We start from the raw sequence: 230,686 nt of genomic DNA on the forward strand, positions 1-230,686 counted from the left end.
CTCACGGTGCGCGGTGTCGCATCCTCACCAGCCTCCACCAGCGTCGGAACGTTCGGAGGCGGCGGAGGTGGAGGAGCTCCAAGCAACACTTGAAGAATCCACTTGCCGCGCGTCACCGGCGAGGTACGGTTAGCAGCAGAAGTAAGCGTAAGAATACTAGCCTGCCCTAACAGCCCACGCCGTGTCTCATCGCGCACATCGATCCTTCGGAAGCGGTTGCCGAGAACGTTGGGGATACCATAGTGCTTCGCCAACGCCTCATCGACGAACGTATAGTCCGCATCCAGAAGGTCCAGCACGTTATGGTCTTCTCGCACAATACTGCCAAAGAACAGCTCAGTCTCACGCAACATCGAGTGAGCCAGATTATTATCGAAGTTCGGATAGAGGTAAGGATCCGGCAACACATCCTTCAGATTATTCAGATTCAGCCACTGTACGGCAAAGTTGGTTGCTAGCGCACTCGAACGCTTATCCGCAAGCATCCGTTTAACCTGCTGCTTCAGTACGACTGGTTGATGCAGTTGATTTCGCACCGCCACACGAACCAACGTGTCATCTGGCGGCGCACTCCAAAGAAAGTAGGAGAGCCTCGAAGCAAGTTCCAAATCGTTCAAACGGACCGGCAGTCCATCACGCCTCGGTCGAGGCCCATGCTCGAACCGGAAGACGAACTGAGGATTCGCCAAAATGGACTGTAACGCCGCACGGATGCCCTCATCGAAGCTCCGCCCCGCCAATCTCTGGCGCGTATAAAACTGCAACGCCAATGCAACATTCTCTCGAGTTGCAGGCCCGCGATACGCCTCCCGCACAAGTCGTGTCACAATTCTTTTCGCACACGCATCCTGCTTCGCACGTACCTCTGGATGGCACACAAAGACCCGTTCGCGACTCGGCGTGTCAGAGACGGCGCTCACCTTCGTCGGACCCACAATCGTCAATCCGTAAAGGTGTGGCAACGTGGTAAGCCCCGGAAGATTCGCCACATTGACATCGATCAGGCTCTGGACATACGGCTGCACCTCATCCTGAATGGGACCGTCGAACTTCTTAATAAACGCTGCCGAAATCTCCTGCGGTCCTGCCTTCACCGCGATCGGCGGCGTCTTTAGATCCTGACCCACCTTCCACTTTGGATCGATATCGAACACAGCCACTCGCGCGCCATTCACCGATACCTCAATCTGCTGCCCCTTGCCTTGGTTCTGACCGAAGAGATATCCCTGCTGATGCGTATAGAAGGCAAGCTTGAAGATATACTCCCCATCGGCAGGAAACAGATGCACCACCGCAACACCGCCCCGAGATCCATAAGGCGTCCCATCAATCTGCCGAGTCTGAGAGATCACTCGCGGAATCCGGTAAGTCGATTCAGTAGAGACGGCCTCAGAGTCACCGATAGCCTGTCGACTGATCTTACCGGCCGCATCCACATAAGCCTTTAGTAGAGACGGCGAGATCGTCAACGCATCTGCAATGTTATTGAATCCATGGCTCAGGTCGTCCGCAGGCAACAAAGACGTGACATCCACATCCATGTTCAGAAGAGCCCGTACCGAGTTCGCATACTCCACACGATTGAGGCGATGCAGTCCAACAAAACCAACATAGGGATGACGAGCGGCATCGCGATCCACAGACGCCTCCAGCCAGGTCAGCAGCGGATTCACCTCTGACGCCGCTGGTCGCGGCATCGGCAACGGAGGCATCATGCCCAACCGAAGCTTCTCGATGACCTTCTCCGCCCACTCGCGGCTCTGCTCTGGATGCGCCAGATTCAACTGCGTCGTGCTGAATCCACCACGTCGCAAATCGTCGTTATGGCAGCCGGAGCAGTTCTGCTTAAAAAACACTTGCCGTTGCGCAAGAGCGCCTTGCACGTCAACCGCTTGGGCAGCAATGGTAGGCTGCGAAGCCTTAATAACCGAGGTCTGCGAATACGAAAATGCGGACGTCAACAAAAATACAATTCCCGCAAAAAGCTTACGTTCGCGACGATTTTGCCAGAGTGCAAGTAGGGCAGATTGTTCCATCGTTCCATTCCTTGATCGAACACATACGAAGAGAAGAACTTCGCCCACGGATGAGCCCTGCAGCCGAGAACTCGCTCACGGCGAATCCAACGTGCATGCACGAACCAATCAGGTCAGAGATTTTCTCGGAGGCAGGACTTGCGAGTGTTTTCTAGCAACAACAACCAGCGCTGAAGATGCGCTGATCCTGTCGGGGACACACTCTTTGCGAGATGTGGAGAAGATTATTCATCGCGATAACTTAATAATCCAGAAAGTATCAGCAGAGAAGTTATTTGTCAAAGGAGACGCTACATCACCACTCCGCGCCAACTCGGATAATGGCCAAAGAATGTACCTGCCTGACTTACAAAACACTTTTCAGGCGCGGAGAACGGCGTTGAGGAAAATCCGAGACCGAATCATTCCCGCATCAAGTGCCTTAAAGAAAAAGTGGAGACCGAAGTCTCCACTCTAGTCTTACCGGTCTGCAGATCCTACATTAGAAGCTGATCTTCGTAGCAAGCTGCATACCTCTGGCGTTGGCTTTGAACTCCTTCTCCGGATGATTGAACGAGGGGTTACTTACGGTTTGGAACTGCGTCGATAGAAATTGAGCGGACAGATCGGTCTCGACTCCATTCAACGATCCCGGCAGATACTGCGGATGGTTCAAAGCATTGAACGCCATCGCCTGAAATTCAAAGGTTACGCCCTCAGTGATGTTGAGCCTCTTGCTTAACGTCAGATCAACGTTATCGATCGGACGGATCGGCAGCGTATTGCGACCTGCGGTCGGAAGGGTTCCTGCTCCTGCCTCAATGTAATAAGCGTTCGGGTTAGTCGCCACATATCCAACCAGATTCGCGTCACATTGTGTTATACCGCTGCCACATTTACTTGCGAGAGTCGTGCTGTAGACACCGGCCACGCCCGACCCCGTTCCCTTCACGCCATTGGGATTGATGATCGGACGATCGATCGTTGAAGAATCGCCATTTAGGTTTGAGTTCACCCCAGAGAGCGCTGTTGCATACGCCGGGGACTCATAAGTATAGATCGGTGAAACCACCCAATTGCCGACTGCATTCTTCATCAGCCAATTCGAATGCTTGAAATAAGGCAATTCGTATACCGCAGCAATCGTCAACCGATGGGTACGATCTAACGCCGATCGACTATAGTCGTTCGCCAGATTCTGCGAGTCCTGCGGACGCCGTGGAGTAAGAGTGGTTGAGAACACTTCAGCCGTCGCATCATCCATCGTCTTGCTCCACGTATAAGCGGCATTCAGCAAAAATCCATGCTGAAACCGCCGCTGCAGCGACAATGAAAGCGCATTATAGTTTGATTCAGACGAAGGCAGGTAGGCAGTGATCCTACTAGTAAAGCCCTGAAGTGTGCCGTCGGGTGCCGGAAGTTGATACGCCGGAACGATCTCCGATAGAGCTTCCAGGTTGGCAAGGGTGTTGGCTGTCGGACTGGTTGCAATACTGGTACTTCCTGTCAGGCTGGTAGGCAATTGATTCGCGGCCGTGACCTTAGCCTGGATATTCGGGTTCGTCTGAGTTGGCAAGTGTATTCCACGCGTTCCCAGATACCGGATCTCACCCGTGTAGTTCGCACCGAAGACCCGCTGAATACCCAGTGACCACGTCTCCGCATAAGGCAGTCGTTGATCCGGAAGAAAGCCTGCTGTCGCCGCACGTTGGGCTACGAGATCACCGTCAAAGTTTTTGATCCCAGTTCCTACTCCTCCTGCAAGTCCTCCTTTCGCGAGAAAGTTCGGATCGCCCGGTTGAGGCTGTCCTACGTTGCCAACATCATTGGTCGCAGATAACTGCGGGGGAGCGCTCAGCGTGCCTAGATTATCGAATAGAACATCATAAGACATACCGAAGGCCGCGCGAATAGACGTCTTCTCGTCAGGAGCAAAGTTCACTCCAATTCGAGGTGCGAAGTTTTTGTATTGAGGCTGAGGTGCGTGAAAATCAATGAGACCTGGCACACTCGCGGCAGCGTTTAGCTGCTGCTGTCGTTCGCCTACCGGAACTGAGGTGAACTCATACCGAAGGCCATAGTTGAATGTCACTTTGGCAGTAGCCCGCCAGATATCGTTCGCGTAACCATAGAACGAAGTTTGGTCTCCATAATAAGTGAAATTGCCCGTGGAGCGCTCTCCAAGGCTGGTTGGTGCCAGATCATGCAGGAACTCCGTCAGATAGTTGTACTCGTAATCTCCACGCTGACGCTGAGTAAATTGCTGGGGCGAAATCGCCTTGCGACCATCGAAGCCAATCGTGAACGTATGCTTTCCCTTGGTCCAGGAAATATTGTCCGTAAACTGATATAGATTTTCGATCGTCGAAGCGGGGGTATTGGTATCAGGCCCGTAATTGATCTGACCTTGATCGATAAACAACAGATTAGGAAATGCAGTTAAACCCGGGTAGGTGAAAGAACCCGCAGGATTGGGATTTAGAAAGCGATGAACTCCGAGGCGGACTTCATTGGTCAAATTCGCCGTAAACGTGTGAAATTCGCTGAGCGTAGCGAGATGACTAATGAAAGGCTGCGGAGTATAGAAGGCTGGGAGTGATGCGAACGTGTCGGGTCTCGGATTATCGCTATAAAGATATCGTACACGGAGACTGTCCTTAGGGGAGATCGTCCAATCCGCACTGGTCGTCAGAACCTTCGTAAGATTTTTTGAGGGTCCGTTAATATTGAAGTTACCTACAGGAATATCCAGTCGGTTCTGCGAGCCGAACACTGGCTGAGTGCTTACACCAGCATATGGAAGTATCCCTTGCTTAGCCGTATCGCTATAGATAGCTATCGTCTGCGGACCCGTTGGCTGGTTGAAGCAAGCACCATCGTTCGCTGCGTCGACCTGGTTCGTCACCGCTGGAGTGTACTTGGCAAGCTGGGAAAGATTATTCGCGTTCAGGTTATAGGCTCCGGCAACCGCGTTGAGCTGTGCAAAACCCGCCACGGTCGGGACGCAAACAACATTTTGAATGACGCTATTGGTCGTATGTCGCTCGAAATTGACGAAGAAGAACAACTTATCATTCAGGATTGGTCCCCCTAGTTGGGCACCATATCGATTGTCGTCTAATCCTGGATTCGGTATCTTCTGCCCAGCCGAAGCATTCTCCGCATTTAGATTGCGGTTTTGAAAATACTCGTAGACCTTTCCGTGAAACTTGTTGGTTCCATGGATGACGTTCACATTGAACTGACCTCCGGACGAATGTCCGAACTCAGGCGAAAATTGATTCGTAATTAGCGAAAACTCGCCCACCGCGTCGTTGGGAACATTGATAAGCGGCCCGGTCAGCGATTTATCGTTGTTATCAATACCTTCTAGAGTGAAGTTATTGTTACGTGGACGCTGGCCTCCAACTGATGGTCCCGCCCCGATTCCAATACCACCCGTCGATGCCACATTGGGACTCAAAAGGGAGACGTTCAGAACACCGTTGAGGCCGGTAGTCGCACTCGGCAAGGTAGACAATTCTTGAGTCCCGAAGGTCTGCGTCAGGTTCGTCGAAGTCGTATCAAGGTTGGCCGCCGCCTCCGCTGATACATCGACACTTGAATTCGAGCCGCTCGGAGCGAGGGTAAGGGTCACATTGGATCTCTTGTTCAAATCGATGCGGACGTTCTTCAGCGTGTAGACCGCAAATCCCTGCGCCGATGCGCTCACGTTGTAGTTGCCCGGCAGCAGGTTCGAGATACGGATGTCACCTGCGGACGATCCCGTAATCGTTGTCGTAACGCCGGTATCGACGTTGGTCACTTCGACCGTCGCGCCTGCAATGACTGCTCCAGTCTCGTCCACGATCTTGCCCGTCAAGTCGCCGCTGGTAGCCTGCCCCAGTGCCATCCCCGCGGTTAGCAATAAAACTCCAAACATACCTGGTAGGTATATGCGTCTCATTAAATGCTCTCCCTTAAAAAAGACTTCTATCGATATATCTCCGTTCGGCGCAAAATGCCCTCTCAAAAGCGGGCGGCAACTGCAGTGCTTGCTCGACTGCACCGACGGCATAAGATCGGATGATTGAACTGCACCCATCAGGACACATCTCTGATGACGGCAACCATCCAAAAACAGACGTGTAGCGTTATCGCTTCACGAACATGTAGCTCTGTAATAATCTTAAAAACATCTAAATAGGATTTATTCCCGTTTGCAAATTTCGCCAATCCCTGGACCCGGAGCGTCGCTCCAACTCTGCGACGATCGCTTAAGAGCGCCCATCGCGAGTTCGATAAGGCCTATCTAAAAGCAACCATAGAGATTAAACGGTCGTATTCGCGGCGTGAGGCAATGCCAAAGGAGATCGACCTTCACCTCCAGCGTTATGCATTTTCCTCAGCAAAATCGCATGTCAAGCCCCTTAAATATCTAACTGGCTCAAAACAAAGCGAATAACTTAAATAAAAGTGGCACTTTAGTTTTAGTGAAATCGATAAAATTGAAATAGAAGAAAAACGAAGTTCGAAGCAGCAGTAACTACGAGACAGGCCCGGCCCAAAAAGCCGGGCCTTCGCAATTAACCGAATGCTCGCCAGTGGATCCATCAGGTCCAAAGCCAAGCCTCTTCATTCGAAGAATTTAAGCAAGAAACCCGGGGGAGGGGGGTCCACACCATGACGACGATGCCAACCGCCACCAGTGCCACCTCCTCACTGACGCCGCCATTGCGGCAGCACACCCTCCAGGGAGAGCACAATGTCTTAGCGGTGAATCTATTGAGTCTTGATTGCCTGTACTAGCGTTGCCACACCCGGGACGATCATGTTCACCAGAACGGCTACCGGTTTCTCAAGCTCCTTGAGTGCGGATAGCTGTTCCCTCTTCTTTTCGGTGCTTACTGGTACAGTATTTTCCAAGGTGTCGAGGGCGAGTAAACCGATTGTGGCTATTTGAGAGAGATTGTGCGATAGCGGTACTAATTCGTCTGTCAATGCAGAGTTCGCCAGCGAGGGCCGGAGAGCCGCATCGTTATCTCGCCACAACGTCAGCCACTGACGCGCCTTTTGCCAATCTCCGGGGGTAGCTCTTCCGTTTGCGATTCGCTTGGCAATTTCATTGAACTCCCTTGCCGTGTCGCTTTCGGGAGGAACCGTATCGACAAGTCGATTCAGAGGAGAAAAGACGTCGTAGGAATTCAACCCTTCTCGAGCGTAATCCCTGGGTGGCTGCACCACACTCGCAAGGACTTGTAGAACTGCTGGATCGGTATCGCTGCTCAAGCGCCTTAGCATCTGCTCGCGGACACTCAGATATGGCAAACCGTAATATGCCAGCTTTTGTGAGAGCGTATTGAGACGTTGGTATATGGAGCTGAAGTCTCTTACATCCTGAGTCGACCAAAGCCGCTCTGCGATGGCGGCGGTTCGCGGCCAGATTCGGCCGTTTATGTTCTCAGGGCTGACATACTCCGTCCACATCGTCGCTTCCCCGCCCAGGATATTTGCTGTTTGCGTTGGGGTGAGCGTGGTCGTGCCGTTCACGAGAGGATCCACGGCGTAATGATCGGCTGCCGATTGATTCAGGTCGATATAGTAACCTGCCGACAAAATCCCGCGATAGCCGCGGCGCGCAGCCTCTGCCAGAGAGTCCTGGCCGCGCCACGACTGGATAACAACATCGCGAGGCGTATCTGGCTGTAACACCTCATCCCAACCCACCGTAATTTTGTGATGGGCGGTGACGAGCTTCTGCACCTTACCGGTAAAGTAGGCCTGCAAAGCAGCGCTATCCTGGATATGGTGCGTTTGCATGTACTGCTTGATGCGTGGGTTCGCGTCCCATTCCTTCCCGTTGCATTCATCTCCACCTATGTGGAAGTAAGCATCTGGAAATAACGCGGTCATCTCCAGAATGAACCGGTCGAGAAAGCGGTAGGTGCTCTCGCGGGTAGGATCCATCGCCGGGTCAAAGACTCCCCAGTGCCGCTCAATCTGGTACGGTCCGCTGCCACTCGCCAGATCGGGATATCCGACGAACCACGATGTCGCGTGACCTGGCATGTCGAACTCCGGGACGACCCGAATGCCACGGTCGCGAGCGTAGTTGAGAATGCCTCGAACCTGATCCTGCGTGTAGTACAGACCGTCCGAACCTCTTTCGTGCAGCAAGGGAAAGGTCTTGCTCTCAATACGGAAGCCCTGATCTTCGGAGAGATGCCAGTGCAAGACATTCATCTTCACTGCCTCCATACCATCGAGGTTCTGCCGGATTACATCGAGCGGCATAAAGTGCCTTCCTGCATCGATCATCAGTCCGCGCCAGGGAAAGCACGGCTTGTCATCGATTGTCACTGCTGCGACCGCAAAGCCTTCCGGGGTACTGTGGACCAGTTGAAGAAAAGTTTGCAGTCCGTGCAGCACGCCGAGAGGATTAGGCGCAGTTAGGAGTGCCGCATTGGGCTTGATCTCCAGATGGTATGACTCATCTTCACCAAGCTGCTGGACCGGTGCACTTGGTCCGGAGGTCTTGATGACGAGCCTCGCTCGGCTATAGGGCGGGACGGGGACCTCGGAGATTCCTGTTTCGCGGGACAGGATGGCTAAGAACCGCGTTCTCGCTCGTTCGAGGCGTGGTTCAGTATGTCCCTCGAATACAACTTGCAAGCCATGATCGATCAGCAGACTCCCTGATCCTTGTGCCGCAGTCGCCGGGAGAGGAATGACAGGAAGCTGTGTCTTCGCTCCTGCGAACGAATTGCTGCCAGATAGTGCCAGATAGAAGATCAAAGTTGCCCAACCCGTACGCATCACACCTGACTTAAACATGGCACCTTTCTTCGTTGCAGAGGCGTCTAGTACGTCTGTTAGGTCTTCTCACAACGCTACTCGGAGGGGACCCCTCCCCCCTCCCTTCCATGAAGCCGTTATTATCTGCGGCTTGCGAATAATGGAGACGGCAAAATCCAGACAACAAATCAGTTGCAGCTAAATATGAGGAAACAAAGGAGATGGGTTGGAATTAATCCATGCCGCACTCTTATTGTTTCTAGTTCTATTTTACTTAGCTGGCTATAACTAAAGTGCCACTTAGTTAGGGTTTTTCTTTGTTAGATAAATTCTTTGGGTGCTTGCGTTTAAAGTAATAGCGCTAAGCGTAAGTGTTTTTGGGGGCTTGACAGCGTGAGAACCTCGTTCGGCAAGCAGGGCCTCTCATGGGAGCGCTGATCAGGTTTTCGCATAGAACTTTTGAGTAGTAGTAGTTATGTTGCGTTTCGTCGATTCAATTCGAGGCAAGGCCGAAGCTTGCGCTCCGACCTTGTCCTCAGTTTAGGGGGAGAGGTTAGAAGTAGAACTTTCCACTGAACTGCATCGTGCGTGGCGCATGAGCGCTTGTGGCTTGTCCAAAGGTACCGTTTCCGATGCCAGTATCTATGAGCCAAAAATTAGTATGGTTGAAGAGGTTGAAGGCCTCAGCGCGCATCTGAAGGTTGATGTTTTCGCTGAAGCTGAAGTTCTTCAGCAAGCCGAGATCGATCTTTTCCATACCTGGACTCAAGATGTTTCCAACCTTGCTGCTGCCGAAGTGTCCCTGGGCTGTAGCGAAAGAATCGGTAGTGAACCATTGGGACTGAGTTTTGGTCAGGTGAATTGCAGAGACCTGATCAGGACGAGGAGAGACATCTGCGTTCGGACTTACCATGCCCAGACCGCCGAGAGTAGTTCCTGGCGCTCTGTCTGCTGCGCATACGTTCGGGTTATCGGTATCCAAGACACAGGCGAATGGATCAACTTTCTGATAGGCGTTTGTCGATAGCCCCGAGTTCAGAGAGACGATGCCCGAAAGTTCCCAGCCGCCAAGCGCATGTCCAGTCAGGCCGTGCTGCTCGCGGAAGAATGGCTCCTTATAGACGAAGTTGGAGATGAAGATCTGTGGTTGATTTAGACCGGATGGTCCGTAATCAAGCTTCGGATTATAGGCATAGGTGTTGGCACTGCCGGGAGGACCGCTAAGAGCTCCGCCTGTGCTGGGCGTGCCGCGATCGTTCCACTGATCGGTCAGATTCTTAGACCAGGTGTAGGAGATTCCTAATGTCAGGTCTCGTCTGGTCCGATGATTCAGCGATACCTGTAGCGAGTTATAGTTGGCGGTGAAGACGGGTACCCTGCTATGGAAGTATGAATAGCCAAGATAGGGACGAAGGTTATTGAGGGGAACATCGGGATTTGCTTCCCGTGTGGCCAGCGTGGGTATGTTTGTATCCAGTTCGCCCAGCATGTGCCGGGACTCTGAACCAACATACGCGATCTCCAAGATGGTCGTAGAGGCCAGTTGCTGCTGCAATGAAAGGTTGAAGGCTGCATACGAGGGGACCTTGAAGGTGGGAGTACCCGTTGTTGTCAGTCCGTTCGGCCCGAGAGGCGGAGGTGCGGCAGAGCCAACTCCCAGCGGGTTGTCGAACGATCCGTTGACGATGGTCGTGGTCTGCACCAGAGGCGGATCGCCGAATGCATTCTGCTCCCAAGTGCCGTCGAGCGTGCGATCGAAGAACAGACCGAAGCCGCCGCGGAGAACCGTCTTGCCCTCTCCGTAGAGAGAGTAGGCAAAGCCGAGACGAGGTCCGAAGTTCCAGTTGTTATTGGGGTTCACGAGGTTGCCATAGGGAGAGCAAGTAACCTGCGCAGAGATAGTCTGAGCTGCGTTGCAGGCAGCGCCCTGCGGGAAGATCAGCCCGTTGGCGTATGTCGCAGGCGTGTAGGCTTGCCCGGAGACAAAGTTTCCAGTGTTGTCCAGAGCCGGGGCCTGAGTCGATTTGTATACCGACGGATCAAAGTTGGTCAGCGTATTCTTCGCATCCGAAGGGGATGGGAATCGTGTCCAGCGAAGACCTAGATTTACAGTCAGCCTGCGGTTCACCTTCCAGTCATCCTGAACAAATGCTTCGGTATTCCAAAAGCGCAGATCCGGAATGATGTCTCGGCTGGCTTGCGAGTACTGGAAAGCATTGCCCAGCAGGAAGTCTCCCCAGGTATTGAAGGTGAAGTTTGGGTTACCCACAGAGGCGTTCTCGGTCTTCAACATCTGTTGCGCCGTAAAGCCTGCGCGCAAGGTGTGATTGCCGAGCGTCACCGAGAAGTTATCAAAGATATTCCGATCCAGATTGCGCTCATTGTATGGAGCACTGCCTTGCGACACGCCTGTGACGGATCCATCCAAGATCGTCACGCTCGGGATGCGTCCATAGGGATCGGGGTTGGCGAGATTGTTAGTCAGCGAAGAAAGAACGTCGGGCGAGTTTGCTGGGCCGGAGAGCTTGCCGTTGATTGTTCCTTGCGAGTAGGCAAACTCCACCTCGTTTACCATCTTCGGGGAGATCGTCCAGGTTAGGTTAGCCACCACATTCTTACCAGGGGCATTGATGCCGACGCTTACGAGTCCCGGATAGTTAGCCCCTCCCCACAGTCCAGTAGGAAGGTTGCTGGGAGCGTCGTCCTGCATGCCGCGTGCGAAGAAATGCAGCTTGTCGTTGAAGTAGTGGTCTATACGAACCAAGTCTTGGCGGAAGTTATTCAGTGTAGAGAAAGACGTGATCTGACCACCATTGGTAAAGTTGGTCTGGGGATTGATGTTTGTGTAGTTAGCCACGTTCTTACTGAAGATCTGCGCCAGGTATACCTTCGAGTTCGCGCTATAGCAGGAAGGATTGATCGTACCGACGCCGCCCGTGACGGTACTTGGGTCAAACGGAGTCCATCCGGTGATGCAACCTGCCGGCGCACTGAGCTGATTCGCGGAGAAGAACGAGCCGGCCAGCTCCGCAGTAGTAGGTGCGGCTACGTTGTTCGACGAGGGGCTAGTGATCTTACGCCACTCCTCTGACCAGAAGAAGAAGGTCTTCTTCCTATCCGCGTTGTAGACGTGCGGAATAAAGATAGGTCCGCCTAAGGTAAAGCCAAAGTTATTGTAGTGATCCGGTGCGCGCGGAAGACCTTGCTGTTTGTTGAAGTAGGTGTTTGCTTCGGTGTTCGCCGTGCGCACAAACTCGTAAGCCGAGCCATGAAACGAGCTGGTGCCGGAGCGAGTGGCGACCAGAACCTGGCCGCCTCCGCTGCGTCCGAAACTGGCGTCGTAGGAGCTTCGCTCCAGCGTAAACTCCTGGATGGCGTCGATGCTGGGGATGTTGAGCAGGGTGGAATTTGAGCCGCTGTCGTTGATGTCCGCACCGTCCACCGACCAGTTATTTGCGGTAGTACGTGCGCCGTTGACGGAGATGGAGGACACGCTGTTGAGTCCGCCAAAACCAGGCTGATCGCCGAGCAGATTCACGACGCCTGGTTGCAGCGTAACCAACTGTTGAAAGTTACGATTGACTAACTCCAACTCGCGTACTTGCGTACCAGATATGGTCCCGGACTGAGAGCTGCTCGCAGTATCTACGCTCACCGGATTATCTTCTACCTCTACAGTCTGACTTTGGGATCCGATTGTTAGTTGTGCGTTCACTGTGCGTTTTTGCGCCACATTCAGGACGACATTGCGCGCTGAGAATGTCGCGAAGCTCGGATACGAGATATTGACCGTATAGGTCCCTGCAGGGAGGTTGGTAGCGGTGTAGTTACCTGCGTCGTTTGATTGCGCGACGCGGGAGTTGCCACTTACTCCATTGAGTGTGATCAGGATCGTGGCATGCGAAATCGCTGCGCCGGTGGTGTCTGTGACGGTGCCGGTGAAGGTACCTGCCAGATCCTGTCCGCGCGTGGGCGAACAGAACATGAGCAAAATCGTTATCAACAAAAGCAGGTATGAGTGCGCCTTGTTGGGTCTTATTTTCTTTGCATTCGAGACGAACACGGCTTCTGTACGCAACATTGAACTGTTGAATCTCGTCGAACAAACCGCGGACTCTGTTTTTAGCATGGGGCCTCTCCTAGTTTTCCTAAAGCATTGCCATCTGAGGCAAGTATTCGTTTGTAACGCAAATGACTACGTTTTCCGCGCTACCGCTGGAGTTAGTCTCCAGTCGGTTTGAGCGCCAGTCAGATAGCGGCTACCCGCGATCTGACTGGCGATAACGACTCTCGTTGCATCTTCTACAGATCCCTATGGGTTGAGACCCGTAGCCAGTGCTTTCACAAGAGTCCCGTTGGCGTCATCGTCTTTCACTGCCCAGACGTAGCCGCCGCCAAGACCGTGGGATTTGATGTAAGTAACCTTTGCCGCTATCGAAGTCGCGTCGTCGTAGCTGAAGACGGTGTGGGTCGATGAGTTGAACGCGGAGGTGGCGGCCCTGGTGGAGTCGTAGCAGGCGGAGTATCCGTTGTGCAGAAGGTTCTGGATTGTTCCGTAGGTAGCAAGTCCGCTGGTCAACATGACGTCGCAACCTGCCGCAGGTGAAGACTGATTGTTCCCGGTCGAGCACGACCCAACGCCGTTGGCATTCGGCACTGGAGAGACTGCAGTTGCGTTCTGGTACTCGCCGCAGTTCGAGCTGGTAAGATTGCCCGTCCAACCTGCGCCGTATGCTGGGAAGCCCATGGTGTACTTCGATGCTGGGACACCCGTCGCGAGATAGGCTTGCACCGTTGCGTCGATTGTTAGACCTGTTCCATACAGCGGGCTAGCCGGAGCATCATAGAGTGGAGACGCGTCGTTCGTCGCCAGCTCCCAATCACCTGCGTAGTTATAGCCATCGATCGTTACAAAATCCGACTGCGCGAAGGTGGCTGGAATATCGATCGTATCGTAGCCTCCTGGGTTATTCGCATCGGACAGACCGGCAGGCGCGTCGAAGGTTAGGAGATATTTCTTGCCGGTGGTTGCCGTCAAGGTGGTTAGTTGATTGCGGAACTCCGTCAACAAGGCAGTGAAGTTAGTTTTGTCTGTCGCAGCCGGGAACTCCCAATCGATATTGATGCCATCGAATAAGCCGGGAGCGGTGATGCCCGACGCGAGATTGCCTTGGATGAACATGTTGATGCAGGAGTGGGCAAGAGCCGTTCGTCCCGCGGCGGTACTGGCGGCGCTCACAAAAGCCGCAGTGTTAGGTGCGTTTGCGCCGCCGATAGAGATCAGCGTCTTCAGATTGGGATGAGCTCCCTTGAGTTGCTGGATTGCGGCAAAGTTTCCGTAGACGCCTCCGGCTCCGCTGTAGGGTCCGGTCACTTGGGGAACAGACGTCTTCTGGTAATCGGCATACGGATCGGCGAGTACGCATGCCGCTGTGGCGGACGTAGGTGCAGTCAAGGCGCTAAAAGCGTAGAAGAGATGCGTCAGCTTATCGGCAACGCCGTTGGCTTGCATGTTCGAGATGTTGTAGCCGGCATAATAGATGCTCCATTCTTCGAACCATCCGCCAACAATCAGCGAACTTGGAGCGGATGTCGTCACAGTTACCGAGCTACCTGGAGATGTGCCAGCATGGTCTTTCGCTACCACCGTAAAAGTATAAGAGGTCGAAGGAGTCAGGCTGCTCACAGTGTCGGACGCAGTGGTTGTGGTTAAGGTCGAAGGCCCTCCCGAGATCGAATAACTGATGCTGCAGCCAGAAAGGGGAGTGACTGCGGTCCAGCTTAGATTCGTGGTCGAATCGGTCGTGCCTGTGGCCTTCAATCCCGTTGGAGCGCTGGGTACGGTCGTGCAGGAGCTTGCCAGGGTGGTCACACTTACCGCAGAACTTGGGGCCGATGTGCCGGCGGTGTCCGTCGCCTCCACCGTGAAGCTATAGGCAGTCGAAGGCGAAAGACCCGTCACGGCGTCGGATGTTGTAGTGGTGGTTGCGATGGAGGCGCCGCTCTTCAGTACCTTGTAGCTAACACTGCAGCCAGAAGGAGGAGCGACCGCAGTCCAGCTTAGGTTGGTGCTGGAATCGGTCGTGCCTGAGGCGTTCAATCCAGTTGGAACGCTGGGGACGGCCGTGCAGGTCGAACAAGCACCCGTTGCTGTCCAAGGTTGGCCACTGCCGGCCCCGCCGCTGTTGGTTGCCGGACTTTGGTTCTGCGTCCACCAATTGGCAACGTAGTTCTCTCCGCTCTGACTTGCCGTCATGCCTGCGGTGTAGACCATTGAATCACTCCATGCCGTGGCGCACGTCCCCTGCGCCGCTGCTGCCTTGGGAATCATTAGTGAGATGAGGCCATAGAGCAGGAATAGGGAAAGGAAAGTGCGCTTCATCAGATCTCCTGGAAGTCGGGGAGGCATGTTCTCACACGCCGGCGGTTGAGAGTTTGGGGACTCGGTTATGTATAGTTGCGCAGACTAGTTTGAGATAAAACCGGTGAGCGAAGTCGTGATACTGCCTTGAGCAAACAGGACAAGGGAGCGGGTCGACGATACAACCCAAGTGACCATGACAAAGCCAGCCCAGCGTTCGGATAGAGAGCGATTCGGCATTTGCGAAATGCGAAACCTCCCATTAGTGCGTCGATAAAAGATGCGCAGCCTGAGAGCGAGCCGCCTCACAGCTATGCGTACGACGTTCATCCGGAACACTACATAACAACTTGAGCCAAAAGATACTTATGAACCTATCATTACGATCATGGCCGGTCAATAAATTTTCATAATAATCATGGGAACTTTTGGCGCTTTTCCCGACGGGACAAATTGGAGTGGCGCCACGCTAAAACAAGCTATCTTCCGGTATGAAGAGCGGGCAATGAAGAGTATTGCCAGAGCATGCCTCGGTGGACCAAGCATTTTGCGTCAGCCTAGCGGTTGCGGAGTCAACCAAGATGATGACATGCAATCTCGTTCCCTGGCTATCTCTAGAAGCTATTTGAAAGGAGTCTTGACTTACATCCAATAAGAAATAGTTCCGCCATACAGGTTTTACGAAACTACATCTTCCCCCCTGTTGGATTTAGCAGTGATATTAGTCTTTGCTCTGAGTCTTGCATTGCAACAGCGACGGCACCCCATACGACCGCGGAGCTTCCAAGACTGCTTGGCAGCACTCGGGCTACCGCGACTTCACTCTTGTGCAGCATCTCTACTGTTGGTTCCAAGAGTGCTGCGTGGGCGCCAAGATCACCTCCGAATACAAAGAGACCTGGGTTCAGGGTGAGAGAGAGATTGAGGACTACGTCCTTGAGCAGACGAGCTCGTTGAAGGACAAGTTTTTGTGCGGCCGCATTGCCTTCGAGCGCCAGGTCAAGCACGTTGCTTGCCTTACGGGCCTTTACCGCGGCTCCAGATTTGTTACTCACCGCATTCCAGCTTCTTAGAATGCCGGGACCACCCAGTACCTGCTCGAGGCGGCCGAATTCATACAACAAAGGCTGCACGCTAGAGACGTTTGGGATGTGGAGATAACCGATTTCTCCGGCCGACCAACTTGCCCCATGCACTATCCGGCCATTCAAAAATATTCCGGCACCTACACCTAGTCCGACAGAGACGAAGATAAAACTATCTTCTGACTGGGCTATGCCTCGAAAGTGTTCGCCGATTGCAGCGAGATTCGTATCGTTTTCAATAAAAATAGAGCACGGAAGATGCTGCTTCAGCATGTCGCGAAAAGGAACGTCTCTCCATGTGTTTGCGTCACTGACTGAGATGACGATTCCATCTCTAACATTGGTAATCCCCGCCACGCCTACTGTTACCGCAAGCAGCTTCTTCCATGGCAGACTATGTCTCTGCATGATTGTTCGCAGCGACGCGCGCAACACCTCGATGACAGCATTCGGGGTGCGGGCATCCTTCGGCAACGGTTCATGCTGCTCCTCTATAAGCGTGCCGTTGAGGTCGGTCAACAATATACGAATTGAGTCTGCGGTAACATCGACTCCCGCAAGACATCCGTAGTCTGCTTTGAAACGAAGATTCTCCGGCCGACGCCCTCCACCCGACACGCCTTCCCCGATCCACTCAATGATCCCAAGATCGTTGAGATCGGAGACGACGTTTGCAACAGTTGGAGCACTCATACCAGTTTCGCGAACTAGATCTGCACGCGAGCAGGCGCCCAGCTTCTTCAACAACATCAGAATTGTGCGCGCGTTCGTCTGGCGCATTAATGCTGGACTGCCTATCAATACCTGATTTTTACTCATCCTGCCGCCTTGAATAATCTATAAAAATGCTAAACTTCCGCTCTATCCGGTGAAAATAGGTTGATGAGAGTCGACTCACAAACTACTCCATTTTGAGCGAAATGCACCACGCAATACTTCAACCTGCTCGTTCAATAAACGCATTGAGGTCTCAGCAGATGGAACGCTAGCGAAGCCATGAGGGATGGACGGCACTAAGTGGAGTTCGACGGCCACCCCGGCTTCTGTGAGACGATGCGCATAGTTGAGACCTTCATCTCGAAACGGATCAAGCCCAGCACAGAGAACGTACGATGGCGGCAGGTTCGAGAGATTTTCAGCTCGTCCAGGCGCCGCATAGGGTGAGACGTCATCAGCGTCTTCTCCCAGGTACCAATGCCACATCACTTCTGCCTCAGGTCTCGCAAAGTCCGGCACGTCTGTAAATTGAAGTGCAGACTGTGTCTCCAAACGATCATCCAGGGCAGGAACCAGCAGCATTTGAAAGCAAATCTTTGGTCCCATCCGATCACGCGCAAGAAGAGCGACTGCGGCTGCTAGATTAGCGCCCGCACTGGAGCCTCCCAACGCGATAAAGTCTCGGTCGAGGTTGAGATCCAGGCTCTCGTTCCAAAGAAACTCCAGTACCCGGTAACAGTCTGTAAGAGCGGCCGGAAATGGCTCCTCGGGTGCGAGCCTGTATGCTACGCAGACGACAGCGCACTGCGCTCCGAGAGCGTAACGGACGCATTGCAGCTCTTCAGAGAAAAGGTCTCCGCAGAAAAAGGCACCCCCGTGAAGGTAAAGCAGCACAGGCAATGTGCCCACCGCATTTCTTCCTCGATAGATACGCACAGGTATTCGCGGCCCTTCCTCATCGACGGAAGGGACATAGCGGTCTTCAATCTCGATGTTTACATCTGACGACCACGGGCTAGTTCCCTGCCGTGCCGCGGAGACTGCTTCACGTACAACCTTTGCATCCCGAAGAACCTCTCTTGGCTGCTTGGCGAGTATGGCGAACGCAGGATCCATCGGCAAGTTCGACATTCGCTCTCCATGGACTCCACCGGCAACGGCGATATTCTGGCGCTTAGTCATAAGGCTTCGAAAGGCCAACTTCGTTCCTGACGTGATTTATAAAGAAAAGCGGCGATTCCTGCGAGAGTGATTGAAAGAGCTAAAACTATATTTCTTATCCCACTGGAGATAAGAATCAGGAGCCATCCAACAAAAGCGATCACAGCCGGCAAGGGATAGAACGGCATACGAAATGTAAGATTGTTTTCTCCTGCATGATGCCTGCGCAATAGAACAACGGCGACGCACTGGGCAAGAAACTGGACCATCGCCTGGATGACAATTACCAGACTGATGAGTGTACTAAGGCTGAGCATGCAGGCGGCGGCGGAGAGAAGGCCAAGGATAATCAGTGAGACATGTGGAAAGTCTTTCGTAGGATGCACCTTCGCAAAGATACTGAAAAACTCTCCTTGCCTTGCGGCAGCAAATGGAATGCGGGAGTAGCCGAGCAGGATCGCAAATACGGAGGCGAAGGATGCAACCAGAATTAGGACATCCACCACTTTTGCATACTTGACGCTGTAGACCACCTGCATGTAGTCCGCTACGATGGCGCTTGAATGCATGCTTTGTTGAAGTGGCAGTACACCTAAAATGGCAAAGTTCATGGCGATGTAGAGAATAGCTACGAGCAAGATGGAGATGATTATCGAGTATGGGATGGTTCGTTCCGGGCGTTTCAGTTCGCCGCCAATCAGGCAGACGTTGTAATACCCGGCATAGTCATAGACGGCTATCAGAGTCGCGGCCCCTACGCCCTTCCAAAAAGCGCCGTTCAAGGCCGGATATCCACCGCTGAACTGCTCTCGGAGAGCAGACGGAATGTGTTCCGCTCCGCCTACGATGATCCAGAGGATCGTTCCAATGACCAAGATCCAAAGGCCAATTGATATAGCGCTGATCGTAGTGATCCTGCGATAGAGCAGTACGACGTTGATCAAACAGACGGCCATCGCCAGCGCGCAAAGACCTGCATTTTGAAGGCTTGGCCAGAGGTAATGAAAATACTGCGAAAAGCCTACTGCGCCCGAGGCGATGAGAAGAGGCGCTGTGAGCACAGAGGACCAAAGGACAAGAAAACTTGCTACCCTGCCATAGGACTGCGCTCCAAATGCATGCCGTAAGTAAAAGTAGGGTCCGCCAGAGCGAGGCATGGCAGACCCTAACTCCGCCCATACGAGGCCGTCGCACAAGGAGATCGCAGCGCCTAGAATCCAGGGGAGCAAGACCTTTGAACCATGTACCGCGACCAGAACAAGGGGAATGCTCAGAAAAGGCCCAACACCTATCATGTTAAGCATGTTCGAGGTGCAAGCTCCGAAGATGCCCATCAGGCGACTCGAATCGACCTCTGTATCTGTTAGCTCAGCTTGCATCAGAGGCTCCGGATTGCCATGGATCATAGAAAAAAGTATCGGGTGGTAGGGATTCTTTGTCAATTATCGTTAATAAGCCTCCGAAGCATTTCGTTTGTTTGTTCCGGGATTACGACAAAGGAGATTCTGAAGGAAGCTTTGAAGGCAGTTCGGTTCAGGACGAGTCCTTCAAGTTGGCGAGCTTTGTTCAAGAGAACGTGCAGTTGCGAGGCGGCACGACTCACATCTTTGATTTATCGAGACCGCCGGGCCACCAATTCCAGTCGCCCGCAAGACGAAGCAATGCCGGTCCGATGATAATGCGAACAACGGTAGCGTCGATCAAAACGGCGACGGCCAAGGTGAACCCGATCATCTTGACGACCAGGAAACCTCCAAAGGTAAATGCCGCGAAGACGACGATCATGATCGCGGCGGCACTTGTAATCAGGCCTGCGGTTCGCGCCATTCCTTCCGGAATCGCCTCCACTTCACTCAAGCCGTTTCGCCTGGCTTCGAGCACACGCGCGACCAGAAACACCTCATAGTCCATGCTCAAGCCAAAGACGATGGCAAAGGTGACGATCGGCACAAGCGGGAAGATGCTGCCCGTTCCTTCGGGCACACCGAGAAATCTGCTGCCATAGCCGTCTTGAAAGACGAGAACCAGTGCTCCGAAAGAGGCAGCAACGGAGAAGAGATTGAGCACGATTGCCTTTACCGCGACAAAGATCGATCGGAATCCGCAAAGAAGCGCAAGGAACGTACCGCCAACGACCAGACCCATGACAAACGGGAAGTGATCCCGGATGATTGTTTCGTAATCTGCATTAAGAGCCGGGATGCCCCCTACAAGCAGCGTTGCTCCAGGCACACCTGTCAGAGCAGGAGCGCCGGTCTTTCGAAGCTCTCGCACCCACTCAACCTGATCACGTAACGTCACGGAGCCTTTTGGCAAGATTTCAACCAGTGCGGCACGTCCGTCGCTGCTCAGAAGCGTTCGGCGCGTCTCCCGCGAGAGCTCGGGCAGAGATGCCCGGTTCCCTTCCGCGATGGTTGTAATCGAAATCGCGCGGTCGCTGCGGGGATCGCTCGCAAGACGCCTGGTGAGAGTATCCAATGCATTCCAGCCCGTGTCGGTCTGCGCGATGGAATCCTTCGGAAGCTCGACGATGAGGCGCAACGACTCGACAATGCCCCCCTTGTTCATATGTTCCAACGTGTGGAGGGCATGCACTGATTCTGCGGACTGCGGAAGCCAGTCTCCCTGGGGAACGCTGGTATCCAGATGCCGGACCTGCAACGCAAGCAGCAACAAGGGAGTGCCTGCCAGCACGAGCGCGATCCAGGGATGTGCAACGATGACGTTTCCCCATTTCCGCCAGCGAACGCCCGTATGTTCGGCGCGATGCGCATCGAGCTTTGGCGCGAAGGGTAATCGCCCCATATCGATGCGCCGGCCGAGGAGCGACAGCACTGCTGGAACGAGCGTATTGGTCAGCAGCACGCTCAGCCCTGCGACTAGAAACCCAGCGATTCCGATCGAGCGGATTTCGCTGATAGGCACCGTCAGGAGCGCGAGAAATCCGATGCAGACGGTGGACGCTGAGATGAGCAGCGTACGTCCTGCCTGGCGTGCCGCGATAAGCGATGCCTCCGATCCGCTGAGGCCGGTGGAGATGGCCTCTCGAAACCGGCTGACCATAAGCAGACCGTAGTCGATGCCGAGGCCCAGGCCCAGCATGGTCGCAAGGTTCTGGACCAGGATCGACAGGTGCCATCGATGGGCGAGAAATCCCGTGATCGCGAGGGTGGTTGCGATGGCGAGTTCCCCAACCGCCAAAGGAATCAGAGCCGCGATGAAGCTCCCGAATGCAAACAGCAGCAGTGCCAGTGTTGCCGGGATGACCAGGCTCTCGCCGCGACGTACATCGTCGGCGCTCGCCTTCCGAATATCAAAATTCAGCTGGATTTCGCCAGTAAGTTCGAGCTTTACCCCCGGGTAACGAGGCTTGAGCCGACCTTCAAGCGACTTTGCCAGCGTGTGGAGTCCTGGAACGAGAGACTCTACCGGAACGTCGGTTGAAGACAGGCCGACGAGAATGTATGTTCCGCCGCCGCGGCCTAGAAAGATAGAATCACGCAGATCGAGATAGGAGACGACGCCGGAGACACCGGACTGAGCCTTTAGTGCGGTGACGATCGCTCCTAACGCCTGCGCGCCTTCATCGGAATCCGTAGCAGGTAACCCTTGGACGACCAGCACAACGCGGTCCACGAAGGGCGACCGGAAGCGATCCGCCAGCTCGTTCCGCACAGTTTCGGCCTGGCTGCCTTCTACGCGGGTCGCGGTTTCTAGCGAGCGTTCTGCGTGGAAGGAAAAGGGCAGCAGTATAAGAGCTGCTGCGAGGACGATCCCAGCCACCAGAAACCGGAGACGATGCATAACCTTCATCATGTCATAGACGCTGATTGCCTCTGACCAGCCGTATGTGCTCCCGCGGGAAGCGGTTTTCTCTGTTGGAAGTGCGTCGGGACACCCGTACTTCGGCATCCTATGGCGGGTATACACTCGTGGAGGCCGTCAGGCATGATGTCATGGATGCCCCATGCGCTCCGTCGATGTAGGAGGATTTTATTCGTACCTTTTTACTTATCGCGCTCTTTGCCGCCTTTCAATCGCCGGGTGTGGACCCCCGCATCGGGTCGTGGGCACTTGTCTCCGCGCAGTCCAGCATGGACCCAGCCAACCAGCTCTCGATTACGCCTGCTCAGAACGGGACGCACGTCGTCATGTCTGGCGAAACCCATCTCGATTTCACGGCGAACCCAAACGGACATCAGGCGCCGGCGCCGGACAATCTGGGGTTCAATCAGATTGAGCTGCACCGGATTGACAAGCACCAGGCGGAGGTCAGGGAGATGAAGGATGGAGTTCTAGTGGCTACCGTTCGCGAGAAGCTCTCGAAGGATGGGACTGAGTTGACGAGCACTACGTCCGCCGTTGGCCATACTCCGAAGCTCACTGTGTGGACGCGGACCGGGGGAACGAAAGATCCAAAGGATCCGTTTGCGGGCAATTGGACGCAGGATCTGAGCAAGACACGGATGCGACAAGGCTTGCCGTTGAAGATCGAAGCGGATGGCAGCGGCGGCGTGCGTTTTCTAGGCGCCTACAGCTACACTGCCCGCTTTGATGGCAAGCCGTATGACCTGAAGAATTCGCGGAACGATACGGTCTCGCTTCAGCTCGTCGATCCGCACACGGTGGATACGATCTCCAAGCGCGACAACCAGGTCACGCAGAAGGATCGCTGGCAGGTCTCCATGGATGGGCAGCAGATGACGCTAGTCAGCACATCGACGTTGGAGACCGGCCAGCATATTACCGAGAAGCTCGTATTCAAGAAGCAGTGACGGAGAGTGCATTGGAGTCAACGAGCACATCGCTCGTCGACTCCTCACGGTCTTCCCGAACTACAACGGAGATGATGCCTTTGCGGTTCATGAATTTCAGAATGCCATCGACCGTATCTTCGAGCGACGGGTCCGGTCTGCCCCATGCGGAGGCGTCCCGCGCCGCCTGGTACGTTGAACTGTCGTAGCGCTTGAACTCCATCGACGAGATGTTGTCGACTGAACCCACCAGGAAGTCCAGCAGCGGGAAGAGAAGATCTTCTTTGCGGCAACGGCGGATAAGCTCCGGCACGAACTCCGGCAGGGTGAAGGCGTCGAACTGACGCCCCGTCGATTCCGTGATCAGACGCGTGATGTCTGTCATGTTCGAGTAGTCGTCTCGCACCACATGGAACGTCTGATTTGCCGTGCCGGGGCTGGTGGAGATCGCAACGATGTTGTTCGCAACGATGTCCGCCGGGACGAAGCTGACCTGGTTGAGCGTGTCGACGCCGATACCGTGATTTACCATGAAAGCAACCAGGCGAACGGCGATATCGAAGTTGTTGCCGCCGCCATCGACGGATGGGCTCACCAGAGCCGGCCGGAAGAGGCGCACAGACAGTCCGCGGCGTTGCGCCTCGAATACGACGCGCTCCGCGACCCACTTGGTCTGGCTGTAACCAAAGTCGAGCAGCTCCATGTTTGCGTTCGAGTCGGTCTCGTACAGGACGGCTTTAACCGCCCAGCCAAAGATGAACGTCGTCGAAACGTAGTTGAACTCCTTCGAACGGCCTTCAAAGGCCAACCGTAGGATCTCATTCGTTCCGAGCACATTCGCGTCGCGCATCATGTCGTAGTTGAACAGGTAGTTTACGGTGGCGCCGTTATGGAAGATCGTGTCGATTTCGGTGGTGAGGAGGTCCCAGGTCTCCTGCATGAGTCCCAGACTTGGCTGTCCCAGATCGCCGCAGACAGGAACGACGCGAGCCTCGAACATCTCCATCAGATCCTCAGATACTGCTCCCATCGAATGCATCGCAGCTCTCAGGCGTTGTTTGCCCTGTACTTCGTCGGAGGAGCGCACGAGCACATGGATCGTCGCCTTCGTCTGCTCCAGCAGGCTCTTCATCAGGAATGGCCCGATAAAGCCAGTGCCGCCGGTAAGCAGGATTTGGCGCGGACAGGGTATCTTTGGCAAGGGCACAGGCGGTGGCGGCTCGAAGAGCAGCTTCGTATCCTCCCGCATCATCTGCATCTCCAGTGCGTTCTGCTCCTCGCGGAAGGCAGCAAGGAACGTACGCAGATGAAGCAGCGCTTCTTCAGGAGCGTTCTCCAGTTGCTCTGCAAGACCGAATAATTCGGCTACACTGACCCTCTGAACCAGCCCGATGTCGACCTGACGTGCGAGCAGCCCCGCGCCCTTATCTTTGAGTAGCTCCTTCAATTCGTGCATGAACCCGACCAGATCCAGCGAATCCAGTCCGGCCTCCACGAGGTTGTAGGATTCCTGGCCCGTCAGGTTATACCTTGCCTTCAGCTCGGCAAAGGGAGAGTTCATGTCAGCAGGAGGGCTCGATGGATCCATGTCACTCTCGCGCGAAAAGTCGGAGAGAACGGTGAACTCACCTGCCATCCACATCTGCTTTGTCTTATGGCGCATGATCTTGCCCGAACTGGTTCTAGGTACCGCGCGCGGTGCGATAAGGGCGATCATCGCGACTTCCACGTTCAGATAGTTCCGAACGGCCGCAGCAATCTTGCGCGGGTCGGGGAGTACCTTGGGGCTCTTCACTTCTACAACGATCGCTAATGCCGGTTCATTGTCTTCATGGATCTGAAACGCAGCAACGCAGTTATGGCGAACGAGGCTGGACGATTTCTCCACAACACTTTCGATGTCGTGCGGGTAATAGTTCTGCCCGCGCAGAATGATCATGTCCTTGATGCGGCCGCAGACGTAGAGTTCTCCTTCATGCATGAATCCGAGGTCGCCGGTCCGCAGGTAGCCGTCGTCATACGGACTATCATCCACAAGCCGTGCCCGGAACTGCTTCAACGTCAGTTCGGGATTATTCCAATATCCCTGGCACTTACCGTTGCCGGCAACCCATATCTCGCCGATGCGCCCGGGTTCGAGAGCAAAATGCCCTTCTGGGTCGACAATTTTGAGATCGAGGCCTTCGAGCGGTACGCCACAACTGACAATCTGCTGGGCCCCATCGATCTCGGATACCTCGGTGGTCATTCGCGCCTTGCCAAGCGTGAGCGCACGCTTGTTGACGGAGACAATGTTTCGGCCGTGGAGTGTGACGGCGAGCGTGTTCTCCGCCAGGCCATAGGCGACGTAGAAACTCTCCGACTTAAGTCCGTAGGCCTGAAAGGTTTCCAGGAATCGCCTGTAGGTATCCGGCTTCACGGGTTCCGCTGCGCACATGAGTACGAGCAGCGAACTCAGATCACAGGCCTCCAGCGTCTCCTTGGGGAGCCTGCCGTTGCGCAGACAGTAATCGTAGGCAAAGTTGGGTGCAGCGGTTGAGGTCGCGCGGTACTTGGAGATCGTCTCGAACCACAGCACCGGCCGCTGGATAAAGTCCATGGGGGCAAAGCCATAGGTTGTACCGCCCCGCAGTGCTGGATACAGATAGCACCCGATCAACCCCATATCGTGATACTGCGGCAGCCACGAAACTACAATTGGGGCGACGTTCTCGACCACCAGGGCAGCGGTATCCAGAATGTTTTCGTGCGACACGATGACGCCCTTCGGCTCCATCGTCGAACCCGAAGTGTACTGCAGGAAGAGGATCTTCGAAGGAGCGGCCGGCGGGACGCAGCCTCTTGTCTCCACGAACTCTTCGGTCGCGATCCACGGCAGACCGGAGATGTAATCGACGTCAACCCCGGAGGTAGAGACGCCGCTTCTTGCGAGGTTCGTCTTTAGCGAGGCGTGATAGTCCCGACTGGTCAGGACACCGGTAGCCTGGCAATCCCTTGCAATGTGGACCATCTTGTACAGCGCACTTTGGAAGCCCCGCGAACTGGGCGGGTACACCGGTACGGGGATCAATCCGGCGCGTACGCAGCCAAAAAATGCGCAGATCATCTCCAGGCCCGGAGGGTAGGCAAGCAGCAGCCTATCCCCAGCCGCGAAGCCGTCGCCACTCAATAAATGTCCGGCAATCGCCTCTGTGCGGAGGAGAAATGAAGCGTAAGTGTAACTTTCGATAGGATCGCCGTCCACGTCGAGGTACGAATAAAGAAGCTTGTCCGGATGCTCATCTGCAAGTATCTGCAATTGCCCCAAAATCGACGTCCTGATCAATCAGCGATCCTCCAAGAAGGTACGAACACATCCACCGGCGAAACGTCTCGCGCTGAGAGCGAGTTGGAGCAGAATTGAATCGCTAAGCAGTACAGAGGAGTGCTATTCCGACTATACGCGTTCCACCTTCCTCAGCAACTGCGCCTTTTCCGCCGCTAGGTCGGGAAACTTTCATCTTATGGAGGGAAGGGATCAGACCTGCGGAAAAGCCAGTCCCATTCTGGGTCGATGCAGTTGTCCAGGATTCCTAAAGTGTCATGAGTCATCATCGTAGCAAACCATTTGACAACGCCATGGTCTGATCTTCATAGATTGTGTGGCGGTTTCGCTCTAGAATCACTATACGAGGCGATGGCCAGGCCTAATTCACCAGAATCGCGGGGGCAAGACTAATGGCTGCAGCGCACGGAACGATTGCTGACGATCCGGAGACGGCAGATCTTATGCAGATGGAAACCTCAGTTTCGTCGAGAATCGAACCGGCAAGCGCGTCTTCCTTTCCGAAGGTTCTACGGCGGCGTCTGGACAGGTTCTTCGCGGACGCGGCTCTGTCTCCCAAAGCAGACCCGATGATGTGGGGGAAGATCGCCATCGGAATGGCCGTGCTGGCCGGCAGTTGGGTAGCCCTGTATACGTTCGATCCAACTTCGTGGAAGTTCATTGGTTTGTATGTTTTAGGTGGCCTTGCGCAGACATTTCTTCTGCTAAATATTGCCCATGATAGCAATCACAATGCCATTTCGTCCCGTCCAGTCGTCAACAAAACACTGAATTACGTCTTCGATCTGTGCGGTATTAGTTCGTACATGTGGCGTATTCTCCACCACAGAGGACACCACTCCTGCATCAATCTGCACGGCGAAGACGATGCGATTGAGGGACGCGGTCTGTTCCGCTTTACACCGCACGACGCTCGTACCCCTTTGCATCGTTTCCAACACATCTACGCGCTGTTTCTTTATGCGCTATTCTCGCTTGAGTACGTGTTTGTGCGGGACTTCCAAAGCTTCTTCTCCCCGGGTCACGACTATCTGACGCGAACGAAACATCCCTTGCGAGAATATGTGATCCTGTTTGCAGGTAAAGCCTTCTACCTCATGTACATGCTGGTGTTGCCGATCATGGTGATGAAAGAGTCGCTCCTGCTGGTTCTGGCAGCCTTCTTCGTTGTTCATCTCATCGTAGGTCTCAGCGTTGTGCTTGTTTTTCAGACGACGCACGTCATAGAGGATACGTATTTTCCTCTGCATCGCAGTGAGTTTGAAAACGGCGTATATCACGTCTTCGCTACCACCGCCGACTATGCAACAGAGAACCCGCTTGTCGGTTGGCTTGTGGGTGGACTCAATCATCACGTCGTGCACCACCTTTGCCCATACGTGTGCCATACCCACTACGCTCCTCTGACACGCATCGTGAAGGAGACCGCCGAAGAGTTTGGCGTACCGTATCGGCAGCATAGCACCATGACGAAGGCGATCTGGCATCATCTACTGCTGCTGAAACAGCTAGGGAACGAAAACTGATGCAACATATCGTATCGATCACAGCGGATACGCGGTTAAGCGCAGCAAGCGTCACGAAACTCCCTGCGGTTCGAGGGGACAATCAGAAAGGCTGGGCATGACCTCGTCCACGCTCATCCCTGCCGTTTCACGTTGGCGATCCCTCGCGGATTCGCGCGCCATGGCAAGCAACCCTGTGCAGATTTTATCGAAATATAGCGAAGTCTTCGGCGATACCTTCCGGTTCTATCTGGGAGGCATCAAGGAAGCGATCGTAACCATCGACCCTGCGGTGATCCAGCATGTGTTGAAGACCAACGCGGAGAACTATCGGAAATCTGAGATTCAGGTCAAGCGGATGGGCCACTTCCTCGGCAAGGGCCTTCTCACAACCCATGGTGAAGCCTGGAAGACGCAACGCCGCCTCATCCAAAAGGGCTTTGATCGCAAGCAGCTCGACGCGCTGTCTGTCATCATGCAGGACTCTCTCTCGGAGTCGCTGGCAGACTTCGATCAGCAGATCCGCAGCGGACCTGTCGATATCTACCCACACTTGATGAAGATGACGTTTGCAATGGTTGCCCGCTCGCTATTCGGAGCACGACTGAAGGACGAGGATATCGAACTCGTCAGCCACACCATTTGTACCGTCCAGGAATTCATCGTGCGGCAGACGCTTCAGCCTTATCTGAACCCCTGGTTCTCTGTCTCGGGCGAGCTCCGCAAGCATGAAGAGATGCGCACCAACGCCGATGCTGTTCTATTGGAATACATCAAGAAACGCCGTAACGAAGCGCCTGGTCACGATCTTCTACAGACGTTGATGGACGCGCGTTACACGGATGGCGAGGGTATGAGTGACGAACTCATCCTCAGCGAGAGCATGCAATTGCTGGTAGCAGGCCATGAGACATCGTCCAATGCGCTGTCATGGCTGCTTTACCTTCTGAGCTCACGGCCTGGTTGCCTCGAACGGGTACGTCAGGAATTCGATGACGTGCTGGGCGACGCACCCCTCGGTCACGCCGACGTTCCTAAATTCGTATTTTCAACGCAGGTCATCCAGGAGGCGCTCCGACTGTATCCTCCGTTCTGGATGGTCGATCGCGAGGCAATCGCAGACGACCGTGTAGGCGACGTCATCATCCCTGCCGATTCCATGGTCATTGTGCATGTGTATGGTGCGCACCATGCGCCAAAGCATTGGCCGGACCCCGAGACATTCGATACGGATCGCTTCATCAAGGGAAACGAGAAGCTGCGTGCGCCGTTCACATACCTGCCGTTCGGAGGCGGACCGCGAGGCTGCATCGGTAATAACTATGCGATGCTGCAGATACTGATGATCTTGAGCGACCTGCTTAGAAGATATGACTTCCAGATCGTGCCCGGCCAAACGATCGAAGCCCGGCCAATGGTGATCCTGCGGCCGGAGCACGGTATTCGCATGACCTTTACTAATATCCTTGTAAACGCCTAGGCACTTTATTGCGAACCCGGATCTGCTAGCGCTTCTCAAGCAGACTTCCCCTTGCGGAAGGCGATCGCGAGATAAAATCCGGCAGATCACCGCACTGGTTTCAGACGGGGCGAAAAGCCGATTACGAGATGCAGCTTAAAGCTCATCTCCCGACGGGTAGTCACTCTGTATCGCACTACGCTTTGAGATCACCCGGGGACTTATCGAGCGCCGCTCTTCGATATTTTGCCGGCGTTGTTCCCGTGTTCAAGTGGAAAGTTCGTATGAACGCGCTTATAATTTTCCCCTTAGCCCATATCAGAGACCATTCGGTCCCAGAACAATAGAACTTTCGCCAGGAGCCAAATGAATATTTTTATAAACCCGGCCGCCCTTCATTACAAAAACTACGCGGCGAACGTTTAATATATCTGCAATAGGATCGCCGTCTGTGGCAATGATATCTGCCTGCATTCCGGGTGCAATCGAGCCGATCTGATCTTGTAATCCGAGTGATTCCGCAGCAAACGAAGTAGCTCCATTGATTGCGTCCATGGCAGGCTGTCCCCCGTCACGAACCCGATAAACCATTTCTTCCGCGTTGCGCCCATGTGCGCCCGCTCCTCCATCTGTTCCAAAGACCATCTTGACGTGTTTTGCCATCGCTCGGTGAAATGTATCAATTCCAACAGGAATACCTTTCTGCATGAAGTCAAAGCCAGCGGCATCGAAATTACCTACATTAAGATATCTGTCCTTATTCTCAATATAGTTATGCAGCAGCAGCCCCCAGTTTGGATCGAAGTAAGTTCCATGCTGCACCATCAGATCTAAAACTTCGTCGGTCAAATAGTTGCCATGCTCTATCGCCGTGCAACCTGCCAATACAGCCATCTTCGCCCCTTCGGGCCCTTGTGCGTGGACGATAACCCGCTTCCCAAGTTTTTTAGCCACTCCGCACGCTGCGTCGATCTGTTCTTGATTGAGAGTGGGAGCCCCTCCTTCACGAATACTCTTCGTTGCAAAAAGCTTTATAAAGTCAGCGCCATCCGCAACTTGCTTTCTAACCTGATCACGTATCTCATCCGGTGTTCCTTTCATGATTGGATTTAGTGAGGTCAGAATACGAGGTAACGGAATTGGATCCATATCGAACTCGCGCAGATATTTATCCTGGAATGAACCCGGACTTTGGACGGTGGTAAACCCGCCCATCATAGTCAAATAGGCATTCTCAGCTTCAGAGAGTATGGCTGTTTCGACAGGAGTGTCTTTGAGGTGCGAAGCCCGATGGGTTTGGCGATCGAAGTACGCTGCAATGTGGGTATGGGTATCGATCCACCCTGGCATCACGGTCAGCGTAGATAGATCGTATGTGGCTTTCTTGATTGACGGGTCTATTCTTACAATTTTTCCTCCTTCAATCACGAGGGTCGTATTGTGCAACACCGCACCTTTGCCATCAATTAACGTTCCAGCACGAACAGTTATCTGCTGGGCAGCAGCCATCCCACAGAGAAGCATCAATGCGGCGCTTCCCACCTTTGTCAGCTTCATTCCTATTCTCCTGAGTTTGAATCTATTCAAAGACGAATTAAAAGTACTTATGCGTTATAGGACTACTCTATTTAGAGCCAGATCCGTGAGCAAAGTTATAGACCAAAGCGGCGAAGGCCTGCTCCGCACCAGCCATTCCATAACGTTTCCCCGCCCCTTCAATAACCCAATATTCGTTCGCAGCATGAGCTCTTCCACCCGTGCCAACGCTTCCTCCATCAATGGGCATTGAGACGTTGTTTAGCTTTTGGCCAGTCGGCCCATTTGTAAAGAGGTATGCGGGCCAGTATCCACCATTCAGGATGGACTCGCCCTCAATTCTTCCTTCCCGGCCGACTGCGAACTGGTCATACATAGTGTCTACCGCATGCGAAATTTCATTGTTACCATCCATCTTTGCCCATGGCACATCGCCAATGAGTTTCATGTCCACATCGGAATAGCCATTGACATCAAGTTGAGTGCGGAGTTTCCTAACGATATCCAGACCATGCATGTTCGGTACATACCTGAAGTTGTGCTTCGATGTGATTTTGTTGGGAAGAATTGCGCCGGCGCCACCGGCATACATATTACCTCCCCATATCCCATCCATATTCATAGAGGTACCCATGCGGGCCATCTTTAGCATAGTGAAGGGATCATCCGAGATATAGCGTGCAACACCTAACCCATCTGCGGCCTTTTTTAGATCGAGGTGTGAAGCCTGTGCCTTTAATGCAGCTATCTCGGAAACATTAGGTTGCTCGATACCGTCAAAGAATCCTTTAATAAGAGGGGTGTTGCCATCTTTTGAGACTAGTGAAGCCAACATTTGAATGTGTCGCCAGGCTGGACTATCAACAGCACGTTTATTAGACCCATGGATGTCGGAGTCCGTCGGCCCTCTTCCCCACTTTTTCCCGCTGGTCGTCAACTCCACATACACGCACCCCTCAGAGCCGCCTCGACCAAGCCCAACCATAGCGTCGGCCCCCTTAAGCAATTCTGGATGGTCAATAACGAACTTACGAAGACCGATATCCATCCGCTCTTCATCACCTTCCGCGATGAAGATCAAATTAACAGGCAACTTTCCTAAAACTGCCTTCATCGACATCAAAGCATTCAACTGTGACATCTCAGGGCCTTTGGAGTTGACCGCACCTCTACCAACAAGTACCTTTCGGAAAGCGGGCAAACCAACCAGTTTCCCATCTACAATTTTCGCTTCAAACGGCGGTGAGGCCCATGCATCCGGCTGTGTCACCGGCATCGTGTCGTACATCCAATACACAGCGAGCGTACGAGGTGCTCCTTCGTCACAGCGTGCATATACTACCGGATTACCGGGTGATCCATACTCTGTGATACCCACGTCGTAGACACGAGTCTGTTGGCAACCAAGTTTATCGAAGAATGCTTTCGTCATCTCCGCACTCTCGGGTATGCCTTCTCCACTATTCGAGATGCCAGGCTGGCGAATCCAATTTTGAAGATTCTCAACATGCTCATCGATATGTGAATCAATATAAGTAAAGACCTTCTGAAGGTCTGCAGGAATCTTGCTCATGTCTGGATGAATCGTTTCATCCCCGTGAGGGCGAATTCCCAGCTTGGCAACCATGGGCATCGTTTTGCCGGTTGAAGAATTCTTCTCGCAACCAACCACGGCGATGAATCCGAGAAATAGGGTCGCGACCTTGCCGGCGCGGATAGACCAACGAACTTGATTCACGATGAATATTCCCTTCTTCAAAAAATTAAGCAAGCCCTCACCGATCTAACATGATGACTTGCTTTATGAGTTATCGTGCGTTAGGCCCTAGGACGATAGATGTCTCTCCAGGAGCTAAATGGATATTCTTGTAGACTCGGCCTGCCTTCATAACGAAGACAACGCGCCGAACATTGGTGATATCGGTGGCCGGATTTCCATCGGTCGCGATAATGTCTGCTTCCATGCCAGGAGCGATCGACCCAATCTGGTTTTGCAGATTAATCGACTCGGCTGCCAAGGAGGTTGCACCGACAATTGCATCCATCGCCGGTTGGCCACCGTCACGGACCCGGAAGATCATCTCTTCAGCATTACGGCCATGTGTCCCAGGCATCGCATCTGTTCCGAAGATAATCTTTACATGCTTGGCCATAGCGCGATGAAAGGTATCAATACCAACAGGAATACCCTTTTGGAGATACATAAAACCTTCCTCGTTGTAGTTCCCTACTCCGAGATAATGTTCTTTATTTTCGATATAGTTATGCAACAAGATGCCCCAGTTTGGGTCGTAGTACGTCCCATGCTGAACCATCAGATCGAGAACTTCATCGGTAAGACGATTTCCATGTTCGATGGAGGTACATCCCGCCAATACTGCCATCTTTGCACCCTCTGGCCCCTGCGCGTGAACGATTACTCGCTTACCAAGCTTCTTGGCCTCACCGCAAGCTGCGTCTACCTGATCTTGATTCATCGTAGGCGCACCACCTTCACGAATGCTCTTTGTGTCGAATAACTTAATGAAATCCGCGCCATCAGCAACAAATTGACGGACCTTTGCTCGAATCTCTTCTGGAGTTCCATCGTGTATAGCCCCCATAGACGTGAGGATTCTAGGAACGGGGATTGGATCACCCTCGAAGTCACGGATATATTTATCCAGTGGACTGCCAGGACTTTGAACGGTGGTAAAACCTCCCATCATTGTGAGATAAGCGTTCTCTTCTTCGGCTAGAATCGCCTCTTGGGGTGTCTCGTCAGGCGCTACAGAAATACGATGAGTCTTTCGGTCAAAATGATTAGCAATATGTGCGTGCGTGTCTATCCATCCAGGCATCACCGTCAACGAAGAAAAATCATATGTTGTCTTTCTTATCGAGGGATCAATCTTAATTATCTTCGATCCTTCAATGACTAGAGTCGTGTTGTGGAGGGTTGCACCCTTACCATCCAACAGAGTTCCGACTCGGATCGTGATCTGTTGTGCAGGAAGGCCTACGGATACGCAAAACACTAACGCAGTTATCCATTTGTACTGCTTCATAAGTTCGTTCCGCCTTTTCATTCTCATGTCCGGTTGGTTAGCTTTTAGAAATTGAACTTCAGCCCAATACGAATCAACCGAGGCTCAATATTGGAACTGACTCGGCCGAGGTTTGACCCAACTGAAGCATTTTGAGTCGTCGCCGTGCTCTTATTTAACATGTTGTAAAAATCAAAGAAAGGCTCGGCACTCATAGATTCCCGCAATTTGAATACCTTACCCATACGGACGTCTACAAGATCGACCGATGGGTATCTGTATGTACCTGGTTTTGCCAATGCAACGTTTTGAGATCCCTGATTAAGGGCCGCATAGCTATTAGTTACTGTAAACACCGGATTGAACGGAGACCCGGTGTTATGAAGATAATTTCCTGAGAATTTGACGTTCCAAGGTAGTACATATACGCCAGTCAAACGGAATTGGTGAGTGGCATCAAGTTCGATGGCGCCGGTAGAGTTATATAGAAGATTCGGATTGTTCAAGTCGTCGGTGGTGCCTCTAACGGAGCCGGTTTTCTTGCCCAACGTATAACCCCCACTCAGAAAGTTTTGCTTACCGAATGATTTTTGAGCTGTGATCTCGAATCCAACGTATTGAGAGTTGAGCTCTTTGTAGTTCGTAAAGACATTTCTCTGCGTGGCACTATATGCTGCCTTGTCGGCGTTGTAGACGGTAATTGTCTTACTGCTCAATTCTGGATAGCCGACAACTGCTGGAGTCGTTATGGTTACAGGGGTATAAAGACCGATGGGATTGGCGAGATTCTTGGTGCCAAGGTTATTACGGTTTGTCCGGTAAAAACCAGAAACTGTGGCGGTGAATCTAGGTGCAATCTCCCGCTGTGCACTCAGCACATACTCCCAGGAGTACGGCCGCTTGGTGTCCGCTCCTTGCGTAGTGTTATTAGCGGAGAATTGGCCACAATTGGTAAGTTGATCTGGGATTCCAGCCGCCGGCTTGAAGTGAGAGTTATAAGCTGTTTGTACGAGGCTAATACCGTTGGTATTGAGCGTCGCCGTATTAGTTCCGGATGGAGCTCCATTCCATGTGCAGCTCAGCGAACTAAGTGACATCTGAGTGAAATTCTGCGCATAGCCAGCCGCTTGCATCTGTCGATACATGCTGGCACTTGCCTTGATTACAGTTTTGCCGCGTCCGGTAGGATCATATGCTATTCCGATTCGTGGGACAATCGAATTCCAATTGGGGACATCGCTTTGTGGTGCAATGTCGCGAGCGCCAATATACCGTCCTGCTGGCGCCGTCTGATGAAGAAGCGATAGGTTGAGAAGCTCATAGCGAACTCCTGCATTGACTGTCAATCGATGTTTGATGGTCCAGGAGTCTTGAGCGTACAGACCAAAATCGGCATTTAGAGCTTCGCGAGTATCGACAGGAGTATTGAAAAATAGGATAGTCGGTGATCCCGTCGCTGGAATTTGAACTCGGGCATCACCTTGCATGGTGTAGGTCTCGCGATAGGGAGCTTCTCCAAGAATCGCTCCAAATTTGAAGCTATGTGAGCCTGTCACATACGAAGCGTTCGCAACATAGCTACGCCGATTTGCGAATGATCGATATAGGTATGCCGGGGCGTTGGAGAGTGTACTGGCCGCGATGTTTACCACAGCGACAGCATTCGGATTCACTTGGGGTTGTTGGCTATATGTGTAGTCAAGGAAGAAAAAGGACGCTCCTACTTCCAAGAGCATCTTGGGGGTAAGAGTCGACGTCCACTTCACCTGACCGGTATAACCAAGTGGCGTCGACTGAATGACCGAGGATTCCGAAGCGATACTGGTGTAGCCGCTCCCCGTATCGCGACGATGACCGCGATATTTCATATTTTTGTCGTAGTAGGCAGAGATCTTATTTTTTCCATTTACTTGCCAAGTGAGACGACCAACAACACTGGTAATTCTTTGGTCTTCTAACCCCTGTTGACCAGTAGGATCGAATACGTTGGCGACAAACTCGTTGACTGACCAGCGACGAACGGTCGTAAAAAACCATAACTTGTCCCGAAGAATTGGCCCTCCGACAGAGGGATTGACGTCATACATGCTTTGAAAATGATTTCCAGCCCTCAACCCTTGAGCTTGTTGTGCAGAATTGACGTTATTGAACTGTAGACCGGCAGTCATACCGGAACCATAGAAGGACCCGTGAAAATCATTGCCTCCTTCTTTCGGGACCATGTCGATGACGACACCGCCCTGAGAATATTGGGCAGGAATGGCGCTTGTCTTGTAGCTCGTCTCCTGAATCATGCCATCGTTGTAGTACACGCCGACAATACCGCCCCCTCCATAGTTGGAGTTTACTGGCATGCCGTCGATCATGAATGCAACGTCGTTGGTCTGCGATCCATGTACCTGAATCGTCGATTGCTGCATGCCTTGTGAACCGCCGACATCAGGCTTCGACAAAACGATTCCAGGCTGGGTCTGCCCGTCAGAAAATACACTGTGCCCTGTCGGAACGTTATCCATAACCTGCCGAGTTAGTACAGCCTGCTGGGTACTGCTTTGAATATCGAGACCAATAGACTCTGCGCTTACCTGTACAGTCTCACTCACACTACCTACTGTGAGGTCGGCGTTCACATTGGCAATGAAATCTGCAGTCAACGCAATATTGATACGTTCTGCTTTGGTAAAGCCTTGTAATTCAAACGTGACCGCGTATGTGCCTGGGCGAAGATCGATCAATTTGTATTCGCCGCTTCCGTTCGTCATAACTGCTCTGCTCTTCTCAATCAAGGCAGGACTCGAAGCAGTGACCGTAACTCCTGACAGGACAGAACCGGAGACGTCTTTTACAACTCCTGATATGCCGCTTTGGGCTAGAGCTATCCATGGGAAAAAGAAGATCATAAGGGCTATCTGTTTTAATGAGCGCATTGTTGCTCCTTTACCCTAAAAGTTCGTTGTAACTGCGATACGTGAAGGCAAACGGAGATTAGGCCGGCGCAACACGCAAAAGTACCAACTCCTCGTTTTTGAAGGACGGGCGACAAAAAACTAGGAGGTCGCAGCCTTGAGAGGCTGATGGACATAAATGGTATGTGCGATTACGACTTCAACTAGGAAGGTTGATAATGGAGCAAAATAAGCGATCTTCAAACAGGGAAGATTTTTGCTCGCATATTGAAGCCTATATGTGTGTCTTGTTTTTGAAGTATGGGATCAATCTGTGGGCATGTCAAGTTATTTGTAAATTTATCTTCATGCACCGATACTATTCGACCAAGCTTCCGGTAAGCGATCAGCATTAGCACGAAACGTAATACTGCCGGAACTTCGTTGCGAGACAGATTACTTCTTACGCAAGGTATGCTATCGGCCGATTTACTTCGGCCAACATCTTGGCTTCATTTACTTTCAACTATTATCGAGCTTCACTTCTTCATTTATTGATGAAAATTCTCGAACAAAGTCTACGACTCCTGAAAGATATACATTCCACTAAATTGGCCCAATTGCCAGGAGTTATGCCTCCGCAGCTATAGAGATTGCTCTCCAAATGATCGCAGTTCGCCGAACTGTTGCACGATTTCTCTCCGAAGGTGGAGCAGTGGCGAAGCGCAAGTGTCTCCAGACTCAATTGTGCAATCTCCCACTTCCATTAGGAAGGAGCCGTAGCATTTGCAGCATGGCAACGTAATCTATATACCTCTTAGATCCTAGATTGAGATCTTGACTTTAGGCAGACGCTAGTGCATTCTGCAGTTGCCTTAGGATAAAGATGAATGCAGAGATTTTGATACGTCACTGCATTATCGCCGGAAAGCGGCGACCAAGCGACATCGTTGAGTAGACGGTTTCTTACCAGAAACCGACACCAGCTCCCTGTTGAGCCTATGAAATCTATCGCACATTAGCGTCTCGACAATTCGCGTCACTGTCGGCAGATATTACATTCGCATCTGTTAGCGGTGCGTCTTCAGATAGAACTCCCAGCGGACCTTCTGAATCGAATACCTAAACATCCAGTCACTTTAACAATATTGTGAGGCGATTATTGATGAACTTCTTAGAAGTCACGAAGCATACAACTTATAAATCTGTATTGCTGTTCTGTGCCTGTCTCATACCTCAGAGTGGATCTGCGGCAGACAAACCCGCGGCAGGTGAATGGCCCTTCTATGGAGGCGATCAAGGCGGCTCCAAATATTCGGCACTCGCGGACATCAACTTAGAAAATGTCGGAAAGTTGAAACTGGCTTGGGAATGGCAGGCCGGGGAGAGACCTATATCACAATACAATGTCACCCCTGGAGTATTTGAGACCACTCCAGTAATGAGAGATGGCAAGTTATATCTTTCCACCTCCTACGGGCAGGTCGTGTCTCTAGACGCTGCCAGTGGAGAGGAGCTCTGGAAATACGATCCTCGATCCTATGAAGGTGGGCAACCGGCTCTGGGAGTTGGATTTGTTCATCGAGGAATTGCGTTATGGGAGGAGCCTGTCACCAAGGAGCTCCGCATCTTTATGAGCAGTCGTTCGCGTTTGATTCAGTTGGACGCCTTGACAGGCCAACCAATTAAAACCTTTGGGGAAAACGGCAGTATTAATTTGCTGGAAGGTCTTCGATGGTCAGTCAATCCGAACCACTTTGATAGTAGCTCTCCTCCTGTGGTCTACAAGAATATTGTCATCGTTGGAAACGCTGTCGGAGATCGACTTATGTTTAGGAGGGATCCGCCTGGTGACGTTCGTGCATACGACGCTACCACAGGTAAACAGATCTGGTGTTTCCACACGATCCCTTGGCATGGAGAATTTGGTAGCAAGACCTGGAAGGACGGAGCGAACGAATTTACGGGACACGCGAACGTCTGGGCCCCAATGACTCTGGATGTCGAGAGAGGCCTAATATATCTTCCCGTTAGTACACCCAGCAACGACTTTTTTGGTGGTCGGCGCCTCGGCTCTGGTCTCTTTGCCGACTCTCTTGTCTGCCTTGACGCTCGCACCGGCAAACGAAGATGGCACTTCCAGTTGGTGCATCATGGCCTTTGGGACTATGACGCTCCTTCGCCTCCAAATCTCGTTACCATCACTGTAAATGGCAGACGCATCGACGCCGTAGTCCAACTCACGAAACAGGGATTCGCTTTCGTCTTTGATCGAGTGACGGGTAGGCCAGTGTGGCCCATTCGGGAGCGACCTGTTCCCCCCAGTGATGTCCCTGGCGAGGAGGCGTGGCTCACGCAGCCCATGCCAACAAAGCCCCAAGCTTTCTCTGAACAGGGTGTCAACTTGAAAGACGCCTTCGATCTATCGCCATACCTTAAGGCCGAAGCAGTAGCACAGTTGGAAAAGTATCGCCTAGGAAACCTGTACACTCCGCCAAGTTTCCGCGGAACCATGATGCTTCCAGGCATCATCGGCGGAGCCAATTGGGGGGGAGGGGCATTTGATCCTGAAACGGGCAGACTTTATATAAAAACCACAAATATGGCGGCAGTCGCACTGCTCCACCCTCCGGATCGCTCTTCAACAAATCCACGCGCCGCCGAAACCGATGGAGATTATGTACGTGAGGGTAGAACAAACGCTACTTTTCACGATGGCATTCCATTGCTAAAACCTCCTTATGGATATCTCACAGCTCTCGACCTAAATAGGGGCGAGATAGTCTGGCATCTTCCCTTTGGTGATGATCTGACGCTCAGAAATCATCCTGCGTTGAAGGGCATTAATCTACCTTCAAAGCTGGGTGCATCAGGAACTGCTGGAGCTATCGTAACTAAGGGCGGTCTAATCTTCGTTGGAGGAGGAGATACGGTCTTTCATGCAATAAACAAGAGCACGGGCGAGGATATCTGGACCCACTCGGTGGGTCGAAGAATTGGAGGGACTCCAATGACTTATATTTCGCAGAAGCGGCAATATGTCGTAGTAGCCGTTGGAGCGGGGGAGCATGCCAGTCTTATGGCATTCTCCCGGTAGAAGCCGTCGCCGACAAGCTCTCCGGATAGCAGTAGAACGTTATTTCTACTTGTTGGCCATTCGCAACTCGTCACTGAGAATAATGGCTTCAGCAATCTCACGGACCGACCTACGCTTCTGGCGGCTCCCTTTTTGAAGTATGAAATATGCCTCTTGCTCGTTTATTTGGAGTTGGCGTTGCAATATTGCTTTCGCGCGCTCCATCAGTGCGCGCGTATCAAGTCGACGCTGCATCTCTGCATGTTCTGCCTCAAGCCTCGCCAATTCGAGTTCCGCTCCTACTAAGAATCCAATTGTGGAGATGAGCCCAATCTCGTGTTTCGTGTGATGGTGCGGCTGTCGATGTTGCAAGTTGATAATTCCTACAACTTGGCCTCGGCAACGGATCGGGACAGATAAAAAGGCCTCATATCGATCTTCAGGAAGTTGATTAAACATTTGGAAGCGCGGATCTTTGGAAGCGTGGCATGGAATAGACACTGTCTCATCATGTTCAGCCACCCAGCCGGTAATACCCTGCCCAACCTTGAGACTGATACGGTCCAACAAGTCCAGATGAGGATTTTTGGATGCCCGAAGCATGAGCCTATTCCCTTCCAGGGTGTAAATAAAACAAGAATTGCAATGGACTACATCCATGATGAAGTCAAGGATATGGCGAAGAATGGAATGGAATGGATCAGCAGCCGCTATACGCCGGCTAATATCGTGAAGGAATTCAAGATTTCTCGTCTCATCTGTGTTTTGGCCTACGAGTTCCATAGAGTCCCCTTTATGATCACTGACGTAAATGTTGCATTGCCTTTCAACTTCATCGTTGACAGTCCATGCGCCACAACGTTGTGGACATAAAGCGTGACCAAATACCAGAACCATAACCAAGAAAAATCTGAACCCGCAACTTGGCGGTCAGACTATTTTGAGATCGGGGGCAGCAGAGACGAATCTTAGGAGATGGTTGCCGCTACACCTCCTAAAAATGGCGGCATTTAAACGGCGTTGCGAATGAATCTCTGTGTATTGTTTGTGACAACTGTTATATTAGCGTAACAGTTGAAAGTCAATCCCCATTCAGAAATGCGCACGCGACCGCAAGAACACATCGTCACGTTGCTTCAACCGTGCTTTAATTCAATCGATGAGAATTCGGATTTCTAGAGATTCCCCCGTTCCTGTTTCGACGCAAATCAAGGAACGGATTTCAATCGCACTCTTTTTGGGCGAGTTGAGACCAGGGGACACTTTACCTTCGATTCGAGATCTGGAGGCATCTTCTGGTGTAGGGCGAGCCATCATTCGCCGAGCCTATATGGAGCTCAAAGATCAAGGCCTGCTCGAGATCAAGCAAGGCCGGCGCATTAGCGTCCGAGACGTTGTCGTTCCGATAACGGAAACGAAGCAACGCGTCAAAGAGCTAAATCTGCTGATCAAACAAACTCTAGGCAGAGTCCGCCAACTGAAAATAAATGAGATCGTTTTCGGCCGCTATCTCCTTTCTCAAGCGCTGGAAAGCAGTCGAGACAACAATCAGTTGGTCTTTATCGATGCAAATATGCATATTGCCAGCGAACGCGCCAAGGAAATCTCTCATTTTTGGGGAATTCCTGTCGTCCCGGCTGTTCTGCATAACCTTCGGGCGGTTTTAACGGAGGGTGATTTTATCCGCTACGCTATCACTCCGTATCATCGCCTTGAAAGAGCAGCCGAAGAAATAAAACAGGCGGGTTTTACCAAGCAGGTTGAAATCATCCCGATCCAGGTGACATTTCGCCCTGATTTCAGGCAGAAACTTCTTTCTCTAAAGCCAAACTCCCCAGTCTGGCTCTTCACCCATCCCGATGAATTCGATAAAAATGGTCAGTCGTTCGCCGACTCTTACGAGGAAGCATTCGCCGATATAGGTGTGCACTTCCTAGTGAAACAAGCTTCCACAGAAGCGGACATTCTGAAAGCTCTCAGATCTCCAGCCAAACCCTTAATAATCATCTATACAGAGTTATGGGACACATTGTCACAGAAGACGAAAAATCATTTAATGGTGATGCGCCCTCAATACGAAATTGATAAGTTTTCCCTCGAAATAGCTAAGGCGAGAGCTGGAATCGTCACACTGCCAGAATAAAGAAACTACGATTGATTAGATGACATTAGGTTATCTGACATTATCTATCCCTCTTGTTCGCAAACATAGCCCAGGCGAAATAGAACAAAATCCACACGGTTGCAAAAGCTATGAAGGCACCAAATTTTCCGCTTAGGCCCATGGTTCCTCGGCAATGGTCGAACGCGAACTATATCTCAAATAGAGAATCGTGATGCTTGAGATGGCGAAAATTATAATTCCAAAATCGGCAAGCCACGCCTTGGTCAAAAATCGCTCTCTCCACGAGATGTGCAGCCTAGTCTTACTCTGGAAGAGGATTATGCTTGGCACATTGGTCAACTCGGCTCTCCATTCTCCAGGTCCAATCTCCTTGAACGAAGGAAATATATCTCCGAAGATTGCGTCCGTAGGCGACAGATGAAGAACGATGTGGACCGACGCGCCTCCCACATTAGGCATGATGAGAGGGACTGGCAATGGGAATCTAGACAACTCGCCATCCCTTGATGTCACTTTGTAGGTAAGTACCACCGGCATGGAATTTGCAAAATTGGTTGCGATTCGGACTCCACCTTCGCTTGTCTCAAAATTCCCCTCCTCACTGGGATAACCTCTATTCTTCAAATCTAAGTCGGTGATCACCACGCGTTTGTCTGCCCTCAAGATGATCGCATCCGGCGAATCGCTTCTACCTTGCGATGTACTGATTGTGACTGAAATAATTGCTGTCCTCTTGTCGTACTTTTCCAGAACACATTCATACGCAATGAGCCGTTTTATGTCGGTCGCTGAACTGACGCTGCCTAATCCAAGAAGAGCAACGAATAAAAAGATAATGTGCTTGAATGGCCACATTATCTTTCTCCAAAAAAACGTCGTAGCGTCTGCTGCGAAACTCGCGGAGTAAAGTTTCCTACGAGGATATATAGTCCGAAAGCAGTCAGAATTCCAATCTCGGCTCCATCAATCGATGCAAACCTTTCGCTATTCCGAGTTTCCCAATATATCGCGGCCATTCCCCCTCCCAATGTGGAAGCGATCGCACCAGAGCTAGAACCGAAACGTGAGTTCAAGCCTAAAATGACCGGGACGAAAAAGAAGCATCCAACAAGCCGCGCAGCCGCTAAGACTGTAGACTGCACATCTGAGAAGCCATAAAGGGCAAGGCCCGCAGGTAAAAGGCTTAGAAAGACGAGGCTAAGTCGATTGCATAGTAATTTCCTTTTTTCGCTCGCAAAAGGATTTATAAATTTCCCATATAGGTCGTGCGACACACTACCACTGGATACCAGGAGAATGGAATTGACGTTCGACATAATCGCGGAGAATAGGGCAACGAGGAAAATGGAACCTGCAAGAGGTGGAAGAATTGCAACCGACATCAAGGGACTTGCTTGATCTGCCGAAAGTAGATAAGGAAATATGGAACGAATGACCAGTCCAACAATCAAAATGCCTACACTTATCAATGCTTGAATAATGAAACATACTCCGATTGCATAGCGAACCGTGGCTTTATCCCTCATGGAACTCAGACGGGCCATCTCGTTAGGCGCCGAGGCGATCCCTAAAGCAAAGATCACTTGAAGCGATATGATTTGGCCCCATCCATACCAACCACGGATCAATTTGGGATCGAGCATCGTCAAGAGATCTCCAGTGGCTCGAAGTCCACCGGCGTACTTCAACAAAATCACCACCGAAATTGCCAAACTGCCAACGATGATAGCAACTTGAATTACATCTATATAAGAACTGACCCGAAGACCGCCGACGGTGGTGTAAATTGCAGTCACAATCAGTAGTATGCCCATTCCGTAGATGGGCTTTAAGCCGAAGACCGTTTGAAAGATGATGCCGCACGCCTGATACTGCGCCGTAAGTGAAATGATATAGATAAAGATAATAACGAGAGCCGAAGCGACTCGAAGAAATGCGCTCTCGAATCGAAGCGACAGGTAATCCGGAACCGTCACCGCCCCACAGGCTCGCAGTTTAGGACCGATGAAGACAGCGGACACTAGCCATCCGAACCACACGCCAGGCCATATCCAGATCCAATCCAGTCCGGTAGCGTAGTGTCTGCCCACAGTACCCACCAAGGTCCCTGCGCTAATTTGGGTCGCCGCCAAGGCGGCCCCACCTACCAAAGGCCCAATGCTTCGGCCCGCAGTAAGAAAGTTTTCTTCACTTTGACTTCTGACTTTTCCTGCAAACGCGAAGCCCAAGATGATAGAAATGCAATAAAGACAGAGAGCAACGGCGAATATTGTCGCGTGATCAAACAAGAAGACCTCTTGTCGAAGAGACCATTACTTATCGGTTGAATGTTAAAAAGGTGAGCCGGTATCAGTATAGTAGACTTTCGATCTGATTCTTAAGAGGACTAGCTTCCCGATCATTCGCTTTGGACTTTGAGTCACCTCAAGATGAATCGACGCCTGTTACTCTGTGCTGATCTCGAACGCCAACTCGCCTAGAGTTGAAGAGCAGCGTGGGGCTCGACACCTAGAAGCTAAGGAACTGCGTTTGGCGGCGGCGCCAAGCCGCGATGCCGTTCGACGGATGGATGGGAGAAGAAAAGACTCTTCCGAGAAGACGAGCGGCTATATAAGAGCTGGAGCGTTATGGATCAAGGGGATCGAGCGGATCTTGCTGGAGAGATTCGACCAGTGGAAGAAAGACGAGGCTGGTGTCAGAAGGACGACTGATAACTTGATAGGGGAGATAGCCCATCTCCTTGAGACAGCGATTGGCAAAGGCTTGACTGGCGATGCTATTAATCTGGGCGGCGTCGCTGATGGCTAGGGCGGGTTTGGTAAACGGTATGTATTGCGGAGAAGCCACTTCATGTAGATCTTCTTACCACTCAGACAAAAATTCACTCACCTAGTCTCTTCCGTTTGTTGCGAGCCTTGGAGAGTCTGGGCATCTTCACACAAATCTCGCCGATGGTCTTCGCGAACACACCACAAAGCCAATGCCTGCGCAGCGACGGTCCGTATTCACTCGAGGCTTTTGTACGCGCTGAGCTTTCCACCGGGCAAGGCCTATATGAAGCGTGGGCAGGCTTAGGAGAGAGCATTCGGACAGGCAAGAAAGCCTTCGATCAGCTCTACGGCTATGACTTCTGGGAGTTTTGCCGTCGCAACCCTAGGGCAGGGGAGGTCTTCAACGAAGCGATGGGCACCGTGCGGAAAGGAACTTCACCAGCCGTGACCCACTCCTACGACTGGGGCAAATTTGAAGTCATCGCAGACGTCGGTGGCGGCATAGGCGTCCAACTGGCGGATATCTTAAATGCTTTCCCTTCCAGCCGGGGTATTTTGTTCGATCAGGCTCAAGTGCTGGAACAGGCTCTCCCCCATGCGCCTATCGAGCACATCGTTGGAGATTTCTTCAAAGAAGTACCTCATGGCGCCGACTTATATCTCTTGAACGGAGTCATTCACGACTGGACCGATTCGGAAGCGTTGGCTCTCCTAAGCAAGGTTCGACAGGCGATGAAGCCTGGCTCTCGGCTTGCAATTTTGGAGGACGTCATCCCCGAATCGTCGGAGTTCAGTTTTGGAAAATGGTTGGATCTTCTCATGCTCGCAGTGCCCGGAGGACGCGAACGAACAAGAAAGGAATTCCGCGAACTTCTCTCTTCCGCCGCCTTCGATCTGGATGAAGTTATACTTACACCCGCCCCTCTAAGCATTCTTTTAGCATCTCCTAGTGAGGCTGTGGACGATGGCCTAGGAAAATTCGCCTACAAAAAGAAGAAGTGAGGGCGAGGTAGTGGGAATGAACGAGGTTTTTCGACCTACCGTGGTGCATTAATCACGTCTAATGCACCCGTTTCATTATCTGACTGCCTCATGATGCTCAAAAGCGACAGGAATTCCCGTAGGCTGTCGGTTTCGGTGTTTTAATGAAACTCGAACAGGTGTTGCCGGTAACCGGGCTCGATACTTTCTTGAATTGAGTATTCCGTTTTATGGCTACAACAAGACCTGACGCCAAGATTTCGAAAGGTGTCCGCAAGGCGCTCCTGGCTCAAGGACTCAATCTTCGAGCGTCGCTTCTTACGACCGTATTAAAGCCTACTCCGAAGAAATTTGATGGAAGACCTGAAGAAATTGAAATGCTAACACTGACTCTTCATGGTGATGTCAATAAGATTGGCCCAATCGCCGATTCAGTGTAACTGTCTTCCAAGCTCGTTAAAAAAGAGGGCGACTCTGAAGATCATTGCCGGGGCTCCTCACGGCATGCGTACGACGCACGCGAATCGAATAAACGAAGAACTGCAGGCCTTTCTCGGCAGCCAAATGCATAAGAGGGAACACAAACTCGTAATCCCAACTAACTTATCTTTAAAGGAAGGACGCTCCATGCTCATTCAGGAACATGCACTCCATATCGACATCCCGGTCAAGATGAACGAGGTGAATATTGTATTTAGTGTAGCCTCGCTCTCGTTTGAAGGCGATCTCCCGGCAGCAATCTTTCACATGGGACTCATTGTGGATGATATTGCGGACTGGAAAACTAAGTCGCAAGTTGTAACAGTCTTCCACACGAATGCCGGGCACGTCACTCTGCACGATGAGGCATACAACAAAGACCGGCACATCTCTACTGGCAACCCATACAGAAAACTGATGACCGACCTAATGGAACGGGGTGTGCAGGTCGAACTCTGCGGTGCAACTGCGAAGTCTCATGGATGGGGGAATGCCGATACAATTCCTGGCATCAAGATCAACACAGATGCAATGGCTAGGACAACGCAGCTTGTACAAGAAGGGTTCGTCAAAATTTCAGAGGGATGAACAAAGTGAGCAGGACCGACAGGGGCGGCCTGCGTCGGATACGAACACCTTGACACGAAGATCGTCGCTCAGATAAACATTCGTCGCCGACGAACCCGGTGAACCCTCTTTCTCGTATGGCAGCTTCAAAGGATCAGCAACAGCTAAAGTACGATTTCACACCCCACTCACTTTGGACATAAACAACGGTCGTCAAAAGCGGAATTATTCTGGGAATGCCTTCAGCGAGAGGGGTGATCATTCCGAATAACCGCGAGACTTGATGAACCGCTACGCCGGATACCCCGCAAAGCCTGAGTCGAAGGGCTTCGACTACATGTGCCCGATGGATCGGGAAACGATCGAAATACGTCGCTCCGATTCAAAGACCTTCCTGCTTTTACATCGTCTTGTACCGATTCGTTCCTCGCTACGGGAATAAATCTCCTCCCCCGCGTGTTCGTTCCTGCATGAAGGATTCACGAAGGGATTTGACACTCTGGCTTTGCTTCCGCGCGTCGCATGCAAACCGCTTCTGGAGAGTCAAATGATAGATACCGCATCCAAGGTGCGTGAGCACTATACCGTCACCGATCTCATTGACAGGATCAAGGCTGCGCTCGAAACAATCGCGCCAGAAGATCAGCCGCTCACAGTGAGTCAACTCGCTCCGATCGATCATTTCCACAGCCGCGGTATTCTCGCCACTACCGATTTGGCCGATGCCGTTGGACTATCTCCAACAATGCGAGTCCTCGATCTAGGCTGCGGTATCGGCGGCCCCGCCCGCTATTTCGCCGAAACTTTTGGTTGTACAGTCGTGGGTGTCGATCTGAGTCCGTCTTTCATCGATGCCGCCACTTACCTTACAGCACGCTGCGGGCCATCTGATCGCTTGACTTTCCAAGTGGGCGACGCCCTTCATACGCCTCTTGAAGCGGCGTCTTTTGATGTCGTGTTCCTTCACCATGTAGCGATGAATATCGAAGACCGTGTCGCTCTCTATGCTGAGGTTCGTCGCGTCCTGAAACCAAAAGGCCGATTCGCCATCCACGACATAGTGCTTCGTGATGGCGATATCGTGTATCCAGCCCCTTGGGCGCGGGATGCCTCAACCAGCTTCCTACTCCGCGAAGGCGAGACACGGGCGACGCTCGAGCATGCGGGATTCAAGGTGATGCATTGGTCCGACGACACCAAGATCGCTCTCGATTGGTGGAAGTCAACCGCGGCAAACCCGCCTACAAATGAACTTAACCTCAGTATCGTGATGGGATCAGATTTCCCTGTGAAGTCGGGCAATCTAGCACGAAACATCCGTGAGAATCGCGTTGGGGTTCTATCTGCCGTGTGCACTCTCGACTAACTGGTTAGGTCTTCTCTCTCGATTCCAAGAGCTGCCTGAATCTGAGGAATAAAGATCTGAGATACAAATATCCATCACCGCCACGACAGCATCAATACTGGTCCGCTTCGTATTCTCTTTTCGGAAGAGAAGTATCGCAGTCTCTAGTGCTGACTCTCTGTTGAAGGACGCGGGACACCTCGTGGTAGCGCGGTCCTCCTACGCCTTATTGGAGCACGCATTCCCAAAAAAGTTGCACCACTCTGAATCACATTGTGTCTGACGGCATCTATTTGAAACGTTGGTTCTATGAAGGTATCGTCGTGCGCCTGGTAGGAAGTAGCGCGATACAAGATTTGGAGAGTCTAGATGCAAGCCATTCTCAAACAAGGATCATCGCTAGCGAGCTCTAGTTTTATATTGCTCGTTTTGGGCATCCTTACCGTCACTGCTGGGTGCAAGCACGCACCAGATGCTAAGCCAGCCGCGTCCGCTGCCCCTGTCGAGGCGGCGCCTGTCGTCATGAAAGAGGTGCGTGTCTCCGATGAGTTCAACGGCCGCGTCTGGGCGACGAACTATGTGGACATTCGCCCCCGGGTCACGGGTTACATCGATCGCATTGCGTTCCGAGAAGGGCAGATGGTTCGTCGCGGGGATCTCCTATTCGTGATCGATCCACGGCCCTACAAAGACGTCGCGGACAGCGCGAAAGCGGAGCTCGACCGGGAACACGCAGCCGCCGATTTCGCAAAGATTCAGGCAGACCGTACGCAACGGCTCAAGAACTCAGACGCAGTGTCTCAAGAAGAACTCCAAAACAGAAGTTCCGACCTGCTTCAAAGCGGAGCCCGCGTCAAGGCGGCGGAAGCCGCTGTCGCATCGGCAGAGTTGAACTTGTCCTACACAGAGGTGCGATCGCCGATTGATGGCCGCACGAGCCGTATGCAATTGACGCTGGGAAATCTTGCGCAGGCAGACCAAACGGTTCTTACCACGGTTGTCTCCGTGGACCCCGTCTACGTTTACTTCGATTGCGATGAGCAAAGCTACCTGCGTTTTCAGCAAAACTCACATCGCGGGAGTGGAGTGGGATCAGACAATCCGGTTCGGGTGGCACTTGCGGACGAAGAAGGCTTTCCGCATATCGGACACATCGACTTCGTCGACAATTCACTCAACCCTTCGACGGGAACGATTCGAGCCCGGGTCGTGCTTCCGAATCCCACACACACATTGACGCCAGGTCTCTTTGCACGCGTCCAGTTGCAAAGCGCTGCCCTTTTGCAAGCCGTACTCATCGACGACAAGGCCGTCCTAACTGACCAAAACCGCAAATACGTCTACATAGTTGGTCCTGGCAATACGGCTCAACGCAAAGAGATCACGCTCGGAGGAACTGCAGACGGACTGCGCATCGTGAAGTCCGGGTTGGGTCCGCATGATCAAGTGATTGTTGGAGGGCTGCAACTAATCTATTTCCCCGGCGCTCCTATTGCGCCGAAGATGACCACGATGGAGGCTTCAACCCAACTTGCCGCGGCAGGAACGAAGTAAGGAGACCACGGCCATGGATCTTTCAAAATTCTTTATCGATCGCCCCATCTTTGCGATCGTCTTGTCCATCATTATCTTTTGCCTTGGGCTGATCGCAATTCCTATCCTTCCTTCGGGACAGTATCCCGAAGTCGTTCCACCGAGCGTGGTTGTGCGCACCAACTATCCGGGAGCCAACCCTAAAGCTATCGCAGAGACGGTTGCAGAGCCGCTCGAAGAAGCCATCAACGGCGTCGAAGGCATCATGTACCTGAAGTCTGTCGCCGGTTCAGACGGCAGCCTTCAGGTGATCGTCACGTTTCGTCCTGGAGTCGATCCGGATACAGCCGCCGTGCGAGTGCAGAATCGCGTCAGCCAAGCGCTCTCCCGTCTTCCGGATGAGGTACGCCAGTTTGGGGTAACGACGCAAAAACAGTCGCCAACTCCTCTAATGTATGTAGGGTTGGCATCGAAGCATGGCAAATCTGATGCGCTCTACCTTCGCAACTACGGAGTTCTCCATGTCAAGGATGAGCTAACGCGCTTGACCGGTATTGGTGACGTCCAGATGCTTGGCGCCGGCGACTACGCGATGCGTGTTTGGCTTGATCCAAATCGGTTGGCCGCGCGTGGAATTACTTCAGATGATGTTGTGAACGCGATCCGCGAGCAGAACGTGCAAGTCTCGGCGGGCCAACTCGGCTCTGAGCCCTCACCGAACAAACCAGACTTCCTCACCTCCATCAATGTTCGTGGACGCCTCACAACGGAGCAAGAGTTTGGCAACATCGTTTTGAAATCCGGTTCCAGTGGGCAGATCGTTCACCTTTCGGATGTGGCGCGCGTGGAGCTAGGTTCGAGCGACTATACGCTGCACACCTATATCGACACACGTGACGTCACCATCCTCGGCATCTTCCTTACTCCAGGGGCCAACGCGCTCGGAGTGGCCAAGCAGGTCTATGCCAAGCTTGATGAGCTATCCAAGTCGTTCCCCGAAGATGTTGAATATCAGATCCTCTGGGACCCGACCGTATTTGTGCGGGACTCGATCGAGGCTGTGCAGCACACCTTGATCGAAGCGGTGATTCTAGTCGTGCTCGTCGTCATCGTTTTTCTACAGACATGGCGTGCTTCGATCATTCCGTTGATCGCAGTCCCTGTATCGATTGTCGGCACGTTTGCCTGGCTCTATGTGCTTGGCTACTCTATCAACACGCTGACTTTATTCGGGCTTGTTCTAGCGATTGGCATCGTAGTGGACGACGCAATCGTAGTGGTCGAGAACGTAGAACGGTTCATCGAGCATGGGCTGAGCCCACGCGAAGCTGCACATCGTGCAATGAAAGAGGTCTCCGGCCCAATCATTGCAATCGCCCTGGTGTTATGCGCGGTCTTCGTGCCGATGACGTTCCTCACAGGCATCACCGGGCAGTTCTACAAGCAATTTGCCGTCACCATTGCAATCTCGACAGTCATCTCCGCGATCAATTCGCTAACCCTTTCGCCAGCCCTTGCAGCGAAGCTCCTCCGTGCACCTGGCACTAAGAAGGACTGGCTTGCGCGAGCAATCGACCGTACCTTCGGTTGGTTCTTCCGTCCGTTCAATCGCCTCTTCCAGCGCAGCTCCGAGGCGTATCAAGGGGTGGTCGGACGCAGCTTCCGTTTCCGTGGCGGAGTATTTTTCGTCTACGTCTTATTGCTCGGATCGATCTACGTGCTGTTCAACCGAGTGCCTGGCGGTTTCATTCCAACGCAGGATCAACTCTACCTCTTTGGAGGGGCGAAGCTCCCGGAAGGCGCATCTCTGGCGCGCACTGACGCCACGTTGAGAGAGATGGTGCGCACTGCTCACGAGGTTGACGGAGTTCTCATGTTGCCGGCGATATCTGGCTACAATGCGTTGCAAACCGCGAACACTCCTAACCTCGCCACTTCATATATTCGTCTCAAGGGGTTCAATGAACGTCACAAGTCGGCGCAGCAGATCGTAGCCGAAATCAACGAAAAGTATTCTCACATCCATGGCGCGATCACCTTTGCGTTAATGCCGCCACCTATTCAGGGCCTTGGCAATGGATCGGGCTACTCACTGTACATTGAGGACCGTGCGGGTCTTGGATATGGTGCCCTCCAGAATGGGCTCGCGGCGTTTCAAGGCGCCGTGTCGCAAACGCCAGGCATGACGTTTCCGGTTTCGTCGTATCAGTCGAACATCCCGCAACTCGAAGTGCAGGTAGATCGAGAGAAAGCAAAGTCTGAAGGTATATCTCTGACTGAAGTGTTCGACACGCTCCAGACGTACCTCGGTTCGTTCTACGTGAATGACTTCAACACGTTTGGCAGAGTCTACCGCGTGATGGTTCAAGCGGACAGTCAGTATCGTCAACACCCCGAGGACATCACCAATCTCCGGGTTCGAAATGGTGCCGGCGAGATGGTTCCGATCGGGTCGATCGCGACCGTCACCCAAGCGTTCGGTCCTGACCCTGTGATGCGTTACAACGGCTATCCGGCCGCAGATGTCATCGGAGATGCCGACCCGCGAGTATTCTCGTCCGGGCAGATGGTCGACAAGATCACTGAGATCGCAAAGAAGACCCTGCCTCCCGGCATGGTTCTCGAGTGGACAGATCTGACTTATCAGCAAACAACTCAGAGCCAAGCTGCCGCGGTTGTATTCCCGTTGGCCATATTGCTTGTATTTCTCGTCCTGGCTTCGCTGTACGAGAGCTGGACGCTTCCGCTCGCTGTGATCCTGATCGTTCCAGTCTGTATCTTCGCTGCTTTATTTGGCGTGTGGCTCTCCGGCGGAGACAATAACATCTTCGTTCAGGTTGGCCTGGTCGTGCTGATGGGTCTTGCATGCAAAAACGCAATCCTGATCGTCGAGTTTGCTCGCGAACTTGAATTCCAAGGAAAGAGTCCCGTAGAGGCCGCTCTGGAAGCCTGCCATCTGCGTCTCCGTCCCATCATCATGACATCGATCGCGTTCATCGCCGGCTCCGTCCCGCTGCTTCTGGGTCATGGTGCAGGCAGTGAAGTGAGAAAGGTGACGGGCGTTACAGTGTTCTCCGGAATGCTCGGCGTCACACTATTCGGCCTTTTTCTAACCCCGGTTTTCTACGTGGCACTGCGCAAGTGGAACGGAGCACCGTTGCGTCAAGAGGGAGGAAACGATGCGCACATCTAACGTCCTGCTCGCAATGGTGATGATGTTGGGCTCCACCGCTTGTTCCGTCGGGCCACACTACAAGCGCCCAAATGTGACTCTTCCCGCTCAATTTACGGCGCCTGCCACGCCTGAACCCGATACGTCGCCCAGAGCCGATGCATCTGATCCAGAGTTTTGGCATAGCTTCCATGATCAGGAATTAACGGCTCTTGTTGAGCGAGCCTTAGCAACGAACAACGATCTAAGAATGGCTCTCGCTCACTACGATACGGCGGATGCTCTTTTGCGCTTGAGCAAATTCGACAAATATCCGACGGTGACGGCAAGCGAAGATACCGGGCGGCAGAGGCTGGCAGCAAACCAAGCTTTCGGTTTCCCGCGGAACGATCGCTTTTCGAATTCAACGATCAACGCCAGTTGGGAGCTCGATTTCTTTGGGCGCATCCGCCACAACATGGAGTCCCAGCATCAACAACTCCTCGCCAGTGCCAACGACCTCGCAGCGATGCAGGTGACGATCACAGGTGAGGTTGTATCAACCTATATCGACCTGCGAGGCCAGCAGGAGCTTCTCCGCGTCGCACGACAGAATGCACAGAATGAGGATCGAACGGTAAAGCTTGTGGAGGCCACTTACTCTGCGGGAAGAGGAACACAGTTCGATATAGCCAGAGCCCGCACATTGCTCGAAAGCACAACGTCGCGAATTCCCGCACTCCTTGCCGCGATCACCTTGGATGAACATCGATTGGCAGTACTATGCGGTCAATCTCCGGACGCATTCGCGGCAGAACTAGAGACACAAAAGCCTTTGCCGGATCTTCCGGAACGGATCGACCCGGGCACGCCAGCAGATCTAGTTCGGCGTCGCCCTGATGTCAACGCATCGGAGCAGCGTCTTCATGCCGCAACCGAGCAAGTCGGCGTCGCGACGGCAGACCTGTTTCCGCGGGTCAATTTTGCAGGACTCTTAGGTATGTTCCAGTACCACGCTGATTCGCCCTTCGATGGAGTAAGTCCTGTAAATCTGGCTGGCCTCAACATTGACTGGTCCTTTTTGGACAGGGGCAGAGTGCGAGCCAGGATTGCGGCCAGCGAAGCAGACGGAGACGCTCAACTTGCTCAATACCAGCAGACAGTCCTCCTGGCATTAGAGGACGTCGAAAACGCACTTGTAAGATATGCGCGATTTCGGGAGCAAGATGCGCAGCTTCACCAGGCAGCGTTGGACAGTAAGCGCGCGGCCGACCTCGCAAACATCCGATTCAGAGAGGGAGCGACCGGGCTGCTTGATCTATTAGACGCCGAACGGGTGGAACTCCAGGCAGAAGACGCTTACGCAACGAGTCACTTGAGTAGCTCAAGCGCTGCCATAGGCGTCTACAAATCATTGGCCGGAGGTTGGCCACAGCGCGTTCCTGCGACAGTCAAGGGTGCGAAGCCTTGAACATCAGCGGCACTCGTCGAAGGTGATAAACGTAGCTAAAGTGAGTGCTACGAATTTGAAAGCGAGATGCCGCAACCGCGGCGGGCGCTTATGGCGACTTCTGGGCTGCCTTTGCAGTTCTGTTCCGTTCTTCCAACTAGGCTGTATGGCTGGGGAATTCAGCCGATGCAGCGACACTAAGGGAATCAAGCGGACTGATGCTTTTAGCCTATTCAAATGCTTTGCGAAGTGACATCCCGACTTGATCGATAAGAGCCTTGCCTGCATCGAGCACACCAGCCATGGAAGCTAGTCCATGAATCATGCCCATCCAGCAAGTGTGATCTACCGGGATATTTGCGGCCTTCAATTTTGAAGCATACTCATTTCCTTCATCCCGCACAGGATCATGATCCGCAGTGATGATCAGCGCAGGCGCTATACCGGTGAGGTCTGTAGTGAAGAGTGGAGACACGTTCGGATCTTCGCGGTTTATTCCAGGCGGCAGATAGGCGTCGTACCATTCGAGCGTCTTGTTATGGGAAACGAGATAAGCGCCGGTTCCCAATTCTTTCCACGAAGGCTTTGAAGCAGTAACGTCGAGGATTGGATAAAGCAGTACCTGAAGACGTAGCGCTGGTCCAGTCTTTGCTGCTTTCTGAGCTACCCATGCAGCCAGGAGACCACCTGAGCTAGCACCTCCTATGGCGAGCCGCTGTGAGTCACCACCAATTTCGGAAGCGTGAGCGGCGACCCATGTAAGACCCACCCATGCATCATCATTCGCAGCGAGGTAAGGATCTTCTGGCGCAAGACGGTACCCCACCGAAATGACGATGCATTGAGCACGATTTGCTAACGCCCGAAGTAATGTATCATCTTCTTCGAGATCCCCAGCGACAAACCCTCACCCATGGCAATGGACGAAAACGGGTGCGGCGGTTGGCACGGGTCCTTCCGTATGCGGAACATACAAACGAACGGGGATCTTTCCAGCAGGACTTGGTATGTTGAAATCTTCGATTTTTGACACCGGCTCCAATGGATACCTTAGCGCCGTAGAGGTGCTTCTTAATTGCCGTGTTGCAACAATCCTTTCCGTTGCGGACAAGTGCACTGATGGAGCCGGACGCTGCGCTGCCTTTGCTTGGATCTGCTCTAAGAGAGTCTTTACCTGTGGGGCAAGTTCATTCATCAATGACATCTCTCTTTCACTTAGGATCAGTTTAGGATGTGCAACCAACCAGCAAACAAATCAAGACAGCAATTCATTTTGTCGACTGCAGACAACGTGTTTTTGCCAATGCTCTTCAATAAAAAACACTTCGGCCGACAAATTATGCCCGTCTTTATCGAGCCAAATGCCCTAAACCTGACACCTTATACGGCGATAACATCGCAGTCCTCACAGCTTCTGCCGTAATTGTGAACTGCCATTCCAGCTTAAGTTCGGTCGCGACAGAGGGACGCGACTCCATAAGAAAAATCGCAATTAGCACAATGGACGAGTGCTCCGCTGCCTCAGATTCCGCGAGTCCTGCCCTGCCTTCATGTTTCCGGTGGCGAATAACCGCTGCTGAGCTAACCAAGTTAGCTCAGCAGCGATAAGGCGTGGCCATAACTAAAGTCGCCGATCTGCTGTTAGAAGGTTAGTTTGAGGCCAGCCTGCATAACTCGTGGGAGGACGCTGCCGACTGCAGTGATGCGACCGTAGGTACCGCTGCTCGGGTTGTTGTCCGGTTGACCAAAGCTGGTGCGGTTGAAGGCATTGAAGAGCTCCCAACGGAACTGCAAGCGATATCGATCGCGCGCGGTCCAGTTCTTCATGATCGCGGCGTCGCTGTAGTTGATGCCGGGTTCACGAAGGAAGTTGCGAGGGGTGTTGCCGAAGGTGCCGCCTGCATTGGGTTGGAAGGCGGTTGTCGTGAAGTACTGGTTGACCTACTGCTCCTTGGTGCCTTGGTGGGTTTGGACGGTGGCTCCGGGAACGAAATCGGCACGATCGTTGTACTGGAGCGCTCCGGAATTGTTTCCTCCGTTGCCACCTGTGATGCCAAAGGGACGGCCGGACTGGAGGGTGTAGATGGCCGAGAGTTCCCATTCGCCGAGAGTGCTGCGCAGAAGAGGATTCCAGTTGCGGAGGGCAGGAGTGGTGTAGACGCCGTTCGTCACTGAGACGAACGGGAAGCTAAGGTCGGAGATGCCACGGTTATAGCCGATGTTGTAAGGGTTGGCGAGTGCTGGACTCCCAAAGGTGACGTTGCCGGAGGAGCCGAGGTCGATGGTTTTGGACCAGGTAAAGCTGGACTGGATCTGGAAGCCACGCGACATGCGTTTCTCGGCCTGCAGCTGCATCGAGTGATAATTGCTGGTACCGAGGCTGGTGGTGGTAAGGATCTGCGCGAAGGCAGCGTTGGGACGGACACCTCGTGCAAGGGCCGCAATCTGGCCCGGGTTGCTGTCGATGGCTGTCGTCTGATGATAGGACTGGCTCCCGACGTAGGCTAGGTGGACGACGAAGTCAGAGGTGAACTGCTGTTCCACGGACAGGTTCCAACTCTGCGTCATACCCAGCTTGAAGTCGGGACGGAAGGTCGCGGGAACTGTGACCTGACTGCCGAACTGCGAGTTTGCGGACGGAGGAGTGAGGCTGTATGCAAAGGGTGGGAAGGGGCTGGCATTTCCTGTGGGACTAAAGTTTGCCCAGGGGCTGGAGAACTGCACGGTCTGCGCGGTGCTGCCGTTGAGAGTGTACATGGGACTGAATGGGCTAATATCAGCTACGTGGTTGTAGATGGAGTAGGGCAGCGGTGCGGTGAACATACCGAAGCCAGCGCGGAATGCCGTTCGCGGAGAAGCCTGATACGCGATGGCGATGCGCGGTTCAAAGTAGCCGTAGGTATTTTTTATAAGGCTATCCGAGACACCTCTGTCGCCGGGGAAGAGGAGACCTGCAGGAGCATTGGGGAACATGGTGCTCTGTGCTCCAGGGATGTAGACAGATCCGCGTCCAGCCTTGGAGGCAGGAGGCAGGTTCGGATCCCAGCGTAGTCCGAGGGTGAGAGTGAGGTTGGGACGAAGGCGGTATTGGTCCTGCGCGTAGGCGCCGAAGAGAATACCGGTGACATCTGCGATCTCGCCGGCACCCTGGGTGAAACTTCCAACCCGGCCAAGCAGAAAGTCAGCCAGGCCCGAACCAGTGGAGTAACCATTGAAGCCGACGATGGGAGCGGCCGGGTAGAAGGTAAGCTCGCGTGCGGATTGATGCCAGAAGTCAGCTCCGACGGAGACGGTATGGTTGCCGATGCTCCTGGTGAGATAGTCGGAGAAGCCAAAGGAACGACGCATCTCGCCAGTGAACTCAGAGTAAGGGGTACTGAAGCCACCACTGGCGTTGAGGCCCTCCGAGTAGCAGGTACCCGGAGGATCGACGATGTTGATGTACTTGGAGAGACAGAAGGAGTTGCCGGATGAGTCGAACTGAGTTCCGGCGTTGAAGACATGCATCTGGTTCCAGAACAGTGAAAGAGCGTTCACCGTGCTTGGGGTGATGGTCCAGGTATGGTTCAAAACTTCATTGAAGAACTTGCCGGTTTTACCGGGATTGATCGCGAGGATGTTGCCGGGGGTGCTACCCTCTGCGCGTTTGTAGTACTGGATAAAGCTACGCACGCTCAGACGCTGCTTGTCATTGATGGAGTAGTCCAGGCGGCCGGTGCCTTCGTCGTAAGTCTCCCTGGTTGCCGGGGCCTGGTAGTAGACGAGGCCGCTGGCTGGATCCTGACCGAGAGGAAGCACGGTCTTCGCGATCCTGATGGATGCGGGATCGAAGAGAGTGGGATAGATCTGGTTGCGCTTGCCATTGACGGTAGTAAATCCGCCGCCGAGCATAGTGGGATATGCGCTGAAGTCGCCGTTCAACATGGCTTGTGTAGGCGTGTTGGTAGCGTTGGCGGTGGATTGCGAGGATTGACGGGTGCCCTGGTAGTTGCCGAAGAGGAAGAGCTTGTCTCTCTTGAGAGGGCCGCCCAGGAAGCCGCCGAACTGGTTGCGCTTGAGAGGATCGACCTGCTTGGAGAAGTAGTTCGCCGAATTAAGGGCGCTGTTGCGAAGGAACTCGAAGACGCCACCATGAAGAGAATTTGTGCCGCTCTTGGTATCGATACTGACAACCGCACCGGGCGAAAATCCATAGTGGGCATCGAAGTTGTTGGAGATAACACGAAATTCGCTGGTGGCATCCGCGTTGGCGATTCGACGCTATTACAAGCTAAGCCTTGCCATCCAAGCTTCAGACGTCTCGTGTGCTCGGCGGTAAACATGGCATATACGCCGGGCAAACTTCTATGCATCTTTGAACAAGGCCATCCAGTCGCGCGCCGCCTAAAGAGTAGGGAATATTTGCCTTTGAATAGTGTCTCGTTACTAATCAGTACAGGGACCTCGGAAAACGGGACGCTCAATGATTCGCTCGTTCGCGATTCCGGACATTGAATCGAACTGCGAACTCGGACACTTACGGCAGAATCATCAATGGCAAGGAAATTTAATATCGCTGTGGCTCTACTGATCGTGATGGCATACGCCAGCACGATTGTTATTGGCCTGCGACTTAAGAACTTTTCGTTCTTCCATATCGGTGCGAAGCCTAAAAAAAATGGGCTGGCCTGGACCCCTCCGCCCCTAATACCATTCCAGAGGGGGCACTGGGAGCGAGCATTCGTCGAGGCTCTTTCATCTTTAATGAGACACCCTTGTATGCAACCAAATACACGGGTGCGAGGATGAGTTGTACCCATTGTCACGTAGAGGGTGGTATCCAGCCCTATGCTTCTCCGATGGTTGGAGTTCCTGAAGCCTTCCCCATGTTTAACCGTCGGGCAGGACGCATAATCTCTCTGAAGGATCGCATCGAGGAATGCTTTGTGCGAAGCGAGAATGGTAAGCCAATCTCATATGACGGACCCGAGATGCAAGCAGTGGTGGACTACATCACTTGGGTTTCGAAACCACAGCCTCGCGAAGAACCCTTTGTAGGGAGAGGATTAGTCCACCTTCCTTCTCTACAACCGGACCCAAAACACGGTGCCCAAATCTACGCAACGCAATGCGCAGGCTGTCACGGGCAGCAAGGGGAAGGCCGCTCCCCACTCTTCCCTCCTCTCTGGGGCGAGTACTCGTTCAACGACGGAGCAGGCATGAACGACATCACTAAGATGGCCGCGTTTGTGCAACACAACATGCCGCAGAATCGAATGGGCATCTTATCTCCGCAGGAAGCATTCGATATCTCAGCCTATATTCATTCCCAGCCAAGACCTGCCTTCAATCATGCATTTGAGCGTTTCTAACGCAGCTCATCGAGCGTTCTGATGTAAAGTCCCCGAACGCGTTCATCTTCCCAAACAACAATGAAGGATTTATCGATACGGGAACGATCGGAGACAAACGCTGCACAAGCTGGCTCGGGATCTGAAACTGACAAAGCCGGCATTTCAGGTTATCGGCGCTCGATTGCTAGCGCCCACCACACTCCTACCATCCCAAGATCTCTTGTTCCGTTCTTATATTAGCACGAACGGTCGTGCTAATATGATAGAAGCACTTTCATATGCAATAAATTGCCAGGCAGCTATATCCTGTGCTGCATGGCTACAAGACAGTGAGGTCCTTATTTGCGGACGGCGAAACAGCACGAATGGCGAACTCTTTGCTGAATCCGAAGGAGGCGAAGCATCATGGAAAATGACACAGTTGCTTTTGTCTTGATCCATGGCGCATGGCATAACTCGACGTGCTGGCAGCCGTTGATGGAGCACGTTGCAAGATCCGGTTACGAAACATACGCAATCGACTTACCGGGAGCCGGTGTCCACAGCGTTAATCCCACCAGCTATTCCAACCCGGTTGATGGAACTGTGTTCGCTCGGGAGCCGACGCCGAATTCCGGCGTCACGCAAGAGCAAAGAACGAATGCGATCGTAGAATTAATTAATGGAATTAGGAAAAGCACAGACCGGCCGATCGTCCTTGTAGGCCATTCTATGGGTGGCCTGACCGTCACGGCAGTGGCGGAGGCCATCCCCGAGCAACTCGAGGCGATTGTCTATGTCACCGGGTTCATGTTGGCACCAAGTGTTACCCTCAGTGAATTCCATCGCCATCCTGCAAACTCCTCTTCTGTGCTGCGAACTTTGATCGCTGCGCCTCCAGCAGAGATTGGTGCTCAGCGAATCAACTTCCGGTCGAATGACAAAACCTTCTATGACCGCATGAAACTGGCGTTCGCGGCCGACATTGAAGATAGCGACTTCGCAGCACACATTGCCAACCTTCATTGCGACGAGCCGAACTCTGTAACTCTACTGCCGTCCCCAATGACCTTTGAGCGGTTCGGAAAGGTTCCACGCCACTACATTCGTTGCCTCCAGGATCGAGGGCTTCCGCCAGAGGCACAAACGGTGTTGATCAGAGAAGTAGACGCGGCGATGGAAAATCATACGGTCGTCCACGAATTGCATTCGAGTCACCTTCCTATGGTCTCCCAACCGCAAGCGCTGGCGCAACTCCTGGACTCAATTGCTGCGGAACGATTAAAGAAGAACTCTAGCCGAAATATATAGGCATCGTGAAATCACAACTGCACTATCGCGACCTTGACGCTTCTCCGATTGACAGGCTGACTCGAATGCAGAGGCGGACGCTTTGTCGTCACGATGATCCCAATATTGGCTCTCTTCACAATGCGGCTTTAACGCAACTGAAACGTAAGGATGTTCTCAACCAATGGCTCAGATACTTGTATGTTCAGTTCCGAATCCCGGTCATGTCAATTCCATGCTTACTATCGGTGGGCGCCTTGCTGCTTTGGATCACAAGATTCTCTTCCATACGGGCGAGCTCTTTCGCAACGAGGTGGAAGCTCGCGGACTGAAATTTGTAGGTTTGAGCGGTAAAGCCAATTATGACTATCGAATCTTTCCTGATAGGAGTTTGCTACCCCCAGGCCTTGAGCGGCTCAATCTCATTCGTGAAGCGGTGTTCAGCGATACGCTTCCAGATCAATATCGCGGACTGCAGGAGATCTTGGATGCCCGTGCGATCGATTTGATAGTCATCGACACTCTATTTTATGGCGTCCTTCCACTGCTGATGGAGTCGCGCAGCACGCGGCCTCCGGTAATTTGCTGCGGTATAAATCCGATGCTGCTTACGGGAATCGACGCCGGTCCCTCTGCGGGCCCGGCGAGGACACCGAGAGAGCAACAAGCGGTGGCAACCGCCAATCGAAATTTCCTGAAGGCGCTGGATCCATTCGCCGTCACTCTCACCAACCGTCTCAAGGAGATCAGTGCAGCCTCATTTGCCGGCTTACCATTCAACTGTTTCTATAGTCTCCCTGACCAATTCCTCCAGTTCAGCATTCCGGAGTTTGAATTCGTGCCGTCGGACATGCCCGCCAAAGTGCATCTGGTCGGTCCCCTACCCCCAGAAGCTGGCGCAACATTCGGAGAGCCATCGTGGTGGCATGACCTCGACGGGTCCAGGCCTGTGGTCCTGGTTACGCAGGGCACGCTGGCAAACGCAAACCTCACGGACCTAATTGTGCCCACGCTTACGACGTTGGCCGATGAGGATGTTCTAGTGATCGCGGCAACCGGAAAATCAGACTCGGGAATATCGACCGTCAACCACAACGCGCGAATCGTTCCGTTCGTTCCATTCGATCACCTGCTGCCAAAGGTTGATGTATTTCTAACCAACGGAGGCTACGGAGCAGTAAACCAGGCGCTGACGTTTGGCGTGCCGATTGTCGCGGCGGGTCAGACGGAGGATAAGGGGTGGGTATCGCAGCGCGTGGAGTGGTCTGGAGTTGGCGTCAACTTAAGAACGTCGACGCCCAGCCAGGTCCAGATCCGCACTGCAGTTCACGAGGTTTTGTCAAACCCTTCCTATCGCAGCTCAGCTCGCGCCCTGAGTCACAAAATTGCTCAATCGGACGCCCTGGGCGCTGTCGAGACGACGGTAAGGAGGCTCCTCCAGAAGGGGGTTCCTGAGGGGAAGGCATAGGTTTGAACAGGGGAGAAGCGCCGAATCCGTGGGGCACGGAGTAGTGGTTCGGCCGATAGCGAACCAACGACGGCGAAAGAACCTGGCACGCGATCTTCTCGCGGGCTCATGGGTGCGACCAGGGGGAAGTTACTTTTACTCCGCCGCAAAACACAACTCTCGCAGCGTCATGTGGTCTAACTCGACGTTAAGCATACTGCAGCAACTCCCACGCATGGGAATGCCTAACGTCTGGGTAGGACGAGTCACTCTTGGAAAGAGTAGGGCAGGGAGATAAAGAAGCTGTCGGCTTTTGCCGGCCTCTGAATCCGGGCCATCCGATATGTCACGCGCAGTCGATCAGCTACTCGCTTCGATCGAACAACGCCCGACCATCCTATCGTGATCCTGACCGCGAAGTCTGGAACGATGTCGGAATCCTCGCCGACCTTCTGGCGCGGTTGCAGCAGTATGATAAAGCCGATCAGCGAGGGACGTTCAACGACGCATTGATTTTTTCTATCCGTGGCGAAGACGGGACTGACTCTCTTGACGCGTAGCATCTACGATTTCGATCTGCTAACGCAGCTGATCCTGATCGAGAAGTTTCTCTTTACGAACTGTAGCCGAACTACTCCAAGATATCCAGGCAAGGATGGCGCAACCCACAGTTCCAGACCAAACGATTTTGTGGAACCAGAGGTTTCGTGGCAGTAGACGGAACGAAATGCTGTTATTTCAATCGCCTGAAGATGGAACAACTATTGCATTTGCTGCGGTATGAGAGAACTGAAGTATCGCGTATGCGTGGCCGGAACGCGCTGGTCACATCCGGCCTTGCCGGGCTTCACAAGCGAAGATCGACAAGTACTGAGATCACAGCATACTCTTGCTGGATCGGTGGCCACTAGCACTCGCCGCGCCTCAATCTCCTGTTACTCACGGTTCATCGAACCAGAGACGGTCACTCTCAGTGCAGTGCAAATAAGCCGAAGGAGCGACTCCCACCAAGCACATTTGGCGGGGAATCATAACTATAACTACCGTCTATTTCGGGTGAGGCTTCCCCTGGCTTCGGGGACCTTTCTTGGACGGCACTGATTTCGAAGCGTTTCGGGATTGTACTATCAACTTTTCGAGTGACCTGTCTGCCCGTTCATCCGCCCGGGTATCGCGGAAAAACCGAGTCGAAATATGATGGGCAAGATAAATGCCTTGTAATTCCCAAAAGAATTGATCCACGTCCGTGTCTTTGCGTAGGTGTGCTTCACGAATCGCTCCGAGGATAAAATTCTTGAACATCTCGTGCCAGAGTTTGACGTTCTTCAGCATGCCATCCCGAAGAGGTCCATCAACGTCATCCAACTCGAACATAGCCGCTGCTACAGGACATCCACCCGAGAGTCCCACTTTCGTGTACCAGCCAATCCAAGCGTGAACGGCGGCGATTAGTCGTGGGAGTCCGTCGGACTCCTTGAGCGCAGCAGTCTCAACATGTTGGATGGCGAGCGAGAAGGCTTGGTCTAACAATTCCAGTTCGACATGTTCCTTCGATTTGAAATGGGCAAACAACCCACTCTTGGACATTCCGACTTTCTCAGCCAGTCCTCCAAGACTTACACCCGCCAATCCCGCCACGCTAAGAATCTGTAGGCCCGATCCGATAATACGTTCCCGAGTTGAAGAGCTCGCATGTGCCATAGCCACCAATAGTACGACCAAACGTGCTATTTTACATTTAACCGTCGTTTTTAGCGACTCGGGAGCGCTCGTCCCGAAGTGGAGTGCAACTCGTGCCAATGCTAGATCTCGTGGCAATCATCAGGTCGTTCCCTCGAGGCTGCTATCGGGTCTCAACGACCGTGAATGTCGATGGCGCGAATATAGGTCTCCCCAAATCACAATTTTCACAATAACTCGTTGCGCAAACCGGCGTTGTAGCTAACGGATTGCCAGCATCAAAGCCCCAAATTATCATTTACCGCAACAACGATCCCCTGATCGGAGCCCAGATACCGCTCGGTCGTCTGGATGGAGGAGTGCCCGAGCAGGAATTTGATCTGCTCCAGATCCCCGCCGCTCTTCCGACAGAGCTTCGCGCAAGTCCGGCGCAGATCGTGAGCGCCGAAGTGTTCGATCCCGATTTGCTTGGATGACTGTTCAACTATCGACCAGACCGCCCAGTCGCTCAGCGTATCGCCATTGATCTTCCCGCTTTTGGAGACCGACCGCAGCAATCGGCCATCTTCGATACCGGCCGCGGTCATCCAGGCATTGATGCCCAGTTTGACCCAGATGGGAACAGCCACCGTCCGGATCCGCCGGCCTTTACCCTCGAGGTCGGCTAGCACCCACCTCCCTTCCCTCTGTTGAATCGTCTCGATGTCGAGCTCAGCCAATTCGTTCCGCCGCAGGGCGCAGCCGACCAGCAGCGCCAGAATCACATAGTCGCGCTTCCCTTTCAGGGTCGAGCGGTCGGGAACCGCCAGCAGATCCTTGGCCTGCTCGCGGGTCAGCCAGTTTCCCAGCCGCGTTCCCTTCTGGTTGATGTTGGGGATGTCGGTCAGGCTGGCCGCCTCCTCCTGCCCGATCATGCCGGCGTGCCAGGCTTCACCCACCATCTTTCGCACCGCCGAGAGCCGGACGTTGATCGTCGAGGGGGATAAAGCTTCCATGCCAGCCCGCCACTCCATTAAAAGAGAACGGGAGAGAGGTCGGCTGGCACAGAAGGCGAACAGGTCGTCGAGCGCTCGGGCGTAGTTGCGCTTCGAATGTGGCGACGCTACCGAATCCAGCACCCGCTGGCGCAGCAAACTCTGGGCCGGGGTGAGGGCCAAGGGCTCCGCTTCCCTGCTTTCTGACGGTGGAGGGGCCAAAACGAGCTCGGTTGTCATAAAGTGATTTTACCTACGACAATTGCCATTATCGTAGGCGATATATGCTCAAAATAAACGACTTAGACATCCCACTCCCGTGCGAAGAGTTATTGACGGATCTCTCAACACCTGATTTGCAACGCTACTTCGGCAGGAACAATAGGAGGAACATAGCCGAGCTGAAACAGTCCAAACGCCCTAAACCATCGCAGATTTGTACTGCAAGGAAGCCCTAAAAGGCTGGCGACGGTTCGATCCCGAATCCGGCACCACATTCTCAAAGACATACCAATTTCCAGAAGTCTAATGTAACCGACACCTCCTTCGGGGCTCTACATATGACCGGCCGTGTCGAAGCTAGAAGCAAGCGTATCCAAGTTGATAGGTTGTGGAGGCAGTGAGCGCCACGAATCCCGAGAATATGACGAACCCTGTTGTGGCGGGCGAACTTATGATCAGGTTGTTCAACGCTGTTCCTGTGGCTGCGTTTTGAGCAGTGGGGATACAGACGTTAGGGGCCTGCGCCAATGGAGTTGCGAAGAGAACCGTCACCGCGGCGGAAACCGCAACCGGCGAGGCCCCGGTCGTGAACAGGACCGTGCCCGAGACATTGGTACTGCCGGGAGTGAGTGAGACTGCGGTCGGGAAAGATCCAGCCCCGGGTCCGGGGACGACGGTGGGAACAAGCGAGCTACCGATAAACTGGCTGGCTGCGATCTGTCCAGCCTTGAGAGGTGCGGAAGAATCTGCATAGGTTCCATTTCCCAAGCACAACTTCATAATCCCGCCCCCGCACGGAGAGAGGCCGAGAAAGTTTGGATTCGCCGTAGGATTGGTTGACCATCCCAAAACATAGGTACTCCCGTCGACGCGAAGATTACTTGGGGACAGCAGGGCTCTGGTGTTGGTGTTCCATACCAGGTGGATGCTTCCATCAGACGCCCATTCGCTTCGATTGTCAGTATTATTCAACTGGGTGGTTCCCTGCCAGTGAAAGACCGCACCTGGAGCTATAGAAGTTTTCATGGTTACTCCTAAGGCGTTCATGAATCCGTTGGCCACGAATTGTGTGGCAGCTCCGAGTTTGAGCAAGGTTGCTCCAGTGCAAGAGCCAGAACCATTCACACATTCCGCCCGTAGGAATAGGACATCGTCGCCTTGGTTTCCGCCCACTTTGCCAGTACCGCTGACCGACATTACCGTGCCGCTGGCATCAGAGGTCTCCAGAATCCCGTCGATATAGCTATGGTAAAGAAAGGTTCCTTCCTCTACGGAGAAACCAATCTGATTTGTTCTAATACCTGCGCGAAACCCGCGAATCGAGGTATATCCGAAGCTGTTACTGAAGGCCGTACCGACGGTGTTGGTGAAGCGCATCGCAATGGAGTTGTTACTTGAGGTGATATCGACTAGTGCCAAACCCTCAGTGAAAGAGACCGTATTGTCGAACCAATAAGCAGATGAGGTCGGCGTTCCATTGAAGTTGTTTACTGCAACGTTAGTAAGGTGAATCTTCGAGATGTCACCAGCGTGAATGCCACTGATGGCGGACGCAGAGGTGTTGTAGATCGAACAGTTATCAACGGACGGACCTTGATTGGGCTGGGTAGCAGCAGAACCGGCGATCTGCGCGTGAGGCAGAATCCGAATCGCATCTCCTGATCCGGTGTAGGTCAAGATGACACCCGGTTCGCAGTGCAGATTCACATAGGGCGAATCGAGGACGATGGTCGTGCTGAAGTCGTAGTTCCCCGCCGCATTATAGGCGGGGATGGTGACGGATCCTCGTGCCCAGACTTGCCCGTTCTGTGTCACCGTGGGCAACGTAGCAATAACGGCGTTGACCCATGACCCAATATCCGGGACCTGGCTTGTGGAATCTACAGCTGCCCCTTCATCGGAACGGGTCACCATAAGAGCATTGCCTGCTATGAGCGCCGACGAAGCAGTCTCGGTCCCGTGGATCCTGTTTGCGATAACCGGCGATATAGGAGTGTCGGAATGGACCGGCACTCTGTAGTTTTTTTCAAAAGTCACTGCATTGCTTCCATCCACCAAATCTATCGTCTTTTTGGCAACCGAACTGAAGTGGGCTCGGCTTGCCGCGAGATGGAACTGGGCACTCAGCTGTGCGGTGGATGTAACAAGGAAAATACCTGCAGCCACACGCATACTATTGTGAAATGGGTTGAGTTTACGACTCGTCATCAGAACGCTCACTAGTCTCTACTTCGGTTTTCGCGCGTGACGGCGCCTTCGGACGAAGCTCCGACTAACCTTGGGCACACGACGCAAGATAAATGAATTGCCAGGAGGGAATAGTTCGGCTAACTCCGAGCCGCAAGGCACCTAAGGCCGCACCCAGATACTAGCGTTCTTGGGGAGGTCCTGGAATACAACTTATGGTATTCCAGGCGATAGTCTGGCGCAGTTACAAAGGGGTGATTCCATGCAAAACTGAAATAGCGCCAAGTGACCGGAACTCCGGCTGATGTCGTGGTTCGTGGACCGCGCTCTTGTTCCGTTACACAGCATCATCTTGATGACTGGAGTTCCTGGGACGGAATAAACATCACTGGCTAAAGGGCTGGCGACGAAACAAAGAAGCTTGAAGACGTTGAAGAACTCAACGAAAAGGGATTAAGCATCCGTCTCGGCGAGTAGCAGTAACGAAGGTATAGTCCCGTCGCTCTACATATGGAAGCCCACGCTTTCGGCCGTCGAAAACTGCTGAACGACTTCGACGGCGGACGACTTCACTACATCGTGCGACAGTTTGCCAACGAGGGACGCGGCGTTATCCGTGTAGATGTGTGCGTCATGAGATCCTCTCGAAACAGTGACATATGCGAAGCGTTTGTTAATCAGATCTGCGTGCATGTCGCTAGCGAGATTTACCATGACACGCTGAGCGGTGAGTCCTTGGGAACTATGACTCGTGACTGCGTAGCCGTGGTCGAAGTGCCGCATTTGGTTAGCGTCGAACCTGACTAATTTTCCATTGTCCATCTTCACGGCGAACTGGCCGTCCTTGCCGATATGCTGTACTGTGCCAAGGTCGCGGTTGGCAACGTCTAATTCTTTGGACGGTGCGGTGAAGCTCAAACGGTCGCCCACCGCAAACTCCTGCTCCAATTCCCGGTAGACGTTCACGCCGTAGAGCCGCGTTGGATTGTAAGTGACGGTGGCTCCATCTTCTTTCTGAACGGTGAGCAAATTGTCTTTGGGGCGTGTAGCGATCACCTTTGTATGGCTTTGCTTCCCAATGCCGATGTCCTGGCTGCCGCGCGGGTAGTGGAGTACATCATCTACCGCATAGCGAGCTGCCCAGGTCCGGTCCGCTCCTGTCATGTCGGAACGGGGAGCAAGTATGCGCATCGGATGATCTTCCAAGGCCACCGTGCCATGGGCCCGCAATTCGGAACGTACTGCCTGATTGATCTGACGGCGCGAGGCGTTATCGGGGGAGACAACAATGGTGTTGTCCGGGCTAGCGGCATAGCTCCGCGCAATGGTGGCAATGCGCTGCTGCGCATCGGCGATCTCGGTGACGCGACCCTGGCGTTCCAGCAGCGTCACACCCTCCGCGATCTCGCCACGGGACAGATGCTCAACCGCCTTCAACAGCTCGGGAGCTTCTAGTTGACGCACGATCTGGTCAAGATGTGTGGTGCTCATCCCTGCATTGATCAACTGCTCGAAAGGTTTGCCCGCTTCGACGCCCTGATGCTGGCGGGTGTCTCCGATGAACAACACGCGGTCGCTCGATCCGAGTTTGGCAAGGAAGTCACGGAGCTGTTTCGTGCTGGCAAGACTGGATTCGTCCACCATATAAAGATGACGGTCGGGGTTCGGCTGGCCGGGACGGACGAGGAAACCCTGTAGGGTGTCGGCAGAGATACCGGCGGCGCGGAGCTGGTTGGCGGCGCGGGATGTCGGGGCGAAGCCTTCGACGACATAGCCGCGTTGTTCGGCTGCTTCACGGACCGATTTCAAAAGGGTCGTCTTCCCGACACCAGCCCGTCCCTCCAGCCCTTGCACGACATCGCGCGAGGTCAGAATCTCCTCGGCGGCAGACCGCTGTCCGGCGTTAAGATGCTGCTGCTTTTCGGTATGGGCGACGGCAGCTTGGATGGGCATGATCTGCTCGGCGCGACCCTGGCCCTGTTGCATCCGGCGCAGGATCTCTCTCTCGGCGCGGATCGTTTCAGCGGTCGTGAAGCTCCGGCCTGAGTCGTGCTTCTGTCCGGGCACAAGCTGGAACTCACCTGCGGCAATGCGAGCCTCAAACTCGGCGCGAACTTCCGAGTACGTTGTTTCACTCATACCGCGTCGCAAAGCATCGCGGTAAAGCTCACGCTCATCGGTGACCGCTTCCCGCTCAAAGCTGCGGTCGCGGGCATAGGTGACAGCCTGTCGTGCAACCTGTCGCGAACTCTCCCGGTCGTGCTCGGGCGCATATTCCTGACCCCGCCTCCGTGCCTCCATCACAACTTTGTCTGCCTGGTTGCCGAATTCGGATGCAATCTGCCGATGGGCGGCCAGGACATCCGCGGGCGAGTGAATTTCCTTGCGGTCACGGGTAGAGTGAGCGGCGATCTGCGCGGCCTCCGGCCCCTGATAGCCGGTCTTTTCCAGATGCTCACGTATCTGCTGGCTGCGGGGGCTGGAGGCGTCAAGGTAATCCTGTGAGTAGCCTTTGATCTCCGGTGCGCCACTGCGTCCCGGCTCAATCTGGTAACCAAGATTACGAAGTCGATAGGTCAGTTCCGATTGATAGACGGCAGTGACAAACTGCTGCGACTCGAACAGACCGCGCTCCTGCAAGGCTCGCGTTTGTCCGTTGTCGCGCATGGCGACATTGAAAATGACGGCGTGGGTATGGAGCTGCGGCGCGGCGTAGCCGTCCACGGGGCGCGCGGTGTCATGCTCGAACTTGGCGGCGATGAACTCCCCGGTGGTCTCGGCAGTGTGATTGCCGCCGATGCGGGCTTGCGTGTACCTTTCCAGCTCGCTCAAAGCGACGTTTACCGCTTCCCGGTGCGCGTCCCGCACCCGGTCATCCCCACCGACGAGCGCGGTGAGTGAGACCGACTTGGGCGCGGAGAATGTGGCGTCCCAACCGGCACGATGTTCTACCGGCGCAACCGCCTGCCCATCCGCGCCTTCGTACTGCTGTACGACGCGATGACGTACAAGCTGCTCGGCAGTATGAGGGTGCTGGCCGTCCGCGAGCCGCGCAAAGTGTTCCTCGCTTACGGCTCCTGCGAGGTCGAACTTTTCAGCGAGCTTGCCATGCCACTCGCCCAAAGTTCGGTCGTCTTGCTTCCAATAATTCTGTTCCGCAGACGTGAACTCCTTGGCGTGGTAGGTCTGCGCCTGCGTTGCGGAAAGCGGTTTGGAGATGGTCAACATGGCTAATCTCCCAACGAGAATCCGGTCTCGACGGGCTCGTCTTCGCTATCTTCACGACCGGTGGTTGCCGCTGTATCAGCAGACTTCGGCGGCTTCTTCGTGAGCGTCTTTGGATCGAAGGTAAGGTCATCGTCGTCCAGCGGACGCGGCACAAATGCGGGCTGCGTGGCGGGGATGTCGTGATACGCAAAGGAGAATCTGGCTACCGTGTTCCCCAGCTTCAGGAATGCGTGCCTGTCGGGGAGTCCGGAGATCTCCGAGTCCAGTACCAACGGCTCGACCTGGCGCTCTATGCTGAAATTGTTGCCTGCCCGCAGCCCGGTGGAGTGCGTCTCCCGCAGTCGCTCGATCTCAACCTTGCCAATGGCGTTCGACATCCACTCGGCGGCCTTGGGCTCCGTGGTTTTCAGGAATATCTTGGTGGCCGGCTGCGATAGCATCACCTCGGCCAGATGACCGTAGATCATCTCAAGCTGGGCCTTGCCCTGAAAGCCAAGGATGAGCGGGTTCTTCGCCTTTCTGTTCTCTGTGATCGCAGTATGCAACTGCGGCAGGCGCTGCAGGCTAGCCAACTCGTCCAGCACGAACCAAACGGGATGCTGGCTCTCTTTCGGCTCATTCAAGAGACGCAAAACGAGCAGGTCGATCCATAGACTGTGAAGCGGACGCAGGGCCTCGCGTTCGCTTGGCTTCGATGTAATGAAGATCCATCCTTTTCTTTGTTCCGCCCATTCGGTTGCAGTCCAATGACTCGCGGACTTCTCTTTCCGGGGAAGCATTCGCAGGCTATCGGCAATCAAACCGAGAGAGGCCAGAACGCCGTTGCGCTGCTGCTGCGCTCCCTTCGCAATCATCATCGCCATCTCCGTGTTCTGGACCCGGCGGTCGATCTCGTCGGGGTTCGCCATCCACTCCACCAACTCCTGCGGCGATGGGCCGAAGGTCAGCAGATGGGCGAAGATTTTCTGCGGAGTCTCAGTAAAAAACTCACCCTTCTTGTCCGTAGTCGGTTGATACAGGGACGCGGCAATGGCCCTGGCCTCGGCACGGCGGCGCAGCTCTTCGGACGGTCCCCAATAGGGGCAGCGTGCATCGAGAGGATTCAAAATGATGTCGCCGCGGCTGGGGTCATAGAATCGCTGCACGAACTCGCAGGCTGGGTCGTACACGATGGCAGAATGGCCGCGCTCCTTGATCTGTACGAGGAGCTGCATAACCAGCCTGGACTTGCCCGCGCCGGTATCGCCCATGATCTCGATGTGTTGTCCTTCGGCGCGTTGCGGGATACGCATGAGGTGCTTTGACTCGGTGGTTTTGAACCCGACGCCATCGCCTCGGACGGCCTTGTTGAAGCCTTCTGGCGACACAAGTACCGGCCCTTTCAAGAGTCGCCCGTACTTCATCTCTTTGAGCCGTTGAATATCTTTACGGACGGCGAACGGGAGCTGGAAAAGAAACGCGGCAAGTCCTGATAAGAGAGGAATACGGAAGATGCCCGCGAACGTATCCCCGTCGTAAACGAAGCGCCGCAGGTACTCGTGAAGGGGCCGATTCATGTAACCGACCTTTGCTCCCCGATACAGAAAAACAACCCCTGCGGCGCGAGCAGCCGGGGAGAGTGCGAGTGGAATCGGCTTGCCGATCGGCTGTGGCGTGGAACCTGGCTGCACATCGGGCTCGGTAACAGGCCGGACGTGATGCTGGCGGTCGGCTACGGTCACAAGCTGGTACTCATTGCTCTGGCGCATGGTGCCAAGGAAACCCGTTTCGGCGTAGCAGGAGAGGTAATAGCGTTGCAGCGGCGTCATGACAAAGGCGAGGTGGAGGTAGACGCAGAGCAGGCTCACCACGAGCGCAAGGAACACGGCTCCGAAGCTGTAGACGGGATAGTGGGGTGGACGGACGATGGTTTCTTTGCGTCCCCATTGTGTGTCGCTCATGGCTGTTCTGTTGTCCCTTCCGCATAGCTGGCAAGCATATCTGCGGCCGCTTTGCGCTTATTGGTTTTCACGTACCGGAGCATTTCCTTGAATTGCTCGACGTCATCTTTTCGCCGCGCAGCAACGGCTCAAGGGAGTTGATGAGCAAGAGACGTAGGGCTTGCACTTCGGCAAACAATGGCGCGCCATCGCCGTGTTGCTGTCCGTTCGCGGCATCCAACAGGACTTCCCGTGTCCATTCGCGGAGATTCTTTCCGCAGCTTGCGGCAACCCGCAATAACGCTCTTTCTTCACTGCGGGTAAACCGCGTAGCGATGCTCTGCGTGCGGGTCTCCCGTCCCTTAAGCCGCTGGAGGCGGCCTTCGATTTCAGAGGTCTGTGAAAGCATCACTGATCCTTCTGCGGCCAACTTCGCTGGCGGTTCCGAATGGAACCTCGCGAATTTGTTCTCGGTGGCAAGCCACTTGTTTTCTGCATGTTTCCCGCTGGAACCAAATTGGTTCCAAACGCAACCCTGCGAGGGATGGAGTGTCAATCTTCTTCCGGTGCGCAGCACCGTAGTGGCTCTGCCACTGCATTAGCAGCGGGATCATGCTTTCGACCCCGCCACGGATGCTGCTGTTTGTGCTGGCGATAATGCGGCGGATACCGGCTTCTTTGCTGGGGGCTCCGCTGCATCATTAGCTGGCGCTCTCCGAATGCGAAGCGTCGAAGAGGCCTGCTTCGCTTGTGGCGTCTTCAGAAAGTCCTGGAAGTCACGGTCTTTCAGGAACACATAAGCAAGCGCCTGTTCCACGACATCATCCGCTGATGCGCGAATGAAAGCGGCGTACTGATCGACCTGCGTAGCGGTTGAGTCAGTGAGCCGGATAGAGGCACTGACCTGACGGGTTTGGATGACTTCGAGTAGTGGCATTGCTGTTCTCCTTTGGGTGATAAATTCAAGCGACCTTGTTGCGTGCAATCATGCGCTGTGCCGTGGCCGCAATCTCCCGCGCACGAGCGGAGCAAAGTGCTGCGGGAATCTCAGGCTGTCTGCGGCTCTCAAGCATGGCGACTACGTCCGCGATGGATGTGCCTTCCATCAGCCAGAGACGGGACGAAGCCATGTCCACGGTGCGTTGGGCGTAGTAGGTGGGATTGGGCTTGTCGGAGCGCCGCGAAGCCAGCTCCAGCGTGAGCGTCACGGCGTCTTTGCCGTGGGCAAGCTCACGCGAGATCCAAGCCCAATCATGCTCGGAGTTGGTCTGCATATCCCGGCGTATCGGCTGTTGCGGGATCGGCGGAATCATGCAGGCTTCGCGCAGGACATACAGGTGAAAGTCATCCGGCTGATAGGTCGCATCAGAGGGATATTCGACGGTGACGAGTTGCGCGGGATCGTACTTGCAATTCTTGAATCCGGGGATGCGAAGAACCCGGTTGCAGTCCGTGCACGAGATGTCGCCGTGGAAGCCCATTGCGAGGAGCTTGAGCGTCATCTCTTGCGTGTAGAAGTCGAAGTCCTCAACGCGCCACAACACCTGGTACTTGCCAGCCGATGTGGAGACGATCACGTTCGGCTCTGGCACAAGCTCGGAAGCACGGAGCGCAGCAAGCCGGGCCTCTCCGTTCACGTCGATGTCGATATAGAGATGGCGAATGGAAGCGATGCAATCCTTGGTGCGCTTCCGGCTGCCGGAGAGCAGCGGATTGGCAGCCACATAGATATTCGCTCCGTGGTGGTTTTCATGAGCGAGCCAGCCACGGTAACGTGGCGCGAGCGCACGTTCCAAAGGAACGATGCGTTGTTCTGTCTTTGCTATGCTCTCGTTGCGAAGCAAGAGAGCGATGATGTCGCCCGGAGCGAAGCAACGGGTAAGAAAGTCCTGGGCTGTTCCATTCATCTCGATACCTCCAATCCGACCTGTACTGCGAGCGCGATGCCACGGGCCTTTAGCAGCCGAAGAAGCCCGGCTGGACGCCGGACTCTTCGGAAAGGAGGAAGGGCCTATGCGGCCTCTTCCTCGGTGGATTCATCCTCGTCTTCCGCTGCCGCTTTGGCGGCACGGTCCAGCTTGAGAATCGAGTTGACCCGAATCTCCCAAACCGTCACTTCCGTGCCGGTCTTCGTGCTGTCGTACTTGCGGCTGCGCAACTCGCCCTCGACCTGGATATGAGCGGCCTTCTTGAGCGTGGCGGCGAACTCTCCGAGCTTCCCGAAGACGACGCAACGGTGCCATTCGGTGTGCTCGATGTACTTGCCGTCCTTCTTGTAGGAGGACTTGGTTGCCAGCGAGAGAGTGGTGAGGCTGCGGTCGTTGTTGGTGCGAACTTCTGCATCAGCGCCGGTAAATCCGATGAGGGTGACTTTGTTTGAGTACATGATGGTGATCTCCGTTTCGTTGAATTTCCCGTAACCTGCTCGGGTCACACTTGGCAAAGCCAGCGAGTGGGCCCGGCTCCCAAGCGCCAAGGAGTGCTTTCTTGGCGGGGCCCGAAAGAAGTTTGCGCGGTGTTCTTTGCCGCGGTTCTCAAACTTCTTTTGGGAGGAACCGAGACCCCGTAGGGGCGACATCGTTGAAGCAGAACGACGCCGAGCCGCAGGGCGCCGGTTTGGCCCCGAAGCGTGACCCCGAGCAGAGGACGGGATACGAGGCGGAAGGCTCCCCGATGCACCGAAGTCAAACTCTCGATCTCGGCGGTGAATGTTCGCCCATACCGCAGCCCATCTCATCGCCACAGAGGCTCCATAGAAGGAGGGCTCAGAGCACCCTCCGTTGCGCTCTCGACTATGCCGGAATGCCACGCTGGGCGCTTTTAGGGACGAGTTGGGCTGTGCAGCCGTTTTGGCAGCATGACGGTACATCGAAGTGACCTCGATTCGGGTTCGGTTCTCTAGCTGTATGCCTGATGCTCAGGCGGCGGAAGCACGATAGATGTCCTCCGTCTGGAAGCTCTGGTCCGCGTGGGTGTATCCGGTGACGGTAATCAGCTCGCGCACGCGGCGACGGCCCGTGGCATCGCGCTCGCAGTACAGAACGAAGTCAATGGCCTCTGCTGTCTCGGAGCGGATGAATGCGTGATTCAAATTAGCCCTGGCACTTAGGGCCAAATCCGACAGCCTATTGAGGGCATCCCATGCGGACTTTGCATGGATGGTGGAAAGCGTCCCACCATGCCCGGTGTTCATCGCTTGCAGCAGGTCATAGCCACACTCATCGCGTATCTCGCCCATGATGATCCGGTCGGGACGATGACGCAGAGCGGCAGCTAAGAGCTGACTCGGAGTGATGGCAACCTGGCCGGGAATCGCCTCAACAGCCTCCCAGCGGACGGCATTGGGATGCGATACCTTCAGCTCTGCCGGTTGCTCGATGACGACGAGACGCTCCTGCTGGGGAACGTGGTCAAGCAGCGCCTTCATTAAGGTCGTCTTTCCTGAGCTGGTTCCGCCGCTGATGATCCCATTCTTTCTCTCGTTGATGAAGTGGATGACTTTGTCCCGAACGGACTCCGGCAAGCTGCCAGCGGCGATCAACTCATCGGAGGTGTACCAGCGATTGAATTGGCGGATGGTCAGGGTCGGTCCATTGATCGAAGACGGAGCGCCCACGACCGCCACACGCGAGCCGTCCGGCAAGCGTGTATTCAGGATCGGATTCTGCATTGTGAGGTCTTGCCCGAGGATGCGAGCCACCCTCTCGATAGCGGCCTGTAGCCGGTCGTTCGAATACGGCGTCGCCAAGGGGATATGCTCGATGACGCCGTTCCGATCCGCATAGACGCCGGTGGTGCCATTAATCATCAAGTCCGAGATGGACGGATCTAGGAGCAGCGCCCGTAACTCCTTAGGAAAGAACGGCAATATAAGGTGGTAGCTCATTTCGTCGCTCCTGGGGCTGGCATTGCCGGGAGTGCCGGCAACGCTGTACTGGTTCCGGGCGCTATGGGGTCGACCGAAAGCCTGTTCTCGTGGAACTCCGTGATGGTCAATCCGAGCGGATTGATCATCTCGAACTGCGGGAAGATGCGGGCCTGGTCACTGACCTGTTTCGGGTTCAAATAGTAGGTAATGCTGAGCATCCAATGTTCTGTCCGGGGCTCGCGAGAGTTCTGAGCGGAGTAGAATCTGTCGATGGCTACAAGGGCCGTCCCACGGGCAATACCTGCGCCCTGGACAGTCTCCTCGGACATGGACGTAATGGTGACATTCTTCACCTGCACGTCGCTGGTCTCGATCTGTCCGCTACAACCTGCGAGACGAGATGATTGGCGTTGTCTGCCGTCATCAATTGCGAGGCGAGCGTTTGCGACAAGAAGTAGTAGTTGAGCGGGTACTTCTTCGCGATGGTGTCCCGGCCAATCGTGTAGCGATAGCTGGCCCAATCGGTGAGGTAAGTCCGTACCTCGCCCTCGCGGGGGCTGTAGTTGAGGTCGCTGTATTGGATTGCCTGGGCGCGGCCCATCTCGTCGATACGGATGTAACGATTGGCGATCGGACGGTGCGCCAAAGAGAAGTTCAGCCACATTGAACCAAGCAGCAGCACGGTTCCGGAAACAATGATGAGGCGGTATGCTTTGCGCTCCGCATAGTGGGAGGCATAGACCTCATTCCCGATGTGGTCGGTAAGCAGGGCTTGCTCCGGCGTGAGCGCGCTTTCAACGGGTGCTGTGTGTGTGGACATGGGGGACTTGGCTCCTTTCCTCGATCGCGTGAAAGACGACAACGGTATAGATCAATCCGGCGATAAGGCATCCAGCAAACAGCACCAGAAGCATGTAGCGAAAAGGCCTAGCCAAGCCCAGACGCCGGAGCATTAGAACGTCAACGAGCCACCAGAAAGACATCGTCTATATCCCCCCTGCCATTGCCACGGTGGAAACAGCTTTGCCGATGAATCCGCCCATGCTTCCCGCCATCCCAGCAGCGCCTCCAAAGATGGCCTGGGTCATGCTCGGAATGAACAGCATATTAATGATGAAAGCGACGAAGACCATTAAGCAAGGGATCAGGTTGGCAATCCACATATCCATCGAATAGTTGCCATTGAACGTCTGCTGCAGAAACCCGTTCATGAATCCGGCCCACACATAGATGAAGGCGGCAGCCACAGCGCGAATCATCGCGAACGAGATGAGCACATCGAGGAAGTGAAAGAACTTCGCCTTGAAGGTCTGCGTCATGAGCAACGGCACAAAAACAGGACCAAAGAGCGCAGTCACACCGTAGAGGATGAAGGCGCTGCAATTGATGACGAACAAGGTGGCCGAGGCCAAGCCGAGCATGATCTGTACCAGCACATAACAGAGGATCTGGACGGGTGCGGTGAAGGAGGGCATGGACGTTCCATCGCCAGCGTTCTTGAGCAGCTGAAGCAACTGGTCCAGCGAGTGCTGGTCGAACGCTGCAACCATCGCTTGTGCGATGTAGCTGAAGAAGTGATTGATGCCGAAGCTCGCGCCGGGAAACGGATTCACCCAATAGTTCAGCAGCAAGCTGCACACGATGAGCTTGAGCAGAAAGTGGGTAAGGTCGCCCGCACGCACGGGATGGTGATGCGGCCGGAACGTCATCGTGCTGGTGTTCCAGTTGATGACCATGTTCACAAGGGTGAAGAGCGAGATGCAGCTCAGCTCCGTCCAACCGAACTGGGTCAACGCGCCGCCATTCTGCGTGGTGAGGTTGGTCAGGTTGTTGGTGAACTGGTAGAGCCAGTCCATGCCCGACGATGCGGACGGCAGTGCTTGTGCGAGAACGGCGATGCTCATATCGGTCTCCGGTGAAATCAGGGGATATAGCTCTTCCAGGTCTTGCCTTCGTTACCGGCTGCAGAATTATGCCGTTTCTTGTGCTGCTCTACTTTCTTGCGAAACGCTTCATCTTCTTTGTTGCGCTCCTCGGCATCGTGCTGTTGTTGTTCAAGAATGGCGGCGGCCTTGTGAGCCTCATGGCTCTGGTAAATCACGGCACCGCCGATGGCCGTCAGCGCCGCAAGGATGGCAAGTAGGATCTTGGTGTTGATCGCTTTCAGCATCATGTCTCCGAATCAGGGAAGATAGGTCTGCCAGGTGTTACTTTCATTCGCCGCACTCACGTTGTTGGTTGAGCGTTGCTGCTGGACAAACGCGGCGGTGTTGAGATCTTGCGCCGCAGCGTTCCTGCGTTCCATGTTCGTGACGGTCATCTGAGAGGCAAGGCAGGCTTGCAAGACGCCTTGCGATTGCATCTCGGACATCTTCTGGGCTTCGGCAGCATTCAGGAGATTAAGCTGCTCGACCTCGGTGTTGGTGCCATCGCTACCGTCGAGCTGCTGCGAGGCGAGCGTGTTGTTTGCGGTGACGTTCTGTGTCCTCGCGCCTCTGTACTGGCCGACTGCGGTAAGGCAGTCGGGAGAGATAGAGTCCGATGCCTCGATCATGGCAAGTTGCGAAAGCTGTGCGCTTCCCGGCGTCTGCCCTTGCAGGTATGTGGTTGTGTTCCCGCTTACCTTGATTGTCCCGGCAGTCCAGGGCCGTGGACGACGCACTGGGCGAGTTCGTATTGAGCGCGATGCTCATGCCGCTCGTCTCACCAAACATATTGGCGACGTTGGCGTTCTTCATGGCATTCAAGGTCGTCTGCCACTGCTGCTTGAGTGAGAAGTGTGTGATGTTGTTCTGGAGCATCTTGTACTGCGACTCCAAGGTCGTGAGCTGGGAGACAAGACTGGCATAGCTAGTCGGGTCGAAGACGATGTCGCCGATCCCGAAGAGAGCGAAGCTAGGTGTCGCGGTCAACAAGAGCAGACCGCCGGTAAGAAGATACTTGTTGCGTTTGGTCATCACGAGTTTCATACAGCCTCCTTTGGGGGAAAAAGCTAGAACCACTGCGGGCGGGTGGGGTCCAACCTGTCCAGGGAAAAGTGACGGATGTCGGTCACGATCTTGCATGGAAACGCCGTCACAGCGTCAACGGTCTGGGCAAACCAATCGAGCGTGCTGGCTACAGAGCTATGTCCGACCGTCGAGATGAGAAGAGCGAGAGCCAGCATGGATGCACTGACTGAGAGAATGAGCCTGTTGCGTCTTGTAATGTTGAGTGTGGTCCTAAGCACAACCTCCTATTCCTGATCCACGAACTGGCGGGCAACCTGTGGAATCATCGCAACCCACCCGGAACCGCACCGCTCGATGGCTTCCGCAATGGTGTATCCCTGTTCCATAAGCCAGTCGGCACGATTGAGGACCAGAGCAACAGCGACTTTCTCACCAGTGGACTGGACAGCCCAGGCGTCGTGACCGCCGCGCTTGGCATCCTCCGCTTTGCGGAGCAAATGGTCGTATCTTGAATTGCTCTCATCCATACGGGCACCTCTAGGGAAAAGCGTTTACATGGTCGGATCGACGCGATGCTCCGCGTAGGAGGGAATTAGGATGTCGCGCCCAACGTATACGCGGGCACGGGAACCTTCCTTGAGCGTGATGACAGGCAGGCGATTCAGAAAGTGGTTCAACACCTGCTCACCCTCGGTGGCCGACTGCTCGGAGATCCCGCTGCGTATCTGGGATGACGCTGTAAGCACACTGCCGTTGTTGCCGATCTGCGCCAAACCACCTAAACCGCCCACGGCTGCAGCCGCGCCGAAGGCCATCAGATAGCCGTGGTCTACTTTGGTCGCGAGGCCAGTAGTGCCTAATGGGTCAAGGCCAATGTACTTATCGAAGTCAAGCGAGAACCCATCCGGGCAAACGGCGCGATGGAAGGTGACGAACATCTTGCGCTGCTGGGCATTTCCCACGCTCTGTACTGTGCCGATCAATCGTGTCCCCTGCGGCATGAGAAGCTGCTGATGGTCGTGAGAGTAGTAGTCGGTGGTGAGCATGACCAGGATCGGGCCGCTCAACCCGCCGTCAATATGGTTGGTGACAACCCCTTCAAATACCGTTCCCTCGAAGACGCGATAAAGACGGCCCTGATAGCTATCGAAGTCGTATACGGCCATCGCGTCGGCCTTGGAAGCAGCTCTGGCCTGTTGAGCGGAGGGCACCGGCACAACACCGGGCTTGTCGCTCGCGCTAGTGGGAGATGGACTGGTGGGAGTTTCCTCGACAGTCTGGGGATGCGCCTCCTCACGCTCCCCCAATACAGCCGTTGCCGTCTGCGACGGGACGGCGGCACCGGCACCGGGCGCTGCGCCCGCGTGGGCGAAGTCGATAGCGACCGTATCGCTATTGATGGCGTCCTGCGCTTGTTTTTCCTTCGCAAGCTGTTTTTGCTTGGCCTCTGCCTGAGCCTGCGAGATGTTCGAGGTGTGTTGTGGTGCGTTCGGGCTATTGCCATAGATCGCATCTCGCTGCGCTGCCGTCATCGGCTGTGTCCCGGCGGCCTCTGGACCGGGGACACTCTGTTCGGCCTGTAGTTGCTGCATCGCAGCGGCCAACTCCTGCTGATGTTGGCGCTCCTCAGCGTCTCGCTGGGCCTGCACCTGCTGCTGCGTCGAAAAGCTGTTTACCTGCTGGGCATTCGGCGAAGCGGGGCGCATGGTCATTGCGCTTGCCGGGGCTGCTTTCTTGTTGCCGTTCAACAGGCTCGACACATTGGCGACGCCGATTAGGGCAATGATGACAACGAGGACGATTACCACCGGCATACCCTTTTTGAGTGGTGACTTCGCTTCCGGCTGTTCCGGGACGGTTGCGGGCGGATTCTGGTTTGGCTCGGTCATGGCTAGTTCGCCCCTCCCACGCGGTGAAACTCGACCTTCTGCTTACCGATGGCGAGATACCCTGATCGACCAGAGGGGTACATCCGAAGCGAACGGAGCGGATGTCACCACGTTCAATCGCTATGAGCGCATCGAGAACTTCATCGCGCGTCTCCAACAAGATCCGGGCAAGAACCTTGAATGCGATGCCCGTATCCGTGGGCCTGATGCGACCACCTTTCATCTTTCGGAAGAGGCGGACGGAGGCGTTCTCCTGAAACTGTCGCGCCTGAACACTGAGGTTAGGCTGCGCGGTTCGCAACTCTTCCGCAGCCGCGCGGAATCCCTGTTTCTCCAGGATCGCGAGAAGATATCGAAAGTGACGAAGCTCGGCCCATTCATACATAACGCACCGCTCGACAGGATGACGTGCTGTGGCACTCCACTGCAAACGAGCGGGAAAATCGCACCTCCGCCTGTGGAAATTCTGTCAATCCTGTTTCTAGTTATCAACAGAAATCTCAATTTTGGCCAAACTTACGCCACACGGTGTAAGCGCGCTTCACAACTGGGCTTAGGCGGGGGTGATACGTAAAACGTATCACCCGATAAATGGAAAGTATTAGACAACGCCTTTCCGCCGCGAGAGGCTAGGCACATTTCCCGGTATCTACCGACACCGGGATTCCACATGTGGAGATGCGCTATGGCTTTCGCAGCGAGCGTTCAGCAAATGCCGTCCAGGGATGTCCTTCTCACCGTTGAGGACGTTGCGCAACGACTGAACGTTACGAAGGACTGGGTATGGGATCACTCCTCACGCAAGGCACCGTTTCTTCCTGTCATCCGGATGAGCGACGGAGTTTTACGCTATCGCCTGAGCGAGGTTGAGGAGTTCGTCAACGAGCGCGAACGCGCCTCTGTTTTACGCAGAAAACGCCGGTAAAATAGAAGGTGCCCGCTTGGTTCCCCCACAGAACTGAGGACGTTATGGGTAAGTCGCACCAGAAGGGATGGGTTCTCGTTCGAGGAAAGAAATGGTACGGCTACTTTCGCCGCACAGTCCTCGATCCAGATACCAATCAAACCAGGACAGCCGCGATTCCAGTCGCGCTCGGTCTGAGATCAGAGATGACGAAGACGCAGGCGCGAGAGAAGTTGGAAAGCGAGATCGTCCGCCTCACTGGGCAGACTTCCGAGGATGGCACCGTGAAGAGCGGCATGGTCACCTTCGGATGGTTTGTTCGCAACCGCTACCTGCCACTGAAGCAGGCGGACTGGAGAGAAGAGACCGCCAAGATCAAGACGTACCTGATCCAGGCGGATCTCGTGAACGAGTTCGAAGATGTTCGACTGGAAAGCTTCGATAAGTTCACTCTGCAACACCACCTGAACAGATTGGCCAAAATCCATTCCAAGGACAGAGTCTTGCAGATTCGTTCCTACATGCGGGCCATCTTCGCGGAGGCAGTCGATCAGGACTTCCTCTCAAAAGATCCGGCGCGTATGGTCAAGCCGCCGGCGAACCTCCGTGAGGTCGATAGAACGACCCTTACGTGGGATCAACTCCGCGCGGCCCTGGCGAAGCTGGACGAACTGAGTTTGCGTGATTGGATTCTGATCAAGCTCGATATGTCGAATGCGCTTCGGCCCAGTGAGTTGTTCCCGCTGCGCTGGCGCTGCTTCGATGATGTGAAGCAAGTGCTTGATATTCAGGAGACGATCTACAAAGGCAAGCTTCGTCCGTTTGGCAAGACGAAAGGAAGTCTGACCAAAGTGCCCGTCGCCGGAGTCCTGGCGGAGGAGTTGGTGGAATGGCGAGCGCAACTGAAGAAGCAGGGCAAGGACACCTCTCCGGATGCGTTCCTGTTTCCAGGCCGATTCGGCGGCCCGATGGATTCGAGCAACTATCGCCACCGGGTGCTGCATAAGCTGGCCGACGAACTGGAGTTGCCGAAGCTGACCTTCCAGGTCATCCGGCGCACCATCGCCACGCTTGGCAAGACCAAAGGTCACGTCAAGGACATCCAGGGCATGATGCGCCACTCGAAGGCTTCGACGACGACGGACGTTTACATGCAGTCGCTCGAACCGGAGGTGCGCTCGACCATCAACTCGATTCACTCCGAGCTGATGAGCAATGGCACGAAAGAACCCGATCCTTGGGAACCGGACACAACGGGAAGGCGCTTCCCTGGCGGAGACAGGAACTTCGCTGCACAGGGGAAAAAGCCCCTCGAAACTCGCCAGTCGGTGGTTTCCGAACACAGGAAATCCACGAATCCGAATCCGGTCCGCGGTGTGGTTTTGGAGTTTGCTACAAAATTGCTACAAAGTAGCGGAAGGGGGGAGTGCTAAATGCTTGAAATAATTGGTGGACCTGATCGGGATCGAACCGATGACCTCTTCCATGCCATGGAAGCGCGCTCCCAGCTGCGCCACAGGCCCACTCTTAGGAAGGACTCCATCTATTCTGACTGACCCTACGCGGTTCGTCAACGTCACGTAGCTTTTTCCCAATAATCATGGGAACTAAGTGGCCCCCTGCTGGTGTCTAAGTACAGTAGAGTGAGCGAGCACTCGGTCGGCGCCGGCGCTGTTTCTCCCGTCTCCTTACGCCTGTGGCATCAGTGCCATTTGCCGGAGACCGAAAGAAAGTCGTACTGTAGAGGACACCCGATATGCAGGCGGGCATGGCAGTGGGCAATCTAGCAAGCGCGATCGGTATCACCACGGAAGACGCATCTCTCGTCGCCGACCTCAAGGCCGGCTCCGAAGAGGCATTTGGCCTGCTCATCGCGCAGTATCACCAGCCGCTTTACTCTCTCATCGCGCGCAGCATCAACGACCCCGCAGACGCATCCGACATCACCCAGGAAGTCTTCATCAAGGTCTTCCGCAGCATCCGCGGCTTCAACGGCGACGCCAGCCTCCGTACCTGGCTCTACCGAATCGCCCTGCACGAGGCCTCCAACCAGCGCCGTTGGTGGTCCCGCCACAAGCGTCAGGAAATCACCATCGACTCCACTCCCGAGTCGGATGAAGAAGGCGACTCCCTCTGCCTCAGCGCCACCCTTGCCGACCAGGGAGAATCCCCCTACGAGCAAGCCGTCCAGTCCGAGTCCCGCGAGCGCCTCGAATCCGCCCTCCGCCAGCTTCCCGAGGCATACCGCACCGTCGTCGTTCTCCGCGAGATCGAGGGCTTCGCCTACGAAGAGATCGCCGAGATCCTCGACCTCCAGCTCGGCACAGTTAAATCCCGCCTCACTCGCGGTCGTACTGCTCTTCGATCGCTATTGGTAGCCGACTCCAAAGCTGCCGCCTCGAAATCCGTTCACTCTTCTGCGTCACCGCACTCCTTCCAGGCATCCAAAGGAGCGGCAACCCGATGACTGAGCGCCAGACCCAAATCCCGAACAGCCTCACCAGTCGTTGCAATTCAATCCGTGCCTTCTTCTCCGCATACCTGGACGGAGCCGTCAGCGGCCGCCGCATGCAGACCATCGCCACCCATCTTGAGACCTGCGACTCCTGCCATCAGGAGTTCGAAGCCATGCGAGACATGCAGCGCTCTCTCGCCGAACTCGGAACCCTCAAGCCGCCCGCCGACCTCGGCATGAAGCTCCGCCTCGCCATCTCCCATGAGCGCGCCCGCCGCAAGGCCGGCCTCTTCGACGGCTTCAGTCTCAAGTGGCAGAACGCCATTCGCCCCGTGCTCATCCAGGCCTCTGCTGGCTTTGCGGGCACCATCGTCCTCCTCGGAGGCATTCTGCTGCTGCTCGGCATGGTCGCCGCTCCCGAGCCAGTCATGGCCAACGACGAACCTCTCGGCGCAATGACCGTCCCGCACTACCGCTACTCCGCTGCCTTGCCGCGCCCCATCATCAACAGCCACGACGCCACCATCATCGTGGAGGCCTACGTCAACAGTGAGGGTCGCGTCTACGACTATAAGATCGTCTCCGGCCCCGAAGACACCGCCGTCCAGATCCAGATTGTCGATCAGCTCCTCCTCAGCGTCTTCGAGCCAGCTCGTGTCTTCGGAGCCCCCATCCGCGGCCGCGCCGTGGTCACCTTCTCCGGAGTCTCAGTCCAGGGCTGACCCGCCTCCGCAAGAAAGCGGGACCGCAGTCTACCAATTCCTATCAGCATTTATCCCCGAAATCACCGTCACGCTTTAAAATCGGTGCCATCGGCGTTAAGCCTCCTTCCGAACACCCCACATTCCATCCCTCCCTAAAATGCTCTAAACTCCACAGGGAGCGTCGAACACCTATCGTGTCATCCCAAAACCCATTCCGCATCGCAGCGATCACCCTCGCAGTCCTCTCCTGCTCTCTGGTAGCCATGGCCCAGTCCCAGCCCCAGTCGTCCAGCAGTAAGTCGTCGTCCAGCAGCAAGTCCTCCAGCAGCCAGAGCACCGTCCAGCAGGACTCCCGCAGCACCGACACCCGTCCTGCGGCCGCTCCCCGCATCGCCCAGCCCGAAGCTGGCGGCTCCGCCATCACCCTCGAGACCAGCGAGCCACTCTTCTACATCGCCACCGCCCTCAACACCTGCGGCTACGACGCCGGCCTCTCAGCCTCGACACCCGTTCGCACCGCGATCCGTCAGGAGATCAACGACGCCCTGGCCGCCTCCGCCGAAGCCCGCGACGCACGCGACGCCCTCTGCAGCTACATCCAGCTCCACACCCTCGCCGACAGCGGCCTCAACCTCGCTCAGTACGTCTCCCTCGCCGTCTATCTCAAGCCGCCACCCGAGCTCACCCCCACCGCCGAAGAGACCGAGCTCCCCGCCGACTCCACCCAGGTCGTCAACATCCTGCCCCTCCTCCGCACCTTCGGCGAGTCCGTCCACCTCCACGCCATCTGGGTCAACCACCGTCCCGAGTACGAAGACCTCGTCAGCCGCGTCCACGACCCCCTCACCAAGATGGTGCTCAACACCAACATCTATCTCGGCCTCCCCGTCAGCAGCTACGACGGCCGCCGCTTCCTCGTCCTGCTTGAGCCCATGCTCTCCCCCGCCGCCACCAACGCCCGCATCTACTCCAGCGACTTCCTCGTCGTAGCCTCCCCCACCGGCGACCCCTTCGGTCAGGTCCATATGGATCAGGTACGCCACACCTACCTCCACTACGAGGTCGAGCCCCTCGTCTACGCCCGCGCCACCGCCATGGACCGCCTCCTGCCCCTGCTCAAATCCGTCCAGGACGCCCCCCTCGAGTTCACCTTCAAGTCCGACATCGTCGCCCTCATCACCGAGTGCCTCATCAAGGCCATCGAGACCCGCACCATGGACGTCGGCATCGCCAAGCCCAAACGTCCCGACGCCATTCGCCAGCGCATCGACATGGAGCGCTTCGACGCCGAAATGTCCGCCTACGACAAACAGGCCGAGACCGTCCGCCGCCAAGCCGTTCAGCTCGCCGTCCGCCAGGGCTGGGTCCTCGTCGACTACTTCTACGAAAAGCTCGGCATGATGGAGCACGACAACATCAGCCTCAAGGAAGACATCGGCGAGATGGTCTACGGCATGGACGTCCAGCGCGAGCTCCATAAAGACCTGCAGGTCACCTTCCTCCCCCAGGGCTCCAACGACCTCGTCCGCCGCGCTCCTGTCCAGCTCACCGGCCTCCGCCTCGCCGAGCGCAAGCTCCTCCAGGGCGACACCGCCTCCGCCGAGGACCTCGCCAACAAAGCCCTCGCCGACCCCAAGGCCGACCACGCCCAGGCCAACTACGTCCTCGCCCGCATCGCCCTCATGGACAAGGACCCCGACGAGGCCGTCTCCCGCTTCCAGACCGTCCTCACCACCTCCAAGGAGCCCCGCACCCTCGCCTGGGCCCACATCTACCTGGGCCGCCTCTACGACGTGAAGCCCGACCGCAAAAAGGCCATCGAAGAGTACCGCGCCGCCCTTACCGTCCGCGACAGCCAGCCCGACACCAAGGCCGCCGCCGACGCCGGCATCAAGCAGCCCTTCGCCTTGCCCAAACGAGCCCAGCAGTCCACCCAGCCCGACGACGACGCCCCCCTCGACCCCAGCGGCAAAGCCGAAAAGGACGCCTACCGCCCGCCGCCCGGAGACCCAGCCCCGCAGCATTAATCCGCGAATCTCCGGCAGCAACCGCCGAGGGGGAGTATCGAACCCGGTTCAAGCCCCCGCTTACACCGCTGATTCTGCGGCATTTGAAATCGTTCCATTTGCTTCCGGACACTCCAAGGCTTTAGCCTTGGCATCGTGGGCCTCATACGATCGAGCCCAGCCGCAGGGATAGATTTCTTCGCCGCACGTCTACCATTTCGGTCTATCCGCAGTCGTAACCTTGGTACCGCACGATCATGCCAAGTCTTGTTCTGAGGACGAAGCCGTATTCTGCCTTCGCGGCCAAGTCGCTTTTAGGATTAGCGCAGGGCTTTAGCCCCGGGCCTCTCTTCGGAGCACCCACTGGCTTTCACGAAAAGCGCAAAAGGAGTCGATTTGACGACGCTGAAGCCGAATCCAGGTAAGGCAGGAAGACCTCCGGCGAAGCACCGCAAACCACCCGCCCCACCCTCTCTCCCCGACATCTTCCACCACAAGTTCCAGCGCCCCGAGCTCCTCACCTGGGCTCTCACCCACCGCTCCCTCTCTTACGAGACCAACCCCGAGACCCTCCCCGACCCCACCGCCGACAACGAGCAGCTCGAGTTCATCGGCGACGCCGTCCTCGGCCTCCTCGTCGCCGAAGCCCTCTTCCGCCGATTCCCCAACTCCCGCGAGGGCGAGCTCACTCGCCTCCGCGCCTCCCTCGTCAGCAGCCGCCACCTCGGCAACGTCGCCGCCCGAATCGGTCTGGGCGCCATGCTTCGCCTCGGCCGTGGCGAAGAGGCCAGCGGAGGCCGCCGCAAGCCCGCCCTCCTCGCCAACGCCCTCGAAGCCATCATCGCCGCGCTCTACCTCGACGCCGGCCTCCCCCCCGCCCGCACCTTCGTCGAAAAGCAGATCATCGAGCCCGCCCTGCCCGACCTCCACATCGCCCTCCGCTCCGGCGACACCTTCAGCGGAGCCATCGGCGACCACAAGTCCGCCCTCCAGGAGCACCTCCAGGCCATCGGCGCCGGCCAGCCCGAGTACGTCCTCACCGCCCAGTCCGGCCCTGATCACGCTAAGCGCTTCCGCGTCGAAGTTCGCGTCAATGATCGCTCCGGCGCATCTCGCGCCCTCGCCGAATCCGAAGGCTCCACCAAGAAGCAAGCCCAGCAGGAGGCCGCCCGCCTCGCCTTCGAACACCTCATCGCCGAACAGCAGACCAAGCCACCCGTCTCCGAGTCAAACAACACAGAGGCAACGGGGTAAAAAATGCCGACGGAACCCATCCTGTCGCCCTCCCAACCCCAGACCCAGCCCGGCCTGCTCTCCCAGTCCGCCCCCGATCCCCACCAGACCCACGGTCTCCTCCCTGCCCTTCAGTCGCTCTTTTACATCATCGTCATCGCCATCTTCATCATCACCTTCACCCTCCAGCCCTTCCGCATCCCCTCCGGCTCCATGGAGCCCACTCTCCTCATCGGAGACTTCCTCCTCGTCAACAAGCACAGCCTCGGCTTCGACGAGTCCAACTTCATCCTTCCTCCCACCTCCATCCGCCGCGGCGAAATCATCATCTTCCACTACCCCATCGACCCCAACATGCACCTCATCAAGCGCGTCGTAGGCGTCCCCGGCGACCACCTCCGCCTCCACGAGGGCCACGTCTACATCAACGGCCAGCTCCTCACCGAGCCCTACGCCATCTACCGCCCCAGCACCCCCGACAACTTCCGCGACAACTTCCCCCGCCTCCAAAGCACCTCCCCCGACATCGACCCCGCCTGGTGGATCAAGATGCACCAGCTCATCGACCACGGCGAACTCATCATCCCCACCGGCAACTACTTCGTCCTCGGCGACAACCGCAACGGCAGCGAAGACAGCCGCTACTGGGGCTTCGTCCCCCGCTCCGCCATCGTCGGCAAACCCATGCTCATCTACTTCTCCCTCCCCCCAGACCAATCCGACGCCCCACCCACCCTCCAATCCCACCCCTGGCTCGAAGCAGTCCTGGACTTCGCCCGCTGGGACCGCATCTTCCACATCCCCCACTAAACAAAAAAACAAAGCCCCACGTCACAACGGACACAATGCAGATGCGGGCACGAAAGCGGGTGCCCCATCCTTTTTGCAGTCTCATCGCAAATAGGGTGGGGTATCGGGCACAGCCCGACCGCCTTCCTCCCCCCGCCTCATCTCTCCCGGGCGAACCACAAACGATCGAACCACCCACACAAACTCTCACCCCAGGAACCAAAGCCCGGGTGCCCCATCCTTCGCGCCTTTGTCTCTAGCGAAGGGTGGGAACCACAACCTCTCCCCAGCCACAACGCTTCAAACAAGCACACAATTTGTCACAAACACCCACACAAATTGTCATCCTGAGCGAAGTAACTCGCAGCCTCATCGCGAGTTACGCAATCGAAAGACCTGCGGTTGCACTTGCTGTTGCCGTTGTTCTCGCACTTGTAGTTTCAACGAAGCACCCCCCCGCATTTCAAACCCATCACCCCCCACAAGAATTAACTAGAAAATCCAACCCCCTTGCATCTATAACAAACCACCCTCAAATTAAGAAGACACGACCATGCGCAGAGCCCTACTAGCCCCCTTCCTCCTCACCTGCACCCTAAGCCTCGCCTACCAACAGCACCCTCACACCCGAGCCGCCTTAGGCTCGACCCACCGCTCCTCCGACACCACCCTCACCGATCAGCAAAAACAACTCGCAAACACCCTATGCCTCGACGGAATGCCCGAGAAGACCTCCACCGATCTCGGCCCCACCGAGTTCATCTTCCGCAAAGGCTACGTCCTCGAGCACAGCTCCCTCGACAAGATCCCCCTCTGGGTCTGTGAGCACGTCACCGCCGACCAGCTCGGCCCCGACACCAACCGCTCCAACAAGTTCAAAGCCGACGAAGATCTCAAAGGCCCCCACTCCACCCCCGCCGACTACGCCCGCTCCGGATACGACCAGGGCCATCAAGCCCCAGCCGCCAATCAAGGAAAAAATCAGGAGCTGCAAGACGAGACCTTCCGCATGTCGAACATGGCCCCACAGCGGCCCACCATGAACCGGCAGGCCTGGCGCTCCCTCGAAACCCTCACCCGCAAATGGGTCACCGACAACTCCGAGGCCTACGAGATCACCGGCCCCATCTTCTACGACCCCAAGGAAGACGACCGTCAGACCGCCGACGGCACCATCACCTTCCTCACCATCGGCAAAGACGCAGTCGCCGTTCCCACCCACTTCTACAAGATCATCCTCGTCAAAGACAAAGACACCGGCAACTGGAAGTCCATCGCCTTCGTCATGCCCAACATCGCCACCTATAAATCGCCCTACCACCTCGAGCAGTACATCCAGTCCATCCGCTGGATCGAGCAGCACACCGGCCTAAACTTCATGCCCGACCTCCCCGCCCAGCAGGCCCAGGAGCTCGAAGCCACCGCATCCCCCATGTGGTAGCCCGGATCGCTCAGGCAGGCAGCGCGTCGCTAATCGACTCGATACGGTAGCCATCCATCGCCTGGCTCAGTTGCGCGTCGACCTCATCCGCAATCGTCATCACGCTGAGCAGCAACACACTGAAGTCGATGCTCCCAAGATTTCTCTGCAGCGTCTCGAAGATGCTCACCTGCAGCATCCTCGACTCTTCGATCATCATCGCTGCCGTATAGCCTTGCTGTCGCCGCAGCAATCCATGATCGTGCGCGGCGGCTGACACAAACTCGTCGCTGCCAAGAGGAATCAAGGAACGCAGCCGAACCACCAGATCCATCAGAACCCTGTCCAGATACCCGGTCCGTTCCTCTCGGCTCAAGGAAACAACCATGACCTTTTCGCTCTTCTCAACTCTCTTCAACCATGCTTCGATCGTCTCTTCAATGGTGGATTCCAGAATGGCGGCAATGCTCTTGATCGAGCGCGGAGCAGGAGCCCCCTTCGCCAGCCTGTCCTTGATCACTTTAACCAGCCCATCGACATCCATCGGCTTCACTAGAATCTGATCGGCCTGCATCAGGATCGCCTGCGCCGCCGCGTCCATCTCCGGGAATGCGCTAAGCAAAATGGTGACAGCCTTCGGATTGGCATGGCGCATCGCGCTCACCACCGTTAAGCCGTCTCCCGGCCCTGGCATGTGAAGGTCACTGAGAAGTACCTCGAAGCTGCACGAGCTAATCAACTTCAAAGCTTCAAAGACGCAGTTCGCCATCGTGACAGCGAAGCCACGCCTCTCCAGCAGAGTCGCCAGAGTGGAACATATAAGTTCATCGTCATCGACCAGCAGGATGTTTATTAGGGCCATAAAATCTCCGTAAGAGCATAGGTACCGGGAGTTAACTGATGCGGAGTCTAGCTGCGTGGTTTAGGCGACGCAACCTATAAAGAATATTTTTGCGTTAGTTCCACCAATCATTCCCATGACAGGTTTATAATGTTGCACTTTTTTGCACTTACGAAAGCGAAGCCTGCCGGCGAAGAAAAATCCAGACCAGGACCTTCAAATTTCCCAGCAAATTCGCCTGTCAAGCCCCAAAACCACCTAAACCATTTGCTTCAAATCACTTACAAGTGGCACTTTAGTTTCGGTCAACCCGCTAAAATAGAACTAGAGAAGTAAAGGAAGCGGGCAAGCTTCACCAGATTCGCTAAGTGCTTCCCCTGCACGTATTTGGACGCAAGCCTTTTGGTTGCACGTATTTGGCGAGGGCTCCCCTTCGCATCTCCAGGCAACCAAACCGCTTACGCGCGGCGTAGGGGGAGGGGGGTAGGGTACCGGCAAACAAAGTCCAAGCCGCCACCGATCAGAGATACACTTACCGAAGCCAGAACCGCACCACACGGAGAGATGGATGAACACGAAGGAAGAAGTAGAGCTCGAAGCCGCCGAAAAGGAATACCAGAAGGAGGAGCCGGAGACCCCGCTTGAGTCCCTCGCCTCCATCTGCACCGTCCTCGCCATCGGCCTCTTCGTCATGACCTTCATCTTCCAGAACTTCGAGATTCCCTCCGCCTCGATGGTCAAGACCCTGCTCATCGGCGACCACGTCCTCGTAGACCGCATCGCCCTCGCTCCCCCCACCAAATGGGCGCCCTTCAACTTCTACCGCGACGTCCACCGCGGCGACGTCATCGTCTTTCTCAAGCCAGGCGAGCCCGATCTCTTCCTCGTCAAGCGCGCCATCGGCATCCCCGGCGATCGCATCCACCTCCGCAACGGAGTCGTCTACCTCAACGGAGTAGCCCAGAACGAGCCCCAGGCCGGAATGCCAGCCTTCGACGACAACCCGCAACACGCCTTCCAGCCCTACCGCGACGACTTCCCCAACGTCCCCCCGGGCCGCATGGAAGAAGGCGAGATCACCGCCAGTTGGGCCAACGAGCTTCCCAGCCACATCCAGAACGGCGACCTCGTCGTCCCTCCCGGTAAGATCTTCGCCATGGGTGACAACCGCACCGAGAGCCTCGACGGACGCTACTGGGGCTTCGTTCCCCGCGAGAACATCGTCGGCCGCCCCATGTTCGTCTACTGGTCCTTCGATACTCCCGCCGATCAGATCAACAAGCAAACCATGGCGGATCGCCTCAGCTTTATGGCCCACATCGTGATCCACGTCTTCGACCAGACACGCTGGAAGCGCACTCTGCACCTCATCCGCTAGAATTCCGAGAAGACGAAGACAAAGGACACCCGCGGCGCAGTGAAACTCCCTGCGCCGCACCACTTTCATGCAACAAACCGACCCGATATCCGCGCAGGTTCAGGAAACAGCCCCAACAACCGGGAGCCGCCCGCCTCACCGCTCGCTCCTCCGCAGCCTCGCCTTCGTCTACTACATCCTCTTCGCTCTTTTAGTTCTCGCTCTGCTTCCGCCCTACATCAGCGTCAACCGCTATCAGCACCGCATCGCCGAGAGCATCGGCCAAAGCCTCGGTCGTCCCGTCCATCTCGACAAGGTCACTCTCAACCTGCTTCCGCTTCCCGGATTCACCATCGACAACCTCGTCGTCACCGAAGATCCAGCCTTCGGCAGCGAGCCCATCATCCGCGCCAACTCAGTCCACGTAACGCTGCGCGTCTGGCCGCTCTGGCGTCGTCGCATCGAGTTCTCCTCCATCAGCTTCACCGAACCCAGCGTCAACCTGGTCCATCTTCCCGATGGACGTTGGAACCTCCAAAGCATCCTCCTGCAAGCCTCCCGAATCCAGGCTGCTCCAACCGCCCAGCGAACCATCAGCTCCGCGCCGCGCTTCCCCTACATCGAAGCCACTGGAGCGCGCCTCAACCTCAAGCTCGGCCAGGAGAAGACACCCATCTCCCTCACCGATGCCGAGTTCGCCCTCTGGCTTCCCAATCCCCAGCAATGGCGCATCCGCATCGAGGCTCGTCCCGCCCGCACCGACGCCAACGTCTCCGACACCGGCATCTTCCGCCTCGAAGGCACACTCGGACGCGCTCCCTCCCTCAGTCTGGTTCCCATCAGCCTCGACGCCGAATGGCGCAACGCTCCGCTCGGCGGAGCCAGCCAACTCTTCCTCGGACGCGACGCCAACGTCCGCGGCGATATGACGCTCTCCGCTCACGCCACCGGAACCGTCGGCAACAGCTCCCTCACCACGCGCCTCCGCCTCAACGCCCTTCGCCGCGCCGACTTCGTCCCCCAGCATCCACCCAGCGTCGACCTCCAGTGCCACAGCACCGCAGCCAACTCCTTCCACTCCTTCCCCGACGTCCAGTGCTCCTGGCTGCCCGATAGCTCCTCCACCACGCAAGCCCTCATCCTCACCGCAGCCTTCCCGGACATCCGCCATCTCGACTCCGCCACCGCGCGCCTCACCACCAACCGCCTCCCGCTCTCCACCGTCCTGGACTGGCTCCGCGCCGTCAGCACACGCATCCCAGCGGACCTCACCGCGCAAGGAACCCTCATCGCCAGCGTAGAGGACACTAGCGGCCTCGGCCATTGGCACACGCATTGGGAGACCTCACTCCAGGCCGAAGACCTCACCCTCGCCAGTCCCCTCTCCGGCCTCGTGCCCCTCACCCTCGGAGAGCTCAACCTGACCTCTCCCGCCGCAACCACGCTCCAACTGTCACCCGCAACCATCCCATTAGGAGGCAAGGATCCCGCAACCCTCGAAGGCCGCATCGACTCCCACGGCTACACGCTCCACCTGGCCGGAATGGCAACCATCCCTCACCTCCTGGCCCTGGGCAAAGCCCTTCCTCCACTCGGCGACGGACTCAAGGAAGCGCTTCCCACCAACCGCGCCTCCGGACCCATCCGCATCGACCTCACCGTCGCACGTCCCTGGGGAGGAACCCAAACATGGCAGGAAGCCACTCCCCACCCAACACCCAACCACCACCGCGCTCGTTAGAGCGCTTACTGCACTCGAACCTGCTTCAAGTGCGTACTCGTCCCAACCTCCGGAACGTTCCCGTCGTTCACCAACACCTCCGCCGGACTTCCCTCAAACAAGATCCTCGTTGAAGTACTCGACCGTCCCATCACTCGGAGCCGTTGCGTAGCAGTCAACGTACCCGAACGCACCGTCACCGGCACCTCAGCCGCCGCATCCCCCTCGTTCCGAACCTCCACAGCCACCAGGAAGCCGCCTCGGCCATCCTTCGCCGTCAACTCGCGCGAGTTCACACTGACAATCGAAAGATCCGGCAAGCCTTTGTCCTGGTACACCCAATCCTCGAAGAACCAGTTCAGGTCCTTATGAGCCGCCTCCTCCAGCACCCGCTGAAACTCCTTAGGATCGTCCCTCCGCCGTTCGTCCCGGCGATACGCATGCAGCGCAGCCTGTAGCGCCTCATCCCCTGTCACCGAACGCAGCATCCAGAGCACCGCAGCAGCCTTGGTCCTGTAGTACACCTCATCTCGCGCCTGCAATAGGCTCTGTCCGTCCCCATCCTTTGGCCGCGCCGGTTCGACGAACGCCAGCGGAGTCTCCTGCTCCCGAATCAGCGCAAGCGCTGCCTCACGTCCTCGGATCCGCTCTACCCACAGCCATCCCATGAACTGCGCCACACCCTCATCCAGCCACACATGCGACGAGGTAAACCATCCATGACTTAGCGAGTGGGACAGCACTCCTGCAATCACAGCCGAGTCCGTATCCGCCATCGGCGCGACCAGCAGCGAGCTATCCTCAAACGGCTGACCTACATGGTCGAAGATCGTCACCGTGCGCTGTGGCGCGTCTCCCAGCCACTCGACCATGAGCGGCTGAACCTCCGTCTCGGCCGCCGTGTAACGCGCCACCGCATCTTCATCGTCGGACAGGATCGCCAGCGCCGCGCCATCGTTCCTCTTCACCGCTCCATCCGGAACGAAGAGATTCGGCACACGAAATCCCAGCGGCTGCGCCGCAAAGTCTGCCGAGGCAATCCCCGGAGCACTCTCCGAGAGCGCATTCATATCTTCCACCACCGCCGTCAACGGCTCCCGCTGTCCATCGAAGTAAGCCTCCTTCGGAGCGTCTCCCGCATACTCAATCGTCAGCCGCAGCCGCAGCGTCGCGCCTTCCTGCCGCAGCTTGGTCTGTCCCACCGCCTGGAACAGCTTCGCTCCATCCCCTAGAAATACCGGCACCGACGCCACCGGATACCACAGCACATCTCCAAACCCGCGCAGCGCAATTCCCTCCGCCGCAATCTGGTCCCAGTCCGCGCGGCCCGCCTCTGCATCCGGCGCACCGATCCGCTCCAGTCTTCCACTCGACTGTGCGATCGCACCCGCATAGAAGGCCGAGACGTCGACCGTCGCTCCAACCGCCAACGGCTCCGGTAAGGTCACAATCGCCTCCTGGGCTCCGCCGGTGTGGTCCGCATCGGTATTGATGGCGTGTTGCACAAAAGCCAACGCCACCGACCCCTTCGGACCGGTCGACGCGAACCGCTCCCACTTCAACGAGGAGGAGATCTGAACCACAAGGCGCGTCAGTGCCTGCGTTCCATCGTTGCGCACCGAGAACTTCGCATGCATCACCAACTGCGACTGCGCCGGCACCAGATGTGCGTCCAGATCGTACGCAACAAAGGTCGGCGCTGACCGCTCCGCATCGCTTACCTCGATCTGCGTACCTTCAGCCGGTACCTGCGGTGTCGTTCCTGTGGGCTTTTTCTCATCCTCATCCTCAGGTTTTGTATCCTGGACCGGCGCTTCGTGCCTCTCGAACAGCACCGTTCCCTTGGGAGCAGGCAAACCGTCGGGAGCTTGCGTCTCAGGCGCTGCTGGAGGAGCGCTCTGCGGCTGCGGAGTTGATTGCGAAGACGTCGATTGAGAAGACGACGACTGCGATGAGGAAGACTGCGATTGCGAACTTTGTCCCAGCGCCCCAAATCCCGACACCAGCCCTGCCACGAGCCACACACAGCTCACCGTACCTTGAAAACTCAACCTCAAGATCCCAACCCTTTCAACTTCTTCTTCGGCTTCAGCACCGGCTCTGCCACAGGACGACGCTGTCGCATCGCCTCGTACATCACCACTGCTCCGGCCACCGACACATTCAACGAAGACACCATTCCCGCCATCGGGATTCGTAGCAGGTGATCACAGGTCTTCTTCACCAGGTCGTGCAGCCCTGCTCCTTCGCGCCCCAGTACCAGTATGCAGTCCGTCTTGAAGTCGAAGTCCATGTAGTCCGGGGAGCCTCGCTCATCCAACCCCAGCACCCAGACATTCTTCTGCTTCAACTGCTCCAGCGATCGCACCAGGTTCGTCACTCGCGCAATTCGCACATGCTCCGACGCTCCCGCCGACGTCTTCGCCACAGTCCCTGTCACCGGGGCCGACCTTCGCTCCGGAAGTATCACCCCATCCACCCCGGCCCCATCCGCTGTCCGGATCAGGGCACCCAGGTTGTGAGGATCTTCGACTCCATCGAGAGCCAGAAAGAACCGGTACTCGCCCTCTGGCTTCGGCTTCATCAGGTCTTCGACCGTCAGAAACTCCCGCTCCTTCACCACCGCCAGCACACCCTGGTGCGCATCCGTCTTGGCCAACCTCGTTAGCTGATCCTTCGGCTCCAACGACACCCGCACCCCGGCGCTCCGGCAAAGCTGGATCAGATTCTCCAGGCGTTCATCCCGCCGTTCCCGCGCCACACTGACATGATCCAACCGCCGCGAACCCGAGCGAATCGCCTCCTCCACCGGGTGCAGCCCATAAAGAACTTCCATCCCACCAGTCTACCGCCAGCTATTCCCTGCTACTCCCCAACATTGACGACCATCAGCAAGCCAACTTGACACAATCGCAACAGGCCGAATCCTTTTCGGGAAAGCAACCTCATAAGCGGCTGAAACAGCATCACTTAACTCCAAGACGCCTAAGGTGAGGTCGGTTTCTATGGGGCAACGGGCCGGATGCCTTAGAATAAGAACACCGAACGATCACATGCTCTGCACCAGGGTCGCCCAATGAAATTTGCTCCCTTGAAGAAGGAACACGCCGCAGACCGCGTCTTTTCCGCAACACATCGCGTCTCAGACAATGTGCAGAGTGAAACGATCTCGATCGCGGCAGCCGTCGCTCAGACCCAGAGCGAAAGCGCGGAGATTGCGCGCGGCCTGAAGCGTCAGGACCCAGAGCTGCTGGATCACCTCATCGAGCTCTACCAGCATCGCCTCCTCCGCTACCTGCTCTTCCTTACTGGCAAGCGAGAGGTCGCGGAAGACCTCTTTCAGGAGACCTGGATGCGCGTCCTGCTTCGCGGAGCGCAGTACAACGGCAAGGCGCGCTTCGACACCTGGCTCTTCACCATCGCCCGCAACCTGGTCATCGACCTCTCCCGCAAGCGCACGATGTCCAGCCTGGACGAGATGAGCGAGGGCCGCGAAGACGACCGGCCCTTCGAGATTCCCATGACGGGACCGTCGCCGCTCGAACAGTTCCAATCCCGCGAAGACTCCGCCGAAGTCTCCGCCGTTCTGCTCAAGCTCGAACCGAACTACAGAGAAGTCCTCGTCCTGCGCTTCTACGAAGAACTCTCTTTGGAAGAGATCGCCAACCTCACACGAGCTCCGCTCTCCACCGTAAAATCTCGCCTCTACCGCGGTCTGGCCGCATTGAAGCCGGAGGTGGAGCAGATCCGTGCATCGCATCGCATGGCGGAGGTCGGATAAGTGAACAATCCCATTCATTCCGTCCCGCCAAGGGACGGGCAGAGTGCAACGTCGAAGGACATTCCGACACTCAACTCCGCAGCACATGCCTTGCGCGTAAACCGAACTCATCGCGTCGTCCGCGAACGCGCTAAGTTGCTTCAAGCTCGCAGAAGCCGAGTTCGCAGTCTTTGGATTCCGATGGTGATCTGCTCGGCGCTGATGGTCATCTTCTGTTCGGCAATCTGGAACGTCTTGGACGAGTACGAACTCGTTCCGACTGGGATTCCAGACTCCAGTAACCAACTCTTCGTATTGCTTCTGTGGTTCTTTCCTGTCTCTGCTTCTCTGCTGGCGATGGTATGGTTCCGTCGTACCCGAAGTCGCTCAGAGGAGGAAGCAGCGCAATGACCTTACCCTTCGATACCAAGACGATTCGAGCCCAAAGCTCGACTGCTGGTGGAGACGACGAGTTGAGTATCATCCCAACTTGGTCTGTCATCCTGGCAGTTATCGTCTTCGCCGCAGCTCAATACCTCTTCCATGAGGTGCTTCCGCATGGCAGACACGAGATGCTGCCGATGCGTCTGCTGATGGGCTATTCGTGGGGAACTGCGTTTGCCAGCTACATCCTGCTGGTTGGCTATGTGAGCCGCGACGTCAAGCGCCGCAACATGTCGGCTAAGCTCTGGATGCTGATCGTGATCGTGATGCCAGGCGGAATCGGCGCTGTGGTTTACTTCCTGCTTCGGCAACCAATTCTGTCCCGATGTCCGCATTGCACCACGGAGATTGCTTCCAGCTATCACTTCTGTCCGCAGTGCCAGTTCCAGATGGCTCCTGTTTGTGGGCAATGCTTTCGTGGAGTGCAGATTACGGATGTCTATTGCACTCAGTGTGGACATGATCTGGCTGCGGATGGCGCTCCAGCGAGGCTCCGTGTTTACGGTGATCAGTAGTTCGCTATGCCACTGACTGCATTGATCGTCGACGATGAGGCTTTGGCGCGGCAGGAGCTCAAGTATCTTCTGGAACGCGCTGGTGGCGTTGAGGTTCTGGCTCAAGGGACAAATGGGATTGAAGCTGTCGAGCTGATTCAGACGCATCGTCCCGATGTGGTGTTTCTCGATGTCCAGATGCCTGGTTTGGACGGTTTTGCGGTTTTGAAGAAGCTTTTGGACCGGAAGATCGTGCTGCCTCAGGTGGTGTTTGCCACGGCTTACGACCAGTATGCGGTCCGGGCGTTTGAGGTCAATGCTGTTGATTACCTGCTGAAGCCTTTTGACCGGAAGCGAGTGCTGCAGACGATTGAGAAGGCCGTGGCTCGGTTGGCGGCTCCGGCGGAGTCGAGTGACGCGAAGCTCGATGCCCTGCTGCGGCTGATGGGAGAGCAGGCGCAGGCTCCGAAGGCCAACTCCGGGAAGGTGATCGTTCGCGCTCAAAACAGGCTTCTGCTGGTGGACCAGCGGGAGATCTGTTTTGCTTCTATCGAGGGCGGCGCCATCAGCGTGGTTACTCCTACGGTCGAAGGGCAGTCGAACTGCCGGACGCTAGAGGAGCTGCTGGATCAGCTCGATCCGGAGACCTTCTGGCGAGCTCACCGGTCGTATGTGGTGAATATTCAGCACATACGAGAGGTCGTTCCGTGGTTCAAATCCAGCTATCAGCTCCGGATGGACGATCCTAAGAAGACCGAGATTCCCGTTAGCCGGTCCCAGACCAAACGGCTGAGAGACCTCTTCAATCTTTAGGCTCTGTCCCTTGGAGGGGACCCCCTCCCCCCTTAGCTGCGTGTAACCCATTTATTTCCAATGGGATACGGGAGGTCGACCCCGCTAAGTACGTGTCAGCAAACGGGTTGCGTCCAAATACGTGCAGGAACACGGCTTAGCGGTCTGGCGTTCGCGAAATACGCTCAATTTCTTAGCTCTAGTTCTATTTTATGGGTTTGACCGAAACTAACGTGCCACTTTATTTGGTTTGTTTTGTTTGAGTTAAGTCGTTTGTGGGGTTGACATGCGATTTTGCTGAGGAAATCCGCAGAAACAATTTAAACAGCGTCTTTTGTGGTCTCGTTCCCTGGTTTCTTCTCTCCCTGCCGGGGCAGTAACGCATTGGTCAACAGGGTGTGGAAGGGTGTGGATGAAATCTTAGGTTTTGGCCGTTATCCTAGAGGGGATGCCCCTGTACGGTGGGGCCAGCCCAGCGAGAAGGAGAGTTCAAGAGATGGCAGAGACAGTGAAGAAGCCGAAAGCGCCAGCGAAGACGAAGACGCCAGCAGAGGCGAAGGCTCCGGTGGCCGTGAAGGCTAAGGCAGTAAAGAAGACGGCGGAGGCAAAGGCGGCTCCTCCATCGCACGATGAGATTGCACGGCTGGCCCAGAAGTATTGGGAGGAACGCGGCTGGCAGGATGGATACGCGGAGCAGGACTGGCTGCGGGCGGAGCAAGAACTACGAGCTTCCTAAAGGTTCCGGAGCGAGTCTTTTAAGCGGGATACACGGTCGCCGGGTATTCCGCTTCTTCGTATGTGTGTATGAAAGATCCGCTTGAGGCCATGTACCTCTTGTCGCTTGAGGGTATCCGGTCGCTTGAAGGTATCTGGTAGTCTGCGGGCATGCCGACAGATCTGACATTCGGGCAGTGGGCGGGACGATGGCTCCTGCGCGTGGTGGTGGGCATCCTGGTGCTAGCGACGGCGGTTTACCTGGGAGACTGGGCCGTGTGGCGAGTGCGGGTGGCCATGGGGCACGGGACGAGCAAGTTCATTGTGAGCCGGGTGGTGGTGGCGAAGCTGAAGGGGAACAAAGAAGAGTACTACCCGGACGGGACGAGCGAGGTGGAGTGCAGCCGAAGCCTGTTTCCGCAGACAGAGGCTGGTGCCTGCTGGTGGGTACAACGGCATCCGGTGATCTTCGACCGGTAGTTTGATTCCCGCGGAGACAACTTTCGTTGGAGCGGGGTGTTTTCTCCATCAGAGTGCAAGGGTCTGGTAATCGGAATTTTCGACTACGAGCGGAATAATACGACAGCATCGGTGTCTCTTCATCTGTTAGAGGGAAATTTGTTTTTTCCCCCTCATCGCTCAGAAGTATGTCTTCGGTTGAGTAACTTTGCGATTTATCTGGCTGTAACATTTGTGACAGAACATTTAGTCAACGGTGACGGAGTTTCTGCGGATTGCTGCCCATGCAGATGTATATCGAAGACACCCAAGCGATGGACGAAGGTTTGATTCTTCGGATCACATCGTGATTGGTGGCGTTGGGATGGTGGGATCGGCTCCTCATTCCCATGGGCTGCTGGACGGACAAGCAGAGAGACCGTTACGAAGCTTCAACAATGACAGAGCAGTGGAAGTCCACATTTAGAGCGATTGGAGACGACAGAGGTTTCGACCTACCGCGGGTTGCGCGGCAGGAGGAGGCTTTGTTGGCGATGCCGAATCCAGCGTCGGCGCAAGCTCTACCGGAAGAAGACGTTGAGTTTGAGGACGCGGAGGCGGCGGTCGAGAGGCTCGATTCCTGGTCTGGACAGCCTTTCGAGTTAGCGTTAACGCAGAGGCACCCGGCGCTGCTGACCGATACTCCTGAGGGTGAGCCGCTGGCTTCCCTGCTGGGTCGACCGTGGGAGCTGACGCAATTCCTGCGAGTCTCGATTGGCCTGGCTGTTTCGCTTGGCCGCTTTCACGAGCAAGGACTGGTTCACAAGGACATTAAGCCCTCGAACTTCCTGGTCAACAAGAGGACGGGCGAGGCGTGGCTGATGGGCTTCGGAATCACGACCCACTTCACGCGCGAGGTACAGCCGCTGGGGCCTCCCTCGGTGATTGCCGGAACGCTTGCGTACATGGCGCCTGAGCAGACCGGCCGCGTCAACCGGTCGATCGACTCGCGAAGCGATCTGTATGCTTTCGGCATCACGCTGTACGAGATGCTGACCGGAGTGTTGCCTTTTACGGCCTCCGATCCGATGGAGTGGATCCATTGCCATGTCGCGAGACATCCGGTGCCGGTGAACGAGCGAGTGGATGGAGTTCCGGCTACCATCTCCGCGATCATCTCGAAGCTGATGTGCAAGAACGCGGAGGACAGGTACCAGACGGCCTCCGGCGTCGAGGTGGATCTACGGAGATGTCTGACGGAGTGGGAGACGAGCAGGAAGATCACCCCGTTCCCGCTGGCCGCGCATGATGTTCCGGACCGGATGTTGATCCCGGAGAGATTGTATGGACGCGAGCCGGAGATCAACCGACTGCTGGAGGCGTTCTATCGCGTCCTGGCTTCGGGAAGATCTGAACTGGTCCTGGTGTCGGGATATTCCGGTATCGGCAAGTCGTCTGTGGTGAACGAGCTGGATAAGGCGCTGATCTCCCGGCAGGGTCTCTTCGCAACCGGGAAGGTCGACCGATACCAACGCGACGTCCCCTATGCCACTCTCGGTCATGCTCTCCGCGGTCTCGTTCTTCGGATTCTGAGCCAGAGCGATACGGAACTGGCGCGATGGAGCGCATTGCTTCAGGAGGCCGTGGGGGCGAACGGCCAACTCATCGTCAACCTTATTCCTGAGGTCGAACTGATCTTAGGGAGACAGGCTCCTCTTCAGACGTTGCCGCCGCGGGATTCGCAGAACCGCTTTCAGATGGTGCTACGGCGGTTTCTCTGCGCGTTTGCCCAGCCGGAGCATCCACTCATACTCTTTCTTGACGATCTGCAATGGCTGGACATGGCGACGCTGGATCTGATGCGTCAACTGATGACGGGCCCAGAGGTGGGATATCTGTTGTTGGTTGGAGCGTATCGGAGTAACGAGGTCGACCGCTCGCATCCGCTGATGCGGGCTGTGACGGCGATCCGGGAGACCGAGGTTGAGGTAGAAGAGATCGCATTGGAGCCGCTGGAGCTGAAGGTGATTGGAGAGCTCGTCTCCGACACACTGCACTGCGAAGGCGCGCATGTCGATCCTTTGACCGCTCTTGTCTTCGAGAAGACGGGCGGCAATCCATTCTTCGCGGTGCAGTTTCTAAGTACGCTGGCCGAGGAGAGACTGATCGCCTTTGACCCCAAGGCGGGCGCCTGGACATGGGACCTGGAAGGTATCCGGGCCAAGAACTATACGGACAACGTCGTCAACCTGATGATTGAGAAGTTGAACCGCCTGCCTGTGGTTACGCGGGAGGTTCTAAAACAGCTTGCCTGCCTTGGAAACAGTGCCGAGGTCGCAACGCTGGCTCTCGTTGTGGAGGTATCGGAGGAGAGGATTCACTCGGTCCTGTGGGAGGCAGTGAATGTAGGGCTGGTCTTCCGGCAGGATAGCGCCTATTCGTTTTTACACGACCGGATTCAAGAGGCGGCCTACGCGCTGGTTCCTAAGGAAGAGAGAGCGGAGACCCATCTTCGTACTGGCAAGTTGCTGCTAGAGAAGATACCGGCAGAGCGACGAGAGGAGATGATCTTCACGATCGTCAATCAACTGAACCGCGGCGCAAAGCTGCTGCACTCCACCGAGGAGTGCGAGCAGACCGCAGGGTTGAACCTGATTGCGGCCAATCGCGCCAAGGCAGCGACGGCTTATTCTTCAGCCTTGACCTATCTTGCGACGGGACGATCTTTGCTGACGGAGGATTGCGGGGAGTACTGCACTCAACTAGCTTTCGCGATCGAACTCAACCGGGCCGAATGCGAGTTCATTATCGGCGATCTGGTTCATGCAGAGGATCGACTCACCGCATTGTCGCAAGATGCGACGACCCTGGTGGATCGAGCTGCCGTGACACGCCTGCGCGTTGCGCTCTACACGACCTTAGGCCGCTCCGATGAGGCTCTCGAGACGGGTCTTGCGTACCTGCGGCATGTTGGGGTGGAGTGGTCGTCCCACCCGACAGACGAGGAAGTTCGTAAGGAGTATGAGCTGCTGCAGCGCCTGCTTGGAGATCGAGAGATCGATGAGCTGCTGGATCTACCCCTGATGGAAGATCCAGATTGGCGAGCGACGATGGAGGTCTTTGTAGAGGTCTCGCCGACGGCCCGATTCGCCGATGAAAATCTACACCACATCCTTCTGCTGCGTGTGGCGAATTTCAGCCTGGAGCATGGCAACTGCGATGCGTCCTGCTACTCCTATGCTTGTCTCACCAAGGTGCTGGGGCACCGATTCGGTGACTTTCGGTCGGGATACCTGTTCGGCAAGCTGGGTGTCGAGCTGGCGGAGCAGAAGGGGCTCGATCGATTTAAAGCCCGCGTCTTCATGTGCTTTGGGGCCCTGGTTCTACCGTGGATGAAGAACGTGCTGACCGGCCAGGAGTGGATACGACGCGCCTTTGAGACGGCGAACGCCATGGGCGATCCGATCTTCGCTGCCTACAGCACGAAGAATCTGGTCACGAACCTGCTGGTCTCGGGGGTTCCGCTCGCGGAGGTTCAGAGAGAGGCCGAGGATGGCCTTGGGTTTGCGCGGAAGACAAAGTTCGGCTTCGTCATCTCCCGATTTGTCGGACAGCTCACGCTTATCTACGCGCTACGTGGACTGGCTTCGAATGCTGTCTTCTCCGAAGATGAGTGTTGGGAGGAGATCGAGTTCGAACAGCACATTACGAAGAGGCCGCAGTTGGCGTTTTCCGCTTGCTGCTATTGGACCCATAAGCTGCAGGCGCTCTTCTTCGCTGGTGATTTCGCGGGCGCAGTAGAGGCGGCGATCAAGGCACGGTCTCTTCTGTGGACGACGGAGTCGTTCCTGGAGTCGGCTGAATATCATTTCTATAGTGCATTGGCGCGAGCGGCGGCCTGCGATAGCGATTCTGCTGAGCGACAACAAGAGCACTTCGAAGAACTCTTTCTGCACTCCGCACAGCTTGCTATCTGGGCGAAGAACTGTCCGGAGAACTTCGAGGGCCGCGCGGCTCTTGTTGCGGCCGAGATTGCACGCCTGGAAGGGCGCGCATTGGACGCGCAGCAGCTTTATGAGGATGCGATTCGGTTGGGACGCGACGCGGGCTTCATCCAGGATGCGGCCGTGGCCAATGAGCTGGCGGGGCGGTTCTATACGGCGCGCGGATTCGAGGTGATCGCGCAAGCTTATCTGCGAAACGCGCGCGACTACTATATTCGATGGGGAGCTGATGGCAAGGTACAGCAGCTCGACCGAGTCTATCCGTATCTACAGCAGGAGCAAGCCGGACTTAGCGCCACGGCTACGATTGGAACGCCGGTAGAGCATCTGGATCTTGCGACGGTCGTGAGGGCTTCACAGGCTGTCTCGGGCGAGATCCTCGTCGAGAGCTTGATTCAAACGCTGATGAAGATCGCGATCGAGCATGCGGGGGCAGAACGAGCGCTTTTAATTCTTCCGCAGGACGATGCACAAAGCATCGAGGCAGAGGCCACGACTGCCAGGGATGGCATCACGGTCCAGTTCGTGGGGCGAAGTCCTACGGCTGCGGATCTGCCGGAGTCGGTGCTCAAGTATGTGGTTCGCACGCAGGAGACCGTGATTCTGGACGATGCGTTGGCTCCGAATCTCTTCTCTGCCGATAGCTACACTGCGCAGAATCCTGTGCGCTCGATCCTTTGTCTGCCGCTGGTGAAGCGGGCGACGGTCGTGGGTGTTCTGTATCTGGAGAATGCTACGACGTCCCATGTGTTTACGCCGGATCGGGTGGAGATACTGAAGCTGCTAACTTCGCAGGCCGCGATTTCGATGGAGAACGCACGGCTCTACACGGATCTGCGGGAGTCGGAGGATCGGCTGCGGCTGGCGATCGATACCATTCCTACGATCGTTTGGAGCAGTCTGCCGAACGGGCATGCTGATTTTCTCAATCGACGGTGGGAGGAGTACACGGGCTTGCCGTACCAGCAGGGATTCGATCGAGGGTGGGCGGCGACGATTCATCCTGATGATCTGCAAGGATTGATAGACGCCAAGAAAGATGCCTTCGAGGAGGGTAAGCCCTTCGCGAAGGAGGTTCGTATACGGCGTGCCGATGGGGTGTATCGGTACTTTCTGAACCGGGCTCTACCGTTGCGGGATGAGTCCGGAAAGATTGTGAAGTGGTATGGAACTAATACCGATATCGAAGATCGTAAGCGGGCAGAGGAAGCGTTGCAGACGGCTTATGAAGAGATCAGGGAACTGAAGGACGAGCTCTATCGAGAGAACATCGCTCTGAAAGAGGAGATCAACCGGTCGTCCATGTTTGAAGAGATTATCGGCAATTCTCCTGCGCTGCAGAGCGTGCTCAATCGGGTGGCGAAGGTCGCGCCCACTGACTCTACGGTTTTGATTACGGGAGAGACCGGGACGGGGAAGGAGCTGGTGGCACGCGCTATCCATAAGGCCTCGAACCGTTCTGAGCGGGCTTTCGTGAGCGTGAATTGCGCGGCTATTCCGCAGGCTTTGATTGCGTCGGAGCTGTTCGGCCATGAGAAGGGGGCGTTCACTGGAGCGCAGCAACGTCGTCTAGGGCGATTTGAGCTGGCCGACGGAGGGACGATTCTGCTAGATGAAGTCGGTGAACTTCCGATGGAGACGCAGATCTCTCTGCTGCGGGTTTTGCAGGAGCGCCAATTTGAACGAGTGGGTGGGAACAGGCCGATTCGCACTCATGTAAGGGTGATCACGGCTACTAACCGGAATCTGCAGGCTGCTGTTGCGGACGGTACGTTTCGCAGCGATCTGTTCTATCGGCTTAATGTCTTTCCGATTGAGATTCCTCCCTTGAGAGAGCGCAAAGAGGATATCGCTATGCTGGTCGAGTACTTTATCGACCGCCTGGCTAGGAAGGCGGGAAAGAAGATCAGCAGGATCAAGAAGACGACGATGGATCGACTTCTGTCCTATCCGTGGCCGGGGAACATTCGCGAGTTGCAGAACGTGATCGAACGATCGTTGATCGTCTGCGAGACGGAGGATTTCACGATCGATGAGAGCTGGCTGGATGTGGGTGCGGGTCCAGCGCCTACGCTGCAGGTCGATGCTCCCGTAGCACAGACGGCTTCCACGAAGTCTCAGGAGAGAGAGATTATTGAGGCGGCCTTGGCTAAGTGCGATGGCCGGGTATCGGGACCGTTAGGTGCTGCGGTGAGGCTGAATATGCCAGCTTCTACGCTTGATTACAAGATTCGAACGCTGAAGATTAATAAGAACCGGTTCAAAGGCGGATAGCTTTTCAAAATGGAAGCGGCTTTTCGTGTTCACGATTTTTTGGGGAATTTTTGGTGAATGAACGTGTACACCGTTTGTGATCTTCAGCGATATCAGTGGTTTACGATTTGGCACTCATATTGCTTCAGTAAAGCCGAGACTGTCGTTCAAGGGAGCTACGTGAAAAAACAGTTGCTGCTGAAAGCCTTCGTACCGCCTATTTTTTATCCGATCGTAACTTTGTGCCAAGGTGAGTGGCTCACGGCTGACGGTCGATTTGAACACCTATCTTCAGCGCCACGGCAGATGGCTGCGCGCTACGCCGAAATTTAACCTCATCTCCCCTCTTCTGAGAGGAGATAGCCCCCAGCGTGTCGCGTGGAATGCGTCACTGCGCAACAGAAGGTTGTCTTGCGTGAGTTTGAAAGCAAGAGACGCAGGCCGACTCCGCATTCATTCTAGAGAAGGATTGGGCATGCATTGGAATTGTAATTCGAGCTACGAAGACATCGCGATAACGGAGTATCTGGATGCACTCTATGGCTATGCCATGGTTCTGACCCGGAACCGGAGTGAGGCGGAGGATCTCGTCCAAGAGACCTGCGTTCGCGCTATCCGAGCTATGAAATATCTGAGAGCTGATAGCAATGTAAAGAGCTGGATGCTGACCATACTGCGCAACATCTGGCTCAATCAGCTACGCAAGCAACGTACTGCTCCGAATCTGATCGAGATGGATGCGGACGAGATTACGGCAAACGTGGTCGTCGAGCCTTCCAAGGGTCCACATGCACTGTATGTAAGCAAGCTCGAGTCAGAGCAGGTGCGCGAGGCGATCCGAAAGCTTCCTGTGGACTTCCGCGAAGTCATCTTACTGCGCGAGTACGAAGAGTTGTCCTACCAGGAGATCGCCGGCGTTTTGAATTGCCCGGTTGGAACAGTGATGTCGCGCCTCGCACGAGCTCGCTCCAAACTGCGCACGCTGCTTACGGCTACGCTACAGATTCCAAATCCGCGCGTGATGAAGACGGATCGAGGAACCTATCTCGCCGCGGCGGCGTTACGATGCTGATTTAGTCCGGTACGGAGGTTCCACGCTTCCAACGCCGCCACTCACGATATCCATGCGCTGTTCGCTTCCGTTGATATCGGCATGCTGTTTGAAGTGAGAGTGATTGAACATGAAGTGCACGACGTTATCCTGCGAGGCGGGACGGCGTTGTGCGTTTCGTCGTGCAGAGAGCTAACTTTTTAGTTTATAAGCTATTTCATGCGTAGCGACAATCCGATGACAATATCGGGACAATATTCTGACACATGGTGATCGCCCACGTAACACACTGATGGTGGGAGTTTGCTGAGCCTGAATGATGCCGAAATCCATTTCTTCGCGAATGAAAACTGTATCCTTCTTCCCGCTTCTCTCCAGGGCAAAGACGACAGTGGAAGTCATAGCCCTGACAGACCCAACCCCGGCAGTCGTACGGAACAGGAACAGAAGATAACTCTCGTCGATTCGACGATCGCGCAGATTCGAGGAGAAGCGTGCTCGAAGAGGTTCGCGATACAAAAGGACTAGGCATGTATTGGAATTGCGATTCGAGCTACGAAGACGTTGCGGTAACGGAGAATATGGATGCACTCTATGGCTATGCCATGATGCTAACCCGGAACAGAAGTGAAGCAGAGGATCTAGTCCAAGAGACCTGTGTTCGTGCTATCCGGGCCATACGATATCTGCGGGCCGACAGTAACGTGAAGAGCTGGATGTTGACTATCTTGCGCAACACCTGGCTGAATCAGTTGCGGAAGCAACGTACCACTCCGAATCTCATCGAGTTGGATGCGGATGAGATCACAACGAACGTCGTGGTCGAGCCTTCCAAGGGTCCCCATGCGCTCTATGTGAGCAAGCTTGAGTCGGAGCAGGTGCGCGAAGCGATCCAACAGCTTCCCATGGACTTCCGCGAGGTGATCCTATTGCGCGAATATGAAGAGCTCTCCTACCAGGAGATCGCCCATGTTCTGGACTGCCCGGTTGGAACGGTGATGTCCAGGCTCGCTCGCGCGCGCGCCAAACTTCGAGCTTTGCTTATGGCCACGCTACAAATTTCGAGGCCACGCATGAAGGTCGACCGCGTATCGTACAGTTCCACCCCTGTGCCAGCACGGTGCTGACTTCATATGCTGGATCCAGCATATGCGGTCAGTTTTCCGCTGGTCGTGTCTGTTCCTGCGTGTGTGGTTCTACAGAATTTCACATAGAATGCAGCGAAGAATTCAGCCCTCTCCCTTTGGGTGGGAGAGGGACAATCCGATGACAATATCGGGACAATACCCTGACACACGGCAATGCTTAACAGCACACACTGAGATTGGGAGCGTGCTGAGTCCAACCGATGCCGAAATCAATTCCTTCGCCAAAGAAAGTTGTATTTTTCTTCCCGTCCTTCGCGAGTTCTGAGGCAACGGCTCCGCTTGGTGTTCTTGCGGTCGCTACGCCCCTGATTCGTGCGGGATATCAAGTCACACTCGTGGACTCGACGATCACACCGGATTTCAAGAAGCGGGTGCTCGAAGAGGTTCGCGATGCTATCTGCTTGGGAATCTCGCTCGTTACAGGTCCGATGATCCGCGAGACAGTCGAGATCGCACGGGCCGTGAAGGCATGGAATCCAGACTTCCCCATTATCCTCGGTGGATGGCATCCTTCCCTGCTTCCCGACCAGACGCTCCAGGCTGACTGCGTCGACTACATCGTCCGCGGGCAGGGCGAAGATGCGCTGCTGGACTTAGTCCAACATCTGGAGACGAGGTCGGCGCCCGATCTCATTCCAGGGATCGGCTTCAAGCGTGGCGGCAAACTTATTCTTACGCCGGAGCGGCCGTTGAAGCCTTTGGCCGATATGCCACCGAAGGCGTATCACATTGCGGATTTCGATGCTTATGAACGCGGCTGCGGAAAGCGCTGGGCTATGTATACTTCGAGCCTGGCGTGTCCGTTTAACTGCGCGTATTGTACGAACGCCGGAGTCTATGGGCGCAAGTGGAACGCCCTGTCGCCAGAGCAGTTCGTCGAAGAGACTGTCGACCTGACGAGACGCTACCGACTCGAGATGCTGTGGGTGGTCGACGACAACTTCCTGGTCGATCTCGATCGCGCCCGAGGTATTGCAGAAGGACTGGTGCGCGAGAACTCTCAGTTCAAGTGGAGCATCCAGGCGACGACGAATATGGTTGCGAGACTCTCTCCGGAGGATCTCAAGCTGCTTCGGCGCGCGGGTCTGCACCAGGTCTGCCAAGGAGTCGACTCAGGGTCGCCCAAGATCCTGCAACTGATGAACAAGACCTTCCAGGACTTTGACCAGATCTACGAGAGCGCTGCACGGTGCCTCTCGGCGGATATACGACCTTCGTTCAATATCATCTTCGCCTTTCCTGGCGAGGGTCCGAAGGAGCGCAGGGAGACGGTGAGCTTCATGATGGATGTTTGCCGACGTTTCCCTGGGGCAGAGTTCTGGACGAATATCTTCACGCCTTATCCGGGCTCTCCGATTATGGAGCGGGCGAAGGAGATTGGCATCGAAGTGCCGGCTACGCTGGAAGGATGGGCTGACTTCTTTCCGCGCTACACGACGCTGCCGTGGCTGAAGGGTGAGGAGCACAAGCGGCTTCAGGTAACGCGCGATTATCTTCGTATTGCATTCGACCGTATTCCTATCGCGGCCGATACTCGCGGGCCGATTACGCGAATCGTTCAGAAGTCCATCTCATTGCCGGCTCGCTGGCGTCTTGACAACGATGTCTATAAGTATCCTGTCGAGATCTGGTTGAACAATAAGCTAAAGAAACGAATGGCAGCGAGTAAGCCTGCCGTCGACGCCAAGAGACTCGCCAACACACCGGCGGAGGCAGCGTGCTGACGCGGGGCAAGGTCGTCCTGTTCTATCCACCGTACGATGGGCCTCCGCTTGGAGCGCCGCTTGCGCTGTTGTCGCTCGCGGGACCGTTGCGTGAAGCTAACTTCGAGGTAGTGTTGATCGATGCGGCGATTGAGCCGAAGTATCTGACGCGGATTGAGGAAGAGTGCAAGACGGCGCTTTGCATCGGTATCTCCGTGCTGACCGGACCCATGATCCGAGGTGCTATTGAAGCGGCTCTCCATGTGAAGAGCCGTACACCAGAGGTCTGCGTCGTCTTTGGGGGATGGCATCCGACGCTTTGTCCTGAGTCGACGCTGCGAGAGCCTTATGTCGATGTTGTGGTGCGTGGGCAAGGGGAGATTACTCTTGTCGAGCTTGCGAGCGCGCTCGCACAGAAGCGGCCTTTGGATTTAATTCCGGGCATCTCCTGGAAGAAGCAGGGGCGACTGATTGAGAACCTGGAGCGACGGGTTCAACCGATCGATACCTTCGCCCCACCCGCCTTCGATATGACGGACTTCGATGCGTATGAGCGCATCTCCGGCAAGCGCGAACTGGCGTATGCCACAAGCGTGGGCTGTCCTTATGCCTGTAACTACTGCACCGATATGGTGGTGTATAAGCGGCGCTTCAACGCCTATGCTGCTGAGCATGTCGTCGAGGAGTTAGTCGGCCTGGTGGCGCGTTATCGCATCACCAATGTGGCTCTGCTGGACTCCAACTTCCCTGTTGATTTGCGTAGAGCGATCGCCATCGCGAAGGGTATACGTGATTCGGGTGTGAAGTTTACGTGGACCTTTCAGGCATCGACGGACTTCATCTGCCGAATGAGCCAGGAGGAGGTTCAGTTGCTTGCCGATAGCGGGGTGAGCTACATGGGGTTTGGAACGGAGTCTACTTCGCAGGCCGTTCTTAAGATGATGAACAAGCGCCATCAACGTGTCGATGAGATGTACGAGACCGCTCGCAAGGCTAACCTCGCCGGCATACGCATCACCTTCAATCTCATTCTTGGCTACCCCGGAGAGACTGAGGCTGACAGGCTTATTACCTTCCGGACGATGAGTGATATCGGGCGTCAGTTCAGTAATGTTCGCTTCTCACCGAATATCTTTACGCCTTATCCCGGTATTCCTATCTGGCCCCAGTTGCGCGATCTTGGTGTAATTGAACCGCAGACGCTGGAGGATTGGATGACGATGCCACTAGGGGCCAACCTGCTGCCTTGGCTCCGGGGGCGGGCACTCACGCGACTCAATCGCATGCTTGCTTATTTTCTGCTGCTCAACCAGGTGCGGCGGCATTCTAAGAAGACGGCCTTGGTGCAGAAGATCACTAGCTTTCTCGTTGAGACGCCGATCCAATGGCGACTGCGCTCCAGCTTGTTTTATTGTCCGTGGGAGATATGGCTTGCTGAGCTTTCTGAGCGCATCGTCAAGCGACGTTCTCTTGTTACTGGCCAGGAGTTACCTGTGGAGCCAGCTAATGCGTGCTGATCATTTTTGCCTAGAGGTAGTCCATGGCTGATGTACTGCTAACACATTCCAACCATCTCGCCTATGATGCGAAGCAATTGCGGAAGATGCAGCCGTATCCTCCGCTGGGCACGCTCTATGCGGCAACGGCGCTCCGCGCGGCGGGCATCTCTGTCGCGGTCTACGATACGACTTTCAATAAGCCTCTTCCGGGCTTCCTTGAGGCATTGACAGAACACCAGCCGAAGATTGTCGTCATATACGAGGACGACTTCAATTTTGTAACCAAGATGTGTCTGCTGCATATGCGGGAGTTGGCAAACGAGCTCTCTACGATAGCCCACGCTTCGGGAATTGCCGTGGTGGTTCATGGGTCGGATGCTACCGATCATCCACAGGAGTATTTGGATAATGGAGCCGATTTTGTTCTCAATGGTGAAGCGGAACAGACCTTGCAGGATCTTTGCCGTTCGCTTTTGCAGGATGGGCGAGTCGAAGTAGAGGCTGTTCCTGGACTCGTGCGTTACTCAGCGGCCGATGGCAGTCTGGAAAAACTATTGCCAGCGCCTAAGAATCCTTCGTGGGCCGCCCTGCCGCGGGTCGAGAGAGGGCTGATCGATCTTGAACCGTATCGACGGTCCTGGACGGAAGCGCATGGTTATTTTTCGACGAACGTCGTTTCGAGCCGTGGGTGTCCCTATGGTTGCAATTGGTGTGCGAAGCCGATCTCTGGTAATCGATTCCATCTGCGTGCTCCTGAGGAAGTAGCGGCGGAGATGCACGAGTTGAAGACGCTCTTCGGGGTGCAGCATATCTGGTTTGGCGACGATGTCTTTGCGTTGGATCGGCACTGGATAGAGCAGTTCGCGAACGCTGTTGAATCTTATGGCGAGGTTGTTCCCTTTAAGATTCAGTCTCGTGCCGACTTAATGAGCGAGGCGACTGTTGCTTCTCTGAAGCGGGCAGGCTGCGCTGAGATATGGATGGGCGTGGAGTCGGGCTCGCAGGTGATCCTCGATGCCATGAACAAAGGGCTGAAGCTCTCTACGGTTCATGTCGCTCGGGAGAGACTTGCGAAGGCTGGCATACGGGCTTGTTACTTTCTTCAGTTTGGTTACCCGGGTGAAGGGTGGGACGAGATCTGCGAGACGGTGCAGCTAGTGCGGGATACGAGGCCGGATGATATTGGGGTGTCTCTCTCCTATCCCCTGCCGGGTACCGGCTTCTTCGAGCGTGTGCAAGCGCAGTTGGGGATAAAACGGAATTGGGTTGATAGCGATGATCTCTGCACGATGCATATCGCCAGTTACACAGATAGTTTTTATCACGCTCTTCGGGATGCGCTGCATGCTGAGGTAGCGGGATGGCATGCGCCGGCTGATCCGTTTGACGCATCCATAGGCGAATCGTTATGGATGCGTGTGCATGAGATGGAACCGTTGAGCAGGAACGTCAATGTGCTTTCTTTACCTACCGCTCCCGCTGGGGAGGTGCGAGGCGCATTTGTGCCGCTCCAGGAGCTTGTGGTTGAGAGGAGATCCTGATGCCCGACCTCTTACTTACGCACGGATATTTTCTCTACGAAGATCCCAAAGAGATGCAGATCATGAAGCCTTATGCACCTTTGGGCATTCTGTATCTCTGTTCGCACCTACGGAAACAGGGGTTCGATGTTGAGGTCTTTGATACTACTTTCTCCAGCCGTAATGCGCTCTTCCACCATCTTCAGACAGAGACGCCGACTGCGCTTGGCATCTATGCGAACCTGATGACTCGGAGCAATGTTGTAGAGATTATTAAGGTAGCGCGAGAAGCAGGTTGGCGAGTTATCGTGGGTGGGCCGGAGCCTGGTGCTTATGCGCAAGAGTTTCTGGAGTCGGGTGCGGATTTTGTCGTCTTCGGCGAAGGCGAGTCCACGATGCAGGAGTTGCTGACTGCCTTTCGCGACGGCTGCGATGGCACAGGCGATGGATGGAAGGCGAAGATTGCCGGTACGGCCTATCTCGATCAAGAGGGAGTGTTTCACCAGAATCTCCCGCGCACGCAGATTGCAGATCTAGATGCGCAGCCGTGGCCTGCACGCGAGGCTATCGATTTGCATCGGTATGTCAATACGTGGAGGACGCATCATCAGCAAGGTTCGGTGAACTTCATCACGGCACGAGGATGTCCCTACAAGTGCCGTTGGTGTAGCCATCAGGTCTACGGGCAGACACATCGCCGCCGCGATCCTATCAAGGTGGTGGACGAGCTGGAGTGGTTGCTGACGGAGTATACCCCCGATATTGCCTGGGTATCGGACGACGTCTTCACGATCAATCATGAATGGATACGGAAGTATGCTGGGGAGATGCGACGACGCGGCCTGCATATTCCTTTTGAGTGCATCTCGCGCGCTGACCGCTTGAATGAAGAGATGCTCGATCTGCTGGCGGAGCTGGGTTGCTTCCGAATTTGGATCGGGTCTGAGAGTGGTTCGCAACGACTGCTCGATTCGATGGATCGCGGTGTGAAGGTGGAGCAGGTGCAGAGGGCTGTTGAGATGAGCCGGGCACGTAAGATCCAGAGCGGGATGTTTTTGATGTGGGGTTACGAAGGTGAAGAGATGGAGGACATTGAGGCTACTATCCGTCACGTCAGCAAGGCGAAGCCCGATATCTTCTTTACGACGGTCTCCTATCCGATCAAGGGCACTCCTTATTATCAGCAGATCCAAAGCAAGCTGGTGCAGTTGAAGCCATGGGCGGAGACGTCTGATCGGGAGATCAAGATCGCTGGGCGGCATTCGCGGGCCTACTATGCGCATGCCGATAAGCTGCTTCGCGACGAGGTTCAACTGGCAAAGCTTCGTGAGGTGGAGACGGACTCAACCCTTCTCGAAGAGCTGAGCATGAGCATTCAGGCTTCACGCGAGGGACTTGTTACGACACAGAACGAGGTCGAGGCATGAGTACGAGCAGAGCAGCGCTTCCTCTCGGAGATGTTCCCGGATCGGCCGCTGGCGCGGCCTTCGATCGTATTGCCGTGGACTACGATCGCGTCTTTACCGATTCGCTCATCGGTCGGGCACAACGGGAAGCGGTATGGAAGGTCCTCCTGAGCACTTTCCATAGGAATGACAAGGTTCTCGAACTTAATTGCGGAACAGGCGAGGATGCTCTGTTTCTCGCCGGTAACGGCATCTCCGTCTTTGCGTGTGATGCTTCGCGGGAGATGATCGCCAGGGCAGAACAGCGTCTGCGACACGAGCCGCAGCAGTCTTCCGTGGTCTTCCGTCAGTTGCCTACGGAGTTCCTTGGGGAACTTTCAGGAATGCAATTCGATGGGGCTTTTTCGAACTTCTCTGGATTGAACTGCACAGACGACCTGGGCGCTGTCGCATCGTCTTTGGCGAGTCTTGTAAGACCGAATGGCCGCGTGGTTCTATGTCTCTCTACTCGTTATAGCCTGATCGAGATCTTCTACTATCTTGCTCTGGGACAGTGGAAGAAGGCATCGAGACGATGGAAGGGATATAGCGAAGCTAAGCTCGATGGCGCGAAGTTTACGGTGTATTATCCGACCGTTCGCCAGATCCGGCGTTATTTTCGCGATGATTTTCGTCTGTACTCCTGCACGGGAATTGGAGTGGCGGTGCCCCCTTCTTATTTGGAGATGTGGGCCCGAAAGCACTCTTTTCTTTTTGGTTTGCTTCGACGCCTGGAAGGATTCTTTTCCACGCTGCCCATCTTTCGCAGTACCGGCGATCATGTTCTGCTTTGCTTCGAGAGGATACCCCGATGATGGTGACGCAGAGGGATGAGATCGATACCGTCGAAGGGACGCGGGAGGGTGAGAGCGTCACGCTGCTGTGTTGGCGTTGTGGCGCGCCTTCCATCGAGATGACCCCGGAGACGCGCGCTGGCTCCGGCGAACGCGTATGCCTTGGCTGCATGGCTGTAACGAAGTACAAAGAGGGGATCTGGCAGGCGCTCTCTCCGCAACAGATCGAGCGCTTTCAGCGTTTCGTCGCAGAGTATGAGTTTATTCGCTCCGCCGAAGGCCGAGGAAGCGATAAGTCAGACTACTACCTCAGCCTGCCCTACAAAGATATCTCTGGCCGTAATAGCGACCAATGGAAGATACGAGCCTGCACCTTCGGGTCGATCGTAAAGCACATCGTTTCGCCGCTGGCTAAAGCTCGCAGACGTTCGCTCAGGATCCTCGACCTTGGCGCAGGCAACGGTTGGATGAGTTATAGGTTGTCCCTTATGGGACACCAACCCATTGCGGTGGATCTATTAAGCAACGATCAGGATGGACTTGGTGCCGCTATCCACTTCAGCTCCCAGGTCGAACCCCTATTCCCTCGAGTTCAAGCTGAACTCGACCAGCTTCCATTTCCATCGCCCATCTTCGACCTTGTGATCTTCAATGCATCGTTCCATTACTCGCAAGACTATCAACGTACGTTAGCGGAGGCTCTTCGCTGCACACGCTCCGGTGGCGGTGTGGTGATTGCAGATACGCCGTGGTACGCACGAGAAGAGAGTGGGATAAGAATGGTGGAAGAGAAGCATAAACACTTCGCATCAACGTACGGGTTCTCATCAAACTCGATCTCCAGCCAGGAGTACATTACGCCAGAACGGCTGAATCAATTGCAAGAGACGTTCAAGCTGGAGTGGCGCATGATCAAGCCTTTCTATGGGATTCAGTGGTCGCTTCGACCGGTTCGGGCAAAGCTCGAGGGGCGGCGACCACCGTCGGAGTTCCGTATCTATACGACGTGGGCCGGCCAATGATCATTCTCTACCATCCACGCGCTACGCGGCCTCGGAACCGAAGGCTACCGCTTGCTGTGCTCGCTCTCGCTGCTGCACTTGAAGGACGAGAGGAGTACGAGATTGTCGATGGAAACCTCGAAGACGATCCGACGGCTCGCATCCTGCAACTTATCGATCAGCACAAGGTTGAATTGCTGGGTGTCTCGGCTATGCCAGGACCACAGATGGTGGCAGCGATGGAGACATCGCGTGAGGTTCGCCGCCTTCATCCTAAGGTACCGATCTGCTGGGGTGGATATTTCGCATCTATTTATCCGGACGCGGCGCTCAATGCCCGCTATGTAGACTTCGTAGCTCGTGGACAGGGGGAGGATACCCTCCTTGAACTTCTCGATGCGTTGCGCGGCAATCGTCCTCTGGACTCGGTGCTGGGCATCTCTTATAAAGATATGTTCGGGCTGCGACACGACAATGGCGAGCGTCCCATGAAGGGACCGGATGAGTTTCCGTGGTCTCCGTTTCATCGCCTTCCGGTTGAAAAATATTTGCGGCCTTCTTTCTTTGGCAAGCGAACCGCTGTTCACCACGCGAGCATCGGTTGTCCCTTCAACTGCAGCTTCTGCGGTGTTCATGCGGCGTATGGCAATAAGGAGAAGATGGAGTCTCCGGAGCGCACGGTCGCCATCTTGACTCACCTTGTGGAACGATATGGCGCGGACTCGGTTCAGTTCTACGATATGAACTTCTTCCTACGCGAGGATCATGCGCGGGAGCTCTGCGACCGTATGACGCATTTGAAGCTTCGATGGTGGTGCGAAGCTCGCGTGGACATTATGTCCAAATACTCGGATGAGACCTTTGCCGCGATCAAGCGGGCGGGGTGCGCGATGATCTTCTTCGGTGCGGAGTCTGGTTCTGATTGGGTGCTCGAAGAGATGCAAAAGGGCATCACCACGGAGCAGACGCTCGAGGTGGCGCGGCGTACAAGGAAGTTCGGCATCATTCCTGAGTTCTCTTTTGTGATCGGCAATCCCAACGACCCGGACCGCGATACGCGTGAGACGCTGCGATTTATCCGCAAGATCAAACGCATCAATCCGGATTCAGAGATCATCATCCAGCACTACACTCCGACGCCACAGCCGCACAACGCGGGTGGAGAGATGTACGGGAAGATCGAAGTTCCATTTCCAGATTCACCGGCTGGTTGGGCCACGAGCGACTGGATGAACTTTACTCTGCGCATCGACACGAATGCTCCGTGGCTCAAACGCCGGACGAAAAAGCTAATCGATAACTTCGAGATCGTTGTAGGGTCGCGCTGGCCAACGGTGCAGGATATTCGTGCACCACGTTGGAGCCGCGTATTTCTACAGGTTCTCAGCGCGTGGCGCTATGCCTTTCACTTCTACCGATTTCCTTTCGAGCTTCATCTCGCGAACCAGTTCATCGCTTTGCGTAAACCAAAACGGGAGAGCCTGTGAAGATGCCCGAGACAGTTGCGATTTCCTCTCAAACGCAGCCGGATAGCTCTGTCTTCGACCGCTGGGCGGAGGTTTACGATGCGCAGTCCAATCCCCTGCTCATGCTGGAGGAGCGGAGCGTCTTGCCACTGCTGCCTGAGTTAGAGGGCAACGATGTTCTGGATGCGGGGTGTGGAACCGGCCGTTGGCTGGTGAAGTTGGAAAGGTTCCGTCCTGCTTCTCTTACTGGAACGGATTGCTCTGCCGCCATGCTGGAGCATGCTCGAGCGAAGGTCCAGCCTACGACAAAGCTCGAGCGTGGAGAGTGCTCGACGTTGCCCGGGGAGAACGCCTCTAAGAGTTTTGTGCTGGCTTCTTTCGTGCTCAGTTATCTGGACGATCTGAAGGGATTCGCTCATGAGTGTGCTCGTGTCCTTCGATCGGATGGGTCGTTAGTTATCTCCGATATGCATCCCGCGACCGCATCGGAGCGAGGCTGGACACGAAGCTTCTCTGTAGATGGTGCCAGGGTAGAGATCGCTACGTACCCTCGTTCTCTTGAGGAGATTGTCTCCATATTTGAAGAGAGTGGATTCGAGGTTCAGACTTTATTAGAGCCATCCTTTTCTGGGCCGGAGCGGACCCTCTTCGAGGATGCTGGAAAACTTGAGGAGTATGAAGGGCTCGTTGGCGTTGCCGCTATATACATCTTGAAGTTGCGGAAACGGCAGTCGCAGCCATTCACAAGCTCTTCTCGTTCGAATATGCAACTGACCAACGCACGTATTGGTACGGGAGCCAGTACGTGGAAGGATGGGGTACTTCGGATCGAGGATGGCTACATCATCTCCGTTCGTGAAAGCGCTGATAGTGCAGTACCGACACTTGATCTGAATGGCTATGTGCTTCTTCCTGGCTTGATCAATGCACACGAACATTTGGAGTTTGGGCTGTTTCCAAGGCTCGGACGCGGTGCAGAGGCGCCTTGCTATCGAAACTCGACGGAGTGGGCTCAGGAGATTCATGAGATCCACGCAGATGTCATCGAGCGATATAGGCAAATTCCTAAAGCTATTCATCTGTGGTGGGGGGCAATCCGTAATCTCCTTTGTGGCGTAACGACGGTTTGTCATCACAACCCTTTGCACGAGGAACTCACTCTTTCCGATTTTCCTGTTCATGTTGTCTCCCGCTTCGGCTGGTCGCACTCTTTGTCGTTCGATCCGCATCTTGTCGAAAGATTTCGGTGGACGCCGAAGGATCAACCCTTTCTTCTCCATGCCGCGGAGGGGGTCGATGAAGCGAGTCGAGGCGAGATCTCCACGCTTGACGCGATGGAGGTACTGGATGAACGTACCGTTCTCATCCATGGATTAGCGTGCGCGGCAGAGGAGATCGCTCTGCTGAACCGGCGTGGAGTATCGCTGGTTGTTTGTCCTACGTCTAACCGATTTCTCTTTGCGGAGGCTCCTACACGCGATTTGCTTACTTCGGTCGAGCGATTGGCACTTGGTAGCGACTCCCCGATTACAGCGGCGGGTGATCTGCTCGATGAGGCTCGGTACCTTCATACAGAGGTTGGCCTTGATCCTGCCGCGGTCTACGACATGGTGACTTCCGGCCCTGCGAAGATGCTTCACTTAAAAGAGAACCAAGGACAGATTGCAGAGTTCGGAGTGGCCGATCTGATTGCTGTGCGTGGCGATCATGACACTCCTGCCGTGGCGCTTGTGGGGCTCACCTTTGTGGACGTTGAGTTGGTTGTGATCTCAGGTCGGGTGCAGATGGTCTCTCCTCCTCTCTATGAACGCCTGCCACAGGAGCTCCGCTCCGGCATGCAACTTCTTGAAGTAGCCGGCCAGCAACGCTGGATTCGAGCTCCGCTGGAGATGTTGTTTGAGGCGGCGGAGGAGGTTCTCGGCCAAGGCAAACTCTTGCTTGCTGAGAGGGAGGTGCGTTATCTCGGTACTCTATGACATTCAACCCGCGCCGACTAATCATCTCGAGCGATCACGCATCGTCGCGCTTCCGATCCTCCTGATTAACGTTCATAGTCAGTGCAATTGCCGTTGCGTGATGTGCGACATCTGGAAGCGGAAGGATGGGCGAGAGTTTCATGCTGCCGATCTTGAACGGCATCGCGAGTCAATACGAGCGCTCGGGGTGAAGCACGTTGTGCTTTCGGGCGGAGAACCTCTGCTGAATCGGGAGTTGGAGGCGATTTGTGGTTTCTTCCGCGAACTGAATCTTCGTATTACGCTGCTTACGACAGGGCTCCTGCTGGAGAAGCGTGCAGAGCTGGTGACTGCGGGTTTCGACGATATCATCATCTCGATTGATGGCCCGGCGGAGGTCCATGACAGGATTCGACGTGTCCGCGGGGCCTTCCAAACGATTGGAAGAGGGATAGCAGCGGTACGGAGACGCCGGCCCGAGATTCCGATATCGTGCCGGACCACGGTACAAAAGTCGAACCATGCTGATCTGCGCGCCACGGTCGCCGCGGCAAGGTCGCTCGGGCTTGATAGCATCTCCTTTCTCGCTGCGGATATTTCGTCGGCGGCCTTCAACCGGGAGGAGCGTTGGGCGCCTGAACGTCAGGATGAGATCACTCTTACCAGAGCTGAGTTAATCGCCCTGGAAGAAGAGGTCGAACTCTTGATTCGGATGCATCAGGACGATATTGATAGCGGTTTTATTGCTGAAAACAAAGCGAAGCTGCGAAGGATTGGCGATCGCTTTCGCGAGCATCTGGAAGGGATACCCCCCAAGGCCCCGATCTGCAATGCTCCTTGGGTCTCTGCGGTAATCGAAGTCGATGGGAGTGTTCGGCCTTGCTTCTTCCATCCTCCCGTCGGCAATGTGGATCGACAGACCTTGGAAGAAGCTGTTAATGGAGAGGCGGCTCTGAGCTTCCGCAGCCGCTTAAAGGTGGCCAGTAATCCTACCTGCCAGCGTTGTGTCTGCTCGCTGAACTACCAGTCGTGATGGAGTCTGGGAGACAGGGTTCTATGCCTGGCTTGACACGCCACGGGTCCGTTTCGTTATCTCTGGCTTGGTCGTACAAATTGCAGGTGGCCCCTGTTGACCCCCGGATTTCAGAGCGGTATATTCCAGATATCTGGTGTTCGGGAAGACGGTGCAAATCCGTCACTACCCCGTAACTGTAAGCGCTGAGAACTTAGCACTTAGGGTCACTGGGACGAAAGTCCTGGGAAGGCCGCCCAAGTTCAACGAAGCTCAAGTCAGGAGACCGGCCAGATGATTTCGGGCTTAATTCAACTTCGCTGGGAGAGTTGAAGAGCGTATCCGTGTGATCCCTACGGGATGTCTGCGGAAGCTGCCTCCTTATTATTCCCGCTCGGCCTCCGGTCCTTTTGCCACTGGATGCAAGGAGCGATGTATGCAGCAGCGCCAACCCGCTTCCGTGACTCTTGTGCTCGGCGGCGTTCGCAGTGGCAAGAGCCGCTTTGCACAACGAATTGCCGAGCGTTCGCTTCGCGTCACATTTGTCGCGACAGCAGAACGACGTGACGATGCCGAGATGCACGCCAAGATTGAGCGGCATCGTGCCGAACGACCTGAGACCTGGGCGACGATAGAGGAGCCGCTCCAACTGGCACAGACCATTCAGGCCGCGAGTCTCGACTGCGATGTCCTCCTGATTGACTGCCTTACGCTATTCGCATCGAACCTTCTCGAGGCTCATGGCGAAGACTCCTTGCGGCTTCAAGCTCAAATCGATGAGCTTTGTTTAGCGCTTCAATCGGCGCAGTGTTCCGTCGTACTTGTGTCTAACGAGGTGGGAAGCGGCGTTGTTCCAGCCTATGAGCTGGGCCGACGATTCCGGGATCTCGTTGGAGAGATTAACCAGCGGGTCGCTTCGGTTGCGGATACAGTGCTCTTGATGGTCGCAGGACTTCCCTTCCCGCTCAAGGGCTCCGTTCCCGCGGAGGTTCGGCCGTGAAGGGTTTCCTCATCGCCGGCACCGCAAGCGGAGTGGGCAAGACGACCGCCACGCTCGCGATTCTGGCTGCGATGCGACGGCGAGGATTGATCGTCCAGCCGTTCAAAGGGGGACCTGATTTTCTTGATACAGGTCACCACAGCCGTATTGCCGGCCGGCCGGCGCGAAACCTCGATACATGGATGCTTTCGGTAGCAGCGAATAAAGATGTCCTACGCGATGCGGCTCAAGGGGCGAACGTAGTAGTTGTCGAAGGCATGATGGGCTTGTTCGATGGTAAAGATGGAGCTACCGAAGCGGGCAGCAGCGCCGAGATTGCCAAGGTGCTTCAACTTCCTGTAGTGCTGGTGCTCGATGCGAGCAAGAGTGCGCGGAGCATCGCTGCTGTCTTACTAGGCTTCGAATTTTTCGATTCGGAGCTTTCGTTGGCTGGGGTGATTCTTAATCGAGTCGCCAGCGAACGTCACTTCAAGATGCTTGAAGCTGCAATTCTCTCCAGGTGCAAGACGCCAATTCTGGGGTGGCTGCCACGAAATCCCGCTATCTCTATCCCGGAGCGACATCTGGGGCTCCAAGCGGTGGAGGAGGCTGATGATTCCCATACCGATGATGAGCAGATTGACGCACTCGCCGCGATGGCAGAGAAGCATTGCGCGTTGGATCGGATGTTGGAGCTCGAATGTGGCCTCGACCCGGCTTCCTCAACAATAGGAGCGCCTGAGGCAGAAGCTACTTCTATCCGAATTGGAGTGGCACGCGATCGGGCATTCAGTTTTTATTATGAAGACAATCTAGATCTGCTGCGACAGCAGGGTGCGGAGATCGTTCCATTTAGCCCGATAAGCGACTCCTCCCTCCCTGCGGATATTGATGCGCTCTATCTTGGGGGCGGGTATCCCGAGCTATATGCGGAACAGCTAAGTGCGAATATCTCGATGCATCGATCGATTCGCAATTTCGTCGCGACGCAGCGGCCTGTCTATGCCGAGTGCGGTGGAATGATCTATCTCTCCCAGCAACTCATAACTGCTGATGGGCAAGTACACGCGATGACAGGCGTGCTTCCCTTCGAGATGGAGATGACCAACAAGTTGGTTCAGTTTGGCTATGTGACAGTGGAGCTGATGCGTGATTGCCTGCTGGGCGACCGCGGCACTGTTGTACGAGGTCATAGCTTTCACTATTCACGAATTACAAATCAACCTATTGCGGCGACGAACTATCGTGTGCAATATTCCCTCTCTGGACGAGAAGAGGATGAGGGGTACGGACTCAGCAACGTGCTCGCGAGCTATATCCATCTTCATTTTCGCGCCGCACCAAAGGCTGCGCAGCATTTTGTTGAGACTGCCCGCAACACGAAGATACTAGAGACATTGACACGATGAAACGATCTATACTTATTCTTCTCGCGACCCTCGACGTATTACCCTCCCATGGCAGCTCTACGGCGACTAATGTGGCCGGTCGCGCCGCTATCATCCAGGATTCATTCATGGAGACTCTATGACTAACTTGAGGACTACCACCATAGAGCAGATCGCGCATGGCATCGTTGCCCCCAGCGAGGTTTGGCGGCAACAAGCATTAACATATCTCGATACTCTTACCAAGCCACTGGGTAGTCTTGGACAGCTTGAAGAACTGGCGGCCCAGATTGTAGCCATCCGTCAAGAGAGGTTTGCTGAAGAGATTAAAAAAGGGGTCTATGTCTTCGCCGCAGATCACGGCATTACTGCCGAAGGCGTGAGTGCCTACCCACGCGAAGTTACGTACCAGATGGTCTTGAATTTTCTGGCTAAGGGCGCTGCCGTCAATGTGCTTGCACAACTACATCATGTGGATTTATGCGTTGTGGATGTGGGAGTGGATGCGGATTTTCAAGACGTTCCAGGCCTGCTGCACCATAAGGTCTCCAGAGGCACGCGCAACATGCTCCATGAGTCCGCCATGACCGATGACGAGCTCGCCCAGGCCCTTGCGATAGGGAAGGAGATTGGAGACCGCGCCTTCGCTGCAGGGCAGACGATGATTGCCATCGGAGAGATGGGGATCGGCAACACAACGTCCGCGAGCGCGATTACCTGCGCTGTTACCGGTGTTGCGGCGACAGAGACGACAGGGCGTGGTGCGGGAGTCAGCCCTGAGGCTCATGCTCATAAGATGGGCGTCGTGCAGGCCATCGTAGAGAGACACTTTGGAGAGCCTTCTTCGGATCGATCTCCGCTCGAGATTCTCCGCTGTGTGGGTGGACTTGAGATAGCCGCCATGGCAGGCACCATCCTCGCTGCGGCGCGGCACCAACTTGTAATCGTCGCAGATGGCTTCATCTCAACAGCCGCTGCTGCCCTGGCAGTTGCGATCTCCCCCGAGGTGCGGGGTTATCTTATCGCTGGACATCAATCCGAGGAACCAGGGCACAAGCTTCTGCTCAACCACTTGAAGCTTACGCCTGTGCTCAAGCTCAATATGCGCTTGGGAGAAGGGACGGGCGCTGTCCTGGCGATGCCGGTTCTCGAATCCGCCATGGCACTCTATACGCAGATGGCGACCTTCAGTTCGGCAGGCGTAAGCGGAGCTTCGCAATGAGCTTCGCCACATCCATGGCGAGAGGATGGTCGGATTTCATTTCGGCCATCCAGTTTCTTACGCGCATTCCGGTTCCATCGCAACCATACGAAGCTGATTCACTTTCGAGGGCGGTAAAGTTCTTTCCTTTTGTTGGAGTGCTTGTAGGCGGAAGCGCTGCCTTGCTCAATCTTCTGCTTCTTGCCCATCTACCAAGACTCGTCACTGCATTTTTTGTGTTGATCTTTCTGGTACTGATAACAGGCTGCTTGCACGAGGATGGCCTGGCCGACACGGCCGACGGCTTCGGAGGCGGATGGAGTCGCGAGCAAATTCTTCTTATACTGCGTGATAGCCGTATTGGCAGCTATGGAGCAGCGGCGATTATCTTTAGCCTCGTTGGCCGCCTACTTCTACTCTCCTCACTTCCATTGATGCAAATTGCGCACTATCTTATCGTGGCTCATGTTTTGTGCCGTTGGACGACACTGCCGCTGAGTTACTTTCTGCCGTCCGCGCGTACTCAAGAGATATCGGAAGCTAATGGACAGGGTGCGCGGATCGCTCAACTCACTTCAACGGGAACTCTGGTTGGCGGCACGCTCTTTAGTTTTGCTGTTGCGATCTTATTTCTACGTGGTCACGCAGTCGCTCCTATTGTGAGTGCCATTACTCTGGCTCTGCTCACAGGCCTTTACTATAAAAAACGCATCGGCGGCGTAACAGGCGATTGTTTTGGCGCGACGAACCAACTTACCGAAATTGGCGTGTATGTGTGCGGAGTGTGGACTCTATGACCAGCCTCCACTTTATACGGCATGCGGAGACGGATATGGCTGGCAGATTCTGCGGGCATTCCGATCCGCCAATCAATGCAATAGGGGTGCAGCAGATCTGTCGTCTTGCCGAATCTATTCAACCTGCTTCCATCCATGCGATCTACTGCAGTGATCTGCGGCGGGCTGTGGTCACAGCGGAGGCACTCGCAAAGACTTTCGCTGTCCCAATTATAAGAAGACGAAACCTGCGCGAGATTGACTTCGGCGATTGGGAAGGTCTTAGTTGGAATGAAATCGAGCTGCGTGACCCTACTTATGCGAGCAATTGGATCAAAGATTTTCCGAATCTATCTGCACCGGGTGGGGAGCCGTTTGCGGACTTTGAGATGAGGGTGTGGGACGAGATAGAGGAACTCCTTTCTTTTGCGAGATTCGGGCGGATTGCGGTTGTTACACATGCAGGAGTTATGCGAGTTGCACTTAGGAGATTTTTCAATTGTAGCGAGCAGGAGGCGTGGAGCCGTACAGAGGCTTATTGTTCCTCCTTCGTGTTCGAAGATGTCGCTACGCCACAGGAGGTGGCTTGATGAGTCGCCAGAGGGTTCAGGTGCGCGAGTTGGCCGCCTGGGATTTAGATGATTACTCCTATCGCCCCCTCACCTTCGAAAGCAAGAAGCTATCGGAGAGACAACATCTTCCAGGACGCCGGTCTTCCTTTCGGCAGTCGGAAGTCATGCTCCAAAAGGAGTCAGCCGAACTTCGCGATCTTTTCTCGCCTCAAGCGCGGAGATCGGATCTTCTCGTTGAGATGACTGGGCTGGATTGGTCGCTTGGCGTTGTGGATCTGCGCCAACTCCTAGCTTTTCAGCGGAGGCTTTTCTTCAACTCTACGTTTGTTCAAGCTCCGGCTCCTGCCGCACGAGATTGGCCGGCTTTGCTGGCTTTTTCGTTTGGTCCGTCAAAGCCGGTGGAGTGCGATATGGCGCACGATGCTGACACCAAGACATTTGTTCTGAGGTCAAGCAATCCAAATCTGCATTTTCGGACCACCAACGATGCTGCTGCGCCGCTCGAAGTCCACGCAGGAGGGCCATTCTTCGAGGTAGCCTGCTATCGTGGCAGGTGGTTCCTACGCGATGGATATCATCGCGCCTACAATCTGTTAAAGGCTGGCGTGTTCGAGATTCCTGCAGTGATCGTCCAAGCCAGGACGATCGAAGAGCTTGGCGCTACTCAACCTTGGTTCTTCTCTGAAGAGGTGCTTTTCTCGGAGGCTCCGCCGTACGTTTCGGATTTCCTGGACGACGAGCTGATATTCGAATACGATCGTCCTCCGCTCATCAAGACACTTCGCGTTACATTGGAAGAGATCCTCGCACCAGCATCAATGACAGGAGAACAATTATGAGCATTGCAACGAAACGCGGCGATGGCGGTCAGACCGGCCTAGCTGGCGGGATCCGTATCTCCAAAGCAGACCTTCGCGTCGAGTCCTACGGATCCGTCGACGAACTAAACACCTTCCTTGGATTTGCACGCAGCATCTGCCAGAATAAAGAGATTGCTACCTGGACAGAAGAGATTCAACGAACACTGTTCCGGGTTGGATCGGCTCTTGCTACGCCTCCCGAGAGCAAGAAACAGCCTCCAGTCGTCTCTCCTGAAGATATCGAGATGCTTACAAACTTAGTGCATCAGATCGAAGCGACCGAAGGAATTCTCTCCGACTGGTCTTTGCCTGGAGCTCACACTGAATCCGCAGCCTATGAGGTAGCGCGTACGGTATGCCGGCGCGCAGAACGCGCCGCTGTTCGCTTTATCGAAGCTGGCGGTGTGGTGCAGCCAACGGTTCTTCCCTATCTCAATCGTCTCTCCGACGTCATCTGGCTCTTCGGGCGTCTCATCGAGTTCAACGCCGGTATCGATGCGCGGCTCCGCGACGACACCAAGGGAGGACCAAAGTGGTCGAGAGCTTGGTAACAGGAGAGGAGAATGCTTTCAGCGATTCTGAACGCGCTGCCGTCTATCGCGCGATCGCGGAACGCCGCGATGTGCGGCGAGGCTTCATCGATCGACCTTTGCCTGACGAACTCCTTAACCGGCTGCTCGCAGCCGCGCATAGCGCACCTTCGGTAGGGCTCATGCAGCCTTCACGCTTCATTGTGATTCGCAATCCCGCAGTACGGGAGGCTGTGCACGATATTTTCAAAAAAGCTAGTGCGAAGGCCGCTGAAAGATACGCTGACGACCAGAAGGAGCGCTACCTATCCCTCAAGCTCCAAGGTATTCTCGAAGCACCCCAGAACCTTTGCATCGTGTGCGACACCAACAACGAACGGGGTCGAGGACTAGGGCGCCACAGTATGCCTGAGACAGCAGCCTATTCGACCGTATGTGGAGTGCAGAATCTTTGGCTGGCGGCTCGGGCGGAAGGAATTGGCGTCGGTTGGGTCAGCATTCTGGATCCAGTGCGTCTCCGTGAGGTACTCCACATCCCCGAGCATATCCTTCCTGTGGCTTACCTTTGCATTGGTTACGTCGACAAATTTGCGCCCATACCTGATCTTGAATTTTTTGGATGGGAAAGACGTGTGCCGCCTGAGACCGCCGTCTGCCACGACTTTTACAGCGAGGACAACAAATCGTGAGAGCACGCGCCATTATGGTGCTCGGAACAAGCTCGCATGTCGGCAAATCGCTGTTGACGGCAGCCCTCTGCCGCATCTTTGCACAGGAGGGATATCGAGTCGCTCCCTTCAAGTCGCAGAATATGTCGCTCAACTCCGCTGTTACACCTGAGGGACTCGAGATTGGTCGAGCGCAAGCTCTTCAAGCTGAAGCTGCAGGCATTTTGCCCTCAGTCCATATGAATCCAATTCTGCTGAAGCCTTCGGGAGATATGTCGTCTCAGATCATCGTGCGTGGAAAGATCTGGGGGAAGCTCACGGCCTCCGATTATCATCTGCGCCGAGTGGAAGAGCTGATGCCCATCGTGCGTGAAAGCTATGAGATGCTCGCTTCACAGAATGATGTGATCATTCTTGAAGGCGCAGGTTCTCCGGCCGAGATCAATCTCAAGCAGCACGATATTGTGAATATGCGCATGGCAGAGGTCGCCGATGCGGCCTGCCTGCTGGTTGGCGATATCGATCGCGGCGGAGTCTTCGCCTCTCTCCTTGGCACTGTCGAGTTACTTGATCCTCAGGAGCAAGATCGCATTCGCGGCTTTCTCATCAATAAATTTCGAGGCGATGTGACGCTGCTTGAACCGGGTATACGCATGATGGAGGATCGACTCGACAAGCCGTGCCTTGGGGTATTGCCCTATCTTTCTGGACTCATGCTTGATGAAGAAGACAGCCTGGGACTTCCTGTGGACAAAGGCGATATGGCTCCGTGGCTTCGCTCTACCGATCCCGAAAGATTGTTGCGGATCGCGGTCATTGCGCTCCCGTCTTTTTCCAACTTTACCGACTTCGATGCGCTCTCCGCCGAGCCCTCTGTTTCGCTCCATTTTTGCAGGAGCCGAGAGCAGCTTTCAGAGGCAGACGTCATCATCGTTCCGGGCAGCAAGCAGACTGCTGACGATCTCCTGTGGATGCGCGCCGAGGGCTTGGACGATGTGCTGCTCAACTACGCACGCACAGGTCTGGTGGGAGGGATTTGCGGTGGCATGCAGATACTCGGCGAGGAAATTCATGACCCACATGAGATGGAGCATGTGGGCGTAGTCGCTGGGCTCGGCTTGCTACCTATTCACACGACGATGGCGCCACAAAAGATTACCAGGATCAGCAATGGTAGCCTGTCTCCTTCCTCACTCTTTGGACAGGCTCTTCTCCCTCTACGACTAAGTGGCTATGAGATTCATCTCGGCGAGACACGCTACCTCGATGGGGCGCAACCATTCGCGAGACTGAAGGCTGAATCGGCCATGGAAGATCAAGGCCATCTGGATGGCTGCATCACGCCTGCCGGGCGCGTCTTTGGCAGCTATCTTCACGGGCTCTTCGATGATGACGCCTTTCGCCATGCCTTCCTTACCGCTGCTCGTGCCTTCTACGGATTGGCTCCGATAACACTCGTTAACAACTGGCAACAGAAGCGTGAGGAATCACTGAATCGGCTTGCCGACACGGTGCGCCAGTCGCTCGACATGCCCGCGATCTTCGCGTGGGCGAATCTCACTTACGAAGGACCAGGCAACAAGGAGGAGCGGCTTTGAATCGCAGCGCTCTTCTTCCAGCTGTATATCTCGTAGATCAGATCGCCGGCGACCCTGAGTGGTTTCCGCATCCGGTCCGCCTCATAGGTCTGGCAATCTCAAAGGGTGAGATTGTGCTCCGTCGTCCGAACCAAACTGACGCGTCCGAACTGGCGTCAGGTACCGCGCTTACACTAGCTATCGTGGGGGCAACGTATTGGCTTACCGCAGAGATGATTCGTCAGACATCTCGCCGTTCCTCGCTCCTTGGAGACGCTACAGAATTATTTCTTGGGTGGACTTGTCTCGCAGCGCGCAATCTGGAGGAGGAAGCTGCAGCCGTTTTAGAGGCACTGGAGGGCGACGACCTAACCCTAGCGCGCAGGCAGCTCGCACGGATCGTTGGCCGAGATACAGGTCAGCTTGATGCTCAGGAGATGAGTCGCGCGGTCATTGAGACGGTGGCTGAGAGCGCTTCAGATGGGATCTTATCTCCTCTCTTCTTCATGGCTTTGGGTGGGGTTCCGCTTGCAATGGCATACAAAGCGGCCAATACTCTGGATTCCATGATCGGCCATGCCGATACGAAATACTTCTACTTCGGCAAGGCTGCAGCGCGACTTGATGACGTGGCGAATTTCCTTCCATCGCGCCTGACGGCTCTTGCTATCGTCACGGCGTCATTCTTTGTCAGTCCATCCGATCCGCAAGCGGCATGGCGAACCTGGCGACGCGATGGCACAAAACATAAGAGTCCCAATGCCGGCCAGCCGGAGAGCGCGATGGCTGGTGCGCTGCATGTTAGGCTCGGCGGTGACAACACTTATAACGGAGAGCTCATACCAGCGCAGCCTATGGGAGCCGAGTTTCCTTCTGCTGTGCCAGCCAAGGCGGCTCAAGCGATCCGCGTTTTGTCGATGGCGTCGCTCTTCGGCGTGGCCCTCGGTGTTCTGATTACGAGCCTCGTTCAGACGAGAAAGCGAGGCTAACATGCAAGAGAGCCAGCCATCGCCCGTGCATGGTGGTCAATTACGACAGATCGCAGAACGTTTTGGAATTCCAGTGAAGCATCTGCTCGATTTCAGCGCGAATATCAATCCGGATGGTCCCCCTGCAGGCGTTCTCTCCACGCTACGAGCGAGTCTGGACGATCTCTCGACCCTGACCGACTATCCCGATTTGCAGCAAACGAGCTTGAAACAATCGATCGCCCATTATGCTGAGATCAGTACGCAAAACATAGCTGTTGCAAATGGCTTTGTTCCGCTCCTGGATGCAGTTCTGCGCAGCCTGCCAATTCGCCGGTTTCTGCTTCCAGTCCCCGCGTTCGTCGAATACCAAAAGGCTCTTGCACGCGCGCGAATCGAAGTATCACCTTATACTCTCAGCGCCGAGGACTGCTTCATCTACGATCCTGAAGCTATGGCGGTCGGGCAACACGATGCCATTCTGCTTGCGAATCCGCAGAACCCTTCAGGAGTCTGTCACGACGGGAGTGTCATCCGCAATATTGTTGCCAAGGCAGCGGAACGTAAGATGTATGTGCTGCTCGATGAAGCATTCATCGACTATGTTCCCGAGTCTTCTCTCACGAGAGAGACCGACCATTTCCCCAATCTAATTATCTTTCGCTCTGTTACGAAGTTCCATGGAATACCCGGATTGCGAGTAGCCTATGCCGTCAGCAATCCTGTGCTTTCATTGGCGATTGAGGGGAATCTTTCGCCCTGGCCGATCACTACGCTCGCCTCTCAGGCGGTCAGTGCAGCCCTCGAAGATCAGGATTATGCGATTCGATCGAGAGCGACGAATATGGAGCGTAGAAGAGATTTGCAGCACAAGCTAAAGGCGCTCGACCTTACCACGTACCCGTCCAAGGCCAATTTCATACTCTTCCAATTACCTTCTGACGTGGATCCGATCGCCTTTTGGCAGCACATGATCGTCGAGCACCATATCGTCCTACGCGACTGCACTAACTATCAAGCCCTGCCTCCTGGACACCTCCGCGCGGCAGTACGCACGACGCAGGAGAACGACCGCCTCGTCGAGGCGCTGGAAAAGTCATTGTCATGGCATCGAAGTAGTCGTCTGTAATCTGACGAGTTGAGTGTCGTTCTCTAATACCTGGACCACAACGACGAATAAGAAAGCGCTATATGCGGCCCATACGGGCCCGCGCCACAGCACCATCCACTGGGTCGACCACGCCCGCCAGCGCGTCAGCGTCGGGAAACTCAAGCCGAACGGCAGCAAGCAAAGCCTCGCGCACCGAGGGAATCTTCTCCATGATGGAGCCTGCAAAGGCAATTGAGGGAGTCCAACCAGGCGTCGTCGAAGAGGCTTTTAAACGGCGCATCATCAACTGCACCAAGTAGGCTAATTCTTCACCTTGTTGTCGGAGTACTGCGGAAGCAACCTCATCGCCGAGCTCTGCGCATCGCAGCACAACCTCGGTGAGTCGCGAAAAATCCGGCGCTGGCCGGCTGTTCGCAAACTCCACCAGATCCCCGATCGAGCTAAGCTGCCAAAACGCCAGGATTGCCTCCAGCAGTTGCGTCGAACGACCTTCGTCCCTTGCCAAGAAAGCCGCACGCAGCCCCTCGTGACCGATTCTATGTCCGGAGCCCTGGTCTGCAAGTGCCGGTCCCCATCCTCCTACAGTGGATAGCAGCCCAGCTTCGGTTCGTCCCGCGACGTTCGATCCGGTTCCAGCCAGCACCAACACACCGGCTTGTCCAGGAAAAGCAGCGTCGAGTGCAATCTCTACATCTCCAAGCAGCAACAACTCTCCGCCGACACGTACAGAAAATGCTTGCCGTAGCCAGTTTGCTACCAGCGGAACAACCTCACCTGCTGTCCCGATGCAGGTTCTCGTCACCGCTTGCATCGCTACGCCGGTCGCTTCGGAGAGTTCCGCGAGCGCACCATCCAAGTTCGTTGCAGCCACCGACGCGTCGGTACGCATAAGCTTGATGGTGCCGCTTCTCACGCGCGCAAGCACATGTGTCTCATCGGCGAGAGCATAGTCCGTCTTCGTCCCCCCGGCGTCGATCGCTAAAAAAAAACTCATCCATTTACTCCGACAAGACGGCTTTGGTTAGGTTCCGTGGGCGATCCACATCGATTCCATTGTTGATCGCCATGAAATACGCCAGAAGCTGCAACGGTATCACCTCGCAGATTGGCAGAAGATCTTCACGCATCTCTTCAACAAAGATTGTATGCGTCGCGAGACCTGCTACGTCGCCATCTCCTGTATTGGCAATCGCAAGAATATCTGCGCCCTGTTCCCGCATATCGCGCATGAGTTGAAGACTCTTCTCATACCGCTGCACTGAGTCTTCGCGCGAGCGATCGACTGTGGCGATCATCACCAGAGATGTATCTTTCCCAACGAGGGCGTTCGGCCCATGCTTCAGCTCTCCACTGGGATAGCCCTCGGCGTGAAGGTAAGCTGATTCCTTCAACTTCAGTGCGCCTTCCCGTGCGATCGGGTAGTGCACTCCGCGGCCGAGAAAGAGGAAGCTTTTGGCAGATCCAAACTGCCCTGCGATCTCACGAACACTCTTCTCCCAACCCTCCAACTGTGCGGCGATCCGGACTGGCAACGTAGCGAGTTCTTCCAACCGCTCCTTCAATCCAATCGAGCTTATCGTCTTGCGAGACTCGGCAAGCAGGAGGGCAAGCATATAGATATTTAGGAGCTGTCCCGTAAAGCTCTTCGTTGCGGGAATCGCCCGCTCGCGTCCTGCTTCGATTGGGAAGGAGGCCGATGCCTCCTGAGCCATCGTCGACGTGGCCACATTCGTAATCGCCAAGCTCTGACTGCCAACGGCATTGGCCTTACGCAGCGCGGCCAATGTATCGGCAGTCTCACCGGATTGCGATATCACGATCACTGTTGCACCCTTCAGGGCCTTCTGCGGCCGATAGGTGTATTCGCTTGCATACTCCACGTCCACGCCGAAGCCGCTCAGTTCTTCGATGGTCAACTCCGCCACCATACCTGCGTGGCGACTGGAGCCACTGGCTGCGATGACGATCTCGTTCGCGAGCGATCGAGTCCATTCACGAATCGCTTCACAGCTCTCCTGGCGAAACGAACCTCCTACGACGTAGCGTTCCAACGTAGCGGCAAGCGTAGCAGGCTGCTCGTGGATCTCGCGAAGCATCCAGTGTGGATAGGGCGAGGGACTTTGACTATTGGGCATCAGTGTTCCTATCTCATGCAATTGTTGCAAGGGTTGGGAGCTATATCAAATGTTCAATTGGCGGAGTTTTCGGACGAATGCATCAACTGTTTCATCTTGCGAACGCACTCCGAAAAATACTCGAGGCTCTCTTGCGAGATAGCACCTGTCTCGGGTTCTACGCGGACGCTGGCACGTAGGGCAGCATGCGCCTCGCTCACTCCGGAACTCTGAAGCACCTGCTGGATCGTTGTGCAACTGATTCCACCGCATAGCATCAGGTTGATTCGATCGCCTGCCTGCTCGCGCAGATGATGCACCACGGGAGCTCCTAGTACCCCCGAAGACTTCGCACCCGATGTGAGGATGCGTGTGGCGCCCGTCTGAACTACGTCGTCTAATGCGGCTTCGAGGTCGGGTGTAGCGTCGAAGGCGCGATGAAACGTGACCTGCATGGGACGCGCATACTCCACCAATTGGCGAGTCCGATCGATATCTACCGTTTGGTCTTCGTGAACAAGACCCAAAACCACGAGGTCGATGCCGATGTTGCGTGCATACGAGATATCCTGGCGCATTACCTCGAACTCAGCGTCGGATGCGGTAAATGCTCCGGTGCGGGCGCGCACCAGCATTGCGATCGGAAGGTCAATAGACTTTCGCGTAGCGATTGCCAGCCCCGCACTCGGGGTAATGCCACCATCCTGGAGTGGCCCACATAGTTCGATTCGATCGGCACCTCCGCGCGCGGCTGCCAGTGCCAGCCCCAGCGAATCGACACAGATCTCCAGTGTTACGCCCTGCCCCATCCCATCCTCCATCAGAATTGCGGACCATAGTCCAAAATCCTTTTATGCAGCTTCAAAGTGTTCTTCGATCTCTTCGAGTGTTTTACCCTTTGTCTCCGGCAGAAAGATCGCGATCGTCAACAGATACACGATGGTAAAACCAGTGAATAGGAAGAACATCGTCGAGTATCCGTACTTTCCAACGACCGGCAGAAAGATTGCCGCCAGCGTGGTCGAGACGAGCTGGTTGATGACCAACGCGATACTCATTCCGTTCGAACGAATTCGCGTCGGCATAAGTTCCGAGAGGGCGAGCCATACACAAACGCCCGGCCCCATAGCGTAAAACGCGATGAAGGAATACATTCCCAATGCGACCAGCCAACCATGAGCCTCGCTGGGCACCGGTGCGATATAGGCATGTTCGATGCGGAGCGGAGCTGTCCGTGCAGTGTCCAGGTTTACAAAGGGGTTGCGGAAGAAAGCCTCAACCTTGCTCGAAGGAACGCAGCCCGCACGACTGACTTGCAGAGGCGCGGCACCTGCATCGTCTGACCGCACCGTGCTGGTTGTGGCGGTAAATCCACCATAAGAGTAGATGACGGACAGTGAAAGCTTACCGTCAGACTGAAAACCGTTTGCTGCGAGCAAACGCTGTGCTTCGGCCTCATCGAAACGAAGTGTAAGTCCCTGACCATCGGTCGCCATCGACTGGATGGTCGTTCCCACATCGTGCCTTCGAGCTTCCGTTTTAAGAAAGAGCGTGCCGATAAAGATTAGCGAGACGATGATTCCCGAAGTTCCCAGCAGGAATAGGAACTTCCGTCCCTTACGGTCCACAAGCGCCATCCCGATTACTGTCATCAGGAAGTTCAGGCAGGTGAAGACGACGTAGCCCCAGTGTGCCCTTACATCAGAGAGTCCACTCTGGAGCAGGATATCGGTGTTGTACCCGATGATCGAATTTACTCCGGTAGCGGTATTGCAGAAGAGGATCACGCATGCCAGGAGAAACGGAATCACATATCGCCGCCGCAGGAGGGAGCCCTTGGACGAACGATCGTCGGGAGAGGTGCCTTGAGCGGAACGTGCAATCACCTCCATCTCCTGCAATTCCGTTTGGGCTTGTTCCTCGCTACGCGACCGAAGCAATGCAGCAAAAGTCAGGTCCTTTTTGCCACGCTTGAACAGCCAACGTGGAGACTCCGCTACGAACAGGCTTCCCAATACAAATAAGATGCCTGGCGGCATGGACATCCAGAAGATACGGCGCCAGGCCTGATCCTTTACATGAAACAGCACATCCGGAGTGGCGACCCGAGCGATCTCTGCGACACGATAGCTGTAATAGGTACCGATCACGGCCGCGGAGACGATCCCCAGTGTTAGCAGCCATTGGAAGATTCCAGTTCCCTTGCCTCGGTCACGGGCCGGAAGACACTCTGCGAGGTAGAGCGGCACAACGACCCCTACGAATCCACCGCTCATGCCTTGCAGCAATCGTCCGATGAACAACGCACCGTAGCTCTGCGAGAGTGCGATTGCGGGAATGCTTAGCACGAAGATTGTGCCGCTGAGGACCATCAGCGGTTTTCGTCCCATCCAGTCCGCCAGGAGGCCAGCAAAGAGCGTCGAGAAGACGCTTCCCAGAAGCACCGCCGCGACGACGATGGAAAGCTGGCTTCCTGTCAGCTTCGAGGTCGCTTCGAGATAGGGCAGAGCTCCGCCGATGATACCGACATCGATACCATAGAGCAGTCCTCCCAATCCTGCTACGAAGAGGAGCAAGCGGTTATAACTACGCTGATTGCTGAGACCAACAACTTTAGACATAAGGGCTCTCTGGAAGAAACAGGCTAGGAGACGATGCTAACCCAGATATGGACCATTCGGGCAGGTTCATGCATTCTCCCGGAATCGACGAATCACGAGTTTATGACGATCCGACCGATAAAAGCCAAGAACGTACATCAGGGGCCGCTTTTGCGTCGAGTAGATGAGCTGGCGAATCCGCAGGACAGGGCTGCGGCGCGGAATGGCCAGCAGTTCACAGGTCTTCGCGTCCGCGGCCAACGCATCGATCTCCTCATCGGCGTGTCCGAGCGTTACATCGTACTTGCGTTCCAGTATCTGGAACAGGGATTCCCGCGATAACGGAGCCGTGAGCAGCTCTGGGAAATCCGCAGCCGAGAGGTAACAGGTCTCGAGCGAGAACGGTTCCTCGGCTGCGTGCCGAAGGCGCACCAACTTGATCACACCGCTGCCTAAAGGCAGGGCCAGCTTCGCCTCAATCTCCTGTTCGTCGTAGACGATGCGCGCCAGCAAGACTCGGGACTTCGCAGTGAGACCGCGTCCGGCGAGCTGTTCGGTCGTGCTCATCAGCTTATTGATCTGGATTCTCGGGGTGCTGACGAAGGTCCCAACTCCACGTCTGCGCTCCACCAGACCTTCGCGTTCCAGAGAGGCGAGCGCGTGGCGTGCTGTCATCAGGCTTACCTGGTGGATCTTGGCCAGTTCACGTTCGGAGTCAACGGCTGAACCTGCCTTCAATTCACCGGATCCGATCCGTCGACGGATCGTGTCCTGGATCTTCTGATAGGCCGGAACACTCTTGCGGCCGTTCTGAGCCAATGCGATCTCCCGTAACCGACGTCAACTCGTCGGCCAATCTTCTTCTGGATGCCAGATTCCAGGCTGCGTCTCTACTATATAGCACACCTCCGGATCGCGCCTCAGCGCCCCTGGAATTTGGCACTTCGGGCGGCTTAATGCTATATAGCAGGGGAGAGAAATTACTTTTTAGCGAAGGAGCGGAGGAGGACCACCATGTTCCAGAGGTCGTCTGGTTTCATGCGGTCGCCTTCGGGGGGCATTTGGCCTCTGCCGTTTTTGATGATGTAGAAGAGTTCTCCGTCCGAGAGGTCTTTGAGAGCGGCAGGGTCGGTGAAGTCGCGGGGCGCGGGCTTGAGGTCGGTCAGGTCGCCTTTGCCGTTTCCGGTGGCTCCGTGGCAGACGGCGCAGTCGTATCCGTACATCTTTCTGGCGTGGGCCTGTGACTCTGAGGTGGGTTTTATGGGGTTGGCGAGGTGGGCGGCTTCGGCGGGAATTGGCGACTGGTCTGGAGCGGGTGCGGAAGCCGGTTGCTGGAAGAGCAGCAGCGCGGGAAGGACGAACAAAGGCCTCAACATGCGAGCCTCCTTTACGGAACGGCATCTTATGCCTCGCGAGGGCCGATGGAAAGGCTTATCTTGCCGGTGCTCGTCCCAGGAGGTACCCCCCCCTGGGTGTTGGACGTAAGTGTTGGTAGATCAAGGGTAGCGGCGGATGGCTCCGGCTAAAATCATGATTCCACGCGGTTTACGGCTAAAAAAGACAGCCCGTTGGAGTTACGGGGCTTCATTACGCCTTCTGCTGCTTCTCTGTTGCATCCTGCGTTGTTACTGCCCCTGGCTCTGCCCTTTGTTTTGTTCTCTTCTTCTATTTTAAAGGACGACCAAAACTAAAGTGCCACTTATCCGAGATTTTTATCTCTTGATAGATGGTGGGTTGGCACGATTTCGCGAGGATTTTGGGCTTGACAGCTTTTTGAGCGAGGCAGGGTGTTGAAGTAACGGTTCAGCGGGCGTTGAGACCGTCTACGAGCGAGTTGCGGTAGGCGCGGAAGGCTGGGATTGTCCCGAGAAGGGCGGCGGAGAGCACTGTAACTACGGCGTAGAGCTCCACACGGGGGGAGAGGCCGACCAGCGCGATGGGCAGGCCAAATTTGTTTTCGATCGAGGTGTGCAAGGCGAAGAGAAGGGCGTACACCGCACCGATTCCGGCGATGGTTCCAGCCGTAGCGATGAGGACCGACTCCAGGAGGAAGAGCAGAAAGATCTGGCGCATGTGCAGGCCGACGACGCGGAGAATGGCGATCTCGCGGCGGCGCTCGTTGAGGGCGGTGTAGAGGACAGTCAGCATGGCGAGCAGGCCCACGACGAGGACGGCGGCGGAGACGAGCGAGAGGGCGGTGTCGGCGTAGTCCAACAGGGTCCAGAGCTCCTGCAGGGTATAGGCAGGGATGATCGAGGTGAGGGGCTCGGGTTTGTAGGTGTTGATCTCACGTTGAAGGTAGAGCGTGCTGACGCGGGATTTGGCTCCGAGCAGGAAGGAGGTAACCTCATCGACCTTGAGTTTGGAGGCGTCGAACTTTGGAACTGGCTCGCCGATGGCTGGCGGGGTTCCTCCGGACCAGTCGAAGTGCATGGCCTCGTCGCCGAGGAGGGTGATGTATACCGCCCGGTCGATTGGCGTGCCGGTGGGCGCGAGGATGCCCACGATGGTGAAGGGGGTGTTGTCGTGCTTCAGGATGGACTTCTCTTCGACGCCGTGCGCGAGGACGATGTGCTGGCCTAGCTGGTCGCGGAGGCGCTCGGCTACCTGTGCGCCTAGAGCTGCCTCGAAGATGCCTTCGGGCGAGTGTCCTTTTGCGAACTTGAGCGTGTGGTCGCCGCGGTACTGGTAGTGGGCGTAGAGATTGTCGTCCGTGGCGACGACGCGATAGCCGTGGTAGGAGTCGCCCATGGAGATGGGGATGGTCCATGCGACGGCGGGATGATGGGCGAAGTGCTGGTAGGTCTCCCAGGAGATGTTGTTCGATGCGTTGCCGATGTGAAAGACGCTGGAGAGAAGCAGCGCGAGGTCGCCTCCGCGGGCGCCGACGAGGAGATCGGCGTGGGAGAGGGTTCCGGAGAATCCGGCCTGGGTAGCGCTGCGAAGACGATCGACGCCGACGAGCAGCATGACGGAGAGCGCGATGGAGAAGATGGTAAGCGCGGTGGTGAGAGAGCGGGCGCGGAGGGACTTGAAGGCCAGGCGGAGGAGGGTCATTGGGCCGCTGCCTCGGAGGATTCCATGTGTTGGTTGTACCGGTTGATTTCGGGAAGCGAGAGGAGAGAGTCGAAGTGTGCGGCGAGAGAGCGGTCGTGCGAGACGAACAGGAGGGTCATCGCTGTACTGTCGCGCAGTTTCGCTTCGACGGTGACTTCGGTCAGGAGAGACAGGAAGGCCTCGCGGCGGTCGGTATCGAGGGCGGAGGTGGGTTCATCGGCGATGACCAACGCCGGGGAGCCGATGATGGCTCGGGCGATGGCGACGCGCTGCTGCTGTCCGACGGAGAGATGGGTTACGGGAGCGTGGAGGTGGCGGTGGATGTCGAGGCGACGCGCCAGGCGTTCGACTTCGCCGGAGAGCGTCGGCGTGGCGATACGGGCTCGGCGTGCCGGGTGGAGGTTGCAGGGCAAGGCGATATTCTCTTCGACCGAGAGGTAGGGGATGAGATTGAAGCCCTGGAAGATGTATCCGATCTGAGAGCCGCGCAGCGTGTCGCGGGCGGATGCGGAGAGGTGGGTGAGGTCCTGGCCCAAGATGTGGATGCTTCCCTGCTGCGGCACGAGCACTCCGGAGATGAGGGAGAGGAGCGTGGTCTTGCCGCTGCCGGATGGCCCGTGGAGAAAGCTGCGATGACCTGCCTGGATGCGAAGCTCGTCGACCCAAAGGACCGGGTGCCCGGCAGTATAGGCAAAGCGAACGTTGCGAAGGTGTACTGCGTCTGCGGTCATCAGGGAGCGATCGTCATCGGGGAGTGATCATTGATCGTAGGGCTGGACGGTGTCTCCATCCATATTGAAGGAGACATCGCCGTAGGGACTTTGGACCGTGGCAACGTGTAGCTGCCCGACGACTACGATCGGCTCGGTAAACGACATCTTCGCCTTCTGGTTGTGCCGGAGCTTGACGTAGATCATCTGGTTCGGAGGAGGCGGCGGGACGTGGATGCAGGCTCCGGCGAAGGGAACCAGGAGGAACTCTGTGACCTGGTCGGCGTCGTCTTCGAGCGGAACCATGAAGCCGGGGACGGAGACGAGCTTGTCGTTGAGATCGCGAGCGGGAGAGTGGGGCTGTGTGGAGTTTAGCGTCTTCAGCGTCGACCAGGTGACGGTCAGTGCGGCGGGTATGGGCGCGGCGAAGAGGAGGAGGTTCACGGAGAGGATAGCGAGTATTGAGACTACGCGTTTCATCCGTCAACCTCCTGCCGCTGTTGCTAATGCTTTAACCTTACTGCTTAAGTTTACCGCAATTCGTTCGGATCTATTTGGTGGTCTATTTTGGGGCAGGCGGCGGAGTTTGTGCGCCGGGAGTGTACTGCGGGAAGCGAGGCGCGCGGGCTGCGCCGAAGGGACGCTCGTTGAAGGTCGTCCAGCGGCGTGACTGGCTCTCGTCGGCGGAGTGTGTCTTGGCATCCCACATATCCGCGGAGATACCATTCAGGTCGTAGACTACTTTGCCGTCACGCAGCGTTAGTTCGCAGACGAGTTTTTTCGTGCCGAGCATCTTCGTGTTGTACATATCGACGAAGCCGAAGTTGCCGGTGTCGACGGATAGAACGGCGACGTCCGCGACTGATCCTACGGAGAGATTGCCGAGCTGGTCCTGCTTGATCTCGTGGGCGGGATGCGAGGTCATCTGCGCGATGACCTGGGGGATGGTCTCGCCGAGCACTATGAGCTTGTCGGCGACGTTCAATAGATCCTTCATGCCGTTGTTCATCGAGTCGATGTGAAGGTCGGTAGAGATGGAGTCGGGGAGATAGCCGCTTCTTACGATTGGAGCGGCTACGGTCCAGGAGAAGGAGCCGCCGCCGTGACCTACATCGCAGTAGATGTTGCGCTTTCGCATCACAAGGAGAGCTTCCGAGGGCAGGCCGGTCTGAGGGTTTTGCTCGCCGCGCAGACCGGAAAAACAGTGGGTATAGATGTCGCCGGGGCGGAGGTGGGTGGAGACGAGCTCGAGCAAGGGGCGCTCGATGCGGCGCGAGCCGTAGTCGATCATGACGGGGATGTTCGCGATGCCGGCGGCGATTACGGCTTGATCGTATGGCTTCCATTCGGGCCCGGTGAAGTGGGCGCTCTTGATGCCGACGATGAGTCCGGGGAACTGCTTGGCTTTTTCGCCGGTCGGCTTACCGTCCATGTCGTCGAGGTTGTTCTCGTAGTTGGGGCCGCGCATGCCGGAGCCTACGATGTTGAGTTCGGCGAGGACGCGGGTCTTCGAGCGGTCGATGATCTTGTCCTTGAAGTCGTCGAAGTTGCGCCAGCCGGAGCTGCCGGCGTCGACGATGGTGGTCACTCCGTTGCGAAGGGTAAAGCCGTCGGGATAGACGGAGAGATCGCCCGCGTAGGAACCGCGCTCGCCGGTGCCGGTGTAGACGTGGGTGTGAAGATCGATGAGACCGGGGGTGACGTAGAGGCCTTTGACGTCGATGGTCTTCAGCGCGTCCTTGGGATTGAGGTGCTCGCCGATAGCGGCGACCTTGCCATCCTTTATGCCGAGGTCGCGTGTGCCGTCGATCTTGTTCTTGTCGTCGAGGACGTGGCCGCCTGTGAGGAGGAGATCGTACGGCAGGGGGTTCGGAGGCAGGACACGGTTTTCCTGTGCGACTAAGACGGTGGAGCAGAAGATGGCGCAGGTAAGAACGGCGTGGCCGATAGGCTTGAGGTTCATGAGTTCCCTCTCTCGAAGTGTTGCTCTGACGCGTGTTGAGATCCCATTCAGTATGAACGATCCGGGCGAGTTTTACGCGGCGGCTGGGACGCATCCACTGTACTAAAGACCTGAGAGTGCAGGATCCGATTCATCGGATCGAACAAACTTCAGAGCTTAGCTGGGTCATCGAGAGATGATTCTACTTTTTCGGATGGGCGTCATGGGGCATCCGACCGAGATGGAGTTAGATCAAATGACGTATAGGCTGGCGGCGGCGTATCTGCGAGTTCCTGGCAGATATCACTGCTGCCAGCCGCCACCTAGAGCGCTATAGAGCTGCACGAGGGTAAGGGCTTCGCCTTGCTGGGCGGTGGCCAGGTTCAGTTGGGCGGAGAAGAGGTTGGAGTCGGTGGTAAGGACCTCCAGGTAGCCGGTCGATCCGCCCTGATAGCGGAGGCGGGCGAGACGAGTTGCGTCTTGTGCGGCGTCGACGAGCTTCTGCTGCTGCTCGCGGTAGACGCGCTGCTTGTTCAACGCAATCAGGGCATTTGAGACCTCTTGCAAGGCTCCGGCGATGGTCTTCTGGTAGCTGATTACCATCTCCTTCTCTGTCTCGCGGGAGAGCTTGAGCTGGCCGCGCAGTCTGCCGCCTTCGAAGATAGGCTGAGTGAGAGAGCCGATGCCGTAGATGGTCTTGCCGGCGGGATCGAAGATGTTCGAGAACGAATCGCCACCGACTCCTCCGGAGCCGCTCAAGGCGAGCTGGGGGAAGAACTGTGCGCGGGCGACACCGATCTGCGCGTTGGCGGCGATCAGGGTCTGTTCTGCTTGCTGGATGTCCGGGCGACGTTCCAGGAGCTGGGTGGTGAGGCCTGGAGGCAGATCCTGCGGAGGTGGCGTGAGGGCGTTGGGATCGGTATGGGCGACGGGGCCAGGGTTCTCGCCGAGCAGGAGCTTTAGAGCGTTCTCTTGCTGCTGGATCTGCTGCTCGATCTGCGGGATCTGGGATGAGGCGGTGTAAAGGAGCTGCTCGGCCTGACGGACGTCCGAGAGTGGGGCAGAGCCGCCGCTCTCGAGCGTCTCGGTGAGCTGGACGGAGTCCTGACGGATTTTGAGGGTCTGTCTGGCGATCTCGAGCTGGCGGTCGAGGGTGCGAAGTTGGATATATACCGTGGCAACTTGCTGGACGAGGGTCATGCGAACTGCTCGTTGCGCCCAGGTCTGAGCCAGGAGCTGTGCGCGTGCGGCCTCGGTCTGTTTGCGGTAGAGTCCCCAAAAGTCCGGCGTCCAGGCGGCGCTTAGGCTAAAGCTGCCGAAGACGAGCGGGTCAGGAAGACTGTTCGAGCTGTTGTTGTTCGTTCCTCCACTCGCCCCCCCAAGAGAGTTGGGAAATGTTGCACCGATGGCGCTGCCTCCTCCGGTGATCTGAGGAAGCTGCTGAGAACGAGTGACCTGAAGCTGCGCCTGCTGCTCGAGAACCCGTTGCGCAGCGATGCGAACGTCGAAGTTACTGACCAGCGCTTTACGAATGAGGGCCTGCAGCTCAGGCTCGCGGAAGACCGCGGACCACTGCTGATCGCCGAGGGACTCCTGTGCCGCGCTGGTGACGGGCGCCTCGTCTGCTCCGCGAAATGCGGGGGGCGCCTGATAGTTGGGCCGTTTATATTTGGGTCCCACAGTGCAGCCCGCAAGAGCGCTAACGAGGACTCCTCCTATCGTGATTGCGTATGTACGTCTGAGCCGCATCCAAGAGTTCCTCATGCGTGACCTCCCTGAGTCGGAGTCTGCGGTCCACCACCGGCAGCCTTGCCGGCGGCGACAGGGTCGAAGTCGTGTTTGGAGTCCATCGTCGTGCCCTTACCGCCCTTGCCGAAGCGATGGGAGAGATACTCGACCACGGAGAACGTTACAGGGATAAAGATGAGACCGATGGCCGTTGAGAGGAGCATGCCCCCGACGACGACGGTGCCGAGGATACGTCGAGAGGCTGCGCCTGCTCCTGTGGCCGTCCAGAGCGGGAGGCAACCGAAGACGAACGCTAGGGCCGTCATGACGATGGGCCGGAAGCGTACGCGTGCCGCGTGGAGCGCAGCCTCAGAGATGCTTTGCCCGCTCTCGTAGTTGGTCTTTGCAAACTCCACGATGAGGATGGCGTTCTTGGCTGACAGTCCGATCAGCATGACGAGACCGATGGTGGCAAAGATATCGTTTTCGAGTGACCGCGCATTAAGTGCGATGTATGCGCCAAGAATCGCGACGGGGGTACTGAGGAGGACGCTGAAGGGCAGGGTCCAGCTTGAGTAGAGAGCCGCCAGGATGAGGAAGACGAAGAGCAGGGAGAGGGAGAAGACAGCCCAGGAGGGAACACCCTTTTCTGCCTGCTGCTCCTGATAGGACATGCCAGAGTAGTCGTAGCCGCTGCCCGCAGGCATGGTCTTTGCAAAGGTATCTTCAAGCGCGGCACGGATCTGCCCAGAGCTGTAGCCGGGAGCACCGGTGATGTTGAGCTGCGCCGCGTTGAATTCGTTGAAGCGGAAGATGAACTCCGGGCCTGTGGTCTGTCTCACCTTTACGAGAGAGGCGAGTGGGACCTGACTCCCATTGGCACTGCGGACGTAGAACTGATTGATGTTCTTAATGTCGGCGCGGGAAGTGCCTTCTGCTTCTACGTAGGTTTGCCATTGGCGGCCGAAGCGATTGAAGTAGTTGACGAGATATCCACCCATGAAGGTCGACATGGTGGCGTAGACATCGGAGAGCTGGACCTGCTGCTGAAGTACCTTTTCGCGGTCTACATCAGCGTAGAGTTGGGGAACAGCGGGCTCGTAAGATGGGACCGCCGCGCCGATCTCAGGACGCTGCTTCAGAGCGCCCAAGAAGGCGAAGACGTTCTTTGTGAGGGTCGCTGGATCGTCCGAGCCGGAGCGGTCTTCGAGGACCATCGTGACGCCGCCCGAGGTTCCGATACCTGGAATGGAGGGTGGCGGGAAGGCGAAGGCGATACCATCCGGGTCCTGGCTGAGCTGCTTCTGTAGATTTCCCTGGATGTATTCGAGCTGCTCCTGCTTGCTCTTGCGCTCCTCCCAGGGCTTGAGAGCGACGAAGAAGAAGCCCGCGTTGGTGCTTTGAACCTGGGTGAGGAGTGAGAAGTTGGTGACTGCGATTACGCCCTGGATTCCGGGGGTCTTGAGAAGGGCAGCGGTGATCTTCTGCTGGGCTGCGTCTGTTCGCTGAGCCGAAGCACCATCCGGCAACTGCAGGGCGAGGAACATGTAGCCCTGATCTTCAGTGGGGATGAAGCCGCCGGGAAGACCGCTCCCAAGGAAGACCGCCGCAACGCCGACCAGCACGAGGCCGATCATCGCGAGTGCGGATTTGTGAATGAGCACGTCGGAGGTGTGGACGAAGCTCTCCGTGGTGCGACCAAAGAATTTATTGAAGAGACCGAAGCCGCGGGCGAGCAAGCTCTTCTTCGCTTCCTTATCCTTCGGCTTGAGCAGAAGCGCAGAGAGCGCCGGGGAGAGGGTGAGGGCGTTGAAGGCTGAGATGAGAACCGAGATGGCGATCGTCACGGCGAACTGCTGGTACAAGCGGCCAGTGATGCCGGGAATGAAGGCAGTCGGAATGAAGACAGCAGCGAGGATAAGAGCGATCGCGACTACCGGGCCGCCGACCTCTTCCATGGCTTTTTCCGTAGCGGCAACGGGGTCCATGCCTTCTTCAATGTGGTGTTCGACTGCTTCAACGACGATGATGGCGTCGTCGACGACCAGGCCGATGGCGAGCACGAGGCCGAACAAGGACAGTGTATTGATCGAGAAACCGAGTGCCGGAAAGATGATGAAGGTGCCGATGAGAGATACCGGCACAGCGAGCAACGGAATGAGAGTCGCGCGCCAGCCTTGAAGGAAGACGAAGACGACGATGACGACGAGGCCGAGGGCCTCAAGCAGCGTAATGACGATCTCGTGGATACCTGCAGTAACCGCCTTGGTGGTATCCAAGGGGACGTCGTAACTAATGCCGGCGGGGAAGGTGCCGGAGAGCTCCTTCATGCGGGCGTTGACGGCAGCAGCAGTTTGAACCGCGTTCGATCCGGGAAGCTGATAGATCGCCATGATCCCGGAGGGTGCTTGATTGTAGCGACCGGAGATGCCGTAGGCCTGATCGCCGAGCTCAATGCGGGCGACGTCGTGAAGGTGCAGAATCGAGCCGTCGGGGTTTGCGCGAAGAATGATGTTCCCGAACTCTTCAGGTGTGACGAGGCGGCCCTGGGTTCGGACGGTGTAGGTGAACTGTTGGCCCTTGGGAATAGGCTCTGCGCCGATCTGGCCGGCGGGGTTGACGTTGTTCTGGGTCTGGATAGCGGCGATGACTTCGGGGGCGGTGACGCCGAGCTGCGCGAGTTTATCGGGCTGCACCCAGACACGGAGGGCATACATGCCGCCGAAGATCTGCACGCGAGAGACGCCCTTGACGCGGGCGATCTGATCCTGAAGGTTGATGATGGCGTAGTTGGTGAGAAAGTCCTGGCTCAGCTTGCCGCCCGGCGAGTTGATGGCGACGAGCATGAGAGGAGAGGTGAGGGCTTTTTGAACGGTGAGACCGGCAGTGGTGACCTGCGATGGAAGCTGAGACTGCGCTTGATCGACGCGAAGCTGGGCGAGAACCTGATCGATGTTGGGATCGGTCTTGACGTCAAAGTCGACGAAGAGCTGCACCACGCCATTGTTGGCGCTGACCGAGTCCATATAGATCATGTTGTCGACGCCGTTCATCTGCTGCTCGATCGGGGTCGCAACGGCCTGCGTGAGGGTCTTCGCGTCGGCGCCAGGGTAGGTGGCGGTAACGAGGATCTCAGGAGGAACGATGTCAGGAAACTGAGAGGTGGGGAGGGACACCATCGACACAGCACCGAGAATGACGGTGAGAATGGCGATGACAATCGCAACGATGGGACGGCGAATGAAAAACTTCGACATCGATTACCTTCCTACCGAGTTGTTGGCTTGAGCGGTGGGAGAGACGGCAGGAGCCTGGTGGGGTTTTACAGGGGCGCCTTCGCCAAGCTTCTGAAGATTGTCGGTGATGACCAACGCGCCAGGGGCTATGCCGCTTTCAACGAGCCAGTCGGTGCCGATCTGGGCACCGAGTTCCACGGTGGTGAGGTGGGCTTTGCCGTCGGCGCCTGCGACATATACCTGATGCAAGCCCTGGAGATCCTGCACGGCAACCTGCGGGATGAGCAAGGCATCGTGACGAAGCTCGGTATCCGCCTTGACGCGCCCAAACTGGCCGGGCCGCAGGATGTTATTGGGATTAGGAAACGCGGCGGCGATGCGTATCGCTCCAGTTTGCGCGTTCATCTGACGGTCGACGAAGGCGATGTGGCCCTTCTGCGGAAACGCCTCACCGTTCGACAGCGTGAGAGTAAGTGGAACTGCGTCCGCGTTCTTGAGCAGATCTCCGCCAGCACGATGAGTCCGCTGTACGAGTGCGAGGTACTCCGAATCGCTGATGGAGAAGTAGGCCTTGATCGGATTGAGTTGCGAGACAGAGGTCAGTACCGATTGAGTGTTCACGAGGTTGCCGACCTGCGTCGTCGCCTGACCAGCGACGCCGCTGATGAGCGAGCGTACCTGCGTAAAGCCAAGGTTCAACTTTGCATTGGCGACGGCGGCTTCGGCGGCGACCACCGATGCCTGCGCCGATACTACCGCGGCTTCGGACTGCGCCTTCTGCTGGACATCGTTGTCCAATTGGCTTTGCGAGATGGCGCGAGCGTGCGCAAGCGGAGTGTCGCGGGTGACGTTGATCTGGGCCAGGCCGAGTTGCGCCTGCGCTTGCAGCACTTGTCCCTTGGCTTGCTCGAGTTGGCCTTTGGCCTGATCCAGCGCGGCCTGGAAGGGGCGAGGGTCGATTTCAAAGAGGACTTGCCCCTTTGAGACCTGATCGCCTTCCCGGTAGTCCTGCTTGACGAGATAGCCGCTCGCTTGTGGCTGAATCTGCGCGTTTACATATCCGTCTAGGGTCCCGACCCATTCGCCGGTGAGCGGCACGTCGCTCGGCTTGACCTCGACCACGGTAACCGGCATCGCGGGCGGGGGACCTGCAGGAGCGGCGTTCTTTTTGCCACAGCCTGAGAGCACTCCTGTCGCTACCAACAGCACTCCGGTCACGCAAACGCCTATCACTCTGTCGAGGGCAATCGTTGCTGCCGAATATTCCTGCTGTTCCCTCATTACTCCATCTCCATAAAAGCGTCGGAATTCCTGCACATTTCGACGCTTGCTATACTCATAAAACATACATGCATGCATGTTTTATGATGAGACGCGGGGAACGTGATGAGTGATTCAAAAATAATTTCTGAGCCTCCCGCGGCTAATTCTGGCAAGCAGAGGCGAACAAAGAAGACCCGGCAAGAACTCCTTCGTTCTGCCCGCGCAATCTTTGCACGCGAAGGATTTGAACACGCGCGCCTGGAAGATATTGCATCGAAGGCCGGCAAAACTCGCGGAGCGTTCTATGCCAACTTCAAAGATAAAGAAGATGTCTTTTTTGCTATCTTCGAAGAAAACATCGATCGTGATATAGAAGAACTCAATCGATTGCTTCTTGGCTTACCTACCATCGAGCAACGCACCCAGGCGCTGGCAGATTATCTGAGTAAGTTAAGCAAAGACCGTGAGCGCATCCTATTAAATCTGGAGTTCAAGCTCTACGCGATCCGTCATCCCAGAAAGCGCAAGCGACTCGCAGATCTACATGGCGTCATGCGTCTTCGTAGTTCGATGCCCGAGTTGAACCGGCTCATTCCATTGTTGCGTGAGCATAGCACCAAGACGAAGCTGACCGATTCGCTGGTCATTTGCGCGATCGTAGATGGACTTTCGCTCAACCATCTTTTTGATCCAGAGGTTTTGGACAATCAGGTGCTTACACATTATTTGAACCTCTTCATGCGGGAATTTCTTTCAGGAAATTCCAGAGGAATAAACAAAAATGAAGTAGTGACTCTTGCGAAGTGAGAAGCTCGTCTCATTCGCACATCTTCTTAATGCTCGGCGACAGCATGGATCGTTCCATGACTACCTGTTGGCTGCCACAGATGCAGGCTCGCTCGACGATTTATGAACTATGGGGATTGTGTAGATCTCTTAATGAGAGGCTGCGCTCAATCATTACCGCGTGTAAAATCACGGGCGGGCTGGGTTGGACTCTGTGGGGATTCCGTTGTTGAGTTCGCAATGGCAGCAAACAGAACAGCGGTGCAGATGGTTGGGGCGGCTACCTCAACTCCGGTTCCGCTCGCTTCCATCCGCACCTATCTGCTGGGATACTGGCGCAGCATGACCGCGCCGTCCTGCGGGCCTGAATAGCAGATCTTTATGTAGATGTTTGTTTCGATCACTTGTTCGGGCAGCCGGCGTCGATCCAAGCGGAGAGCTGTGTAATTAAATTCGTCTGCTCAGGTTCATAGGGAGGGTTCGGTTGTGGCATTTGGCCGAAGTCATTTGCAGCACTCCCAGTACCGACGAGGATCTGAATGATATTCGAGTTCTTTGAATCACCGACGACCAGAATCTTCCATGAACCCAGCGGCACGCCGGGAACATTGCCTGTCGTGAATTGGTCATAGGTCAAGGTGTTCCAAAAGGCTCCATGAGGTGCTTGCCCGGGAGTTACTCCGGCCTGTTGAACGAACGTGTTTAATGCTGCCTGCACATCCGCGTAGTTATTTAGCGTTCCCATATTTCTCCTCTCGCTACTTACAAATAGTGACTTGTTGAGACTGAATTCTTTAGAGGTTCTTAACCCGAATTGGTTCGTCTGTTACTTCGAAATCAATAGACGGTTGCGCGGCACGGCTGCGGCTCCTCCGCTTGTTACTGGAGCAGGAGCTTCGGGGAATCTCACTTTGCCCCTTGCAAGGATTACGCTAAAGTCCCCTTGCTGGTGTTGACCTTGACTTCCGTGACAACCCATACAGCCGCCCATATTCGCCTGCGCTCCAGCGTAGTAAATATTCTTGTGAATGGTGGTGGAGTTCGCATTGAATTGGGAGTCGTAGTCGCTATTCGAGCCAGTTCCGAGTAGGCCGCCACTAAAGAGTTGTAGCGGACGATTCGTTTCGACGACGATATTTGCCAGATGATAGCTGCTTGGATTGTGGCCGCTGTTCGCGTCGGTCCCGGTGTAAGTTCCAGCGTAGTTTTTATCGATGGCCTGGTACTGAACGTTGACTAACTTGTAATAGAGCCAAGGCGAATCGGGAATACCTTGCGCCTGGTTGTACGACCTAACTGCAGCATGAGCGGTTTTGTTCGCCTCTATGACCGGGTCGGGGATTGCATTATCCCGGTAGTTGACACAGATGAATCCCTTGGCCGGCAATGCTGACTGGAGCGAAGAGTTCAAATAATAGAGCTGATTGGTGGGATTTTGGCTTGTGGATGGCGTGCAATATTGCGCCGAAGCCGGTACGAGATTCACCTGCGGAGGAAGGCCACCGCCCATAGGTGGAGTTACAACCGCCGTATCCTGTAAGGTGACAGAAGGTGTCGTGGGACAGGGCGCTGTTTGATCGGGGCGGCAGTTTGGTAAGGGTTGGTTGATAACTCCATCTTCATTTTCTACAGGGCTGCCCGAGGGCGTCAGGATATTATCCGCCTGCTCAAATGTCGCGTAGATAAAGTACGGAGCGGTTGGAGTTTTCTGGATGAGGTGCAACGCCACCAGTCCAAACGTGGCTTGTCGGTAGCAGGGACTGTTATTTTGATTTTCGTAGTAGCGAACGTTGGCCGTTGCAAATCGTCCCGAGGCAAGCTCCTTTGCATTGAGCACGCGCCAACCAGCCTTTGCTTCGATGGTGCCGTTCGGTAGGCTCACGTACTGGGTGCTTCCGGCAGGCGGACTTGCCATGTTCGTTGCAAGATATTGTTGCGTAGCGGTGCGCACTCCGGAGTCGATGGTAGACCACCACTTATTCTGGGCGACGTACACATATTCCGTTCGATTCGACTTTGCGAGGAAGCGAACCAATTGTGGAGAGCTGTTGCCTGGGGCCTGAGTCGGTGCTATCCCTGCGAACATGGAGTCGAGGGTTATCTGGTCTGTCTCATCCAGGTTGATCCACGAGATGCCTGTTGGAACTGGTGTATCGCAGGAAGGAATGGCCGCCGCATAGTTGTAACTAGGAAGTGCGTCATAGCCGAGCGACGGGTCATTCGGAACTACCCCGGGATAGCCTGGCGGAGTTCCGGTTCCTGGGAAGGTCTCTACCTTGCCACGAAACGTCTGCCAGACTAGTGGTCCGGAACATTTGGGATCACCGAACTTACAGTTATTGTCCGGTGTGTCGCGAGTGTTAGCGGCTCCGGTCTGGGCGACCGCTGGCCAGTTCAAGGCGATAAACTCCTGCCAGGCAAACGCGGCGGCCTGTTGCATCGTTGCCGAGGGCGCGCCACCGCCAGATGGATTCAACTCGGCCGGCACCGCCGAACTAATCGTTATAGGTAAAGCCGACGCTGGAGCGCTGGCTGCAAATTCGCTCGTCGCAGGGAGACTATGGCTTGAAGATCGAGTAAACCCGAGATATCCGGCCACAAGAACAGCGATTCCGACCGCTACTACCGCGATGACGGTTCTAGCTTTCATGCGATTGCTCCTTCTGAAAGACAAGGCTCTTTGACGTAACTCGTCCTCGTATCCGCCACTAGCGTTGTACTGACTTAGGTTGCGAGGTTTCATGCTTTGGGAATTGCAATGGGGAGAACGAAGATTCCCTACTAGCTCCTAGTGCGTGGAGACGTGATGAGAGCTGGCGACTGAAAATGCCGCTCATCGCATAGACCAGTAAGAAGGACGACGATCAACTCGTCGACAGAAAAACCTCTACTTCGTTATGCGGACTTGATGCTATGGCTGGCTTCGCCGCTCTGATTTCTCTGGTAGCAGGACAGCAGTTCGTCCTAATGGCTGAGTGCCCGGACAAGGTGGGTTTGAAACAGAACGCCATAAATTTCTCCGCACGGCTGTGGGACATTTGGACATATCCTCGAAGAAAAGGCAAGTTAATTGCCATGGCGATTTAATGATTTCCCAATTGTGTCCCGTTCTATCGCATTCTCGTTTGTAAGTACCCTCGCCCGAGCTCTTGGAAGACGAGAGTAGAGGCCTTATCGAACGGTACAAAACGTGGCCTTCCCCTTAGCGTCAAAAACTTCGCGAGAAAAAACTTTTCAACGGAATATTGTCCGCAGTAGGTTGTTTATAGCGCTAGTCCCAAAAGCAATGCAGCGCGAGCGTCCACCCCCCGTGGGTGCCTGCGCCGACTACGAGTCGAACCTTACGGAGATCGAATGAAAGCGAACGTGTGGACCCGTCCAGATTTTGAAGAAGTCAACTTGGGTTGTGAGATTAACTGCTACGCCCCGGCAGAGATCTAGCCCTTCTGAATCTCAACCTGCAGGAAATGACCCCTGACGACGGTAGTCCAGACGAAGAAGTTGTATCAACACCGTACCACTTCTCTTGTTTATCACCACCGTAGCCATTCCTTTGTGTTTTTTTGAGCTGTAGTTTTCTATGGAGACTTCCTTGGCGCAAGCATCGCTTGTTCGATCTCTTACCGTCCTGTTGGGCGGAGCACTTTCGGTCTTTACCGCATCGGGTCAGGTTAACATCACGACCTGGCAAGTAAATAACATGCACTCGGGCGTGAACGATCAAGAGGTTCAGCTCACTCCGGCCAAGGTACTCACCCCGAATGCCTTTGGTGTCTTATTCACGCAGCAACTCGACGGATCCACCTACGGTCAGCCTCTCTATATGAACAAAGAGACCCTCGGACCGACCGGTCAGGATCAGAAACTCCATAACCTGGTCTTTGTCGGGACGCAGTCAGGCTCGATGTATGCGTTCGATGCGGATGCCGATCCGCTTGGATCAAATCCTAACGGGACAAATTCGACTCCGGTCTGGAAAGCAAATTTGATTCCAGCCGGCATGCAGGTCTTTACCCAACAGGATGACACTGGTTCGTCCGACATTCTCGGGAATCTCTCGCTTACTACGACTCCGGTCATTGATCAAGCTAGCTTCACAATGTACGTCGCCGCAAAGGTGAAGAATCCAAACGTCAGTCCGGTCTACCAACAGTATCTATGGGCGCTCGATGTAAGGACCGGTCAGCCGAAGGCTGCTCCCCTGCTTATCCAGGCGACGTTCAATGGTGTCCCGCCCGATGCGAGTGCGGACCCTGCGCTACAAGGCCAACCTTCCAACACGATTCCCTTCATTGCTCATCGCGAGCATCTGCGCATGGCGATGACGTTTCAGAACAATCTTCTCTACCTCTGCTTCGCCTCACATAGCGATACAAACCCCTATTGGGGAGAGATGCTGGTCTACGACACGACTCAGCTTCCTCTGAAGCTGAAGAATACCTTCATCACCACTCCTAATGGGGCCGGTGGAAACCAGGGTGGCGAGGGCGGTCTCTGGATGGGTGCGTCGGGTCCGGGAATCGATTCAGATGGAAATGTCTTTGTAATTACGGGCAATGGTCCGTTCGATACAAAAGGCTCGACCGCCAACCAGGATGCGGACTGGGGAGAGAGCGCTCTCCAGATCTCGCCTGAAAATACGACTGCTGATGGCGTGATGCACGTTCCATTCGGCGATCCAACAAAATGGTTCGTGCCGCAAGATTGGAATCATCTGAACGGAGCGGACGGTGGCGGGCCAACCCACTTCAACGATGCGGACCTCGGGGGCGGAGGCGTTGCTTTATTCGACTCACCCGATGGGCAGCACCACCATCTCATGGCATTCGGTGGCAAGGCAGGCAAGATGTATCTCCTCGATCGAGATAGCCTGGGCGGCACAAATGATCCCCAAGGAGATAACGACGCGGATGATCCTTCCGCCATTCAGGAGTGGACGCAGAGCGGTCTATCCCCCTCGGGTGGCATCTTCAGTACCGCGGTCGTCTTCAATAACAATTTCTACTATGCGCCAGATGGCGGTCATATGGCGCAGCGTGTATTTCAATATGACGCAACGACTAAAAAATATATCTCCGACGATGAGGTCCAATCGACCGTCAATACCCCAACCAAAGGTCAGACTCCTTTTATCTCTGCAAGTGGTACCGGCGATGGAATCGTCTGGGCGGTAGCCAATGGTCTTACCGCTTGGGATGCAGCGAACGTCCGTACTCCTATCTACCAACTCAGTAACTACAATGCACCGATTGCCGGCGGACATCGCTGCATTACGGCTAAATTCAGTACGCCCATCGTTGCGGAGGGTAAGGTGTACTTCACCTGCTTCAACAATGACGACCCGAATACCGGGTTTCTCGTCGTAGCAGGCTTGTTCCCAGGCGCTCCAGGGGCTCCATCCACACCAAATAATCCGACGGCGCAGCCGAACTCCTCGACTCAGATCACGGTTAGCTGGACGAACACAGCCACGGATCAGACTGGGTTTACGATCTTCCGATCGACCAATCCAAACGGTCCGTTCACCAGCTCCGGGAGCGCAACTTTCACTGTGCCCGGTACAAATACCTCCTTTATTGATACTGGTCTGACTCCAAACACGACGTATTTTTACCAGGTCGTTTCGACCAATACCGCCGGACCTTCCGCAGGAAGCACCATCGCCACCGCGACGACCTTTGAAACATTCAACCAGTCTGGACTAGTGGCCTATTGGAACTTCGATAGCAATAGCAGTGGCACAGAGCTGCCCGTGTCTGACGTAACCAACAACGGCCATGACGGCGTCATCCACGGCGAGGCTGCTTATGGCGCTGGATACATAAACTCCGGCGCAGTATTCCACGGTACAAACTTCATCTCACGCGTCGTAGTCCCGGCGTCACCTGCATTTCAATTCGCCGCGACCGATAGTTTCACATTATCTGCCTGGGTTCAAACGGTGAAGCTCGGGGCGGAGAGCGCCATCATTGCTGCTTCTGCAGATCAGGGGAGCGGCTATGGCATATACATCAATGCGGCAGGCCAATGGATCGGTCGTGCCGTCAATGTCAACGGAGCAAATATTGACATCGTTGGCCCGCCTGCCCAAGTAAATCTATGGACGCACGTCGCTTTGGTACAGGACGGAAAGAGCCGGTTCCTCTACGTCAATGGCAAGCAGGTTGCACAAGGTACGGCACTGGCGGCTAACGGCATGGGCGATCTCTGGATGGGCGATCAGAACAACCCCAACCAGTTGGACGGCTTTCAAGGCCTGATTGATGAGGTGCGTCTCTACAACACTGCACTTAGCCCATCCGCAATACAGACCACCATTGCGCCTCCTGTCCTTGGCGTGCTCTCTCTTATGACGCAGGGTAACGCGACATGGGGAGAGACCGTCTATCCGTTGCCCTATACCTATGTGGAGCCGCGCATCCCAACAACTGCGGGCACCTATACTTTGCAGGTTAGCTTCGATACTCCCCTTGTCTCGGGCGTGCAGGCTAGTTTGGCGCCTGTATCCGGCTCGAATCAAGCTATCGTTGGTAAGGTTGCTTCCCTAAAGATGGACTCGACCAACAGCGTTGCGACGGTCACGTTGAATAGTGTGACGGATAAGCAGGCGCTCGTGCTGCACATGAGCAATCTCATCGCAGCAAGTGAACCTAACTCGGTTGCTGGAACGGCAGATATCCCCTTCAATGTGCTGCAGGGCGACGTCACAGGAGACACTGTCGTCGATAGTACGGACCTTTCGGCGATGCAACAAAAACAGACTGGCTCTATCGACTCGACGCACGCCATCTACGACGTGAACTCGGATGGAGTGGTCGATAACAAGGATCAGGCCATCATTCAGGCAAACATGGGGAATACCATCTCAACACCGACCGAGGCGAACTTGGCGCTCTTCAAAACAGCGACCTCAAGTCCGATCTCGGGAGGCGGCGATGCAAAGAATGCATTCGATGACGATCCCAACAATACCCGTTGGGAGAGTGAACATTCGGATAACCAGAGTACAGAAGAGTGGATTCAGGTGGATCTGAATCAGGTCGCGAATATAGATGAAGTAATCATCAAATGGGAGGCCGCCGACGCACAGGTCTATAAAGTGCAGGTCAGCAATGATGGTTCTAATTGGACTGACGCAAATACAGTCAGGACCATCACTGGGAACCCATCTGTCAATCCGTTCCTCATCAACGACCTGAAGAACCTGAATGCGACGGGCCGTTTCGTGCGGATCGACGGACTCATTCACAACCTGACCTTCGGCTATTCTGCCTTTGACATCAAGGTGATTGGCTCCTTCGGTACGAAGCAACCGTCCTCAACACTCGCTCCATCGATCACTAGTCCAGCCACCGCAACCGGAACAGTTGGTTCGGCCTTCAGTTACCAGATCGCCGGGGATCAGAGTCCGACAACCTTCAACGCCGTCGGTCTTCCGACAGGCCTTAGCGTAAATACCGCGACGGGCCTTATCAGCGGAACTCCGACTGGAGCGAGTACCAACAACATTACCCTTAGCGCTTCTAATGCGAACGGCACAGGGACCGGCCCATTAAGCCTAACAATTAGTAGTAGTGGGGGTGTGCCGGCGGCTCCGGCATCCCTCACAGCAACCTCGGGCAATAATGCCGTCGTGCTGAACTGGAAGGCCAGCATCGGGGCGACCTCTTACAGCGTATTGCGCGGACTCTCTGCCGGTGGACAGGCGCTGGTCGGCATCCAATCAAACATCACTGCAACCACCTTTACAGATCAAACCGCAGTCAATGGCACACCGTACTTCTACAGAGTGACTGCGGTCAACAAATTAGGTAAATCTGCTCCCTCGAACGAGGTCTCTGCTACACCAAACGGTCTACCGCTCAGTCCGTCAAGCTTGACTGCGACAGCTGGCAACGCTCAGGTTACCTTGCGCTGGCAAGCCAGCGCGGGAGCAACCTCCTACAGTGTGCTACGGGGGCTCTCTGCTGGTGGACAGGCGCTGGTCGGTATCCAACCAAATATCACTGCAACTACCTTTACGGATAGAACCGCAGCCAATGACACAGAGTACTTCTACAGAGTGACTGCGGCCAACAGCACCGGTAAATCTGCTCCGTCCAACGAAGTGTCAGCCATACCGAGGTCTCCGCTATAGACACTTTGCTGGTAACTTCACCGCTATAAGTCGGCGGTCGAAGTCTATCAACAGTAGTGACAAGCGGAACTTCAAGTACTTCGATTTCCCTATGAGCGTCCGACTTGCCAATCAGCGAGTTGGACGCTCATAAAACTGCCGGCTGATCTTACAGGAAATACACGAATGATTCGCAGACCATACCTCTCGCGTCCAATGCAAACGGTACTAACTTGCCTTGCCTTTTTTTATATAAGCACAGCCTCGTTACGAGCCCAGGCTGCAGTTCCTCCAGCCACGACATCGTCTGACAATGAAAGCCATTCTCTAACGGATCAAGCCTATATCGAGTTCCTGCGTGCGTGGCGTACTGCAGAGGCGGGTGGCCACGCTGAGGCACTTGCCACTCTGGCGAGAAGTCTAAAATTGCAGCAGCAGAATGCTCCTGCGGCCGATCTTGCCTTTCAACAACTCGTATCTCAGCGCAGCCCCGCGCATCTCACGTTGCACGGTCATACCGGGAGCATCTTAGCGACTGCATATTCGCGTGATGGCAAAAAGATTCTCACCAGTTCGAGCGATCACACGGTACGCATCTGGAATGCGGCAGATGGGAAGCTACTCACCCCACCGCTTCAACACCACGACGATGTAACAGCAATCGCGTTCAGCCAGGATGGCAGGTATGTCGCAACCGGGAGTGGCGAATCTGTGCAGGTCTGGGATGCTGAGTCAGGCAAAGCGATCGGAACAGCGATGAAGACTCTCGATGAGCCGGTAACTCTCGCGTTCAGTCCAGACGACAAGCTCCTCGCAACCGGAACTGAAGAAGGGCGGCTTGACGCCTGGAACTGGTCTACCGGCGAGCCTCTCTTCCCCTTCGTCAAATATCACGAGGGAGTGAACACGGTTCAGTTCAGTCCCGACGGAACACACCTGCTTGCATCTACCGGAGATGACCTATCCGATCAAATTGATCCAAGGACCGGCAAGCGCCTAAACGCTCCGATGCGACAGAGCAACATCGCCTTCAATGGAGAGTACAGCGAGGATGGAAAACTAATTGTCACCTCAAATCATGGTGGCTTGGCGATGTTGTGGAACGCAGCAACAGGTATGAAGACGGGAATAAGCTTCAAGCATGCTGCTTCCATCCCGGTGACCCGATTCAGTCCCGATGCGCGCCGTGTGGTGACTGCCTCGTTTGACCACACGGCGCGCGTCTGGAGCACAACAACAGGCGAAGCGATCACATCTTCTTTAGAACATGGAAGCATCGTGCAGGACGCCAGATTCAACTACGACGGCAAACTCGTCGCCACCCTCGCCGGCGACAAAATTGTAAGAGTCTGGGACGCGAAGACTGGCGAGCTCGTTCTTGCTCCGATCAAGACAAAGGCGGGCGTCACGTCCATGGCCTTTTCTCCCGTCGCTAACTCGCTGCTGGTCGCCTCTGTGGATGGTTCTGTAGAGATCTATGACATGCCACCGCAGGAGAATGCCCCTGCATGGATCTCACTCCTGACGCAGTATGCTGCGTCGCGAACCAAATATAACCAATCCATCAAGGTGGATCTGAATGCTGTCCGTCAGCTACGGACCGAGCTTCTTAGCTCCAAAGAAATGGATGCGTGGAGCCGCTTTGGCCGCTGGTATTTCACCGAGGATGATGTGTTACCCGTGTCGCCATGGAGCACCTTTACGATGTCCGACTACATCGATGCACTGGTTGCACAGGGTGATTGGGAGTCGTTGGACTATGCAATCAACCTGTCTCGTCAGAATCCCGTTTGGATGAAGAAAGCGGTCGCTGCCCGTAAGAAATTGCCACCGCAAGCCGTCAAACCGGCCACAAAAGAAGATAAAGATTAAGGTGCAGCCGTAAACTCAACTCTCAGTAAAGCGAGCGGATTGCGGTTGATCCGTGACTCTACCTGGCGTCATTGATCAACTCCCATATTCGCGCCAGGTGGTGATCGTCGTGCTCGGCAACAAAGTATAAGTGGTCCAGCAGCCGCATCGGCATCTTCAAACGCGGATGCGGAATCGCTTGAGCAAAAGGCGATTCGTCCAATTCAGCCACACGCTGAAGCAGCTTCTCTCTAGCGGTACGGAACTCAATCAAAATTTGTTCCAACGGCCGCGTATTGTGGTTTGCTTCGTCGGTCTTTCGATTCGCCAGATCTGTCGGCGTAAGTTGCTGGCTGGATTTTACGTAGTCGTCTACTCGCGCTAGCCAAAGTCCCTCGAGATCAACCAGGTGACCAGCATGCTCTTGAGCCGACCACCTGCCTTCTACCTTCTCGATCAGAATTTTGTCGGGACGGCCGCGCAAAGTCTCTTCGAGCCGGGCAGGAGTGCCGCGTAAACGTGCCGACAGATTCGGCAATATCTCCACAGAAAATGAAAATACAAACTGGCGTTCAAACCAGACTGGCACCTTACTCATGGTCTAGCCTCTAGAGATGTCAAATAAGGGTGGCGCTCGAAGATAGGATTATCGTCAATATATTCATCTTCTATCTCGAGCTTTGGTGGTTGAGGGAGCGACAATCCCTTCCGCAGTCTACCAACATTACAAACTGACGGATCAACAGCGGAACACTGTTCAAAAATGGACAGCCTTTTGGGCCGATGGACAATCCAGGCGTAAATTGCATTGCTAATGCATTGATAAATAAGGCCGAAGAGTGGTCGTCCAAATGCTCCTATCTCCATAGAATGGACATCTCAAGACCAGATATCAGACAAAAAAAGGTGCGTCGACAGTGGCTCACTGTCGCAGCCGCGGTGGTTGCTCTCGCGGGAATAGCAATATTCGTCATGCGTCTAAAACCAGCCGCACCGGTGGTGGAACGGGCGGCGGTGTGGACAGACACCGTTAAGCGCGGTCCGCTCCTGCGTCAGGTTCGGGGACCAGGGACATTGGTTCCTCGAGAGGACAAGATCCGCCTGATTCCAGCCGAAACGGAGGCGACCGTGGTGCGCATCCGCGTGCTGCCCGGAGCAAAGGTGGAACCAGATACGCTGCTGATGGACCTGGTGGATCCGCAGGTGCAGCAGGAGCTGCTTGACGCTCAACTGCAGTTGAAGGCAGCGCAGGCAGACTACACCAACACGGTGGCAAAGCTACAGAGTGACCTCATGACGCAGAAGGCCTCGGCGGCGACAGTAAGTGCGGATCACAATCAAGCGAAACTACAAGCAGCAACAGATAAGAGCCTGTATGACCTGGGCGTAATTAGTGGATTGACCTTTAGTGCCTCCAAGGGCAAGGCAGATGAGCTGACGACTCGCAACGACCTGGAAAAGCAGCGCCTGGTTCTCAACGAAAAGGCAATTGAGACACAACTAGCCGTCCAGCAAACGAAGGTGGCTCAGGCACAAGCCCTGCTCGGACTGAAGCAAAAGCAACTGGACGCACTGAGTGTCCGGGCCGGAATCAGCGGGGTGCTGGTCGATCTGCCGCACCAGGTCGGAGAGCACGTCGCTCCCGGAACGACCCTGGCTAAGGTAGTTCAACCGGATCAGCTCAAGGCAAGCCTGAAGATTGCGGAGACGCAGGCGCGCGATATCCAGATCGGCCAGCCGGCCGAAGTCGATACCCATAACGGCGTCATCTCTGGAAAAGTAATGAGAATTGATCCCGCAGTACAGAACGGAACCGTCACCGTCGACGTAGAACTTGCAGGCGCGCTGCCTCAAGGGGCGCGCCCGGACCTGAGCGTAGACGGGACTATCGATCTGGACCGAATGACGGATGTCCTGTTTGTCGGGCGGCCGGCATTCGGAAACGAGAACAGCACGATCAGCCTCTTCAAACTCGGCCCGGATGGCAAGACAGCAGTTCGAGTGCCGGTCAAAGTTGGCCGCGCCTCTGTAAACAGTATTCAGTTGCTCGAAGGACTACAGGATGGCGACACTGTCATCTTGTCGGACATGAGCCGCTGGGACAATACCGATAGGATTCGCCTGGAATAGGCAAGGAGAGAGACGATGACAGAATCGATGATCCACATTGAGCAGATGACCAAGGTTTTCTACACGGATGAGATTGAGACCCACGCTCTCTCTGGCATTCACCTCACCATCAACCGCGGGGAGTACGTCGCGATGTCCGGACCATCGGGCTGCGGGAAGTCCACGCTGCTCTCGATCATCGGCCTGTTGGATACACCGACAGGGGGCCAGTACACGCTGAACGGAAGAGAGGTCGCAAATCTGAACTTCGCTGACCGCTCGCGGATCCGTAATCAAGAGATCGGCTTTATCTTTCAGAGCTTCAACCTTATCGGCGACCTGACGGTAGCGGAGAACGTAGAGCTCCCACTGACGTATCGCGCCGGCATGCCATCTGCGGAGCGCAAGCGGCGTGTGCAGGAGTCCCTGGAGCGGGTCAATATGGCCCATCGAATGCGCCACTACCCGGCACAACTCTCCGGCGGTCAGCAGCAGCGCGTGGCTGTGGCGAGAGCATTGGCAGGCTCCCCGTCCATTCTTCTGGCAGACGAGCCGACCGGAAACCTGGACTCCAAGAACGGAGAAGCCGTCATGAAATTGCTGCAAGAGCTGCACGACGAGGGCGCGACCATTTGCATGGTGACTCATGATCCACGCTTTGCAGCACACGCAGAGCGGCAGATACATCTGTTCGATGGCAAGGTCGTAGCGGAGGGCGAGCTCTCCGGGCTCCTGGCAGAGGTGGAGGGGTGATGGGACGCATCATCCAGGACGTACGCTACGCCCTGCGGCAGTTGCGGAAGGCTCCGGGATTTACGCTCACGGCGATTCTGACATTGGCCCTGGGGATTGGAGCGAACGCTGCTATCTTTACGCTGGTTCACGCGGTCTTGCTGCGCAACCTTCCGGTTGTCGATCCAAAGGCACTCGTACGGGTGGGCGACACCGATGACTGCTGCGATATCGAGGGAACCCCGGATCACAACGACTACTCGCTCTTTTCGTACGATCTCTACCTGCATTTGAAAGCAAATGCGCCGGAGTTCGAACAGTTGGCTGCCGTGCAGGCTGGGTTAGGCAACGGGTCCTTGACGACTCGCATCAGTAAGCCCGGCGCGTTGTCCAAAGCTCTTAGTGGAGAGTACGTCAGCGGAAATTTCTTCCAGACTCTGGGCCTGCAGCCACTTATCGGGCGCTTGATACAACCATCCGATGATGTACATGGAGCTCCCATGGTAGCGGTAATGAGTTACCGAACCTGGCAGAGGGAGTACGCACAGGATCCAAGCGTGGTGGGAAGCACCTTTGCGCTGAATACACACTCCGTGACCATCATCGGAGTTACGCCCTCAGGCTTTTACGGCGACCGAATGACGGATGTTCCACCGGACTTTTATCTTCCGATCAATCTTGAACCAGTGATGGGACAAAGCTCGATCCTGCACCAGCAGAACCTGAACTGGGTGTATGTGATAGGACGTATAAAGCCAGGCACCCAGCTTGGCCCACTCCAGGCGAGGATGAGCGGCAACCTGCGGCAATTCCTTTCCACACTCGATCTATACAAAAAAGCTGACCAGCAAAAGAATCTGACCGAATCTCATCTAGTGCTGTCGCCCGGCGGGGCTGGTATCGAGAACATGCAGCAATCGTATGCGAGCGGGCTCAAGCTCCTGATGGCGATCTCCGCTCTCGTGTTGCTGATCGCATGCGCCAATATAGCCAACCTGGTATTGGTCCGAGGAATGGCTCGTCGTGCGGAGACCTCTGTTCGAATGGCACTGGGAGCGCAACGGCGGCGTGTCATCCAGCAGATGCTCACCGAGAGTGTTGTGCTCTCATGCTTGGGCGGGATAGCCGGACTTGTGGTGGCCTACATGGGAACGCGAACACTCCTTGCGCTGGCATTTCCGAACTCGCCCAATCTGCCCATTACACCCGATCCTTCGCCTGTCGTGATGGGATTCGCCTTTGGTCTTTCGCTCCTCACAGGGCTGGTCTTTGGCGTTGCACCAGCATGGGTCACCTCCCACTCAGAACCTGCGGAGGCCCTGGGCGGCTCGAATCGTTCGACGAGAGACCACTCTTCCCTGCTACAGCGTTCCTTAGTTGTGCTCCAAGCGGCGTTGTCGTTAGTGCTACTGGTAGGAGCAGGACTTCTCTCCAAAAGTTTGAACAAATTGGAGCACCAGCACTTTGGTTTGCAGACCAAAAATCGCGTGATCATCCATATCAGTCCCGAGAATGCAGGTTATAAAGTCGGCCAGCTACAGGCTCTCTATGACCAGATCGAGCAGCGTTTCCATGCATTGCCCGGAGTAGAACGAGTTGCTTTGTCGCTGTATACGCCAATGGAAAGCGGCAGTTGGGGTGAGGCAGTTGCCATTCAAGGAAGACCCGAAGCCGGACCGAATGTATCTGTGGGATCGATGTTTGTCAGAGTTGGGCCGGAGTTCTTCGACATCGTCGGCCAACACGTCTTACGTGGCAGAGGAATCACGGCGCAGGATACCGCGGCTTCTCCCCCCATCGCAGTAGTGAATCAGGCCTTCGTGAAGAAGTTTTTCACGAACGGGGAAGATCCATTACGAAAACATTTTGGCACCTTCGGGGTGAAGAGCTCGAACGATTTCGAGATTGTAGGTGTAGTAAATGACGCCAAGTACGACAATACGCGGCGGCCATCTCGAGCGATGCACTTTCGGCCTCTGCTACAACCGACCCCAACGTTCGATCCAGGAGATGGCCGTTCGCTCTATGCGGGAGCGATCATGTTGCAGACCAAAGGACAGATAGAAGGCCTCGAGTCACAGGCGAGAAAGATCCTGGCCAGCATCGACCCGAACCTTCCAGTCGTAAACTTTACGACCTTTGACGACCAGATCGCCGGACAGTTCGGGCAGGAACGCCTCATCGCGCGGCTCACGCTGATCTTCGGAGTCCTCGCCTTAGCCCTCGCCTCTATCGGACTCTACGGAGTAACAGCCTACACAGTGGCTCACCGGACCTCAGAGATCGGCATCCGCATGGCGTTGGGCGCAGCTCGCGGCAGCGTCGTCGGCATGGTCCTGCGTGAAGCGATGCTCCAAGCAGGACTAGGTCTGGCCATAGGAATTCCTGTAGCACTCTTGTGTGCTCGCTTCGTAAAGTCCCGACTGTACGGCGTGGAGAGCCACGATCTAAGCATATTGACGTTCGCGATATTTACCCTGGCGGTCTCCGCATGTGTTGCCGGATGGATCCCGGCACGGCGCGCCGCATCGACAGATCCTATGAATGCATTGCGAACGGAGTAGAGACGATGATTGAACTGAAAAACCTTGAGCGCAGCTATAAAACAGGAGCTACTGAGACCTGGGTGCTGCGGCGAATCAACCTGATGATCCGGGAGGGCGAGTTTGTAACCGTAATGGGTCCATCCGGAGCCGGAAAATCTTCTCTGCTGAACATTCTCGCCATGCTCGACGATCAGTGGAAGGGCGAGTTTTACTTCGATGGAGATGCCGTACATGGCCTGAATCGCAAACAGCGTGCCCAACTTGCAAGGATGAGAATCGGGATGGTCTTCCAGAGCTATCACCTTCTGGATGAGTTGACCGTGGCAGAGAACATCGACCTGCCACTCTCATATAAAGACATCCCAAAGGCGCAACGCCAGAGCCTGGTAGCTGACACACTGGACCGTTTCAACATCGTTGGCAAGAAAGACCTCTATCCGAGCCAGCTCTCTGGAGGACAACAACAACTCGTGGGAATCGCTCGAGCTGTCATCCACAAGCCTGCCCTGTTGCTGGCCGATGAACCAACAGGAAATCTGCACTCCGCGCAGGCGAAAGAGATTATGGAGATGTTCCGCAAGCTAAACGAAGAGGGCACAACCATCGTGCAGGTAACCCACTCCGAGGTAAATGCCGAATACGGCTCAAGAACCATCGAGCTGCGAGATGGTTGGCTCTCCAAGGACACCGCCGGGATGGCTGCGCATGGGGTATCGGCGTGAATGTTGAAGGGATACTGATGGCAGTGCACTATCTTCTGCTGATGATCGGCAGTTACGTCGCTCTGGTACGTGGATTTGTGCGCCTGATTCATCTACTGACTTCCTTGGCGTTTCTTGCGGCTGTGTGTTGCAGTCCTGACCTCCAGGCTCAAACTGCATCCGCCCAACAGCCCGCTCTACGGCTCGATATCCCCCACTCCAACAATCCTCTGGGAGCGTACCGTGCGACGCTGGTGCCAAAGCCAAACCTTGCGAACTCCAACCGCATCAATAGCCTGATCCAGGATGGCGTACTAAAGCTCTCACTCAACGATGCAATCTCGCTGGCTCTGGAGAACAATCTGGATCTCGCCATCGCCCGTTACAACATACCGATTGCGCAAGCCGACATCCTGCGCACCCAGGCGGGGGGAACCTTCCGCGGTGTAAATACAGGTGTCGTGCAAAATACCCCTGGCGGCGGTGTTGGAGGCTTCGGATCAGGTTCAAGCGGCGCCGGAGCAGGGGGAACCTCGGGCGGAGCTGGAGGCGCTGGATCAGGTGCCTCCGGACTCGTGCAATCGACCCTGGGCACCGGCACCAACGTATCTCCTTACGACCCTACGATCACCGGCGCACTAAACAATGAGCACTACACGCAACCACTTTCAAACACCTCGACGTATGGCACCCAGACATTAAAGTCGAACACCACCAACGGCAACATCACCTACACTCAGGCGTTTCCAACCGGCACAACGTTCACGGGCAGCTTCATCAACAGCCGCGAGGCGAATAACAGCCCGTTCAGCATCTTGAATCCAACCTTGAACTCTTACTATCGAGTGCTCTTTCAACAGCAGTTGCTGGCAGGATTTGGACTCGGACCAAACTTACGATTTTTGCGAATTGCAAAGAACAACCAAAAGATCTCCGACGAAGCCTTCCGACTTCAGGTGGAGACGACGGTCACGCAGATCGCCAACATGTACTGGGACCTTGTAGCCGCCTATGAAGATGAACAGGTCAAGAGCCGCTCGCTCGACTTCGCAAAACAGTCGCTCGACAGCGGACAGAAGCAGCTGGCTCTGCAGGCCATCCCTGCTATGGACGTTCTGAAGGACGAGGCCGAAGTAGCCAACCGGGAGCAGGACCTCACCATCGCCAAGACGACCTTGCAATTCCAAGAGCTGCTGATCAAAAATGCGCTGACGAAGAACCTGGACGACTCCGTGCTGGAGGCGATGCCGGTCCGCCCCACCGACCTCAGCGCCATGCAGCAGAGTGAAGAGTCTGGCCCAACGGAGGATCTGATCGCACGGGCGCTGCGCGACAGAATCGAACTCCACGAATCGATCATCGACCTGGATAGCCGCCAACTGAGCAGAATTGCAGCGCGAAACGCCCTCCTTCCGCAGGTGGCCGCCACCGCGTTCTACGGCGGCACCGGACTCGCCGGCATACAGAATCCGATCTCCAACACCGCCTCCACAGCGCCATTGGATTTCCCGGGAGCAGTATCCCATGCATTCAATAACTCCGCGCCCGACTACTATCTGGGCTTATCGGTCAACATCCCGCTCCGAAATCGTGTAGCCAAAAGCGACCAATATCGTGCGGAACTTGAGACCCGGCAGTCCGAGCTACGCCTCCAGCAGCTCAAAAAGCAGATCCGCATCGAGGTACGCAACGCCCAGTACGCTCTAGTGCAGAGCAAGGCACGGGTAGAGTCCGCAAAAAAAGCTAGGGACCTGGCCCAGAAGACATTCGATATCATGACCAAGGAACAGGAACTAGGAGCTGGCTCGAACTATCAGACCCTGACAGCCCGTCGCGATCTCGCCGCAGCCGAGTCTGCCCTGGTCGCGGCGATGACCGCATACCAGAAGGCAAAGATTGAGGTCGACCGGGCGATCGGCGCTACACTCGATGCAAACTCGATCTCTATAGAATCAGCAAAGACAGGAATCGCTCCGGAGGCCAAGCCGTAGCGACTGGGGCACAGACGCGATGCAGACGATACAAACAGGAACGGCGGAGCCGAAGCCTAAGCTGGAGGAGACTCCGTGCCGCCTCCTAATCGCCGACGATCAGCCTCACATCCTAGAAGCGCTTCGGCTTCTGCTCGACCCCGAAGGGTATCTGCTGGAGATGGTACGCACCCCGACCATGGTGTTGAACTCTCTGGCTCACGAGAGCTTCGACGGTCTTCTAGTCGACCTTAACTACACCCGCGACACGACCTCCGGACAAGAGGGATTGGAGCTTGTATCGCGAGTGAAGGAGATCGACCCGCAGCTTCCTATCGTGGTAATGACGGCGTGGGGCAATATTGACCTGGCCGTCGAGGCGATGCGCCGCGGAGCAGGCGACTTCATCCAGAAGCCGTGGGAGAATGCCCGGCTGCTCAGTGTGCTCAAGAATCAACTGGAGCTACACCGCAGCCGCAAGCAGGCGCAGTGGCTGGAGGCTGAGAATCGTATCCTGCGCGCGCCGGGCGCTCCAGACTTTATCGCGTCGGCTCCATCCATGCGGCCAGTGTTGGAGGCAATGGCGCGGGTAGGTCCTTCGGATGCAAGCGTTCTGATCACCGGCGAACACGGTACCGGCAAGGAAGTAGTCGCACAGACGCTACACCGTCTCTCCCTAAGGGCCGACCGTACTTTAGTCGCGGTCAATACCGGCGCTCTGCCGGAAGGCACCTTTGAGAGCGAACTCTTCGGGCATGTCAAAGGCGCCTTCACCGACGCTCGCGGAGACCGCATCGGACGCTTTGAGCTGGCCCATGGGGGAACCTTGTTCCTGGATGAGATCGCGAACGTCCCCATACGGCAGCAGGCCAAGCTCCTGCGCGTTCTGGAGACAGGAGAGATCGACCGTGTCGGATCCTCCAAGACCAAAAAGGTAGACGTGCGAATGCTCTCTGCGACCAACGCGGATCTGCGAGCGGAGTGTGCCGCCGGGAGATTTCGCGAGGATCTCATGTTCCGTTTAAACACGGTCGAGATCAGCCTGCCCCCGCTGCGGGAACGGCGGGAAGATATTCCGGCTCTGGCTGCGTACTTCCTCGACCGATACGCCACGCGCTACCGCCGCCCGATCCAAGGGCTGGAGACCCCAGCGCTACAAGCAATGCTGCAGCATACTTGGCCCGGCAATGTAAGAGAACTCGACCACACCATCGAGCGCGCCGTTCTCATGGCACGCGGCGAACGCATCTCCATTGGAGACCTCGGGTTATTTGCACCAAAGGCAGCAGCACAGAGCCTGGATGAGATGAGCCTCGAGACAGTGGAAGAGATCCTGATCCGCAAAGCACTAACCCGCACCAACGGCAACGTAAGTCACGCGGCTGACGCGCTGGGTTTGAGCCGGGGAGCGCTCTATCGTCGGATCGAGAAGTATGGCATCTGAGCCCCAGCCGTCACCGAATCCGGTAGCTCCGCAGCGCAAGCGTCTCCCCCTCGGCCGGTCACGGCGCAGACTGAGCTTCGAACTTCAATTGAGAATATGGCTGTCTCTGATGGGACTGCCGGTCCTCATCTTGTGCCTGGGCCTCTGCCGCCGATACGAAGCACCCTGGTCCGTCACGCTGATTTGGACGATCGTTGCCGTCGTTGGATGGTCAATATGCGTATCGATATTCCTGGAACAGATCGTCCGTCCTCTGCAAACCCTGGCAAACGTAGTGGCGGCACTGCGAGAAGATGACTACTCATTTCGTGCTCGCGGGGCCCGAAGAAACGATGCAATGGGCGATCTCGCACTGGAGGTCAATGCATTGGCTGGAATGCTTCAGGCACAGCGTGCGAGCGCCCTGGAGGCCATGGCACTGGTAGAACGCGTCATGGAGGCTATGCAGTCCCCTGTTCTGGCGTTTGATCCTGTGGGCCGCCTGCAGTTGCTGAACCCCGCAGGCGAACACGTCTTCGGTCTGCGATCTGTAACCTCCATAGGTAAATCGGCGAGCGAGTTGAAGCTGGACTATCTGCTCTCCACCAACGACGGCGAGCTGGTATCTCCCGGCTCACACGCAAACCCGCAAACGGATCGCTGGTTCGTAAAGCGAACCTCCTTCCGGCTTCGCGGCGTTCAACACTCGCTCCTGATGCTCTCGGACGTAAGTGCGGCGTTGCGAGAAGAAGAGCGGCAGGCTTGGGAACGGCTCATCCGCGTACTGGGTCACGAGATCAACAACTCCTTAACCCCGATCAAATCCATCGCCGGAAGTCTACGCGGACGTCTCACGCCAGCGGACACAGGCGGCGACTTCGAGCGCGGCCTTGCAGTGATCGAGGATCGTGCAGAATCGTTGAACCGCTTTCTACAGGCCTATCGGCAGCTTATGGGTCTCCCGGTTCCCAAGCTCGCTCCTATCTCTTTAGCGGATCTCATGGAGCGAGTCATCCATCTGGAGACGCGCCTTAGAGTGCAGATGCTGGATTCAAAGGACCAGACGATATACGTCGATGCAGATCAGATTCAACAGGCTCTAATCAACCTCGTACGAAACGCAACAGAAGCCGCACTGCATCAGGACGCCCCTCACCAGGCGGTTCCGTTAGTGCAGGCAGGTTGGCAGACCGTTGGCGATGAAGTTGTTATCTCGATCCTCGATAACGGTCCCGGTCTGTCCAACGAAAGCAATCTCTTTGTCCCCTTCTATACAACGAAGCCCGGAGGCACCGGGATCGGGCTGGTTCTAGCCCAGCAGATAGCCGAAGCTCATCGCGGCAAGGTCCGTCTTATAAATCAACTTGAAAGATCCGGCTGTATCGCAGAGCTCCGTCTCCCTATAAGCCCAGGCGAAGGACTTTAAGAGCTAACTCGGAGCGGATTCTGGTCCTACAAAACGGCGGCGCCAAAGCAGGTGCAGCCGATTGCCTTTAGAGCATCCCAACGCTCTCTGCTGGCGACGAGCCGCACTCGTATTCCTAGCTACTTGTCAGGCTGGAAAAAAGCGTGATGAGCGTACCAACATTCTTTTGCATATTAAACCGATGCTGGAAAGATCGCAGGGCCGCGTGTCCCATCGTAGAGCGCGCATCGGGCGTGAGAGATAACCACCGCTCCAGAAGCTCAAGTGTCCCCGCAGCATCATCGTTCGCAACGATCGCGGCCCCGTCCAGTAGCACCGTATCCCAAATATTTACCTTATTCGAGATAAGCACCGGCTTGCCACAAGCCAGCGCCTCCGCCACCGCTATGCCAAAGTTTTCCTGGTGGGACGGAAGGATAAAGGCATCGCATCCATAAAGGGCTCCCCACTTCAAATCTCCTTCCAGCATTCCCACCCAATGCACCCGGTCCGAAACGCCCCCTGCCACCGCCTTCGCGACAAGTTCATCCTTCAATTCACGCTCAACCGGACCAGCAAGTACGAGCTGCAGGTTAGGATCCTTATCCGCGATCTGCGAGAAAGCATCCAGGAGCAGATCGCATCCTTTTTTAGGATGCACGCGGCCCAGAAATAAAAGATAAAACTTAGACGATCCATTCGACGAGTTCAGCGTAGGAACTCCGGAGAGGAAGAGCTTACGAAGGAGCGCTGGATCTCCGTCTGACATCTTCGCTCCGTAAGGAACAACAGACGAACGCCAGCTATGAGGCCAAAAAGTCTGTGGCGCTAACTCCGACTCCATCTCTGAAGTGAACAGAATGCGTTTCGCGCCCCGCAGGGTCCAATACTCGATAAAGATCCAATACAACGACTTCTTGAAGTGTTTCGAGGGGTACGCGCGCTTGAAATACGGATCCAGCATCCCATGCGGGAAGACCATATACGGCTTGTGCCCGTGGAAGACACGCCGCGCAGCAAATCCCAGATACTGCCACAAACCATGGACGACGACACCATCAAATCGGTCCCGCTCTCTCCGAAGAAAGGGGATAAGTTTAGGGGTGTATCCGAACTCAGTCGAGACTGGGCCAAGCGCGTGCACGGGAACGTCGAGCTCTTGGAGATAAACGGCGCTTGGATCGTCAAGCGTAACAATCTCCGCATCGTGTCCGAGCTTATGATAGCCGCTCACGATATTGCGAACGCTTGCTGCTGGGCCGCCTGCTCGTCTATCAAGAGTGGATATTAAATGGAGTATGCGCAATGTGAATCGACCACCATTTTGTGGAACTTCGGCTCTTGAAATCGATCGTCCCTTTGACGGGCTGCCACTGGTTCTGGCTTTTACCGGCGGAGTTGCTTGTTCCGTCGATATGTTCCTATTGGAAAAACCCCAAATTGCAGCAGAGCAATCCTACCAGTTGAAACTCACGGCAAGCAATAATTTGCATGGTCTTTGTTAAACACCCTACCACGATTAAATTCCGCGACTATCCTCCTTACGGACGATCTTGTGTCTATTTATTTGTGAGCGGATCGATAAGAATCGAAATACCTAACTCAGCTTGGCACAAAGAAGATCTTGGCGACGAGATCCCGCGCCAGGGAGGGGATATTTCAGTATTTGGGCGGCAACATCACCCATGCCACCCAATTAGTTATGGTCGAGTCGACTAATTACCCTCGAGCGATCGTAGCGCTCTAACCGGTAGATAGTTTTGTAACAGGTATAGCATCGCCATGGGTACAGCCCGAACAGAACAAGAACATACTGCTCGAGAAATCCCCGTCGCTTCTTTCGTTCCAGAGACACTTTACAGCTCTTGCAGGTTACCTTCTTCGTTCTTGATTCCCTCGCACTACCGCCTAATTCCGGAACATTCACAGCATAAAACAAAGCCGAATTATGGATGGAAACTCGAATCATGGCATTATCTCCAAACAACAACATTTCAAAATGTGGCAGTACCTTGACAGTACCGCAAAGAAAATCGAAAAACAAGAATTCGTTTTGAAGCAAGACCTCTATAGCCGAAGTTGAAACTCACCTGCAATTACCGTTCCTTGTAGAGTCAGACTCTATTTTCTCCAAACAGTCGCAAAAATCTCATATCTCGTGACACCCACTGAATTAGGTCACTAAATGAACGTAGATCCAACTCGAATGGCTAAGGCAATATAGAAACGGATCTTGCTGTAAACGCGACTTAGAACGTCGACGATGCAACTGGAAGCCAATCAGTTGATTACAATGGAAGAAGAAGCAAATAAATGAGGCAGGTGGAATCAAAGCCAGTGGCAGCATTCGTTTGCGATCATTTTTTATGACATCGTTTCCTTAGATCCCGCCCGCACTCTTTCGTTAGTTCGTTAAGTTATGGGCAGTTATGATCCGTTCTTTACTGTTCTCTTGCATCGTCAACCACTTTCAATAGATTCTGGCTCTAAACAGGAAGGAAGAGATGCGGAGGATTGTTCTTGGACATCCATTCGGAAATGAGAATGTGAGGCAGGCTCTAGTCGCACTATCGAATGCGGGTGTTCTTGAATCCTTCGTGACTACGATCTGCGCCGAACACGTACCATTTCTTTCTAGCCTGCCTGGAAATCTACGGGAAGAAATAGAACGCCGCTCCTTCAAAGTACCTCCAAGTGACCACATCAAATCGCACCCCTTCAAGGAGGTGCTTCGGCTACTCACCTCTCGTGTGGCCCACACCCTTCCAGCCATCAGAGCATTTGGGCCGACAGTGGACGATATCTGGCAATCGCTCGACGTTCATTTGACTGTGGAAGCTCGGCGACACGAGAAAAACGGCCTCGCCGTCTACGCCTATGAAGATGGAGCATTAAGCACATTCTCCGCGCTTCCCGGAGTTCGAAAGATCTATGAGCTTCCCATCGGATATTGGAAGAGCATGCATCGGCTGTTCATGGAAGAACGTACACTCAACCCCGACTGGGCAGTAACGCTCGCGGGACTTAGCGATCCGCCAGAAAAACTTAAGCGCAAGGATGCGGAACTCGAACTCTCCGATCAGATCATCGTCCCCAGCGAGTTCGTAAAATCGACGCTCCCTGAACATTGGGCCGCAAAGGCAAATATTGTCCAATATGGATGCCCAAGTCCAACCAAAATAAGAATTTCAGCAACTCATAATAAAGGACCGCTACGAGCGCTCTTCTGCGGTTCCTTAGGACAACGCAAAGGTATCTCCTATCTCTTCAATGCAATCGAGCGGATGGGTCGTCACGTAGAACTCACAGTAATTGGCTCAGAGGTAGCCCCTTGCCCTTCGTTACAGCATGCGCTTGAGAAGACAACATGGCATCGGTCGCTGCCCCACGCTAGAGTCTTGGAACTAATGCAGAGCCATGACGTTTTGGTCTTCCCAACATTGTTTGAAGGCAGGGCTCTGGTAGTTCTTGAGGCTCTCTCTCAAGGTCTCCCAGTCATAACAACAGCTCACTCCGGGGCAACCGACGTCGTGATAAGCGGCCAATCCGGATTTCTTATACCAATTCGCTCAACGGACGCCATCGTAGAGGCACTGGAGACGCTATACGATAATCGCGATTTATTAGACTACATGAAGGAACAAGCTCGGGTGATTGCTGCTGCAACATCCTGGGAGTCTTACCGTGCGAACCTCCTGAGCGCTCTTGCCCTCACTTGAAGTCTTTGAAGTGAGATAACAAAGTCGAATTTACAGAGGAATTAGGCGATCTCCACTTCTACCTATCCTTTACCTTCAACTTAGCGTATCGATTACCTCTCGATCACAAAGTGCGTATTTCTAGCTTCTACGAGCAAAGGTATCTCCTTGATTCTCTTGTGAGGCCAGAGAAGATACTGTTACACTTGGATCGAGTCCGTTCGTTGAAGCGCTGTAAACAGGGAGTTTCTTGGATAGAACAGTGGATCAGGGAAACGGCACGGCACAAACACAATCAGATGCTATCGGCATTGCAGATATTCTTCGGATTCTTGCACGACGCAAGTTGATGATTATAGGAATAATGCTAGTCTGTCTGGTTGCTTCGGCTGTATACACCTCGCGTCAGCCTAAAAAGTACGAGGCCGAGTGCAGGATAGATATAGATCTAAATACTCCGAAGAGCTCGTTAGATCTACAGTCGTCCAACTCTGGTTCTTCCTCTACCGACCAAAAGATGGCCACCCAGTTGGGCATCATCACCAGCCAGTCCATCGCCTGGGACGTAATTAATAAGCTAAAGCTAACTAGCAATCCAGATTTTGTAGGTCGAGTTGCGGCCCAATCTCCCGCCCCTCTCAGTTCCCTCTCCGATATCGACCGCTACTCTCTTATCCGCAGCTTTCAAGGTGGTCTGACCGTTCAATTTGAGCGCGGAACCGAGATCGCTCAAATTCGCTATAAAAGCATAAGCCCGATCCTCGCCGCTCAGATAGCGAACGCTGTGGCAGAGAGCTACATTCAACATAACTTCGAAACGAAATATACGACCACGCGCACCACCTCAACGTGGCTCAATGGGCAACTACAAACCTTGCGTACCCAGGTCTCCGATGCGGAGCAGGAGTTCGCCGACTTCCAGAAGAAGACCGGCCTGCTCCAAACGGATGAGAGTCACAGTGCCCTGCAGGATAGGATCAATCAGCTCAATACGGCCCTATCGACCGCACAAACAGCGCGAATCCTCAAAGAGATTGCATTCAGGGAAAGTGCCTCCGCAGATCCTGATCAGGTGCTTCCGAGCGCCGCTCTGCCGACATTGGTAGCCTTGCGCAATCAGCACGCCACTTTGGAGTCAGAGTACGCATCACTGACAACGAAATACGGAGACGCTTATCCTCGTGTCGTTCAACTGAAGAACGAGTTAACGCAGGTCCAGGCTGGAATTGATTCGCAGATAAAACGCGGACGCCAGCAACTGGAGTTGGAATACCGTGCCGCGATGGCCAACGAGGATCAACTGCGGGCTGCGGTCGAGGCCCAGAAGGAGGAGATCTTCTCAATGAATGAGAACGCCCTCCGGTACAGCATCCTTCAGCGCCAGGTAGTCTCTGTCAGAGATCTCTATGAAGATCTGACGCGCAAGCTCCAAGAGGCGCAAATCACGTCGGGACTCAGTTCCGATACGATCTCTGTGATCGACCGAGCCTTGGCCCCCTCCGTGCCGACTGAACCCAGGCGATCGCTCAACCTTGAAGTTGGTCTTCTGCTTGGTGTAGTTCTCGGCATCGCGACTGCCTTCTTGCTGGATAACCTGAACACCACAGTTCGTTCGCTGGAGGATGTGGCTCGGTACTCTGGCCTTCCGGTGCTTGGCCTGATTCCCCACGCGCCCCTCAAGCAAAGAAACGGACGCGATGCGACCCCGGACGAAGCCAAAGGGCCTGTTGGCCCACGCGTCCTTCAGGATACGCGTTCTCATTTTGCCGAATCGTTTCGAATTCTACGGTCTTCCATCCTCCTCAGTTCCGCTGGCGGGCCTCCCCAATTTATTCTGGTGTGCAGCGCCTGGCCCTTCGAGGGAAAGAGTACCGTCTCCCTGAATTTATCCATGACGCTCGCTCAGGCGGGGAAAAAAGTTCTCCTGGTCGATGGAGATTTGATCAGACCCTCCTTGCACTCGAAGCTTGGGGTTGGAGCCGGTGACGTTGGCCTTAGCAGCCTCCTGACGACCGCCGAGTACGTCTCACCCGCGAGCTACGTGCATCCCGGGTTAACCGTCCCAACCCTGGACTTCTTACCAGCCGGAAAGATTCCCCCTGCCTCGGCTGAGCTGCTTATGTCTCAGAAGATGAGCGAACTCCTCAAGGAGTGGCGAACCATGTATGACTTTGTCGTTGTAGACTCCGCTCCCGTACTGGCCGTCAGCGACTCCTCCTCGCTCGCCAGCATCGCCGATGCCACTATCATGGTAGTGCGGGCTGGTGTCACCCGCCGCCAATCGCTCAGGGCATTGCGCGATACAATCACCAGCGTCCGCGGAAAGATCGCCGGCGTTCTGTTGAACGATGTCGAAACAAATTCCGACCTGTATTACGACTACTACGGAGGAAAAGGAAAGTACGGAGTCTACTATTCGGAGAACTCGAATGAATAAATTTGGACGATGGTACTCCGCTGGCTCTCTACTTCTGACGCTTGAGCTTTGTCTGTCCGTCGTTCCAGGAGGTCTCTGGGCACAGGCTACGGGGGTCTCTCAGCCGACTGAGACCTCTCCGCAGACATCGACTGGAACTCCCGAGCAAGAGTTACGAAATCTCAATCAAACCGATACGAAGATCGAACCCGGCGATCTCCTTACGATCCTGGTATTCGACACTCCCGAATTTTCCGGCCCTATCCGCGTAAGCAACAAGGGCAGCGTCGACCTCCCTCTCATCGGAAGCCTCACAATTACAGGAATGTCACCCGTAGAGGCTGCCGCGCTCATAAGGGCTCGCCTGATCCAAGGCAACTTTCTTAAGGACCCCCAAGTCAGCATTAGCTACGCCGATCTCACCAACCACACTGTAACGTTGCTGGGGGAGATCTCCCACCCAGGTCCGGTCCCACTCAACGGCGTAAAGACGCTCTGGGACGTTATAGGGTTTGCGGGAGGTCCAACCATAGCCGCTGGCAAGAAAATAATGATCTTTCATCGGGGAGACAACTCCAACCCCTCCATCTTCGACATGAGTTGGGACAAGGATCTCACCGGTCAACCCAATCCTGTGATCTACCCCGGAGACACGATTCAGGTCACCCGCGCCGGCGTCGTCTATGTTGTAGGCCAGGTGGGTCGCCAGGGGGCCTATCCAATCGCCCGCCAACGGATGACAGTAGCAGAAGCGATTGCACTTTCCGGAGGCATCCCGTATGTCGCAAAGGCCGCACACGCCCGGTTGATACACCGCACAGAGTCGGGTCACACTGTTGAGGAGATCGATATCCCTTCGATGTTACAAGGCAAGCGGGCGGATGTTGTTCTGCATGATAATGACATAATCTTTGTGCCGCTCAGCATATCCAAAGTAGCGATCACCAGGGGAATAGAGTCCGCTATCGCATTCTCTTCTAGTTTCCTCACCTACCGAGTCGCACAAAACAACAACAACTAGTCCTTCACTCCGATACCCAACTGGCGTGATGACGGGATCGACGTATTATGACCGCCATAGTTGAGCGTACAGTTGCTCCAGTCGCCGACAACAGATTGCACTCGCAGTCGATTCGGCGTCTTAAAACGTTCATCTGGCTGTACCTTCTCCTGCTTCTCTTCGAGGGTGCCGTGCGGAAATGGATTCCGCCGCTCTCCACGCCATTCCTGCTGGTTCGGGACCCCGTGGCGCTCCTAATCTGGTTTTCCGGGAGGCGGCTGAGAGTAGGCAGCCAAAGGGTCTGGACAGCCTTTGATATTTACGCACTGACGATAACCATCTTAGGTCTGCTCCAACTCATCGGAACAACTCTGAACCCACTCGTAATTCTCTATGGGTGGAGATCCTATGTGCTGCACATCCCTGTGATCATCGTGTTGGGAGCGTTCCTTGACGCCAAAGATCTCAAGACCATCGGGAAATGGACCCTGATCATTTCGATCCCAATGACGATTTTGATGGTGGCACAGTACCTCGCCCCTCCGGTCTCATTTCTCAATCGTGGCGCCTCGGAAGGGGGCGGACAAATCATCGGCGCATTGGGTCACATCCGGCCCGCTGGAACCTTCAGTTACATCACCGGTCCCATCAGCTTTGTCCCTCTCGTCGCAGTCACATGCATCTGGGGCATGGTGCGTAAGGGGCTGTTTCCGCAATGGCTCGTATATTCCTCTGCGATTGCAACTCTCATCGTCATCCCGGTCAGCGTCAGTCGATCCATTGCGGTTTTAGTTGCAGGGGTTATATTTACCTCGGCTCTTGGCATAGTCATCCGGAGTGGTATTTCATTCAATCCCGACCGCCTGCCGCACATCGCCGTAGGAATGCTTGCCGGCGTCGCTGTCGTCATTGGACTTGCACAGGTTCCGCTCGTTCGAGACGCGATGGACACCTTTACAACCCGCTGGACCCAAGCGCAAGGAACTGCTGGCGACAACTCGGCTTTGGAAGACCGCATCGTCGCCAGCGTCACCGAGGCTCTGAGCCCCGTCACAAAGGTCTCCGCTCTAGGGTCTGGAATAGGTGCAGGGAGCTCCGTAGCCGCAGCCCTGAACAACAACCGGTTGTCGTCCTTCGAATTTGGAGAAGGCTCCCTGGAACGTGAGGTCTACGAACTTGGTTCGTGGCTGGGCCCCATCTTCGTCCTATCGAGAATGGTGTTCGCACTCGTCCTATTTGTAAGCTTGTTCAGATCGATCTACCGAGGAGTAATACTTCCCTGGCTTCTTGTGGTCCCTGCTTTAGGGGCTATCACCCAGGGCTCCTTCGACCTCGCAACCTCACAAGGCTTCCTGGTAGTGATAGTAGGCATCACGATCGCATCGCTCCGCATGGAACAAGATGCGCGATAATCTTCACATCCGAAAAACTACAGACAGACCCATCCAGCACCGGCCTTATCCTTAAGATCAGCATGACCACCTCCATCTCCTCATCATTCTCCCGACTCCTCCTGCTGCTCGCCGCCGGGCTCCTCACCGCGTCCTCTGCTCAGGCCATCGAGGTCAAGGTCTCCGCCCAGGCTCTGGAGCGCACCCTGCGTGCTCAACTCTTCAATTCCGCCGACGGTCGTTACTACATGCGCGGCGACATCTCTACCCCTTGCTACGTCTACGTCGACTCACCCCGCATCTCCTTCAAGGACGACCGCGTCGTCGTCCACGTCCACACCCGCGCCAAGATCGGCACCTCCGTCTACGGCACCTGTGTCGGCGTCCCCTTCAACACCGAAGCAGACGTCTCCTTCATCCCCGACGCCGAAGGCGAGTCCATCGGCTTCCGCGACGCCCGCATCGAGCGTCTCTCCGAAAACCGCGAGCTCAACTTCCTCCTCGTCCCCTTTCTCTCCCGCAAGCTTCCCTCCCAGATGAAGGTCAACGCCGCCGACCTCATGCGCAAGCTCCTCCTGCACTCGGCCGACACCACCGGTTACGCCCTCTCCCTCAGCTCCCTCAAGCTCCATTCCATGCTCGTCGAGGGTCAAAACCTCACCTTGGATGTCGATGCCAACATGCATGTGGACTGAACATAGTTACAATCAGACTCATAGTGAATACAAGTCTGTTTGAACTCTTCAAGATCGGCATCGGCCCATCTAGCTCGCACACCGTCGGCCCCATGCGCGCCGCCCTGCGCTTCGTGCACGAGCTCCAGTCCTCCGCCGCCCTTCCCGCGGCGATGCGCATCCAGATCGACCTCTTCGGCTCCCTCGCCCTCACTGGAATCGGCCACGGAACCGACCGCGCCATCCTCTTGGGCCTCTCCGGCGAAGCCCCCGATACCGTCGATCCCGCCCGCATCGAAGACCTTCTGGCTCACATCCGCCAGTCCCAGACCCTCTGCCTGGGCGGCTCGCAAGAGATTCCCTTCCACGAGCCCACCGACCTCCTCTTCCATCGCAACCAGATGTACCCCGATCCCAACCGCCCCTCGCACCCCAACGGAATCCGCTTCACCGCCTTCGATGCAGCCGGCGCCATCCTTCACTCCGACGTCTTCTACTCCGTCGGCGGTGGCTTCATCGTCTCCCACGCCGAGTTCGAAGCCGAACGCGACGCCCCAGCCGCCACCAGCTCCCGCACCGTTCCCTACCCCTTCCGCAGCGCCGACGACCTCCTCACCATCGCCGCCTCGCAGAACCTCAGCATCGCCGAACTCCTCCTTGCCAACGAAGTAGCCCTTCTCTCCGACCCCAACATCAAGATCAGCCGCCCCCAACCCGACACAGAAGCCGCCACACACCCCGTCAACCCTGAAGATCAGATCAGAGCCAGCATCCTCGCCCTCTGGCAGGTCATGCAGCAGTGCACCGAACGGGGTGTAGCGACCGAAGGCATCCTCCCCGGCGGCCTCAAGGTCCGCCGCCGCGCCCATCGTCTCGCCGAGCGTCTCAACACCTTCGGCTCCAAAGATCCCCTCGCCCCCATCGACTGGGTCACCGTCTACGCCATGGCCGTCAACGAGGAGAACGCCGCCGGAGGCCGTGTCGTCACCGCGCCAACCAACGGGGCAGCCGGAGTCATCCCCGCCATCGCTCACTACTACATGCGCTTCGTCGCGAAGCTCCCTAACCCCGAGACCTCAGCCCCCGCCCTCTCACCCCAGGAAGCCGAATCCGGCCTCCTCCGTTTCTTCCTCACCGCAGCCGCCATCGGCATCCTTTACAAAGAGAACGCCAGCATCTCCGGAGCCGAAGTCGGCTGCCAGGGCGAGGTAGGCGTAGCCTGCAGCATGGCCGCCGGAGGTCTCGTAGCTGCTCTCAACGGCACCAACGCCCAGATTGAGCACGCCGCCGAGATCGCCATGGAGCACAACCTCGGCATGACCTGCGATCCCATCGGAGGCCTCGTCCAGATCCCCTGCATCGAACGCAACGGCATGGGCGCCGTCAAAGCCATCAACGCCGCCCGCATGGCTATGCACGAGTCCGGCGATCACAAACTCTCCCTCGATCAGGTCATCGCCACCATGTACCAGACCGGCCTCGACATGCAATCCCGCTACAAGGAGACCTCACTCGCCGGCCTCGCGCTCAACATCATCGAGTGCTGACGGAAATCAACTCGCGGCAAACCGCCCCAGGTTAATCCAGTATCGCGTCGCCAACGTCACCCTTCCTTCTTCTGCATAGCGCTCGAAGTACTCCCGCAGCGCCCGCTCGAACGGCGGATACCTCGGATCTTCCATGCGCGGAGCATGAGACAGCGACATCGTCATGCCATACAACTCATCCCAATCCAGTGACATGGTGCCGGCAATCTCCTTACGCAGGAAGTCACTCGCCAGATACTCTTCCATCCGTCGATACACACCATACCCAGCATGAGAGTCTGCGTTATCCGTCGCCCGCTCACGCAAAAGCTCTTCGAAGGCCTCGTTCTCTTCACGCCCCGCCTGCGCTCGCCCAAACGCGATGATCGCGATCCACCCTCCCGGCTTCAGGATGCGGCGAAACTCCTCCATCGCCCGCTCCGTGTCGAACCAGTGCATCGCTCGCCCCGCCGTCACCATCTCCACCGAGCCATCCTCGAGGCTCGTATTCTCCGCGGTGCCATCGATAATCTCGATCAGCGAACTCTCTTCGTGCAGACGAGCGAACATCTCCCGCATCTCCACATTCGGCTCCACGGCAAGCACGCGATTGCCATTCGCAACAAAGATATCGCTCAGCAAGCCGGTCCCCGCCCCGATGTCCGCCACCTTCCACTCCGGCGTAAGGCCACACCAGTCCCGAAGCAGCGGCAACAGGATATCCGGTGCATACCTCTCGCGGTAGCGCGCATACTCCGCTACCTTGCCGTCGAAGCGGCGTACATTCTCTTCCATAAACCTCACCATCTTCATTCGATGCAGCGAACGCTCCTTCAGCGCCACACTAGCGTTCGACCGCCAAGGCCACCGAGTTCCCACCACCCAGACAAAGCGCCGCAACCCCCTTCTTTGCATCCCGCCGCATCATCTCGTGCACCAGTGTCACCAGCACTCTTGCTCCGCTCGCTCCAATCGGATGTCCGATCGCCACCGCACCGCCATTCACATTCACTCGCACGGCATCGATCCCCAACTCCTTCATCACCCCCAGCGCCTGAACGCTAAACGCCTCATTCAACTCAAACAGATCTACCTCATCGATCCCCCAACCCGCTCGCTCCAGCACCCTCTGCACGCCAACCACCGGAGCCAGCATCACCCACTTCGGAGCAACGCCACTCATCGCCTGCGCCCGAATCGTCACCATCGCCTCTAGCCCCAACACCTTTGCTCTCTCAGCAGACATCACAACCAAAGCCGCAGCCGCATCATTCACCCCCGGAGCATTTCCTGCCGTCACGGTGCCATCCGTCTTGAACGCCGGACGCAACCGCGCCAACGCCTCCAGCGCAGTGGCAGGATCATCCACCGCATCCTCCCGCACACTCTCATCCTTGTCGAAGATCTTTACAGCTCCTTTACGGCCCGGCACCGACACCGCCATCACCTCCGCATCGAACCGTCCTTCCCTCCACGCAGCTCCCGCTCGCCGATGCGACTCTAGCGCATAAGCATCCTGAGCCTCACGCGTGATCGCATGCTTTTCCGCCACCAACTCTCCCGTCATTCCCATATGTTGGTTATCGCACGCACACCACAACCCATCCTTCACCATCGAATCCACCACCGTCGCATCGCCCATCCGAAATCCCTTGCGCCCTTGCGGCAGCAGGTACGGCGCATTCGACATCGACTCCATCCCACCCGCCACCACAATCTCCGCTGCGCCCGTCATCACACTCTGCGCCGCCAGCGCGACTGCCTTCAAACCCGAACCGCACACCATGTTGATGGTCATCGCTGCCACCGTATCAGCAAGCCCGCCTTGCAGCGCTGCCTGTCGCGCTGGGTTCTGTCCGAGCCCTGCCGGAAGCACGCACCCCATCAAGCATTCATCCACGCTTGCAGCATCGATCGCCGCTCTACGCACCGCTTCGCGCACGACCAGCGCGCCTAGTTGCACCGCCGTCATCTCGCTCAACGCCCCTTGAAACTTCCCCACTGGCGTTCGCACCGCAGACACAATCACTACATCTTTCATCGTTACACCTCGACCCAAAACTCATTCCCAGTCACAACATCAGAAGCGCAAGTATAGGCTGCAAACAATCTCTCTCGCATCGTCTCTTCACTCACAACACACCACCATCTCGCTTCTGATCTCTGCATGAGGCACTGCCATCATCAAAAAAAATCTCTTCAACATTGCGATTTTTCTTGACACATTTTTTTCATGAATCTATACCTTCGTTAGCTGCAATGTAGTTCTTGCAGAGTCGTCGTCTAATCACAGGGAGAATAGACACATGGCAACCAAGAAGGCGGCAGCAAAAAAGTCGGCCAAGAAAGCAACGAAGAAGGCCGCAAAAAAGTAGTCCAACCAGGCAAACGCAAGAAGGGGGACGCATCAAGCGTCCCCCTTCTCCGTTAATTCTTCTTCAGCTCTACTCCGAACTCGCCGCCCGTCCGGGTCCCTTCGGCGTTGCCAGATAGCCCGACACCTTATTCTTCTCTACGACATTCACCACGATCTCGTACAGTACTGGATCCTTTCCTGTATAGAACTGCACAGGTTCATCCAGGTTCCTGTCCTTCTTCTCGATGTTGCGATCGTCCGCACTCACATTCAGCGTGAACTTCGACCGCTTCTCGTCCACCTTCTTCAACTGCAGCTTGATCGTCGAAAGCAGGATCGGCTTCGCGCCCTTCTGCAACGTGAACTCGAAGTAGTTGCGGTCGCCCTTGTGCTTCAGTACCTCCAGCTCACTGTGGTTCGTGGCGATCAACCCGCTCATCACGCCAGCATCGCCAACCACGCGTTGCAGTTGCGTCTTCGTCGTCTCCAGATCGCTCTTCGTCGCGGCGACATCCGTCTTCACGCCGCCCACATCAGTCTTCACGCTAGCGACATCGCTCGACACCGCGCCAATCTGCTTCACCGCTGCTGCCTGCGCCTGCTCCAGCTTCGCCGTCTCGATCTTCTGCGTGGCCAGGATGCTCTGCGTCCTCAGCTCGATCTGCTTCTGGGTCATGCCGACGCTATGGCCCAGCGTCTCGCTCGTCGCCTTCAAACGCGCATTGGTTGCATCCAGCTTCGCCACCAGATCTGCGCTCCTTTGATCCGCGGCCGCCAGCTTCTGCTCCGTCGCTCCAAGATGGCTCTGCAGCATGTAACACCAAACCAAGGCTCCCAGTGCCGCCAGCAACCCCACTGCTACGACTGCAATAAACGCACCCGACGCCGAGCGCTCCTGTACGAATCCTTCTTCACTCATCGCAACCTCCAGTGTTTCCGACCCTTAGTTTGACGTTATGTCCGCGCAACCATCACATCGCAGCACACGGCGTCCCAATGGTTCAATCCAAACTATATCCTCCCTCGTCGATCTACACTTCTTATATGCCTCACTCTGACTGCTGCATCGCCGGCGCTGGCATCATCGGACTCTCCCTTGCGCTCGAACTTCACCATCGCGGAGCCACCGTAACCGTACTCGAGTCCGGCGACCCCTTGGCCCAGGCCTCCACTGCCGCCGCCGGAATGCTTGCCGCCCACGATCCCGAGAACCCGCCGCAACTTCAATCCATCTCCGACCTCAGCCTCTCCCTCTACCCGGCCTATCTCTCGCAGATAGAATCCCTCTCCGGCCTTCCCGTCCCCTTCCAGACCTCCCTCACCCTCCAAGCGCTACCCTCCTCTTCGTCACTCCCCTTGGCCACCCCCGAAGAACTCCCTCGGCAACTCATCCTCGGCAACCATCACTTTCATCGCATCAAAGAGCACAGCATCGATCCCCGCCAACTCGCCACGGCTCTCCTCGCCGCCGTGCAAGCTACCTCCGTCGACCTCCACTCTCACACCCCCGTCATCAACATCCGCGCCATCGGCAATTCGATCCAAATCGAAACCCCCACCACCACCTTCACCGCCTCCCACTTCATCGACTGCACCGGAGCGTGGGCCGCCACCGCACCTCCCTCCCGCGTCGTCCCGCGAAAAGGTCAACTCCTCTCAGTAGCCTTGCCGCCAACCCTCCCTCTCGACCTCGTCCTCCGCACACCCGGCATTTACATCGTTCCCCGCACCCAGGGTCCAAACGCTGGACGAGCCATCATCGGAGCCACACTCGAAGATCGTGGCTTCGACAAGACCGTCCACCCCGCAGACATCGCTCGACTCCACTCCCTCGCCTCGCATCTGCTGCCCGATCTCGCGATAGCTCCCGTCCTCGAATCATGGGCTGGCCTCCGTCCCACCACTCCCGATGGCCTTCCTCTCCTTGGCGCCGTAAAAGACAATCCGCGCCACCTCCTCGCAACCGGCCACTACCGGAACGGCATCCTCCTCGCCCCCGTAACCGCTCATCTCATCGCACAACTCCTTTCGAACGAGCCACTCTCTCTGGACCTCTCCGCCCTCTCTCCGGCCCGCGACTTTCCTGTTCCATAAGCCCATACATCGCACACACGGAACGATATTCGCCCATCCGGTCGTGACAACCCTTTTGTCACTAAGCTATAAACGATGTACTTCGTGTTCTACCCTTTGGAGAAGGAACTATGTCCAGCGTTGTCGCACCGAAAGGCCTAGAAGGCATCGTCGCTACCAGCTCTTCCATCTGCTGGATCGACGGTGACGCAGGCGTCCTCTCCTATCGTGGCATCGATATTCACGAGCTCGCCGATCACTCCACCTTTGAAGAGACCACCTACCTTCTCTGGTTTGGAAAGCTGCCCACCGCCGAGGAACTCGCGTCCTTCTCCGCCCAGCTCGCCGCCACCCGCACCATCCACCCCAAGGTGATCGACCTCCTCCGCAGCGTCCCCGCCGACGCGACCCCCATGCAGGTCCTGCGCACCGCCACCTCCCTGCTCAGCATCTACGACGCCGACGAAGCCGACTCCAGCCACGACGCTAACGTCCGCAAGTCCTTCCGTCTCACCTCGCAGATCGCCATGATCGTCGCCCTCTTCGACCGCATCCGCAAGGGCAAGACCATCGTTGAGGCCGACCCCACCCTCTCCCACGCCGCCAACTTCCTCTGGATGCTCAACGGTGAGAAGCCCTCCGCCACCGCCACTCACGCCTTCGACGTCGCTCTCATCCTCCACGCAGACCACGAGCTCAACGCCAGCACCTTCGCCGCCCGCGTCATCGCCGCGACCCTCGCCGACATTCACTCCGCAGTCACAGGAGCCATCGGAGCACTCAAAGGCCCCCTCCACGGCGGAGCCAACGAAGCCACCATGCGCCTCCTCTACGCCATCGACAAGGCCGGCGCCGACCCCGTCGAGTACGTCAAGCAGATGTTCGCCGAGAAGAAAAAGATCTCCGGCTTCGGCCACCGCGTCTACCACACCGAAGATCCCCGCGCCACGCACCTCCGCCGCATGTCCGAGTCCCTCGGCAAGGACGCAGGCAACACCAAGTGGTTCGACATGTCCCAGAAGATCGAGCACTTCGTAAAGGGAGAAAAGAAGCTCAACGCCAACGTCGACTTCTACTCCGCCTCCACCTACACCACCCTCGGCATCGACATCGATCTCTTCACCCCCATCTTCGCCGTCAGCCGCATCTCCGGCTGGGCCGCCCACGTCATCGAGCAGCACGACGACAACCGCCTCATCCGTCCTCGCGCCGACTACGTTGGACCTGCCTACCCCACCGCCTACACCCCCGTCGCCCAACGCTGATCCCCGGCCCGAATTCTTTTACCAGTTGGCAACTGGCCCCGAAGATGCCATGCTCATCTCTACCCAACTTTTCTGGAGCATGGTTTGCCATCACAACAGCAGCGTCTGGCATACCCCTGCATCTTATTGCTCACCATGATGGGGATAGGCTCTGCCCGCCATGCGCGGGCTCAAACCAGCCTGCACCCGGAAGCCCAGGCCACGCTCTACACTGTCGAGCAGCCTCTCACCACCGCCGATACCCCTTACACAGAGCAATCCTCCACCCCAAAGCCCCCTGAACCAAGGCCGCCCGCAAGCGCCGCCCTGCAGGAATCCGCCGAAGCCGTCGACTCCCCCGGCCTTCCCTTCCTTCACGGCTTTAACGCTGGCATCACCCTAGTAGGCATTCACGACTCCGTCGTAGGCTGGTCCACGCTCGCAACCCCCTCCATCGGCTACAGCTTCAACGACATCTTCAGCATCGACGCCACCCTTCCCATCTACATGTATCGTCTGGCCGAAAACCTCTCCACCCGTACCCGGCGAAGCCAGCTCCTCGTCAACCAGCGCGGCGAGCTCGGAGACGTCGTCCTCGGCTTCCACGCCCAATTCATCCCCCGCCACCTCCTCTATCAGGCAAACGTCGCGGTCACGGCGCCCACCGGCGACGAAGCCTACGGCCTCACCACCGGCCGTTGCACCTTCGACCTCACCAACCACTTCGAGCGCTCCTTCGGTCGTCTCACCCCCAACATCGAGCTCGGCGTCGGCGACTCCAGTTACCTCGTCAATCGCCTCGTCAACAAAAACTACACCTCCCTCGGCCCCATCTCCCACTACCAGCTCGGTCTCGGCATCGAGCTCCTCCGCAACATCTTCTTCGAGACCGACGCCTACGAAAATCTGCCCATCGGCGATCAGAAGATCTACGGTCCCTCCCGCAACGGCCGGGCCACCATCGTCACCGGCCGCAGCGTCACCGAGGACAACGGCCTCACCAACTCCCTCGAGGTCCCCATCGATCGCCACACCTCCCTCTCCACCTACTACAGCCGCAGCCTCCGCCTCCACATCGACTCCGTCGCCTTCGGAGTCACCTACGTCCTTCGTGCCCCCGCTCCGCCAGTCGAAGAGCCCCTCGACGACCTCTTCCGCTAACCATCGCTGCACGCTAAATCCCTCCCCCGCTGCGTAAACGCGTAAAATAGAGCAATGCAACGCATCTACATGGACGCCAACGCCACGACGCCTCTCCTACCCGCTGTATTCGAGGCAATGCGGCCCTTCTGGATCGAGCACTTCGGCAACGCCAGCTCCATCCATCAGCAAGGCCAGTACGCTCGTGCCGCCGTCGACCACGCCCGCGAGTCCATCGCCAAAACGTTCCACTGCCGCGCCTCCGAGATCGTCTTCACCTCCGGCGGCACCGAGAGCGACAACCTCGCCATCTTCGGCGTCCTCAATCAGCCTCGCCCCGCTGGAGCCGGGCCCTTCCACCTCATCACCACCAGCGTCGAGCACCACGCCATCCTCCACGCCGCACAATCCATCGCCAAGCAGGGCGTCGAAGTCACCTTCCTCCCCTGCGACGCCAGGGGCATCGTCGATCCCGGCCCCCTCGCCGCCGCCATCCGTCCCAACACCAAACTCGTCTCCATCATGCTCGCCAACAACGAGACCGGCGTCATCCAGCCCATCGCTCCTCTCGCCTCCATCACCCACGCCGCCGGAGCCCTCTTCCACACCGACGCCGTGCAGGGCGCAGGCAAGCTCGCAATGGACCTCTCCGCCCACGGCGACCTCAAGGACGTAGACCTCCTCAGCATCTCCGGCCACAAGATGTACGCCCCCCAGGGCACCGGAATCCTCTTCGTCCGCCGCAGCGTCCGCCTCGCTCCGCTCTTCCACGGCGGCTCCCACGAGCGCCAGCGCCGCGCGGGAACCGAGAACGTAGCCGGAATCGTCGCCCTCGGCAAAGCCTTCGAGCTCGCCCATCAGTGGCTCACCGAAGACGCCCCCACCGACGGCCCCACCCACCTCGCCCATCTCCGCGACCGCCTCGAACAAGGCATCCTCGCTCAGATCGAAGAGTGCGGCATCAACGGTGCCGGAGCCCCGCGCGTCTCCAACACCACCAACATCTACTTCGACCACGTAGAGGCCGAGGCCCTCGTCATCGCCCTCGACCTCAAGGGCCTCTCCATCAGCGGAGGCAGCGCCTGCCAGTCCGGAGCCACCGAACCCTCCCACGTCCTCACCAGCATGGGACTCAGCCCCGCACGGGCCCGCGCCAGCGTCCGTCTCTCCCTCTCCCGTCTCACCACCGAGGCCGAGATCGACACCGCCCTCACCCTGATCCCCGCAGCCGTAGCCCATCTCCGCGAGCTGTCTCCCACCTACAATAAGCCCGCGGCCTTAGCCTCCGCATAGCAGCACTGCCCCTTATCTTCACCGTTACCCCCAGAGGAAGAACATGCCAGCACCCCAGATCAACGACATCATCGAAGACTTCACCCTCCAGAATCAGGACGGCAAGACCGTCCATCTCTCGGACTACAAGTCCACTCCCGTCGTTCTCTTCTTCTATCCCCGCGCCGACACCCCCGGCTGCACCATCGAGTCCTGCGGCTTCCGCGACGCCTTCGAGCAGTTTCAGAAATCCGGCATCACCGTCCTCGGCATCTCCCGCGACACCGTCAAGGATCAGAAGAAGTTCCAGGACAAGTACAGCCTCCCATACGACCTCATCGCCGACCCCGACATGGAGCTCATCAACCGCTTCGACCTCGTCAAGCCCAAGAACATGTACGGAAAGCTCGTAAAAGGCGTAAAGCGCACCACCTATCTCATCGCCCCCGCCGACGCCCAGGGACACCAGCGCCTCATCCACACCTTCGAGGAGGTAACTCCAGCCGGCCACGCCGAAGAGGTCCTCGCTCTCCTCAGCAAGAAGAAATAGCTTCTACACCCTTCGATACGCCCCACTCCCTCGAAAGTTACCGTAGTGCTATCGCGGGGAGATCATATCGTCCGGTATGCTCATATCCGTGGGGCGATATGAAGCGATCCGAAGTTGGTGGAGAGAACCGAAGCATTCCAGCGACAACGTACGAGCCAGACAATCGCACCAAGGGGTGTGATTCGACATCATGCCTGCAAACGAGGCCCGCTACGAAACCGCTCTCTTCCCATCGATTCAAACTCTCCCTCCTCTCCCTTACTGTGCTCCTCTCGGCTCTCGTCCCGGCGCTCACCCGCGCGGAACAGACGCCCTTGCTCCCCACGGCACAAAACGTACTCCCTGAAGCCCCGGGAAGAAGCTCCGCGATCCAATCCACCGACCAGCTACCCACCGGCAGCATCACTGGAATCGTCTTGGACATCCGCCAGGGCCTCGTAGCCGACGCCCGCATCACCCTCATCCCCCAGGCCGGCTTGGAAGAACGCGTCATCACCTCCGACAGCGACGGCTCCTTCACCTTCACCAACGTTCCCCCCGGAACCTACAAGGTCAAGATCAGCTCTCCCGGCCTTGAAACCCTCCTCACCTCTGACATTCAGATCCGCGGTGGCGAGCGCCACGAGCTTCCCAGCATCGCCCTGCCCGTAGCCGCCAACGCCGCCGACGTAACGGTCACCGTCACCCAGCAACAGCTCGCCGAAGAGCAGATCAACGCCGAGATCAAACAACGCGTCCTCGGCGTCTTCCCCAACTTCTACACCAGCTTCATCTGGAACGCCGCTCCCCTCTCCCCCCGCCAGAAGTTCAAACTCGCCATCCGCTCCACCACCGACCCCATCGCCTTCGCCACCACCAGCATCATCGCCGGCGAAGAACAGGCCCGTGGAAAGTACAAAGGCTACGGCGACGGAGCAGAAGGCTTCGGCAAGCGCTACGGAGCAGCCTACGGCGACATCTTCATCGGCCGCATCATCGGCAGCGCCATCCTCCCCACACTCTTCCGCCAGGACCCACGCTACTTCTATCGCGGCTCCGGCACCGTCCCCTCCCGCGCCTTCTACGCCATCCGCTCCGCCTTCATCTGCAGAGGAAACAACGGACGCTGGCAGCCCAACTACTCCCACGTCCTGGGCAACTTCGCCGCCGGCGGCATCTCCAACCTCTACCGCCCCGACGAAGACCGCGGCGCCCGCCTCGCCATAGACAACGCCCTCCTCCACACCGCCGGCAACGCAGTCGCAAACCTCGTCCGCGAATTCGTCCTCCGCGGCGTCACCTCCAAGGTCCCCGACTACGCCAACGGCAAAGACGAGGCCGCCCCCAAAAACCGCCCCTAATCACCTAGCCGTTTCAGCCGGGCCACCTTCTGACTCACCAATACCGCCCGGGTGCCCCATCCTTCGCGCCTTTGCGAAGGGTGGGAACTTAACCTCTTCCCGCTATAGCACTTGCTGTTACTCGTTTCACGCCGCTATCTTTACACAACAACCGAACCGCAAACTTTACCCTGAGCCATGGGTCTAACCAACCAGCACGAGGCCCACATGTACCGCCCACTCCCCATCCTCTGCCTCATCGCCTTGACGTCAGCGGCCCCAGCCCAGCAAACCATAGCCGAGCGCTACCTCCTCCAGACAGCTAACCAACACCGCGCAGCCCTCCACCTCGGCCCCCTCACCTGGGACCCCGCCCTCGCACTCGCCGCCCAAAGACACGCCATCCGCATCTCTCGCGAGCCAGGCCCTGCCGAACACCAGTACCGCGGCGAACCCGACCTCCTCAGCCGCGCCGCCCAGGCCGGAGCCCACTTCAGCAACATCTCCGAAAACGTAGCCGGCAACGGCAACAGCCCCGCCGAGATCGAGCTCGCCTGGATGAACTCCCCCGTCCACCGCGCCAACATCCTCGATCCCCAGCTCAACACCGTCGGCATCGCCGTCGTCCAATCCCGCAGTCTCCTCTCCGCCGTCGAAGACTTCGGCCGCAACGTCCCCGTCCTCACCCCCAACGGAGTCGAAGCCAGCGCCCAACAGATCCTCCTCAGCCACGGCATCCAGCCCGAGCTCTCCGCCGACGCCCGCCAGGACGCTCGCCGCGCCTGCAACTCCCAAACCACCACCGGCTACCTCACCCAACCCACCCTCATCTTCCAGTGGGAAGGACCGGACCTCAACGACCTCCCCAAAACCGTCGCCTCCTCCCTCCCCCGCTCCCAAGGCAAGTCAGTCACTCACACCGCCGCGCTCGCCGCCTGCCCCTCCACCCGCCCCACAGGAGGTTTCACCACCTACCGCATCGCCGTCCTGCTCTACTGACACTCGCCATTAATCTCGGCGATTTAGCATGAACATTCCTAGCAAAGGGTTGTCTCGAATTGTCTTCTTCACGTACAAATCTCCTCAAGACCGTCGCAGTTCTCTGGTTCGCAGCTTTCGTAGTCGTCTTCTATCTCACGACACCCCATTGGCGCTTCGAGAACGGTTAATGTCTACGATCCGGCGATAGGGCGCGAAGCCTTTGGAGACCTCCGCCTCACCCCCGGCTACCGTCTCTACCGTCGCCTTCCCCAATGTGTTGCACAACCAACAGAAGCCCAGCCGTAGATCCGTATGGAGACAATCGGGTCGAAATATTCGTAAAATTTCGCCTTCCACATCCATACTCCCGAAATAGGGACTACAGTTGCCCCATGCAAGTTGATATTGCCACCGTACGCCAGGCAATCGAAAGAGACGAGCTCATCCCCAGCTTTCAGCCTGTTGTTGAACTTCGCACCGGCAATCTCGCCGGCTTCGAGGTGCTGGCCCGCTGGCATCACCCGGATCACGGTCTCATCCTCCCTCCCAACTTCATCCCCCTGGCCGAAGAGAACGGCCTCATCGGAATCCTCATGCAGCAGACCCTGCGGAAAGCATTCCTCTCCGCTACCCTGCTCCCCGCACCTCTGCGCTTAGCCGTCAACGTCTCCCCCTCGCAGCTCCGCGATCTCACCCTCCCGAACCAGCTCCAGGAAGCTGCGGAAAAAGGCGGCTTCCCCCTCAACCGCCTCACCGTCGAGATCACCGAGAGCAGCCTCCTCGACAACATGGAGCACGCCAAGGCCATCGCCGGCCAACTCCAGTCCATGGGCTGTCAGCTCGCCCTCGACGACTTCGGCACCGGCTACTCCAGCCTCCGGCACCTCCAGTCTCTTCCCTTCGACGAGTTGAAGATCGACCGCAGCTTCGTCGACTCCATGACCAAGACCCGCGAAAGCCGCAAGATCGTCGCCTCCATCATCGGCCTCGCCCACAGCCTAGGACGCACCACCGTCGCCGAAGGCGTCGAGACTGAAGAGCAGGCAGACATGCTCCTCTGGCTCGGCTGCGAACTCGGTCAGGGCTGGCTCTACGGCCGTCCCGTCACCGCCGAACACGTCCCCGGCATCATCGCCGCTCCTCAGCGCGCCGCCCCGGCGACCATCTACACACCCGGCGACGGATGGGCCGTCTCCAGCCTCGAAGCCCTCCCCACCCAGCGCCTCTCGCAACTGCAAGCCATCTACGACGGAGCTCCCGTCGGCCTCTGCTTCCTCGACTGCGACCTCCGTTACGTCAGCCTCAACAAGCGCCTCGCCGACCTCAACGGCGCTCCCGTCGCCGCGCATCTCGGAAAAACCGTCAAGGAGATGCTCCCCAACAACTTTGAGAGCTACGAGCCCTATCTGATGCGCGCCCTCCAAGGCGAAGCCATCGAAGGCGTTGAGCTCCCTCGCGGCCAGGCGAAATCCGGCGAGCTCGGAACCGCCCTCATCTCCTACCAGCCCGCCTGGGACGAAGCCGATGAGGTCATCGGCGTATCCATCGCCGTCATCGACGTCACCGAGAAGAAGCGCACCGAGCAAGCCCTCCGCGAAAGTGACAGCCAGCTCCGCCAGATGAAGGAGCAAAAAGAGGAAGGCGGCAAGGTTCCCTGGATCATGGACGCCACCGGCAACAGCCTCCAGCCCAGCTCCCTCTGGGTCACCACCACCGAGGTTAACAAGAAACGCATCCGCAACTTAGGCTGGCTCGAAGCCCTTCACGAAGACGACCTCCAACCCGTCGTCAAGATCATGCGCGACGCCCTCCGCACCGGCAAACCCATCGACATCGAGTACCGCATCCGAAACGTCGACGGAGACTGGACCTGGATTCGCTCCCGCGGCAAACCCCACTTCAGTCCCTCCGGCGAAATCCTCCGCTGGTACGGAACCCTCGAAAACATCGACGCAAAGAAGAAGGTCGAAGAGACCGCCCTCAAGCCATAGCTCCCTGTCGCTCACGGACGACCCGCCAGCAGCAAAATACCCGCTCGTCACATAGACAACTCACAAACTCTCTCACCATCGGCATAATTAAATCTGGAGAATGCAGGAACATGCGGAAAGGAGAATGTTCCCCTGCCCGGCAAACGAATTTTTACCCCGTCGGGTTGTTGTATTCCCAGGAGATCTACCGATGGGCACTGCAACCAGTAGCGGCGCTGCGATACGCCACACTCAGTCTTCGGGAATCGCCCGAAGGTTCGTTGAATCGAAGCTCGCATCCGCGGACATCACCATCAATGGAGGCCGCCCCTTCGATCCCTGGGTCCTCGACGATAGGTTCTACGACCGCGTCTTTTGGCAAGGCACCCTAGGGCTCGGCGAAGCCTACGTCGAAGGCTGGTGGGAGTGCGAAGCGCTCGATCAGTTCTTCCACAGAATTCTCTCCTCAGGCCTCGCCAAGGCCACCCAATGGAGCTTCGCCGAACTCGCGAACATCCTGCAAGCCCGCTTCTTCAATCTTCAAAACCTCAGCCGCGCCTGGCAGGTCGGCGAACAACACTACGACGTCGGAAACGATCTCTACCGCCGCATGCTCGACTCGCGGCTCGTCTACACCTGCGCCTACTGGCAAAACGCCCGCACACTCGATGAGGCTCAAGAGGCCAAGCTCGACCTCGTCTGCAGAAAGATAGGTCTAAGAGCATCGGACCACATCCTCGACATAGGCTGCGGCTGGGGAAGCTTCGCAAAGTACGCAGCCGAGAACTACGGCGCCGCCGTCGACGGCATCACCATCTCGAAGAAGCAGATCGCCCTCGGAAACACCTTGTGCCGCGGCCTTCCCGTCGATCTCAAGCTGATGGACTACCGCATGTTGAACCAGACCTACGACCACATCGTCTCGTTAGGCATGTTCGAGCACGTAGGCGAAAAAAACTACCGGACCTACTTCGAGACCGCGGCCCGCAGCCTCAAGGACGACGGCCTCTTCCTCCTCCACACCATGGGCAGCGGAGAGACCTTCCACACCGGTGACCCCTGGCTCATGAAGCACATCTTCCCCAACGGAATGGTCCCTTCGATAAACCAGATAGGAAAGGCAATCGAAGGTCTCTTCGTCATCGAAGACCTCCACAACTTCGGAGCGGACTACGACCGAACCCTCATGCAGTGGTTCAGAAACTTCGACCGCACTTGGTCGGAGATCGAAGCCAACTACCCCGAGGACTTCTATCGCAAATGGAAGTACTACCTCCTCTCGCTCGCCGGCGTATTCAGAGCTCGCCACGTCCATCTCTGGCAGATCGTCCTCTCCAAACGAGGCGTGCGAGGCGGATACACCAGACCCGAATAACTGCCTAAGCTTCAAGCCTCAAACCGGCACACCAGCAGGCTGGCCCCTCCCAGCCTTCAATTCCGAGCGCCAAAGTGCGCATGGCGTAAATCCCCTCAAAATTGGCACTTACAGCCCTCCCTAATCCCAGCTCTCGAGGCTAGATTAATCCTGTCGGACACCGTAACAATCCGGCAAAAAGATAGATCTGAAACTGCGCCGCAGTAAGCCCGCTCATGGAATAGGAAAGCCGCGCGCGTGTCTTTTTCAGGGTCCTTTTGGAGGATCGCCATGAGACGTTTCCACAACGATGAAAGCTAGAGCTCAGCTCTGAGAATCGAGAAGAAAATTAATGCCGAAGAAACAACAAGCCGTGCCGCGAGACAAGTCCGAACTACCTCCCATGGAAGATCACACCGCCCGATTGAACGGCGTCGATCTTCACTATCGGATCCTCGGAGAGGGCCCCGTGCTCTTTCTCGTCTCTGCGGGCTGGGGAATAGGCTCCGCCTACATGCAGCGAGCCTTCCATCCCCTGGCGAAGTACCGTCGGCTCGTCTTTATCGATACGCGTGGCAGTGGTCTCTCTGGCCGCCCCAGCGACTCCAAGCACATGGGGACCGTCGATATGGCGGACGACCTCGAAGCCCTTCGCATCCATCTAGGCCTCTCCGAGATCAGCATCCTAGGCCACTCTAACTCCGGCGCCATCGCTCTCTCCTACGCCGAACGCTACACCGATCGAGTAAGCAAACTCGTACTCCTCGACAGCCAGGTCATCGGTCTCAGCGCTGCCGCCGACACCCAAAGAATTCTTCAAAACAGATCCACCGATCCCCGCTTTGAAGACGCTGTCATAGCCGTATCCAAGTTCTTCTCCGGAAAGGTCAATCCCGCGACAACCGATGAGAGCCTCGAAGCCTTCATCGCTCAAGTCCTGCCACTCTTCCTCTGCAGCCCCGAGAAGACGTTGCCCTTGGCCCAGAAACAAATCGCAGGCCCCATCTCCTCCTACGCCTTCTCCGCTCAATTCGGGGCCGACGCGGCCTTCGTAACCGATCAGACCGAGTTCCTGGACGTCATCACGGCGAAGACCCTCATCATCGTAGGCAGATACGACTACATCTGTCCCGTAGCACTCTCCGCCCGCCTCCACGAAGGAATCCCCGACTCCCGCATGATCATCTTCGAAAACAGCGGCCACTTCCCCTGGATGGAAGAGCCAGAGATGTTCTTCACAGAGCTAGCAAACTTCCTAACCTCCTAAACCCACCATCCAGCAAGAGAAGAAAACCAACCCAACGACAACACCAAACCAAAGGGGCAAGACCAAATCGGTGCAATCCTTGCAAATCGGCGTTAAGCCTTCCTTCAATCCGCCACCATCACAAAGCACGGCGGTACTCCCCAGGAGTAACCCCCGTATGCTCATAGAAAGTCCGCGTCAGGTGAGCTTGGCTGGAGAAACCGCACTCTGCAGCGATATACGCCAGAGAAAGTTCTCTTCGTTTGAAGAGCGCTATAGCGCGATCCAACCTCTTCTTGATCACATATTGATGAGGTGTGATGCCCGTCGCTCGATGGAACATCCTCAGAAAGTGCCCTCGGCTGTAACCCGACGCGTCCGCAAGCGATTCAAGACTAAGTTCAGCGGAGACGTCTTCGTCAATGAACTCCAGAACACGTCTGAGTGCGTGCTTTGGAAGAGCAGAGCCCGAAGAATAGAGATCCTCTTTCTTTCGAGAGGAAGCTCCTGAGAGGACAAAACGCACCGCCAGGGCATGAGCAAGGGACTCGGCATATAACCTACCCGACGGAGCTCCGCTCTCAACCTCCTCCATCAACAACAGGATGATCCGCTGCATCTTTGAATCCTGAATCCTCAAGCGAATGCGAGGTTCACTTTGGTGCTCCGCCTCCAGCAGAATCTTCTCGATGTACTCCGGCCTGAAGCTACAGACAACACGCATGGAAGACGTGAAAGTGTTGTGTGCAGGGAAAATCCCTAACGGTGTAATCGTAATCGTTCCAGCCGGTTTGGAGCAGGAAATGTAACGGCCACGAGCCACAAAAGACTCGACATAACAGGGAGTATTCCAAAGCCACAGAGCGTGACGGTCCAGGACTGTCTCGAGATATTCCCCCTCCGGCATTAGGTACTGCTCCAGAACAAAACCGTTCCAGCCATACAGAGCGCTCGAATGCAGAAGGGACGGTGAAGAAATTACAGATTCAAGAGGCACACCCTCATGTTTGTTGGTCATAGCATTCCCTCTCTAACTCCGGACCAAAAGGCAAGTCCAAATCGGTGTCATCCATGCAAATCGGTGTTAAGCCTTCTCTCTCGATTCGCGGCGGTATTCCCCAGGCGTAACACCCGTATGTTCATAGAACGTCCGCGTCAGGTGAGCTTGGCTGGAGAAACCACACGCTGTGGCGATATCGGCGAGACGACTCTCTCTCTGTTTTAAAAGCGCCATAGCGTAGTCCACCCTCTTCTTGATCACATACTGATGAGGTGTCATTCCCGTAGCGCGATGGAACATCCTGAGAAAGTGCCCCCGGCTGTAACCCGACTCGTTCGCAAGCGCTTCCAGACTAAGTTCAGCGGAGACATCCTGGTCAATGAACTCCAGAACGCGTCTAAGCGAATGCTTTGGCAAGGAAGAGCCCGAATACAGATCCCCCTTCTTACGAGACGGAATCCCTGAGAGAATAAAACGCACCGCCAGGGCATGGGCGAGCGACTCCGCATATAACCTCCCCGACGGAGCTCCGCTCTCAATCTCCTCCATAAGCAGCAGAATGAGCCGTTGCATCTTTGAATCCTGAATCGTCCGTCGGACGAAAGGTTCTGGCTGGTAATCCGCCTCCAACAGAATCTTCTTGATGTACTCCGGTTCAAAGCTACAGACGATACGCGTGGAAGACGTGAACGTGTAGTGCGCGGGAAAAATCCCTAACGGTGTAACCGAGATCGTTCCAGGCAATTTGATGCAGGGAGTGAAACGGCCCTGCAGAGAACACTCGACATAACAAGGGGTATTCCAAAGCCACAGAGCGTGACGGTAGAGGACTGTCTCGAGATACTCCCCCTCTGGCATCAAGTACTGTTCCACAACAAGGCCGTTCCAGCCGTACGGAATGCTCGAATGCAGAAGGGACAATGGCGAAGCCGCGGATTCAAGAGGCCAACTTTCGTTGCTGACACTTGGCGGCAGAATGTTAGGCCCCACTCGCCCACTCCGGGATCTCCCGGAACCGCCCTTGTCTTTCGGATCTTGTAAAGCCGTGGCTCTCGAAGAGAGTCCACGGCGATCTCTCTGTTTGTTAGTCAAAAGCACTACCTCTCTTCTGTTACAGCAACAAAATCCTCTTCAAACTTCAGGGTTGGGAATTCTCTACTCAGGGCGGATGAGGGCTGACTCGGAACGATCGACGGGGTCAGCACGTCAAGGATGGAGACTTACCTTGGTGGCGTTCGCTGCGTAATACCCTCTCGCAGGCAGTAGCTCAGCCAGGCTTCACACGGAGGAGGACAGTCTTCGTCCACGTTCGCAACATCTGCGAAGGATCTTTCGATCCATCAACTTACAATAAGGACTCCGCACGGGCGGCGTCTTATGCAAAAAAGCGTTCTTTGCACAATCGGCCTAAGAACAGCGGTCGCAAACCTATGCGAAGACATGGATGTCTCGGCCATCCCTCCCGATGCCTTTTACTTTCCTGTCAAGCCCCCATAAAGCACTTACGAGGCGCCACCATCTTGCAAACCATTCAACAAAAGCCTCTTACAGGCACAAAATATCTCTAAGTAAAGTGGCACTTTAGTTAGGTTCGACCTTCTAAAATAGAACTAGACAAACAACTAAGTTAGGCGTGCCAAAGAGCGGAGCCTGAAAGCCGTAACCCGTTTGTTTAGTCTTATTTGGACGCAACCCACTTGGTTGCAATATTTTAGCGGCGGTCCAAAGCCGCAACCCGCTGTTAAGAAACGGCTTACACGCAGGCAAGGGGGGTGCCCCTCCCCGAGAAAAGGAGAACGCAGTGCAGCCCATCACCACCATCGCCGCGGCCTCTCTCCTCACCGCCTCTGGAGCCTGCGCCTACGCGGCCTTGTGGCCTCAGTCCCAGCTCTTCGGGAAGGTCCTTGTAGCCCCAAGGCGACCGAGGCAAGTCGCCCTCACCTACGACGACGGCCCGAACGACATCGCCACCGAGCGCCTCCTCGAAGTCCTCGCCCGCGAGAACGTCCGAGCCACCTTCTTCATGATCGGCTCCTTCGTCCGCCAGCGCCCTCAGATCGCCCGCGCCGTGGCCGCAGCCGGACACGTCATCGGCAACCACACCATGACCCACCCGTGGCTGCCCTGGCAATCCGCCGCACGCATCCACCAGGAGCTGGCCGACTGCAACGCCGCCTTGGAAGACACCCTCGGAACCGCCGTCCGCCTCTTCCGCCCGCCCCACGGAGCTCGCCGCCCCTACGTCCTCCGCGCCGCTCGCGAACTCAATCTGACGACGGTGCAATGGAACATCATCGTCTCCGACTGGAAGCCAACCACGCCAGCAGAGCTCCTCAACCGCCTGGAACGCGGAATTGGCCGCAATCGCCGCCGCGGAAAGGCCTCGAACATCGTCCTCCACGACGGAGGAGACCAAGGCCTCGGTCAGCCTCGACTCCCCACCGTCGAGGCGACCGCAAGCCTGCTCCAACTCTGCCGCTCCACCAGCACAGAGTTCGTAACACCACTGGACTGGCTAGCCGCAACCGAATAAGCGAACCTACCTCGTCCGCTCCTGGTTCGCCTCAGGATCCACATTCGGATCATCGACCGGAGGAACGTCACCCGCGACGACTGCTGGAGCCGCAACCTTGCGCTTCCGCTTCACCGGAGGTGCAGAGCTCGGTGGCTGCTTGGACTTACCGTTGCGTCGCGACCCATTCGGAGCCTCGATCACGCTGCGCATCCAGTAGTCGCCCTGCGCGTCCACCTCGATCCCGTGAACCTCGCGCTCGAATCCTGGAAACCGCTTGCCGAACTCCTCGAACGCCAGGATCAGCCGCATCACTGGGCTATCGATAGCACCCAGCCGCTCGCCCGGCATGCTCAGCGGAATCCCCGGAGGATACGGCACCAGCATCACGCCAGTGATGCGATTCGCCATCTCGGAGAATTTAACCTTCTCCGTTCCGTTCCGCAGCAGCTTCTGATAAGTCTCCGCTGGAGTCAGAACCTGCTCTGGATCGACCTCGCAAGCCTCTTCCACAAGGCTTACAAGGTTCAGCTCGATCATCGCAGCATGCATCTCGTCGCTAAGCTCGCGCAACGTCACATTGCGATAGCGAGCTGGATACTTCGCCACCAGATCCGGCAAAGCCTCATGCAACGTCGCCTCGGTGTCGTACAGTCGCTTGAACTCGAACAGATTCTCCAGCAGCGATCCCCATTTGCCCTTGGAGGTTCCGACCGAGAACAACACCAGAACCGTGTAATCGCCCGTTCGAGCGATCTCCACGCGCCGCGCATCCAGGAACTCGGTCAGAATCGCCCCAGGAATTCCCGAAGGCCCAACCACGCCCTGAGCGTTCACTCCCGGAGTCAGAATCGTAACCTTGGTCGGATCCAGCATGCAGTAATCATCCGCGATGTCCTCATCGTGGAAGCCATGCCAATCTTCGCCCTGCTTCAGCGTCCAGCAACTCGAGTTCTCCGCCAGCAGATCGTCCGGAGCCTCCTCGAAGAGATACGTCTTCCCGTCCACCGGATCAGTCACCTGATCTGGCTGAAACAGCCGGAAGAACCATCCGTCGCCGCCGACCTCAGCCGCACGCAGCCGATGCGCAACCGAAGACATCGCCTTACGGAAGCTGATCGCATCCTGAATCGTCTCGTCCATCAACGTCGGACCAGCTGGTTCGTCCATCATCGCAGCAGCAACGTCCAGCGAAGCAATCAGCGGATAGAAAGGCGAAGTCGTCCCATGCATCATGAACGACTCATTGAACTGGTCGAAGTCCAGCGGAGCACGCGGACTCAGCTTGATATGCACCATCGAAGCCATCGAGAACGCAGCCAGCATCTTGTGCGTCGACTGTACCGCGAACAACTGCGGACGATCCGGCATCTCGTCCGGCACATCCATCGCGAACCGCCCGCGATAGATATGGTGGAACTTGGCATACGCATACCAGGCCTCGTCGAAGTGGATACGCGGAACAGACTTCGCCAGCTCCGTCACCACCTTGTTCACGTCGTAACAGAGCCCATCGTAAGTGGAGTTCGTCACCGCAGCATACGTAGGAATCTGCGACAACGCCTTCGCCGAGAAAGGACTGTTCTTGATCAGCTCCTGGATCGACTCCGGACTGAACCGCTTCAGCGGCACCAGCCCGATCATCCCGTATCCATTGCGCGTCGGCGTCAGATACACCGGTCTCGCGCCAGTCACGGTGAGCGAGTGACAGATCGACTTATGGCAGTTCGCATCCGCCAGAACAATGTCGTCCTGTCCGATCACGCCATGCCCAACGATCTGGTTCGACGTCGACGATCCGCCCAGCACGTAGAAGGTCCAATCGGCTCCGAAGATACGAGCCGCATTCCGCTCCGACTCTCCCGGAGGCCCAACGTGATCCAGCCACGAGCCCAGTGGCGAGGTCGAGATACCCAAGTCCGAGCGCATGATGTTCTCACCGAAGAACCGGTGAAACTCCATCCCGATCGGATGCTTCAGAAACGCAACTCCGCCCATGTGTCCCGGAGCGTCCCACGAGTAAGCACCTTGGTCGTTGTACCGCTTCAGCTCCTTGAAGTAAGGAGGAAGCAACTGCTCGTTATACCGCTCCACGGCAAAGTCCACGCGGCTTGCGATAAACGCCGGAGTATCGCCGAACAGGTGGATGTACTCATGCACCTGCTTCACCACCTCCAGCGGAAGCTCGCTAACCAGCGTCCTATCCGCGATCAGGAAGATCGGAACCTTCTTGTTCCGCCGGCGCACCGCGCGGATGATCTTCAGCGCCGCTCTCTCGTCGAACTGGTTCGCCCCTTCGAGGTCCCAGTCCAGCAGAATCGCGCTATGCGACGGGTCCGACGTCACCAGCGAAAGCCCGTCCTCCGGAGTCGAGGTACGCACCACCTCATACCCTTCTTTGCCAATTGCATCTACCAATCGCTCCATGGCCCGGTCCGATACGGAATCCGTCCCACCCACCTCACTTGCAATCAATAAAACCCAGTGCCCTTCGTTCATTACACCTCTCACTTCTTTGCTAATCTTACAGTGCAAAAACCCTCAAATATGTCGTCTGCGTCAATAGCGCAAATATCTGCACAACCGCGTCAGTCGAAGGCAGGTCCGACCTTTCCCCCAGCGGGCTGCAACTTACCTCTTGACCTTGGGTCAGACTGACGTAGCATGGGATGGAACCCCTATGAATCCAGCTCCAGCGCCCGAAGAAGAGCCGCTGATCCTCGATGCCGCTGCGTCGACGCCCGCCCCACCCGAGCCTCTTGGCATGGGCGAGGTCCTGCGCATCCCCCTTCTGCGCCGCCTCTGGTACGCGCAGATCGTCTCCGTCTTCGGAGACTTCCTGGCCCTCTTCGCCGTCATCGGCATCCTTACCTTCAAACTTCACGCCACCGCCCAGCAGATCACTGGCGTCCAGATCGCCTACATGCTCCCCATCGCCGGCCTCGGCGTCATGGCTGGAGTCTTCGTAGACCGCTGGCCAGTCAAGACCACCATGGTCTCCAGCGACTCCATCCGCGCCGGCCTCGTTCTGTTGCTCCTCTTCGCCACGCAGATCTGGCACTACTACGCCATCCTCGCTGCGATCTCCATCGTCTCCAGCTTCTTCAACCCCGCCCAGGGAGTCGCCATTCGCTCCGCCGTGCCCCTCCACGGCCTGCGCTCCGCCAACGCCCTCATGACGCAGGTCCTCTTCGGAATGCGCATCGTCGGCCCGGCGGTCGCAGCCCTGATGGTCTCCACCTTCGGAGCCAATAGCTGTTACCTCCTCGACTCCGTCAGCTTCCTGGGCTCCGCGCTGCTCATCATCTCTATCCCCTTCATCAAGAAGGCCGCATCCCCCAAAAGCCCGCCTAAGCCCGCAGAACCCGGCGGCTCAGCCCTGGGCAAGATCTGGCTGGACATGAAGCAGGGCATCGACTTCATCATCCACCACGCCGCTCTTCTCTTCGTGATCCTGGCCATGGCCGCCGGAATGTTCGTCATCGGCTGCTTCGGCCCGCTCATCGCCGTCTACGTGCGCGACTCCCTCCACGCCTCCAACAGCGTCTTCGGCCTGGCCTCCGCCATGATCGGCCTCGGCATGCTGATCGGCATCAACGGCCTCAACATCCTGGGAAAGAGGCTCAGCAACACCCTGCTCGTCTACTCTGGCCTCTGCGGCATCGCCATCGGACTCATCATCCTCACCCTGCTGCCCCACGTCTGGTCGACCATGCTCGGCAACCTCATCGTCGGGTTCTCCGTCGCCGCAATCATCGTCCCCGCCCAAACCCTCTTCCAGCAGGCCACCCCGCCCGAGCTCATCGGCCGCGTCGGCTCCACCTTCATGTCCATCGTCTTCGCCGCACAGATCTCCGGCCTGGTCCTCTCCGGAATCCTCACCCAGCACATCGGCGTCCGCCAGGTCTTCGCCCTCTGCGCCGTCCTGCTCCTCATCCTCATGGCCGCGGGCAAGCTCTGGATGGAGCCCAAAGCCGAAACTGCGCCCGCCTAAGCCCAACCAAGCCGAACACTCACCACCGCAACCGCACATCGTCTTCAAACACCAGCCCCGTCGGTCCATCACAATCCAACTGCGCCAATTGGATCGCCACCGCCGCACCCTCCTCCGGCGTGCGTGTTCCGCGAAACCCGTTGAAGTCTGTGGCAACATGCCCCGGAGCCGCACCGTTCACCTTGATAGACGTCTCCGCCAGGCTGCGGGCGTAGTGAGCCGTAAGCGCATTGAGAGCCGTCTTCGAGGTCGAGTAGGCCATGTAAGGCCGTCCCACCCAAGCCCCTTCTTCTCCAATCGATCCCCGCTTGCTGGTCACATTCACGATGCGGCCCGCATCCGACCGCAGCAACAGCGGCATAAACGTATTCGTTACCGTAACCACAGCAAAGACATTCGTCTCATACACCGCCCGTATGTTCTCCGCACTCTCCTCCACGGGAGTGCGAAAGCGCGACCCAGGAGCCGAACTGATGCCCGCATTGTTCACCAGCACATCCAGCCTGCCTGCGGCGGATTCAATCGCCTCCGCCGCCGCACGGACTGACGCAGCATCCGTCACATCCAGGGCCACAAAGCGGACGTCTCCATCAGCCCGCAGCTCCGCCTCCGCCGCTCTTCCCCGCACCGCATCGCGTGCGCCGAGATAGACGATCAATCCATCTCGCGCCAGGCCGCGAACAATCTCTTTACCGATACCTTTGTTTGCTCCCGTTACAAGTGCGATCCTCTTACCGGCTATGGTTGTCATGTCAACCACAATACCCTCGCCAGGTTGTCATGTCAACCTATTCCTGATAGCCTTCTTCTAACGATGTCGACCAAGCTCCTCTCCCCTCACGAACTCCGCGTCTGGCACGCCTTCAAACTGATGGGCGAAGACGTCATGGTCCGCGTCGGGCGCGATATCTCAGACGCAACCGGCCTCTCCGGGCCCGACTTCGGGGTCTTGTCCCGGCTCGCCGATCTCGGCAAAGGCGAGATGCGTCAACAGCGGCTCGCCGAGATGATGGGCTGGGACAAGAGCCGGCTCTCCCACCAGCTCACACGCATGCAGGAGAGAGAGCTCATCGAGCGTCGCGAAGCCGACAAGCGCGTCGTCCTCGTCGTCCTGACCAAACACGGCCAGAAGAAACTCGATGCTGCACGACCAGTTCACGCTGAGTCCGTCAGGCGCAATCTACTCTCCCGCCTCAACGCCGAACAGATCGAAACCATCGTGCGCGTCAGTAACATCCTCGGCGAAGACGAGTAGCCATCGTTCAGGTACAGCTCGGAGGAGCTACGCCTTCAACAGTCCCAGCCGCAGAAGACTTTCCGCAGTGGCGACGATGGCCTCTTCATTCGATCGCGGCTTCCATCCCAGCAGTCGCGTGGCCTTTTCACTCGTGGCATTCATCATGATGCCAAGGATAGGCACGAGGGTCTTCATCGCCGGGTCGCGCAATGCGGCCATGCGTATCAGCCAGTTGGGAAACTCTTTGGTGGGTACTCTTTTGGCCACCGCTCCCATCCGGCGCTTCAATACCTTCGCGACATCGATCATCCACATGCTCTCTCCCGAGATCGCGAGAAAGCGCTCCCCCTTCGCCGCTGGATTCGTCATGGCGCGCAGGTGCAGGTCGGCGACGTCGCGCACATCGACGAAGCCGGAGTTAATCTTGGGGCATCCGGGCAGGCCGTCCATCAGACGCTGAATCAACCGTACGGAGTGCGAATAGTCCGCTCCCAGCACCGGACCAAAGACGGCCACAGGATTGACCGCAGAGAGCTCGAGACCCTGCCCTTCCTTGGCGATGAACTCCCAGGCTGCACGCTCCGACAGCGTCTTCGATCGCTGGTAGTAGGCCACCTCACCGCTCAAGTCAGTCCAGTCCGTCTCGTTGAACGGCCTGGTCTGCGGCTTGTGCCCCATACCGACCGCTCCGAAGGCGGAGGTCAGCACGACGCGCTTGACGCCTGCATCGCGGGAGGCGCGCAGCACACGCAACACACCATCGACAGCGGGTCGAACCCACTCCTCCTCACGGGTCTGGTCGCCCGAGGGAGTAGGCGAAGCTCCGTGCAGCACATAGCTGCATCCCGCGACAGCATCCGGCCAGCCGGCATCCGCGGACAAATCAGCGGCCACAAAAGACAGATCGTGCCCTGGCCGCACACCACCCTCCTTGAGCATCGCTCGAACTTCAGGCTCTCGCGTAAGCGATCGGACGGTCGTTCGTACACGATAGCCGGCGTTCAAAAGTTGGAGGATGCAGTGTGTCGCAATAAAACCTGATCCACCCGTAACAAGTACCAGTTCGTCCTTCATATCTTCTCCTGATCTCCCGCTGACCAAGCCGGGAGTAGATAGCGAATCCAATCGGCAGGGCGTTCTTCCAGCGTGTTTCCGATCCGGAAAAGCCCCGTACCTCACTCACCATAGGCCTCGAATGCTGAACTTTGAATGCTTGCAAGTACATTCAACTTGCGCGATAGTACAAACATGGCCAACGATCCGTTCGCCGATATCCTGAAGCTCACGAAGACCGAATCTCTAGTCACCGGAGGTTTCACAGCCGGAGGCCCTTGGGCGGTTCGCTTCCCAGCGCCGGACAAGATCAAGTTCTTTGCAGTCGTGAAGGGCCACTGCTGGGTCGCCATCGACGGCGAAGAGAAGCCGATCCACGCCGAAACAGGAGACGTGGGTCTCCTCGCGGCCAAGCGGTCCTTCGTACTCGCCAGCGACCTATCGGTCACTCCGGTAGAAGCAATGAGCTTGCCGTTCACCGGCAACGGCAGCAAGTTTGCAAAAATTGGCGAAGGCGAGGACTTCACGCAAATCGGCGGTCACATTCTGCTCGACCCCGTAAGCGGACGGTTGCTGGCGGACGCTCTGCCGCCATGGATTCACGTCCAGGCGTCATCGCCGCAGGCAGCAAGCTTCCGATGGCTCCTCGACGAACTCGTCAACGAGCAGACCTCCGACCTGCCGGGAGCGAGCCTCGCATCGGCGCAACTCGCCCAGCTCCTCTTCATCCAAATCTTGCGTGCGCACCTGAAGACATCGGGTCCATTGTCTCCAGGTTGGCTGCGCGCGCTCGGCGATCCGCACCTCGCCCCTGCCCTCCGCCTGATGCACGGCGATCCTGGCCGCTCCTGGCACCTGGAAGATCTCGCCAAGGCAGCCGCGATGTCGCGCACCGCCTTCGCCGTACGCTTCAAGCTGGTAACTGGCGTCCCGCCCCTGACGTATCTGCTCAACTGGAGAATGCGCCTCGCCGAACGCGCCTTGCACGAAGGAAAGACTTCGATCTCCTCCCTCGCACAAACCCTCGGCTATACCTCCGAGAGCGCCTTCAGCAACGCATTCAAACGCGTCAAAGGTTCCGCCCCAAGACGGTACAGAGACGCCAAACAACCGGCCACAAATTCTCTCCAGTAGCACCAGACAACTGGTAGCAGGATCCGCTCGCCTCACAAATATTCGGCGCGAGAATCATAGCGACATGTCAGCAGGATTGAAGCGTAACTGCACATCCGCGTACAGTATGGCCTTAGTTCAGAAATCCCAAAAACTAAGTGCATCTATTTGCCTACTTATTAAGTCGGAGAAGCCCATTTTTCGTTGACTCTACGACAAATGCCAACCAGGATGAACAGCACTGCATCTTGGAGGTTCTTCTTGTACAAAATGATATTCCGCCTTGTCGTCCTCGCCCTCACCACGCCGACTCTACTGTCTGCTCACCGTGCTTACGCAGATACCATTGTGGTTGGGTCAGACCTTTCCAATTACGCCGAATCAGGAACTAGTTTCTGTCCGTCGAGTTCCAACTGTTCTCTCCTGGCTCAACAATTCACTCTGCTGTCGGCTGCGGTTATCACCGACATCAAAATCGTCGTCAGCGGGCCGATTAAAAGTTCCCCGACTGACGGCACATTCACAATGGGCATAGGTGTAGATCCCTTGGACAACACCGGTGTGGCCACGGGCAACTTCGTCTATCAAATCAGTCCGGTCGACCCTAACCAGGGGGACTACACCACGGAGATTCTGGACTTCGCGAACCTGAATATTTCGTTAAGTGCAGGAACCTATTACTTGGGATTGGCTGGCGCGAGTGGTACGGGCGGCCACTTAGCCAATTTTGCTTGGAACTACGCTCCAGCCCTATCCACTCCGACTGGCGTGATGGGAAGTGGTATGTATTGCGATTTCAACCCAGCTGCGCCCGGTGCATGCAGCATTCCAACAGTCTGGACAAAGTCGATCCCAGGCCCATTCGCCATGCAGATGAGTACAACCGCAATCACCCCTGAGCCATCCACCTTCATCCTGCTTGTTAGCGGTCTGGCTGGAATCTCCGGCATCGCTCGCAAAAGATTGGCCAAATAGAGAGCTGAGACCTCCACCTAAATCGGACTGGTTGTTGCCCTTTTCACTGGCCATCAACCAGTCCTCTACACAAAGAGTATTCAATCCTCAATGGACCGTGGACAGCCAGACCTCCTGGCCACGGCTCCTTCTAACCGGCAATTCTGTCCCCGGTCCCAAAGCGACGCCGATAATCTACCGGCGGCAGACCGATAAATTTCTGGAACGTCTTTCGAAAGAACCCAACATCCTCATACCCAACCTTCCACGAGATCTCTTTCAAAGAAAGCGTCGTAAACTCCAGAAGCTCACGCGCCTTCTGCACCTTCAACTGCTGGACATACTCAGTGGGACTATGGCCGGTCGCCTTTTGAAATCGCCGCAGGAAGGTCCTCTCTCCAAGCTTCGCCTTCGCCGCCATCTTATCGATCGTCGTCGACTCGGAAGTAAGCGTCTGCAGCCAGAGCTGAACCTTCATCACCGCCGAATCCCCATGATGCAGCGACGGAGAAAAGTTCGCATAGAACCGCTGCTGCCGACCTGCCGGATCGATCAGAAAAAATTGTGCCGTCTTCATCATCACAACAGGCCCGAGATAGCGGTCCACCAGCTTCAGCCCCAGGTCGAGCCAAGCCATCATTCCCCCCGCCGTAACGACATCCCCCAGATCGATGATCAACTCATCGCTGCTAACACAGATCTCCGGAAAGCGGCTCGCCAACAGCTCCGAATAACTCCAATGCGTCGTCGCCGACCTGCCATTCAACAATCCCATATGAGCCAGCAGAAACGCGCCGCCGCATATCGAACAAAGGATCGCGCCAGCATCATGCTGCACTCCCGCCCACTCCAGCAGACTGGCCGTGATCTCTGTCGGCGCCTCGATCTCCAACGTAGGAGGCAGAATCAGACAGTCAGGCCGCCCTCTCCCATCAGGATGCGTCTCGAAGACACACTCAAGCTGCGCAGTCTCCCGATTCGCCCCCCAATGGCTGATCTGCAGCTCCTTTGGATACTCGCCCCCTTGTTCCTTACTGAAGCGATTCGCAACCTCGAAGAGATCGGTCAGGCCGAGGACCGCCGCAAGCTTCGCTCCTGAATAAAGCAGGATGCCGATCCTGATCGTTCTCGGAAGCGGAAGACTGGCAGAGTTGCCCTTGCGTTTGTCAGTTATGTCTCTGGCCATATTGCACCTTTCCCGCTTTACTGATGGGGTCCCAGTTTAGCGGACGGACGCCGGCTATTCCTCTGCCCAAACGAAACTTTCGTTTGTGCCCATACCAAATCGAGACTGAAAGGGAATATCGAATGAAGAGCATAACCGTGAAAGACGGCACGCAGATCTTCTACAAGGACTGGGGCGTAGGCCAACCCCTCTTCTTCCACCACGGCTGGCCACTCTCTGCCGACGACTGGGACGCCCAGATGATGTTTTTCATGAACCAGGGCTACCGCGTGATCGCCCATGACCGCCGCGGCCACGGCCGTTCCACACAGACCGCCACCGGCAACGACATGGACACTTACGCCGCCGACGTCGCCGAGCTCGTCCAGGCCCTCGATCTCCGAGACGTCATCCACATCGGACACTCGACCGGAGGCGGCGAAGTAACCCGCTACGTCGCACAGCACGGCAACGGACGCGTAAAGAAAGCAGTCCTCATCAGCGCCATTCCGCCCACCTTTATGGTGTCCGAGAAGAACCCCGACGGCGTCCCCAAGGCAGTCGTCGACGGCCTTCGTGACGGCACCGCCAACCATCGCTCCCAGTTCTACAAGGACATAACGATGCCCTTCTACGGCTTCAACCGTCCAGGCGCGACAGTCTCCGAGGGCATTCGAGAGAACTGGTGGCGTCAAGGCATGGCCGGCGGCATCCGCGCTCAGTACGACTGCATCAAAGCCCTCTCCGAGACCGAGTTCTTCGACGACCTCAAGGCCATCGACGTCCCCGTTCTGGTCATGCACGGAGAGGACGACCAGATCTGCCCCTTCCTCACCACCGGAGCCCGGTCAGTCAAACTCTTGAAGCACGGCACGCTAAAGTCCTACCCCGGCCTGCCCCACGGAATGCCAACCACGCATGCCGACATCATCAACGCAGACCTGCTCGAATTCATCCGGGCATAAACTCCAAAACGTCTAGGCGTGCGAGAAGACAACGTATCGAGGGACGTCGATACGTTGTCATCTCGCTGCACCCACATTATCTCCTGAACACAGAGCGAACCGTTCTTATCGCCGCCGCCTTCTTGCCAGTTCTAGCTTGCAGACGGTTGAAGGTGTACTCCCCTCTCTCCGTCATATAAATCGTCTGGTGATGTGCATGGGTCCACTTACTACGCGTAAAGACTCCGTCTTCCTCCTCATCCAAGGCATACCAGGCAATATGAGGAGGATTCGCAAACGAGAAATTAAACACCTTGAAAGTAGGGTCATAGCAAAGCCCGTCGATCTCTACTACCCAGTGATCTCCAAAGCACCATCGCCCCTCAAGCAGACGGCTGCCGGTCCTTCCGTTGAAGGTAATAAGACCCGGTTGCGTAACAATCCGATAATCTTGCCGCTCAATATGTCGAGCCTGGATGTTACCAATGACGAGTGGAAGGTGCTGGACAAGCCCGACAAAGATATCCGCCAGCGACTTACAATCCGTCACCCTGCTGCGATTCGTCAACACCTGATCGGCGGACGTCACAGCACCGGGTTCGTATTGCCACCTCGCCGCTCCATAGCTACACATATTTCCAAGAAGCGCCTGGATATTATGCGATCTAGACTTATTCAAGCTGATCAAATGATTTCCCTGAACCAAAATCTCCTGTGCAACCGGATGCTGCACAAACCACGGATCACTCTGAAGAAATATTGTCAGTGTTGTATCAAGAGCCATGAAAAAATTAACCCCATCTTTGCTTTGAATTCCCAGGACACTGGGTTCTGCTCTCGATGCGGAAGCTCTATAGGGACGACTTATACAAAACAGTACTTATACAAAACGGCCTTCTCAGTTTTATTCCTTGAATGGCAATAGCTAGTTTGAATGAGGGATAAGTAGTAAGAAGAACGTCAAAAACTGTACGCTAAGAACAAGACCTCTGACGCGTCGTTACTTTGGTCGGCCAAAGAACAAGACATAGCCGTCAGGGTCGCAAATCTCAAATCCGCGCAGACCGTCATGGGTATCCTTGAGCAGTTCGCTAAATACCGCTCCATGATCTGAAAATTCGACGGCGAGCGCATCTGGATCTGGCGTATAGACGTACGCATCCCACCTCATGGACGGATTACGCTTGGAGTTTGGCAAGGGCGACGTGTCTCCATCGGACTTCACGAAGAGCTGTGCTCCGTCACGTCCGACGATGGCGAAGAAAGGGCTCCGATCAGGCTCCTGGAATCTCGTCTCAAAACCAAGTTTGTCGCAGTAAAAAGCAATGGTTTGATCGACGTTGCTGACAATGAAGAATGGTGAAATCGCCTGCGTTGTTGGTTGTGTCATCAACATAAACCCTCGTACCACGAACCAATCGTAATTCACCGAGGCGGAAGGCTAGACCGTCAACAATAAATAGCAAGCTGTCAGAAGGAAGCACTCTAGCCGTATTGCGCAAACAAAGGTTACTGCAACGATCCTCCACTTGCAGAAAGCCCAGTATTTCGCATTGCATATACGTATTGCGATTGGCTTCCTAAAGGCGATAGATTTTTCGCAACAAACCTAAACGTACGATTTTGGACTTTTGGTGTGGTGACCCCAATATGGAACAAGCACTCTCCTGCTTGCCCAACGATTTATCATCAACTAAGAGTGACCTACACCATCGCAGCCTTCTACCGCTTCACCTCCCTGCCCGAGCCGAACGCTCTCGGCGAGGAACTGCGCGGCCTGTTCAACGACAGCGACCTGCGCGGCACCATGCTGATCGCCGGCGAAGGCGTAAACGGCACCTTGGCAGGCTCCGCCGAAACCATCGATCACCTCTTGGACACACTGGTCGAAAAGGTAGGTTTGGACAGGCAGGAAGTAAAGTTCTCCTCCGCGCAGGAACGTCCCTTCAAGCGGCTGAAATTTCAGGTCAAACCCGAGATCATCTCCTTCCGCAAAGCAAAGGTCGATCCAACCCAGTCCGGGCAATACGTGGAGCCGCGGGAATGGAACGCCCTCATCGCGGACGGCGAAGTCCTGCTGCTCGACACCCGCAACCACTACGAGACCGACCTGGGCACCTTCGCCGGCGCAACCGCTCCCGGCACCGAGACCTTCTCCGACTTCGTCACCTACGTGCGCCAGAACCTCGACCCTGCCAAGCACCGCAAGATCGCCATGTTCTGCACCGGCGGCATCCGCTGCGAGAAGGCCTCGGCCTTCATGCTCCAGGAAGGCTTCGACGAGATCTACCACCTCAAGGGCGGCATCCTGAAGTACCTCGAAGAGGTGCCGCAACCGGCCAGCAAATGGCAGGGCAAGTGTTACATCTTCGACCGCCGAACCTCTGTCGGACACGCCGACTTCGAAGACTGAGCTCTCCCGAAACACAGCGCAAGCAACTCAAGCAGGCGGGCGGTCTCCCTCCAACCCCCGCATCGCATTGCGAAAGATCCCGTCGACGTACGCATCGGACAACTTACCCGTCCCCATCTGCAAACGGTAGTAGAGCGGGCTATAGAGCAGATCGATCACATCCTCCGGATCGACATCCGAACGCAGCTCCCCTCGTCGAATCGCCTCCTGAATGACACCGGTAGCCAACCGTCGTCGCGGCAGCGTCCACCGTTGCCGAAATGCCTCTGCTAATTCGAGATCGAACTGAGCTTCGGCCATCAGCGCCTTCACCAGCGTGCCGTCGTTCCCCCGGAAAGAACGCGCCATCGCCCGCATCTGCAGACGGATGCTCTCCACGCTGCTGGACGCCTTATGAAAGAGCGTCCCTGAGCCGACCTTGTTCGTAAAGGCGTCCATCACCACGGCAGCCTTATTAGGCCAGCGCCGGTAGATCGTTGCCTTGCTTACGCCCGTCGCCGCCGCAATCGACTCGATGCTCACAGCGCGGAAACCGGACTGAAGCACCATCTCGAACGTCGTCTGCAGAAGAGCCTGGTGAAGCTCCTCGTTTCGAGGCCGACCGCCTCGGGATGCCTTCTCCGGACCGCCTGGAGGAACTCTTGGAGAAAGACTCGCCTTATCTCTTGTAGAAAGACCCATAAGCAAGCATAATTGGGCACCTCGAACTCCCTCAAATCACGGCATCTGAAAATAAGAATCGAAACGGTGCGCATCGTATCTTATTAACTGTCTCAAGCCAGGCCGTCCGCCTCCAGGGGGACGGCCAGCGCACTCATGCAGGGTTCCGCTCAGCTCGACGAAAGGATCCACAATGAAATCTACCCAACAGAAACTCTTCACTCCGGTGCAATTGGGCGCAATCGCGCTCAAACATCGGGTCGTCATGGCGCCTCTCACACGTTCACGGTCAGAGCAGCCGGGCGATATTCCCGGCGACTTGATGATCGAGTACTACACCCAGCGCGCCACCGATGGAGGTCTCATCATCACCGAGGCAACCAACATCTCCATCACCGCACGCGGATGGTTCGGGGCGCCCGGCATGTTCACAGACCAGCAGGTCGCAGGTTGGAAACGGGTCGTCGACTCCGTTCATGCCAAGGGCGCCTCTATCCTCTCTCAACTCTGGCACGCAGGCCGCTCCTCGCACTCTACGATGACAGGCGGCCTCGAACCGGTCTCAGCCTCGGTCGACCCGGCCTATTGGAACGATCCGGAGATCACCATCTCCACTCCCGGTGGTTGGCAACTGACCTCTCCTCATCGCGCCTTGGAGATCCCGGAGATTAAAGCCATCGTCGAGGACTATCGCAAAGCGGCGGAGCGCGCCAAATCCGCCGGCTTCGATGGCGTGGAACTCCACGCCGCGAACGGCTATCTGATCGATCAATTCCTGGAGGACGGAAGCAACAAACGCACCGACGAGTACGGAGGGTCCATCGAGAATCGCTCTCGGCTGCTCCTGGAGGTCGTCGAGGCACTGGTCTCGGTATGGGGCGGCGATCGTGTCGCCGTACGCATCGGCCCCGGCGGCATCTGGAATGGAATGTCGGACAGCAACCCGCAGGCACTCTTCGCCTACGTCGTCGAGCAATTGAACCGCTTCGGACTCGCCTATCTCAACATCATCGAGCCTCGCATAAAGGGCAACGTGCTCATCTCCGAAGGACAGCCGCCAGTCGCCGCGGAACAACTGCGGAAGATCTTCACCGGCAAAATCATCTCGGCAGGCGGCTTCGAACCGGATACAGCCGAAGCCATCCTCGAGAAAGGCGACGCCGACGCAGTCGCATTTGGCCGTCACTTCGTCTCCAACCCCGATCTCCCCAGACGGATCCAACTGGGTCTGCCCCTTACGGACTACGACCGAAGCACCTTTTACACCTTCGACAAACATGGCTACATCGACTACCCACTCTACGAAGAGAAGCACGTCGCCGCTTAAAGCCTGTCAAGACCACGAACCCCAAAAATCCGGCGACTAATCTTCACAAACACAAGACAGCAAGTGAGTTACGAGCGAAAAATAAACCCCGGCAAAGTGGCACTTTAGTTATCTGCAACTCGCTAAAATAGAAGAAGTAGAAAGCTATAGAAGAAGCCCCGCAAACGGCGGGGCTTCTTTGTTTGAATTGAAAATGAAGCGAAAGGCCGTAACTCAAGCTGGCTGACGTATTTGGACACAACCCATTTAGAATCTGCGGCTTACAGCAGAAGCATTCTCGTAAGCGGCTCATTCTAAACCAGTTGCGCCCAAATACCCCCCGGGGGGTGGGGGAGCCGAACCTACGCCACGAATGCCTGCCGGGCAGCCTCCAGCAGCAGCGCAACCTCAGCCGCGCCATGCGCCGTACTGATAAACATAGCCTCGAACTGGCTCGGCGGCAGCCACACCCCAGCTTCCATCATCGCGTGGTGGAACCGGCCGAACGCTGCAGTATCCGAGGTAGCAGCCGTCGTAAAGTCCTTCACCGGCTGATCGGTGAAGAACCACGTAAACATCGACCCAACCCGGGTCGTGGTGATGGCAATCCCGGCCTCCTGGGCCAGGCTGGCGACGCCGTCAGCCATCGCCGCACTCGTCCTCTCCAACCCGGAGTAGACCTCGCCCTGGTGCGCAATCAGATGCTCCAGCGTGGCGATCCCCGCCGCCATCGCCAGAGGATTCCCGCTCAGCGTCCCGGCCTGGTAAACCGGCCCCAGCGGAGCCAGAAACTCCATCACATCCGCCCGCCCCCCAAACGCCCCGCAAGGCAAACCACCCCCAATAATCTTCCCCATCGTCGTCAAATCCGGTTTTATTCCAAAAACCTGCTGAGCACCTCCCAACGACAGCCGAAATCCAGTCATAACCTCATCCAGAATCAGCAAAGCGCCATTCTTGGTCGCCAACTGACGCAAACCATGCAGATAACCTGTCTCTGGCAGAATCGTCCCAGCATTCCCAACAACAGGTTCAACGATGATGCACGCAATCTGCTCCGGATAAGCGTCAAACGCCGCCTGAACCGCTCCCAGGTCATTGAACGGCAACGCAAGCGTATGCATCGCCGTCTCCTCCGGAATTCCCGCCGATCCAGGAATTCCCAGCGTCGCGACGCCAGATCCAGCCTTCACCAGCATCGCGTCCGAATGACCGTGATAACAGCCCTCGAACTTCACCACGAACTTCCGCCCCGTAAATCCGCGTGCCAATCGCACCGCAGACATGCAAGCCTCAGTCCCCGAACTGGTAAACCGCAGTCGCTCCATACTGGGAAAGCACTGCTTCACCAACTCCGCCAGATCGCCTTCCCCAGCATGCGAAGCCCCAAAGCTGGCACTTCGCCCCGCAGCCGCCCGAATCGCCTCCACAGCCGGAGGAAACGCATGTCCGAGTATCATCGGACCCCAGGACCCGAACATATCCAGATACCGATTCCCATCCACATCCCACAGATAAGCTCCCTCCGCCCTGGCGACGAACGGAGGCTCTCCGCCCACCGCCCGGAACGCCCTGACAGGCGAGTCAACTCCGCCGGGCAGGAGGGATTCAGCACGAAGTTGCAATTTTCTGGATTGGATGAGTGTACGTGGCATTTTCTCCAGTATATGAGGTACCGAAACCTCGCTCCAGAAGCCTAGCTTTGATCTCCTGAAACCGCCCATTACGTGCCTGTGATTTTCCTCCTGCTAGACTGAAACTTCTTTCATGACTTTTCAGGATGGTGTACAAACTTGCCTGACGAAATACTGACGCCGGACGTTCCACCGACGGAAACCTCAACAGCCGCAACTCCTCAACCTGATGCGATCGCGCCGGCGGCTTTGGCTGCCGACGGATCCGCGCAACCTTCTCCTGCGTCGCGGACGCAGGGCAAGAAGGCTGCTGCGAGTAAGCCTGAAGCGGGGGAGAAGAAGAAGTCCATCAGCTATGCGGATGCGGGCGTTGATATCACGTCCGGAGATCGCAGTAAGCAGCGGATCAAGATGCTGGCGCGGAAGACGTTCAACCGCAACGTGCTCTCCGAGATTGGTGGGTTTGGAGGGCTCTTTGCGCTCGACCTGGAGAAGTATCCGAATCCGGTTCTGGTCTCGTCAGCCGATGGAGTTGGGACGAAGCTCAAGGTGGCGTTTGACCTGGGGATTCATCACACTGTCGGTCAGGATCTGGTGAATCACTGCGTCAACGACATCGCGGTGCAAGGCGCAACTCCGCTGTTCTTCCTGGATTACCTTGCTTCGGGGCGACTTGAGGACATGGTCATCGAGAGGGTTGTTCAAGGCATCAGCGAAGCTTGCAGAGCCAATGGCTGCGCGCTGATCGGCGGAGAGACGGCTCAGATGCCTGGTTTCTATGCCGATGGCGAGTATGACCTTGCTGGAACGATCATCGGAGCTGTGAGCCGAGACAAGATCATTACGGGCGAGACGATCGAAGCAGGCGATATTCTGATCGGTCTGCCTTCGAATGGACTTCATACGAATGGTTATTCGCTGGCTCGCAAGCTGCTCTTCGAGGTCGCGAAGTATGGACCAGAACAGTATGTGAACGAGCTGAAGGACAAGACTGGCGCTGCGCTGATGAGGGTTCATCGGAGCTATCTTTCGATCATCAAAAAGCTGGTGGGGGCGGAGGTAGTGAGCGGGATGGCGCATATTACCGGGGGCGGCATTACGGAGAATCTTCCGCGGATTCTGCCGAAGGGATTGGGAGCGCTGATCGACCTGGCCTCGTGGCAGCCTCCGCCGCTGTTCGAGCATCTTCAGGTGCTGGGGAATGTTGCCCAGGATGAGATGATGCGGACCTTCAACATGGGCATCGGACTGATCTGCGTCGTTCCGGCGGAGAAGGTGAAGAAGGCCAAGGCGGTGCTGAACCGGGCTAACGAGCGTCACCACATTATCGGGCGCGTGACGCGCGGCGAGCGTAAGGTTAGCTACAACTGATATGAGACGCCTGGGAATCCTTCTCTCCGGCCGTGGCTCGAACTTTCTGGCCATTGCGGAGGCCATTCGCGAGCATCGGTTGCACGGCGCGGAGATCGCGGTCGTTCTTTCAAACCGTCCGGAGGCGGCGGGGCTGGTCTCGGCGCAGGAGATGGGCGTCCCGGCGTTTGCGGTGCCTTCCAAGGGCAGGACGCGGGCGGAGCACGATGCCGCGATGATCGCCCGGCTGCATCAGCACCGGGTCGAGCTGGTTTGCCTCGCCGGGTACATGCGCATCATTACTCCGGATTTCGTCCATGCGTTTCCGGATCGTATTCTCAACGTCCATCCTTCGCTGCTGCCTGCCTTTCCGGGGCTCGACGCGCAGGCCCAGGCGCTCCAGTATGGAGCCCGGGTGGCGGGTTGCACCGTCCACTTCGTGGATGAGGCGGTCGATCATGGGGTGATCGTGTTGCAGCGGTCGGTGCAGGTGGAGGATTCAGACACGGTTGAGAGTCTCTCAGCCCGCATCCTCCAGCAGGAGCACCTTGCCTATCCTGAGGCCATTTCCCGGGTGCTGAGCGGGCACTATACGATTCAGGGAAGACGCTACTGCCGCATCCCGGACTGAGCCTCTTGCCCCTCTCCCAGAGGCACCCCCCCCCGGGGGGGTATTTGGGAACAACCCGTTTCTTATGAGCGACTTACAAGAGGTAAAGGCTTCCAACCCGCTGATTCTAAATGGGTTGTGTCCAAATACGAGAGCCAGCTCGAGTTACGGGTTCCCTTTTTCGATTTAAATACGAAAGCCCTGCCTCTTCGGCTGGGCTTTTTTGTTTCTAGTTCTATTTTACGGGTTTGACCAAAACTAACGTGCCACTTTTATGTCTTTGTGGATCAATGGTTTAGGTTGTTTTGGGCCTTGACATGCGATTTTGCTGGGGTTTTGAAGAATAAAAAAGGCAACAGGAATAGCAACGGCGATAGGTCTGTCGTTTCGGCTTCGCCTTTACTCCGGCCTTCGGCAGAGCGGTGCCGCCTTTGGCGGGGCTGTTTTTTGCACGTATGAATGTGTGCCTTTCGCTGGTTCTTTAGGCTCTGGGTTGTTCGCAGGCGGTTCGTTTTTTTGCGCGGTTGTGTGGTTCGTGGGCGGTTGGGTGGTTCGGAACTTAGATACATATGGACGGACAAAGACCGATCCCGCTGGCTCCTGTGGATTGACAGGTGGCAGCGGGATCGGTGGTATAGCGGTTGATGAGGGTTGGTTAGAACTCGATGCGGGCGGCGATCTGCACGGCACGGTTGGTGGGGGCGCTGGAGTCTACTGAGAGTTGACCGTAGCTGGTGGAGGTGGCGGTCCAGCTCGTTAGAGGTGCGTTGAGCGCACTGTAGACGAAGTGGGTGTGGTTGGTGACGTTGAACATGTCGGCCTGAATGCTGAGTTTGGTTCCCTCGTGCAGACCGCCGGTGGGGATTCCGAAGCTGCGCCGCAAGCTGAGGTCCAACTTGTAGTTCGGCGGCTGGAAGAGGCCCGAGAGGGGCGCCGTCCGGGCCAAGGTGCTGAACTGGTAGTTGGGTGTGGCGATAAAGGCGTTGGGGTCGAGGAACTGCTGCTTGCTGAGGTTGGCTGCCGTGAAGGGCAAGGTACCAGCCTTTTTGCCGTTGCCGGAGTAGTTCGGATTGCGGAGCGGCTCGCAGTTCGAGGTCTGCGACGGATTGACGTTGCAGGAGTTCATGGTGACGGCTACAGGAGCGCCGGAGTAGGCCTGGAAGATGGTGGAGATCTTGTAGCCGCCAAAGAGAGCGCGGGTGACGAAGTGCTTTCCGCCGAGTTCGCCTTTTCCGAAGGGAAGATCGTACGCGCCGGTGATGACGAACTTGTGGCGCTGATCTCCTAGGGAGAGGCTTCTATCGAGGGAGCGCGCCGCGTGGAATTTGCCATCCGAGGCGAAGTCGGCAGGGATGTCATAGCCAGTGCGGAATGTTCCGTTGTTGTCGATGCTTCGCGACCAGGTGTAGTTGGTCATGAAGGTGAGACCGTGGGCGAGGCGCTGGGTGAGATAGGCCTGGAAGGCGTTGTAGTTGGTATTGCCGACGAAGCCGTAGGCGTCGCTCAAGCTGTTGTATTGAGGGAAGGGTTTGAGAGCCTGGGCCAAGGTCGGATTGCCGGTTCCTCCGAAGGTGGGGTAAGGAAGACCTTTGCCTACAGAGGCCAGGTCCGCGGCGAGGAGGCCGCTGCTGGAGGTGTCGCTCAACTTCGTGTTCAAGGAGAGGTAGACGGGATCGAGCTGATTGGACCACTTTCCGCGGCCGTTGAGCGAATCGGGCTGGAGGAAGTGTCCCTGCGAACCGACGTAGCTGAGGGTGAGCGTCATGTCGTTGGTGACCTGGCGCTGCATGCCGAAGCTGTAGTTGACGAACTGAGGGGCCCGGCCTCCGTAGAACGGGTCTACGTAGGTCGGCGTCTGAGCCGAGGCCGAACTGGCGGTGGTGTTGAATGTGCCCAGGTTCGGGTCGAGGGTGGGAGGCAAGGTATAGGCAGGGTACGGCGTGTCGAGGCTGTAGTAGGTGCTGCCGACCTGTCCTACGCCAGGAGAGGAGTTGGTGGTGGTGGGGCTGACGCTGAAGCCCTGCAGGCCCGATCCCTGCCGGGAGGTGGCGCTGCCGCCGTTCGCGTTGCCGTGGGTGTAGATCACACCCCAGCTACCGCGGAAGACGGTCTTGGGATCCGCCGCGAAGGCAAAGCCGATGCGTGGACCGAAGTTCTTCAGATAGTCGTTGACGGGCTGACGGCAGTTACAAGTGCCGTTTCCGGTGCCTCCGAAGGAGAGAGCTCCGTTAATTCCGACGAGGGTGTTGGGCTTGTTGGGATCGAAGAAGGCGAAGCGGTCCTGGACCTCTTTGTAGGTGGGGTAGTAGTCGTAGCGCAGGCCGATGTCGAGGGTGAGCTTCGAGGTGATCTTCCAGTTGTCCTGAACGTAGGGCGAGATGGGACGGAAGCGACCGCCGGTCTCCGGAACAGAGGACTGGGTGAAGGTGGCGTTGTTGGTAGCGCCGATGAGGTAGCTGGCGTAGGCCTGACCGGTGGTCGTAACCTGGTTTGTGGTGCCAGCGTAGCCTGCCGTGTTGGCGTTGGTGAAGGTGAGTTGGAGCGGGTTGACTCCAGTTGCGTTGACGAGATAGTTGTACTGCAGCCAAGCGATCTCGCCGCCGAAGGTAAAGGAGTGTTTGCCCTTCGTCCATTGAACGTTATCGACCGCGACATAACCCGAGGCGACGGGGCGGTTGGAGGAGTAACCCGCCCAGCGGTTGATGTTGGTATTGCCGGTGAAGGTGACGGTGGGGAAGGAGTCGGAGGCCTGACCCGCAGGTAGACCCTGAATTCCGTTGGCTGCCGCGCCGAAGCCGTTGCCCATGTCCTGGTTGTAACCGGGGCCGTCGTAGCGTCCGTATCCGTATTTGAACTGGTTTACCAGGTTGGTCGTAATCGCATAGGTGTGCTCAAAGAGTATGACCTTGGTCTTGGGAGCAAACTGCTGGGTGGAGATATACGGCGGGGGCAGACCGTTGGTGGTGGAACCGGAGCTGACCGTTACGGCAGCGGGCGCGGTGGTGGATTGGCGACCGAAGGCGATGACGCCGGAGATGGTTTGCTTTTGATTGATGGTGTAGTCGATCCGGTTGGTGGTGGTCCAGTTGCTGAGACCGGTCTTGTAGTTGACGATGTAGTTGTTCGCGAGGTCGTTGCTGGTAGGCGCAGGCAGAAACCGCTGCAGGTTCTGAGCGACGGGCGAGAGGCGGCTGGCCGGAATGACGTTGGGCGTGGCTACGCCATTTTTCATACCCATAAACTGGGTACGGGTGTAGGCCGGTTTGCCACCGGTACCGCAGGTCGCGCAGTAGACGGTCGAGTTGGGATCGTAGATGGGATTGTTGCCTTGCTCGGTGAAGTCGCCCATGCGCTGGAGCAGGGTGGGGATGGTCTGCTGCTGCTGAGGGACCTGACGGGAGAAGCGATATCCTTCATACCCTCCGAAGACGAAGAGTTTGTCCTTGATGATGGGAAAACCGAGAAAGAGGCCGTACTCGTTCTGGTGCTCGACGGGCTTGGTGGGTTTTCCGGTGAGGGGATTGATGAGTGAGGGAGCGAGGAAGCCCCAGGTGTCGAGGGCGGTGTTGCGGAAGTAGTTGTAGGCGACGCCGTGGAGTTGGTTGGTGCCGTTTTTGACGGTGTAGTTCTGAACTCCCTGCCCCTCATAGATGGCGGAGTAGCCGACTGTCTGGACCTGGAACTGATTGATCGCATCGACGGCCATGGAGGTCCAGACGAAACGTGGGTCGCCTTCTCCGGCGACCGAAGTGATGGGCACGCCGTTGATGTAGATGGAGGAGACTGCGCCGCGGCTTCCGCCGCCGTTGACGATACCCGCGTTGGTGGTGAGGTTGCCGTTGCTGGTGTTGGCTGAGACTCCGGGCAGCAGCGAGGCGAAGTCAGTGGCGCGACGCTGGCCGCTGCCGTCCTGAATGATGGGGAGGGCGGAGTACATCTCCTGCTCCATGGTGACGCCAAGGGTCGCGTTCGAGGTCTCGAGGGTCGGGGGCGCATCGGTGACAGTTACCGACTCGGTCGTCTCGCCGACGGGTAGCGCGATGTTGACGGAGAAGGTCTGGAGGGCGTCGACGTTGATGTTCTGCTGGGTGTAGGTCTTGAAGCCCGGCTTGGTGGCGACGATGGTGTATTTGCCAGGATCGAGCGAGAACGAGTAGTCGCCGGAGCCGGTGGAGACGGTCGCCTGCCGGGTGTTGGTATCAATGTTGGTGATGACCACGGATGCACCGGGAACGGCGGCACCGGTCGCATCGCTGACCTGACCGTTGATGGAACCTTTGCCAGCCAGTTGGGCGGATGCAAACGGCGTCAACGTGGTGATCATGAGAGCGGCGAGGAGGAGCAGGCCGAAGAACAGGGCCTTGCCGCTGCCTCGCTGGAGGTTTGGGGTGGAATGCTGGGACGTCATAACTGAGGCCTCTTCTAAGACAAAAGTGAAATTCGCGTTGCGGCGCTGTGACGCGCTCTCTCCCAAACGGTTCTGAAGAAGCTAAGGTCAGACCACTGGGATAGCGTGGGCCAGCATCGTCCATTGCGATCACGGCTGTCAAGAGCTAAATGGAATTATTTTGAGGCGTTGGGAGAGATGGTCTGTAATGGGCCAATGTCCCTAGACTCGGGAGACTGGAGCGATTTTCTAGGAGTTTTGGACGATCGAAGAGAAGCGGCCTGGGGAGGAAGGCCGTGGAACGGATTGGTTAGACCTTCGGATGGGGTGAAGGTGGCTCCGGTGGACCTCAGGGGAGGCACGGGCTGCTTTAGTTCGGTTGGGCGGCCAGCCATTGGTGGATGGCGGGTTGTTGGATGGCGCGGAGCTTGATGCAGGCGTTAATCGAGTCGATGGATTTGGCGAGGGTGCGCTCGGAGGCTTCGACGGGGTGGGCGGCGAAGAAGCTGGTGACCTGGTCGCGCTGGGATTCGATGCAGAAGGAGCCAGTGGCGGCGACGACGCGGACGCCGGAGTTGGTGGTGAACTGGGCGCTGACCTTGTCCCAGTTCTTCTGGACGTAGTCCCAGGCCTGGGTGCGGGTGGCGGGGTTGGCGAGGAGGCGGGAGAGGAGGATCCAACTGTCTTGATTGCGGACCTTGCCGGAGACGGCGTAGTCGAGGGTGCGGGTGACGAGGGCGGGCGACTCGAAGGCGGCGAGGGTGAAGAGGGCCTGGGATTGCTGGTCGGGGGTGGTGTTGGCGTTGCTGGCGTCGAGGATCTTGTCGTAGAGCGCGGCGTCGGTGCTGACGGAGGCGGTGATGGCGATGGAGGCGTCTTCGAAGGAGGGATCGATGTTGGGGTCGCTGCCGCGTTCGTTTTTCATGGGGGAGTAGAGTCTGTCGACGACGGCGCGGGCCTGGGCGAGGATCGCGGGGTCTTGCGCGTAGCCGAGGAGGCGGAGCAGGGCGGCGCGGAGGTCTTGTTTTTCGGAGGCGTCGGACCTCGAGGGCTGGCCGAGGCTGGAGTACATGGGAGCGAAACGGGCGCGAATGATGGCCTGCATACGGGCGCGATCCTCGGGGGCGGTGTACTGCAGGAGGATGACGTAGAACTTCTGGAGGGCGGTCTCGATGACGTTGGCGGCGGGGTCTTGGCGGAGGACCATGACGAGGTCGAGGAAGTCGGCTACGTTGGCCTGGCCGGAACGAGTGAGGGCCCAGCGGTCGCCGATGAGGCCGATGCGCTCGGCGGGGGTGAGGGCGGTCTCGACTCTGGAAGTGATGGCGGCGAGCTGGGTGGGGGAGTATTGGGTTCGGTAGTAGCCGCGGGCTTCGGCGTTGGCGTAGAGGAAGGGCATGGAGGGGTCGGTGGGGAGGGAGGCTTGCTTGAGGGGGGAGAAGTCTTCGGCGGACATGATCTTGCAGAGGGGCTTGGCGGTGGTCTTGAGGCAGATGGGGAGGGTCCATTGGGGGAGGCGGCCGGCGATGGGTTTGGCCTGCTCTTGCGCCTGCTCTTGGGGCGATAGGAGGAAGCGTTGCTGGGCCAAGGGGATGCGGTCTGCGGAGGCGTCGCTGAAGGTGAGGAGAGGGACGCCGGGCTGATCGACGAAGCTCTGCATGATTTTGTCGACGGGCTGGTGGCTGGTGGCGGTCTGGGTGTTCCAGAAGTCTTCGGCGGTGGCGTTGGCGTAGAGGTGGGCGGCGAGGTAGTTGTGGACGCCCTGGCGGAAGGTCTCTTCGCCGAGGTAGTTCTCGACCATGCTGAGGACTGCTCCGGCCTTGCCGTAGGCGATGCCGTCGAAGGCTTCGTTAATCTGGGCGGGGGTGTCGGCGGGGGCGAAGATGGAGCGGGTGACGTTGCCGGAGTCGTAGTTCAAGGTGGAGTCGAAGGTTTGGGCGTTGTCCTGGTCCATGTTCCACTTGGGCTGCCATTTGGCGACGGCCTTGGTCTCCATCCAGGTGGCGAAGCCTTCGTTGAGCCAGACGTTGTCCCACCACTGCATGGTGACCATGTCGCCGAACCACTGGTGGGCCATCTCGTGGGCGACGGTGATGGCTACATTTTTGAGGGCGTTGATGGAGGCGGTCTTTTCTTCGATGAGGAGATCGGTCTCGCGGTAGGTGATGCAGCCGAAGTTCTCCATGGCGCCGGCTTCGAAGTCGGGGATGGCGACCATGTCCAGCTTAGGCATGGGGTATTTAATGCCGAAGTAGGTGTCGTAGTAGTGCAGGAAGTGCTTGGCAGAGTCGAGTGCGTATTTGGTGAGCTTGACCTTGCCGGGGGTGGCGCAGACGCGGATGGGAACTCCGTCGGATTTGGTGGAGGTGCATTGGAAGTCGCCGACCTGGAAGGCTACGAGGTAGGTGGACATCCTGGGGGTGGTGGCGAACTTGAGGGTGTGTTTGCCGGGCTCGGCGGGGGTGTCGGCGATCTGGTTGGAGTTGGAGATGACGATGTCGGAGGCATCGACGGTGAGGGCGATGTCGAAGGTGGCTTTGTAGGCGGGTTCGTCGAAGGAGGGGAAGGCGCGCCGGGCGTCGGTGGGCTCAAACTGGGTGACGGCGTAGTTGCGGGCTTTGGTCTTGGAGAGGTAGAAGCCGCGGAGCTTGTCGTTGAGGATGCCGGTGTACTGGATCGCCAAGGTGACTTTGCCGGAGAGCGGCTGGGGGAAGGTGAAGGTGGCTTGCTCTTTTGTGGGGTCGAGGGAGACCTGGGCGGTCTGGGAGCCGGACTTGACGGAGAGGAAGGTGATCTCGGCGGCGTTGAGGGTGATGGCAGAGCTGGGGGAGTCGAGGGTGAGGTCGATGGTCTCGGTGCCGGTGAAGGTGGCGGCCTTGAGGTCGGGGGCGAGCGCGAGGGAGTAGTGCTCGGGGTGGGCGTTGGTGGGGAGGCGCTGGGCTTGCGCGGCGAAGGGTGCGATGCAGGAGAAGGCCAGGAAGAGGGTGGAGGCGAGTGTGGAACGAGTCATTTTTAGCGTTGATCTTTTCAGCATCGGTTTTAGTTAGACGGTACATCGAGCGTAGCGGCAACAACTTTAGCGGCCAAGCTTTGATTAAACATGGCGGCTGCGGTAATGGCATCGAATCATGCTCGGTTTGTGGCGAAGAGAGTGCTGGAATCGACGAGCGATGCAATAAGATAGGGCGGTGCTCATCCATGTAGCTATTGCCCGCGACACGCAGAAGAGCATCGTGCGCCGAGACGAGATTCTCGCAATGCATGCGCGCTCACGAAGCGGGCTGCATCAGTTGACTGACGACCCTGAACGCGCGGAGTTGATCGTTCTTGCCGGCGATATCGAGTCCATGGCGCAGGCGAGGGCGAACGACCTGAGTCAGCGGTATCCAGAGAAGACGATGGCTTACTCGGAGATCGACGTGCTGATCCCTTTTCTGCCGGGTATTTATGGGAGTGCGTCGAAGAGCAAAGGCCTTAACCTGAAGCGGACGCAGAGCAATATCTATTTTTCACGGTATGGAAGCTCGATGAATCCAGAGGTGCGGCACCGGCCAGGTGAGCCGAAGGAGCTGCTGTTCTGTTTTCGCGGCCGACGCGACTGCCGCGTGCGAACGAATATTTTGAGCTTTCCGTATAAACGCCCGGATGTCGAGGTGATGGAGACTACCGGCTTCATGCACTGGCAGGATGGGCTGGTAGGGATGGCGAGGTCGCAGAAGGACTATGCCGATGCCCTGGCGAAGTCGCACTTCGCGCTTTGCCCGCGGGGGATGGGCTTTGGAAGCATCCGGCTGTTCGAGGTAATGGAGATGGGGATCGCTCCGGTGCTGCTGGCCGACCATTATGCGCTTCCGCCGGGTCCGGATTGGAGCAGTTTTCTACTGCATATTCCAGAGGATAAGTTTGCGCAGCTGCCAGAACTGCTGGAGGCGCATGTCTCCGAGAGCGAAGAGCGGGGACGGAAGGCTCGAGAGGCGTGGGAGAGGTTCTTTGCGCCGGAGCTGGTGTTCGACCGGATGATCGAGCAGATGTGCAACATACGGCGAGACAGGGTGATTCCGGAGAGGCTGTACCAACGAATGTGGCCGTTGATGCAGTTGCGCGACGATGCAAAGATGTGGGTCTCACGGCGGTTGCACCGGGGATAGCCGCCTGGGGACGGTCGCGGGTCAGATGCCGGAGCGGGCCTCGGCGTAGGCGGCGGCTCCCAGGAGGGCGCAGCGGTCGTCGAGGATGACACGGACGGGGATGGACTGGAGGAGGGCGGACATGCGTCCCTTGTCGAGGAAGGCTTGGAGGAAGGCTCCGTTTTGGAGGGTTTTGAGGATCTTGGGGGGGATGCCGCCGCCGAGGTAGATGCCGCCCATTGCGAGGACTTTGAGGGCGACGTTGCCGCACTCGGCTCCGTAGGCTGCGGCGAAGATCTTCATGGTCTCGAAGCAGATCCAACTGGAGCCGTCTTCGGCGCACTGGCCTATGACAGCGTTGGGATCTTCGGCGGCGAGGCGGTCGCGGAGCCATTGAGGCTCGTCGAGCTTTTCGACGTCGCGGAGGTAGGCGTAGACGTTCTTGATGCCGAGGCCGGAGACGACGCGCTCGAAGCTGACGCGCCCGTTGAGGGTTCGGCGGAGGTACTGGAGGAGAGCGACCTCGCGGTCGTTGCGGGCGGCGAAGTCGCAGTGACCACCCTCGGAGGGAATGGGGGTATGGCTGGCGCCGTTCCAGATGAGGAGGGCCTCGCCGAGGCCTGTACCGGCGGCGATGAGCCCCTGATTCCCAGTGGCGGCGGGGTCACCCGCATGGAGGGTGAAGATCTTGTCGGAGGCGACCTGGGGGATGCCGTAGCCGTTGGCTTCGAGGTCGTTGATGAGGAAGATGTGGGGGATGCCGAGGACGCGCTGGAGATCGCGGGCGTCGAGGGTCCAAGGCAGATTCGTGAGCTTTAGGCGACCGTCGCGGACGGGGCCGGGGCAGCCGAAGCAGGCGGCGGTGATGCTCTTCTTATCCTCCGGGCCTTTGCCGAGGAAGCGCTGGACGACGTCTTCGAGGCCGGCGAACTCGTGGGCGGGAAACTTCTCGTCGCGCACTGGAACGTAGCTTCCGTTCACGAGGTTATAAAGGGCCAGGTGGACCTTGGTTCCGCCTACGTCGCCTGCGAGGATCATCTAGCTGAGCTCCAGAGTGCCGGTGTGGGTTGATTCTTCCGGTGGTGGCAGCTTATCGGCTGCGGCGGGGTCAAGCAAGAGGGTGAGGTTTCCGGAGGCCGGGCGGATGAGCTGGGAGGGGTAGGTCTCGGGCTGGTAGGGGCCTAAGAAGACATCGTGAAGGACCTGTACCTTGGCGGCTCCCTCGATGAGGAAGGCGACTTCCCTGCCCTGGTTGATGACTGGCCAGGTGAGGGTGATGCGCCAGGTGTCCTTCTGGGGGACGTGGTTGGCTATGACGATGTTGGAGAGGTTGTCGAGGCCTTCGGTGTGGGGGAAGAGCGAGGCGGTGTGGCCGTCGTCGCCCATGCCGAGGAGGACGAGGTCGAAGGTGGGGGTCTCGGCGCCTTCGAGCTTGAAGGAGTTGCGGATGGTGGACTCGTAGCGGGCGGCGGCGACCTCGGGGTCGAGCTCGCCTTCCATACGGAAGATGTGGTCCGGCGGCAACGGGACCTTGGAGAGCATGGCCTCATTGGTCATGCGGTAGTTGGACTCGGAGTGGTCGGGCGGAACGGCGCGCTCGTCGACCCAGTAGAGGAAGAGCTTGTCCCAGGGGATGGAGCTGAGGAAGGGTTGCGCAGGGTCAGCGAGGAGGGCAAACATCGCTTTGGGGGTGGAGCCGCCGGAGATGGCGACGCGGGCAAGTCCTCTGGCCTGGACGGAGCGGGTGACGGCGGAGGTGAAGAGTTCTGCGGCGGCCTTCGCTACTTCGGCGGCTGTGGGGAGGATGCGGTAGGTGACTTTGACTGGGCGGGGCATAGTTTGGCTCGTGAGTCTGGGATGCGGATTAGCTGGATGAGGAACGGCCAAAGTGCTTTTTAGAGGAAGCGAGCGTCGAGTGCAGAAGCAAAGGCTAAATACAGGGGTCCTTCACTGCGTTCAGGATGACGGCGTAAGACGAAGTTCAGGATAACGACGTATGACAAAGAAGAAGAGCGTCGAGCTTCCGGAGGGGAAGCTCGACGCTGCGGGTTAGAGTTTGCGCCACTTACGCCCGTCGGACTTGAGCATCGCGTCTGCAGCGGGCGGTCCCCAGGTTCCTGCGGCGTAGTTGGGAAGGTCCTTGATGGGATCCTTGGCCCAGGCTTCAAGGATGGGGGTAATGAGAGCCCAGGTTGCTTCAACGCCGTCGCGGTGAGCGAAGAGAGTTCCGTCACCGAGCATCGCATCGAGCAGGAGGCGCTCGTAGCCGTTGGCGGAGGACTTGCCGAAGGCCTCAGCGTAGCTGAAGTCCATGGTGACGGGGCTGATGTTCATGTTCGGGCCGGGAACCTTGGCTCCGAAGCGCAGCGCGATGCCTTCGTCGGGCTGGATGCGCATGGAGATGACGTTGGGCTTGATGCCCTCGGCTCCCTTGCCCTCGTGATCCTTGAAGAGGAGCAGAGGCGGCTGCTTGAACTGAATGGTGATCTCGGTGACGCGCTTGGAGAGACGCTTGCCGGCGCGGATGTAGAAGGGTACGCCAGCCCAACGCCAGTTTTCGATCTCGAGACGGACAGCAGCGTAGGTCTCGGTCTGGGAGCGCGGGTGAACGCGATCTTCCTGGCGATAGCCTACGACGGGCTTGCCATCGACAGCGCCGGGGCCGTACTGGCCGCGAACGGTGTCGGCGGGGTGGATGGGGGTGATGGCCTTCCAGACCTTAACCTTTTCGGCGCGGACGGAGGAGGCCTCAAAAGAGACGGGCGGTTCCATGGCGACGAAGCTGAGGAGCTCCATGACGTGATTCTGTACGACGTCGCGAAGGGCGCCGGCGGTCTCGTAGAAGGGGCCGCGGCCTTCAATGCCGATGGACTCCGCAGCGGTGATTTCGACGTGGTCGATGTAGTTACGATTCCAGACGTTCTCGAAGATGCCGTTGGCGAAGCGGAAGACCAGGATGTTCTGAACGGTCTCCTTGCCGAGGTAGTGGTCGATACGGAAGATCTGATCTTCCTCGAAGACCTTGTTGACCTCGTCGTTGAGGGCGCGAGCCGATTCGAGGTCGTGGCCGAAGGGCTTCTCGATGATGGTGCGGACCCAGGTCTTACAGCCGTCGGGTGCGGTGGCG

General features: G+C 56.4%; 168 protein-coding genes, 1 tRNA gene, 3 pseudogenes and 1 riboswitch (2 of these 173 only partly in view). Of the genes and pseudogenes, 95 read left to right on the plus strand and 77 right to left on the minus strand.

The features are described from left to right. From HB393_RS05575 to HB393_RS05615, 9 genes are all read right to left on the minus strand, one after another. On the minus strand, positions 1-1,964 hold the 5' portion of the coding sequence (locus HB393_RS05575; RefSeq protein ID WP_213804178.1) for a DUF1592 domain-containing protein. Its footprint begins 502 nt before the window's first position; only the first 1,964 of its 2,466 coding nucleotides appear in the window; it begins with the start codon at positions 1,962-1,964; the stop codon falls past the left edge of the window. A gap of 553 nt (positions 1,965-2,517) precedes the next feature. Next, positions 2,518-5,961, minus strand: coding sequence for a carboxypeptidase regulatory-like domain-containing protein (locus HB393_RS05580; RefSeq protein ID WP_213804179.1), 3,444 nt, complete (start codon positions 5,959-5,961; stop codon positions 2,518-2,520). Between the two features lie 815 nt (positions 5,962-6,776). After that, on the minus strand, positions 6,777-8,828 hold the full coding sequence (locus HB393_RS05585) for a family 20 glycosylhydrolase (protein ID WP_213804180.1): 2,052 nt from the start codon (positions 8,826-8,828) through the stop codon (positions 6,777-6,779). Between the two features lie 514 nt (positions 8,829-9,342). Continuing rightward, entirely contained in the window at positions 9,343-12,774 is a 3,432-nt protein-coding gene (locus HB393_RS05590) for a TonB-dependent receptor (RefSeq protein ID WP_255550838.1), read from the minus strand. 327 nt (positions 12,775-13,101) lie between these two features. Beyond that, complete coding sequence (locus tag HB393_RS05595) at positions 13,102-15,171, minus strand: glycosyl hydrolase family 18 protein (RefSeq protein ID WP_213804182.1); 2,070 nt, start codon at positions 15,169-15,171, stop codon at positions 13,102-13,104. Positions 15,172-15,836: 665 nt separating this feature from the next. Beyond that, positions 15,837-16,928 carry an ROK family protein gene (locus HB393_RS05600; RefSeq protein WP_213804183.1) on the minus strand — a complete coding sequence of 364 codons (1,092 nt, stop codon included), beginning with the start codon at positions 16,926-16,928 and terminating at the stop codon, positions 15,837-15,839. 201 nt (positions 16,929-17,129) lie between these two features. Further along, a complete protein-coding gene (locus tag HB393_RS05605; protein ID WP_213804184.1) occupies positions 17,130-18,134 on the minus strand; it encodes an alpha/beta hydrolase in 1,005 nt (334 codons plus the stop codon). Beyond that, a complete protein-coding gene (locus HB393_RS05610; RefSeq protein WP_255550839.1) occupies positions 18,131-19,555 on the minus strand; it encodes an APC family permease in 1,425 nt (474 codons plus the stop codon). The genes HB393_RS05605 and HB393_RS05610 overlap by 4 nt, the downstream gene beginning before the upstream one ends. A 157-nt stretch (positions 19,556-19,712) precedes the next feature. Further along, the gene (locus tag HB393_RS05615) at positions 19,713-21,917 is read right to left on the minus strand and encodes an MMPL family transporter (protein ID WP_213804185.1); all 2,205 of its coding nucleotides are present in this window, start codon (positions 21,915-21,917) and stop codon (positions 19,713-19,715) included. Between the two features lie 290 nt (positions 21,918-22,207). Between HB393_RS05615 and HB393_RS05620 the strand changes: the two genes are divergently transcribed. After that, on the plus strand, positions 22,208-22,888 hold the full coding sequence (locus HB393_RS05620) for a hypothetical protein (protein WP_213804186.1): 681 nt from the start codon (positions 22,208-22,210) through the stop codon (positions 22,886-22,888). Here the strand turns inward: HB393_RS05620 and HB393_RS05625 are convergent. Beyond that, positions 22,875-26,192, minus strand: a complete 3,318-nt coding sequence (locus HB393_RS05625; protein WP_213804187.1) for a thioester reductase domain-containing protein — start codon at positions 26,190-26,192, stop codon at positions 22,875-22,877. The genes HB393_RS05620 and HB393_RS05625 overlap by 14 nt on opposite strands. Before the next feature lie 443 nt (positions 26,193-26,635). Here HB393_RS05625 and HB393_RS05630 point away from each other — a divergent pair, with 443 nt between their 5' ends. Both HB393_RS05630 and HB393_RS05635 read left to right on the plus strand, forming a co-directional pair. Next, on the plus strand, positions 26,636-27,718 hold the full coding sequence (locus HB393_RS05630; protein ID WP_213804188.1) for an acyl-CoA desaturase: 1,083 nt from the start codon (positions 26,636-26,638) through the stop codon (positions 27,716-27,718). A gap of 97 nt (positions 27,719-27,815) precedes the next feature. Then, complete coding sequence (locus HB393_RS05635) at positions 27,816-29,177, plus strand: cytochrome P450 (protein WP_213804189.1); 1,362 nt, start codon at positions 27,816-27,818, stop codon at positions 29,175-29,177. Positions 29,178-29,474: 297 nt separating this feature from the next. Here the strand turns inward: HB393_RS05635 and HB393_RS05640 are convergent, their stop codons facing one another. From HB393_RS05640 to HB393_RS05655, 4 genes are all read right to left on the minus strand, one after another. Beyond that, positions 29,475-30,713 (minus strand): amidohydrolase family protein, encoded by a 1,239-nt coding sequence (locus tag HB393_RS05640; RefSeq protein ID WP_213804190.1) that lies wholly within the window; start codon positions 30,711-30,713, stop codon positions 29,475-29,477. A 67-nt stretch (positions 30,714-30,780) separates the two neighbouring features. Continuing rightward, positions 30,781-32,463 (minus strand): M20/M25/M40 family metallo-hydrolase, encoded by a 1,683-nt coding sequence (locus HB393_RS05645; RefSeq protein WP_213804191.1) that lies wholly within the window; start codon positions 32,461-32,463, stop codon positions 30,781-30,783. A 37-nt stretch (positions 32,464-32,500) separates the two neighbouring features. Further along, entirely contained in the window at positions 32,501-33,739 is a 1,239-nt protein-coding gene (locus HB393_RS05650; protein ID WP_213804192.1) for an amidohydrolase family protein, read from the minus strand. Between the two features lie 44 nt (positions 33,740-33,783). Beyond that, on the minus strand, positions 33,784-36,645 hold the full coding sequence (locus HB393_RS05655) for a TonB-dependent receptor (protein WP_213804193.1): 2,862 nt from the start codon (positions 36,643-36,645) through the stop codon (positions 33,784-33,786). Positions 36,646-37,768: 1,123 nt separating this feature from the next. On the opposite strand from HB393_RS05655, the gene HB393_RS05660 reads away from it, so the two are divergent. Beyond that, the gene (locus HB393_RS05660; RefSeq protein ID WP_255550884.1) at positions 37,769-39,700 is read left to right on the plus strand and encodes a pyrroloquinoline quinone-dependent dehydrogenase; all 1,932 of its coding nucleotides are present in this window, start codon (positions 37,769-37,771) and stop codon (positions 39,698-39,700) included. Between the two features lie 45 nt (positions 39,701-39,745). Here HB393_RS05660 and HB393_RS05665 read toward each other — a convergent pair whose 3' ends face one another. After that, positions 39,746-40,462 (minus strand): GAF and ANTAR domain-containing protein, encoded by a 717-nt coding sequence (locus HB393_RS05665; RefSeq protein WP_213804195.1) that lies wholly within the window; start codon positions 40,460-40,462, stop codon positions 39,746-39,748. A 376-nt stretch (positions 40,463-40,838) separates the two neighbouring features. On the opposite strand from HB393_RS05665, the gene HB393_RS05670 reads away from it, so the two are divergent. Further along, positions 40,839-41,822, plus strand: coding sequence for a GntR family transcriptional regulator (locus HB393_RS05670; RefSeq protein ID WP_213804196.1), 984 nt, complete (start codon positions 40,839-40,841; stop codon positions 41,820-41,822). Between the two features lie 132 nt (positions 41,823-41,954). Here HB393_RS05670 and HB393_RS05675 read toward each other — a convergent pair whose 3' ends face one another. Together HB393_RS05675 and HB393_RS05680 are read right to left on the minus strand one after the other, a co-directional pair. Beyond that, positions 41,955-42,659, minus strand: coding sequence for a hypothetical protein (locus tag HB393_RS05675; protein WP_213804197.1), 705 nt, complete (start codon positions 42,657-42,659; stop codon positions 41,955-41,957). Then, the gene (locus tag HB393_RS05680; RefSeq protein ID WP_213804198.1) at positions 42,659-44,092 is read right to left on the minus strand and encodes a sodium:solute symporter family protein; all 1,434 of its coding nucleotides are present in this window, start codon (positions 44,090-44,092) and stop codon (positions 42,659-42,661) included. The genes HB393_RS05675 and HB393_RS05680 overlap by 1 nt, the downstream gene beginning before the upstream one ends. A 241-nt stretch (positions 44,093-44,333) precedes the next feature. On the opposite strand from HB393_RS05680, the gene HB393_RS05685 reads away from it, so the two are divergent. The 8 genes from HB393_RS05685 (at position 44,334) to HB393_RS05720 (ending at position 54,103) form a co-directional block, all read left to right on the plus strand. Continuing rightward, entirely contained in the window at positions 44,334-44,612 is a 279-nt protein-coding gene (locus tag HB393_RS05685) for a hypothetical protein (RefSeq protein WP_213804199.1), read from the plus strand. 107 nt (positions 44,613-44,719) lie between these two features. Beyond that, on the plus strand, positions 44,720-45,577 hold the full coding sequence (locus HB393_RS05690) for a methyltransferase (protein ID WP_213804200.1): 858 nt from the start codon (positions 44,720-44,722) through the stop codon (positions 45,575-45,577). Positions 45,578-45,786: 209 nt separating this feature from the next. Next, positions 45,787-45,996: a hypothetical protein gene (locus tag HB393_RS05695; protein ID WP_213804201.1), complete on the plus strand. Its 210-nt coding sequence runs from the start codon at positions 45,787-45,789 to the stop codon at positions 45,994-45,996. 187 nt (positions 45,997-46,183) lie between these two features. Beyond that, positions 46,184-46,624, plus strand: a complete 441-nt coding sequence (locus HB393_RS05700; RefSeq protein ID WP_213804202.1) for a DsrE family protein — start codon at positions 46,184-46,186, stop codon at positions 46,622-46,624. 526 nt (positions 46,625-47,150) lie between these two features. Then, positions 47,151-47,969: a methyltransferase domain-containing protein gene (locus tag HB393_RS05705; RefSeq protein WP_213804203.1), complete on the plus strand. Its 819-nt coding sequence runs from the start codon at positions 47,151-47,153 to the stop codon at positions 47,967-47,969. 348 nt (positions 47,970-48,317) lie between these two features. Beyond that, positions 48,318-49,502: an efflux RND transporter periplasmic adaptor subunit gene (locus tag HB393_RS05710; RefSeq protein ID WP_213804204.1), complete on the plus strand. Its 1,185-nt coding sequence runs from the start codon at positions 48,318-48,320 to the stop codon at positions 49,500-49,502. 13 nt (positions 49,503-49,515) lie between these two features. Beyond that, positions 49,516-52,674, plus strand: coding sequence for a multidrug efflux RND transporter permease subunit (locus tag HB393_RS05715; protein WP_213804205.1), 3,159 nt, complete (start codon positions 49,516-49,518; stop codon positions 52,672-52,674). After that, on the plus strand, positions 52,661-54,103 hold the full coding sequence (locus HB393_RS05720) for an efflux transporter outer membrane subunit (protein ID WP_213804206.1): 1,443 nt from the start codon (positions 52,661-52,663) through the stop codon (positions 54,101-54,103). Before HB393_RS05715 ends, HB393_RS05720 begins: the two co-directional genes overlap by 14 nt. 208 nt (positions 54,104-54,311) lie before the next feature. Here HB393_RS05720 and HB393_RS05725 read toward each other — a convergent pair. The 3 genes and pseudogenes from HB393_RS05725 to HB393_RS05730 form a co-directional block, all read right to left on the minus strand. Further along, positions 54,312-54,977, minus strand: a pseudogene (locus tag HB393_RS05725) (alpha/beta hydrolase); the annotation flags it as partial. 746 nt (positions 54,978-55,723) lie between these two features. Further along, positions 55,724-55,909: a hypothetical protein gene (locus tag HB393_RS25100; RefSeq protein ID WP_255550840.1), complete on the minus strand. Its 186-nt coding sequence runs from the start codon at positions 55,907-55,909 to the stop codon at positions 55,724-55,726. A 114-nt stretch (positions 55,910-56,023) separates the two neighbouring features. Then, positions 56,024-58,006, minus strand: a complete 1,983-nt coding sequence (locus HB393_RS05730) for a TonB-dependent receptor (protein WP_255550841.1) — start codon at positions 58,004-58,006, stop codon at positions 56,024-56,026. Positions 58,007-58,051: 45 nt separating this feature from the next. Between HB393_RS05730 and HB393_RS25105 the strand changes: the two genes are divergently transcribed. From HB393_RS25105 to HB393_RS05750, 5 genes are all read left to right on the plus strand, one after another. Continuing rightward, the gene (locus tag HB393_RS25105; protein WP_255550842.1) at positions 58,052-58,576 is read left to right on the plus strand and encodes a hypothetical protein; all 525 of its coding nucleotides are present in this window, start codon (positions 58,052-58,054) and stop codon (positions 58,574-58,576) included. A gap of 476 nt (positions 58,577-59,052) precedes the next feature. Next, the gene (locus tag HB393_RS05735; protein ID WP_213804207.1) at positions 59,053-59,433 is read left to right on the plus strand and encodes a c-type cytochrome; all 381 of its coding nucleotides are present in this window, start codon (positions 59,053-59,055) and stop codon (positions 59,431-59,433) included. A gap of 387 nt (positions 59,434-59,820) precedes the next feature. Next, positions 59,821-60,705 (plus strand): alpha/beta fold hydrolase, encoded by an 885-nt coding sequence (locus HB393_RS05740; RefSeq protein WP_213804208.1) that lies wholly within the window; start codon positions 59,821-59,823, stop codon positions 60,703-60,705. 163 nt (positions 60,706-60,868) lie between these two features. Next, a complete protein-coding gene (locus HB393_RS05745; protein ID WP_213804209.1) occupies positions 60,869-62,152 on the plus strand; it encodes a nucleotide disphospho-sugar-binding domain-containing protein in 1,284 nt (427 codons plus the stop codon). A gap of 251 nt (positions 62,153-62,403) precedes the next feature. Further along, on the plus strand, positions 62,404-62,691 hold the full coding sequence (locus HB393_RS05750; RefSeq protein ID WP_213804210.1) for a hypothetical protein: 288 nt from the start codon (positions 62,404-62,406) through the stop codon (positions 62,689-62,691). A 487-nt stretch (positions 62,692-63,178) separates the two neighbouring features. On the opposite strand, the gene HB393_RS05755 is transcribed toward HB393_RS05750, so the two are convergent. From HB393_RS05755 to HB393_RS25110, 18 genes and pseudogenes are all read right to left on the minus strand, one after another. Beyond that, complete coding sequence (locus HB393_RS05755; RefSeq protein WP_213804211.1) at positions 63,179-63,832, minus strand: TetR/AcrR family transcriptional regulator; 654 nt, start codon at positions 63,830-63,832, stop codon at positions 63,179-63,181. Positions 63,833-64,089: 257 nt separating this feature from the next. Then, complete coding sequence (locus tag HB393_RS05760) at positions 64,090-64,968, minus strand: site-specific integrase (RefSeq protein ID WP_255550843.1); 879 nt, start codon at positions 64,966-64,968, stop codon at positions 64,090-64,092. A gap of 396 nt (positions 64,969-65,364) precedes the next feature. Beyond that, complete coding sequence (locus HB393_RS05765) at positions 65,365-66,921, minus strand: hypothetical protein (protein WP_255550844.1); 1,557 nt, start codon at positions 66,919-66,921, stop codon at positions 65,365-65,367. Positions 66,922-67,698: 777 nt separating this feature from the next. Further along, complete coding sequence (gene mobF, locus HB393_RS05770) at positions 67,699-70,422, minus strand: MobF family relaxase (protein WP_213804214.1); 2,724 nt, start codon at positions 70,420-70,422, stop codon at positions 67,699-67,701. Positions 70,423-70,424: 2 nt separating this feature from the next. Then, a complete protein-coding gene (locus tag HB393_RS05775) occupies positions 70,425-72,362 on the minus strand; it encodes a type IV secretion system DNA-binding domain-containing protein (protein WP_213804215.1) in 1,938 nt (645 codons plus the stop codon). Positions 72,363-72,429: 67 nt separating this feature from the next. Next, positions 72,430-72,750, minus strand: a complete 321-nt coding sequence (locus HB393_RS05780) for a hypothetical protein (protein WP_213804216.1) — start codon at positions 72,748-72,750, stop codon at positions 72,430-72,432. A gap of 201 nt (positions 72,751-72,951) precedes the next feature. After that, complete coding sequence (locus tag HB393_RS05785) at positions 72,952-73,278, minus strand: hypothetical protein (protein WP_213804217.1); 327 nt, start codon at positions 73,276-73,278, stop codon at positions 72,952-72,954. Positions 73,279-73,303: 25 nt separating this feature from the next. Beyond that, the gene (locus HB393_RS05790; protein ID WP_213804218.1) at positions 73,304-74,248 is read right to left on the minus strand and encodes a DNA-primase RepB domain-containing protein; all 945 of its coding nucleotides are present in this window, start codon (positions 74,246-74,248) and stop codon (positions 73,304-73,306) included. A 104-nt stretch (positions 74,249-74,352) separates the two neighbouring features. After that, a complete protein-coding gene (locus tag HB393_RS05795) occupies positions 74,353-74,727 on the minus strand; it encodes a single-stranded DNA-binding protein (RefSeq protein WP_213804219.1) in 375 nt (124 codons plus the stop codon). Positions 74,728-75,258: 531 nt separating this feature from the next. After that, positions 75,259-76,227: an ATPase, T2SS/T4P/T4SS family gene (locus tag HB393_RS05800; protein WP_213804220.1), complete on the minus strand. Its 969-nt coding sequence runs from the start codon at positions 76,225-76,227 to the stop codon at positions 75,259-75,261. Continuing rightward, positions 76,224-77,029: pseudogene (locus HB393_RS05805) on the minus strand (VirB8/TrbF family protein). Before HB393_RS05805 ends, HB393_RS05800 begins: the two are co-directional and overlap by 4 nt. Before the next feature lie 166 nt (positions 77,030-77,195). Further along, the gene (locus HB393_RS05810; RefSeq protein ID WP_213804221.1) at positions 77,196-78,113 is read right to left on the minus strand and encodes a type IV secretion system protein; all 918 of its coding nucleotides are present in this window, start codon (positions 78,111-78,113) and stop codon (positions 77,196-77,198) included. A 17-nt stretch (positions 78,114-78,130) separates the two neighbouring features. After that, positions 78,131-78,379, minus strand: coding sequence for a hypothetical protein (locus tag HB393_RS05815; RefSeq protein ID WP_213804512.1), 249 nt, complete (start codon positions 78,377-78,379; stop codon positions 78,131-78,133). Positions 78,380-78,641: 262 nt separating this feature from the next. Beyond that, entirely contained in the window at positions 78,642-79,178 is a 537-nt protein-coding gene (locus tag HB393_RS05820; RefSeq protein ID WP_345945051.1) for a hypothetical protein, read from the minus strand. A 23-nt stretch (positions 79,179-79,201) separates the two neighbouring features. Then, positions 79,202-79,438, minus strand: a complete 237-nt coding sequence (locus tag HB393_RS05825) for a hypothetical protein (RefSeq protein WP_213804222.1) — start codon at positions 79,436-79,438, stop codon at positions 79,202-79,204. Positions 79,439-79,444: 6 nt separating this feature from the next. Continuing rightward, positions 79,445-79,657, minus strand: a complete 213-nt coding sequence (locus HB393_RS05830) for a hypothetical protein (protein WP_255550845.1) — start codon at positions 79,655-79,657, stop codon at positions 79,445-79,447. A 54-nt stretch (positions 79,658-79,711) separates the two neighbouring features. Beyond that, positions 79,712-81,049 (minus strand): TrbI/VirB10 family protein, encoded by a 1,338-nt coding sequence (locus tag HB393_RS05835; protein WP_213804224.1) that lies wholly within the window; start codon positions 81,047-81,049, stop codon positions 79,712-79,714. Between the two features lie 199 nt (positions 81,050-81,248). Beyond that, a pseudogene (locus tag HB393_RS25110) lies at positions 81,249-81,434 on the minus strand (LysR family transcriptional regulator); the annotation flags it as partial. A gap of 300 nt (positions 81,435-81,734) precedes the next feature. Here HB393_RS25110 and HB393_RS05845 point away from each other — a divergent pair. Next, positions 81,735-81,974, plus strand: coding sequence for a helix-turn-helix domain-containing protein (locus HB393_RS05845; protein ID WP_213804225.1), 240 nt, complete (start codon positions 81,735-81,737; stop codon positions 81,972-81,974). Between the two features lie 44 nt (positions 81,975-82,018). Further along, entirely contained in the window at positions 82,019-83,386 is a 1,368-nt protein-coding gene (locus HB393_RS05850) for a tyrosine-type recombinase/integrase (protein WP_213804226.1), read from the plus strand. A gap of 14 nt (positions 83,387-83,400) precedes the next feature. Here the strand turns inward: HB393_RS05850 and HB393_RS05855 are convergent. Further along, positions 83,401-83,476, minus strand: a tRNA-Ala gene (locus tag HB393_RS05855). Positions 83,477-83,709: 233 nt separating this feature from the next. Here HB393_RS05855 and HB393_RS05860 point away from each other — a divergent pair. From HB393_RS05860 to HB393_RS05885, 6 genes are all read left to right on the plus strand, one after another. Next, complete coding sequence (locus tag HB393_RS05860; RefSeq protein ID WP_213804227.1) at positions 83,710-84,420, plus strand: sigma-70 family RNA polymerase sigma factor; 711 nt, start codon at positions 83,710-83,712, stop codon at positions 84,418-84,420. After that, entirely contained in the window at positions 84,417-85,130 is a 714-nt protein-coding gene (locus tag HB393_RS05865) for a zf-HC2 domain-containing protein (RefSeq protein ID WP_213804228.1), read from the plus strand. Before HB393_RS05860 ends, HB393_RS05865 begins: the two co-directional genes overlap by 4 nt. Before the next feature lie 176 nt (positions 85,131-85,306). Next, complete coding sequence (locus HB393_RS05870) at positions 85,307-87,139, plus strand: hypothetical protein (RefSeq protein ID WP_255550846.1); 1,833 nt, start codon at positions 85,307-85,309, stop codon at positions 87,137-87,139. A 375-nt stretch (positions 87,140-87,514) separates the two neighbouring features. Further along, a complete protein-coding gene (gene rnc / locus HB393_RS05875; protein ID WP_255550847.1) occupies positions 87,515-88,372 on the plus strand; it encodes a ribonuclease III in 858 nt (285 codons plus the stop codon). Positions 88,373-88,375: 3 nt separating this feature from the next. Beyond that, positions 88,376-89,161, plus strand: a complete 786-nt coding sequence (gene lepB / locus HB393_RS05880) for a signal peptidase I (RefSeq protein ID WP_213804229.1) — start codon at positions 88,376-88,378, stop codon at positions 89,159-89,161. A 532-nt stretch (positions 89,162-89,693) separates the two neighbouring features. Beyond that, on the plus strand, positions 89,694-90,581 hold the full coding sequence (locus HB393_RS05885) for a DNA/RNA non-specific endonuclease (RefSeq protein WP_213804230.1): 888 nt from the start codon (positions 89,694-89,696) through the stop codon (positions 90,579-90,581). Positions 90,582-90,591: 10 nt separating this feature from the next. Here HB393_RS05885 and HB393_RS05890 read toward each other — a convergent pair whose 3' ends face one another. Further along, positions 90,592-91,422 carry a response regulator gene (locus HB393_RS05890; protein WP_213804231.1) on the minus strand — a complete coding sequence of 277 codons (831 nt, stop codon included), beginning with the start codon at positions 91,420-91,422 and terminating at the stop codon, positions 90,592-90,594. Positions 91,423-91,969: 547 nt separating this feature from the next. On the opposite strand from HB393_RS05890, the gene lepB (HB393_RS05895) reads away from it, so the two are divergent. Together lepB (HB393_RS05895) and HB393_RS05900 are read left to right on the plus strand one after the other, a co-directional pair. Next, a complete protein-coding gene (gene lepB, locus HB393_RS05895) occupies positions 91,970-92,779 on the plus strand; it encodes a signal peptidase I (RefSeq protein ID WP_213804232.1) in 810 nt (269 codons plus the stop codon). Between the two features lie 67 nt (positions 92,780-92,846). Next, positions 92,847-94,499, plus strand: coding sequence for an AsmA family protein (locus HB393_RS05900; protein ID WP_213804233.1), 1,653 nt, complete (start codon positions 92,847-92,849; stop codon positions 94,497-94,499). A gap of 5 nt (positions 94,500-94,504) precedes the next feature. On the opposite strand, the gene HB393_RS05905 is transcribed toward HB393_RS05900, so the two are convergent. Beyond that, complete coding sequence (locus HB393_RS05905; RefSeq protein WP_213804234.1) at positions 94,505-96,529, minus strand: M1 family aminopeptidase; 2,025 nt, start codon at positions 96,527-96,529, stop codon at positions 94,505-94,507. Positions 96,530-96,531: 2 nt separating this feature from the next. Next, entirely contained in the window at positions 96,532-97,314 is a 783-nt protein-coding gene (rlmB, locus tag HB393_RS05910) for a 23S rRNA (guanosine(2251)-2'-O)-methyltransferase RlmB (RefSeq protein WP_213804235.1), read from the minus strand. Between the two features lie 240 nt (positions 97,315-97,554). On the opposite strand from rlmB, the gene HB393_RS05915 reads away from it, so the two are divergent. The 28 genes from HB393_RS05915 to HB393_RS06050 all read left to right on the plus strand — a co-directional run bounded on the left by HB393_RS05915 (position 97,555) and on the right by HB393_RS06050 (position 132,619). Next, positions 97,555-98,259 (plus strand): RNA polymerase sigma factor, encoded by a 705-nt coding sequence (locus tag HB393_RS05915; RefSeq protein ID WP_213804236.1) that lies wholly within the window; start codon positions 97,555-97,557, stop codon positions 98,257-98,259. 386 nt (positions 98,260-98,645) lie between these two features. Continuing rightward, positions 98,646-99,197 carry a zinc ribbon domain-containing protein gene (locus HB393_RS05920; protein ID WP_213804237.1) on the plus strand — a complete coding sequence of 184 codons (552 nt, stop codon included), beginning with the start codon at positions 98,646-98,648 and terminating at the stop codon, positions 99,195-99,197. Between the two features lie 6 nt (positions 99,198-99,203). Further along, positions 99,204-99,989 (plus strand): LytTR family DNA-binding domain-containing protein, encoded by a 786-nt coding sequence (locus HB393_RS05925; RefSeq protein WP_213804238.1) that lies wholly within the window; start codon positions 99,204-99,206, stop codon positions 99,987-99,989. 475 nt (positions 99,990-100,464) lie between these two features. Then, complete coding sequence (locus HB393_RS05930) at positions 100,465-100,704, plus strand: DUF2934 domain-containing protein (protein ID WP_213804239.1); 240 nt, start codon at positions 100,465-100,467, stop codon at positions 100,702-100,704. A gap of 149 nt (positions 100,705-100,853) precedes the next feature. Next, positions 100,854-101,162, plus strand: coding sequence for a hypothetical protein (locus tag HB393_RS05935; protein ID WP_213804240.1), 309 nt, complete (start codon positions 100,854-100,856; stop codon positions 101,160-101,162). A 512-nt stretch (positions 101,163-101,674) separates the two neighbouring features. Next, positions 101,675-107,398 (plus strand): sigma 54-interacting transcriptional regulator, encoded by a 5,724-nt coding sequence (locus HB393_RS05940; RefSeq protein WP_213804241.1) that lies wholly within the window; start codon positions 101,675-101,677, stop codon positions 107,396-107,398. Between the two features lie 454 nt (positions 107,399-107,852). Continuing rightward, positions 107,853-108,449: a sigma-70 family RNA polymerase sigma factor gene (locus tag HB393_RS05945; RefSeq protein ID WP_213804242.1), complete on the plus strand. Its 597-nt coding sequence runs from the start codon at positions 107,853-107,855 to the stop codon at positions 108,447-108,449. A 560-nt stretch (positions 108,450-109,009) separates the two neighbouring features. Further along, a complete protein-coding gene (locus HB393_RS05950; protein WP_255550885.1) occupies positions 109,010-109,555 on the plus strand; it encodes a sigma-70 family RNA polymerase sigma factor in 546 nt (181 codons plus the stop codon). A 221-nt stretch (positions 109,556-109,776) separates the two neighbouring features. Further along, positions 109,777-111,300 carry a radical SAM protein gene (locus HB393_RS05955; protein ID WP_213804243.1) on the plus strand — a complete coding sequence of 508 codons (1,524 nt, stop codon included), beginning with the start codon at positions 109,777-109,779 and terminating at the stop codon, positions 111,298-111,300. Next, positions 111,294-112,796 carry a cobalamin-dependent protein gene (locus HB393_RS05960; protein ID WP_213804244.1) on the plus strand — a complete coding sequence of 501 codons (1,503 nt, stop codon included), beginning with the start codon at positions 111,294-111,296 and terminating at the stop codon, positions 112,794-112,796. Before HB393_RS05955 ends, HB393_RS05960 begins: the two co-directional genes overlap by 7 nt. Before the next feature lie 23 nt (positions 112,797-112,819). Continuing rightward, entirely contained in the window at positions 112,820-114,319 is a 1,500-nt protein-coding gene (locus HB393_RS05965) for a radical SAM protein (RefSeq protein ID WP_213804245.1), read from the plus strand. After that, a complete protein-coding gene (locus HB393_RS05970) occupies positions 114,319-115,725 on the plus strand; it encodes a radical SAM protein (RefSeq protein ID WP_213804246.1) in 1,407 nt (468 codons plus the stop codon). The genes HB393_RS05965 and HB393_RS05970 overlap by 1 nt, the downstream gene beginning before the upstream one ends. Beyond that, on the plus strand, positions 115,722-116,558 hold the full coding sequence (locus HB393_RS05975) for a class I SAM-dependent methyltransferase (RefSeq protein WP_213804247.1): 837 nt from the start codon (positions 115,722-115,724) through the stop codon (positions 116,556-116,558). Before HB393_RS05970 ends, HB393_RS05975 begins: the two co-directional genes overlap by 4 nt. Continuing rightward, positions 116,555-117,559, plus strand: a complete 1,005-nt coding sequence (locus tag HB393_RS05980; RefSeq protein ID WP_255550848.1) for a class I SAM-dependent methyltransferase — start codon at positions 116,555-116,557, stop codon at positions 117,557-117,559. Before HB393_RS05975 ends, HB393_RS05980 begins: the two co-directional genes overlap by 4 nt. Beyond that, a complete protein-coding gene (locus tag HB393_RS05985) occupies positions 117,556-119,025 on the plus strand; it encodes a radical SAM protein (protein WP_213804248.1) in 1,470 nt (489 codons plus the stop codon). Before HB393_RS05980 ends, HB393_RS05985 begins: the two co-directional genes overlap by 4 nt. Positions 119,026-119,027: 2 nt before the next feature. Beyond that, the gene (locus tag HB393_RS05990) at positions 119,028-120,980 is read left to right on the plus strand and encodes a methyltransferase domain-containing protein (RefSeq protein ID WP_213804249.1); all 1,953 of its coding nucleotides are present in this window, start codon (positions 119,028-119,030) and stop codon (positions 120,978-120,980) included. After that, the gene (locus HB393_RS05995; RefSeq protein ID WP_255550849.1) at positions 120,943-121,992 is read left to right on the plus strand and encodes a radical SAM protein; all 1,050 of its coding nucleotides are present in this window, start codon (positions 120,943-120,945) and stop codon (positions 121,990-121,992) included. Before HB393_RS05990 ends, HB393_RS05995 begins: the two co-directional genes overlap by 38 nt. 117 nt (positions 121,993-122,109) lie before the next feature. Next, positions 122,110-122,281: riboswitch (cobalamin riboswitch) on the plus strand. Positions 122,282-122,407: 126 nt separating this feature from the next. Next, the gene (cobU, locus tag HB393_RS06000; protein WP_213804250.1) at positions 122,408-122,971 is read left to right on the plus strand and encodes a bifunctional adenosylcobinamide kinase/adenosylcobinamide-phosphate guanylyltransferase; all 564 of its coding nucleotides are present in this window, start codon (positions 122,408-122,410) and stop codon (positions 122,969-122,971) included. Beyond that, the gene (locus HB393_RS06005) at positions 122,968-124,359 is read left to right on the plus strand and encodes a cobyrinate a,c-diamide synthase (RefSeq protein WP_213804251.1); all 1,392 of its coding nucleotides are present in this window, start codon (positions 122,968-122,970) and stop codon (positions 124,357-124,359) included. The genes cobU and HB393_RS06005 overlap by 4 nt, the downstream gene beginning before the upstream one ends. A gap of 118 nt (positions 124,360-124,477) precedes the next feature. After that, the gene (cobT, locus tag HB393_RS06010; protein WP_213804252.1) at positions 124,478-125,560 is read left to right on the plus strand and encodes a nicotinate-nucleotide--dimethylbenzimidazole phosphoribosyltransferase; all 1,083 of its coding nucleotides are present in this window, start codon (positions 124,478-124,480) and stop codon (positions 125,558-125,560) included. Continuing rightward, complete coding sequence (gene cobS, locus HB393_RS06015) at positions 125,557-126,336, plus strand: adenosylcobinamide-GDP ribazoletransferase (RefSeq protein WP_213804253.1); 780 nt, start codon at positions 125,557-125,559, stop codon at positions 126,334-126,336. Before cobT ends, cobS begins: the two co-directional genes overlap by 4 nt. Continuing rightward, positions 126,333-126,905, plus strand: a complete 573-nt coding sequence (locus HB393_RS06020; RefSeq protein ID WP_213804254.1) for a histidine phosphatase family protein — start codon at positions 126,333-126,335, stop codon at positions 126,903-126,905. The genes cobS and HB393_RS06020 overlap by 4 nt, the downstream gene beginning before the upstream one ends. Then, on the plus strand, positions 126,905-127,726 hold the full coding sequence (locus HB393_RS06025) for a hypothetical protein (RefSeq protein WP_213804255.1): 822 nt from the start codon (positions 126,905-126,907) through the stop codon (positions 127,724-127,726). Before HB393_RS06020 ends, HB393_RS06025 begins: the two co-directional genes overlap by 1 nt. Then, positions 127,723-128,298: a cob(I)yrinic acid a,c-diamide adenosyltransferase gene (locus HB393_RS06030; protein ID WP_213804256.1), complete on the plus strand. Its 576-nt coding sequence runs from the start codon at positions 127,723-127,725 to the stop codon at positions 128,296-128,298. The genes HB393_RS06025 and HB393_RS06030 overlap by 4 nt, the downstream gene beginning before the upstream one ends. Next, entirely contained in the window at positions 128,280-128,966 is a 687-nt protein-coding gene (bluB, locus tag HB393_RS06035) for a 5,6-dimethylbenzimidazole synthase (protein ID WP_213804257.1), read from the plus strand. Before HB393_RS06030 ends, bluB begins: the two co-directional genes overlap by 19 nt. Before the next feature lie 14 nt (positions 128,967-128,980). Then, positions 128,981-130,543, plus strand: coding sequence for a cobyric acid synthase (locus HB393_RS06040; RefSeq protein WP_218623907.1), 1,563 nt, complete (start codon positions 128,981-128,983; stop codon positions 130,541-130,543). Continuing rightward, complete coding sequence (gene cbiB / locus HB393_RS06045; RefSeq protein ID WP_213804259.1) at positions 130,540-131,511, plus strand: adenosylcobinamide-phosphate synthase CbiB; 972 nt, start codon at positions 130,540-130,542, stop codon at positions 131,509-131,511. Before HB393_RS06040 ends, cbiB begins: the two co-directional genes overlap by 4 nt. A 1-nt stretch (position 131,512) precedes the next feature. Beyond that, entirely contained in the window at positions 131,513-132,619 is a 1,107-nt protein-coding gene (locus tag HB393_RS06050) for a threonine-phosphate decarboxylase (protein WP_213804260.1), read from the plus strand. 58 nt (positions 132,620-132,677) lie between these two features. On the opposite strand, the gene HB393_RS06055 is transcribed toward HB393_RS06050, so the two are convergent. The 13 genes from HB393_RS06055 to HB393_RS06115 all read right to left on the minus strand — a co-directional run bounded on the left by HB393_RS06055 (position 132,678) and on the right by HB393_RS06115 (position 149,269). Further along, on the minus strand, positions 132,678-133,595 hold the full coding sequence (locus HB393_RS06055; RefSeq protein ID WP_213804261.1) for a BadF/BadG/BcrA/BcrD ATPase family protein: 918 nt from the start codon (positions 133,593-133,595) through the stop codon (positions 132,678-132,680). A 4-nt stretch (positions 133,596-133,599) separates the two neighbouring features. Further along, complete coding sequence (locus HB393_RS06060; protein ID WP_213804262.1) at positions 133,600-134,736, minus strand: SIS domain-containing protein; 1,137 nt, start codon at positions 134,734-134,736, stop codon at positions 133,600-133,602. 53 nt (positions 134,737-134,789) lie between these two features. Further along, the gene (locus tag HB393_RS06065; RefSeq protein WP_213804263.1) at positions 134,790-135,524 is read right to left on the minus strand and encodes a copper homeostasis protein CutC; all 735 of its coding nucleotides are present in this window, start codon (positions 135,522-135,524) and stop codon (positions 134,790-134,792) included. A 42-nt stretch (positions 135,525-135,566) separates the two neighbouring features. Continuing rightward, positions 135,567-137,336, minus strand: coding sequence for an MFS transporter (locus HB393_RS06070; RefSeq protein WP_213804264.1), 1,770 nt, complete (start codon positions 137,334-137,336; stop codon positions 135,567-135,569). Positions 137,337-137,402: 66 nt separating this feature from the next. Further along, entirely contained in the window at positions 137,403-138,134 is a 732-nt protein-coding gene (locus HB393_RS06075) for a GntR family transcriptional regulator (RefSeq protein ID WP_213804265.1), read from the minus strand. A gap of 161 nt (positions 138,135-138,295) precedes the next feature. After that, positions 138,296-138,691: a cytochrome c gene (locus HB393_RS06080; RefSeq protein ID WP_213804266.1), complete on the minus strand. Its 396-nt coding sequence runs from the start codon at positions 138,689-138,691 to the stop codon at positions 138,296-138,298. Positions 138,692-139,118: 427 nt separating this feature from the next. Continuing rightward, a complete protein-coding gene (locus tag HB393_RS06085) occupies positions 139,119-140,372 on the minus strand; it encodes an ABC transporter permease (protein ID WP_213804267.1) in 1,254 nt (417 codons plus the stop codon). Continuing rightward, positions 140,369-141,103, minus strand: a complete 735-nt coding sequence (locus HB393_RS06090) for an ABC transporter ATP-binding protein (RefSeq protein ID WP_213804268.1) — start codon at positions 141,101-141,103, stop codon at positions 140,369-140,371. The genes HB393_RS06085 and HB393_RS06090 overlap by 4 nt, the downstream gene beginning before the upstream one ends. Positions 141,104-141,130: 27 nt before the next feature. After that, complete coding sequence (locus HB393_RS06095; RefSeq protein ID WP_213804269.1) at positions 141,131-141,562, minus strand: DUF3299 domain-containing protein; 432 nt, start codon at positions 141,560-141,562, stop codon at positions 141,131-141,133. 82 nt (positions 141,563-141,644) lie between these two features. Then, complete coding sequence (locus HB393_RS06100) at positions 141,645-143,045, minus strand: amidohydrolase/deacetylase family metallohydrolase (protein WP_213804270.1); 1,401 nt, start codon at positions 143,043-143,045, stop codon at positions 141,645-141,647. A 282-nt stretch (positions 143,046-143,327) separates the two neighbouring features. Next, the gene (locus tag HB393_RS06105; RefSeq protein ID WP_255550850.1) at positions 143,328-144,773 is read right to left on the minus strand and encodes an efflux transporter outer membrane subunit; all 1,446 of its coding nucleotides are present in this window, start codon (positions 144,771-144,773) and stop codon (positions 143,328-143,330) included. An 11-nt stretch (positions 144,774-144,784) separates the two neighbouring features. Beyond that, positions 144,785-148,009: an efflux RND transporter permease subunit gene (locus tag HB393_RS06110; protein WP_213804272.1), complete on the minus strand. Its 3,225-nt coding sequence runs from the start codon at positions 148,007-148,009 to the stop codon at positions 144,785-144,787. A gap of 3 nt (positions 148,010-148,012) precedes the next feature. Further along, a complete protein-coding gene (locus HB393_RS06115) occupies positions 148,013-149,269 on the minus strand; it encodes an efflux RND transporter periplasmic adaptor subunit (protein ID WP_213804273.1) in 1,257 nt (418 codons plus the stop codon). Between the two features lie 105 nt (positions 149,270-149,374). Here HB393_RS06115 and HB393_RS06120 point away from each other — a divergent pair, with 105 nt between their 5' ends. Both HB393_RS06120 and HB393_RS25115 read left to right on the plus strand, forming a co-directional pair. Further along, on the plus strand, positions 149,375-150,058 hold the full coding sequence (locus HB393_RS06120; protein ID WP_213804274.1) for a TetR/AcrR family transcriptional regulator: 684 nt from the start codon (positions 149,375-149,377) through the stop codon (positions 150,056-150,058). A 219-nt stretch (positions 150,059-150,277) separates the two neighbouring features. Continuing rightward, complete coding sequence (locus HB393_RS25115; RefSeq protein WP_255550851.1) at positions 150,278-150,409, plus strand: hypothetical protein; 132 nt, start codon at positions 150,278-150,280, stop codon at positions 150,407-150,409. A gap of 28 nt (positions 150,410-150,437) precedes the next feature. Here the strand turns inward: HB393_RS25115 and HB393_RS06125 are convergent, their stop codons facing one another. After that, positions 150,438-150,782, minus strand: a complete 345-nt coding sequence (locus HB393_RS06125) for a hypothetical protein (protein ID WP_213804275.1) — start codon at positions 150,780-150,782, stop codon at positions 150,438-150,440. Between the two features lie 81 nt (positions 150,783-150,863). Further along, complete coding sequence (locus HB393_RS06130) at positions 150,864-152,687, minus strand: hypothetical protein (protein WP_213804276.1); 1,824 nt, start codon at positions 152,685-152,687, stop codon at positions 150,864-150,866. 942 nt (positions 152,688-153,629) lie between these two features. Here HB393_RS06130 and HB393_RS06140 point away from each other — a divergent pair. Together HB393_RS06140 and HB393_RS06145 are read left to right on the plus strand one after the other, a co-directional pair. Further along, on the plus strand, positions 153,630-158,174 hold the full coding sequence (locus tag HB393_RS06140) for a LamG-like jellyroll fold domain-containing protein (RefSeq protein ID WP_213804277.1): 4,545 nt from the start codon (positions 153,630-153,632) through the stop codon (positions 158,172-158,174). 405 nt (positions 158,175-158,579) lie between these two features. Further along, a complete protein-coding gene (locus tag HB393_RS06145) occupies positions 158,580-160,025 on the plus strand; it encodes a WD40 repeat domain-containing protein (protein WP_213804278.1) in 1,446 nt (481 codons plus the stop codon). Between the two features lie 58 nt (positions 160,026-160,083). Here HB393_RS06145 and HB393_RS06150 read toward each other — a convergent pair whose 3' ends face one another. Further along, positions 160,084-160,602 carry a DinB family protein gene (locus HB393_RS06150; protein WP_213804279.1) on the minus strand — a complete coding sequence of 173 codons (519 nt, stop codon included), beginning with the start codon at positions 160,600-160,602 and terminating at the stop codon, positions 160,084-160,086. Positions 160,603-160,874: 272 nt separating this feature from the next. Between HB393_RS06150 and HB393_RS06155 the strand changes: the two genes are divergently transcribed. The 7 genes from HB393_RS06155 (at position 160,875) to HB393_RS06185 (ending at position 170,911) form a co-directional block, all read left to right on the plus strand. Then, entirely contained in the window at positions 160,875-162,134 is a 1,260-nt protein-coding gene (locus HB393_RS06155; protein WP_213804280.1) for an efflux RND transporter periplasmic adaptor subunit, read from the plus strand. 15 nt (positions 162,135-162,149) lie between these two features. Then, on the plus strand, positions 162,150-162,866 hold the full coding sequence (locus HB393_RS06160) for an ABC transporter ATP-binding protein (protein WP_213804281.1): 717 nt from the start codon (positions 162,150-162,152) through the stop codon (positions 162,864-162,866). Next, positions 162,866-165,409, plus strand: a complete 2,544-nt coding sequence (locus tag HB393_RS06165) for an ABC transporter permease (RefSeq protein ID WP_213804282.1) — start codon at positions 162,866-162,868, stop codon at positions 165,407-165,409. The genes HB393_RS06160 and HB393_RS06165 overlap by 1 nt, the downstream gene beginning before the upstream one ends. Positions 165,410-165,414: 5 nt before the next feature. Then, positions 165,415-166,113: an ABC transporter ATP-binding protein gene (locus HB393_RS06170; protein ID WP_213804283.1), complete on the plus strand. Its 699-nt coding sequence runs from the start codon at positions 165,415-165,417 to the stop codon at positions 166,111-166,113. A gap of 17 nt (positions 166,114-166,130) precedes the next feature. Beyond that, on the plus strand, positions 166,131-168,083 hold the full coding sequence (locus HB393_RS06175) for a TolC family protein (protein WP_255550852.1): 1,953 nt from the start codon (positions 166,131-166,133) through the stop codon (positions 168,081-168,083). Between the two features lie 19 nt (positions 168,084-168,102). Beyond that, positions 168,103-169,506, plus strand: a complete 1,404-nt coding sequence (locus tag HB393_RS06180) for a sigma-54 dependent transcriptional regulator (RefSeq protein WP_213804284.1) — start codon at positions 168,103-168,105, stop codon at positions 169,504-169,506. Positions 169,507-169,843: 337 nt separating this feature from the next. Continuing rightward, the gene (locus HB393_RS06185; protein ID WP_255550853.1) at positions 169,844-170,911 is read left to right on the plus strand and encodes an ATP-binding protein; all 1,068 of its coding nucleotides are present in this window, start codon (positions 169,844-169,846) and stop codon (positions 170,909-170,911) included. A gap of 115 nt (positions 170,912-171,026) precedes the next feature. Here HB393_RS06185 and HB393_RS06190 read toward each other — a convergent pair whose 3' ends face one another. Then, complete coding sequence (locus HB393_RS06190; protein WP_213804286.1) at positions 171,027-172,196, minus strand: glycosyltransferase; 1,170 nt, start codon at positions 172,194-172,196, stop codon at positions 171,027-171,029. On the opposite strand from HB393_RS06190, the gene HB393_RS06195 reads away from it, so the two are divergent. The 7 genes from HB393_RS06195 (at position 172,189) to HB393_RS06225 (ending at position 181,616) form a co-directional block, all read left to right on the plus strand. Next, positions 172,189-172,395 (plus strand): hypothetical protein, encoded by a 207-nt coding sequence (locus tag HB393_RS06195; RefSeq protein WP_213804287.1) that lies wholly within the window; start codon positions 172,189-172,191, stop codon positions 172,393-172,395. The genes HB393_RS06190 and HB393_RS06195 overlap by 8 nt on opposite strands. 999 nt (positions 172,396-173,394) lie before the next feature. Next, positions 173,395-174,609: a glycosyltransferase family 4 protein gene (locus tag HB393_RS06200; RefSeq protein WP_213804288.1), complete on the plus strand. Its 1,215-nt coding sequence runs from the start codon at positions 173,395-173,397 to the stop codon at positions 174,607-174,609. A 241-nt stretch (positions 174,610-174,850) separates the two neighbouring features. Beyond that, entirely contained in the window at positions 174,851-177,025 is a 2,175-nt protein-coding gene (locus tag HB393_RS06205) for a polysaccharide biosynthesis tyrosine autokinase (protein WP_213804289.1), read from the plus strand. Beyond that, positions 177,018-178,025 (plus strand): polysaccharide biosynthesis/export family protein, encoded by a 1,008-nt coding sequence (locus tag HB393_RS06210; RefSeq protein WP_213804290.1) that lies wholly within the window; start codon positions 177,018-177,020, stop codon positions 178,023-178,025. The genes HB393_RS06205 and HB393_RS06210 overlap by 8 nt, the downstream gene beginning before the upstream one ends. A 47-nt stretch (positions 178,026-178,072) precedes the next feature. Beyond that, positions 178,073-179,416 (plus strand): hypothetical protein, encoded by a 1,344-nt coding sequence (locus tag HB393_RS06215; RefSeq protein WP_213804291.1) that lies wholly within the window; start codon positions 178,073-178,075, stop codon positions 179,414-179,416. A gap of 62 nt (positions 179,417-179,478) precedes the next feature. Further along, positions 179,479-180,090 carry a hypothetical protein gene (locus HB393_RS06220; RefSeq protein ID WP_213804292.1) on the plus strand — a complete coding sequence of 204 codons (612 nt, stop codon included), beginning with the start codon at positions 179,479-179,481 and terminating at the stop codon, positions 180,088-180,090. A 23-nt stretch (positions 180,091-180,113) separates the two neighbouring features. Then, positions 180,114-181,616, plus strand: coding sequence for an L-serine ammonia-lyase (locus tag HB393_RS06225; protein WP_213804293.1), 1,503 nt, complete (start codon positions 180,114-180,116; stop codon positions 181,614-181,616). 6 nt (positions 181,617-181,622) lie between these two features. On the opposite strand, the gene HB393_RS06230 is transcribed toward HB393_RS06225, so the two are convergent. The 3 genes from HB393_RS06230 to HB393_RS06240 form a co-directional block, all read right to left on the minus strand. After that, entirely contained in the window at positions 181,623-182,390 is a 768-nt protein-coding gene (locus HB393_RS06230; protein WP_213804294.1) for a class I SAM-dependent methyltransferase, read from the minus strand. Positions 182,391-182,439: 49 nt separating this feature from the next. Further along, positions 182,440-183,636, minus strand: a complete 1,197-nt coding sequence (locus HB393_RS06235) for an acetyl-CoA C-acetyltransferase (RefSeq protein ID WP_213804295.1) — start codon at positions 183,634-183,636, stop codon at positions 182,440-182,442. 403 nt (positions 183,637-184,039) lie between these two features. Beyond that, positions 184,040-184,870, minus strand: coding sequence for a hypothetical protein (locus HB393_RS06240; RefSeq protein ID WP_213804296.1), 831 nt, complete (start codon positions 184,868-184,870; stop codon positions 184,040-184,042). A 125-nt stretch (positions 184,871-184,995) separates the two neighbouring features. Here HB393_RS06240 and HB393_RS06245 point away from each other — a divergent pair, with 125 nt between their 5' ends. The 10 genes from HB393_RS06245 (at position 184,996) to HB393_RS06290 (ending at position 197,121) form a co-directional block, all read left to right on the plus strand. Next, positions 184,996-186,045: an FAD-dependent oxidoreductase gene (locus HB393_RS06245; RefSeq protein WP_213804297.1), complete on the plus strand. Its 1,050-nt coding sequence runs from the start codon at positions 184,996-184,998 to the stop codon at positions 186,043-186,045. 110 nt (positions 186,046-186,155) lie between these two features. Beyond that, on the plus strand, positions 186,156-187,289 hold the full coding sequence (locus HB393_RS06250) for a citrate synthase (protein ID WP_213804298.1): 1,134 nt from the start codon (positions 186,156-186,158) through the stop codon (positions 187,287-187,289). A gap of 84 nt (positions 187,290-187,373) precedes the next feature. Beyond that, positions 187,374-188,429, plus strand: a complete 1,056-nt coding sequence (locus HB393_RS06255) for a hypothetical protein (protein ID WP_213804299.1) — start codon at positions 187,374-187,376, stop codon at positions 188,427-188,429. A 54-nt stretch (positions 188,430-188,483) separates the two neighbouring features. Continuing rightward, positions 188,484-189,701: a cysteine desulfurase family protein gene (locus tag HB393_RS06260; protein WP_213804300.1), complete on the plus strand. Its 1,218-nt coding sequence runs from the start codon at positions 188,484-188,486 to the stop codon at positions 189,699-189,701. A gap of 43 nt (positions 189,702-189,744) precedes the next feature. After that, positions 189,745-190,230 carry a peroxiredoxin gene (locus HB393_RS06265; RefSeq protein WP_213804301.1) on the plus strand — a complete coding sequence of 162 codons (486 nt, stop codon included), beginning with the start codon at positions 189,745-189,747 and terminating at the stop codon, positions 190,228-190,230. Positions 190,231-190,328: 98 nt separating this feature from the next. Beyond that, positions 190,329-191,570: a carboxypeptidase-like regulatory domain-containing protein gene (locus HB393_RS06270; RefSeq protein ID WP_213804302.1), complete on the plus strand. Its 1,242-nt coding sequence runs from the start codon at positions 190,329-190,331 to the stop codon at positions 191,568-191,570. Between the two features lie 207 nt (positions 191,571-191,777). Then, positions 191,778-192,548: a CAP domain-containing protein gene (locus HB393_RS06275; protein ID WP_213804303.1), complete on the plus strand. Its 771-nt coding sequence runs from the start codon at positions 191,778-191,780 to the stop codon at positions 192,546-192,548. Between the two features lie 374 nt (positions 192,549-192,922). Next, positions 192,923-194,521: an EAL domain-containing protein gene (locus HB393_RS06280; RefSeq protein WP_213804304.1), complete on the plus strand. Its 1,599-nt coding sequence runs from the start codon at positions 192,923-192,925 to the stop codon at positions 194,519-194,521. A 190-nt stretch (positions 194,522-194,711) separates the two neighbouring features. Continuing rightward, positions 194,712-195,875, plus strand: coding sequence for a cyclopropane fatty acyl phospholipid synthase (gene cfa, locus HB393_RS06285; RefSeq protein ID WP_213804305.1), 1,164 nt, complete (start codon positions 194,712-194,714; stop codon positions 195,873-195,875). A gap of 331 nt (positions 195,876-196,206) precedes the next feature. Continuing rightward, entirely contained in the window at positions 196,207-197,121 is a 915-nt protein-coding gene (locus HB393_RS06290; RefSeq protein ID WP_213804306.1) for an alpha/beta hydrolase, read from the plus strand. 118 nt (positions 197,122-197,239) lie between these two features. On the opposite strand, the gene HB393_RS06295 is transcribed toward HB393_RS06290, so the two are convergent. After that, the gene (locus tag HB393_RS06295) at positions 197,240-197,719 is read right to left on the minus strand and encodes an AraC family transcriptional regulator (RefSeq protein WP_213804307.1); all 480 of its coding nucleotides are present in this window, start codon (positions 197,717-197,719) and stop codon (positions 197,240-197,242) included. 465 nt (positions 197,720-198,184) lie between these two features. Further along, entirely contained in the window at positions 198,185-198,973 is a 789-nt protein-coding gene (locus tag HB393_RS25625; protein WP_213804308.1) for an AraC family transcriptional regulator, read from the minus strand. Between the two features lie 928 nt (positions 198,974-199,901). Between HB393_RS25625 and HB393_RS06305 the strand changes: the two genes are divergently transcribed. Next, positions 199,902-200,633, plus strand: coding sequence for a polysaccharide deacetylase family protein (locus HB393_RS06305; RefSeq protein ID WP_213804309.1), 732 nt, complete (start codon positions 199,902-199,904; stop codon positions 200,631-200,633). Between the two features lie 6 nt (positions 200,634-200,639). Here the strand turns inward: HB393_RS06305 and HB393_RS06310 are convergent, their stop codons facing one another. Next, positions 200,640-203,111: an Orn/Lys/Arg decarboxylase N-terminal domain-containing protein gene (locus tag HB393_RS06310; RefSeq protein WP_213804310.1), complete on the minus strand. Its 2,472-nt coding sequence runs from the start codon at positions 203,109-203,111 to the stop codon at positions 200,640-200,642. Between the two features lie 181 nt (positions 203,112-203,292). Between HB393_RS06310 and HB393_RS06315 the strand changes: the two genes are divergently transcribed. After that, positions 203,293-204,606, plus strand: a complete 1,314-nt coding sequence (locus HB393_RS06315; RefSeq protein ID WP_213804311.1) for an MFS transporter — start codon at positions 203,293-203,295, stop codon at positions 204,604-204,606. 19 nt (positions 204,607-204,625) lie between these two features. Here the strand turns inward: HB393_RS06315 and HB393_RS06320 are convergent, their stop codons facing one another. Further along, positions 204,626-205,357, minus strand: coding sequence for an SDR family NAD(P)-dependent oxidoreductase (locus HB393_RS06320; RefSeq protein WP_213804312.1), 732 nt, complete (start codon positions 205,355-205,357; stop codon positions 204,626-204,628). 63 nt (positions 205,358-205,420) lie between these two features. Here HB393_RS06320 and HB393_RS06325 point away from each other — a divergent pair, with 63 nt between their 5' ends. Then, positions 205,421-205,861: a MarR family transcriptional regulator gene (locus HB393_RS06325; protein ID WP_255550855.1), complete on the plus strand. Its 441-nt coding sequence runs from the start codon at positions 205,421-205,423 to the stop codon at positions 205,859-205,861. A gap of 27 nt (positions 205,862-205,888) precedes the next feature. Here the strand turns inward: HB393_RS06325 and HB393_RS06330 are convergent, their stop codons facing one another. Continuing rightward, positions 205,889-206,917, minus strand: coding sequence for an aldehyde reductase (locus HB393_RS06330; RefSeq protein ID WP_213804313.1), 1,029 nt, complete (start codon positions 206,915-206,917; stop codon positions 205,889-205,891). A gap of 156 nt (positions 206,918-207,073) precedes the next feature. On the opposite strand from HB393_RS06330, the gene HB393_RS06335 reads away from it, so the two are divergent. Beyond that, on the plus strand, positions 207,074-208,030 hold the full coding sequence (locus tag HB393_RS06335) for an AraC family transcriptional regulator (RefSeq protein WP_213804314.1): 957 nt from the start codon (positions 207,074-207,076) through the stop codon (positions 208,028-208,030). Between the two features lie 249 nt (positions 208,031-208,279). After that, the gene (locus HB393_RS06340; RefSeq protein WP_345945074.1) at positions 208,280-208,984 is read left to right on the plus strand and encodes a PEP-CTERM sorting domain-containing protein; all 705 of its coding nucleotides are present in this window, start codon (positions 208,280-208,282) and stop codon (positions 208,982-208,984) included. A gap of 130 nt (positions 208,985-209,114) precedes the next feature. On the opposite strand, the gene HB393_RS06345 is transcribed toward HB393_RS06340, so the two are convergent. After that, entirely contained in the window at positions 209,115-210,149 is a 1,035-nt protein-coding gene (locus tag HB393_RS06345; RefSeq protein WP_213804316.1) for a GlxA family transcriptional regulator, read from the minus strand. Positions 210,150-210,271: 122 nt separating this feature from the next. On the opposite strand from HB393_RS06345, the gene HB393_RS06350 reads away from it, so the two are divergent. Then, entirely contained in the window at positions 210,272-211,093 is an 822-nt protein-coding gene (locus HB393_RS06350; protein WP_213804317.1) for an alpha/beta hydrolase, read from the plus strand. 76 nt (positions 211,094-211,169) lie between these two features. Here HB393_RS06350 and HB393_RS06355 read toward each other — a convergent pair whose 3' ends face one another. Both HB393_RS06355 and HB393_RS06360 read right to left on the minus strand, forming a co-directional pair. Next, the gene (locus HB393_RS06355; RefSeq protein ID WP_213804318.1) at positions 211,170-211,856 is read right to left on the minus strand and encodes a hypothetical protein; all 687 of its coding nucleotides are present in this window, start codon (positions 211,854-211,856) and stop codon (positions 211,170-211,172) included. Positions 211,857-212,072: 216 nt separating this feature from the next. Beyond that, positions 212,073-212,468 (minus strand): VOC family protein, encoded by a 396-nt coding sequence (locus tag HB393_RS06360; protein ID WP_213804319.1) that lies wholly within the window; start codon positions 212,466-212,468, stop codon positions 212,073-212,075. 303 nt (positions 212,469-212,771) lie between these two features. Here HB393_RS06360 and HB393_RS06365 point away from each other — a divergent pair, with 303 nt between their 5' ends. After that, on the plus strand, positions 212,772-213,485 hold the full coding sequence (locus HB393_RS06365; RefSeq protein WP_213804320.1) for a rhodanese-related sulfurtransferase: 714 nt from the start codon (positions 212,772-212,774) through the stop codon (positions 213,483-213,485). A gap of 27 nt (positions 213,486-213,512) precedes the next feature. Here the strand turns inward: HB393_RS06365 and HB393_RS06370 are convergent, their stop codons facing one another. Further along, positions 213,513-214,166: a TetR/AcrR family transcriptional regulator gene (locus HB393_RS06370; RefSeq protein WP_255550856.1), complete on the minus strand. Its 654-nt coding sequence runs from the start codon at positions 214,164-214,166 to the stop codon at positions 213,513-213,515. A gap of 172 nt (positions 214,167-214,338) precedes the next feature. On the opposite strand from HB393_RS06370, the gene HB393_RS06375 reads away from it, so the two are divergent. Further along, positions 214,339-215,472, plus strand: coding sequence for an alkene reductase (locus tag HB393_RS06375; RefSeq protein ID WP_213804321.1), 1,134 nt, complete (start codon positions 214,339-214,341; stop codon positions 215,470-215,472). A gap of 341 nt (positions 215,473-215,813) precedes the next feature. Here the strand turns inward: HB393_RS06375 and hemL are convergent, their stop codons facing one another. Continuing rightward, entirely contained in the window at positions 215,814-217,106 is a 1,293-nt protein-coding gene (gene hemL / locus HB393_RS06380) for a glutamate-1-semialdehyde 2,1-aminomutase (protein WP_213804322.1), read from the minus strand. Between the two features lie 327 nt (positions 217,107-217,433). Here hemL and purM point away from each other — a divergent pair, with 327 nt between their 5' ends. Next, on the plus strand, positions 217,434-218,456 hold the full coding sequence (purM, locus tag HB393_RS06385) for a phosphoribosylformylglycinamidine cyclo-ligase (protein ID WP_213804522.1): 1,023 nt from the start codon (positions 217,434-217,436) through the stop codon (positions 218,454-218,456). 1 nt (position 218,457) lies between these two features. Then, on the plus strand, positions 218,458-219,066 hold the full coding sequence (gene purN / locus HB393_RS06390; protein ID WP_213804323.1) for a phosphoribosylglycinamide formyltransferase: 609 nt from the start codon (positions 218,458-218,460) through the stop codon (positions 219,064-219,066). Positions 219,067-219,700: 634 nt separating this feature from the next. On the opposite strand, the gene HB393_RS06395 is transcribed toward purN, so the two are convergent. Together HB393_RS06395 and HB393_RS06400 are read right to left on the minus strand one after the other, a co-directional pair. Further along, the gene (locus HB393_RS06395) at positions 219,701-223,453 is read right to left on the minus strand and encodes a TonB-dependent receptor (protein ID WP_213804324.1); all 3,753 of its coding nucleotides are present in this window, start codon (positions 223,451-223,453) and stop codon (positions 219,701-219,703) included. Between the two features lie 349 nt (positions 223,454-223,802). Further along, positions 223,803-226,442 (minus strand): M1 family metallopeptidase, encoded by a 2,640-nt coding sequence (locus tag HB393_RS06400; RefSeq protein ID WP_213804325.1) that lies wholly within the window; start codon positions 226,440-226,442, stop codon positions 223,803-223,805. A 178-nt stretch (positions 226,443-226,620) separates the two neighbouring features. Between HB393_RS06400 and HB393_RS25630 the strand changes: the two genes are divergently transcribed. Beyond that, positions 226,621-227,580, plus strand: coding sequence for an exostosin family protein (locus tag HB393_RS25630; protein ID WP_213804326.1), 960 nt, complete (start codon positions 226,621-226,623; stop codon positions 227,578-227,580). A gap of 21 nt (positions 227,581-227,601) precedes the next feature. Here HB393_RS25630 and glk read toward each other — a convergent pair whose 3' ends face one another. The 3 genes from glk to zwf form a co-directional block, all read right to left on the minus strand. Continuing rightward, positions 227,602-228,597 carry a glucokinase gene (glk, locus tag HB393_RS06410; RefSeq protein ID WP_213804327.1) on the minus strand — a complete coding sequence of 332 codons (996 nt, stop codon included), beginning with the start codon at positions 228,595-228,597 and terminating at the stop codon, positions 227,602-227,604. Continuing rightward, positions 228,598-229,395 carry a 6-phosphogluconolactonase gene (gene pgl / locus HB393_RS06415; RefSeq protein WP_213804328.1) on the minus strand — a complete coding sequence of 266 codons (798 nt, stop codon included), beginning with the start codon at positions 229,393-229,395 and terminating at the stop codon, positions 228,598-228,600. Positions 229,396-229,608: 213 nt separating this feature from the next. Next, a protein-coding gene (gene zwf / locus HB393_RS06420) for a glucose-6-phosphate dehydrogenase (RefSeq protein WP_213804329.1) crosses the window boundary here: on the minus strand, positions 229,609-230,686 show its 3' portion. 473 nt of this gene lie beyond the right edge of the window; 1,078 of the gene's 1,551 nt are visible here — the last part of the coding sequence; the start codon falls outside the window, past its right edge; the stop codon is at positions 229,609-229,611.

It is taken from the genome of Granulicella sp. dw_53, from assembly GCF_018449545.1.
Lineage (GTDB): Bacteria > Acidobacteriota > Terriglobia > Terriglobales > Acidobacteriaceae > Edaphobacter.

Bases quoted from the DNA above. Each gene is read 5' to 3' on its own strand.
- purN (WP_213804323.1), top strand. From the start codon at position 218,458: ATGAGACGCCTGGGAATCCTTCTCTCCGGCCGTGGCTCGAACTTTCTG.
- HB393_RS06265 (WP_213804301.1), top strand. From the start codon at position 189,745: ATGCCAGCACCCCAGATCAACGACATCATCGAAGACTTCACCCTCCAG.
- HB393_RS06125 (WP_213804275.1), bottom strand. From the start codon at position 150,782: ATGGGAACGCTAAATAACTACGCGGATGTGCAGGCAGCATTAAACACG.
- HB393_RS06230 (WP_213804294.1), bottom strand. From the start codon at position 182,390: ATGGAAGAGAATGTACGCCGCTTCGACGGCAAGGTAGCGGAGTATGCG.
- hemL (WP_213804322.1), bottom strand. From the start codon at position 217,106: ATGCCACGTACACTCATCCAATCCAGAAAATTGCAACTTCGTGCTGAA.
- cobT (WP_213804252.1), top strand. From the start codon at position 124,478: ATGACTAACTTGAGGACTACCACCATAGAGCAGATCGCGCATGGCATC.
- HB393_RS06220 (WP_213804292.1), top strand. From the start codon at position 179,479: ATGACCACCTCCATCTCCTCATCATTCTCCCGACTCCTCCTGCTGCTC.
- HB393_RS05600 (WP_213804183.1), bottom strand. From the start codon at position 16,928: ATGAGTGCTCCAACTGTTGCAAACGTCGTCTCCGATCTCAACGATCTT.
- HB393_RS05700 (WP_213804202.1), top strand. From the start codon at position 46,184: ATGCTCATTCAGGAACATGCACTCCATATCGACATCCCGGTCAAGATG.
- HB393_RS06370 (WP_255550856.1), bottom strand. From the start codon at position 214,166: ATGGGTCTTTCTACAAGAGATAAGGCGAGTCTTTCTCCAAGAGTTCCT.
- HB393_RS06330 (WP_213804313.1), bottom strand. From the start codon at position 206,917: ATGAAGGACGAACTGGTACTTGTTACGGGTGGATCAGGTTTTATTGCG.
- HB393_RS06175 (WP_255550852.1), top strand. From the start codon at position 166,131: ATGGCAGTGCACTATCTTCTGCTGATGATCGGCAGTTACGTCGCTCTG.
- HB393_RS06180 (WP_213804284.1), top strand. From the start codon at position 168,103: ATGCAGACGATACAAACAGGAACGGCGGAGCCGAAGCCTAAGCTGGAG.
- HB393_RS05605 (WP_213804184.1), bottom strand. From the start codon at position 18,134: ATGACTAAGCGCCAGAATATCGCCGTTGCCGGTGGAGTCCATGGAGAG.
- HB393_RS05710 (WP_213804204.1), top strand. From the start codon at position 48,318: ATGCAAGCCATTCTCAAACAAGGATCATCGCTAGCGAGCTCTAGTTTT.
- HB393_RS06080 (WP_213804266.1), bottom strand. From the start codon at position 138,691: ATGTTGAGGCCTTTGTTCGTCCTTCCCGCGCTGCTGCTCTTCCAGCAA.
- HB393_RS06295 (WP_213804307.1), bottom strand. From the start codon at position 197,719: ATGCAGCGGATCATCCTGTTGTTGATGGAGGAGGTTGAGAGCGGAGCT.
- HB393_RS05930 (WP_213804239.1), top strand. From the start codon at position 100,465: ATGGCAGAGACAGTGAAGAAGCCGAAAGCGCCAGCGAAGACGAAGACG.
- HB393_RS05630 (WP_213804188.1), top strand. From the start codon at position 26,636: ATGCAGATGGAAACCTCAGTTTCGTCGAGAATCGAACCGGCAAGCGCG.
- lepB (WP_213804232.1), top strand. From the start codon at position 91,970: ATGAACACGAAGGAAGAAGTAGAGCTCGAAGCCGCCGAAAAGGAATAC.
- HB393_RS05615 (WP_213804185.1), bottom strand. From the start codon at position 21,917: ATGCATCGTCTCCGGTTTCTGGTGGCTGGGATCGTCCTCGCAGCAGCT.
- HB393_RS05940 (WP_213804241.1), top strand. From the start codon at position 101,675: ATGCCGAATCCAGCGTCGGCGCAAGCTCTACCGGAAGAAGACGTTGAG.
- HB393_RS06030 (WP_213804256.1), top strand. From the start codon at position 127,723: ATGAGCATTGCAACGAAACGCGGCGATGGCGGTCAGACCGGCCTAGCT.
- glk (WP_213804327.1), bottom strand. From the start codon at position 228,597: ATGATCCTCGCAGGCGACGTAGGCGGAACCAAGGTCCACCTGGCCCTT.
- HB393_RS05865 (WP_213804228.1), top strand. From the start codon at position 84,417: ATGACTGAGCGCCAGACCCAAATCCCGAACAGCCTCACCAGTCGTTGC.
- cobS (WP_213804253.1), top strand. From the start codon at position 125,557: ATGAGCTTCGCCACATCCATGGCGAGAGGATGGTCGGATTTCATTTCG.
- HB393_RS05670 (WP_213804196.1), top strand. From the start codon at position 40,839: ATGAGAATTCGGATTTCTAGAGATTCCCCCGTTCCTGTTTCGACGCAA.
- HB393_RS06150 (WP_213804279.1), bottom strand. From the start codon at position 160,602: ATGAGTAAGGTGCCAGTCTGGTTTGAACGCCAGTTTGTATTTTCATTT.
- HB393_RS05925 (WP_213804238.1), top strand. From the start codon at position 99,204: ATGCCACTGACTGCATTGATCGTCGACGATGAGGCTTTGGCGCGGCAG.
- HB393_RS06320 (WP_213804312.1), bottom strand. From the start codon at position 205,357: ATGACAACCATAGCCGGTAAGAGGATCGCACTTGTAACGGGAGCAAAC.
- HB393_RS05715 (WP_213804205.1), top strand. From the start codon at position 49,516: ATGGATCTTTCAAAATTCTTTATCGATCGCCCCATCTTTGCGATCGTC.
- HB393_RS05775 (WP_213804215.1), bottom strand. From the start codon at position 72,362: ATGAGCGACACACAATGGGGACGCAAAGAAACCATCGTCCGTCCACCC.
- lepB (WP_213804229.1), top strand. From the start codon at position 88,376: ATGCCGACGGAACCCATCCTGTCGCCCTCCCAACCCCAGACCCAGCCC.
- HB393_RS06240 (WP_213804296.1), bottom strand. From the start codon at position 184,870: ATGAGTGAAGAAGGATTCGTACAGGAGCGCTCGGCGTCGGGTGCGTTT.
- HB393_RS05620 (WP_213804186.1), top strand. From the start codon at position 22,208: ATGGACCCAGCCAACCAGCTCTCGATTACGCCTGCTCAGAACGGGACG.
- HB393_RS05735 (WP_213804207.1), top strand. From the start codon at position 59,053: ATGCAAGCAGTGGTGGACTACATCACTTGGGTTTCGAAACCACAGCCT.
- HB393_RS06215 (WP_213804291.1), top strand. From the start codon at position 178,073: ATGACCGCCATAGTTGAGCGTACAGTTGCTCCAGTCGCCGACAACAGA.
- HB393_RS05780 (WP_213804216.1), bottom strand. From the start codon at position 72,750: ATGCTTTCACAGACCTCTGAAATCGAAGGCCGCCTCCAGCGGCTTAAG.
- HB393_RS06060 (WP_213804262.1), bottom strand. From the start codon at position 134,736: ATGCCCAATAGTCAAAGTCCCTCGCCCTATCCACACTGGATGCTTCGC.
- HB393_RS06290 (WP_213804306.1), top strand. From the start codon at position 196,207: ATGCCGAAGAAACAACAAGCCGTGCCGCGAGACAAGTCCGAACTACCT.
- HB393_RS05665 (WP_213804195.1), bottom strand. From the start codon at position 40,462: ATGGAACTCGTAGGCCAAAACACAGATGAGACGAGAAATCTTGAATTC.
- HB393_RS06280 (WP_213804304.1), top strand. From the start codon at position 192,923: ATGCAAGTTGATATTGCCACCGTACGCCAGGCAATCGAAAGAGACGAG.
- HB393_RS06055 (WP_213804261.1), bottom strand. From the start codon at position 133,595: ATGAGTTTTTTTTTAGCGATCGACGCCGGGGGGACGAAGACGGACTAT.
- HB393_RS05745 (WP_213804209.1), top strand. From the start codon at position 60,869: ATGGCTCAGATACTTGTATGTTCAGTTCCGAATCCCGGTCATGTCAAT.
- HB393_RS05660 (WP_255550884.1), top strand. From the start codon at position 37,769: ATGAACTTCTTAGAAGTCACGAAGCATACAACTTATAAATCTGTATTG.
- HB393_RS06210 (WP_213804290.1), top strand. From the start codon at position 177,018: ATGAATAAATTTGGACGATGGTACTCCGCTGGCTCTCTACTTCTGACG.
- HB393_RS06090 (WP_213804268.1), bottom strand. From the start codon at position 141,103: ATGACCGCAGACGCAGTACACCTTCGCAACGTTCGCTTTGCCTATACT.
- HB393_RS06040 (WP_218623907.1), top strand. From the start codon at position 128,981: ATGGTGCTCGGAACAAGCTCGCATGTCGGCAAATCGCTGTTGACGGCA.
- HB393_RS05810 (WP_213804221.1), bottom strand. From the start codon at position 78,113: ATGAGCATCGCCGTTCTCGCACAAGCACTGCCGTCCGCATCGTCGGGC.
- HB393_RS06275 (WP_213804303.1), top strand. From the start codon at position 191,778: ATGTACCGCCCACTCCCCATCCTCTGCCTCATCGCCTTGACGTCAGCG.
- HB393_RS06170 (WP_213804283.1), top strand. From the start codon at position 165,415: ATGATTGAACTGAAAAACCTTGAGCGCAGCTATAAAACAGGAGCTACT.
- cfa (WP_213804305.1), top strand. From the start codon at position 194,712: ATGGGCACTGCAACCAGTAGCGGCGCTGCGATACGCCACACTCAGTCT.
- HB393_RS05730 (WP_255550841.1), bottom strand. From the start codon at position 58,006: ATGTTGAACGGCGACTTCAGCGCATATCCCACTATGCTCGGCGGCGGA.
- HB393_RS05650 (WP_213804192.1), bottom strand. From the start codon at position 33,739: ATGAAGCAGTACAAATGGATAACTGCGTTAGTGTTTTGCGTATCCGTA.
- pgl (WP_213804328.1), bottom strand. From the start codon at position 229,395: ATGCCCCGCCCAGTCAAAGTCACCTACCGCATCCTCCCCACAGCCGCC.
- HB393_RS05835 (WP_213804224.1), bottom strand. From the start codon at position 81,049: ATGACCGAGCCAAACCAGAATCCGCCCGCAACCGTCCCGGAACAGCCG.
- HB393_RS05640 (WP_213804190.1), bottom strand. From the start codon at position 30,713: ATGAAGCTGACAAAGGTGGGAAGCGCCGCATTGATGCTTCTCTGTGGG.
- HB393_RS06355 (WP_213804318.1), bottom strand. From the start codon at position 211,856: ATGGCTCTTGATACAACACTGACAATATTTCTTCAGAGTGATCCGTGG.
- HB393_RS06340 (WP_345945074.1), top strand. From the start codon at position 208,280: ATGATATTCCGCCTTGTCGTCCTCGCCCTCACCACGCCGACTCTACTG.
- HB393_RS05740 (WP_213804208.1), top strand. From the start codon at position 59,821: ATGGAAAATGACACAGTTGCTTTTGTCTTGATCCATGGCGCATGGCAT.
- HB393_RS06185 (WP_255550853.1), top strand. From the start codon at position 169,844: ATGGGCGATCTCGCACTGGAGGTCAATGCATTGGCTGGAATGCTTCAG.
- HB393_RS06070 (WP_213804264.1), bottom strand. From the start codon at position 137,336: ATGTCTAAAGTTGTTGGTCTCAGCAATCAGCGTAGTTATAACCGCTTG.
- HB393_RS05635 (WP_213804189.1), top strand. From the start codon at position 27,816: ATGACCTCGTCCACGCTCATCCCTGCCGTTTCACGTTGGCGATCCCTC.
- HB393_RS06160 (WP_213804281.1), top strand. From the start codon at position 162,150: ATGACAGAATCGATGATCCACATTGAGCAGATGACCAAGGTTTTCTAC.
- HB393_RS06155 (WP_213804280.1), top strand. From the start codon at position 160,875: ATGGACATCTCAAGACCAGATATCAGACAAAAAAAGGTGCGTCGACAG.
- HB393_RS06025 (WP_213804255.1), top strand. From the start codon at position 126,905: ATGAGTCGCCAGAGGGTTCAGGTGCGCGAGTTGGCCGCCTGGGATTTA.
- HB393_RS05785 (WP_213804217.1), bottom strand. From the start codon at position 73,278: ATGCCACTACTCGAAGTCATCCAAACCCGTCAGGTCAGTGCCTCTATC.
- HB393_RS06100 (WP_213804270.1), bottom strand. From the start codon at position 143,045: ATGAACCTCAAGCCTATCGGCCACGCCGTTCTTACCTGCGCCATCTTC.
- HB393_RS05580 (WP_213804179.1), bottom strand. From the start codon at position 5,961: ATGAGACGCATATACCTACCAGGTATGTTTGGAGTTTTATTGCTAACC.
- HB393_RS25115 (WP_255550851.1), top strand. From the start codon at position 150,278: ATGGCAGCAAACAGAACAGCGGTGCAGATGGTTGGGGCGGCTACCTCA.
- HB393_RS06375 (WP_213804321.1), top strand. From the start codon at position 214,339: ATGAAATCTACCCAACAGAAACTCTTCACTCCGGTGCAATTGGGCGCA.
- HB393_RS05675 (WP_213804197.1), bottom strand. From the start codon at position 42,659: ATGTGGCCATTCAAGCACATTATCTTTTTATTCGTTGCTCTTCTTGGA.
- HB393_RS06195 (WP_213804287.1), top strand. From the start codon at position 172,189: ATGCGCAATGTGAATCGACCACCATTTTGTGGAACTTCGGCTCTTGAA.
- HB393_RS06115 (WP_213804273.1), bottom strand. From the start codon at position 149,269: ATGAGGGAACAGCAGGAATATTCGGCAGCAACGATTGCCCTCGACAGA.
- HB393_RS05990 (WP_213804249.1), top strand. From the start codon at position 119,028: ATGCCCGAGACAGTTGCGATTTCCTCTCAAACGCAGCCGGATAGCTCT.
- HB393_RS05815 (WP_213804512.1), bottom strand. From the start codon at position 78,379: ATGCTGAAAGCGATCAACACCAAGATCCTACTTGCCATCCTTGCGGCG.
- HB393_RS06345 (WP_213804316.1), bottom strand. From the start codon at position 210,149: ATGGCCAGAGACATAACTGACAAACGCAAGGGCAACTCTGCCAGTCTT.
- HB393_RS06235 (WP_213804295.1), bottom strand. From the start codon at position 183,636: ATGAAAGATGTAGTGATTGTGTCTGCGGTGCGAACGCCAGTGGGGAAG.
- HB393_RS06110 (WP_213804272.1), bottom strand. From the start codon at position 148,009: ATGTCGAAGTTTTTCATTCGCCGTCCCATCGTTGCGATTGTCATCGCC.
- HB393_RS06315 (WP_213804311.1), top strand. From the start codon at position 203,293: ATGAATCCAGCTCCAGCGCCCGAAGAAGAGCCGCTGATCCTCGATGCC.
- HB393_RS05755 (WP_213804211.1), bottom strand. From the start codon at position 63,832: ATGGCACATGCGAGCTCTTCAACTCGGGAACGTATTATCGGATCGGGC.
- HB393_RS05975 (WP_213804247.1), top strand. From the start codon at position 115,722: ATGAGTACGAGCAGAGCAGCGCTTCCTCTCGGAGATGTTCCCGGATCG.
- HB393_RS05935 (WP_213804240.1), top strand. From the start codon at position 100,854: ATGCCGACAGATCTGACATTCGGGCAGTGGGCGGGACGATGGCTCCTG.
- HB393_RS06120 (WP_213804274.1), top strand. From the start codon at position 149,375: ATGAGTGATTCAAAAATAATTTCTGAGCCTCCCGCGGCTAATTCTGGC.
- HB393_RS05850 (WP_213804226.1), top strand. From the start codon at position 82,019: ATGGGTAAGTCGCACCAGAAGGGATGGGTTCTCGTTCGAGGAAAGAAA.
- HB393_RS05820 (WP_345945051.1), bottom strand. From the start codon at position 79,178: ATGAAACTCGTGATGACCAAACGCAACAAGTATCTTCTTACCGGCGGT.
- HB393_RS06250 (WP_213804298.1), top strand. From the start codon at position 186,156: ATGTCCAGCGTTGTCGCACCGAAAGGCCTAGAAGGCATCGTCGCTACC.
- HB393_RS06095 (WP_213804269.1), bottom strand. From the start codon at position 141,562: ATGAAACGCGTAGTCTCAATACTCGCTATCCTCTCCGTGAACCTCCTC.
- HB393_RS05900 (WP_213804233.1), top strand. From the start codon at position 92,847: ATGCAACAAACCGACCCGATATCCGCGCAGGTTCAGGAAACAGCCCCA.
- HB393_RS05980 (WP_255550848.1), top strand. From the start codon at position 116,555: ATGATGGTGACGCAGAGGGATGAGATCGATACCGTCGAAGGGACGCGG.
- cobU (WP_213804250.1), top strand. From the start codon at position 122,408: ATGCAGCAGCGCCAACCCGCTTCCGTGACTCTTGTGCTCGGCGGCGTT.
- HB393_RS06200 (WP_213804288.1), top strand. From the start codon at position 173,395: ATGCGGAGGATTGTTCTTGGACATCCATTCGGAAATGAGAATGTGAGG.
- HB393_RS05860 (WP_213804227.1), top strand. From the start codon at position 83,710: ATGCAGGCGGGCATGGCAGTGGGCAATCTAGCAAGCGCGATCGGTATC.
- HB393_RS06400 (WP_213804325.1), bottom strand. From the start codon at position 226,442: ATGACTCGTTCCACACTCGCCTCCACCCTCTTCCTGGCCTTCTCCTGC.
- HB393_RS05920 (WP_213804237.1), top strand. From the start codon at position 98,646: ATGACCTTACCCTTCGATACCAAGACGATTCGAGCCCAAAGCTCGACT.
- HB393_RS05970 (WP_213804246.1), top strand. From the start codon at position 114,319: ATGCCCGACCTCTTACTTACGCACGGATATTTTCTCTACGAAGATCCC.
- HB393_RS06105 (WP_255550850.1), bottom strand. From the start codon at position 144,773: ATGCGGCTCAGACGTACATACGCAATCACGATAGGAGGAGTCCTCGTT.
- HB393_RS06020 (WP_213804254.1), top strand. From the start codon at position 126,333: ATGACCAGCCTCCACTTTATACGGCATGCGGAGACGGATATGGCTGGC.
- HB393_RS05720 (WP_213804206.1), top strand. From the start codon at position 52,661: ATGCGCACATCTAACGTCCTGCTCGCAATGGTGATGATGTTGGGCTCC.
- mobF (WP_213804214.1), bottom strand. From the start codon at position 70,422: ATGTTGACCATCTCCAAACCGCTTTCCGCAACGCAGGCGCAGACCTAC.
- HB393_RS06270 (WP_213804302.1), top strand. From the start codon at position 190,329: ATGAAGCGATCCGAAGTTGGTGGAGAGAACCGAAGCATTCCAGCGACA.
- HB393_RS05695 (WP_213804201.1), top strand. From the start codon at position 45,787: ATGGCTACAACAAGACCTGACGCCAAGATTTCGAAAGGTGTCCGCAAG.
- HB393_RS06260 (WP_213804300.1), top strand. From the start codon at position 188,484: ATGCAACGCATCTACATGGACGCCAACGCCACGACGCCTCTCCTACCC.
- HB393_RS05790 (WP_213804218.1), bottom strand. From the start codon at position 74,248: ATGAATGGAACAGCCCAGGACTTTCTTACCCGTTGCTTCGCTCCGGGC.
- HB393_RS06395 (WP_213804324.1), bottom strand. From the start codon at position 223,453: ATGACGTCCCAGCATTCCACCCCAAACCTCCAGCGAGGCAGCGGCAAG.
- HB393_RS05590 (WP_255550838.1), bottom strand. From the start codon at position 12,774: ATGTTCTGTTCGCCCACGCGCGGACAGGATCTGGCAGGTACCTTCACC.
- HB393_RS06310 (WP_213804310.1), bottom strand. From the start codon at position 203,111: ATGAACGAAGGGCACTGGGTTTTATTGATTGCAAGTGAGGTGGGTGGG.
- HB393_RS05915 (WP_213804236.1), top strand. From the start codon at position 97,555: ATGAAATTTGCTCCCTTGAAGAAGGAACACGCCGCAGACCGCGTCTTT.
- HB393_RS05795 (WP_213804219.1), bottom strand. From the start codon at position 74,727: ATGTACTCAAACAAAGTCACCCTCATCGGATTTACCGGCGCTGATGCA.
- HB393_RS06350 (WP_213804317.1), top strand. From the start codon at position 210,272: ATGAAGAGCATAACCGTGAAAGACGGCACGCAGATCTTCTACAAGGAC.
- HB393_RS05985 (WP_213804248.1), top strand. From the start codon at position 117,556: ATGATCATTCTCTACCATCCACGCGCTACGCGGCCTCGGAACCGAAGG.
- HB393_RS05845 (WP_213804225.1), top strand. From the start codon at position 81,735: ATGGCTTTCGCAGCGAGCGTTCAGCAAATGCCGTCCAGGGATGTCCTT.
- HB393_RS05585 (WP_213804180.1), bottom strand. From the start codon at position 8,828: ATGTTTAAGTCAGGTGTGATGCGTACGGGTTGGGCAACTTTGATCTTC.
- HB393_RS06325 (WP_255550855.1), top strand. From the start codon at position 205,421: ATGTCGACCAAGCTCCTCTCCCCTCACGAACTCCGCGTCTGGCACGCC.
- HB393_RS05945 (WP_213804242.1), top strand. From the start codon at position 107,853: ATGCATTGGAATTGTAATTCGAGCTACGAAGACATCGCGATAACGGAG.
- HB393_RS05800 (WP_213804220.1), bottom strand. From the start codon at position 76,227: ATGAGCTACCACCTTATATTGCCGTTCTTTCCTAAGGAGTTACGGGCG.
- HB393_RS06360 (WP_213804319.1), bottom strand. From the start codon at position 212,468: ATGTTGATGACACAACCAACAACGCAGGCGATTTCACCATTCTTCATT.
- HB393_RS05655 (WP_213804193.1), bottom strand. From the start codon at position 36,645: ATGCGCTCATTAAAACAGATAGCCCTTATGATCTTCTTTTTCCCATGG.
- rlmB (WP_213804235.1), bottom strand. From the start codon at position 97,314: ATGGAAGTTCTTTATGGGCTGCACCCGGTGGAGGAGGCGATTCGCTCG.
- HB393_RS05765 (WP_255550844.1), bottom strand. From the start codon at position 66,921: ATGGTGACCCGTTCCGATGAAGGGGCAGCTGTAGATTCCACAAGCCAG.
- HB393_RS05595 (WP_213804182.1), bottom strand. From the start codon at position 15,171: ATGAAGCGCACTTTCCTTTCCCTATTCCTGCTCTATGGCCTCATCTCA.
- HB393_RS05965 (WP_213804245.1), top strand. From the start codon at position 112,820: ATGGCTGATGTACTGCTAACACATTCCAACCATCTCGCCTATGATGCG.
- HB393_RS05955 (WP_213804243.1), top strand. From the start codon at position 109,777: ATGCCGAAATCAATTCCTTCGCCAAAGAAAGTTGTATTTTTCTTCCCG.
- HB393_RS06130 (WP_213804276.1), bottom strand. From the start codon at position 152,687: ATGAAAGCTAGAACCGTCATCGCGGTAGTAGCGGTCGGAATCGCTGTT.
- HB393_RS06165 (WP_213804282.1), top strand. From the start codon at position 162,866: ATGGGACGCATCATCCAGGACGTACGCTACGCCCTGCGGCAGTTGCGG.
- HB393_RS05885 (WP_213804230.1), top strand. From the start codon at position 89,694: ATGCGCAGAGCCCTACTAGCCCCCTTCCTCCTCACCTGCACCCTAAGC.
- HB393_RS06085 (WP_213804267.1), bottom strand. From the start codon at position 140,372: ATGACCCTCCTCCGCCTGGCCTTCAAGTCCCTCCGCGCCCGCTCTCTC.
- HB393_RS06245 (WP_213804297.1), top strand. From the start codon at position 184,996: ATGCCTCACTCTGACTGCTGCATCGCCGGCGCTGGCATCATCGGACTC.
- HB393_RS05705 (WP_213804203.1), top strand. From the start codon at position 47,151: ATGATAGATACCGCATCCAAGGTGCGTGAGCACTATACCGTCACCGAT.
- HB393_RS25100 (WP_255550840.1), bottom strand. From the start codon at position 55,909: ATGAAGAACTGGACCGCGCGCGATCGATATCGCTTGCAGTTCCGTTGG.
- HB393_RS05890 (WP_213804231.1), bottom strand. From the start codon at position 91,422: ATGGCCCTAATAAACATCCTGCTGGTCGATGACGATGAACTTATATGT.
- HB393_RS06050 (WP_213804260.1), top strand. From the start codon at position 131,513: ATGCAAGAGAGCCAGCCATCGCCCGTGCATGGTGGTCAATTACGACAG.
- HB393_RS05950 (WP_255550885.1), top strand. From the start codon at position 109,010: ATGGATGCACTCTATGGCTATGCCATGATGCTAACCCGGAACAGAAGT.
- HB393_RS06065 (WP_213804263.1), bottom strand. From the start codon at position 135,524: ATGGGGCAGGGCGTAACACTGGAGATCTGTGTCGATTCGCTGGGGCTG.